Origin of the sequence: Sphingomonas cannabina (assembly GCF_021391395.1) — a bacterium.
GTDB classification, from domain to species: Bacteria; Pseudomonadota; Alphaproteobacteria; order Sphingomonadales; family Sphingomonadaceae; genus Sphingomonas; species Sphingomonas cannabina.
This window is the reverse complement of the sequence record NZ_CP090059.1, coordinates 1,082,231-1,310,004: the sequence shown is the minus strand read 5'-3', so window position 1 is coordinate 1,310,004 and position 227,774 is coordinate 1,082,231. Positions and strand designations below refer to the sequence as shown.

Annotated in this window: 203 protein-coding genes and 2 pseudogenes (2 of these 205 running past the window's edge); 94 read left to right on the top strand and 111 right to left on the bottom strand. The window is 68.4% G+C overall.

The annotated features are described in order from the left end of the window. Positions 1-21, bottom strand: partial view of a hypothetical protein gene (locus LZK98_RS06355; protein WP_233785563.1) — the 5' end (the start) only. Its footprint begins 1,071 nt before the window's first position; 21 of the gene's 1,092 nt are visible here — the first part of the coding sequence; it begins with the start codon at positions 19-21; the stop codon falls past the left edge of the window. Between the two features lie 93 nt (positions 22-114). Between LZK98_RS06355 and LZK98_RS06350 the strand changes: the two genes are divergently transcribed. From LZK98_RS06350 to LZK98_RS06325, 6 genes are all read left to right on the top strand, one after another. Then, the gene (locus tag LZK98_RS06350) at positions 115-1,047 is read left to right on the top strand and encodes a LysR substrate-binding domain-containing protein (RefSeq protein ID WP_233785562.1); all 933 of its coding nucleotides are present in this window, start codon (positions 115-117) and stop codon (positions 1,045-1,047) included. An 87-nt stretch (positions 1,048-1,134) separates the two neighbouring features. Continuing rightward, complete coding sequence (locus tag LZK98_RS06345) at positions 1,135-4,941, top strand: LamG domain-containing protein (protein ID WP_233785561.1); 3,807 nt, start codon at positions 1,135-1,137, stop codon at positions 4,939-4,941. Beyond that, positions 4,938-6,455, top strand: coding sequence for a DUF885 family protein (locus tag LZK98_RS06340; protein ID WP_233785560.1), 1,518 nt, complete (start codon positions 4,938-4,940; stop codon positions 6,453-6,455). The genes LZK98_RS06345 and LZK98_RS06340 overlap by 4 nt, the downstream gene beginning before the upstream one ends. 52 nt (positions 6,456-6,507) lie before the next feature. Further along, entirely contained in the window at positions 6,508-9,414 is a 2,907-nt protein-coding gene (locus tag LZK98_RS06335) for a TonB-dependent receptor (RefSeq protein ID WP_233785559.1), read from the top strand. Positions 9,415-9,479: 65 nt separating this feature from the next. After that, on the top strand, positions 9,480-11,084 hold the full coding sequence (locus tag LZK98_RS06330) for a pectate lyase (RefSeq protein ID WP_233785558.1): 1,605 nt from the start codon (positions 9,480-9,482) through the stop codon (positions 11,082-11,084). Positions 11,085-11,139: 55 nt separating this feature from the next. Next, positions 11,140-11,490 (top strand): cupin domain-containing protein, encoded by a 351-nt coding sequence (locus LZK98_RS06325; protein WP_406693948.1) that lies wholly within the window; start codon positions 11,140-11,142, stop codon positions 11,488-11,490. A 159-nt stretch (positions 11,491-11,649) separates the two neighbouring features. Here the strand turns inward: LZK98_RS06325 and LZK98_RS06320 are convergent, their stop codons facing one another. The 8 genes from LZK98_RS06320 to LZK98_RS06285 form a co-directional block, all read right to left on the bottom strand. Continuing rightward, the gene (locus tag LZK98_RS06320) at positions 11,650-11,838 is read right to left on the bottom strand and encodes a hypothetical protein (RefSeq protein WP_233785557.1); all 189 of its coding nucleotides are present in this window, start codon (positions 11,836-11,838) and stop codon (positions 11,650-11,652) included. Between the two features lie 257 nt (positions 11,839-12,095). Then, complete coding sequence (locus LZK98_RS06315; RefSeq protein ID WP_233785556.1) at positions 12,096-13,283, bottom strand: dipeptidase; 1,188 nt, start codon at positions 13,281-13,283, stop codon at positions 12,096-12,098. After that, positions 13,280-14,839, bottom strand: a complete 1,560-nt coding sequence (locus LZK98_RS06310; RefSeq protein ID WP_233785555.1) for a serine hydrolase — start codon at positions 14,837-14,839, stop codon at positions 13,280-13,282. Before LZK98_RS06310 ends, LZK98_RS06315 begins: the two co-directional genes overlap by 4 nt. After that, entirely contained in the window at positions 14,836-15,969 is a 1,134-nt protein-coding gene (locus tag LZK98_RS06305; RefSeq protein WP_233785554.1) for a YkvI family membrane protein, read from the bottom strand. The genes LZK98_RS06310 and LZK98_RS06305 overlap by 4 nt, the downstream gene beginning before the upstream one ends. Beyond that, positions 15,966-17,012 (bottom strand): DUF1611 domain-containing protein, encoded by a 1,047-nt coding sequence (locus LZK98_RS06300; protein ID WP_233785553.1) that lies wholly within the window; start codon positions 17,010-17,012, stop codon positions 15,966-15,968. Before LZK98_RS06300 ends, LZK98_RS06305 begins: the two co-directional genes overlap by 4 nt. Positions 17,013-17,029: 17 nt before the next feature. Next, complete coding sequence (locus LZK98_RS06295) at positions 17,030-19,216, bottom strand: TonB-dependent receptor (protein ID WP_233785552.1); 2,187 nt, start codon at positions 19,214-19,216, stop codon at positions 17,030-17,032. A gap of 174 nt (positions 19,217-19,390) precedes the next feature. Next, entirely contained in the window at positions 19,391-20,398 is a 1,008-nt protein-coding gene (locus LZK98_RS06290; protein ID WP_233785551.1) for a dipeptide epimerase, read from the bottom strand. Between the two features lie 3 nt (positions 20,399-20,401). Beyond that, positions 20,402-22,384, bottom strand: a complete 1,983-nt coding sequence (locus LZK98_RS06285; protein ID WP_233785550.1) for a serine hydrolase domain-containing protein — start codon at positions 22,382-22,384, stop codon at positions 20,402-20,404. A gap of 169 nt (positions 22,385-22,553) precedes the next feature. Between LZK98_RS06285 and LZK98_RS06280 the strand changes: the two genes are divergently transcribed. Then, a complete protein-coding gene (locus LZK98_RS06280; protein ID WP_233785549.1) occupies positions 22,554-23,201 on the top strand; it encodes a helix-turn-helix domain-containing protein in 648 nt (215 codons plus the stop codon). Positions 23,202-23,413: 212 nt separating this feature from the next. Here the strand turns inward: LZK98_RS06280 and LZK98_RS06275 are convergent, their stop codons facing one another. Beyond that, the gene (locus tag LZK98_RS06275; RefSeq protein WP_233785548.1) at positions 23,414-23,776 is read right to left on the bottom strand and encodes a TonB-dependent receptor; all 363 of its coding nucleotides are present in this window, start codon (positions 23,774-23,776) and stop codon (positions 23,414-23,416) included. Between the two features lie 458 nt (positions 23,777-24,234). Then, positions 24,235-24,585: a DUF2200 domain-containing protein gene (locus LZK98_RS06270; protein ID WP_233785547.1), complete on the bottom strand. Its 351-nt coding sequence runs from the start codon at positions 24,583-24,585 to the stop codon at positions 24,235-24,237. 113 nt (positions 24,586-24,698) lie between these two features. On the opposite strand from LZK98_RS06270, the gene LZK98_RS06265 reads away from it, so the two are divergent. Next, positions 24,699-25,568, top strand: a complete 870-nt coding sequence (locus LZK98_RS06265; RefSeq protein WP_233785546.1) for a retropepsin-like domain-containing protein — start codon at positions 24,699-24,701, stop codon at positions 25,566-25,568. 245 nt (positions 25,569-25,813) lie between these two features. Next, the gene (locus LZK98_RS06260) at positions 25,814-27,757 is read left to right on the top strand and encodes a beta-L-arabinofuranosidase domain-containing protein (RefSeq protein ID WP_233785545.1); all 1,944 of its coding nucleotides are present in this window, start codon (positions 25,814-25,816) and stop codon (positions 27,755-27,757) included. Between the two features lie 214 nt (positions 27,758-27,971). Here the strand turns inward: LZK98_RS06260 and LZK98_RS06255 are convergent, their stop codons facing one another. Next, complete coding sequence (locus LZK98_RS06255) at positions 27,972-28,940, bottom strand: quinone oxidoreductase family protein (RefSeq protein WP_233785544.1); 969 nt, start codon at positions 28,938-28,940, stop codon at positions 27,972-27,974. A 48-nt stretch (positions 28,941-28,988) separates the two neighbouring features. Further along, positions 28,989-29,555: a TetR/AcrR family transcriptional regulator gene (locus LZK98_RS06250; RefSeq protein WP_233785543.1), complete on the bottom strand. Its 567-nt coding sequence runs from the start codon at positions 29,553-29,555 to the stop codon at positions 28,989-28,991. A gap of 79 nt (positions 29,556-29,634) precedes the next feature. Here LZK98_RS06250 and LZK98_RS06245 point away from each other — a divergent pair, with 79 nt between their 5' ends. Beyond that, the gene (locus LZK98_RS06245) at positions 29,635-30,870 is read left to right on the top strand and encodes an MFS transporter (RefSeq protein WP_233785542.1); all 1,236 of its coding nucleotides are present in this window, start codon (positions 29,635-29,637) and stop codon (positions 30,868-30,870) included. Here the strand turns inward: LZK98_RS06245 and LZK98_RS06240 are convergent. After that, a pseudogene (locus LZK98_RS06240) lies at positions 30,867-31,291 on the bottom strand (DUF1348 family protein). The gene LZK98_RS06245 and the pseudogene LZK98_RS06240 overlap by 4 nt on opposite strands. A gap of 202 nt (positions 31,292-31,493) precedes the next feature. On the opposite strand from LZK98_RS06240, the gene LZK98_RS06235 reads away from it, so the two are divergent. After that, positions 31,494-32,531, top strand: a complete 1,038-nt coding sequence (locus tag LZK98_RS06235; RefSeq protein WP_233785541.1) for an alpha/beta fold hydrolase — start codon at positions 31,494-31,496, stop codon at positions 32,529-32,531. Positions 32,532-32,552: 21 nt separating this feature from the next. Continuing rightward, entirely contained in the window at positions 32,553-33,086 is a 534-nt protein-coding gene (locus tag LZK98_RS06230; RefSeq protein WP_233785540.1) for a cytochrome P460 family protein, read from the top strand. A gap of 54 nt (positions 33,087-33,140) precedes the next feature. Here the strand turns inward: LZK98_RS06230 and LZK98_RS06225 are convergent, their stop codons facing one another. Genes LZK98_RS06225 through LZK98_RS06215 form a run of 3 tightly spaced genes read right to left on the bottom strand, consistent with a single transcriptional unit; the run spans position 33,141 to position 35,650 of the window. After that, positions 33,141-33,917 carry an alpha/beta fold hydrolase gene (locus LZK98_RS06225; protein ID WP_233785539.1) on the bottom strand — a complete coding sequence of 259 codons (777 nt, stop codon included), beginning with the start codon at positions 33,915-33,917 and terminating at the stop codon, positions 33,141-33,143. A gap of 25 nt (positions 33,918-33,942) precedes the next feature. Then, a complete protein-coding gene (locus tag LZK98_RS06220; RefSeq protein WP_233785538.1) occupies positions 33,943-34,356 on the bottom strand; it encodes an organic hydroperoxide resistance protein in 414 nt (137 codons plus the stop codon). Between the two features lie 25 nt (positions 34,357-34,381). After that, positions 34,382-35,650: an epoxide hydrolase family protein gene (locus LZK98_RS06215; protein WP_233785537.1), complete on the bottom strand. Its 1,269-nt coding sequence runs from the start codon at positions 35,648-35,650 to the stop codon at positions 34,382-34,384. Between the two features lie 196 nt (positions 35,651-35,846). Here LZK98_RS06215 and LZK98_RS06210 point away from each other — a divergent pair, with 196 nt between their 5' ends. The 3 genes from LZK98_RS06210 to LZK98_RS06200 all read left to right on the top strand — a co-directional run bounded on the left by LZK98_RS06210 (position 35,847) and on the right by LZK98_RS06200 (position 40,659). Continuing rightward, positions 35,847-36,956 (top strand): redoxin domain-containing protein, encoded by a 1,110-nt coding sequence (locus tag LZK98_RS06210; protein WP_233785536.1) that lies wholly within the window; start codon positions 35,847-35,849, stop codon positions 36,954-36,956. A gap of 26 nt (positions 36,957-36,982) precedes the next feature. Further along, positions 36,983-37,825, top strand: a complete 843-nt coding sequence (locus LZK98_RS06205; protein ID WP_233785535.1) for an oxidoreductase — start codon at positions 36,983-36,985, stop codon at positions 37,823-37,825. A gap of 92 nt (positions 37,826-37,917) precedes the next feature. Next, positions 37,918-40,659: an ATP-binding protein gene (locus LZK98_RS06200; protein ID WP_233785534.1), complete on the top strand. Its 2,742-nt coding sequence runs from the start codon at positions 37,918-37,920 to the stop codon at positions 40,657-40,659. Here LZK98_RS06200 and LZK98_RS06195 read toward each other — a convergent pair. From LZK98_RS06195 to LZK98_RS06185, 3 genes are all read right to left on the bottom strand, one after another. Continuing rightward, on the bottom strand, positions 40,656-42,251 hold the full coding sequence (locus LZK98_RS06195) for an ABC-F family ATP-binding cassette domain-containing protein (RefSeq protein WP_233785533.1): 1,596 nt from the start codon (positions 42,249-42,251) through the stop codon (positions 40,656-40,658). The genes LZK98_RS06200 and LZK98_RS06195 overlap by 4 nt on opposite strands. Before the next feature lie 340 nt (positions 42,252-42,591). Then, on the bottom strand, positions 42,592-43,194 hold the full coding sequence (locus tag LZK98_RS06190) for an NADPH-dependent F420 reductase (RefSeq protein ID WP_233785532.1): 603 nt from the start codon (positions 43,192-43,194) through the stop codon (positions 42,592-42,594). A gap of 23 nt (positions 43,195-43,217) precedes the next feature. Next, positions 43,218-43,952 (bottom strand): SDR family NAD(P)-dependent oxidoreductase, encoded by a 735-nt coding sequence (locus LZK98_RS06185; protein ID WP_233785531.1) that lies wholly within the window; start codon positions 43,950-43,952, stop codon positions 43,218-43,220. Positions 43,953-44,086: 134 nt separating this feature from the next. Here LZK98_RS06185 and LZK98_RS06180 point away from each other — a divergent pair, with 134 nt between their 5' ends. Next, positions 44,087-45,028 carry a LysR family transcriptional regulator gene (locus tag LZK98_RS06180; protein WP_233785530.1) on the top strand — a complete coding sequence of 314 codons (942 nt, stop codon included), beginning with the start codon at positions 44,087-44,089 and terminating at the stop codon, positions 45,026-45,028. 159 nt (positions 45,029-45,187) lie between these two features. Here LZK98_RS06180 and LZK98_RS06175 read toward each other — a convergent pair whose 3' ends face one another. The 3 genes from LZK98_RS06175 to LZK98_RS06165 form a co-directional block, all read right to left on the bottom strand. Beyond that, positions 45,188-46,291, bottom strand: a complete 1,104-nt coding sequence (locus tag LZK98_RS06175; protein WP_233785529.1) for a calcium:proton antiporter — start codon at positions 46,289-46,291, stop codon at positions 45,188-45,190. An 8-nt stretch (positions 46,292-46,299) separates the two neighbouring features. Beyond that, positions 46,300-46,467, bottom strand: a complete 168-nt coding sequence (locus tag LZK98_RS06170) for a hypothetical protein (protein WP_233785528.1) — start codon at positions 46,465-46,467, stop codon at positions 46,300-46,302. A 572-nt stretch (positions 46,468-47,039) separates the two neighbouring features. Next, positions 47,040-47,423: a YegP family protein gene (locus tag LZK98_RS06165; protein WP_233785527.1), complete on the bottom strand. Its 384-nt coding sequence runs from the start codon at positions 47,421-47,423 to the stop codon at positions 47,040-47,042. A 343-nt stretch (positions 47,424-47,766) separates the two neighbouring features. Here LZK98_RS06165 and groL point away from each other — a divergent pair, with 343 nt between their 5' ends. Beyond that, the gene (gene groL, locus LZK98_RS06160) at positions 47,767-49,392 is read left to right on the top strand and encodes a chaperonin GroEL (protein WP_233785526.1); all 1,626 of its coding nucleotides are present in this window, start codon (positions 47,767-47,769) and stop codon (positions 49,390-49,392) included. 35 nt (positions 49,393-49,427) lie between these two features. Further along, entirely contained in the window at positions 49,428-49,637 is a 210-nt protein-coding gene (locus LZK98_RS06155; protein ID WP_233785525.1) for a hypothetical protein, read from the top strand. Between the two features lie 404 nt (positions 49,638-50,041). On the opposite strand, the gene LZK98_RS06150 is transcribed toward LZK98_RS06155, so the two are convergent. The 12 genes from LZK98_RS06150 to LZK98_RS06095 form a co-directional block, all read right to left on the bottom strand. Beyond that, entirely contained in the window at positions 50,042-50,443 is a 402-nt protein-coding gene (locus tag LZK98_RS06150) for a hypothetical protein (RefSeq protein WP_233785524.1), read from the bottom strand. A 92-nt stretch (positions 50,444-50,535) separates the two neighbouring features. Beyond that, positions 50,536-51,987 carry a hypothetical protein gene (locus tag LZK98_RS06145; protein ID WP_233785523.1) on the bottom strand — a complete coding sequence of 484 codons (1,452 nt, stop codon included), beginning with the start codon at positions 51,985-51,987 and terminating at the stop codon, positions 50,536-50,538. 182 nt (positions 51,988-52,169) lie between these two features. Further along, complete coding sequence (locus LZK98_RS06140) at positions 52,170-52,409, bottom strand: hypothetical protein (protein WP_233785522.1); 240 nt, start codon at positions 52,407-52,409, stop codon at positions 52,170-52,172. Further along, positions 52,410-53,291 carry a DUF6683 family protein gene (locus LZK98_RS06135; protein WP_233785521.1) on the bottom strand — a complete coding sequence of 294 codons (882 nt, stop codon included), beginning with the start codon at positions 53,289-53,291 and terminating at the stop codon, positions 52,410-52,412. A 104-nt stretch (positions 53,292-53,395) separates the two neighbouring features. Continuing rightward, on the bottom strand, positions 53,396-54,034 hold the full coding sequence (locus tag LZK98_RS06130; protein ID WP_233785520.1) for a hypothetical protein: 639 nt from the start codon (positions 54,032-54,034) through the stop codon (positions 53,396-53,398). 156 nt (positions 54,035-54,190) lie between these two features. Further along, on the bottom strand, positions 54,191-54,532 hold the full coding sequence (locus LZK98_RS06125; protein WP_233785519.1) for a helix-turn-helix domain-containing protein: 342 nt from the start codon (positions 54,530-54,532) through the stop codon (positions 54,191-54,193). A gap of 53 nt (positions 54,533-54,585) precedes the next feature. Then, entirely contained in the window at positions 54,586-55,413 is an 828-nt protein-coding gene (sctT, locus tag LZK98_RS06120) for a type III secretion system export apparatus subunit SctT (protein ID WP_233785518.1), read from the bottom strand. Beyond that, the gene (gene sctS / locus LZK98_RS06115; protein ID WP_233785517.1) at positions 55,410-55,676 is read right to left on the bottom strand and encodes a type III secretion system export apparatus subunit SctS; all 267 of its coding nucleotides are present in this window, start codon (positions 55,674-55,676) and stop codon (positions 55,410-55,412) included. The genes sctT and sctS overlap by 4 nt, the downstream gene beginning before the upstream one ends. A gap of 135 nt (positions 55,677-55,811) precedes the next feature. Further along, positions 55,812-56,510 (bottom strand): type III secretion system export apparatus subunit SctR, encoded by a 699-nt coding sequence (gene sctR / locus LZK98_RS06110; RefSeq protein WP_233785516.1) that lies wholly within the window; start codon positions 56,508-56,510, stop codon positions 55,812-55,814. Continuing rightward, complete coding sequence (locus tag LZK98_RS06105; RefSeq protein ID WP_233785515.1) at positions 56,507-57,439, bottom strand: FliM/FliN family flagellar motor switch protein; 933 nt, start codon at positions 57,437-57,439, stop codon at positions 56,507-56,509. Before LZK98_RS06105 ends, sctR begins: the two co-directional genes overlap by 4 nt. Continuing rightward, positions 57,439-57,750 (bottom strand): flagellar biosynthetic protein FliO, encoded by a 312-nt coding sequence (fliO, locus tag LZK98_RS06100; RefSeq protein WP_233785514.1) that lies wholly within the window; start codon positions 57,748-57,750, stop codon positions 57,439-57,441. Before fliO ends, LZK98_RS06105 begins: the two co-directional genes overlap by 1 nt. Positions 57,751-57,787: 37 nt before the next feature. Beyond that, entirely contained in the window at positions 57,788-58,951 is a 1,164-nt protein-coding gene (locus LZK98_RS06095; RefSeq protein WP_233785513.1) for an EscU/YscU/HrcU family type III secretion system export apparatus switch protein, read from the bottom strand. Positions 58,952-59,500: 549 nt separating this feature from the next. On the opposite strand from LZK98_RS06095, the gene LZK98_RS06090 reads away from it, so the two are divergent. The 12 genes from LZK98_RS06090 (at position 59,501) to LZK98_RS06035 (ending at position 70,482) form a co-directional block, all read left to right on the top strand. Further along, positions 59,501-60,349 carry a lytic transglycosylase domain-containing protein gene (locus tag LZK98_RS06090; RefSeq protein WP_233785512.1) on the top strand — a complete coding sequence of 283 codons (849 nt, stop codon included), beginning with the start codon at positions 59,501-59,503 and terminating at the stop codon, positions 60,347-60,349. 2 nt (positions 60,350-60,351) lie between these two features. Beyond that, positions 60,352-62,316, top strand: a complete 1,965-nt coding sequence (locus LZK98_RS06085) for a flagellar biosynthesis protein FlhA (protein WP_233785511.1) — start codon at positions 60,352-60,354, stop codon at positions 62,314-62,316. Continuing rightward, the gene (gene sctC / locus LZK98_RS06080; RefSeq protein WP_233785510.1) at positions 62,313-64,157 is read left to right on the top strand and encodes a type III secretion system outer membrane ring subunit SctC; all 1,845 of its coding nucleotides are present in this window, start codon (positions 62,313-62,315) and stop codon (positions 64,155-64,157) included. Before LZK98_RS06085 ends, sctC begins: the two co-directional genes overlap by 4 nt. After that, a complete protein-coding gene (locus LZK98_RS06075; protein ID WP_233785509.1) occupies positions 64,154-65,374 on the top strand; it encodes a SctD/MshK family protein in 1,221 nt (406 codons plus the stop codon). Before sctC ends, LZK98_RS06075 begins: the two co-directional genes overlap by 4 nt. Further along, entirely contained in the window at positions 65,371-65,682 is a 312-nt protein-coding gene (locus LZK98_RS06070) for a hypothetical protein (protein WP_233785508.1), read from the top strand. Before LZK98_RS06075 ends, LZK98_RS06070 begins: the two co-directional genes overlap by 4 nt. A gap of 2 nt (positions 65,683-65,684) precedes the next feature. Continuing rightward, the gene (locus LZK98_RS06065; RefSeq protein WP_233785507.1) at positions 65,685-66,101 is read left to right on the top strand and encodes a hypothetical protein; all 417 of its coding nucleotides are present in this window, start codon (positions 65,685-65,687) and stop codon (positions 66,099-66,101) included. After that, complete coding sequence (gene sctJ, locus LZK98_RS06060; RefSeq protein ID WP_233785506.1) at positions 66,098-66,847, top strand: type III secretion system inner membrane ring lipoprotein SctJ; 750 nt, start codon at positions 66,098-66,100, stop codon at positions 66,845-66,847. Before LZK98_RS06065 ends, sctJ begins: the two co-directional genes overlap by 4 nt. Beyond that, positions 66,844-67,320, top strand: coding sequence for a hypothetical protein (locus LZK98_RS06055; protein ID WP_233785505.1), 477 nt, complete (start codon positions 66,844-66,846; stop codon positions 67,318-67,320). Before sctJ ends, LZK98_RS06055 begins: the two co-directional genes overlap by 4 nt. Positions 67,321-67,570: 250 nt before the next feature. After that, positions 67,571-68,164 (top strand): FliH/SctL family protein, encoded by a 594-nt coding sequence (locus LZK98_RS06050; RefSeq protein WP_233785504.1) that lies wholly within the window; start codon positions 67,571-67,573, stop codon positions 68,162-68,164. Further along, entirely contained in the window at positions 68,161-69,489 is a 1,329-nt protein-coding gene (locus tag LZK98_RS06045; RefSeq protein ID WP_233785503.1) for a FliI/YscN family ATPase, read from the top strand. Before LZK98_RS06050 ends, LZK98_RS06045 begins: the two co-directional genes overlap by 4 nt. Next, on the top strand, positions 69,479-69,931 hold the full coding sequence (locus tag LZK98_RS06040) for a hypothetical protein (RefSeq protein ID WP_233785502.1): 453 nt from the start codon (positions 69,479-69,481) through the stop codon (positions 69,929-69,931). Before LZK98_RS06045 ends, LZK98_RS06040 begins: the two co-directional genes overlap by 11 nt. Continuing rightward, the gene (locus LZK98_RS06035) at positions 69,928-70,482 is read left to right on the top strand and encodes a hypothetical protein (RefSeq protein WP_233785501.1); all 555 of its coding nucleotides are present in this window, start codon (positions 69,928-69,930) and stop codon (positions 70,480-70,482) included. Before LZK98_RS06040 ends, LZK98_RS06035 begins: the two co-directional genes overlap by 4 nt. Here the strand turns inward: LZK98_RS06035 and LZK98_RS06030 are convergent. Both LZK98_RS06030 and LZK98_RS06025 read right to left on the bottom strand, forming a co-directional pair. After that, positions 70,446-71,339, bottom strand: coding sequence for a DUF1521 domain-containing protein (locus LZK98_RS06030; protein WP_233785500.1), 894 nt, complete (start codon positions 71,337-71,339; stop codon positions 70,446-70,448). The genes LZK98_RS06035 and LZK98_RS06030 overlap by 37 nt on opposite strands. Continuing rightward, positions 71,336-71,794: a hypothetical protein gene (locus tag LZK98_RS06025; protein WP_233785499.1), complete on the bottom strand. Its 459-nt coding sequence runs from the start codon at positions 71,792-71,794 to the stop codon at positions 71,336-71,338. Before LZK98_RS06025 ends, LZK98_RS06030 begins: the two co-directional genes overlap by 4 nt. Before the next feature lie 93 nt (positions 71,795-71,887). Here LZK98_RS06025 and LZK98_RS06020 point away from each other — a divergent pair, with 93 nt between their 5' ends. Further along, positions 71,888-72,292, top strand: a complete 405-nt coding sequence (locus LZK98_RS06020) for a hypothetical protein (RefSeq protein WP_233785498.1) — start codon at positions 71,888-71,890, stop codon at positions 72,290-72,292. Positions 72,293-72,301: 9 nt separating this feature from the next. Here LZK98_RS06020 and LZK98_RS06015 read toward each other — a convergent pair whose 3' ends face one another. Together LZK98_RS06015 and LZK98_RS06010 are read right to left on the bottom strand one after the other, a co-directional pair. Then, positions 72,302-72,625, bottom strand: coding sequence for a hypothetical protein (locus tag LZK98_RS06015; RefSeq protein WP_233785497.1), 324 nt, complete (start codon positions 72,623-72,625; stop codon positions 72,302-72,304). Positions 72,626-72,629: 4 nt separating this feature from the next. Beyond that, a complete protein-coding gene (locus LZK98_RS06010; RefSeq protein WP_233785496.1) occupies positions 72,630-73,952 on the bottom strand; it encodes a phage tail tip lysozyme in 1,323 nt (440 codons plus the stop codon). Positions 73,953-74,068: 116 nt separating this feature from the next. On the opposite strand from LZK98_RS06010, the gene LZK98_RS06005 reads away from it, so the two are divergent. Next, complete coding sequence (locus LZK98_RS06005; RefSeq protein WP_233785495.1) at positions 74,069-75,376, top strand: pentapeptide repeat-containing protein; 1,308 nt, start codon at positions 74,069-74,071, stop codon at positions 75,374-75,376. Here LZK98_RS06005 and LZK98_RS06000 read toward each other — a convergent pair. Continuing rightward, a complete protein-coding gene (locus tag LZK98_RS06000) occupies positions 75,373-76,293 on the bottom strand; it encodes an ion transporter (protein WP_233785494.1) in 921 nt (306 codons plus the stop codon). The two genes, LZK98_RS06005 and LZK98_RS06000, sit on opposite strands and share 4 nt — an antisense overlap. A gap of 31 nt (positions 76,294-76,324) precedes the next feature. Beyond that, complete coding sequence (locus LZK98_RS05995) at positions 76,325-77,260, bottom strand: lipase family protein (RefSeq protein ID WP_233785493.1); 936 nt, start codon at positions 77,258-77,260, stop codon at positions 76,325-76,327. 187 nt (positions 77,261-77,447) lie between these two features. On the opposite strand from LZK98_RS05995, the gene LZK98_RS05990 reads away from it, so the two are divergent. Genes LZK98_RS05990 through LZK98_RS05980 form a run of 3 tightly spaced genes read left to right on the top strand, consistent with a single transcriptional unit; the run spans position 77,448 to position 80,005 of the window. After that, positions 77,448-78,320: a DUF1521 domain-containing protein gene (locus LZK98_RS05990; protein ID WP_233785492.1), complete on the top strand. Its 873-nt coding sequence runs from the start codon at positions 77,448-77,450 to the stop codon at positions 78,318-78,320. 39 nt (positions 78,321-78,359) lie between these two features. Then, complete coding sequence (locus LZK98_RS05985) at positions 78,360-79,577, top strand: DNA/RNA non-specific endonuclease (RefSeq protein WP_233785491.1); 1,218 nt, start codon at positions 78,360-78,362, stop codon at positions 79,575-79,577. A 38-nt stretch (positions 79,578-79,615) separates the two neighbouring features. Continuing rightward, complete coding sequence (locus LZK98_RS05980) at positions 79,616-80,005, top strand: hypothetical protein (protein WP_233785490.1); 390 nt, start codon at positions 79,616-79,618, stop codon at positions 80,003-80,005. Positions 80,006-80,103: 98 nt separating this feature from the next. Here the strand turns inward: LZK98_RS05980 and LZK98_RS05975 are convergent, their stop codons facing one another. Both LZK98_RS05975 and LZK98_RS05970 read right to left on the bottom strand, forming a co-directional pair. Beyond that, a complete protein-coding gene (locus tag LZK98_RS05975) occupies positions 80,104-82,467 on the bottom strand; it encodes a M10 family metallopeptidase C-terminal domain-containing protein (RefSeq protein ID WP_233785489.1) in 2,364 nt (787 codons plus the stop codon). 32 nt (positions 82,468-82,499) lie between these two features. Then, on the bottom strand, positions 82,500-83,006 hold the full coding sequence (locus tag LZK98_RS05970; protein WP_233785488.1) for a hypothetical protein: 507 nt from the start codon (positions 83,004-83,006) through the stop codon (positions 82,500-82,502). A 383-nt stretch (positions 83,007-83,389) separates the two neighbouring features. Between LZK98_RS05970 and LZK98_RS05965 the strand changes: the two genes are divergently transcribed. The 3 genes from LZK98_RS05965 (at position 83,390) to LZK98_RS05955 (ending at position 91,197) form a co-directional block, all read left to right on the top strand. After that, complete coding sequence (locus LZK98_RS05965) at positions 83,390-88,024, top strand: Calx-beta domain-containing protein (RefSeq protein WP_233785487.1); 4,635 nt, start codon at positions 83,390-83,392, stop codon at positions 88,022-88,024. 114 nt (positions 88,025-88,138) lie between these two features. Then, positions 88,139-89,839 (top strand): type I secretion system permease/ATPase, encoded by a 1,701-nt coding sequence (locus LZK98_RS05960; RefSeq protein ID WP_233786513.1) that lies wholly within the window; start codon positions 88,139-88,141, stop codon positions 89,837-89,839. Next, the gene (locus LZK98_RS05955) at positions 89,836-91,197 is read left to right on the top strand and encodes an HlyD family type I secretion periplasmic adaptor subunit (protein WP_233785486.1); all 1,362 of its coding nucleotides are present in this window, start codon (positions 89,836-89,838) and stop codon (positions 91,195-91,197) included. The genes LZK98_RS05960 and LZK98_RS05955 overlap by 4 nt, the downstream gene beginning before the upstream one ends. Positions 91,198-91,290: 93 nt before the next feature. Here the strand turns inward: LZK98_RS05955 and LZK98_RS20685 are convergent. After that, positions 91,291-91,347: pseudogene (locus LZK98_RS20685) on the bottom strand (hypothetical protein); the annotation flags it as partial. A 517-nt stretch (positions 91,348-91,864) separates the two neighbouring features. Between LZK98_RS20685 and LZK98_RS05950 the strand changes: the two are divergent. After that, on the top strand, positions 91,865-94,387 hold the full coding sequence (locus LZK98_RS05950; RefSeq protein WP_233785485.1) for a TonB-dependent receptor: 2,523 nt from the start codon (positions 91,865-91,867) through the stop codon (positions 94,385-94,387). Between the two features lie 69 nt (positions 94,388-94,456). Here LZK98_RS05950 and LZK98_RS05945 read toward each other — a convergent pair whose 3' ends face one another. The 5 genes from LZK98_RS05945 to LZK98_RS05925 form a co-directional block, all read right to left on the bottom strand. Beyond that, positions 94,457-95,800, bottom strand: coding sequence for a sensor histidine kinase (locus LZK98_RS05945; protein WP_233785484.1), 1,344 nt, complete (start codon positions 95,798-95,800; stop codon positions 94,457-94,459). 4 nt (positions 95,801-95,804) lie between these two features. After that, positions 95,805-96,485: a response regulator transcription factor gene (locus LZK98_RS05940; RefSeq protein ID WP_233785483.1), complete on the bottom strand. Its 681-nt coding sequence runs from the start codon at positions 96,483-96,485 to the stop codon at positions 95,805-95,807. Positions 96,486-96,520: 35 nt separating this feature from the next. Next, complete coding sequence (locus LZK98_RS05935; protein ID WP_233785482.1) at positions 96,521-97,357, bottom strand: MipA/OmpV family protein; 837 nt, start codon at positions 97,355-97,357, stop codon at positions 96,521-96,523. Between the two features lie 2 nt (positions 97,358-97,359). Then, entirely contained in the window at positions 97,360-100,668 is a 3,309-nt protein-coding gene (locus tag LZK98_RS05930; protein ID WP_233785481.1) for a glycosyltransferase, read from the bottom strand. A 91-nt stretch (positions 100,669-100,759) separates the two neighbouring features. Then, the gene (locus LZK98_RS05925; protein ID WP_233785480.1) at positions 100,760-101,671 is read right to left on the bottom strand and encodes an SMP-30/gluconolactonase/LRE family protein; all 912 of its coding nucleotides are present in this window, start codon (positions 101,669-101,671) and stop codon (positions 100,760-100,762) included. 90 nt (positions 101,672-101,761) lie between these two features. Between LZK98_RS05925 and LZK98_RS05920 the strand changes: the two genes are divergently transcribed. From LZK98_RS05920 to LZK98_RS05900, 5 genes are all read left to right on the top strand, one after another. After that, positions 101,762-103,024 carry an MFS transporter gene (locus LZK98_RS05920; RefSeq protein WP_233785479.1) on the top strand — a complete coding sequence of 421 codons (1,263 nt, stop codon included), beginning with the start codon at positions 101,762-101,764 and terminating at the stop codon, positions 103,022-103,024. Next, on the top strand, positions 103,021-103,941 hold the full coding sequence (locus tag LZK98_RS05915; RefSeq protein ID WP_233785478.1) for a 2-dehydro-3-deoxygalactonokinase: 921 nt from the start codon (positions 103,021-103,023) through the stop codon (positions 103,939-103,941). The genes LZK98_RS05920 and LZK98_RS05915 overlap by 4 nt, the downstream gene beginning before the upstream one ends. After that, positions 103,938-104,675, top strand: a complete 738-nt coding sequence (locus LZK98_RS05910; RefSeq protein WP_233785477.1) for an SDR family NAD(P)-dependent oxidoreductase — start codon at positions 103,938-103,940, stop codon at positions 104,673-104,675. The genes LZK98_RS05915 and LZK98_RS05910 overlap by 4 nt, the downstream gene beginning before the upstream one ends. Before the next feature lie 251 nt (positions 104,676-104,926). Next, on the top strand, positions 104,927-107,641 hold the full coding sequence (locus LZK98_RS05905; protein ID WP_233785476.1) for a TonB-dependent receptor: 2,715 nt from the start codon (positions 104,927-104,929) through the stop codon (positions 107,639-107,641). A 34-nt stretch (positions 107,642-107,675) separates the two neighbouring features. Then, positions 107,676-108,578, top strand: a complete 903-nt coding sequence (locus LZK98_RS05900) for a dihydrodipicolinate synthase family protein (RefSeq protein ID WP_233785475.1) — start codon at positions 107,676-107,678, stop codon at positions 108,576-108,578. Positions 108,579-109,239: 661 nt separating this feature from the next. On the opposite strand, the gene LZK98_RS05895 is transcribed toward LZK98_RS05900, so the two are convergent. Further along, positions 109,240-110,043 carry an IclR family transcriptional regulator gene (locus LZK98_RS05895; protein WP_233785474.1) on the bottom strand — a complete coding sequence of 268 codons (804 nt, stop codon included), beginning with the start codon at positions 110,041-110,043 and terminating at the stop codon, positions 109,240-109,242. Positions 110,044-110,338: 295 nt separating this feature from the next. On the opposite strand from LZK98_RS05895, the gene LZK98_RS05890 reads away from it, so the two are divergent. Continuing rightward, positions 110,339-111,517, top strand: a complete 1,179-nt coding sequence (locus tag LZK98_RS05890) for a mandelate racemase/muconate lactonizing enzyme family protein (protein WP_233785473.1) — start codon at positions 110,339-110,341, stop codon at positions 111,515-111,517. 207 nt (positions 111,518-111,724) lie between these two features. Here LZK98_RS05890 and cueR read toward each other — a convergent pair whose 3' ends face one another. After that, the gene (cueR, locus tag LZK98_RS05885) at positions 111,725-112,114 is read right to left on the bottom strand and encodes a Cu(I)-responsive transcriptional regulator (protein ID WP_233785472.1); all 390 of its coding nucleotides are present in this window, start codon (positions 112,112-112,114) and stop codon (positions 111,725-111,727) included. Between the two features lie 22 nt (positions 112,115-112,136). Continuing rightward, entirely contained in the window at positions 112,137-114,347 is a 2,211-nt protein-coding gene (locus LZK98_RS05880; RefSeq protein ID WP_233785471.1) for a copper-transporting P-type ATPase, read from the bottom strand. A 157-nt stretch (positions 114,348-114,504) separates the two neighbouring features. Here LZK98_RS05880 and LZK98_RS05875 point away from each other — a divergent pair, with 157 nt between their 5' ends. Together LZK98_RS05875 and LZK98_RS05870 are read left to right on the top strand one after the other, a co-directional pair. After that, positions 114,505-116,292 carry a copper resistance system multicopper oxidase gene (locus LZK98_RS05875; RefSeq protein WP_233785470.1) on the top strand — a complete coding sequence of 596 codons (1,788 nt, stop codon included), beginning with the start codon at positions 114,505-114,507 and terminating at the stop codon, positions 116,290-116,292. Further along, complete coding sequence (locus tag LZK98_RS05870) at positions 116,289-117,290, top strand: copper resistance protein B (RefSeq protein ID WP_233785469.1); 1,002 nt, start codon at positions 116,289-116,291, stop codon at positions 117,288-117,290. Before LZK98_RS05875 ends, LZK98_RS05870 begins: the two co-directional genes overlap by 4 nt. A 108-nt stretch (positions 117,291-117,398) precedes the next feature. Here the strand turns inward: LZK98_RS05870 and LZK98_RS05865 are convergent, their stop codons facing one another. Continuing rightward, positions 117,399-118,031: a TetR family transcriptional regulator gene (locus LZK98_RS05865; protein WP_233785468.1), complete on the bottom strand. Its 633-nt coding sequence runs from the start codon at positions 118,029-118,031 to the stop codon at positions 117,399-117,401. A 94-nt stretch (positions 118,032-118,125) separates the two neighbouring features. Here LZK98_RS05865 and LZK98_RS05860 point away from each other — a divergent pair, with 94 nt between their 5' ends. Beyond that, a complete protein-coding gene (locus tag LZK98_RS05860; RefSeq protein WP_233785467.1) occupies positions 118,126-118,791 on the top strand; it encodes an O-methyltransferase in 666 nt (221 codons plus the stop codon). Between the two features lie 193 nt (positions 118,792-118,984). Here the strand turns inward: LZK98_RS05860 and LZK98_RS05855 are convergent, their stop codons facing one another. From LZK98_RS05855 to ubiA, 3 genes are all read right to left on the bottom strand, one after another. Then, the gene (locus LZK98_RS05855; protein WP_233785466.1) at positions 118,985-119,761 is read right to left on the bottom strand and encodes a 3'(2'),5'-bisphosphate nucleotidase CysQ; all 777 of its coding nucleotides are present in this window, start codon (positions 119,759-119,761) and stop codon (positions 118,985-118,987) included. After that, positions 119,754-121,100 carry a TldD/PmbA family protein gene (locus LZK98_RS05850; protein ID WP_233785465.1) on the bottom strand — a complete coding sequence of 449 codons (1,347 nt, stop codon included), beginning with the start codon at positions 121,098-121,100 and terminating at the stop codon, positions 119,754-119,756. Before LZK98_RS05850 ends, LZK98_RS05855 begins: the two co-directional genes overlap by 8 nt. A gap of 301 nt (positions 121,101-121,401) precedes the next feature. Continuing rightward, the gene (ubiA, locus tag LZK98_RS05845; RefSeq protein ID WP_233785464.1) at positions 121,402-122,310 is read right to left on the bottom strand and encodes a 4-hydroxybenzoate octaprenyltransferase; all 909 of its coding nucleotides are present in this window, start codon (positions 122,308-122,310) and stop codon (positions 121,402-121,404) included. Positions 122,311-122,396: 86 nt separating this feature from the next. Between ubiA and LZK98_RS05840 the strand changes: the two genes are divergently transcribed. Beyond that, entirely contained in the window at positions 122,397-123,152 is a 756-nt protein-coding gene (locus tag LZK98_RS05840; protein ID WP_233785463.1) for a 16S rRNA (uracil(1498)-N(3))-methyltransferase, read from the top strand. 16 nt (positions 123,153-123,168) lie between these two features. On the opposite strand, the gene LZK98_RS05835 is transcribed toward LZK98_RS05840, so the two are convergent. Continuing rightward, positions 123,169-123,534 (bottom strand): hypothetical protein, encoded by a 366-nt coding sequence (locus LZK98_RS05835; protein WP_233785462.1) that lies wholly within the window; start codon positions 123,532-123,534, stop codon positions 123,169-123,171. Positions 123,535-123,645: 111 nt separating this feature from the next. On the opposite strand from LZK98_RS05835, the gene LZK98_RS05830 reads away from it, so the two are divergent. After that, positions 123,646-125,019 (top strand): glutamate--cysteine ligase, encoded by a 1,374-nt coding sequence (locus LZK98_RS05830; RefSeq protein WP_233785461.1) that lies wholly within the window; start codon positions 123,646-123,648, stop codon positions 125,017-125,019. A 90-nt stretch (positions 125,020-125,109) separates the two neighbouring features. On the opposite strand, the gene LZK98_RS05825 is transcribed toward LZK98_RS05830, so the two are convergent. After that, positions 125,110-126,438, bottom strand: a complete 1,329-nt coding sequence (locus tag LZK98_RS05825) for a methyltransferase family protein (RefSeq protein WP_233785460.1) — start codon at positions 126,436-126,438, stop codon at positions 125,110-125,112. Positions 126,439-126,705: 267 nt separating this feature from the next. Here LZK98_RS05825 and LZK98_RS05820 point away from each other — a divergent pair, with 267 nt between their 5' ends. Further along, positions 126,706-128,625: a M61 family metallopeptidase gene (locus tag LZK98_RS05820; protein ID WP_233785459.1), complete on the top strand. Its 1,920-nt coding sequence runs from the start codon at positions 126,706-126,708 to the stop codon at positions 128,623-128,625. A 73-nt stretch (positions 128,626-128,698) separates the two neighbouring features. After that, positions 128,699-129,238 carry an inorganic diphosphatase gene (ppa, locus tag LZK98_RS05815; RefSeq protein WP_233785458.1) on the top strand — a complete coding sequence of 180 codons (540 nt, stop codon included), beginning with the start codon at positions 128,699-128,701 and terminating at the stop codon, positions 129,236-129,238. Between the two features lie 143 nt (positions 129,239-129,381). Here the strand turns inward: ppa and LZK98_RS05810 are convergent, their stop codons facing one another. The 4 genes from LZK98_RS05810 to LZK98_RS05795 are packed head-to-tail and all read right to left on the bottom strand — an operon-like array spanning position 129,382 to position 131,431. Continuing rightward, positions 129,382-129,735: a TfoX/Sxy family protein gene (locus LZK98_RS05810; protein WP_233785457.1), complete on the bottom strand. Its 354-nt coding sequence runs from the start codon at positions 129,733-129,735 to the stop codon at positions 129,382-129,384. A gap of 18 nt (positions 129,736-129,753) precedes the next feature. Next, the gene (locus LZK98_RS05805) at positions 129,754-130,071 is read right to left on the bottom strand and encodes a DMT family transporter (protein WP_233785456.1); all 318 of its coding nucleotides are present in this window, start codon (positions 130,069-130,071) and stop codon (positions 129,754-129,756) included. Continuing rightward, positions 130,071-130,544 carry a GNAT family N-acetyltransferase gene (locus tag LZK98_RS05800; RefSeq protein ID WP_233785455.1) on the bottom strand — a complete coding sequence of 158 codons (474 nt, stop codon included), beginning with the start codon at positions 130,542-130,544 and terminating at the stop codon, positions 130,071-130,073. The genes LZK98_RS05805 and LZK98_RS05800 overlap by 1 nt, the downstream gene beginning before the upstream one ends. Next, complete coding sequence (locus LZK98_RS05795; RefSeq protein ID WP_233785454.1) at positions 130,541-131,431, bottom strand: DMT family transporter; 891 nt, start codon at positions 131,429-131,431, stop codon at positions 130,541-130,543. Before LZK98_RS05795 ends, LZK98_RS05800 begins: the two co-directional genes overlap by 4 nt. A 55-nt stretch (positions 131,432-131,486) precedes the next feature. Between LZK98_RS05795 and LZK98_RS05790 the strand changes: the two genes are divergently transcribed. Further along, positions 131,487-132,137 carry a DUF1345 domain-containing protein gene (locus LZK98_RS05790; protein ID WP_233785453.1) on the top strand — a complete coding sequence of 217 codons (651 nt, stop codon included), beginning with the start codon at positions 131,487-131,489 and terminating at the stop codon, positions 132,135-132,137. Positions 132,138-132,254: 117 nt separating this feature from the next. Here the strand turns inward: LZK98_RS05790 and ispG are convergent, their stop codons facing one another. Both ispG and LZK98_RS05780 read right to left on the bottom strand, forming a co-directional pair. Continuing rightward, positions 132,255-133,379, bottom strand: a complete 1,125-nt coding sequence (gene ispG, locus LZK98_RS05785; protein WP_233785452.1) for a flavodoxin-dependent (E)-4-hydroxy-3-methylbut-2-enyl-diphosphate synthase — start codon at positions 133,377-133,379, stop codon at positions 132,255-132,257. A gap of 174 nt (positions 133,380-133,553) precedes the next feature. Continuing rightward, positions 133,554-134,672 (bottom strand): DUF3089 domain-containing protein, encoded by a 1,119-nt coding sequence (locus LZK98_RS05780; RefSeq protein ID WP_233785451.1) that lies wholly within the window; start codon positions 134,670-134,672, stop codon positions 133,554-133,556. Positions 134,673-134,787: 115 nt separating this feature from the next. Here LZK98_RS05780 and LZK98_RS05775 point away from each other — a divergent pair, with 115 nt between their 5' ends. Further along, entirely contained in the window at positions 134,788-135,984 is a 1,197-nt protein-coding gene (locus LZK98_RS05775; protein WP_233785450.1) for an acyltransferase family protein, read from the top strand. Here LZK98_RS05775 and LZK98_RS05770 read toward each other — a convergent pair. Then, positions 135,934-136,761: a LytTR family DNA-binding domain-containing protein gene (locus tag LZK98_RS05770; protein ID WP_233785449.1), complete on the bottom strand. Its 828-nt coding sequence runs from the start codon at positions 136,759-136,761 to the stop codon at positions 135,934-135,936. The genes LZK98_RS05775 and LZK98_RS05770 overlap by 51 nt on opposite strands. A gap of 91 nt (positions 136,762-136,852) precedes the next feature. On the opposite strand from LZK98_RS05770, the gene LZK98_RS05765 reads away from it, so the two are divergent. The 3 genes from LZK98_RS05765 to LZK98_RS05755 are packed head-to-tail and all read left to right on the top strand — an operon-like array spanning position 136,853 to position 139,841. Then, a complete protein-coding gene (locus LZK98_RS05765; RefSeq protein WP_233785448.1) occupies positions 136,853-138,088 on the top strand; it encodes an acyltransferase family protein in 1,236 nt (411 codons plus the stop codon). Next, positions 138,015-138,944 (top strand): isoaspartyl peptidase/L-asparaginase family protein, encoded by a 930-nt coding sequence (locus tag LZK98_RS05760; protein ID WP_233785447.1) that lies wholly within the window; start codon positions 138,015-138,017, stop codon positions 138,942-138,944. The genes LZK98_RS05765 and LZK98_RS05760 overlap by 74 nt, the downstream gene beginning before the upstream one ends. A 39-nt stretch (positions 138,945-138,983) precedes the next feature. Beyond that, positions 138,984-139,841 (top strand): S1/P1 nuclease, encoded by an 858-nt coding sequence (locus LZK98_RS05755; RefSeq protein WP_233785446.1) that lies wholly within the window; start codon positions 138,984-138,986, stop codon positions 139,839-139,841. Between the two features lie 130 nt (positions 139,842-139,971). Here LZK98_RS05755 and LZK98_RS05750 read toward each other — a convergent pair whose 3' ends face one another. The 16 genes from LZK98_RS05750 to LZK98_RS05675 form a co-directional block, all read right to left on the bottom strand. Further along, positions 139,972-140,235: a hypothetical protein gene (locus LZK98_RS05750; protein WP_233785445.1), complete on the bottom strand. Its 264-nt coding sequence runs from the start codon at positions 140,233-140,235 to the stop codon at positions 139,972-139,974. Between the two features lie 85 nt (positions 140,236-140,320). Beyond that, positions 140,321-140,533: a toxin-antitoxin system HicB family antitoxin gene (locus tag LZK98_RS05745; protein WP_233785444.1), complete on the bottom strand. Its 213-nt coding sequence runs from the start codon at positions 140,531-140,533 to the stop codon at positions 140,321-140,323. Positions 140,534-140,542: 9 nt separating this feature from the next. Further along, complete coding sequence (locus tag LZK98_RS05740) at positions 140,543-141,439, bottom strand: SPFH domain-containing protein (protein ID WP_233785443.1); 897 nt, start codon at positions 141,437-141,439, stop codon at positions 140,543-140,545. 202 nt (positions 141,440-141,641) lie between these two features. Further along, positions 141,642-142,163, bottom strand: a complete 522-nt coding sequence (pal, locus tag LZK98_RS05735; RefSeq protein WP_233785442.1) for a peptidoglycan-associated lipoprotein Pal — start codon at positions 142,161-142,163, stop codon at positions 141,642-141,644. A 68-nt stretch (positions 142,164-142,231) separates the two neighbouring features. Beyond that, on the bottom strand, positions 142,232-143,521 hold the full coding sequence (gene tolB / locus LZK98_RS05730; protein WP_233786512.1) for a Tol-Pal system beta propeller repeat protein TolB: 1,290 nt from the start codon (positions 143,519-143,521) through the stop codon (positions 142,232-142,234). Between the two features lie 160 nt (positions 143,522-143,681). Further along, positions 143,682-144,548 carry a cell envelope biogenesis protein TolA gene (locus tag LZK98_RS05725; protein ID WP_233785441.1) on the bottom strand — a complete coding sequence of 289 codons (867 nt, stop codon included), beginning with the start codon at positions 144,546-144,548 and terminating at the stop codon, positions 143,682-143,684. A 1-nt stretch (position 144,549) separates the two neighbouring features. Then, the gene (gene tolR / locus LZK98_RS05720) at positions 144,550-144,987 is read right to left on the bottom strand and encodes a protein TolR (protein ID WP_233785440.1); all 438 of its coding nucleotides are present in this window, start codon (positions 144,985-144,987) and stop codon (positions 144,550-144,552) included. Further along, complete coding sequence (gene tolQ / locus LZK98_RS05715; protein ID WP_233785439.1) at positions 144,987-145,679, bottom strand: protein TolQ; 693 nt, start codon at positions 145,677-145,679, stop codon at positions 144,987-144,989. Before tolQ ends, tolR begins: the two co-directional genes overlap by 1 nt. A 4-nt stretch (positions 145,680-145,683) precedes the next feature. Next, positions 145,684-146,142 (bottom strand): tol-pal system-associated acyl-CoA thioesterase, encoded by a 459-nt coding sequence (gene ybgC, locus LZK98_RS05710; protein ID WP_233785438.1) that lies wholly within the window; start codon positions 146,140-146,142, stop codon positions 145,684-145,686. Positions 146,143-146,193: 51 nt separating this feature from the next. Further along, on the bottom strand, positions 146,194-147,216 hold the full coding sequence (gene ruvB, locus LZK98_RS05705) for a Holliday junction branch migration DNA helicase RuvB (protein WP_233785437.1): 1,023 nt from the start codon (positions 147,214-147,216) through the stop codon (positions 146,194-146,196). 78 nt (positions 147,217-147,294) lie between these two features. Next, positions 147,295-147,855 (bottom strand): RcnB family protein, encoded by a 561-nt coding sequence (locus tag LZK98_RS05700; protein ID WP_233785436.1) that lies wholly within the window; start codon positions 147,853-147,855, stop codon positions 147,295-147,297. Positions 147,856-147,929: 74 nt separating this feature from the next. Further along, positions 147,930-148,526, bottom strand: a complete 597-nt coding sequence (gene ruvA / locus LZK98_RS05695) for a Holliday junction branch migration protein RuvA (RefSeq protein ID WP_233785435.1) — start codon at positions 148,524-148,526, stop codon at positions 147,930-147,932. A 171-nt stretch (positions 148,527-148,697) separates the two neighbouring features. Continuing rightward, on the bottom strand, positions 148,698-149,183 hold the full coding sequence (ruvC, locus tag LZK98_RS05690; protein WP_233785434.1) for a crossover junction endodeoxyribonuclease RuvC: 486 nt from the start codon (positions 149,181-149,183) through the stop codon (positions 148,698-148,700). A gap of 151 nt (positions 149,184-149,334) precedes the next feature. After that, a complete protein-coding gene (locus LZK98_RS05685) occupies positions 149,335-150,078 on the bottom strand; it encodes a YebC/PmpR family DNA-binding transcriptional regulator (RefSeq protein ID WP_233785433.1) in 744 nt (247 codons plus the stop codon). Positions 150,079-150,106: 28 nt separating this feature from the next. After that, positions 150,107-150,346: a DUF2312 domain-containing protein gene (locus LZK98_RS05680; RefSeq protein ID WP_233785432.1), complete on the bottom strand. Its 240-nt coding sequence runs from the start codon at positions 150,344-150,346 to the stop codon at positions 150,107-150,109. Between the two features lie 53 nt (positions 150,347-150,399). Beyond that, a complete protein-coding gene (locus LZK98_RS05675) occupies positions 150,400-150,756 on the bottom strand; it encodes a DUF1244 domain-containing protein (RefSeq protein ID WP_233785431.1) in 357 nt (118 codons plus the stop codon). A 69-nt stretch (positions 150,757-150,825) separates the two neighbouring features. Here LZK98_RS05675 and pyk point away from each other — a divergent pair, with 69 nt between their 5' ends. Next, positions 150,826-152,295, top strand: coding sequence for a pyruvate kinase (gene pyk, locus LZK98_RS05670; RefSeq protein ID WP_233785430.1), 1,470 nt, complete (start codon positions 150,826-150,828; stop codon positions 152,293-152,295). Here the strand turns inward: pyk and LZK98_RS05665 are convergent. The 4 genes from LZK98_RS05665 to ykgO are packed head-to-tail and all read right to left on the bottom strand — an operon-like array spanning position 152,271 to position 153,752. Continuing rightward, positions 152,271-152,666 carry a type II toxin-antitoxin system VapC family toxin gene (locus LZK98_RS05665; protein ID WP_233785429.1) on the bottom strand — a complete coding sequence of 132 codons (396 nt, stop codon included), beginning with the start codon at positions 152,664-152,666 and terminating at the stop codon, positions 152,271-152,273. The genes pyk and LZK98_RS05665 overlap by 25 nt on opposite strands. Beyond that, entirely contained in the window at positions 152,663-152,965 is a 303-nt protein-coding gene (locus LZK98_RS05660; protein ID WP_233785428.1) for a type II toxin-antitoxin system Phd/YefM family antitoxin, read from the bottom strand. The genes LZK98_RS05665 and LZK98_RS05660 overlap by 4 nt, the downstream gene beginning before the upstream one ends. A 40-nt stretch (positions 152,966-153,005) precedes the next feature. Then, positions 153,006-153,623, bottom strand: a complete 618-nt coding sequence (locus LZK98_RS05655) for an HAD family hydrolase (RefSeq protein ID WP_233785427.1) — start codon at positions 153,621-153,623, stop codon at positions 153,006-153,008. A gap of 3 nt (positions 153,624-153,626) precedes the next feature. Further along, the gene (gene ykgO, locus LZK98_RS05650; RefSeq protein ID WP_055755695.1) at positions 153,627-153,752 is read right to left on the bottom strand and encodes a type B 50S ribosomal protein L36; all 126 of its coding nucleotides are present in this window, start codon (positions 153,750-153,752) and stop codon (positions 153,627-153,629) included. A 151-nt stretch (positions 153,753-153,903) separates the two neighbouring features. Between ykgO and LZK98_RS05645 the strand changes: the two genes are divergently transcribed. From LZK98_RS05645 to LZK98_RS05615, 7 genes are all read left to right on the top strand, one after another. After that, positions 153,904-154,935, top strand: a complete 1,032-nt coding sequence (locus LZK98_RS05645; protein ID WP_233785426.1) for a D-cysteine desulfhydrase family protein — start codon at positions 153,904-153,906, stop codon at positions 154,933-154,935. 82 nt (positions 154,936-155,017) lie between these two features. Continuing rightward, positions 155,018-155,572: a DUF4136 domain-containing protein gene (locus LZK98_RS05640; protein WP_233785425.1), complete on the top strand. Its 555-nt coding sequence runs from the start codon at positions 155,018-155,020 to the stop codon at positions 155,570-155,572. Next, positions 155,569-156,174: a DUF4136 domain-containing protein gene (locus LZK98_RS05635; RefSeq protein WP_233785424.1), complete on the top strand. Its 606-nt coding sequence runs from the start codon at positions 155,569-155,571 to the stop codon at positions 156,172-156,174. The genes LZK98_RS05640 and LZK98_RS05635 overlap by 4 nt, the downstream gene beginning before the upstream one ends. After that, entirely contained in the window at positions 156,171-157,292 is a 1,122-nt protein-coding gene (locus LZK98_RS05630; RefSeq protein WP_233785423.1) for a M14 family metallopeptidase, read from the top strand. The genes LZK98_RS05635 and LZK98_RS05630 overlap by 4 nt, the downstream gene beginning before the upstream one ends. A 301-nt stretch (positions 157,293-157,593) precedes the next feature. Further along, positions 157,594-158,283: a 2,3-diphosphoglycerate-dependent phosphoglycerate mutase gene (gene gpmA, locus LZK98_RS05625; protein ID WP_233785422.1), complete on the top strand. Its 690-nt coding sequence runs from the start codon at positions 157,594-157,596 to the stop codon at positions 158,281-158,283. Further along, positions 158,283-159,314 (top strand): L-glyceraldehyde 3-phosphate reductase, encoded by a 1,032-nt coding sequence (gene mgrA, locus LZK98_RS05620; protein ID WP_233785421.1) that lies wholly within the window; start codon positions 158,283-158,285, stop codon positions 159,312-159,314. The genes gpmA and mgrA overlap by 1 nt, the downstream gene beginning before the upstream one ends. A gap of 24 nt (positions 159,315-159,338) precedes the next feature. Beyond that, on the top strand, positions 159,339-159,767 hold the full coding sequence (locus tag LZK98_RS05615; protein WP_233785420.1) for a VOC family protein: 429 nt from the start codon (positions 159,339-159,341) through the stop codon (positions 159,765-159,767). A gap of 175 nt (positions 159,768-159,942) precedes the next feature. Here the strand turns inward: LZK98_RS05615 and LZK98_RS05610 are convergent, their stop codons facing one another. Then, positions 159,943-161,640, bottom strand: coding sequence for an acyl-CoA dehydrogenase (locus tag LZK98_RS05610; protein ID WP_233785419.1), 1,698 nt, complete (start codon positions 161,638-161,640; stop codon positions 159,943-159,945). Between the two features lie 47 nt (positions 161,641-161,687). On the opposite strand from LZK98_RS05610, the gene LZK98_RS05605 reads away from it, so the two are divergent. Continuing rightward, positions 161,688-162,662: an L-threonylcarbamoyladenylate synthase gene (locus LZK98_RS05605; RefSeq protein ID WP_233785418.1), complete on the top strand. Its 975-nt coding sequence runs from the start codon at positions 161,688-161,690 to the stop codon at positions 162,660-162,662. Between the two features lie 44 nt (positions 162,663-162,706). Continuing rightward, positions 162,707-163,447 carry an aquaporin Z gene (aqpZ, locus tag LZK98_RS05600; RefSeq protein ID WP_233785417.1) on the top strand — a complete coding sequence of 247 codons (741 nt, stop codon included), beginning with the start codon at positions 162,707-162,709 and terminating at the stop codon, positions 163,445-163,447. A gap of 96 nt (positions 163,448-163,543) precedes the next feature. Here the strand turns inward: aqpZ and msrA are convergent, their stop codons facing one another. Continuing rightward, positions 163,544-164,089, bottom strand: a complete 546-nt coding sequence (gene msrA, locus LZK98_RS05595) for a peptide-methionine (S)-S-oxide reductase MsrA (protein WP_233785416.1) — start codon at positions 164,087-164,089, stop codon at positions 163,544-163,546. 16 nt (positions 164,090-164,105) lie between these two features. Next, positions 164,106-164,534, bottom strand: coding sequence for a GFA family protein (locus LZK98_RS05590; RefSeq protein WP_233785415.1), 429 nt, complete (start codon positions 164,532-164,534; stop codon positions 164,106-164,108). 107 nt (positions 164,535-164,641) lie between these two features. Between LZK98_RS05590 and galE the strand changes: the two genes are divergently transcribed. Then, entirely contained in the window at positions 164,642-165,631 is a 990-nt protein-coding gene (gene galE / locus LZK98_RS05585; RefSeq protein ID WP_233785414.1) for a UDP-glucose 4-epimerase GalE, read from the top strand. Between the two features lie 226 nt (positions 165,632-165,857). Here the strand turns inward: galE and LZK98_RS05580 are convergent, their stop codons facing one another. From LZK98_RS05580 to LZK98_RS05560, 5 genes are all read right to left on the bottom strand, one after another. Beyond that, complete coding sequence (locus tag LZK98_RS05580) at positions 165,858-166,559, bottom strand: phosphatase PAP2 family protein (RefSeq protein ID WP_233785413.1); 702 nt, start codon at positions 166,557-166,559, stop codon at positions 165,858-165,860. Between the two features lie 47 nt (positions 166,560-166,606). Then, positions 166,607-167,917: an MFS transporter gene (locus LZK98_RS05575; RefSeq protein ID WP_233785412.1), complete on the bottom strand. Its 1,311-nt coding sequence runs from the start codon at positions 167,915-167,917 to the stop codon at positions 166,607-166,609. Positions 167,918-167,919: 2 nt separating this feature from the next. Further along, on the bottom strand, positions 167,920-169,104 hold the full coding sequence (gene uxuA / locus LZK98_RS05570; protein WP_233785411.1) for a mannonate dehydratase: 1,185 nt from the start codon (positions 169,102-169,104) through the stop codon (positions 167,920-167,922). A 182-nt stretch (positions 169,105-169,286) separates the two neighbouring features. Then, on the bottom strand, positions 169,287-172,262 hold the full coding sequence (locus tag LZK98_RS05565; protein ID WP_233785410.1) for a TonB-dependent receptor: 2,976 nt from the start codon (positions 172,260-172,262) through the stop codon (positions 169,287-169,289). A gap of 304 nt (positions 172,263-172,566) precedes the next feature. Further along, positions 172,567-173,313, bottom strand: a complete 747-nt coding sequence (locus LZK98_RS05560) for a FadR/GntR family transcriptional regulator (protein ID WP_233785409.1) — start codon at positions 173,311-173,313, stop codon at positions 172,567-172,569. A gap of 352 nt (positions 173,314-173,665) precedes the next feature. On the opposite strand from LZK98_RS05560, the gene LZK98_RS05555 reads away from it, so the two are divergent. The 5 genes from LZK98_RS05555 to LZK98_RS05535 are packed head-to-tail and all read left to right on the top strand — an operon-like array spanning position 173,666 to position 179,613. Then, on the top strand, positions 173,666-174,964 hold the full coding sequence (locus tag LZK98_RS05555; RefSeq protein WP_233785408.1) for a 3-keto-disaccharide hydrolase: 1,299 nt from the start codon (positions 173,666-173,668) through the stop codon (positions 174,962-174,964). Between the two features lie 2 nt (positions 174,965-174,966). Then, positions 174,967-176,280, top strand: a complete 1,314-nt coding sequence (locus LZK98_RS05550; protein ID WP_233785407.1) for a Gfo/Idh/MocA family protein — start codon at positions 174,967-174,969, stop codon at positions 176,278-176,280. 19 nt (positions 176,281-176,299) lie between these two features. Beyond that, positions 176,300-177,151, top strand: a complete 852-nt coding sequence (locus LZK98_RS05545; RefSeq protein WP_233785406.1) for an FAD:protein FMN transferase — start codon at positions 176,300-176,302, stop codon at positions 177,149-177,151. Beyond that, positions 177,148-178,410, top strand: coding sequence for a Gfo/Idh/MocA family protein (locus tag LZK98_RS05540; protein WP_233785405.1), 1,263 nt, complete (start codon positions 177,148-177,150; stop codon positions 178,408-178,410). The genes LZK98_RS05545 and LZK98_RS05540 overlap by 4 nt, the downstream gene beginning before the upstream one ends. A 36-nt stretch (positions 178,411-178,446) precedes the next feature. Next, positions 178,447-179,613 (top strand): Gfo/Idh/MocA family protein, encoded by a 1,167-nt coding sequence (locus LZK98_RS05535; protein WP_233785404.1) that lies wholly within the window; start codon positions 178,447-178,449, stop codon positions 179,611-179,613. A 71-nt stretch (positions 179,614-179,684) separates the two neighbouring features. Here LZK98_RS05535 and LZK98_RS05530 read toward each other — a convergent pair whose 3' ends face one another. Continuing rightward, positions 179,685-179,933, bottom strand: coding sequence for a DUF3297 family protein (locus LZK98_RS05530; protein WP_233785403.1), 249 nt, complete (start codon positions 179,931-179,933; stop codon positions 179,685-179,687). Between the two features lie 91 nt (positions 179,934-180,024). After that, complete coding sequence (locus tag LZK98_RS05525) at positions 180,025-180,393, bottom strand: hypothetical protein (protein WP_233785402.1); 369 nt, start codon at positions 180,391-180,393, stop codon at positions 180,025-180,027. 145 nt (positions 180,394-180,538) lie between these two features. On the opposite strand from LZK98_RS05525, the gene LZK98_RS05520 reads away from it, so the two are divergent. Continuing rightward, positions 180,539-180,940, top strand: coding sequence for an EVE domain-containing protein (locus LZK98_RS05520; RefSeq protein ID WP_233785401.1), 402 nt, complete (start codon positions 180,539-180,541; stop codon positions 180,938-180,940). A gap of 13 nt (positions 180,941-180,953) precedes the next feature. Here the strand turns inward: LZK98_RS05520 and LZK98_RS05515 are convergent, their stop codons facing one another. After that, a complete protein-coding gene (locus LZK98_RS05515) occupies positions 180,954-181,313 on the bottom strand; it encodes a winged helix-turn-helix transcriptional regulator (protein ID WP_233785400.1) in 360 nt (119 codons plus the stop codon). A gap of 144 nt (positions 181,314-181,457) precedes the next feature. On the opposite strand from LZK98_RS05515, the gene LZK98_RS05510 reads away from it, so the two are divergent. After that, the gene (locus LZK98_RS05510; protein ID WP_233785399.1) at positions 181,458-182,264 is read left to right on the top strand and encodes an SDR family NAD(P)-dependent oxidoreductase; all 807 of its coding nucleotides are present in this window, start codon (positions 181,458-181,460) and stop codon (positions 182,262-182,264) included. Between the two features lie 205 nt (positions 182,265-182,469). Here the strand turns inward: LZK98_RS05510 and LZK98_RS05505 are convergent, their stop codons facing one another. Genes LZK98_RS05505 through LZK98_RS05490 form a run of 4 tightly spaced genes read right to left on the bottom strand, consistent with a single transcriptional unit; the run spans position 182,470 to position 185,725 of the window. After that, positions 182,470-183,192: an anti-sigma factor family protein gene (locus tag LZK98_RS05505; RefSeq protein ID WP_233785398.1), complete on the bottom strand. Its 723-nt coding sequence runs from the start codon at positions 183,190-183,192 to the stop codon at positions 182,470-182,472. Next, positions 183,182-183,715: a sigma-70 family RNA polymerase sigma factor gene (locus LZK98_RS05500; protein ID WP_233785397.1), complete on the bottom strand. Its 534-nt coding sequence runs from the start codon at positions 183,713-183,715 to the stop codon at positions 183,182-183,184. Before LZK98_RS05500 ends, LZK98_RS05505 begins: the two co-directional genes overlap by 11 nt. A gap of 19 nt (positions 183,716-183,734) precedes the next feature. Next, entirely contained in the window at positions 183,735-184,949 is a 1,215-nt protein-coding gene (locus LZK98_RS05495) for a glycosyltransferase family 4 protein (protein WP_233785396.1), read from the bottom strand. A 44-nt stretch (positions 184,950-184,993) separates the two neighbouring features. Beyond that, complete coding sequence (locus LZK98_RS05490) at positions 184,994-185,725, bottom strand: hypothetical protein (protein ID WP_233785395.1); 732 nt, start codon at positions 185,723-185,725, stop codon at positions 184,994-184,996. Between the two features lie 219 nt (positions 185,726-185,944). Here LZK98_RS05490 and LZK98_RS05485 point away from each other — a divergent pair, with 219 nt between their 5' ends. Further along, positions 185,945-188,830: a TonB-dependent receptor gene (locus tag LZK98_RS05485; protein ID WP_233785394.1), complete on the top strand. Its 2,886-nt coding sequence runs from the start codon at positions 185,945-185,947 to the stop codon at positions 188,828-188,830. Positions 188,831-188,878: 48 nt separating this feature from the next. Here the strand turns inward: LZK98_RS05485 and LZK98_RS05480 are convergent, their stop codons facing one another. Next, positions 188,879-189,424: a hypothetical protein gene (locus LZK98_RS05480; RefSeq protein WP_233785393.1), complete on the bottom strand. Its 546-nt coding sequence runs from the start codon at positions 189,422-189,424 to the stop codon at positions 188,879-188,881. A 79-nt stretch (positions 189,425-189,503) separates the two neighbouring features. Next, entirely contained in the window at positions 189,504-191,327 is a 1,824-nt protein-coding gene (gene typA, locus LZK98_RS05475; protein WP_233785392.1) for a translational GTPase TypA, read from the bottom strand. A 115-nt stretch (positions 191,328-191,442) separates the two neighbouring features. On the opposite strand from typA, the gene LZK98_RS05470 reads away from it, so the two are divergent. Genes LZK98_RS05470 through LZK98_RS05460 form a run of 3 tightly spaced genes read left to right on the top strand, consistent with a single transcriptional unit; the run spans position 191,443 to position 193,765 of the window. Further along, the gene (locus LZK98_RS05470; protein WP_233785391.1) at positions 191,443-191,781 is read left to right on the top strand and encodes a hypothetical protein; all 339 of its coding nucleotides are present in this window, start codon (positions 191,443-191,445) and stop codon (positions 191,779-191,781) included. Between the two features lie 58 nt (positions 191,782-191,839). Next, complete coding sequence (locus LZK98_RS05465) at positions 191,840-193,057, top strand: toxic anion resistance protein (protein WP_233785390.1); 1,218 nt, start codon at positions 191,840-191,842, stop codon at positions 193,055-193,057. Continuing rightward, positions 193,058-193,765 carry an HAD family hydrolase gene (locus LZK98_RS05460; RefSeq protein ID WP_233785389.1) on the top strand — a complete coding sequence of 236 codons (708 nt, stop codon included), beginning with the start codon at positions 193,058-193,060 and terminating at the stop codon, positions 193,763-193,765. Positions 193,766-194,100: 335 nt separating this feature from the next. On the opposite strand, the gene xylA is transcribed toward LZK98_RS05460, so the two are convergent. Both xylA and xylB read right to left on the bottom strand, forming a co-directional pair. Then, a complete protein-coding gene (xylA, locus tag LZK98_RS05455) occupies positions 194,101-195,411 on the bottom strand; it encodes a xylose isomerase (RefSeq protein ID WP_233785388.1) in 1,311 nt (436 codons plus the stop codon). After that, on the bottom strand, positions 195,411-196,859 hold the full coding sequence (gene xylB / locus LZK98_RS05450; protein ID WP_233785387.1) for a xylulokinase: 1,449 nt from the start codon (positions 196,857-196,859) through the stop codon (positions 195,411-195,413). Before xylB ends, xylA begins: the two co-directional genes overlap by 1 nt. A gap of 184 nt (positions 196,860-197,043) precedes the next feature. On the opposite strand from xylB, the gene LZK98_RS05445 reads away from it, so the two are divergent. From LZK98_RS05445 to LZK98_RS05410, 8 genes are all read left to right on the top strand, one after another. Beyond that, on the top strand, positions 197,044-198,105 hold the full coding sequence (locus LZK98_RS05445) for a LacI family DNA-binding transcriptional regulator (protein ID WP_233785386.1): 1,062 nt from the start codon (positions 197,044-197,046) through the stop codon (positions 198,103-198,105). A gap of 126 nt (positions 198,106-198,231) precedes the next feature. Beyond that, positions 198,232-199,281: a pectinesterase family protein gene (locus tag LZK98_RS05440; protein WP_233785385.1), complete on the top strand. Its 1,050-nt coding sequence runs from the start codon at positions 198,232-198,234 to the stop codon at positions 199,279-199,281. A gap of 37 nt (positions 199,282-199,318) precedes the next feature. Next, positions 199,319-202,759 carry a TonB-dependent receptor domain-containing protein gene (locus LZK98_RS05435; RefSeq protein WP_233785384.1) on the top strand — a complete coding sequence of 1,147 codons (3,441 nt, stop codon included), beginning with the start codon at positions 199,319-199,321 and terminating at the stop codon, positions 202,757-202,759. Beyond that, entirely contained in the window at positions 202,759-204,066 is a 1,308-nt protein-coding gene (locus tag LZK98_RS05430; protein ID WP_233785383.1) for a family 43 glycosylhydrolase, read from the top strand. The genes LZK98_RS05435 and LZK98_RS05430 overlap by 1 nt, the downstream gene beginning before the upstream one ends. Then, positions 204,063-206,402, top strand: coding sequence for a glycoside hydrolase family 95 protein (locus tag LZK98_RS05425; protein ID WP_233785382.1), 2,340 nt, complete (start codon positions 204,063-204,065; stop codon positions 206,400-206,402). The genes LZK98_RS05430 and LZK98_RS05425 overlap by 4 nt, the downstream gene beginning before the upstream one ends. Next, positions 206,399-207,997 carry a family 43 glycosylhydrolase gene (locus tag LZK98_RS05420; protein WP_233785381.1) on the top strand — a complete coding sequence of 533 codons (1,599 nt, stop codon included), beginning with the start codon at positions 206,399-206,401 and terminating at the stop codon, positions 207,995-207,997. The genes LZK98_RS05425 and LZK98_RS05420 overlap by 4 nt, the downstream gene beginning before the upstream one ends. Beyond that, on the top strand, positions 207,997-208,776 hold the full coding sequence (locus LZK98_RS05415) for a rhamnogalacturonan acetylesterase (protein ID WP_233785380.1): 780 nt from the start codon (positions 207,997-207,999) through the stop codon (positions 208,774-208,776). Before LZK98_RS05420 ends, LZK98_RS05415 begins: the two co-directional genes overlap by 1 nt. Before the next feature lie 7 nt (positions 208,777-208,783). Further along, on the top strand, positions 208,784-210,088 hold the full coding sequence (locus tag LZK98_RS05410) for a pectate lyase family protein (RefSeq protein WP_233785379.1): 1,305 nt from the start codon (positions 208,784-208,786) through the stop codon (positions 210,086-210,088). A 159-nt stretch (positions 210,089-210,247) separates the two neighbouring features. Here the strand turns inward: LZK98_RS05410 and LZK98_RS05405 are convergent, their stop codons facing one another. Together LZK98_RS05405 and LZK98_RS05400 are read right to left on the bottom strand one after the other, a co-directional pair. Next, positions 210,248-210,709: a Fur family transcriptional regulator gene (locus LZK98_RS05405; RefSeq protein WP_233785378.1), complete on the bottom strand. Its 462-nt coding sequence runs from the start codon at positions 210,707-210,709 to the stop codon at positions 210,248-210,250. 219 nt (positions 210,710-210,928) lie between these two features. Further along, positions 210,929-211,921, bottom strand: coding sequence for an aldo/keto reductase (locus LZK98_RS05400; RefSeq protein ID WP_233785377.1), 993 nt, complete (start codon positions 211,919-211,921; stop codon positions 210,929-210,931). A 96-nt stretch (positions 211,922-212,017) separates the two neighbouring features. Between LZK98_RS05400 and LZK98_RS05395 the strand changes: the two genes are divergently transcribed. Next, positions 212,018-212,935, top strand: coding sequence for a LysR family transcriptional regulator (locus LZK98_RS05395; protein WP_233785376.1), 918 nt, complete (start codon positions 212,018-212,020; stop codon positions 212,933-212,935). 169 nt (positions 212,936-213,104) lie between these two features. Here the strand turns inward: LZK98_RS05395 and LZK98_RS05390 are convergent, their stop codons facing one another. Beyond that, entirely contained in the window at positions 213,105-213,620 is a 516-nt protein-coding gene (locus tag LZK98_RS05390; RefSeq protein ID WP_233785375.1) for a hypothetical protein, read from the bottom strand. Positions 213,621-213,858: 238 nt separating this feature from the next. Next, positions 213,859-214,245, bottom strand: a complete 387-nt coding sequence (locus LZK98_RS05385; protein WP_233785374.1) for a MerC domain-containing protein — start codon at positions 214,243-214,245, stop codon at positions 213,859-213,861. Between the two features lie 155 nt (positions 214,246-214,400). On the opposite strand from LZK98_RS05385, the gene asnB reads away from it, so the two are divergent. After that, positions 214,401-216,911, top strand: coding sequence for an asparagine synthase (glutamine-hydrolyzing) (asnB, locus tag LZK98_RS05380; RefSeq protein ID WP_233785373.1), 2,511 nt, complete (start codon positions 214,401-214,403; stop codon positions 216,909-216,911). Positions 216,912-217,026: 115 nt separating this feature from the next. Here the strand turns inward: asnB and LZK98_RS05375 are convergent, their stop codons facing one another. After that, positions 217,027-217,905, bottom strand: a complete 879-nt coding sequence (locus LZK98_RS05375) for an OmpA family protein (protein ID WP_233785372.1) — start codon at positions 217,903-217,905, stop codon at positions 217,027-217,029. Between the two features lie 469 nt (positions 217,906-218,374). Between LZK98_RS05375 and acnA the strand changes: the two genes are divergently transcribed. Continuing rightward, positions 218,375-221,050: an aconitate hydratase AcnA gene (acnA, locus tag LZK98_RS05370; RefSeq protein WP_233785371.1), complete on the top strand. Its 2,676-nt coding sequence runs from the start codon at positions 218,375-218,377 to the stop codon at positions 221,048-221,050. Then, entirely contained in the window at positions 221,047-221,424 is a 378-nt protein-coding gene (locus tag LZK98_RS05365) for a putative quinol monooxygenase (protein WP_233785370.1), read from the top strand. The genes acnA and LZK98_RS05365 overlap by 4 nt, the downstream gene beginning before the upstream one ends. A 111-nt stretch (positions 221,425-221,535) precedes the next feature. Here LZK98_RS05365 and LZK98_RS05360 read toward each other — a convergent pair whose 3' ends face one another. After that, positions 221,536-221,952 (bottom strand): GFA family protein, encoded by a 417-nt coding sequence (locus LZK98_RS05360; protein WP_233785369.1) that lies wholly within the window; start codon positions 221,950-221,952, stop codon positions 221,536-221,538. Next, a complete protein-coding gene (locus LZK98_RS05355) occupies positions 221,949-222,812 on the bottom strand; it encodes an S-methyl-5'-thioadenosine phosphorylase (protein ID WP_233785368.1) in 864 nt (287 codons plus the stop codon). The genes LZK98_RS05360 and LZK98_RS05355 overlap by 4 nt, the downstream gene beginning before the upstream one ends. 93 nt (positions 222,813-222,905) lie before the next feature. On the opposite strand from LZK98_RS05355, the gene LZK98_RS05350 reads away from it, so the two are divergent. From LZK98_RS05350 to LZK98_RS05340, 3 genes are all read left to right on the top strand, one after another. Further along, a complete protein-coding gene (locus LZK98_RS05350) occupies positions 222,906-225,371 on the top strand; it encodes an aminotransferase class I/II-fold pyridoxal phosphate-dependent enzyme (protein WP_233785367.1) in 2,466 nt (821 codons plus the stop codon). Then, a complete protein-coding gene (locus tag LZK98_RS05345; protein WP_233785366.1) occupies positions 225,368-226,423 on the top strand; it encodes a glycosyltransferase family 2 protein in 1,056 nt (351 codons plus the stop codon). Before LZK98_RS05350 ends, LZK98_RS05345 begins: the two co-directional genes overlap by 4 nt. A gap of 72 nt (positions 226,424-226,495) precedes the next feature. Continuing rightward, positions 226,496-227,774: the 5' portion of a methyl-accepting chemotaxis protein gene (locus LZK98_RS05340; RefSeq protein ID WP_233785365.1), read on the top strand. The gene runs 131 nt beyond the window's last position; only the first 1,279 of its 1,410 coding nucleotides appear in the window; the start codon lies at positions 226,496-226,498; its stop codon lies beyond the right edge, outside the window.

Sequence of the window (227,774 nt, the reverse complement as noted above, 5' to 3'; positions counted from 1 at the left end):
GCCGCCTGTATCCTGTTCCACCGCGCATCTCCCGCACTACCTCTCCAGGGGGAATGACATCGCCAATGCGCTTTTGGCTATGCGAAGCTTGGCCCGAGAGGCTAAGCCACACTTATGCTCGACCGCCCCTTTCCCTCGCTTGCGGCGATCCGCGCCTTCGAAGCGGCGGCGCGGCTGGGGAGCTTCACCGCGGCCGGACGCGAGCTCGGCACATCCTCGGCCTCGGTCAGCTATCATGTTCGACAGCTCGAGGCGCAGATCGGGGTCACGCTGTTCCGCCGCCGGCCGCATCGCGTCGAGCTGACCGAGGGCGGCGCGATGATCGCCGCGGAAGCGACCAATGCCTTCGCCGCGCTCCGGGCGAGCTTCGCGCGCGCGGCCGACATGGACGAGGCGCGGCTGTCGCTCACCACGCTTCCGACCTTCGGCACGAGCTGGCTGACGCCGCGGCTGGGCCTGTTCCGGGCGCAGCATCCCGACATATCGGTAGAGCTCGACGTGTCAGAGGCGGCCGAGGACCTCTCCGCCGGCCGCTTCGATGCGGCGATCCGCAACGGCGACGGCCGCTGGCCGGGGCTGCGCACGATCGAGCTGTTTCCCAGCATCTTCATGCCGCTGTGCGTTCCCGGATTGAAGGATGCCGCCACCGGCATCGGCGATCCCGGCGCCCCGCTCGAGGTTCCGCTGCTCGGCCGGCCCGACTGGTGGGCGAGCTGGTACCGGTCGCTGGGCTTTGCGGAGGGGCCGCCGGCATCGCGCTTCGGCACCAGCTTCTCGGCAGAGCATCTCGACGTCGCGGCGGCGCTCGCGGGGCATGGCGTCGTCATCGCCTCGCCGATCCTGTTCAGCCGTGAGATCGATTCCGGCCGGCTCGTGCCGGCGCACACGAAAGTCGCCGCGGCGGGGCGGTCCTTCTGGCTCGCCTATCCCCTTTCCCGCCAGCACAGCCGGAAGATCGTCCGGTTCCGCGACTGGCTGTGCGCCGAGGCGGAGCGCGCACGCGCCGAGGCGGCGGCCTTCCTGGAATGTGTGGCGTCGGCTACTTAGTCAGGGCCGATTGCTACCGGTGTCATAAGCCGGTATGACCCGGCACCAGAATCGATCGCCACGCAGCGATCAGCAAAGGAGGGGTGGATGGTGCGCCGTCACGGGTCGATGCTGCTCACGATCGGCGCTGCGGCGTTGCTGACGGCCGGTCCGGCACGCGCCGACGACGCGCCGGGGCTGCTCTTCCACGTCTCGGCGGATACCAGCCTCACCGCCGACCGCGCCGGTGGCGATGCCGTCCCCAATTTCGCAAGCAAGGTCGCGATCGACCCCACCGGCAAGACGGGCGGCGCGATCCGGTGGGAGGACGACGGCTACGTCACCTGGAACGCGCCGGGCAACATCCAGGCCCGGCGCGGCACGCTCGCCTTCTTCTGGCGGTCGCGCTACCCGGTCGGCGAAGCGCCGTTCGTGCTGTTCCGCGTCGGCTTCGCCGATCATTCGAGCTGGGACATGGCGTTCCTGCGGATCGACTGGAACGGCCACGGCTTCGACGCCTTCGTCACCGACACCAACCTCGCGCGCGAGCGGGTGTCGTTCCGGATGGATGCGCTGCCCGCACCCGACACCTGGCACCACATCGCCTTCGTCTGGGACGAGGCGGTCGGGGTGCGGCTCTACGTCGACGGCAAGGAAGTGGCTCGAAAGGACGGGCAGGCGGTGCTCGACAGCGGCCTCGACCAGTTCGGCCTCGCCGGGCGGGTGATCGCGCCGCATCAGGTGCAGAGCCGCTACAATTTCATGCGTGGCTCGGACCTGGACGACATCCGCGTCTACGACCGGATGCTGCCGGCCGCGGACATCGCCGCGCTCGCCGGCGGCGGCGCTCCGTCAGGCGCGGCCCCGCTCGACGCGGCGGGCGAGCGGCGCGCCTTTCTTCATCGCTATGGCTTCGACAAGGAATCGCCGCCCGCGCTCACCGCCGCCAGCACGCGCATCCGCAAGGTCGAGTTCGCCGACGCCAGGGACCTCAAGCAATGGATGTGGAAGGGCGTCGACGGAATCCCGGAGACGACCTGGCCCGGCGTCTACAACCGCTCGCGCCTGCCCGGCCGCAACGACTATTTCACCCTGCCCGACTGGAATACCTATGTCGAAGGCGGCAAGGCCTATGAGCTGACGATCCCGCCCGGCGAGGCGGTCAATCGCGTCGAGATCCGCGGCGCCGCCTATGGCGGCCTCGACTATGCGGCGGACGGGAAAAGCTACGCCCGGCTCGCCCGGCGGCCGCAGGGGATCGAGAAATCGATCCACAGCTTCTCCGAGCGCACCGGCGGGCGGCTGCGCTTCACCAATATCGCGCAGGAAACGCCGATCCAGGAAATCTGGGCCTATGATGTCCAACCGGGCGCAGAGCCCGAGGGTACGGTTAAGCTCAGCTACACCGTCGACAGCAAGGCCGCGCCGGGCTTCGCCGCGCTCGCCGGGCTCAATGCCTTCATCGCCGGCCGCTATCCGCCGGCGGAGCGGGCGACGGTGGTGGCGCTGCCGGCGAGCCGAGGGGGGGCAGCGGTCGGCGCAGGCAGTGCGGCCGCAGCTGGCGAGGCGCGGCGCATCGAGGATGCGGCGCCGCTCGTCCATATCCTGATCCCGTCCGGCTTCAGCGCCGCCGCACCCGACCGGCCGCTGGCGCGCGCATGGAACTATACCTGGGCGAATGCGCATGACGGGCTGGATGGCATCGCCCTCGACATGCCGGCGCTCAAGGTGGCGCCGAACCGCGACGGCCTCATCCCGCTCAACATCCGCGTCAAGGACCCGATCTGGCCCGAGCGCGACATGATCGACGTCTCGGTCTCGGTCCGCCCGGGCGAGGCGCGCACTTTGTGGCTGGACCTGCGCGACCGCATCCTGACCGAGGACAGCCTCTATCTCGCCATCGCCAGCGCGGCGCCCGATTTCGGTCCTGCTTCGATCGATGGGATGAAGATCCGGCTGGTGTTCAAGGACCGTGCCGCCGCCAAGGCCGAGCATGTCGCCGACCGCTTCAACCAGGTCCGCGACAATTGGGGCTTCCTGGTCGAGGAGCATACCGCCTCTGCCCGCGAGGCGATGTACCGCCGGGTGAAGGCCGATATCACCGACCTGCTCCGCGTCGATCCCGACAATCTCGAGGGCCGGCGCTACTGGGCCGACATCAGCTACGGCGCGACGGGAATGCCCCCCTTCACCCAGCCGGTACCGCCCGCCGGCGTGCCGCTGTGGGCGTTCCGGCAGCTCGAGGACCTGAAGCTCACGCGCCGCTTCGTCGACTGGTGGATCGACAACCGGCAGGTGCCCTACGGCGATTTCGGCGGCGGCATCTCCGACGACACCGACCTGACCCAGCAATGGCCGGGCCTGGCGCTGATGGGCGTCGAGCCCGACAAGATCAACGCGTCGCTGCGTGCCCTCTCCGATGCCGTCTACGCGAACGGCATGAACACGGGCGGGCTCGGCACCATCACCACCGACGAGCTTCACGCCTATGAGGAGGGGATGAACAGCGACGCCGAGCGGCTCTACCTCAACTGGGGCGAGCCCAGAGCGGTCGAGCGGCTGATGGCGACGACCAAGGCGCTGACCGGCATCATCCAGCGCAATCCCGCCGGCCACATGCACTTCGCCTCCAACTGGTACGGCGGCACCAAGGTTTATCGCGAAGGGCCGTGGGAGTGGCAGAAGCCCTACAGCTTCGTCGTGATGCACGCCCCGATCCTGATGGGCGTCTACAACGGCAACCCGACCGCGCGGGGCCTCGTCACCGGCGTGATCGACGGCTGGCTGGCGCATGGGAAGCAGGACGCCAAGGGGGCCTGGAGCTACCCCAACGAGATCAATTGGCGCACCGACGCCGAGCGCGCCGGCGACGGCGGCGGAGTGGCGACGCCCTATCAGTCCGTATGGGCGGCGTGGCGCTTCACGGGGGACGACAGATATCTGGCGCCGATCCTCTCGCGCGTGGCGAAGGGCGGGCCGGCATCGCTCGGCGATCTCAACGAGAACGTCGTCGCCGCGCTCGGACGGACGAACGACTGGGGCAAGGCGCTCGCGGGCCAGCCGGGCGACTTCGCGCGCGTCGCCGGCTGGGATGCGACCGGCGACAAGCGCCTGCTCGAGACGCTCCACGCCGACGCGATCGAGGACAAGACGCAGCACGAATATATGTATACCGAGGGGCATTGGTGGTCCGACCGCGTCGACCAGCCCAATGAATTCCTCCAGCGCGAGCGGCTCGGCGGGATCGCGCTGAAGCGCAACCAGACCTATCCCGGCAACGCGGTGAGTTGGCGCTTCGCCAATCCGGGCGCGGCCGAGCAGGTCGCGATCCTGGTGCCGGGCGCGACGCGCGAACGGTTCAAGGTGATCGCCTACAATATGAGCGACGTTGCCCAGCCGGCGACGATGACGGCGTGGAACGTCGCCGCCGGCCGCTGGACGATGACGGCGGGAACCAGCGCCGCCAACGGCGACACCGCCGACGGACCGCCCACCGCGACCGAGGTGACGCTGGAGCGCAGCGCGTCGGTCGCGGTGACCTTCGCCCCACGCACCACCACCGTGCTGGAGTTCGCACTCAAGTCGCCCGGCACGCCGCCGGAAAGCCGGCCGGACCTCGGCATCGGCGCCGACGACGTGCGGCGGCAGGGCCGGACGGTCTCCGTCACCGTCCACAGCCTCGGCGCGGTCGAGGCGGCCGGCGGAACGGCCATGCTGGAGGATGCAGCCGGCAAACCGGTGGCGAGCGTGCCGCTGCCGACGCTGGCCGCGCCGCTCGACCTGACGCCGAAGGCCGCGACCGTGCGCCTGACGATCCCTGCCGGCGTGCACCCGGCAGGGCTCAGGGTTCGCGTCGCGCTGCCCGATGAGGCGCCGGAGGTGACCCGGCTCAACAATGCGGTGCCGCTCCAATGAGCGGTGCCGGCGTCCCGGTGACGCGCCGCGCGCTGCTGGCGGGCGCCGGAGCGGCGCTGGCGACCGCCGCCGTTCCCGGCGGGGCGGCGGAGAGCGACGATCAGCGGCTGCGGGCCCTGCTCGACGGGCTCGACGCCCTCCCCTCGCCTTCCGCGCGGCTGGCGCGATTGGAGACGTTCCGGGGGGACCGGCTGTCGCCTTCGGCGGCGCTCGACCTGACGTGCATCCGCGAGGGCCTCGCGATCGATGCGCGCATCGCCGAGATCATGCCGTTCGGGCAACCCGGCCGCTCGCCCTACACCCTCACCCCCACGAGCGGCGCCTGGCGCGATCCCGGCCGCACCGATGCCGCCGACCGCATCGCCGCCGACACCCGCGCCATAAGCTCCGAAGCGGCGGCAGGAATCATCCTCCCGCGCACGCTGCTCGACCGCACCGCCGCTGCCGTGACCAATGCAGCCGCGCAGGCCCAGGGCGGCACCGCGACCGCACTGCGCGAGCAGGCAGCGCTCCTCGCATCGCTGGCACCTCGGGCAGGCGATGCGCCGGGCATGTGGCGGCTGCCGAACGGGGCCGAATACTACGACCTGTTGCTCGACCGGCAGTTCGGCTTCAGGGGCGGCGGCACGGCGGCGCATCGGCTGTTCCTCGCCAAGGCGGAGGAGCTGATCCGCGCCGCCGACGCGGTGCTCCGGCGCCTCGGCCGCCGCGAGGGCACGGTCGGCGAGCGCATCGTCGCCGCCTTCCGCGATCCCGCGCATCTCTACGGCAACGACGATGCCGGGCGCACCCGCGCGGTCGCCGACATGAACCGCCTCCTTGCTTCCGCCAAGGCGCGGGTACCGGCGCTGATCGGCCCGGTGCCGCCGGAATGCCTGAACGTCGCCGTCCGCCGCATGTCGCCGGCCGACGAGGCCGCCGCCCGCAGCGGCTATCGCGAGCTGCCGACGCCGGACGGCAAGCCCGGCGGCTATTTCGTCGACCTCAGCGACATCCGCCGCCGCCCCGCCTGGAGCCTCGGCAGCGTCGTCCATCACGAGCTGATCCCCGGCCACATGATCCAACTCCCGATGGAGGCGCGCGCCGCGCCGCATCCGCTGCGGCTGCGCTATGCCTCCGCCTTCGCCGAGGGCTGGGCGGTCTATGCCGAGCAGCTCATGGCCGCGGATGGCGCCCATGCCGGCAATGATCTGATGCTTTTGGGACACATTCACTGGCTGTTGTTCCGAATTGCGCGAGCGGTCATTGACACCGGTGTCCATAGTGAGCGATGGTCAGCATCGGAAGCTCGTCAGAAGCTGGGGATGATGCAAGGCGAACCCGCTTTCTTCGCCACGTTCGACCAGGACGCCGATCGCGTCTGCCTGGAGCCGGCCGTGCGGGCGGGCGAGGCATCGGCGTGGCTCGCCCTAGCCGAGACCGGTGCCGGACGCGGCGGCACAGCGCTCAGGCGCTTCCATCAGGCGGTGCTGGCGCATGGTCGGGTACGGAGGTCCATGCTCGGCACGGACTGAGACACGCAATAACCAAATAACACAAAACAAACGAAAATTCTGGGAGAGAGATATGAGCAAAGGGATTGAGTTCAAGCATTGGATGCGCGGCGGCACGTCGGTGGCGGCATTGGCGCTTGCGGTGACATTCTCGGCGGCAGCCCATGCCCAGGCGGCAGGACCGAACGACACTTCGGCAGCAACCGCCGTGCCGCAGGATCAGGCGTCACCGGATCAGGGCGCCGACTCCAACCAGGACATCATTGTCACCGGTTTCCGCGGCAGCCTCGCCCGCGCGCTCGACGAGAAGCGCCAGTCGGCGGCGGCGATCGACTCGATCCTCGCCGAAGACATCGGCAAGTTCCCGGACCTCAACCTGTCCGAGTCCATCCAGCGCATCCCGGGCGTCGCGCTGGCACGTGACGGCGGCGAGGGCCGGCAGATCTCTGTCCGTGGCCTCGGCGCGCAGTTCACGCGCGTGCGCATCAACGGCATGGAGGCGATGGCCACCGCCGGCAGCTCGGACGCCTCGGGCGGCACCAATCGCGGCCGCGCGTTCGACTTCAACGTGTTCGCCGCCGACCTGTTCAACGGCATCACCGTCCGCAAGACCGCCGATGCGGTGACCGAGGAGGGCTCGCTCGGCGCGACCGTCGACCTGCAGACCGCGCATCCGTTCGACTACAAGGCGGGCCTGACGATCGCCGGCGGCGCGCAGGCCGGATACAACGACCTGTCGGAGAAGGTATCGCCGCGCGCCGCGGGCATGATCTCGTGGCGCAATGCCGACGAGACCTTCGGCGTGCTCGCCTCGGTCGCCTATACCAAGCGCCAGATCGTCGAGAGCGGCTATTCGACGGTGCGCTGGACGACCAACACCGCGGGCGTCGCGCCGGGCTTCCAGAGCTATCTCGGCACCACCTGCGCCTATCCGACCGCGAGCGGCCCCTCGACCACGCCGCAGTGCATCGAGGCTAACAACCTCTTCCACCCGCGCTTCCCGCGCTACGACTATTACATCACCGATCAGGAGCGCATCGGCGCCACCGCATCGGTGCAGTGGAAGCCGACCGACAGCACCACGATCACCGTCGACGGCCTCTATGCCCAGTTCAAGGGCACGCGCGAGGAGCGCTATCTCGAGGCCAACGGCTTCTCCGTCGCCGGCGCCTGCACCGCAACGTCGCGGCCGACCAATTGCGGCGTCGCCGATGTCGACGTCACCGCCGCCACGGTCGAGAACGGCGCGCTGATCGCCGGCACCTTCAACGACGTCGACCTGCGCGTCGAGAACCGGTTCGACCGGCTCGACACCAAGTTCAAGCAGCTCACGGTCAAGATCGATCAGCAGCTCGGCGAGAATCTGTCGATCAACCTCCTCGCCGGCCATTCGCAGTCGGACCACGACAATCCGGTCCAGAACACCGTCACCTTCGACCAGTTCAACGTCGACGGCTATAGCTACGACTATACCGACCGGAAGCATCCGGTGTTCGACTTCGGCACCGCCGACCTCGACAATCCGCAGGCCTGGGTGCTGAGCCAGCTCCGCCTGCGCGCGGCGGGGGTCAAGAACCGGTTCGACAACGCCCAGCTCAACCTCAACTGGAAGGTCTCGGACGAATTCTCGATCGACGCGGGCGCCTCCTACAAGGAGTACAAGTTCCGCAGCATCGACCTTCGCCGCAGCAACGGCACGACGGCGGCGCAGGACACCAACCTCGCCTGCTGCACGCTGCCCGGCGACACGCTCGACAAGTTCGGCCACGTCGTGTCGATCGAGGGCCAGAGCTTCTTCGCCCCCGACTATTTCGCCGCGCGCGATTATTTCGGGCTGGAGGATCCGACTGCTCGGGGCGGCGCCTTCCGCCTCGGCATCGAGCCGGGCCTCGCCGGCAACACCCGCGTCGAGGAGCATGACAAGGGCGGCTTCGTCCAGTTCAACTTCAACCACGACTTCGGCATCTTCAATCTGCGCGGCAACGGCGGCGTGCGCTATGTCCAGACCTTCCAGCGCGCGCAGGGCTATTCGTTCCTCGGCGGCCAGGCGACGCCGATCACCTCGTCGCGCACCTATGAGGACTGGCTGCCCTCGATGAACCTGGTGATCGAGCCGAGCCGCGACTTCCTGCTCCGCTTCGCCGCGGCGCGGGTGATGGCGCGGCCGGACCTGGGCAGCCTGCCGCCCTCGGCATCGGTGGGCGTCTCGGGCGCCAACAGGACGGTGTCGGCGGGCAACCCCAACCTCGACCCGTTCCGCGCCACCACCTACGACGTCTCCGCCGAATGGTATTACCAGCCGGGGGCGCTGCTGTCGGTCGCGCTGTTCCAGAAGGACATCGACAGCTTCGTGCAGACGGTGCAGTCGTCGGGCGCCTTCTCCGAGAACCCGTTCGGCCTACCCGACAGCCTGGCGATCGCGGCATGCGGCAATCTCTATCCGGCGACCTGCAATCCCGCCTTCACCAACTGGGTCTTCTCCGTGCCGCGCAACACGCCGGGCGGGCGTCTGCGCGGCTATGAGATCAATTTCCAGCAGCCGTTCCGTTTCCTGCCGGGCTTCCTCGGCAACTTCGGGGTGCTGCTGAACTACACGCACGTCAGCTCGAACATCAAATATCTGAACGCCCAGGGCCAGGTGATGAAGATCGACGACCTGACCGGCCTGTCGCGCCACTCGGCCAACGCCACCCTTTATTACGAGGACAAGCTGATCAGCGCCCGCGTCTCCGGCGCCTACCGCAGCGGCTACATGAGCGACGCGGTCGGCACCCAGGGCGTCGACAGCCAGGGCACCAACAAGACGTTCAACCTCGACGCCTCGGTGCAGATCAACGTCACCAAGCAGATCAAGCTGACGTTCGAGGGGGTCAACCTCACCGACCAGTATCAGGACCAGTATGTCGACTCGCGCAACCTGCTGTCGGTCTATCACCACACCGGCCGCGAGTTCCTGGTCGGCGTGCGCTTCAACTACTGACGTCTCCTCACCTGCCGGCGCGATCCCCTAGGGTTGCGCCGGCCTTTCCCGTCTCGGAGTATCGCATGCGGCGTGCCACAGCTTTGATCCTCGGCCTCGGCACCGTCTGGTCGATAATGGCAGCCGTGCCCGCCGTCGCCTGCTCCGCCGCTCCGCCCCGCGCGCAGCTGCTCGACACGATGAAGCGGGCGACGCGCTTCATGGTCGACAAGGCATCGGTCCACGGCGGCTATGTCTGGGCCTATCTGCCCGACTTCTCGCGCCGCTGGGGGGAGATGGAGGCCTATCCGACGATGGTGTGGGTGCAGCCGCCCGGCACCGCGACGATGGGGCATTTGTTCCTCGACGTTTATCACGCGACCGGCGACGATTATTATTATCAGGCGGCGGTGAAGGCGGCGGACGCGCTGATCGAAGGGCAGCTGCCGAGCGGCGGCTGGCATTATTTCATCGACTATGGCGGTCCGGACTCGACCAGGCGCTGGTACGCGACGATCGGCAGGAACGCCTGGCGGCTGGAGGAATTCCAGCACGACTGGGGCAACGCCACCTTCGACGACGCCGGAACGTCGGAGTCGATGCAGTTCCTGCTCAGGCTCTACCTCGAGAAGCGCGACCCGCACCTCAAGCCGGCGCTCGACAAGGCACTGGGCTTCGTCCTCGAGAGCCAGTATCCGAACGGCGGTTGGCCGCAACGCTATCCGGCGACCAAGAGCCCGTACATCGATCACGGCAAGCCCGACTATACCGGCTTCATCACCTTCAACGACGACGTCGCGGCGGAGAACATCAAGTTCCTGCTGATGTACCAGCAGACGCTGGGCGACCCGCGCATCCCAGACGCGATCCGGCGCGCGATGGACGTGTTCGTCGCCGCGCAGCAGCCGGCGCCGCAGGCCGGCTGGGGGCTGCAGTATACGCTCGACATGAAGCCGACCGGCGCGCGCACCTACGAACCGACCGCGCTCGTCACCCACACCACCGCGGCCAATATCGAGCAGCTGTTCGAATTCTATCGCCTGACGGGCGATCCGAAATTCCTCGCACGTGTGCCCGAGGCGCTGGCATGGCTCGATTCCGTGCGGCTGCCCGACAATCTCGTCAAGAACGGCAGGGCCTATCCGACCTTCGTCGAGATCGGCTCGAACAAGCCGCTGTTCGTCCATCGCCGCGGTTCCGACGTGGTCAACGGCGAATATTATGTCGACGGCAATCCCGAGCACACGCTCGAGCACTACAGCTCCTTCCGCAGCATCGACGTGCCGAAGCTGCGCGCCGAATATGAGCGGCTGAAAGCGATCCCCGGCGACGTGATCGCCAGGGACTCACCGCTCCGCGCCGGAACCAGGGCGCCGCTGCCGCGCTATTTCCTCGTCGACCTCGGCAAGAATTCGGATCGCAACCTCGGCGGCAAGCGCCCCTCGGCGGAGGCGCTGGTCGCCTCGCTCAATGCCGAGGGCTGGTGGCCGACCGAGCTCAAGACCACCAGCCATCGCTATACCCGTGACGGCTCGCCGACGCCGGTGCCGGGCGACTATGGCGCGACCCGCGTCGGCGACGACACCGACACCTCGCCGTACATCGATCCGCACCCGGCGATCGGCATCTCGACGGGCGCTTATATCGAGAACATGGAAACGCTGATCGCGGAGCTCGGCCATGCGGGGTAGCCTGCTTCTCCTGATGAGCCTCCTTCCCGCCACGGCGGCCGCGCAGGAGGGTCAGATGACCGTCGTCGACGAAACCTCGGTCAAGCGCGACGAGCCGACGCCGCACGGGAAGATCGGCATGAGCACCGCCTGGCGGATCAGCGATGCGGTGCCGGACCGGAACATGGAGTTCCGCAAGCGCGCGCTGCATCCGGGCGCGGCGATCGGCGCGCACAAGCTCAGCCACGACGAAGTCTATTATGTCGTCTCCGGCCGCGGCGAAGCCTTCTCCGGCGACCGCAAGGCACAGGTCGGGCCGGGGCAGGCGGTCTATTTCTTCACCGGCGAGACGATGGGCATCCGCCAGCAGGGCAGCGAACCGCTGGTGCTGATCATCAGCTATCCGCTGGCCGAGCGGGTGAAGTAGGAAAACCCCTCTCGCATTGGAGAGAGTTCCGGATCGGCCATGCCCCCGGCGTGGCCTCAACAGCGCGGAGCACGACTTCCGAGGGGCTGGGGGGTAAACCGGATGCATTCCCGGTCGTGGCGCTGATCGGGTTGCGGTTGGCCCCCGATCTCTGAGCGGCTAAACCACTAGAACGGAACCAAAAGAGCCGTGCACAAGCGCCGTCACATTCATGCGAGCTTGCTTGTGAATTTGATCTGGTAGCCGACCACGATCCGCCATTTGACCGCTATCGGCGGCCAAATGTTTGGCGATCAGTTCTTTATAGTCTTGCAATGCCTTTCCGGCGAAATCTGCTTCGATCGCCAAGGAACCTCTTACCGGCTCCCCATCGAACACAAGAGCAACGTTAGCTACGTGCTGAGGGCGCTCTTCAATCTCGCCTAGCTCGGCCTCTAAGCGAGTTGGGCGCTTGCGAAGTGAGAGAGCCCCTAACGGGGCACGCCCCGCGGAACGCTCTAGCATCGCTCTCAGCGATGTAATCTCAGAATACTGCTTCCCCATCGACGAGCGGACGGCCGCGGTGTGTCGCGATCTGGCTCAGGGCAAGGCGACGATCCGGAGCGTCACCGCCGGCTAAGGTCGGCGCCCTGTTGCTCGAGGATGCGCAGGACGTTCCCGCCCCACATCTTCGCGAGATCTGCGTCCGAATAGCCGGCGCGCTTCAACCGCTCCGTGACGCGCGGCAGGGCCGAGATGTCCTCGATCCCCGGCAGGCCGCCGCCGCCGTCCCAGTCCGCGCCGAAGCAGACATGGTCGACGCCGGCAACCGCGATGACATGCAGCACCATCGCCATGTAGCGCTCGAAATCGGCGTTCCAAAGCGGCGCCGTCCGGTCGAGCTCGCGCCAGCGGCGGGCGAGCGCGACCTGCTCCTCCGGCCTGAGCGTGGCGATCTGCTCGTAGCGCGCGAACAGCGCGCCACGCTCGCCGGAGAGGTTCAGGTCGGAAAGGAAGATCGTGCTGACGCAGATCGCGCCGCCCTTGGCCGCCAGCTTGCGGATGCGGCCGTCGTCGAGATTGCGGGGATGGTCGAACGCCCAGCGGCCGCTGGAATGCGACAGCAGGATCGGCCGCTTCGACAGCTCGAGCATCTGGTCGAACGCGGCATCGGAGGCATGGCTCGCATCGATCACCATGCCGAGCCGGTTCATCTCCGCGACCCAGCGCCGCCCGAGCGGGCTGAGGCCGCCCCATCGCGGGGTGTCGGTGGCGGAATCGGCGAACTGGTTGTTCTTGCCGTGCACCGGCCCGGCGAGCCGCACGCCGCGGCGACGGAACTCGGCGAGCAGCGAGAGGTCCTCGCCGAGCGGGTAGCTGTTCTCCATGCTCTTGAAGGCGATCTTGCGGCCTTCGCGATTCAGCCGCCTCGCGTCGGCGGCCGTCAGCGCGGGGCCGACGCGGTCCGGGAAGCTGGCGATGGTCCGGTCGATCAGGTCCGACCGTCCGCGCGCGAAGGCGAGCGCGGCGGCATAGCCTTCGGAGGTGAGCGGCCCCTGGTCGGTATAGATGGCGAAGAAGCCGCCATCGAGCGCGCCGTCCTCCATCCGCTTGAGATCGACCTGCACGAGATCGGTCGCGGGATCGTGGCGCTCGCCGAAGCTCCAGCCCGGCCGCGCGAAATGCATCGGCGTGTCGAGATGCGTGTCGAGCACGAGGAAGCTCTTGTGGAGCGCCAGCGGGTCCGTGCCCGGCCGCGGGGTGGTGGCGCAGGCGCCGAGCAGCAGCAGCGCCGCGAGGGTGGCGCGCCTCACTTGGCCGCCCCCGCCACCGGACGCAGGTCGAGATCCTGATAGTCGTAGCTGAAGTCGGCGATCGGGCTCTCCGCCTTCATCGACACCCGCGCGACCTTGCCCTCCGCGTCGAGCGCGAAGGTGACATAGGCCGGCTCGATCGCCTTGTCGTCGAACCGGGTGACGAAGGTATCGTACTGCCAGTGCACCAGCCTGCCGGCCATGCGTGGCGTGGTCCTGAAGTCGATGCGGAGGCCATCCGCACCGCTGGTGACGGCCACGTCGCCGTACCAGGGATCGCGATAGGTCCCCGCATAGCGCTCGAGCGGCAGCGAGGGGCCGACCTTGGCCGGCGCGGCCTTCCCGCCGGCGACGCGCTGTTCCATGAACGCCGCGAAACGCGATGGCCAGTCCTGGTCGGACACGCCGAGATAATGGTCGACCAGCATGTGCGCGACGCCACGCAGCAGGGCGATGTCCTCGGAATTGACCACCACCGCGATTCCCACGTCCTGGTCGGGCAGCAGGATGACGTGCGTGATCGACCCGAACACGCCGCCGCCGTGCGAGATGATCCGCGCGCCGCGATAATCCTCGACCTCCCAGCCCAGCGCATAGGTGCTGAACTTGGGCGTGAGCGGCGCGAGCGCACCGGGATAGGGCGCGATCGGCTGGATCGTCACGCCCTTCCACATCTCGGCCGCCTGCGCCTCGCTGAACAGCCGCCCGCCGCCGGGCAAGACGCCATGGCCGAGCTGGATCCTGAGCCATTGCGCGAGATCGTTGGCGCTGAGCGCCAGCCCGCCGGCAGGCATCCCGGCACGGCCCAGCTCCTCGCGCTCGTCGAGCACCGAATTGGGCCCGTCGCCGCGCACTGCGCCGCCGATCCGGGCATGCGGGAAGGCGCGGTCGGGCGTCGACCAGCGCGCCTCGTAGGTGGCGGTCGCCGCGTTCATGCCGCCGCGCTTCAGCACCTCCTGGGTCATGAACTCTTCCCAGGTCTTGCCGGTGACCTCCTCGATCAGCTGGCCGGCGACGGTGTAGAGGATATTGTCATAGGCATAGCCGGAACGGAAGCTGGTCGCCGGCTTGATGAAGGCCAGCCGCCTCACCGTCTCCTTGCGCGACAGGCTGCCGCGCGGCACGAACAGCAGGTCGCCCGCGCCGAGTCCGAGGCCGCTGTGGTGGACGAGCAGGTCGCGGATCGTCATCTCGCGCGTGACCCAGGGATCGTACATGCGGAACCAGGGCATGTGGTCGATCACCCGGTCGTCCCATTTGATCGCGCCCCGGTCGACCAGGATCGCGAGCGCCGCCGCGGTGAAGGCCTTGCCGGTCGATCCGGTCTGGAAGATCGTGTCGGCATCGACCTTGGCCGGATCGCCGAGCCTGCGCACGCCCCAGCCGCGCGCCAGCGTGGTCCTGCCCTTCTCGACGACCGCCACGGCGATGCCCGGCGCGCCGGTCTTCTGGCGGAGCGCCTCCACCCATGCGTCGAAGCCGGGGGGTACGTCGGCGCGCGCGGGCGCGGCGAGCACGAGCAGCAGCGCGGGCAGCGAACGGAGAAAGCGATTCATGCGGCGACTTCTCCCCGGGGTTGTGCAGGCCCGCGGCCGAGGAGGCGCGCGAGCCCGATCGTCATCAGCGGCAGGACGAAGACGGCCAGGATCAGATAAGCGAGCAGCCGGTATCCCCCGGCGATCAGCGCGACGAGCCCGATCCGGTCGGCAACGAAGATGCACAGCAGCAGCAGGACGCCGCCGATCAGCGCGCGGGCGCGCACGCCCAGTTCCTGCCCGTGCCGCACCCGCATCACGCCCGCGATCCGCTCGTTGATCGCATGCACCGCGCCCGACCCGCTCTCGAGCAGGGCGAGGAAGATCATCGTCTGGAACAGCCAGTGGAAGGCCGGGACATGCATCTGGCGCAGCAGGAAGTCCGACGGCAGCGTCTGCGATGCGATCGCCGGATAGAAGGCGGCCATGCAGACGAAGAACAGGATCGCCGGCAGCATCGTCAGGGGTCCCGCCAGCAGGCCCGCCACCACTGCATCGCGCCGGCTGGTCAGGTGGCGCAGCACCGGCAGGATCACGACCGCGCCGACGATGTTGTAGCTCGCATAGGTGACGCCGCCGAGCGCCCATCCCTCGGCCGAACCCTGCGCGGCGAACCCCTGCGGGATGCGCTCGCCGAAGCTCCACAGGCCAAGCAGCAGGAACAGCGCGTAGACACCGTAGAGCAGGATCGAGACATATTTGAACACGCGCTCGACCGAGCCGCTGCCGAGCGCCGTCGTGACGACGATCCCGGCGGCCAGCAGCAGCGCCCCCGCATAGCCCGGCCAGCCGAACATCGCCGTGCCGATCGCCCCCGCACTCGCTCCGAACACGGCGAGGATCAGCACCACGAACACGATGTAGGCCGCCTCGAACGCGATCCATCCCGGCCCCAGCAGCGAGCGGAAGAAGGCGCGATAGTCGAGCGCCCCTACCATCCGCGCATAGGCGAAGGTGACGGTGGCGATCGCGCTCCACAGCAGCATCGCCAGCATCATGCCGGCGAGCCCACCCCATGGGCCGCTCGACAGGAAATATTCGGCGAGCTCGCGTCCGGTCGCGTAGCCGCCGCCGATGATCACCGCCTTGAGCGCGAAGCCCGGCAGCAGGAAGCGCTGGAACCAGCTCGATCCTGCCGCCGGCGCGGTCATGCGGCCGCCAGGCAGGAGTCGACCAGCGCCTCGAACGCGGGTCCGCCGCGGATCGGATCGGCGACGGGCAGGCCGAGCCGACGGCCCTCGCGCGCCATCAGCTCGGCCGCCTCCCCCTCCCCCAGCGTGGACGTGTTGAACGAGAAGCCGGCGCAGCGGATCGCCGGGTTGGTCCGCCGGCCGAGCAACGTCGTCAGTTCGACGATCTCCTCGATGCCGGTGAGCTTGTAGCCGGCCGTGCCCAGCATCTCCGTGCGGCCCGGCTCATGGCAGACCACGAACACGTCGGGCTGGCTGCCGTGGAGCAGGCCGAGCGACACGGCCGCATAGGCCGGATGAGTAAGCGCCCCCTGCCCCTCGATCACGTCCCAATGATCGGCCGGCGCGTCGGGTGAGAGCAGCTCCGCGGCGCCCGCCTCGAAGTCGGAGACGACCGCGTCCATCGGCATCCCGCCGCCCGCGATCATGATGCCGGTCTGGCCGGTCGCGCGGAAATCCGTCTCCACGCCGCGCCGGGAGAAGGCGCGCCACAGCGCCAGCGCGGTGTATTTCTTGCCCAGCGCGCAGTCGGTGCCGACGGTGAGCAGCCGCTTGCCGCTCCGCTTCCGCCCGGTCGCCACCGGGATTTGAGGCGGCGGCACCCGCACGTCGATCAGCCGGCGCCCGAGCAGATGGGCCGTCTCGGCCAGTTCGGGAATCTCGGCGAGGCGTACGTGCATGCCCGCGACCAGGTCCAGCCCCGCCTCCAGCGCCTCGACCAGCGAGGCGCGCCAGCTCGCCGGGATGATCCCACCCGGATTGGCCACGCCGATCACCAACGCCCGCGCGCCCCGCGCCCGGGCTTCGGCGGGCGTCAACGCCTCCAGGCCGGTGGTCACGGTGGCGCCGGGCAGCCGGAGCTCCCCCACGCACTTCTCCGGCGCCCAGTCCCTGAGGCCGAACGCCGTCTTGGCGAAGCCCGCGTGCTCGACGTCGCCGAGGAACAGGAGATAGGGCTGCGGCAGCGCGAGGCCTCCGGTACGCAAGGCGACAGGTGCGTTCATTTCGCGCGCGTCCACCCTCAAAAGGCCAGGTCGACCGCGAGGCCGAGCGTGCGCGGCTGCACCGGGACGGTCGACAGGAAGCCGGGATTGGTGGTCGCGACGTTGCTGGTGATCCGCCCCTCCTCGTCGGTGAGGTTGCGGGCATAGGCGCGCAGCGTCCACTTCCCGTCGAAGGTGACCGCGGCATTGAGGTCGAGCGTGGCATAGCCGTCGACCGGCACCGCCAGCGGCGAGCTCTCGACCGCGGAGATACGGTCGCCGACGATACGCAGAGCCCCGCCGATCCGCGCCCGCGCCGAGCCGCCGAGCGCGAAGCCATAGTCCGCCGTCATCGCCGCCGCGATCTTGGGCACGTTGGGCAGCTGGTCGCCGTCGGTACAGTTGCTGGTCGTCTCGGTGCACTTGGCGTCGGTGTAGGCGAAGTTCGCACCCACGCTGAGGCCGGCGACCGGCTGGATCAGCAGCGACGCCTCGACGCCCTTGCTCCGCGCGGTGCCGGCGTTGACCAGGCCGTTGATGCCCTCGGCGAAGGGGGCGGAGGTCTGCAGGTCGTTCCAGTCGAGCAGGAACACCGCGGCGTCGAAGGCGACGGCGCGATCGAGGAAACGCGCCTTGATGCCCGCCTCGTAGCTCGTCACCTTCTCGGAATCGACGGTGGAGGGAAAGCCCGGCAGCGCGATGTTCGGCCCGCCCGGACGATAGCCGCTGGCGACGCGGGCGTAGATCATCGTGTCGGGATTGACGTTGAACTGCGGGCTGACGCTGTAGGTGACGATCTCCTCCTCCGAGGTGCCCGACCCGCCCGAATCCAGCCCGAGCAGCGGAATCTGCGTCACCTGGGTGAAGGTCTGCTCGTTGCGCGCCCACCGGAGCCCGCCGCTGATGTGGAACTTCTCGCTGATCTTCCACGTCGCGTTCCCGAAGACCGCATATTCCTTGTAGGTGTTGGGCAGCGCGACGATCGCGAACGGATCAAACGCCGGCAGCACCTCGCCCGAAGCGTCGAGCGCGCGGACGACCTGGTCGTGCGTATTGTCCTCGTCGGTGTAGAAGAAGCCGAGCATCCATTCGAGCTTGTCGCTCGACGCCGAGGTGAGCCGCACCTCCTCGGTCCATTTCTTCTGGTGCAGCCGTGCCGGGTAGATCGCCAGCCCGCCCCAGATCACGCCGTAGACGCGAGAGGCGTCGCTGGTCTCGAGGATCTTGAGCTCGCTGTACGAGGTGGTCGAGCTCAGCTCCGCGAAGCCGAAGTCATAGCCGACCGTGCCCGAATAGAATTGGAAGTCGCTGGTGAAGGGCTCGGGCAGCTGCGCATTGGTGCTGAGGAAACGCGCGCCGGGCGCCAGCGGCTGGTTGCCCATGCCTTCGTAGAGAATGCTGAAATTGTCCGAATCGACCGACTGCCACAATCCGCTGAGCTTGATCGTCAGCGCGGGATCGGGCCGCCACAGCAGCGCCACGCGGCCGCCCTGCTGGACGGCGTCGTTCACGTCCTTCTCGCCGGTCTGGATGTTGTCGACGTAACCCGGCGTGTCGCGCCGCGAGTAGCTGCCGCTGATCGCCAGCTGGTCCGCGATGATCGGCACGTTCACCATCGCGCTCGCCGCCCAGCCGAGATCCTCGCCATGCGCGATGGTGAAGGCCTCGCCGCTGGCGCGGACCGACAGGTTCTGGAGGTCGGGCTGAACGGTCACATATTTGAGCAGGCCGCCGATCGAGCTGGCGCCATAGAGCGTGCCCTGCGGCCCCCGCAGCACCTCCAGCCGCTCGATGTCGTAGGGCAGCAGGTCGAGCGAGAAGGTCTGCGCGCGATTGTAGATGCCGCTCGATCCGATCGGCGCGTCGTCGAGGTACATGCCGACCGTCGCGCTCGGCCCGATCGGCGCGACGCCGCGCAGCGACAGCGTGGAGCGGCCGGGCGAACCGGCGTTGTCGACCTGCAGCCCCGGCACATAGGCCGCATAATCGGTCAGCTGCGAGCCGCCGCTGCGCTGCATCTGCTCGCCGCCGACGACGCTGATCGAGATCGGGACGTCCTGCAGCCGCTCGTCGCGCTTCTGGGCGGTGACGACGATGTCGTTGGGATCGCGGACGGTAGCGTCGGCCTGCGCATCCTGCGCAGCCGCGACGCCGGGCAGCGCAAGCGCGCCGACCGCCGCCGAAAGCGCGAGCATCGCACGAATTGCGACATGCTGATTCACCATCCGCCTCCCCCTGACATCGGCGACCGCAGCCACGCCGCCGAATGACCGGCGACGCGGGAACCGGGGCAATGACGCCATTGCCGCCTCCCTGATCGTGTTATCTGATCAGGATGTTTTATCCTAATCAGAAAAATGTCAACCTATATTGCAAATCTATTTCTCGCCGCATCCGGCTCACGCGGCGAGCGGTCCCCAGACGCTGTCGTCGCAATGGATATGGCCGGCGCGGTAGGCGATCCCCGGCACGCGATCGCGAGCAAGGAAGGTCGGGCCGTCGAGGTCGACCACGTCGCAGAGCTGGCCAACCAGGAACGACGGCGCCATCGCCAGGCTCGTCCCCATCATGTTGCCGACCATCACGCCGAGCCCGAGTTCCTGCGCCCGCCGCGCCATCGCCAGCGCCTCGGTCAGGCCGCCGCACTTGTCGAGCTTGATGTTGATCGTGTCGAACCGCCCGGCCATGGCCTCGACGTCGGCGAGGCCGAGCACGCTCTCGTCGGCCGCGATCGGAATGGGCGAGTCGAACCCGTCGAGATCCGCCTCGCGCCCGCGCGCCAGCGGCTGCTCGACCAGCCGGACGTCGAGATCGGCCAGTCCCTCCACCAGCCGCGCGAGGTCGGCGACCGCATAGCCCTGGTTGGCGTCGACACCGATCCAGCATTCCGGCCGCACCGCGCGCACTGCCCTCACGCGGGCGAGATCGAGATCAAGCTCCCCGGTCAGCTTGAGCTTGAGCGCGCGCGCCTCCGGGAAATCCCGCACCGCCGCCTCGGCCATCACCGCCGGCTCGTCGGCGCCCAGTGTGAAGGTGGTGAGCAACGGTTCGGGCTCCGGCAGTCCGGCCAGCGCCCAGACCGGCGTGCCGCTCGCCTTCGCCTCCAGCTCCCACAGCGCGCAGTCGATCGCATTGCGCCCCCCGCACGGCGGCAGCGCGGCCTGCAGATCCTCCCGCGTCATCCCCCGCGTGAGCGGCTCACGCACGCTCTCGATCGTGGCGGTCATCGCGGCGACGTCGTCCCCCAGATAGAAGACGCCCCCGCCCTCCCCGCGGCCGGCATGGACGCCGTCGGAGACCTCGACCACCACCACCGAGGATTCGGTGAAGACATGGCCGGCGATGCGGAACGGCTTGGCATAGGCGAACCGCTCCACCCGCACGTCGACCGAGCGCCGCTGCGCCATGGCTCAGAAGGCTGTGCCGAAGCTGATCAGCTTGAACACCAGCGCCGTCCACAGGACGAAGAAGGCGCCGAGCAGCAGCAATACCGCCCACAGCGTCGCGAACCATCCGCGCCTGCCCCGGAAGGCGAGCCACAGGTTCCACGCGGCGAGGCCGAATAGGCCGAGGAAGCCGATCGTGCCGACGACCTGGAGCAGCAGGATCAGCCAGTCGGTCTTGCCGTGGGTATCGAAATTCTCGATCCCCGAAATGACGACCGCCCAGCCGGCCAGCACCAGCAGCACCAGCCACGAGACGCCGCGCGTGAGGCGATAGGCCTTGCGCGCGTTACCCTCCAGCGCCAGCGCCGCACCATAGCGCCGCCGCGCGATCCAGCCGGCGGGCCAGGAGACCGCGGTCACCAGGATCACCGCCAGCGCAAAGATCAGCGCCGGGATCAGCCAGCTGCCGCTCGCGTACCAGGGCGTGCGGTCCCACACCATGAACGGCGAGACCATCGCGAAGGTCCAGCGCACCACCTTGCCGTCCTTGACCTGGGCGGCGAGCCGCTCATGGCCATAGGCGTCCTCCCAGATGAAGGGCGCGACCTCGATCCACTTGCGCGGCGCCCCGCCGAGCGCGGGAACGCCGGCGATCAGCGGCCGCCCGTCGTCATCGAGGCCCACCTTCATCTCGCCGAGCAGGCTGACGATCGAGGCGAAGCTCGATTCGATCCGCCGGCTGACGGTCCAGTTGCCCGCCAGCATCCTGGCGTGTTCCTTGGCGGTCGCCAGTTCGACCGGCGGCTTGCGAGGGCCGGAGGCGAGGTACCGGTCGACGAACTCGTCCATCAGCGCGCCGCGAATCCCGTTGGGGGCGCCGTCCTTGCCCGCGCTGTTCATCGAGATGAACACGCCGACCTTCTCCGCCGGGAAGATCATCAGTTCGGTATGGAAATAGACGGTGTCGCCGCCGTGGCCGATCGCGCGGTGGCCGTCGATCCACTGCTCGTAGAAGCCGAGCGCCATCTGGTTGTTGCCCGGCACGCTCTTGTTCTGCGCTGTGTGCATCAGCCGCGCCGTCTCGGGCTTCAGCAGCGGGCCGCCGTCGTTGAGGTGCGCGATCATGAACTTCGCCATGTCCGCCCCGCTCGATGCGGCGGCGCCGGCGGGGGCGAGGCCGATCAGCTCGTAGCGCTGCGCCTTGCCCGAGCCCAGCTCATAGCCCTGCGACATCAGCGGCCTCAGCTTGGCCGGCAGCGGCTGGCGGAAGCTGGTGTGCGCCATGCCGAGCCGCTGGAAGATGTTGCGCTCGACATAATCGTCGAACTTCATCCCGGAGACGCGCTCGACGATATAGCCGGCCAGCGCGGTGGCATAGTTGGAATAGGCCGGCGTCGACCCGGGCGCGAAGATCCGTTCCGGTATACGCTCCTTGAGCACGTCGCCCAGCGGCTTGACCGGCTTGTCGAAGGCGAGCAGCCCCTTGATGATCTCCTCGAACCCCGAAGTGTGGGTCATGATCTCGCGCAGCGTCAGCGGCTTGCCGCGATAGGGCGGGATCCTGAAATCGAGATAGCGGTTCACGTCGGCGTCGAGGTCGAGCTTGCCGGCCTCGACCTGCTGCATCACCGCGGTCCAGGTGAACAGCTTCGAGGTCGAGCCGGGCCGGAACAGCGTCCGCTCCGGATCGACGGGCTTCCGCGCCGCGACATCGGCATAGCCGAAGCCGCGCTGGGTGAGCACCTGCCCGTCCTTGACCACCACGACCACCGCGCCGGCGACGTCACCGCGGGCGAGCGCATAGGGCATGTAGCCGTCGAGCCAGGCATCGACATCGGCCTTGGTCAACGTCCCGGCCCCCGCGGGAGCCGGCGGCAACGCCGGGGCTGCAGCCGCCTTGGGCGCAGGCTCCGGAACCAATGACGGCGACTGCTGCGTGAACGCGGGAACGGCGGCAGCGAGGCCGAGCAGCCCCGCCAGTCCGAGTTTGAGCGCGTGCTTCCACATGGATCGCGAACCCCCTTCGCTTTGGCCGTGCGGCCTGCGGTCGATTGCGTCGTCAGGCGGGAACGACTAGTCTGGCGCCTGACATGAAACATTCTCGTCCTGATTGGGACATCATGATCCTATTTAGAAAATTGTCAAACGGTCGCGAACAGGCGCGGGGTCGGGCGATATGAAGCAGGCGCACCCTACGCTCGGCACGCTGCTCAAGGGTCTGCGTGCGCGCAACGACTGGACGCTCAAGGAAATGAGCGAGCGCAGCGGCATTCCGGTGTCGACGCTGTCCAAGGTCGAGCACGACCGGCTCACCCTCACCTACGACAAGCTGCTGCAGCTCAGCCAGCGGCTCAACATCCGCATGTCCGAGCTGTTCGCCGAGAATGCGGCGACGCCGGAGGTGGCGGTGACCGCGCGCCGCAGCATCGGCGATCTCGATCGCGCGGTGCGCGTCAACACGCGCAACTACGATTACTACTATCTCTGCACCGAGCTGCGCCGGAAGCGCATGATCCCGGTGCTGACCCGCGTGCGCGCCAAGTCGGCCGAGGAGTTCGGCGACCTCGTCCACCACAGCGGCGAGGAGTTCATCTTCGTCGTCAGCGGCCGCATCGTCGTCCATACCGAGTTCTACGATCCGGTGCCGCTGGAGGAGGGCGAATCGATCTACATCGATTCGAACATGGGCCATGCCTATGTGACCGGCGACGGCTGCGACGAGGCGGTGATCCTCGGCGTGTGCTCGAGCGCTGAGGACGGGCTGATGGATTCGCTGATCAACCTGCACACCGAGGAAGCGGACCGGGAGGTAACGCAGGCCTGACCCGCCCGCCGCTCGTCCGGATTGAAGCCTCCCTGAGTGAGGCCCGAGGTAGTCGAGCGCGGTCGCCCCGTGACGATGTGCGACAGGGCGTCGATAGCGATCTCGAGCCACAGGCACAGCATGGCCGATACGCTGTTCCGCAAGGAGGTAGGGCGGGTGAACCAGGCAATGAAGCCTGCGAACGTCACCCAGACCTTGAGGGAATGCGCCGCTCAGGCCGTGGGACTCCGGAGGAGCCATGCTCCGGAGCCCACGGCCCGAGCGGCGCTTCCGGGGAGGGGATTACATCCGGATGCGCAGGCCCACGGAAACAAGCCGGCCGATCGGGTTCGACACGAAGCCGTTATAGCCCACGCGCCGCCCAGGATGCCCGCGGTGTTGCCGTTGTAGAACGGCGGATTCTTGTCGAAGATGTTCTGGGCGTCGACATAGACCTGCCAGCCCCGGGCGAAGTTGTCGCCTTGGAACTCATATTGAACGTGCAAATCGAACGTATTGTTGGCCTTCACCTTGTCGCCGCCGCCGACCGGGTTGCCGGCCGAGTTGTTCGTCCACCCGCCATCTATGGCACGCATCAGCGCCGCGGGTTCGCCGCTCGACTGGACGTTGAAGTCCCATGCGCACCATTGACAGCCGGGGGAGCAGACATGGCGGGGAAATAGATCTTAATTTGACCGTAACGCGGCCGCAGTGGTCACCTATCCGAAGCCTTTGGACGCAACCGCGCTCCAGCACGAGAAGCCTCTGGTTCATGCAGCCAAGATGGTGCGCTCAGCGCTCTCAGACTCGGATTCCCGGCCACTTCTGACCGTGACCGTGACCGAATCCCTTCACTCGCTCCAGCGCCAATACCCCTGGGTCGCCAAGCGGCTGACCTGTCGTAAGCTCATCATTTTCGTTGAGCGGCCAGGATGAGTCGATGAGAGCGCGGAGACGAGGACTGACCTCCTCGCGCGATTCGGGTGTGTCATCGTTGAGCAGTCTATGGTGGTCGCGGACCTCGCGCCGATAGCACGTCGATGACGAACCGCGGCTACTTGCGCAGGATCTTCTCCATTGGCTTGCCCCTCGCAAGTTCGTCGACCAGCTTGTCGAGGTATCGGAGCTCCCGCATGAGCGGCTCCTCGATTTCCTCGACGCGGACACCGCAGACCACACCGGTAATCAGCGAGCGCGACGGATTCATCTGCGGGGCCTGTGCGAAGAAATCTTCGAAGGGCGTCCCCTTGGCCAGATGCTCGTCGAGCAGCTCCTGGCTGTACCCGGTCAGCCAACGGATGATCTCGTCGACCTCGGCCTTCACGCGTCCTTTCCTTTCCGCCTTGGCGATATAATGGGGGTACACGCTTGCAACGCTGATCGAGTAAATGCGGTGCTTGTTCATGCGACCTCCGAAGCGTTGTGCAGATCATCCCGCGCAATCGGGGAAGCGATGCGCATTGCCGGCCCGGTCCGGCAACGATAGCATGACGGGCTTGGCGATGGACAGGAGTGGTGATGATCGCGCCCCGTATTGGACCGGCGTCGAGATTACGCGTGATCTGCATCGGAATATTGGTGATGGCCGCTGTTCCGATCGACGCACAGCCAAGACCAACGACGATCCCACTTTCACCATATATGGGTGTAATCTGGTCGTTTGAGGCCGAAGTTGCAGGCAAGCGGCAGACGTTCTTGTTCGATACTGCTGGCGGGATCACCGCGATCACGCCGGAGACCGCGGCAGAAATAGGCTGCGCTCCCTGGGGACAACTCAGCGGTTTTCGCATGCGTGGAGACCGGATCGACCTGAAGCGCTGCGAGAATGTGACGCTGCGCAGCGGTGGTGCTACTCTTGTCGCTCCGACAGCTGGGGTTCTCGACTTCTCCAAGCTGCTGCCCAAGGATGCTCCGCCGGTCGCCGGCTCGATCGCCCTCGACAGCTTCGCCGGAAAGGTCGTGACCATTGACCTCGCCCATCGTCAGATTGTCCTCGAGACACCCGCAAGCATGAAGCGACGCATCGCCGGGGCCAGGGAGGTCGAGTTCCGCCTCGGCCGAGAGGTATCCGGGCACGCGATAACCCCGTTTGTCGCTGTGACGACACCCAAGGGCAAGCTCTGGATGGAACTGGATACCGGCAGCGACGGATCGATCGTTATCGGCAGGCACAATGCCGAACTCTTCTCGATGAAGGTTGACGACCCGTCGCCTCAGCGGTTTCAAGGCGAACTGGCTGGCGGGGTGCCACTGGCGGCGGCTGACGCGCGTTCCATGCCCCTTATAATCGACGGCAATATCGGAGTGCCGATCCTCAGAAATTGGATCCTCACCATGGATCTGGCGCACGGTCGCGCATGGATATCGAGCGCGAGTTCCGACGATTAATAGACCGGCCGGCACCCACTACCCATGACATTTGTCACGCTGACGAAGCGTGGCGGAACCGGGTCGGGGCGGGTACCGAGCGTCGGCAGTACTTGAACGCCGGCGAGCAAAAAGCCATTCGTGCTTGTGTCATATTAGTCAGATAATCCTGGGAGAGCGACGCTTTGTGCAGCCATCACACCGATCGCCGTCAGTTCCTGGGCTGCACAGCTGCCGTTGCGGTCACTGCAACCAGCGCGCCGATCGTGGCGCAGCGTTCCGCCCCCACGACCGCGGGGTCGTCGCCGCCGAACCGCGCGCCGCTCGCACCCCAGCCCTTCTATCTGCTGCCAACGGGCGCGATCCGACCGGGCGGATGGCTGCGGAAGCAGTTGCAGATCCAGGCCGATGGCATGGGTGGGCGGATCGACGAGACCTGGCCCGATCTGGGCCCCGACAGCGGCTGGCTGGGCGGCAAAGGCGAAAGCTGGGAGCGCGGCCCCTATTTCCTCGACGGGCTGGTACCGCTGGCATGGATGCTCGATTCCGCGCCGCTCAAGGCCAAGGCCATGAAGTTCATCGACTGGACACTCGACAACCCTGCCCCCAACGGGATGATCGGCCCGCGCAGCAACGATGACTGGTGGCCGCGCATGGTGATGCTGAAAGTGCTCACGCAATATCATGAGTTGACCCAGGATCCGCGCGTCATTCCGGTGATGACCAACTACTTCCATCACCAGCTGGCGGAGATGCCCAGGCGCCCGCTGCGCGATTGGGGCCGGTCGCGCTGGCAGGACGAGGTCGTGTCGGTGGTCTGGCTCTACAACCGCACCGGCGATACCAAGCTGCTCGAACTGGCCAAGCTGCTCAAGCAGCAGGGCTATGACTGGCAGGGGCTGTTCGGACCGAACTATCCCTATCGCACGAAGACGATCAAGGCGAAGATCGGCCTCGACAAGACCGGCGCGGAGAGCACCGCCAACGGGCTGGCGGACCATGCGCAGACGCTGCACGGCGTCAACAACGCGCAGGCGCTGAAAGCGTCTCCGGTGTGGTCGGTGGTGTCGGGCAGCGACGAGGATCGCAAAGCGATCCACAACCAGCTGGCGATCCTCGACCGCTATCACGGCCTGCCGATCGGCATCTATTCGGCAGACGAGCATCTTGCCGGACGCAGCCCCAGTCAGGGCGTCGAGCTGTGCGCGATCGTCGAGGCGATGTATTCGCTCGAGCTCGGCCTCGCCATCACCGGCGATGCCGCGCTGGGCGATCGGGTCGAGCGCATTGCGTATAACGCGCTGCAAGCGACCTTCACCGACGACATGTGGGCGCATCAATACGATCAGCAGCCCAACCAGATCCGCTGCGCCAGGGAAGAAGGCCCGTGGACGACCAACGGACCCGAGGCGAACCTGTTCGGGCTGGAGCCTAATTTCGGCTGTTGTACCGCCAATTTCCATCAGGGCTGGCCCAAGCTGGTCGCGAGCCTGTGGATGGCATCGGCCGAGGGTGGGCTGGCCAAGACGATCTACGGCCCGTGCGAGGTCGCGGCCAGCGTTGGCGGCGTGCCGGTGAAGCTGCGCGAGGAGACCGACTATCCGTTCCGGGATCAGGTGACGATCCATGTCGATCCGGTCCGCCCGACGCGTTTCCCGATGGCGCTGCGCGTTCCCGGCTGGGCGAAGACGGCGAGCATACGCGTCAATGGCGAGGCGGTCGCGGGCGCCGCCGCGGGAAAATTCGCCAGGATCGATCGCGAATGGACGGCCGGCGACAAAGTCGAACTGCGCTTCACCGCCGAGGCGCGGCGCGTCGCCTCCCCCCATGGCAGTTTCGTCGAGCAGGGACCTTTGGTGTTCTCGCTGCCGATCACCGAAAATTGGCATAAGCTGCGAGACCGCGGGCTGACCGCCGACTGGGCGGTGCTGCCCGCGGGCGAGTGGCGCTATGCGCTGGCCGATGATGCGCCGATCGAGCGGGTCGAGCGTGCGATCGGCCCGGTGCCCTTCTCGCGCCGCAGTCCGCCGGTGGTGCTGGTGACGCACGGCTATCGCCTGACGGCGGCCGACTGGGACGAGCAGGACAACGCCGCCGCCCCGCCGCCCGCGACGGCGGTGGCGAAGGGCAAGCCGGAAAAGCTGGTGCTGATGCCCTATGCGGCGCCGAAGCTGAGGATCACGAGTTTTCCGATGGCGAAGAAGGTTTAGCCGGTTGTCCCCCGTGAAAGCGAGGGAGTACGCGCTCACACACACTCATACGCGCCTCACGGAAATACGGCGGCCGAGGCACTGGGGGCCCGTCCGCCACTAAAAGGCCGGCCCAGTGGACTGTCCGCTTAAGGGAGACGGTTCGCGATAGCTGCCGTGCTCCCAAAAACTTGCCCGATGGTCGCTTTCCGACAATTCAAATCACATACGGCCCTTACGGAATCAGCAGGAGCTTGCCCGTGGTGGCCCGACTCTCCATCGCCGCGTGCGCCTCGGCAGCATCGGCCAGCGCGTAGTCCCGGGCAGCCGCGACGTGGAGCTTGCCTTGGCGCACCCAATCGAACAGGCGCGCCGTGCGGGCGCGCAGCAATTCGGGGGTGTGGATATGGTCGGAAAATACCGCATAGCCGAGCTTGATGCTGCGAGGCAGGCTCATGATGTCGATCCGCCCGGGGCCACCCAGCACCGGGCCATACCAGCAGAAGGTTCCGGAGCGGCGTAGCGCGGCCAGCGATCCTTCAAAGGTCGCGGGGCCGGAGCCGTCATAGACGACGTGCACGCCCTCGTCACCGGTCAGACGGAACACCTCGGAGGCGAAATCGCCCTCGGTGTCGACGATCACATGGTCCGCGCCGGCGGCCTTGGCGGCCGCGACCTTGGCCGCGCTGGAAACCCGCCCGATGACCGTGCCGCCGCGTAGCTTGATGATCTGGGTGAGCAGTTGTCCCAGCCCGCCTGCGGCCGCATGCACCAGCGCGACATCGCCCGGCTGGACCGGATAGAAGTCCGTCGCGAAATGGCTGGCGGTGAGCCCCTGCATCATCAACGAGGCTGCAGTGCGATCGTCGATATCGTCAGGCACCGGCACGAGCGCGGCGGCGGGGATGGCGACCCGCTCGGCATAGCTGCCGGGGGCATAGACCCAGGCGACGCGCTGCCCGACCGCGAGATCGGTCACGCCCTCGCCCAGCGCGATGATGCGGCCGGTGCCCTCGACGCCGAGCGCGCGCGGCAGCGGCATCTCGTGCCATGCCATTCCCTGGCGCACGCCCACGTCCATGAAGTTCACGCCACTCGCGGCGACCTCGATCAGCACCTCGCCGGAGCCTGGAACGGGCTCCGGCAGGTCCAGCAGTTCGAGCACTTCGGGGCCACCGATCGCAGTCATCGCAATGGTCTTCATCTTGAAACTCCTTATTGAATGATCATTCCAGAATTGAACAAAAAAAGATCAGCGCAGCGCGCGTAGGGTGAGGTCGACAAGCGTGGAGAGCTGCGCCGGCCCGGCGCCCGCGCGCGCGGCGAGGCGGAGGCTGGAGATCGTCGTGATCAGAAAGGTCGCGAGATGGTCGAGGTCAAGATCGGCCGCGACGTCGCCCTGCGTCTGCGCTTGGGCCAGGGCCTCCTTCACGGTGCGGGTCAGCGTGGCGCTCGAAGCTTCGCGGAGCTTCACCAGCTCGGGCCGGGTGCAGCCGAACTCGACGGTGGCGCTAAGGCCTAGGCAGGCTTGCCTCGCTTCGGCCGCGACGCGATCGAACATCGCGCGAATCCCCTCGATCGCTCGCTCGCGGCTCGCCAGCATCTCGGCATGCGTCCGCACTTCGTCCTGCGAATAACGCCTCACCGCCGCGCGGTAGATGCCCCATTTGTCGCCGAACGTGTCGTACAGGCTCTGACGACCGATCCCCATCGCATCTACGAGCATCTGCGCCGAAGTGCCCTCGAAGCCATGCTCGCGGAACACCGCTATCGCAGCCTCCACGGCGGCATCGACGTCGAATTCCTTGGGCCGGGCCATGCTGAGAAGATAATGTACTGGAACGATCGTTCAAGATGTGTTTGAAAGCCGCGATGGATTCTCTGGCACCTGCCCTACGATGATCGCACCGCGCTGGTACTGCGACCTCGATCCGAACGGCCGTCGAGCGTTCCGCAACACCTATGCCGGGTTCAGCATCGATGCGATGAACGTCCAGCTCTATTCGTTCGTGCTGCCGCTGCTGCTGACGCTCTGGCAACTGTCCCCTTCGGCAGGCGGATTGCTTGCGACGGTGATGCTCGTCGCCTCTGCGGCCGGCGGATGGCTGGCGGGCGCGGCTTCGGACCGATTCGGGCGCGTGCGCGTGCTGCGGCTGATCATCGTCTGGATGGCGCTCGCCGCCCTGTGCTGCGGGTTGGCCCAGAACTTCGAGCAATTACTCGTCGCGCGGACGCTCCAAGGGTTCGGCTTCGGCGCCGGATGGGCGGTCGGCGCGGTATTCATGGGCGAGATCGCCGCCGCAGCGACGCGCGGCCGGCTGGTGGGGACCGCGCAGAGCGCATGGGCAATCGGCTGGGGTCTGGCCGCCGCGACGTCCACGATCGCCATCACGCTGCTGCCGCCGGAACCGGGCTGGCGGGCCGTCTTTTTCGTCAGCCTGCTCCCAGCGCTGGCGATCTTCGCCGCGCGCCGGCGGCTCATCGAGTCCGCGACCTTCCTCGCCGCGCCGGAGACCGAGACGTGGCACCGGATCTTCTCGCTGCGGATGCGCGGCAATACCGCGCGGGGCAGCCTGCTCGCGATCGGCACGCACGGCGGCTATTGGGCGCTCGCCACCTGGTGGCCGACGATGCTGCGGCTCGAGCGCGGCATGACCACAGCGCAGACCGCGACGCACATGGCAGTGCTCGTCGGCGGATCGCTCGCCGGCTATTTTCTCGGCGCGACGCTCGCTGACCGTCTCGGACGCCGGGCGGCGCTCGCCCTGTTCGCGCTGGGTGGGATCGTCACGGTGCTTATCGCCACCGAAGGCGCGGTTTCCGACGCCACGCTGCTCGCGCTCGGCGCGCCGCTCGGGCTCTTCGCGATGGGGCTCTATAGCGTGATCGGGCCGGTGCTGAGCGAGCTCTATCCGACGCGGCTGCGCGGTTCGGGTCTCGGCTTCTGCTACAATGTTGGGCGGGGCGTGGCCGGCCTCGCCCCGCTCGCCGTAGGCGGCAGCATCGCCGCCTTCGGCATCTCCCGTTCGATCGGTCTCTACGTGTCGCTGGCCTATCTGCTGGTGCTGCTCGCCGCAGCACTGCTGCGCGAGACCAAAGGCATGGAGTTCATGCCCGCGTTGAAGCGCGCCTAGAAGCCGAACTCGGTGAGGCTCGGCTGGTCGGGGGGACGCGGTCCTTCGAGCCAGCGCAAGGCGCGCCCATGCACTTGGATCGGATGCTCGTTCGCGGCGGTGAGGCGGCGCCGGACCAGCCCGGCATCATCGAACTCGATCTCCTCGCTGCCATAGACCCGAAACCAGGTGCCGCTGTCGTTGCGGAACTCGGCGGCGTGACGCGTGCTGAGCCGGCGATCGCCTTCCGCCCAAAGCTCGATGACGATGCGGAGCTCGATCTCGCGGCGTAGCTGGCGTTCGAGGAAGGTGCGGATCTGTCGCGCCCCCACAGGAAATCGACGCGGTTGCGCCACTGGCAGTCGATCGTGCTGGCGAGCAGGATCGCCTCCAGATCGCGGCTGTTCCAGGCGTCCTCGGCGGCGCGAACGTGCCGCTCCATCGTCGGACTGAATCGGGGCATCGGTTTCCAATCTCACCAGGGCATCTCCCGATTATGCCGCGGGGTCGGCAAGAGCCAGTTAGGCGCTGTTAGTTTCCCAGAAACGTGCGGCCCGCTCACAGCAGATCATAGCGATTAACGGGCGCGCCCGTTCGGACGAGGCTATCTGAAGCCGTTCCCTGCCACCGAAAGGACCCCAGCCATGTCGACGCTTTTGCCCGAAACCCTCACCGATCGCCGCGGCTTCGTCTACGGCGCCACCGCGATCGCCGCGGCGCTGACTGGAGGCGGCGCTCCGGCGCTGGCAGCGGCGCCGCGGGCGCCTTCGACCCCGTCTCCTCTCGGACCGGTCCGGCAAGTCGATGCCGGCGTGCTCAGCATCGGCTATGTCGAGATGGGGCCGGCTTCGGGTCCGGCGGTCCTGCTCTTCCATGGCTGGCCCTATGCCATCGATGCCTTTGCCGAGGTGGCGCCGCTGCTCGCCGCGCGAGGCTATCGCGTGATCGTGCCGCACCTGCGCGGCCATGGCAGCACGGTCTTCCGCTCGGCCGAGACCCCGCGCAATGCCCAGCAGGCCGCGCTCGCGGCCGACGGGCTCGCGCTGATGGACGCGCTCCGCATCGATCGGGCGATCGTCGCCGGCTTCGACTGGGGCGCGCGCACCGCGGACATCATGGCGGTGCTCTGGCCCGAGCGCTGCAAGGCGCTGGTCTCGGTCAGCGGCTATCTGATCGGCAGCCAGGCCGGAAACGCCAAGCCGCTCCCGCCGCAGGCGGAGCTGCAATGGTGGTACCAGTTCTATTTCGCGACCGAGCGCGGCAGGGCCGGCTATGCCGCCAACACCAAGTCGTTCAACCAGCTGATCTGGCAGCTCGCCTCGCCGAAATGGAAGTTCGACGCCGCGACCTTCGATCGTTCGGCCGCGGTATTCGCCAATCCCGATCACGTCGCGATCGTGATCCACAATTATCGCTGGCGGCTCGGCCTCGCCGAGGGCGAAAGGCAGTATGACGCGGTCGAGGCGAGATTGGCCGCCGCGCCGCCGGTGACGATCCCGGCGATCACCATGGAAGGCGACGCCAACGGCGCGCCGCATCCAGATCCCTCGCAATATCGCGCCAAGTTCACCGGTCCCTATGAGCACCGGCTGATCACCGGCGGGATCGGCCATAATCTGCCGCAGGAAGCACCCGCCGCCTTCGCCAAGGCGGTGCTCGATGCGGCCAGGCTGGCCGGCTGACGGCGCGTGAGGAGCGTTCGCATGAAGCATCTTTCCACCTGTGCCCTCGCGCTCGCGAGCCTGTCGTTCGGGGTTTCCGCCGTGGTCACCGCGCAGCGGCCAAAGGACGAGGGTTCGCCGATCTACGGCGTGAAACTTCCCCAAGGATATCGGGACTGGAGGCTGATCAGCGTCGCGCACGAGGCGGGCAAGAACAACGACATCCGCGCCATCCTGGGCAACGACATCGCGGTGAAGGCCTTTCGCGACGGCAAGCGGCCCTTCCCGGATGGCGCGGTGATCGTGCGGCTGGCCTGGCGATATGAATCGTCGCCGCGCAACGACAGCGTCTTTCCCGCCCCCCAATCCTTCGTCGCCGGTCCGCCGACCAACGTCCAAGTGAGCGTGAAGGATTCGAAGCGCTATGCCGCGAGCGGCGGCTGGGGCTATGGCCAGTTCGAGAACGGGGTGGCCAACCGGGACGTCGCGCTCACCCAGTCCTGCTTCGCCTGCCATTCGAAGCTCAACGCGCTGGAGAAGGGCGCGGACCTCATCTTCACGGCCTATTCGCGATAGGCGGCGAACCGATGGCCGAACGCCCGCGGCAGAGGCTGCCGCGGGCGCTTCGACTCATCGGGCGGTCGCAGCCTTTTCGATCAGGCCGGCCACCGCCGGCGCGTTCGACACCATCACCACGTGCGAAGCGCCCTTCACCACCACCGTCTGCCGGGACTGCGCCCGCTCGGCCATGAACGCCTGGGCGGCCGGCGGGATGTTCCGGTCCTTGTCGCCATAGATGAACCAGGACGGGACGTGCTTCCACGCGGGCGCGGTGGATGCCTCCGACAGAGCCGCGTCGGCGATCGGGCGCTGGCCGACAGCCATCAGCCGCGCCTCTGCCGCGGGCACGTCCGCCGCGAACTGATCGTGAAAGCGCGCCTGGAGGATGTAGAGGTCGTTGCCGCCGGTGGTGAGCTTGACCGGCGGCGCCAGCGCCGGCGCGAGCGTGCTGCCCGGGAACTTGCCGGTCAGGCCCAGCGCCGTCTCGCCTGCCTCGGGCGCGAAGGCGGCGACATAGACCAGCGCCTTCACGTTCGGCACGCCTTCGGCCGCCTCGCTGATCACCGAACCGCCATAGCTATGGCCGACGAGCACGACCGGCCCCTGGATGCTCTTGACGAGATCGCCGACCACATCGGCATCGGCGCGCACGCCGCGCAGCGGATTGGGCGCCGCGACGACGGGATAGCCGTCGCGCTCGAGGATGGCGATCACGCCGTTCCAGCTCGACGAATCCGCGAACGCCCCGTGGACGAGCACCACCGTCGGCTTGGCGGCCTGCGCCTGCGCCGCAACAGGGGCGAGTACGGTGGCGAACAGCAGCCCGCCGGCTATCAGCTTCTTCATGTTCGGTCTCCTTTCGAGAGGATGGTCAGACGAGCGCGACGACCGCATCGATATTGCCCTTGATCGCCTTCGAATACGGGCAGGTCCGGTGCGCGGTCTCGATGATCTGCCGGGCGACCGCCGGGTCGACGCCGGGGATGCTGACGTTCAGCCGGGCCGCCAGCGAATAGCCGTCCTCGCCGTGACGCAGCTCGACCTCGGCATCGATCGCGAGATCGGCCGGCAGGGTGATGCCCCTGGACTTGGCGGCGATCACCATCGCGCCCTCGAAGCAGGCCGACCAGCCGGCGGCGAACAGCTGCTCGGGGTTGGTGCCCGCGCCCGGACCGCCGGGCGTGGCCAGCCTGATGTCAAGGCGGCCGTCCGAGCTGCGCGCGGCGCCTTCGCGGCCGCCGGTGACATGGACATGGGCGGTGTAGAGGGTCTTAGGATCGGTCATCGTTCTTCTCCTTGGAAAAGGGTGGTCAGCGCAGCGGGCGGAAGGCGGCACGCACTTCCTCGGCGAACAGCGCGGGCTGTTCCCACGCGGCGAAATGGCCGCCGTTGCCGGCTTCATGGAAGTAGAAGAGGTTCTTGTAGCAGCGTTCGGCCCAGCTCCTCGGCGCGCGGAAGATCTCGCCGGGGAAGACGCTCACCGCGACCGGTAGGTCGATGATGCCGCGCGTGTTGAAATTGTTGGAGTGATCCTCCCAATAAATCCGGGCGGCGGAGGCACCCGTCGCAGTCAGCCAATAGAGTGAGATATCGTCGAGGATCGCGTCGCGGCCGAGAACGCGTTCGGGCTGGCCGCCGCTGTAGGTCCACTGCGCGATCTTCTCGTACATCCAGGCCGCCATCCCCACCGGCGAGTCGACTAGCGAGTAGCCGATGGTCTGCGGCCGCGTGTTCATCATCGCGGCATAGGCCGAGTTGTCGCGGTAGAAGGCTTCCAGTTGATCGAACGCGCCGCGTTCCTTGGCCGACAGGCTGGCCGGAGCGGGATCGCCGGCGGCAAGGATCTTCGCGATATCGGCGGGAACGACCGCCGGCATGTTGAGGTGGATGCCGATGAGGCCAGGCACGTGCTGGAGCGCCATGCGCTGCGAGATCACCGAGCCGCAATCGCCGCCCTGGCTGACATAGCGGTCATAGCCCAGCCGCTGCATCAGCATCGCCCAGGCGCGGCCGATGTGATCCGAGCCCCAGCCGAGCACCGTCGGTTTGGCGGAGAAGCCGAAGCCCGGGATCGACGGGATCACCAGATGGAACGCGTCCTCCGCCGTCCCGCCATGCGCGGTCGGATTGGTGAGCGGATCGATGACGCCCAGGAACTCGAGGATCGAGCCCGGCCAGCCATGGGTCAGGATCATCGGCATCGCATTGTCGTGCCGCGAGCGGACATGGATGAAATGGACGTCGAGACCGTCGATCTCGGTCATGAACATCGGCAGCGCGTTGAGCCTGGCCTCGACCTTGCGCCAGTCATAGCCGCGCGCCCAGTAGCGCATCAGCGGTTCGAGCGTCTGCCGGCGCACGCCCTGGCCGTCATCGGACGCCGGCTGCGCGTCGGCCCAGCGGGTCTCGGCGATGCGGCGCTGCATCGCCTGGATTTCGGCCGCGGGAATGGCGACCTTGAACGGGCGGATGGCGCTGCCGCCGCCCTGGGCGCGCACCACGGAGGGCATGGCGCTGAGCGCCCCCGCCACGCCCGCACCGACAACGAATTGGCGGCGCGAGGGATGATTTCCGAACATTGGCTTCTCCTCCTGATCTGGTCACGGCCGGATTTAGAGAAGCGGCGGCGCGGCGCCCGTTAAGTGGAGTGATGCGGCGTTAGCGTTCGCCCGCCGGCCCCGGCTTTCAGAAACTAACGAGGTTCCGGCGATGGCTAACGGGACGTGCCGCACGGGCGATCTACATGTCGGCTGAACATCAGGATGAGGCAGCACCATGACCCAGAGACGCTCGCTCGGCTTCGCCGCCGCCGCATTCGTGGCAGCCGTCGCCACCACCGCGATCTGCTTCGGCGACGCGCTGGGCCTGGTCCGGTCCTCGGCGAAGGATACGGACGCCGTGATCTCCGCCCCCTTTGGCGCTACCAGCCGGCCGCTGGAGGTGCTGCAGGACGCAAGCCCCTGGCTCACGGCCGTTCCGAACGGCCCGGGGTCGCTCCGCGGCAAGGTGGTGGTGGTCAACTTCTGGACCTATTCGTGCATCAACTCGCTGCGCGCCCTCCCCTATCTGCGTGCCTGGAGCGAGCACTACGGGGACAAGGGACTGGAGGTGGTCGGCGTCCACGCACCGGAGTTCGGCTTCGAGAAGGACCCGGCCAAGGTCCGCCTCGCGACCAGCCAGCTGCAGGTCCGCTACCCGAACCTGCAGGACAACGATTATGCGGCGTGGCGCGACTTCGCCAATCAGGGCTGGCCCGGCTTCTATTTCATCGACGCCAGGGGACTGGTGCGCGGCTATCGGCTGGGCGAAGGCAATTACGACCAGGCGGAGCAGCTGATCCGCAAGCTGCTGGCGGAAGCGGGCCACGACCTCTCCGGCATTCCGCTCGCACCGATCGAAGGCAAGGGCATCGAAGCGGCGGCCGACTGGGGCGACCTGCGCTCGCCCGAGGCCTATGTCGGCTACGAGAAGGCGGTCGACTTCGCCTCGCCCGGCGGGATCCGCGAGGATGCGCCGTTCAGCTACGCCTCGGCAGCGGACCTCTCGCTCAACCAATGGGACCTGGCGGGCAGCTGGAACGTCGGCCGCGAGTTCGCGACGCTCGAGGGCGACGCCGGCACGATCCGGTTCCGCTTCCACGCCCGAGACGCGCATCTCGTGCTCGGCGGGGCGCCGGACGGCCGCCCGATCCGCTTCCGGGTGACGATCGACGGGAGCGCGCCGGGCGAGAGTCACGGCGTCGACGTCGACGCGGCGGGCTGGGGCGAGGTGAAGGAGGACCGGCTCTACCAGCTCGTCCGGCAGCCGGGCGAGATCGCCAACCGGACCGTCACGGTCGAGTTCTCCCGTCCGGGCGTGCGCGCCTATGTCTTCACCTTCGGCTGACGCCCCCCTTAACTGGAGTATGGATGATGGCACGGACATGGCTGGTGACCGGCAGCTCGAGGGGCTTCGGGCGCGCCCTCTGCGAGGCGATCCTCGACGCGGGGGACAATCTGCTCGCGACGGCGCGCGACCCGGACCAGCTTTCCGGTCTCGGCGAGGGTCGCCCAGGGCGTCTCGCCGTCGCCCGGCTCGACGTGACGAGCGAGGAGGATGCCGCCGCGGCAGTGGGGGCCGCTATCGATCGGTTCGGCGCGCTCGACATCCTCGTCAACAATGCCGGGTACGGCGACGTGGGCTCGGTCGAGGATACGCCGATCGACGCCTTCCGCCGCCAGATCGAGACCAATCTGTTCGGCACGATCATCATGACCAAGGCGGTGATCCCGCACATGCGCGAGCGCCGCAGCGGCCACATCATCCAATTCTCGTCGGTCGGCGGCCGGCTCGGTGCGCCGGGGCGTGCGCCCTATTCGGCGGCCAAATGGGGTGTCGAAGGCTTTTCCGAAGTGCTGGCGCAGGAGATGAAGCTCGTCGGCGTTCGCGTGACGATCATCGAGCCGGGCGGCTTCCGGACCGACTTCGCCGGGGCATCGACGACGCTCGACGCCGGCCGCCCCGAATATGACGCGGTGGTCGGCAATGCCGCGCGCCTGCAGGCGGCCTATGACGGCAAGCAGCCTGGGGACCCGCGCCGCGGCGCACAGGCGATCCTCCAGGTCGTCGCCTCGGAGGCGCCACCCCTGCGACTCCCGCTCGGCAGCGATGCGCTCGCCGCGATCGAGCGCAGCGACAAGGCACGCCTCGACGAGCTGGAACGCTGGCGCACGCTCAGCCGGTCGACCGACTTCCCGGAACGGCCCGGCGGCTGAAATGAATCGCATCATTGTGCTTCGGTGGGATTGAGGCACGCCGTCGCTCGCGGCATGGATCGTACCGACCATGCACGGGGAACGACGGGATCGTGGCGGACCTACAGCAGCAACTCCACGGCGAACGCATGTTCTTCGGGCCCTTCTGCCTGTCCCCGAGCGAGCGGCTGCTGACGAGGAACGGCGAGCCGGTGGAGATCGGCGGGCGCTCCTTCGACCTGCTCGTGGTGCTGACCGAGCAGCCCGGCAGGGTCCTCTCGAAGCGCGAGCTGCTCAAGCGCGTCTGGTCGGACGTGGTGGTCGAGGACGGCAGCCTGCGCTTCCATATGGCGGGCCTGCGCAAGCTGCTGGGCGATGGCACCGACGGTGCCCGCTACATCGCCACGCAGGTCGGCGTCGGCTACGCCTTCGTCGCGCCGGTCGAGCGGCACGGCGCCGCGATACGGCCGGCGCCGGATGACGAAGCGAGACCCGGCGCGAGCAGCATCAACGTTCCGGCGAGGCTGCCCCATCTCATCGGACGCGAACGCGACGTGACGTTTCTCGTGGAGCGCGTCGCCGACACGCCGCTCTTCACGATCGTGGGTGCAGGCGGCGTCGGGAAAACCTCGCTGGCGATCGAGGCCGGCCACAGGCTTGCCGGCACGTTCGAGGGCCGGGTCGCCTTCGTCGACTTCAGCATGCTGGAGAATCCGGCGGTGGTGCCCTCCATGATCGCCGGCGCGATGGGGATCGCGGTGCAGAGCGAGGACCCGCTCGCCGTCATTCTAGGGCATATCCGAGACCGGCCATTCCTGCTGCTGCTCGACAATTGCGAGCATGTCGTCGAGCCCGTCGCCGGCATTGTCGAACGCATCATCGAGGAGGCGCCAGGCGCGCGCGTGCTGGCGACCTCGCGCGAGCCGCTGCGCGTGCGGGCGGAGCACGTGCTGCGGCTCGACGCCCTGGACTATCCCGAGGAGCCGGCCGCGCTGACGCCCGAGCAGCTGCTCACCTATTCGGCAGTGCAGCTCTTCTGCGAGCGTGCCACGGCGGCCGACAGTTCGCTCGTCATCGACGAGGACGCCGCCCGCCTCATCGCCGACATGTGCCGGCGGCTCGGCGGGATGGCGCTGCCGATCGAGCTCGCCGCGGTGCGCGCGGCGACGCACGGCATCGCCGCGACGGCGCGCCAGCTCGGCGAGCGGTTCAGCCTCGGCTGGTCCGGCAGGCGAACCGCCCGCCCCCGCCAGCAGACGCTGCAGGCGACGCTCGACTGGAGCTACGACCTCCTCACCGAAAAGGAGCGGATCGTGCTCGAGCGCCTGTCGGTCCTCGTCGGCCCCTTCTCGATCGACGCCGCACTGGAGGTGGTGGCGGATGCGGAGATCGGATCGGATGACGTGGCGGCTGCGCTGGACGAGCTCGCGTTCAAGTCGCTCGTCGCGCCCGACCGATCGCGCCGCACCGGCACCTACCGCCTCCTGGAGATGACGCGCGCCTATGCCAGGGAGAAGCTGCTTGCCCGCCGGGAGGGCGAGAGCGGTGCTGTCGCCCGTCGCCACGCCGCCTTCTTCCTCGCCGAGCTTGAGGCGGTGGCCGAGCAGGACGAGGACGTGCTGCAGGATACCAGGCCGCTGCGCCAGCAGCTCGGCAACATCCGCAGCGCGCTCGACTGGAGTTTCGGCCGCGACGGCGACCTCAGGATCGCGGTGCGCCTGGCCGCCGCCAGCGCGCCGGTCTTCCTCAACCTCTCGCACCTGATCGAGTGCCGCACCTGGTGCGCCCGTGCGCTCGCCGAGATCGAGGAGGTCCAGCGCGGCACCGCGATCGAGCTGGAGCTCCAGGCAGCGCTCGGCATCTCGCTGATGTTCACCCGCGGCAACAGCGAGGCAGCGGGGAATGCGCTGGCCCGCGCGCTCGAGATCGCGACCTTGCTCGACGACCGCTGGAACCAGCTGCGCCTGCTCGGCTGCCTCCACATCTTTCACGAACGCATCGGCGAATATGCCGCCGCGATGGGTCATGCCGAGCGCGCAGTACAGGTTGCCGAGGCTATCGGCGCGCCCGAGGCGATGGGGATCGCCTATTCGTTTTCGGGCATCTCGCACCATCTCGCCGGAGACCAGAAGCGGGCGCGGCGCGAGCTGGAGCTCTCACTGCGGAAGAGTCCGCCTTCCGCGCGCAGCCGGACGATCCACTACGGCTTCGATCACCGGAACCGCTCGGGCATCGCGCTTGCACGGACCTTATGGCTCGCCGGCCATGCCGACGAGGCCGGACGGCTCGCACGGCAGATCGTCCGCGAGGCCGCCCAGCTCGATCACGCCGTCACCCATTGCATCGCGCTGATCTGGTCGTTGTCGGTCTATCTGTGGATGGAGGATTACGCCGCCGCCGAGCAGGATCTCGCCGCGTTCACCGAATGCGCCGAGGTCAACGCGCTCGGCCCGTATATCGCCGCGGCCGCGGGCTTTCGCGGCGAACTGGCGATCCAGCGCGGGCAGACAGGCGATGCGCTCGGCGCGGTCGAGGAAAGCCTCTCCCGGCTGCGCGCGGCGCGCTACGAATTGCTGACCACGCCCTTCTCGATCGCGCTCGCCCGCGGCCTCGTCGCGGATTCGCGCACCGATGAAGCGCTGGATCTGGTCGACGCCACGCTCGCGCGCTGCGACGCAAACGGCGAGAGGTTCGCGGTACCCGAGCTGCTTCGCCTCAAGGCCCGGATCGTGCGATTCACCCCGTCGGCAGAAGATGCGAGCACCCTGCTCGACCAGGCGCTCACCCTCAGCCGGGAACAAGGTGCCCGCGCGTGGGAGCTGAAGGCGGCCGCGGATCTCGCCGCATTGCGCTAGCCTCCGCCGCCGAGCGCGTTGATCTCGATGCGACGCGAAATCTCGATCGCCTCGAGGAACGCCTCGTCATGGCTGACGACCAGGAGGGCGCCGTCGAAGGCCTTCAGCCCGGCCTCGACGGCCGCGGTCGACTCCATGTCGAGGTGATTGGTGGGCTCGTCGAGCAGGAGCAGCGGTGGCGGCGTCGCGCCGCCCAGCACGCAGGCAAGCCCGGCGCGCAGCACCTGTCCGCCGCTGAGCGTCTCGACGCGGCGGTCCGCGGCATCCGCCCTGAACTGGAACCGCGCCAGCGCGGCCCTGCAGTCGTTCTCGGTCAAGCCAGGATTGAGACGGCGGAAATTCTCCGCGATCGTAGCCTCGGGCCGGAGGATGCTGACCCGCTGGTCGAAATAAGCGAACGGCACGTGCATCGTCGCCTGTCCCTCCCACGGTGCCAGATCGCCCGTGATCACTCTGAGCAGTGTGGATTTGCCCGATCCGTTGGGCCCGCAGATCGCCACGCGCTCAGGCCCCGCCAGATGCAGCGACGCGTCGTTGAGCAAGGGGCGATCCGGTACAAAACCGAAGCAGACATGCTCCATGTCGAGGACGCGCGTCCCTGCCGCTAGGTTGCTCGAGGCGAGCTCCAACCGCATAGTGGTCGTTCGCTCGACGCGAGCGCGTGCCGCGGCGAGCGACTGGTCGGCGTCGGCGCGCATCCGGTCCGCGAGGCGCGCGCCCTCCCCGCCGCTCTTCTCGGCGCGATCGCGGCGCCCCCCGATCGAGATGCGCGGCAGGTCGCCGCGTGCGGCCCGGCGATTGCCGGCGGCATCGCGCCGCTGCTGCCGCTCGACTGCCTGCTGGGCCTTGCGCGCGACCTCGGCGGCGCGGCGCTCGGCCGAGGCGAGATCGCGTTCGACGGCTTCCTGCTCGACGGCCTTGCGCGCCTGATAAGCGCTCCAGTTCCCGCCATAGCGTGTCGCGCCGAGCGAGGTCAGCTCGACGATCGCGTCGAGACACTCGAGCAGCTCGCGATCATGGCTCACCACCAGCGCGCCCGCGCGCCAGCCCTCGAGTAGCTCGCGAACCGCCCTGCGACCATTGCGATCGAGATCATTGGTGGGCTCGTCGAGCAGGAGAAAATCGGGCTCCCGAAACAATATGCCGGCGAGCGCCGCGCGTGTTCTCTGCCCGCCGGAAAGGCTGACGAGACGCGCGTCGAGTTCCGCGTCCAACCCGACCTTGGCCAGCGCTTCGGCCGCACGCGCTTCCAGCATCCAGTCGGCCTCGGCGAACTCGTCTATCGATGCCATCCCGGCTTCCGCCTTGCGCAACAGCGCGAGATCAGCGGACGCGCCCATGAGATCGGCGACAGTCTCGTTCGGCGATATCTGCACCATCTGCCGCAGCATGCCGACCGTGCCGTCCACCACGACGCGGCCGCGGCTCGCGGTCAGATCGCCCGAAACGAGCTTGAGGAGCGTGCTCTTGCCGACTCCGTTCCGGCCGACGATTCCGGTGCGTTCTTGCTGGAAGGTGAGCGAAACGTCCGAAAGGACGGGTTGCCCGTCAGGCGCGGACCACGAAATGTCGGCGAGGGTAATGGAGGACATGGATCGTGGCTTTCCTGACGGCGGTATTTGAAGATTCTGCTATCAGGGCGAAATCCATGTCGCTGCGCACTCCCTTGGCTGCGGGCGAAAGATAGGTGGCGAGAGCCTGTCCAACAAGCGCGAAGCCGAATTCCTTACTATACGGATCCGCTAACGATTGGGAGCAACGGCAGCCAACCGCCAGTAGCGAAAGCCTGACCTTCCTCAACGCATAGCCGCTTTGAGGGGCGCCCAGGAGCGGGCCGAACGACCTGGGGCGCGAAGTCGCCTGCCCGCTTCCAACCCAACTCCTGACATTTAGGCGAATGGCGCTCGCACTCCATTCGCCTTCGATTCAAAATCAGCTGTCGAACTTGACCAGATCCTTGAAGATAAGCCGACCCCAGGCATTCCCATGGCCCTGCACAAGCAGTCCGCCTTCGGAAAGCCCGCCGAGTTTGATGGGTGCGAAGCCGAGCTTGTCCGCCAGCCCGGCGATCTCGGCAGCCGCGCCGTCGTCATCGCTTGACAGGAATATGACTCGCCGGCCGCCATGCACGGCCGGGTCCTGCGCCAGGACAGGGGCGACCAGATGGTTGAAGCCCTTGACCAGCTTCGCGCCCGCGAAGGCATCGGCGACGGCCTTGGCGGAAGGCTGCCCGCCCAGCTCCTCGTCAGGCACACCATAGGCGTTGGTCACATCGACGATGATCTTGCCCTCCCAGCTGGGCAGCGCCTTCGCGACATCCGGGTGCGACTGGTATCGCACCGCCAGGAAGATGACGTCCGCCTTGGCCGCCTCGGCGAGCGTCGTGGGAATGATTCCGGGGCCGATTGCCATCGCATCGGCCGCAAAGCTTTCCGGATCGCGCGTGGTGGCGACGGCTACTTCGATGCCCTTGCGGGCAAACGCCTGGGCCAGCGCGTGGCCCACTTCGCCGAAACCGATGATTGCGTAGGTCATGTCTGCTCTCCTTCGAGTTGATATCAGAGTTGCGCCAGGCCGCCGTCGACCGCGACTTCGCTCGCCGTCATGAAGCTGCTGTCCGAGGATGCGAGGAAGGCGGCCACGGCACCGATCTCGGCCGGGTCGGCCATGCGCTGGAGCGGGGTCATCGACGCGAAAACCGCCTGACCTTCCTCTCCCAGTGCTTCCTTCGCGAGCTCGGTCGCCGTCGCCCCGGGCGAGAGCACGTTCACCCGGATGCCGGTTCCCTTCAGGTCCACGGCCAAGGTCCGGGCGAGATTGCGCACCGCCGCCTTGCTCGCGCTATAGGCAGTGAAACCGGGCGCTCCGGTTGTGCCGGCGCTCGAACCGGTGAGGATGATCGAGCCGCCCGAACCCATGAGCGGCAGCGCCTTCTGCACCGTGAAGATCGTGCCCTTCACATTGGTGTCGAAAGTTTCGTCGATATGCTCGGCGGTGATCGCGCCAAGCGGAAGCGGACTTCCAGCCCCGGCATTGGCGAAGACGATGTCGAGAGTTCCGCGCTCGGCCTTCCCCGCGGCGTAGAGCCGGTCGAGATCAGCCTCGTCGGAGACCGAACCCTTTATTGCGCGAGCGTTGGCGCCGAGGCTGGCAAGGGCGGTATCGAGCGCGTCCTGCCGCCGGCCGAAGAGATAGACGAAGGCTCCTTCCGCGACGAACCGCTTCGCCGCGGCGAGGCCGATACCGGTCGCACCGCCCGTAATGACTGCAACCTTACCATCGAGCTTTCCCATGACCGTTCCTCAAATCCGATATTCGATCGTGCGGGGCAGGCCCGAGAACCCGGAGATGGGCCCGCAAGCGCCGGTGGTTGAGTGTGAAAACCCGCACATCGGTGGTGCGAAATCGATCCAGTGAGGAAGCGCGAGTGACGAACATCGGCATTGGAAAGGTGCCGTGCATGGCGCAAGAATGCACCATGATCGATTGGGACGACGTCCGTTACTTTCTTGCTGTCGCGCGCGGCGGTTCGGTGCGCGCCGCCGCGGCGCGGCTTGGCGTGAATCATTCGACCGTGTTGCGACGCGTTGCTCAGCTGGAGGGGCAGCTTGAGGCGCGGATGTTCGAAAAGCTGCCCTCGGGCTACCGGCTTACGGCTGCCGGCGAAGAAGTCCTCGACCTGGCCAATCAGATGGAAGCATCATCCCATCTGTTGGAGACGCGGGTGTTCGGGCGTGACCAAACGGTGCGCGGACGCCTGAGGGTCACTCTGGCTCCGAACCTCGCCGCACACCTGCTGATGCCGGACTTCGCCGCATTCGCGCGTCGGCATCCGGATATCGAGATGGAGATCCTGTCGTCCGGCGAACTGGCCAACCTCACCAACCGGGAGGCCGATGTCGCGATCCGCGTCGTCTACGATCGCCAGACGCTTCCGCCCAATCTCCACGGCCTCAAGGGACCGGATATTTTCGGCGGCGTCTACATCTCTCGCGATCGTCTAACCGCATGGCGCGAAGGCGCACCTGATCCCCTTCGGTGGATCGTGATCAGCATGCACGGCATCCCGAGCTGGGCCAGCGCAGGTGACATTCGAACTGCCGAGGTTTTGTTTAGGGTCACCGATGGGGAGGGGCAGCTTGCCGCAGTCCGGCAGGGGTTGGGGATCACGACCCTGCCGTGCTTCATCGGGGATGCCGATCCGCAACTTGTGAGACTGCCTGGCACGGCGCTGCATCAATACGGGACCATCTGGCTTCTCACGCAGGGAGAGACGCGCAAGACGAAGCGCGTGCGGCTATTCACGGAATTCATGTCCCGCAGGCTGGCTGATTACCTGGCCCTTCTCGCGGGCATGTCCGCGTCTTGAGATGCAGCGCAGACTCGCGATGATTGTCCGCTTCCGACCGCGGCTTGGGTGCAAAGCGGTCAGACGAGAGTCTCCAGTGGCAACCGTTACACTATCGCTGAACGAACGGCGACTTTTCGGCGTAAGTCTGGTCGAAGCTGTCGCTTGTCAGATCAATCGTCATGGACTGAATACGAGCACCAGGAAAACGAAGAACAGCGACAGATGCACGGCCCCTTCCAGCATGGTTGTCCGCGTGCCGGTGAAGGTCAGGCTGTTCAGCATCAGCGTCACGGCGAGCAGCACCATGTTCGCCGCCGATACGCCCAGGACCACCGGCTGCCCGGTCGCCAGTCCGATGAACAGCACGGCGGGTACCGTCAGGCCCAGCGTGGAGGTCGCCGCGCCAAGGCAGAGATTGATCGCGCGGGTGAGCTGGTTGGCCGCAACGGCACGCAGCGCGGAGATGCCCTCCGGCGTGAACACGATGAGCGCGATGAGGATGCCGCCAAGCGCGGTCGGGGCGCCGAGCACCGCGATGCCATGGTCGAGCAGCTTCGCCAGGTCCTTGGAAAGGATGATGATCGGCAGGATGTTGGCCAGCAGAACTCCCACCCGGATTGTGGTCGAACCGGGTGCGCGCCGGGCATGGGGTAGCGGCGTCGCGGCTTCATGGATGACCTGTTGGCCGACAGGCACGAAGAAGCCGCGATGCCTGCCGGCCTGGAGCCAGAGGAAGCTCCCGTACAGCGCGATCGTGAAAATGGAGAAGAACAGCGCCTGCGGCAGCGAGAGCATCCCGGTTGCGCTCGAGGTCGTGAAGTTCGGCAGCACCAGCGCGATGACGCTGAGCGGGATGATGACCGCCAGATAGGCGTTTGCCCCCTGCAGGTTGTAGCTCTGCTGATGGAAGCGAAGCCCGCCGACCAGGAGGCACAGGCCGACGACGCCGTTGAGGACGATCATCAGCACCGCGAACATTGTATCGCGGCCAAGCGTCGGTACCTGCTTGGCGCTCAGCATCACCGCGCCGATCAGCGCGACCTCGATGATGACGATCGACAAGGTGAGGACGAGCGTGCCGAGCGGCTCGCCCAGGCGCTCCGCCACCTCTTCCGCCTCGTGCACCACGCCGAATGCCGCCCAGAGGATGACGCCGAGCAGCCAGGCGAACAGCAGGGCGGTGATCACCCAATGCGCGCCGACCAGCCGAACCGGAGTGGCGATCAGCATGACCGCGACCGTCGCCCAAGCGACCGTCAACCGGGCGGTCGAGCGCTTCATCGATCCCCTCAGACCCGCGGCGCCTCGCTCCTTTTCAATGTCGCCTGCTCGGCGGCGCGGGCTTCGCGCCGAAGTCGCCGCGCGTAGCTGCGCGCATGCGAGTGGTAGATGCGATAGCCGACGAACGCGGCGAACAGCACCGCCATGAGCAGCATCAGTATATAGGCTACGATCAATCTGGGCTCCATTTCGTATCTCCCACCGCCCGCGGTTACGGCACGGTTGCAGGAAGGGGAGGCCATGTACGCCTCAAGCTGCGCGTTCACCTCCAGACCATTCAGCCGCGAGCCAGCCGCCGTAGGTGACGGTCACCTGCACCGTCATTCCAACAGATCTCCGAGGCGCCGGCGCAATCCCTCCAGCGGAGAAATCCGCGAAATGTTCCGCGCCACGGCGATCAGCAAGCGTGAAAGGGAGATGTCCGTTCACAAGCCTCGATGTCCGCCGCAGCGGTGATAGCCGCTTTCACACGGTAGCGTGGTGAGGCAACGGCAGTGGCGCGCCGTAACCTTCGTCGCCTCAGACCCGCTTCGTTGGGACAGGTACCGGACTTCCCTTCAAAGAAGGATTCGATGCATTCTGCTTGGGCGGTTCCGCTTTCTTTGGCTTGCGGACTTCCCGGTTACCCCTGCGCTGACCCTTGGCCATCGGATTGCTCCTCCTTCGCGTTCGAGCCAATCGGCCAACGCTCTGACCCGGATTGGAGCAGCGGTTCAGCCTTACGCGTCGATCCGGTCCGCGACCAGCCTCAATCGCCTGGTTTGTACGCCGCCCCGGTCCGCACCGTGGCGCCGCCGGCGCCGCTCCGGAGCGCTGCGACCGCCGCTGCGCAGTGGCTCTCGCTGGCATAGCCTTTGCCTGCGGCAATCGGCGCTCCGGATGGCGCGCAGAAGCGCCAGCGCCAATCGCCACCCGAGAACAGGATGGAGGTGAGGCTTACGCGTTCGGCACGATAGATCTCGAAATAGGGTTCCTGATCCGGCGCGGAGGCGGGCGGCTTTTCGGCCGGGTCGGCGGGCGACGTGACGTGAGGGAGCGCGAGCCGCGGAAGGACGTCGGTAATAGTCGGGGGTAGGTCTCTGACGTCGGGGCGTGGTTGTTCGAATTCGCTGAATGCGGGCCTGATGGGCACATGACTTCTCCCGTCGGCAAGCGGGAGCAATCCGTTTCTCTCAGCCGTCGCGCGCTCGCGGAAGGATCAGCGACGATGTGATGGATATAGGTGCATGCGGGGCGTTTGGCCATTCCATGCTCCACGGCATCGGAGTGGCGGCCACATCGGCGAACGATCAGGACGATCCCGCACTCTCTAGCTAAAGGCAAGCGATAGCCACTTGCCAGGAGCAGCTGGGACGCCCACATGCCAGCTATCGGCGCGCGATCCCTGCGCGCCAGTTCGCATATTGGCGGCGCTGGCTTCCGGTTGTGAGAGCGACACGTTCGTCGCGGCCCAGCAACCGGAACGGCCGACATCCATGGCAGCCAAGGACATCAAATTTTCGCACGATGCGCGCGACAGCATCGCGCGCGGCGTCGATATGCTCGCCGATACGGTGCGGGTCACGCTGGGGCCGAAGGGGCGCAACGTGGTGCTCGACAAGGGCTATGGCGCGCCGCACATCACCAAGGACGGCGTCACCGTCGCCAAGGAGATCGAGCTCAGGAACCGGTTCGAGAACCTCGGCGCCCAGATGCTCCGCGCCGTCGCCTCGAAGACGCAGGATCACGCCGGCGACGGCACCACCACCGCCACCGTGCTCGCCCAGGCGATCGTCCGCGAGGGGATGAAGTCGGTTGCCGCCGGCGTCGGCCCGATGGAGCTCAAGCGCGGCATCGATATCGCCGTCGCCCAAGTCATCGAGGAATTGAAGGCACGGTCGCGCGCAGTGTCGAACAACGACGAGATCGCCCAGGTCGGCATCATCTCGGCCAACGGCGACGAGGAGATCGGCCGGATGATCGCCGCGGCGATGGACAAGGTCGGCAAGGAAGGCGTGATCTCGATCGAGGATGCGCGAGGCACGGCGTTCGAGCTCGAGATCGTCGAGGGCATGGAGTTCGACCGCGGCTATCTCAGCCCCTATTTCGTCACCGATGCCGGAAAGATGACGGTCGACCTGCGGGACCCTCACATCCTCATTCACGAGAAGAAGCTCTCGGACCTGCGCGCGCTGCTGCCGGTGCTGGAAGCGGTGGCGCAGTCGGGCCGGCCGCTGCTGATCATCGCCGAGGAGGTCGAGGGCGAGGCGCTCGCGACGCTCGTGGTCAACAAGCTGCGCGGCAGCCTCCAGGTTGCGGCGGTCAAGGCGCCCGGGTTCGGCGATCGCCGCCGGGCGATGCTCGAGGATATCGCGATCCTCACCGACAGCGTGCTGGTCTCGCCCGATCTCGGCATCCGGCTGGAAGGCGTCACGCTCGACATGCTCGGCCGCGCCCGGCGCGTGACGATCGGTCGGGACGATACGACGATCATCGACGGCGCGGGCGATCGCGCCGCGGTCGCCGGCCGGGTCGCGATGCTCAAGCAGCAGATCGAGCTCAGCACGAGCGAATATGATCGGGAGAAGCTCCAGGATCGGCTGGCCAGGCTCGCGGGCGGGGTCGCGATCATCCGGGTCGGCGCGTCGACCGAGGTCGAGATGCGCGAGCGCAAGGATCGCCTCGACGACGCGCTGCACGCGACGCGCGCGGCGGTCGAGGAAGGCATCGTCCCCGGCGGCGGGACGGCGCTGCTCTATGCATCGCGCGCGCTCGACGGCAGGAAAGGTGCGAACGACGACCAGACGCGCGGCATCGACATCGTCCGCAAGTCACTGTCCGCACCGCTCCGCCAGATCGCGGAGAATGCCGGCCATGACGGCGGCGTCGTCGCTGCCCGGCTGATCGCCGGCAACGACCGTGACGTCGGCTTCAACGCCCAGACCGAACGCTATGAGAACCTCGTCGAAGCCGGCGTGATCGATCCGACGCTGGTGGTCCGCTCGGCGCTGCAGGATGCCGCGTCGGTCGCGGGCCTGCTCCTCACCACCGAAGCCGCCATCGTCGATGTCTCGGAAAGCTCGCCGGCCTCGCCGACGATGGCTCCGAGCGGCGGCTTCTGATCCACGCTTACCCGTTCCATCTCAGGAGTATCGCGATGTCGAGAGTGCCCGTCCGCCCCTATCTCATCACCAAGGACGACGAAGGCGTGTACCGGGTGACCGTGCGCACCACGCGGTTCAACTCGCAGGGCTATCCGCTCGTGTCGAGCGAGGTGCTGGGCGACGCGTTCAGGACACAGACGGCGGCGAAGGCGTTTGTGCGCGAGGAATATCGCGCGGAAGCCAACGAGATCGCCACCAAATAGCGAGGCTGTCCCGCTCCATCCGGTCACCGCCGCGGGAAGCTACGGTAACTAGTGGCGGCGTGCGCCGCGCGGTGTGCCGAATTCCCGATCGCCACGACAATTTTACCAGCGATCATGCGGGTCTCAGTGCAAGCACTTCGTCGCATTCCCTCAGAATTTCAGCATAACGGTCGGCGAAAGCGCGATGGATGCGAGCGACATGACCACCTCTGGCGGCTTCGGCACACGCCAGACACTCATCGCGGCGACGTTCGAAATATGAGCGATTGTACCTCATGATCACAGCGAGGCTCCCGTTCTTGAGCGGCAGCTCTCTTAATCGCTGTCGGGCGGCGTCGTGCTCGTACGGAGGACACCGATAGCCGCATCATGCGCCTCCCTGCTCGATTGGTCAAAGGAACAGCCTACTGGCCGATCTCCTCGCGCTCCGCCTTGTCGACCACGCCGAAGCGGATCACGTTGACGGGAACGAGCGCCGATCCTGGGCGGGGCGTGAGCCAGACCACCGCGAAGGCGGAGCCGCCCCGTTCGTAGCCAAGGGCGTATTCACCGGGGAACAGGCTGCGGCCAAGGCCCGGGATCGGCTTCCACCCGGCTGCACCGGCCCTGGTGTCGTAATAGGCCTTGAGCGCGTCGAAATCCGCATTGCGGGGCGCGGTGTAGCGCTTCACCTCGGGCCGGCTGTAGCGTTGGCGAAGCAGCTCGTCGACATGACGGACCGCGACCTCGTCGGCGACAGCGATCTTGTCACCGAAGGCATATTCGTCGGGACGCGTGAGCATCGGCGGCGGATCGGGAACCTGCATCTCCGATCGGCCATCTCCACAAGCTGCAGGCGCCGCCATGACAAGGACCATAGCGGCGCTCCGGATTCCGGTGGCCAAGCGTTGCAGTCGCCTCATGGTTGCGCGTTGCGCTGTACCCTGGTGAGCGCGGTGTTGAAAGCGTCCATGATGTTGTCGCCGACGCCGAGCTCCCGCGTCTGCGGATTGATCGGTAGCGCCGCCCTCTCGAGCCGCTGCGCCGGCGCGAGACCCTTGTCCTCGACCGCCCAGCGCACGGCATAGTGCGTCCATTCCTTGGCGACGCTGGCGGTGGTGCCGACCGCATTCGCGGCGGGGCCACCGACCTTCGCCTTGTCGACCAGGGTGAGCGCCGAATCGAGCACCGATGTCATCATCTCCTGCTGCTTCTTGACGTCGGTCGACCAGGATTGCGCGCCGGCATACGCCGCGCCCACGAAATAGCCGAGCGCGCCCGCATTCTCGCGCCGTTCCTGCGACGATCCGGCGGCGACCGGCACCTGCGTCACCTGGTCGAGCCGCGCGGCCGGATTCTCGTTGAGGCCGTTGCCGAACTGCAGCTTGGTCATAATCTCGCCCAGCTTCTTCTCCTGCTTGCCCTCCATGAGCGCGCGGGAATAGGTCGCCATGTCGGAACCGTCCGCCGTCTCCTCATTATAGGTGAGCTCCCGCATCACGCCGGTGGTGTCGCTGTCGATGATCTTGGTAAGGCCGTCGGCCATCGCCTTGATCGTGTCGTCCTTGCCGACGATCACCGGTCGTCCGGCAAAGCCGCTGGTGTTGCGCACGTCGCGCAGCGTGTCGGCACCGGCGTCGAAGATTCGCGCCTTGAGGTCGGCATCGGGGATGGAGGCGGCCGCGTCCATCAGCTTGCCGAAACCCTCCGGGTGCCATTCGACGCTGGGGGCACCTATTCCTCCCGTCATCGTCTCATCGATCGACGACTTCATTACCGCGCGCAGCTGCTCGGGATTGAGCGCCTTGAAGGCGTCCGCGGCATAGGCGCTGCCCTTGAGGCTGGAGAGGACCTTGCCCACCGCGACGGCTTCGGGATCGCTCTCGTGGCTCGAGGTGCTGAGAACATGACTCTCGGTCCAGTTCTTCCCCTCGGCGACCTGGCTCTTCATCGCCTCGACATATTGCATCTTCTGGTAGTTGGACGCGTGCGTCGCCACCGCATCGGCCAACTCGGTCACGCGATGAAAGCCGTCGGCACCGTCATCGGTCTTGGCGAAGGCGTTGCTCACCGCGGCAAGGCTTTGCCCGTCGAGCTTGCCGGCAAGATCATTGAACAGGTCGCGCCGCTCGTCGGCCGAATAGCCGCCGTTGCCGAACCAGCTGCCGTCCACCGCCTGATCCGCCAGCTTGTCGAGCTGCCCCTGCCGCCCCAGCTCGTCGATCACCGCGTCGGCATCGGTCGCCGAGAGGCTCTGCAGCTTCGCCTTGACGTCGTTCATCTCGTCATGCGTGACGGTATTGAACCAGCCGGAATCGTCGAGCTTTCCCTTGATGTAATCGACGGCACCCTGCTGAACTGGCGTAACCATGCGATCTTCTCCTGGCAGCGGGCCGGAGTGATCCGGCGACGGGTCTCAAGAGCATGGTTTCCGGTCGGTTTCGCTCCGCGATTCGATTAGCGAATCTCATCGAATCGTTGAGCGCGTGCTGCGGAAACCTTCGCTACATCTGTGTCCCTTGCGACATGCAGAAGGGCGCGGTGGCAAAGGGCTCACTGCGTGATCAGCCTCACCCGAAGGACCTGGCGATCGAATGCCAGACGATCCGTATCGAGATGCGCTTGCGTACCGGCTATCTCGATCGCCGCCTGCCGGCTGAACGCATGCTGTGGAACGATCCGACCAGCGGCGTTACGCGCCATGCCGATGTCGAATACGCGGTCGCGATCGCGTGCGCTCGGGAGAAGGAGCCGGACTGCCGCTGGCCAGCCGGTCGCTGGCCGCAGCGCCAACTATCCCTTGCGGCTCATCCTACGCCCGAACAGGATCATGCCGCCGAGTCCTGCTCCGCCTGCAGCGGCGATCAGCGCATAGGACGGCTTGCCACCGCTCTCGACCGGCGCGGTCCGGGCAAGCTCGGTCGGCCGGGTTCCAGGCTTCGACGTGACTTCGCCGGTTTCGTTCGCGGGCACGAAGCCGTCATCGGTCAGCGTCATCGCAGCCAGGTCGACGTTCATCCTGCGCGCGCCCTGGGACACGGCTACGGCCACCTTGCGCGCAAGGTCGGGATTACGCTCGCTCTGCTTCATGGCGTCGGAAATCAAAGCAGCCTGAACCAGCAACGATTCGGCCATCTCCTGTTTGGTGGCATCGCTCGCGGTGCTCAGCATCCCGGACGACGCGAACCCGGCGGCCGCCTGGGCGCTGACCGCGGCCGCCATGCGACGGTTCACGTCGATATCGATGTGACGACCCGCCTGCCAAGCATTGATCCACCACACCGCATAGGCATCGGCGACGTCGTCGATCCGCAAGCCGAGAGAGGATAGCGGGCGGCTCATCCCCTCAACCACGTCGGTTGACGCAAACAGCCTGGCGAGATTGTCCGCGCCTTGGGGATCATTGGCACGGCTCTTGGCGACAAAGCGCGCATAGTTGGCCGTGCGACGTTCCCGCGATGGCTTGTAGCGGAAGCTGGCAGGCTGCACTGCGACGGGAGGCCGAAGCGCGGAAGGTCCGGGTCGCGACATGTTGCGGGACGGCGACGTCGAACGGGCTCGATCGGCATGATTCTGAAGGCTGATCCGCGGGCCTTCGTAAAGCATAGGGCTGATCATTTGGGCATGAGCAGCACCGGGGACGACGAGCGAGGCAAAGCAGATGGGCGCGATCATCCTAAACGACATTGCACGTCTCCTTCCCCCCGGGAGCTCGATAAGCAAAACGCCGGGCGAAGTCGATGCTTCGCCCGGCCAATTGCGATGAACCGCCGACTTCCCTAGCCCTTGCGCGCCATGGTCGACAGACCTTCGCCGATCGTCTTGATCATGTTGGTGGTCGACTGCATGATATAGCTGAATTCCTGCGTCGCCACCTGAAGATCGGTCATCGTCTTGGTCGATTTGTTGTCCTTCGACTGACCGTCATAGGTCTTCGCCAGCGACTGCATTTCCTCGATCTTGCTATCCATTGACGCCGCCATCGCCTCGGCAATCGCACGCAGCCAATTGCCGCTGCCGACCTTACCGTTACGCGAGCCCTCGGTCTTGGCACGATCGCTACCTTCACGCGAGGCGGTGAAGAGCTTCTGGGCAATGTCCTCTGCCTGCTGGCCAAGGTCACGGGCGAAGGCACCCTGTTCTGCCGCCGACAGGCCGAAGCTGCCACCGATCTGGGTCGCCGCATCGCCAATGCTGAGCGGCGAACCGCCGGATGCCGCGCCGAATGCGGTCTTCGCCATGTCGATGACGCCTTGGGGCAGTCCGAGCTTTTGGCCGAGACTCTGGATGACCTGCTGACCCACCGCCTGCATGATAACCCGAGCCGCCAGCGACGCCCAGCCAACCGGTCCGGCGGCAAGCTGCATGATGTTGACCGGATTGAACGCTGAACCGAAGAGTCCGCCGATGCCTGCCATGACCGTTTCCTTTCCCTTCCCGAAATTCGTGCTCCGTGCGGGGGAGCTGGCCGGTCGCGACTAATCGCCGCTACGGTGTGGAAGATGGCCGATTTGGCGGGCGTCCGCGCTCAGCAGATCGTTTAGATCGCCTAATCGATTCGTTTAGTTTCCGGCTCATTCGAGCGGCAGGAAAAGCAGGCCCGCCAGGCTGTTGAGCTCGCGGACCCCGTCGAGCTCGAGCTTGCGGATCGCGTTGTTCATGTGGGTGCGCACCGTGTTCTCGGTCATGTTGAGCAGGGTCGCGATATCGCCGTTGGCGCGGCCCCAGCCGAGGAAGCGCAGCACTGCCGCCTCATTGCGGGTCAGCGTCTGGAGCGCGGCGACGTGGTGGACGGGGACGCGCGCGCCGGAAACGGTGAACTCGCCGATCTGGATCTCGCGGGCATGGGCCTCACGCCGCGCCTCGGACTCGCGCAGCAGACTGACGAGGCGTTCGAGCTCGGCGGTGTCGGTCACGCCTTCGCCGAGCATGGCCGGGCCGGGTGTGGGACGCGGTGCATGGCTCGGGTTCACCGCCCCGCCCCCACGCGCTGGAGCACGCCGGCGGCGATCTCCGGACGGCTGGAGAGATCGGCGTAGATCGCCTCGGCCAGCAGCGGCAGCGTCAGGATCACCACGAAGCACGCCGCCACCGCCTTGATCGGCAACGACAGCGAGAAAACGTTGAACGACTGTGCGAAGCGATTGAGGAAACCCAGGCCCGCGTCGATCACGTAGAGGACGGTGAGCGTCGGCGCGGCGAACAGGAAGGCGAGCGTGAAGAGGCGGCCGAACTCGCCCTCGAAATACTCGACGGCGCGCAGGTCGAGCGTGATGCCGCCGGGGCCGAGCGGCCAGATCAGGTAGCTGCCCATCACCGTACCGACCAGCAGCATGAGGCCGCCCGCGCTCACGAACACGACCTCGGCGAAGCGGCTGAGCAGGATGCCGGTGAGCGAGGTGGTGTTGCCGCTCAGCGGATCGACGAGCTGGCCGATGGTGGCGCCGACCTTGGTGTCGATGATCTCGCCGGCCGCGGCCATCGCCCACATCACCGTGCCGAAGAACAGGCCGATGATGCCGCCCGCCGCCGCCTCCTTGAGCAGCATCGTCGCCCATCCCATGGCGCTGAGGTTCGCCGGCGCGAAATCCGGCCGGAGCGCGAGCGCGACCAGGCCGAAGGTGACGATGATGCTGTTGCGGACGGTCGCCGGCATCACCTCACGCGAGAACACCGGAACCAGCACGAAGGCGAAGGCGAAGCGGGTCGAGGCGACGCCGACCGTCAGCAGCTGGTCGAGCCACGGGATCGACTTGAGCAGCGGCACGCCGACGCCGGGCGGGACGGCCTCGATCATCGCCCTACCCCCGCCAGGCCGGAGAAGATCGCATCGGCATAGCCGTAGAGCGTCCCCGCCATCAGGCCGGCCGTCACCAGGATGCTGATCACGATCGCGAAGAACTTGAGCGTGTACTGCAGCGTCTGCTCCTGGAGCTGCGTCGCCGCCTGGACGATCGCGACCAGCAGACCGACCACCGACGCCGCGATGATCGGCGGCGCCGACAGCAGCAGCACCAGCCATAGCGCCTCGGTGGTCAGACGGACGAGATCGTCGCTCACGGGGCGCGCCTAGAGTTCGATCCATCTGGCTCGAAGCAGCTGTTCCCCGGCGAAGGCCGGGGCCCAGTTGCGAGCCGTTCGATACTGGACCCCGGCCTTCGCCGGGGAACAGATACAAACTGGCCGAATCCGACCCTACGCATAGGACAGCACCAAACCGTGGCTGAGCTTCACCCAGCCGTCGACCAGCACGAACAGCAGGATCTTGAACGGCAGCGAGATGGTGACCGGCGACAGCATCATCATGCCCATCGCAAGCAGGATGTTCGAGATCACCATGTCGATCACCAGGAACGGCAGGAAAATGAGGAAGCCGATCTGGAAGGCGAGCTTCAGCTCCTTGACCACGAACGCCGGGATCACGATCACGAAGTCGCTTTCCTTGAGCGCCTGCGCCTGGGCCGGGTCGCCGATCCGCTGCTGGGTGCGCAGGAAGAAGACGCGCTCGCGCGGATCGCTGTGCTTCATCAGGAACTCGCGCAGCGGCTCCTTGGCGCGGTCGGCGGTAGCGAAGATGTCGTTGGTGCTCTGGAGCGGATTCTCCTGCGCGCTCGGCTCGCCGGGCATGGTCGGCGCGGAGGCGGGGCTCTCGACGTTGGCGGCCGCGTACATCTTGTCGAGCGTCGGATACATGACGAACACGGACAGAATCAGCGCCAGCCCGTTGAGCACGATGTTGGGCGGCACCTGCTGCAGGCCGAGCGCGTTGCGGACCAGGCTCAGCACTACGGCGATCTTGGTGAAGCTGGTCACCATCACCGCGAAGAACGGCGCCAGCGCGATCAGGACGACGGTGACGAGCGCCGAACCCGGCGTGAAGGCGGCGAGGTTCACGCTTCGGCCTCCGTCTCCGGCGCGGCGGGCTCGACGTCGGCCAGATCGGCCCGCTCCTCGATCAGCACGGCGAAGCGGTCGCCGAGCCGGACCAGCTCGCCTCTCGCGAGCAGGCGATCGGCCACGAGCAGCTCGACCGTGAGGCCGTCGGTGAAGGGCCCCAGCGGCAAGGTCGTGCCGGGCCTCAGCGCCGCGAGCGCCGCGGCGCTGGTCATGCGATCGGGCAGCCGGACGCTGAGCGGCACCGCGAAATCGGCCGCCGGCGAATCGGATTCGGACATCGATCCTCCCTGGACTTGAACCGCGAACTGGCCCGAGGCGAGATCGAGCTGGCCGGCGATCGCGCGCGCGTCGCCGGATTCGATCCGCCCGCGAGGGCGGGCGTCCACCAGCACCATGTCGCCGCCGGCGAGATCGCCCGCCTCGGCGACCGACAGCCGTGGACCGTCGATCAGGCACCGCAGCACCACCGGCACGGCTTCCGGCGGCAGCGCGATCGCGCGCGCCCTTTCGTCCCAGCCTGCCCGCTCCGGGTGATCGAGCGGCACGGCGACGAGCCCGGTCGTCCGGTCTTGCGCGAACGAGATCAGTACGGCGGGCTCCGGCTGATCGGACACGAGCGCCTCGGGTTCGAGCGGGAGTTCCAGCGCGGCCTCGAGCGCCGCCAGCACCGGCTCGGCCTGGTCGAGCAGCGCGACCGCATCGCCGACGCGCCCCTCGTCGAGGAGCACGCGGCGCCCTTCGTGCCGCAGCAGCGTGAAGCGAAGTCCGTCCGCCGTGACGAACCATGGCGCCGCCTGCGTCCGGTGGACGACGGCCGCATCGAGCCCCACGCTTCCGATCAGCGTACAGAGCGCCTGGCCGAGCGCGGCCGCATCGGGATCGACCGCGGGCAGCTCCGTCAGCGCATCGAGCGCGGCGCTCGCCATCACGGCTCGGCCCGCACCCGCGGCGGCAGGCCGGTCTCGGGCCAGCGCGCCAGCAGGGTGATCGATCCGGTGGTGACGCCGACCAGCATCGTCTCGCCGCGCGCCTCGATCAGCACCACCCGCTCGCGCTGGCCGAGCGGCATCGAGCGCAGGAAGCGGATCGGCGGCTCGCCCTCGCCGCCATTGGTGACGCCGAGCTGGCGGTCCTGCAGCTTCTTGAGCAGCCAGATGACGCCCCAGGCCATGCCGAGCACCACCGCCAGCGCGATGACGATCGCCAGGATCGACGAGACCACGGCTCCGATACCCATGTCGCTATGCTGATCCTTTCGTTCAGGGAATGGCGTGTCAGGCCGCGGGGACGAGCGCCGGGCGGCGCGGCTGGGCGGAATCCATGTCCTGCCACATCGGCGCCTCGCCGCTTCTCGCCTTGCCGGCCCACAGGATGATCGCGGCGATCGCGTCGAACATGTCCTGCGGCACGATCTCGCCGATCTCGCCGCGCGCCCAGAGCTGACGGGCGGTGGCGACGTTGCGGATGATGGGGACGCCCGCCGACTCCGCCTCGGTCCGCATCGCCGCGGCGAGCGCACCCGCGCCCTTGGCGGCGATCACCGGCACAGGGCAGCTCTCCACGTCATAATCGAGCGCGATCGCGATATGGGTCGGGTTGACCAGCAGCGCCGCCGATCCGCGCGTCGCGCCGATCGCGTTCTGGTTCGCCCATTCCTGATGCATCTCGCGCCGCATCGACTTGACCTGCGGATCGCCCTCGTCCTCCTTGTGCTCCTGCTTGATGTCGCGGCGGCTCATCTTCATCTGCTTGATGAACTTGGCCTTGGCGTAGATCCGGTCGCCGACCGCGACGAACAGGAACACCGCCACCACCATCGCGAACATCTGGACGGTGAGGCTGTAGCTCTGGCCCAGCACCGCCATCGCCGCGGCCGGCCCGGTCGCATCGACGGGCGACGCGCTCGCCAGGCGGATGAGCTGCCCCGATCCCGCCAGGGCGCTGCGGAACACCAGGTAGAAGATCGCGCAGATCAGGCCGACCTTGACCAGCGTCTTGACGAGCTCGAACAGCCCGTCCTTGCCGAACATCCGCTTCAGGCCCTCCATCGGATTCAGCTTCTCCAGGCCGAACTTCATCTTGTCGGTGGTCATGATCGGGCCGACCTGAAGGAACTCGGCGACCGTCGCGAAGAAGGCGACCGGCGCCAGCGTGATCAGCGACACGCGGACCAAGGTGGCCAGCGCATCGCGCCCGACGATCGTCGCGGCCTGTTCGAACGGCACGGTGGTGGCGACGGCGAGCGTATCGGTGGCGAGCCGCGCCAGTTCGCCCGCGACATAGCCCGAGGCGAGCACGAACAGCACCAGCCACGCCAGCGTCAGCAGGCCGGCGCTCAGGTCCTTCGACTTGGCGACGTCGCCTTTCTTGCGCGCGTCCCGAAGCCTCTTGGGCGTCGGCATCTCATTCTTGTCGGCGCCGTCGTTCTTCTGGGCCATGCGCTCTTTTGTCTCCAGCAGCCGCCATCGATCGATCGGTGCTTCGCACCGCCGATCTCATCGACTCCTCAACTTCATCAGCCCGAGCAAGGCCGAGACATCGCGCACCAATACACGGCGCGTTACTGTCGATGTCGGTGAAACGCCGTTCGTGGGGCGGAACAGCGACTCACATGATGAAACGATTCAGCAATAAACTCCACCAAGTCAATCACGTTTGTAGGATCGACCTGACGGATACTCATGTAACTCTTATGACAATGGACAGAATCCCGCAGGAATCCGCGCGATTCTTATAGTATACCACCCTTCATTTCGGCTGCGGAACGCTCGACCGTCGCAAAAAGGTTCCACACGACTCACGCATTTCGTCGTGCATCTGCCTCGATTCGTCGTATCTCATTGAGAATGATCAAATTTGCACGCGATGACTTGAAACTGAAAAAATTCCCCCGCAGACTAGTTACTGCCGTCGAAACCGAGCACCGGCGGCAGTGGGGCATCGTTGTGGCTTCTCCGATCATAGTCGGAGACTGCGGAGCGATGCAGATGAGGCTTGGTTTCGACATACGATCGGCGACGATTCTCGTTCTGGGTTTCGGTGCTGGTCTTCTTCCTTCGATTGCCAGTTCCAGGGATAAACCCCCGCCTCCGCCGCCCTGTCCGCTGACGGCGACGCTGCGCATTGCCGATGCCGGCTCGCTCGCCGGGGTGCAGTCGCTCGTCCAGTGCGGTCCGCAGCAGATCGTCACCGCGCCGGCGTCGCCGGCCGACTATGTCCCGCCCGCCGATCTGGAGATCGTGCCCGACCGGCCGGCGATCCGCCGCGCGGTCGTCCCCGCAGCGACGCCGACTCCGCCGGGCGGCGTCCGAGTCGCGCACATCAGGCCGAAACGGCGGGAGCCGGTCGACCTCGCCGCCGCAGCGCCGCTGGTCAATGTGGGACCGCTCGACGCCGAGTCGATCCTGTCGATGCGGCCGGCGAGCTACACCACGCCCTATGACGCGATGATCGGCCGCGTCGCGCAGCGCCACCGCGTCGATCCGCTGCTGCTGCACGCGGTGATCGCCCAGGAATCCCGTTACCGCGCCAATGCGACCAGCCCGGTCGGCGCGCGCGGGCTGATGCAGCTCATGCCGGGCACCGCGCGCGAGCTCGGCGTGCGCTCGGTCGCCGATGCGGAGAGCAATGTCGACGGCGGCGCGCGGCTGCTGCGGCGGCTCCACCAGCGCTACGGCGACTTCAACCTGACCCTCGCCGCCTACAATGCCGGCGAAGGCGCGGTGCGCAAGTACGGCAACCAGGTGCCGCCCTATCCCGAGACGCAGAACTACGTCCGCGCGGTCATGGCCAACTACAACCAGCTCGTGTCCGAGCAGGGCGTCGCGAACCGCTGACGATGGCCAGCGCACTGCCCTTCCGCCGATTGCGTCTGCCGATTCGCACCGCCGACGTGCTGCTGGTCGGCGCGCTGGTGACGGTCGTCATGCTGATGATCCTGCCGATGCCGCCGCTGGCGCTCGACATCTTCATCGCCATCAACATGACCGTCGGCATCCTGCTGCTGCTGAGCTCGGTCTACATCACCAAACCGCTCGATTTCTCGACCTTCCCGACGGTGCTGCTGCTGTCGACGCTGTTCCGGCTGGCGATCAGCATCTCGACCACGCGCATGATCCTGACGACGATGGACGGCGGCTCGATCATCCAACGCTTCGGCGAGATGGTGGCAGGCGGCAACCTCGTGGTCGGGCTGGTGGTGTTCCTGATCATCACCGTCGTCCAGTTCATCGTCATCTCCAAGGGCGCCGAGCGCGTCGCCGAGGTGGCGGCGCGCTTCAGCCTGGACGCGATGCCGGGCAAGCAGCTGTCGATCGACAGCGACCTCAGGTCCGGCATCCTCAGCAAGGACGAGGCGCGCGAGAAGCGGCGCACGCTCGAGCTGGAGAGCAAGCTCCACGGCAGCCTCGACGGCGCGATGAAGTTCGTGAAGGGCGACGCCATCGCCTCGATCGTGATCGTGCTGGTCAACCTGCTCGGCGGGTTGGCGGTCGGCATGCTCTACCACGGGCTGTCGGTGTCGGAGGCGGCGGCGACCTTCTCGATCCTGACGATCGGCGACGGGCTGGTCGCGCAGGTGCCGGCGCTGTTCTCGGCGATGGCGGCGGGCCTTCTGGTCACGCGCACCACCGACGAGGACCGCGACCGCGACCTCGGCCCCGCCATCGCGCGGCAGATCTCGGGCAAGCCGCACGTGCTGCTGATCGCGGGCGCGCTGTCGATCCTGCTCGGGCTGGTGCCGGGCTTTCCGACGCTGGTGTTCTTCGCGCTGGCTGCGGCGCTGCTGATCGGCGGCACGCTGTCGCATCCGACCTCGGGCCGCTGGGTGCGCGCGCGACTCGGGATGGAGAGCGGCACGCCCGCGGCGATCACTGGCGAGACGATGATTGCGGCACAGGCGCTGCCGCGACTCGACCCGCTGCGGCTCACGATCGGCGCGCCCGCCGATTCGCCAGTGTTCGCCGCGCTGGCGGACCGCGTCCGCACCGGTATCGCCGCGCTGCAGGAGCGCAGCGGCGTCGCCGTTCCGGACCTGCGCATCGTCGCCGACACCGGTCCGGCGATGCCGACCGGCGGCTGGGCGCTGGTCGCGCATGACGCGCCGCTCGGCGGCGGCGTGGCCGAGGAGGACGAGTTCGCCCCGCGCGTCGCCGGCCAGGTCGAGCGGCTGCTGGAGCGCAACCTCGGCCTGTTCCTCGGCCTCCAGGAAGTCACCGACCAGCTCAACCGGCTCGGCGAGAGCCATCCCGAGGTGGTCAAGGAAGCGGTGCGCGCAGTGCCGACCGGACGCATCGGCGAGGTGCTGCGCCTGCTGGTCGAGGAGAAGGTGCCGCTTCGCAACTTCCGCGACGCCGTCGAGGCGATCGGCGAGGTCGGCCAGTACGAGCGCGAGGCGATCCCGATGGCCGAGCGCGTGCGCATCGCGATGCGCCGCCACCTGATCGCGCCGCTGTGCGTCGCCGGGCGGCTGCGCGTGCTGATCGTCGGCAGCAATCTCGAGGAGATCATCCGCCACACGTTGACGCCCGTCGACGGGCAGATGCGCCTCGCGATCAACCCGCACCAGATGCGGGCGCTCAACGCCCTGCTCGCCGAGCAGGTCGAGGCGAGCGGGGCACGCGCGATCCTGACCGCGCAGGACCTCCGGCGGCCGCTGCGGCTGCTGATCGCCGGGGATCTGTTCGACGTGCCCGTCATCTCCTTCAACGAGCTCAATCCCGCGGTGCCGCTCGACATCGTCGGCGAGCTCAATTCCGCACCAGAGAGCCTGGCCGACCAGGCGCAACGAGAGTTTGCCGAATGATGCGAATCCCGCGGCGGTCCCTGCTGCTTCTGGCCTCGGCCGTGCTGGCGTCGTCGACGCCGGCGCTGGCCGACACGCCTCCCTTCCCCGAGAAGACCGTCACCCTCACCGCGCGCAACCAGCGCGTCGATGCCGCCATCGCCGACCTGTTCGGCCAGGCGGGCCTCAGGGTGAAGACCAGCTCGGCGATCAACGGCAAGATCAACGGCGTGTTCGTCGGCACGCCCAGGACGATCTGGGCGCAGCTGTCCCGCGCATTCAACCTGGTCGCCTATTACGACGGCGCGGTCGTCCGCGTGTACACCGGCGGCGAGATCCAGTCGAAGAGCTTCGCCGCCGCCGATCCGGCGGCAGTGGTGCAGGACGCGCAGCGGATGCGGATCGTCGACGGGGCGAACTCGGTCGCGGCGAGCACCAACGCGGTGAGCGCGACCGGCGTCCCCGCCTTCCTCGACCGGGTCGCGCAGCTGGCGGGATCGGGCGCGAAGCCGGCGATGATCCCTGCCTCCGCCACCGCCTCGAGCGCGGGAATCGTGTCGCCGCTGCTGAACGGTCCGGCGCCGATGGGCACGGTCTCCGCGGCGCCGCTGCGCTCGCGGGTGCTGACGGCCGCCACCGCACGTTCGCCCTATGAGGTGCGCATCTTCTACCTGCGCTATGCCCGCGCCGATGACACGATCCAGAAGAGCTACGACCGCACCGTCGTCATCCCCGGCGTCGCCTCGATCCTGCGCGGGATGATGGGGGACGGGCGTCCTTCGAACACCGTCTCGACCAGCGGCAACTTCGACATCCAGCGCCAGTCGATGCCGCGGCTCGGCGGGCGCGGGCTCAACGCGGTGCCGCCCGACGAATCGCAGCGCAGCTTCGACCAGCAGGGCACGCCCGGCTTCGACACCGTCGTCATCGAGAAGGCGGAGCCGCGCGACGTCAACGGCCCCCGCGTCGAGGTCGATCCGACCAACAACGCCGTGCTGGTCCGCGACCGCCCCGAATCGATGACCGTCTACGAGGACATCGTGAAAGCGCTCGACGTCGAGCCGCGCGGCGTCGAGATCGAGGCGACGATCCTCGAGCTCGACACCAACCGGCTCAAGGACCTGGGGCTCGACTTCGGCCTTCGCACCGGCGGTTTCGCGGCGTTGTTCGGGGGCAAGCAGTCGAATCCCACCGACAATTTCTCGGCCCCCAACTTCGGCGCGACCTACCTCACGGGCGGGCTCGACCTGTTCGCGGTGCGCATCACCGCGCTGGAGAAGGCCGGCGTGCTGAGCGTGGTCTCCCGCCCGCGCCTGTCGACGCTCAACAACATCCCCGCGGTGTTCAACAACCAGGTGCAATATTACGTCCGCGTCGCCGGCGACCGGCAGGTCGATCTGTTCCCGGTGACCGCCGGCATGGTGATGCGGATCAACCCGTCGATCCTCTACGACGGCGGCGAGCTGCGCACGCGGCTGGCGATCGAGATCCTCGACGGCTCGCCGAGCGGGATGATCGTCGACGGCATCCCCGCGGTGAAGCAGTCGAGCATCAACACCAGCGCGGTGGTCAAGCAGGGCGAGAGCCTGCTGATCGGCGGCATGACCGTCGAGACCAACTACGACTACAAGTCGAAGGTGCCGGGCGTCGGCGACATCCCGATCGTCGGCCAGGCGTTCCGCAAGCGCAGCAAGGGCACGCAGCATATCGAGCGGCTGTTCCTGATCACGCCGCGCATCCTGTCGCAGCGCCAGACGGTCGCCGCGAACGGCGCCGCCTTCCAGCCCACCGCCGAGACCCAGCCGATCCCGCTCGAACAGCTCCAGGCGCTGGGCAAGGGCAAGCGGAGGGCCAAAAGGTGAATGCGCCGTTCGCCCCGCTGAAGCTCGCCGCGGTGGTGCTGCGCGTGCTGAACGGGCGCCTCGAAGGCGCCGAGCACCGCCTCCACCCCGGCAAGTTCGTACGGGTCGGACACGGCTTCGACCACGACATCGTGCTGCGCGATCCATCGACGCGCGGGTTGTCGCTGGAGCTGCACCTCGGCGACGAGCTGGCGACGATTCGGGTGATCGCGGGTCAGGTCGGCCTGTTGGGCCGGCCGGTCGCTGCCGGCGAGGAGACGGCGTTGCCGGCCTATGTGCCGATGACGCTCGGCGGCTTCGCGGTGGCGATCGGCGATCCTGCCTCGGAGCGGTGGGAAGAGACCGCCCGCCTGTCGACGACGATCGCGCCGGCGGGCGAGGCAGCCGTGCCGGTCGAGTCGCAGCGCGCCGCGCTGACCGAGCGGGTCGCGACCCGCTTCTATCCCATGCGCGACGCGCTTTCGATCGAGCGGCGTTGGCCGGTCTATGCGGTCGTCGCCGCGGCCCTGCTGCTGCTCGTGGCACTGGCCGGACCGACCGTCCGCTGGATCGGCGGCCAGTTCCACAATCCCGACGCCGACCGCGCGGTGCTCGCCGCATCCGGCTTCAGCGCGCTCAAGGTCAGCGACAGCCCGAGCGGCCTGATCATCACCGGCATCGTCAAGGACGACGCCGAACTCGCCCGGCTGCGCATGGTGGTCGCCGAGCGGATCGGCGCGGCCACGATCGACGTCGATTCGATGCAGGCGCTCGCCGCCTCCGCCACCGACCTGCTCCGCACGCAGGGCATCGACGGCGAGGCCAGGCCGATGCGCGGCAACAGCCTGCTCGTCACCGCCGAGTATCTGCCCGGCGACCGCCAGACCGAGCTCGCCAAGCTGATCCAGGCCGACGTGCCCGGCGTCACCCGCGTCGCCTTCACCACCGACAACGCGCGCGGCGACCGCGACCTGCAATATTTCTTCTCGGGCTCCGAATATGGCCTCGCGACCTTCGTCGACGGGTCGCCCGGCTACATCACCACCGCCGACGGCACGCGCTGGTTCGCCGGGGCGCAGGTGCCGACCGGGCACAAGATCATCGCCATCGGCAACGGCCGCGTCAGCTTCGAGCGTGACGGGCGGGTCGAGGAACTCATCCTGGGGAACGGGACGCCGCCCGCCCCGGGAGTGGCATCCGAAACGGGCGGCACAGCCAAGCAAGGGACGCAATCATGACGAACCCGATCAACAGCGCGATGATGCGCTCCATCGCTTCGATGGGCCTGATGAACTCGAACGAGATCCACGAGGGCGGCCAGAGCAACTGGTTCGAGGCGTTCGCCAACGCCTGGGGCAAGGCGCTCGACACCCAGGCCGACGTGATCACCAACCAGGCCGACGTCGTCTCGCAAGGCGGCGACAAGCCTTCGGACATCACCGCGCTCACCACCGAATCGATGCGGATGAGCTTCATGGCCAACAGCTCGCACACCTCGCTCGACAGCGTCTCCAAGGCGCTCGAGACGATGGCGCGGAAGAGCTGATCATGAGCGTCGAAGCAATCGCCGCCGCCGCTTCCGCGCTGGCCGGCGGCGGGGCCGAGGGCCAGCGCGCGATGGAGCTGCTGCCGCCGGGCGGCGGTGGTACGGCGATCAGCCCGCAGGCCGAGGCGCGGTTCCAGCAGGCGATCGAGAAGCTCGGCGGCGTCGAGGGCACGGTGCCCGTCGGCTCGCTCCCTGGGCCGCTCAAGGGGATGTTCGCCGCGCTCGACCAGGTGAACGTCCAGGCGCGCTCGGTCTCCGATTATGCCCAGGCGGCCGAGGCGAGCGGCGGGCAGCTGACGCCGGGCGAGATCGTCCAGCTCACCATGAAGTGCCAGGAATTCATGTTCCAGGCGCAGCTCACCTCCAACATCGCCAACCGCAGCTCGGACGGCGTGCAGCAATTGTTCAAGCAGCAATGAGCCGCACGCTGCGCCTGGCCGCCGCCCCCCTGCTGCTCGGGCTCGCCGTGCTCGGCGGGTGCAGCAAGCAGGAGGTCTATGGCAAGCTGACCGAGCCGGCGGCCAACGAGATGATCGCGGTGCTGAACCAGGCGGGCATCGCGGCGAGCAAGGTCCATGGCGAGAAGGACAATTGGAGCGTCGCCGTCGACCAGGCTGACTTCGCCCGCGCGGTCGAGACGCTGCGTGCCCATGGCCTGCCGCACGAGCAGTATGATTCGCTGGGCTCCGTGTTCAAGAAGGAGGGGTTCACCTCGACCCCGCTCGAGGAGCGCGCCCGGCTGATCTACGGCCTGTCCCAGGAGCTGAGCCGCACGATCAGCGACATCGACGGGGTGGTCCAGGCCCGCGTCCACCTGACCATGCCCGAGGCCGACCCGCTGTCGCGCGAGGCCAAGCCCTCGGCGGCGTCGGTGTTCGTCAAATACCGTACCGGCTTCGACCTCAGGAGCCAGACCGGGGCGATCAAGTCGCTCGTCACCAATGCGATCGACGGGCTGACCTACGACCGCGTGTCGGTAGTGATGGTGCCGGCACAGACGCTGCCGATGGTGCCGCAGAACGATGACATGATCTCGGTCACGGCGCTGATCCGGGTGCTCGCCGGGATCGTGGCGACGCTGCTGCTGGTCTTCGCCGGACGGGCGCTGTGGCGGATGCGGCGGCCCAAGGCCAAGGGCGGGCTGCCGGATACGGTGCGACCGTGAACGGCGCCGAACGCCGCCGCCGCTACGCCGCACTCGCCGAGGCCGCGAGCGACAGCCGCGGCGCGCGGTTCGCCCGGCGTCTCTCGGGCGCGGAGGGACCGAGCTTCGCCGACCTCGCCAAGGTCCCCGACTGGCTGACCGAACCGCCCGAGCGGCAGGAGCGGATCGCCTGCCTCGCCGCACTGCTGCGCCATCGCCGCGCGATCGATGCCGAGCTGTCGGGCCCGCGACTGGCGATGCTCGCCGCGACGGTGGGCGAGGATCTGCTCGACGCCGCCTGCGAGACCCCCCTGACGCCGCCGCTCGACGATGCGCCCCTGCCCGCCCCCGACCGCCTCGTCGCCGAAGGCCGCAGGTTGCTCCATGCCGGCCTTCCGGAGCCCTTCGCCGGCCGCTTCCCGGGCGCGCAGGACGATGCGCAGGCCCGTGATATCGCGATGCACGCGAGCACGATCGTGGCGGCGCTGGCGTGAGTCCGTCGACACCCCCCTCCCTGTGCTCCTGCGCAGGCAGGAGCGTTGGCGGCGAGGCGATATCACTTGTGATTCCGGAGTTGGATGCGGCTAGGCTGAATCTGTTCCCCGGCGAAGGCCGGGGCCCAGCCTCGGACCGCCTGCAACTAGGCCCCGGCCTTCGCCGGGGAACAGTCGTTTCGGAACGGAAGGTTCCAGACTCCCACCTACGCAGGAGTACGGCGAGGACTGTTAATTTGGACAAGCGCCGATGAGCTTCCATCTCGTCCACAGCGACGATCGCGCGCTGCTCGGCAGCAGCCGCGCGGTGATCAAGCGGGCGGAGCGGGCCGACTTCATCGATGCGGTCGCGCTGCTCGAGGCGGCCTCCGCCATCCGCGACCGCGCCGCCGCCGACGCCGAGCATGCCCGCGCCGCCGGCCATGCCGAGGGGCTTGCCGAAGCCAGGGCAACCATTGAGGAGCAGCTCGCCGAACAGATCGCCGGCTTCGCCGCGGCAGTCGAGCGGCACGCCGAGGCGCGCCGCGCCGACGTCGCCGAAGCCGCCCATGCCGCCGTCCGTGCCGTGATCGGCGAGCTCGACGACGAGACCCTGGTCACCCGCATGGTCGAGCGCACGCTCGCGCGGCTGCCCGGCGAGGGCCCGGTCGCGATCGCCGTCGCACCGACGATGGCCGACACGCTCGCCGCCCGCCTGCCCGAACTCGAGCACGTCACCGTCGCCGCCGATCCTGCACTCGGCCCCACCGACTGCCACATGCGGACCAGCACCGGTCAGGTGATCGCCAGCCTGTCGGTCCAGCTCGACGCGCTTGCCAAGCGTTGGGGGGTGACCGAGTCATGAAGGCCGGCGCCGACACGCTCTCGCTCGTCCGCGCGCTCGATGCCGCGCCGATGTTCGAGCAGCACGGCCGCATCGTCGGCGCGCTCGGCACGACCCTGCGCGTCACCGGCGTGCGAGCGCGGATCGGCGAGAGCTGCGAGATCGTCGATCCCGAGAGCGGCTTCACGCTGTGGGCCGAGGTGATCGGGCTGGCCGACGGCGACGCGATCCTGACGCCGCTCGGCGACCTGCGCGGCCTGTCGCTCGCCAGCGACGTGATCCTGCGCAGCGGCGACGATCGCACGCCCCATGGCGCGGACATGTTCGGCCGCGTGCTCGACGCGCGCCTGCAGCCGCTCGACGCGCTGGGACCGGTCAAGCGCTCGACCGATCGTCCGATCCACGCTCCCGCCCCCAACCCGATGACCCGCCATCCCGTCGACCAGGCGATGGAGACGGGCATCCGCGCGATCGACGGGCTGCTCACCATCGGCATCGGCCAGCGCGTCGGCATCTTCGCCAGCGCCGGCGTCGGCAAGTCGACGCTGCTCGCCAACCTCGCCCGTCAAGCGAAGGTCGACGCGATCGTCATCGCGATGATCGGCGAGCGCGGCCGCGAGGTGCGCGAGTTCGTCGAAGAGACGCTCGGTGAGGAAGGGCTGGCGCGGTCGGTGGTGATCGTCGCCACGTCCGACCGGCCGGCGATGGAGCGCGTCCGCGCCGCCCATGTCGCCACCGCGATCGCGGAGGGGCTGCGCGACGAGGGCAAGCACGTGCTGCTCCTCATGGACAGCGTCACCCGCTTCGCCCGCGCGCTGCGCGAGATCGGCCTCGCGGCGGGCGAGCCGGCGGTGCGCCGCGGCTTCCCGCCCTCCGTGTTCGCCGAGCTGCCGCGGTTGTTCGAGCGCACCGGCGCAGGCGAAGCGGGCGCGATCACCGCGCTCTACACCGTGCTGCTCGAGGACGAGGACGGCGATCCGATCGGCGAGGAGGTGCGCTCGCTGCTCGACGGCCATATCGTGCTGTCGCGCAAGCTCGCCGCGCGCGGCCATTATCCGGCGATCGACGTGCTCGGCAGCCTGTCGCGCCTGTTCACCAAGCTCGCTTCGCCCGCCCAGCAGCGCGCGGCCGAGGGGCTGCGCGCGATGCTGGCCAAGCTCGACGAGATCGAGCTGCTCGTCCAGATGGGCGAGTACGAGTCCGGCCGCGACCGGCTCGCCGATCGCGCGCTCGCCGAGCGCAAGGCGATCGACGCCTTCCTCCGCCAGCACCGCGACGATCATGCGACGCTCGGCGAGACGGTCGTGCGGCTGCGCAACTTCGAGGAGATCGACCATGGCCGCTGACCCCGGCGGAGCCAAGCTGGTGCGGGTCGCACAGGTACGTGAGCTGCGCCTCACTCGCGCCGCCACTGAGGCGCGTGCCGCTGCCGAGGAAGCAGCGCTCAAGCTTAACGACGCTCAGGCCGCGCACCTCGCCGCCCGGGAAACGCTCGCGGAGGCCCGCCGCGCCTTCGCCGCCACGCCCGCGTGCGGCCAGACGCGGCTGTGGCTCGACCGCTGCATCGAACGGCTTGTCGGCGCCGCCGCGGCGCTCGCCGATGCCCGAGCGCGGTGTACGGTCGCCGACCAGACCCACGCCGAAGCGGTGCGCGCCGTCGGCCGCCATCAGATCCGCAGCGACGCGATCGCCACCCATCGCCGGGCACTGGTCCGCGCCGACCGCCGCCGCGCGGAGGATCGCGCCGAAGCCGATGCCGTGATGATGCCCCGGATGAGCATGCGATGACCCAGGCCCCCTCCGCTCCCAAGCCCGCCGCCTTCACGCCGCGTGCCGTGCCGAGCACGCGATCCGATGCGCCCGAGCCGATGCCGGCACAGAAGCGCGCCTTCGCCGACGCGCTCGCCCGCACCTCCGCGAAAACGGTCGGGAGCAAGAAGGAGCCGTTGACGGACGCGGGCCTCTTCGCCGCGATCATGCCGCGCGAGTTCGCCGGCGTACCCGTGGCGGAGACGGCCAGCCCAGCCGGCGATGTCGATCCCGCCTTCCACGCCCAGCTCGACCGCATCGCCGCCGCGATCGCCGAGGTGGCGAAGACCGGTGCCGAGCCCGAGGTTCATCTCGCCCTGCCGCTCGGCAACTACCGGATCGAGGGCGCGGTGCTCGGGCGGGATCTCGCGGGACAGGTCAATGTCGTCCTGATCGCGGGCACGGCCGTCCCGCCGGCGACCGCCGCGCAATGGAGCGAGCAGCTCGGCGAACGGCTGCTCCGGCGCGAGGTCAGGGTCGGCCGGATCGGGGTTCAGGCATCAGGCAGGCGCGCGGTTCCGGCGGCATAGAGGGCAAGGGTCCGCCGAATGCGATTCTCGGCATCGCGGCCGCCGAAGTCGGCGGAAAGGTTCTTGCTCGTCGTCAGGATCAGTGAGGAGACTTGACCGTAGCTCACCGCCCGGAAAAGCATCGAGAAGATCTCGCCCAGACTCAAGGTCGTCTTGCCGGGGCCATAGAGCGCGCCGGGTCGGGTCTGATCGAGGATCGCCTGGGTGACGGCGTTGCCGAGCTCGTCGCTCCAGCCGTCGCTGTCCCGCGCGATCACGAGCCCGTCGCGCGTCTGGTCGTCGATCGTCTCGCCATCGAGGCCCTGGTCGACCTTGAGGTCGCCCAAAGTCTCTTCCGATATGCCGGTGATCACCATCGCCCGCTCGCCCTGCGTCACCGTCAGCTTGTCGAGCCGGTAAAGGTCCGCGATCGTGGTGTCCGCTTGGGTCTCGAGCGTGATCTTGGTGCCGTTGGCGAGCTCGACAGTGGTGGTGCCCCAGAAACGCGCGGCGTCCGCGCCGTCGAGCGCGATGTTCCCGGCGCCCCAGACCAGCAGCGATTCCCCGGTCGCCGCATTGAGGACGAATACTGCCGACTGGCTCTCGTCGATCGACAGCGAATAACCGTCCGACAGATCGAACAGGATGCCGCCGATCGCAATCGCCTTCACCTCGAAGGCGGGCGGGCCCGATACGGCCGGCAGATCGGATGAAGGCGCGACGAAGACGGCGATGTCCGCCGCCACTGGCACCACGGCGGCGCTATCGGCGGGCGCCGCGATCGGGTCGACGAGCACCACGCTCGCCACCATCGCGCCATTCTCAGGCAGTGATGGGCCGAGGCCGCCGATCGTCGACAGTCCGACCGGCTCGGTCATGAATAGCCGTCCGGCCGCAGGCGGACGGTCGCCGCCTCGATCATCGTCAGCGCCTCTTCGGTCGTAGGCTTCCCGCCATTGAGGTCGACGCCCAGCGAGGACACGACGTTCGACACCGTGCTGCTCAGCGGGCGCGCGGCGACCAGCGTCGCCACCGTTTCCGCGAACTGGTGCAGCGCCCGGGACAGGCGACCCTGATCGGCTGGGCTGCCGCCGAGCGACCGGGAAAGCTCCGCCGCGATCTCCTCGATACCATAGGCATCGCTCGCCGAGCCCCCGGCATAGCCGCCGCGCGGATCGACCGGTGTCAGCTTCAGCTCGCGCGCCATCGTCTCGGCGATGCGGGCACTGATCGTGTTCATCGCCGCAGCGGCCTGGGCACCGCCGCTGCGCTTGCCTTCGATGCCGCGCAGCGAGACCGCGTCGGCACGCCCGCCGTTGATGGGATTGATCATCGCCCTAACTCGTCCGGCAATTGCAACATGCTGCCGTAGATAGCGCGTCCGGCAGCTTTGCGCTCTCAACGAATCGCTTAGGAGATGATAGGGATGGCGATGATGTCCGGCGCCGACCTTCCGAGTTTCACCGTCGCTTCCGCCCAGGCCGCGACGGTCGCCGAGGCAGATCGCGCCGCCATCCTCGACATCGCCCGCCAGCCCGTCGCACAGCATCTCGGCAAGCCGGTCAAGTTCAAGGTGCGCACCCTCCACCGCGATGGCGACTGGGCGTTCCTGATCGCCGAGATGCAGGATAGCGGCGGCCGGCCGATCTCCTATGCCGGCACGCCCCTCGCCTCTGCGGAAGCGGAAGGCATGGTGTCGAAGGACTATGCTGCGCTGCTCCGGCGCATCGGTGGGCATTGGCGCGTCGCCGATTACGCGATCGGCCCGACCGATGTTGCCTGGGCCGAATGGCCGGCGAAGCACAAGGCACCACGCGCGCTGTTTCCCTGAGCGGCGGCGTCAATAGCTGCCGTGCTCGTGACCGGCAGTGTAATATTGGAACGTCCGGTCGAGCGCGCGGGTGGCGAAGGTCACGTTGCCGCGGTTGAGCTCATACCCCATCGCCTCCGCGCCATCGAGCGTGCCCGCCCACCAGCCCGATTGCCGCCGGCCGATGAACACGGCCTGATGCTCGCCTTTGATAGCCTTCGCCCGCAATTCGGTGGTGCCGTCGGTGCGCACGGTGAAAGCCACGGTGCAGGATTCGGGTGGCGCGGTGTCGAACGCGCACGTCGCCTGCTCGCTCGTCTGCGCGGCGGTGAGCCAGACCAGCAGCGCCAGCACCGGATCAGTTCTGGAAGATCCGCGTGGCGAGCTGCGCGCGGTGAGCCGAGTCTCCGGCGATGTTCGCAGGCCGCTCGTAATAGCGGCACACGATCGCCCCGGCATCGGCGGCGCTCGTCGCGCCCCGCAGCCGATTGCCGGCGCCCCGCTCCGAGGTGGTGAGCTCATGCTGCACGAAGCGGAGTTGCTCCTCGAAGGTCGAGCTCTGGATGTCGTGCCCGGCCCAGGCGCGGAAGTCCGCCTGGCGCGGCCCCTCCCATTGCGCGAGACCGTAGCCCGGCCCGCCGCCGTGCTGGCGGATGTTGGCCTCCATGCCGCTCTCTGCATCGAGGTTGGCGACGATCCCCGCCGCCTGCGCGCGGGTCCAGCCCTGACCCATGAAATAGTTCATCGCCTGGTCGATGCGCCCCTGGCGGGTCGCCGCCGGCTGGCCGACATTGCCCGTGCCCTGCGTGCCGCCGGTCGCCTCCGGCTTGGGCTGCGCGCTCGCCGGCGCGCGCAGGATCTTGGCGCCATGCTGCAGTGCCCAGGACAGGTTGTTGTAGCTGACCTTCTGCGATCCGTCGGCGTTGACGTTGTTCGATCCGATCATCTTGCCGTTGCCGGCGTAGATCTCGGTGTGCGAGACGCCGCCGCCCTGGATGATGACGACGTCGCCCGGCCGTGCCTGCTGCGGGCTCACCTCGGTCCAGCCGCGCGAGCGCAGGGTCGAGTTGAGCTGCGCGACCGAATCGGTGTGGAGGTTGCCGGGAAGCTGTCCCGCCTCGGTCAGCACCGCCGACACGAAGTTCGCGCAGCACACGTTGGTCGGCACGTTGGCGTTCATCGGCAGGTTGTCGCTGCGGTCGCCGCGCAGGTCGCTCGCATTGCGGCCGAGATACTGTTTGGCGACGTCGGCGGCGTTGCGTCCATCGGCGCTGCCGCCCGGCGCATCGACCTCGCCGGTGCCGCCGGTCCCGCGCGTCGATGCGCCGTCGAGCCGGAGCGTCTGCCCGGGGAAGATCAGGTTCGGATTGGCGAGCCCGTTGTCGAGCGCGAGGCCGTGCCAGTCGAGCCCATAGCGCTGGGCGATGCCCGAGAGCGTGTCGCCCGGCTGCACCGTATAGGTTCCGCCGGAGCCGCTCCCGCCGGCCGGGATCGTCACCGCCTGGCCGGCGAAGATCAGGTTCGGGTTGCGGATCTGCGGGTTGGCCGCGATCAGCGCGTTCAGCGAGACGCCGTGCGACGCCGCGATCTGCGATAGCGTATCACCGCGCTGGACCGTGTAGCGGGAGGTATCGCCGGTGCTCAGGGCCTGCGGGCGCGTCGCCGTAACGGATTCGACCATTTCCGCCTCCATGACTTACGCTGCGAACCTGTCACGACGACGGCCAAGTGTCTCTAATCGAATCGTTTAGGGCGCGCCGCCGATGGTCGTGCGACGAGTCGAAGCAGGGAGGAACCATGAGCGGACTATCGATCATCGTCGCCTTGTCATTCGCGCAGCAGGCCGCCGCCCCCGTCCCGGTTGCCGCCGCCGGCTGCGCGGCGCAGGCGGGCGCGGTCGACGGGACCGGTGCGACGCTGCCGGAACCCGTCGACGGCAAGGCACTGAGGAAGGTCAGCGCGATCGAGCGGCTACGCAAGCGCGCCAAGGACGGCCGCGTGATCGTGATCGACGGCGGCGACTTCGCGGGCTGGGATTTCCGCAAGGCGCGACTGTCGTCGATCTGCTTCCGCGGTAGCAAGCTCGCGAACAGCGACTGGCGGGGCGTCAATGCACCCGGCATGGGCTTCATGGTCAGCGATCTTTCGGGCGCCAAGCTCGCGGGCACCGTGATGCCGGGCGTCCTGTTCCGCACGACGACGCTCGCCGGCGCCGACGCCACCCGCGCCGACTTCCGCGGGGGACGGCTCGACGGCGGCTGGAACGCGAGCCTGTCCGGCTGGAAGATCGACGGCGCCAATTTCTCGGGCTTCCGCTTCCAGTGCGGCGTGACCGAGGCGGACGGCTGCCCGTTCGACCGCCAGGGCATCAGCGCCGCCGGCGCCGACTTCTCCAATGCAGTCTTTCAGGGCTTCTCTTTCTGGGGAGCGACGCTGACCGGCGCCCGCTTCGAGGGCGCCGAGATTGCGGTCGACGATCTCGCCCAGCTCGACAGCACGACGCTGCCGACGACACTGGTGGCGCGCAGGGGCACGCGGCGGACCGAGATCACCGGCCCGATGATCCCGTTGCTGGTCCGCGCCCTGGCAAATGCACCTGCCGCAGCACCCGCCGGCGAGACGCGAACCCTGCCATCCTCCTCCGCGCGGCTGACCGGCAAGGCTTTGTTCGTCAGCGAAAGCCTGGCGATCACGCCCGCCGTCACCGCCGACCCCCGCTGGCCGCAGGCGCTCCGGGTCCTGCTCCGGCTCGCGCCCTCCTATCTGCTGGTCGACGTCGGCCGCAATCGGCGCGCCGACGTGCGGGGCGTCGCGCAGACCGACAAGGGCGGCGTGTGCACGATCGACGCCTCCTCGCTCGCGCCGGGACCGCGCGGCACTTTCCTGATCGCGCCGCCACGCGGACGAGGGGCACGCCCGGGCGTGCCGGCGATCGTGGCGACCGACGATCAGGCGACGATCGCCCCCGAGCAGGCCAACGCGGTGGATTCGGTCAGGGTCGTCAATTGCGCCGGCATCGCCCCGTTCGGCACGATGAAGCGGGTGCCGGTGGACGACCTGACCTTCGACGCGCTCTGGTCGGCCGCCGGGCAGCCGATGCGTTAGTGGCTCCCCCGCAGCTTCGCGAGCACCTCCGGCGCCACCGTCATCCCCGCGCGCGCCATCTCCGCCGTCGGCCAGGCGCCTGACGCGACCATGCGCTTGACCGTCGCGCGGTCGGGAGGCGGCCAGCCGATCGGGCTGGCCTTGGCGCGCTCCACCAGCCGCGCCCGCGCCGCCTTGAGCTCGCCGGTCCGGAACGCCACCGGCTCGGTGAGCAGCTCGTGCACCGCCATGCTGCCGTCGCCGGCGACGCTCCACAGCGTCCCGCCCTTCCCGACCAGCAGTTCGGCGATGTCGGCCTGCTCGGCGTCCATCGCCATCCGGACCCGGTCGATGCCGAACTGGTCGTGCCAGCGCGGATCGGCGCCATGGCGGAGCAGGGTCATCACCCCGCCGATGTGCGAGAAGGCGATCATCTGCCGCATCGCATCCTCGCCGTCCAGCAGCCGCTGCGGATCGGGCGAGGCGCCGGCCTGGAACAGCATCTCCGCCATCTCCGGCGTGTCGGCGAGCAGCGCCAGCGTCAGCGCATTGCCCGGCCGCACGCCGTTGGCCGGCATCCCGGCTTCGAGCAGCATCGCGATCCCATCCCTGTCGCAGCGCGACACCGCCAGCGTCAGCAGGTCGCCGAACTGGCCGTCGGGCGGCGTGGTCATGCGCGGATCGTGCGTCACCACCGTCGTCAGCAGCCGCGGGTCGCGCGCGATGATCGCGCGGGCATCCTCGATCCGCCCGTCGAGCACGGCCTCGGCCAGCGTGCGCCCTGACGCGCCGTTGCTGACGTTGGCGAGCACCCGCGTGCGATCGGGCAGCACCACCGCCCGCTTGGTGAAACAGGCGCTCTTGGCAGCCATGCTGCATCCCCCGGTGAGCGTGAACGCCAGCATCGCCGCGATGCCGGTCAGACGACGGCTGGTCATGCCCTGCTGTAGCCCGGAGGCGGGAGAACGATCAATTGGCCGGCAGGCTGCTCAGCACCCAGTCCATGCCGTGGCGCGCGACCGGATTGTCCTGATACCAATGCGTCCCCGCCGGCCGTACCGCGTCGAGCGGGTGGCGCGCGCCATAGGCCTCCGGTGCGTCGGCCAGGACGCCGCCGATCACGCCGCCGAAGATCGCCCCGACCACGCGGTCGCCGCCGTCCTGCACCGCCGAGAGCACCTCGCCCTTGACGTAGAAGGCCGCGATCTCCGCCGCGCGGCCGATGCCGGCGGCGGTACGGATCTGCTCGGCCTGCTGGATCGTCGCCGAGCTGAGGCCTGCGGCATTGAAGGTCGCGGCGTCGCGCCCGCTTCCCAGGGCGGCCGCCGAGGCAAGACCGCCGCCCAGCGAATGGCCGGTCAGCGTCACGTTCACGTCGGGATTGCGCGCCAGCGCCTTCGCGATCAGCAGCGCATGGGCATATTGATCGGACGGCAGCCCGACGCCCTGACGCAGGTTCGCCTTCCAGTCGCTCCCGTCGGTGGTGCCGCGGAAGCTGACGACATATCCGGCCGCATCCCCCTCGCCTGTCACATAGACGCGGGCACGGAACGAGCTTTGCGGCGAGGACAGATCCTGCGTCCTGAGCCCGAGCCGGGCGAGATCGGCGTCGTTCGCGACGCGATAGCCGGGCGGCGGGCTGGCGACATCGTTGTAGACGTCGGCCGCCATCAGCGCGAGCTCGCGCGGCGCCGGCGCCCCTACGCCGCCGATGCCCTGCGGCACGGGCGCGACCTGGTCGAACTGGATCGGCGGCTGCGGCTGCTGATAGACCAGCCCCTCGCGCGCCGGGACGACATGCTGCGCCTGGAACTCGCTGCTCGCCGCCTCGCGCAGCCGCGCCGCGACCGCCTGCGTCGTGGCGAGGCTGGGGGTACGCGCGATGTTGCCGGCAGGGTCGGTCATCTGGCTCCTCGGGCGCCCGCAGATCGCGCGAGCTTATGCGTCCTGATGCCATTCGCCCGGCTGTCTGTCCCTAGACGATTCGTTTAGGCGATCTAAGCGATACGTTGAGTGTCCGTCGCGACGGGCTGTGTCACTTCCTCGATCATCGGGCGGGCCGCCTTTGGCCCATGGAGATGGAGGACAGGGCATGACGACGATCAACCCGGGCCAGAGCGCCCAGCTCGCCGCCAATTTCAACACCGCGGTGAACGGCGCAGGCCTGATCCTCGCCGCCGGTGTGATGGGCAGCTATTTCCGGCCGCTGAACGCGGGCCCGCTCGCCTTCGCATCGCTGCCGTCGGCTTTCGCGATCCAGTTCGGGATGCTCGCCCAGGGTTCGACCGACCTCGGGGCGCTGCAGCCGAGCGGCGGCTTCACCGCCCAGCTCACCGGCCAGAGCACGGCCAAGGTCGACCTTGGCGATGGCTATCGCCTCGAGATCGACGAGCGCAACAGCCAGATGACGATCTTCAACGAAAAGACCGGCGAGAGCACCAAGATCTGGGGCGACCCGCACGTCGACGTGAACGGCAAGCGCCAGTTCGACTTCTACGGCACCACCACCTTCCAGCTCGACAACGGCACCAAGATCACGATCAACACCGAGCCCTATGCCAAGAACCCCAACGAATATCTCGCCAGCCAGGTGGTGGTGACCAAGGGCGACAATGCGGTGGTGATCGACGGCATCAGCCAGAACCAGCTCGGCGACCTCTCGGTCAACGTCTCGACCAACGGCTACGCGCTCGATGCGGCGACCCGCGACGGCTTCACCGTGCATGAGGCGGCGGGCGGTTGGCAGACCGAGCTCGGCACGAAAGTCACCCAGGCGGACGCCAACCTCACCAAGCCCGGCCAGATCTACGGCCCCGGCAGCCAGATGCCGAGCCTGGCCGAAGCCAGCCAGATGATCGAATCCTTCCTGCTCTTCGGCGCCTTCGCGGCCGGCTATCAGTCCGGGATGAGCGGCTCGGCCGAGGCGAGCGCGAGCGCCGCCTATCGCCCGATCCTTCTCGTCTGATCGGCACGGCTCCCGGGACACGCAAGCGAGGGTGAGACAATGGTCGGCGGAGTGAACGGCGTCACCGACGCGACGAAGGCCCTGAGCAACACCACCGGCCTCGGCGAGGCGCTGGTCGTCGCGAACAGGACGGGCAAGGGCGTCGACGTCGAGGGCCTGACCAGGGACCTGGCCGAGCTCTCGCTGCGTGATCCCAGGGGCGCCGCCGACGCGATCGAGGCGGCGCGCAAGGATCTGTCGCCGGTGCAGCAGGGCGAGCTCGACCGCTTGCTGCCCGACGCCATTTCCACGCAGCAGCGCGCCGGCGGCACCGCGCCCGCCGGCCTCACCCCAGCGCAGAAGGAGCTGGCGCTCGACCTCACCCAGATGGGGCTCGACGTCGCCGGCCTGTTCGATCCGACGCCGATCTCCGACGGCGCCAACGGCATCATCTCGCTGTTCCGCGGCGACTGGCTGGGCGCCGGCATCTCGGCGGTCAGCATGATCCCCTACCTCGGCGACGCCGCCAAGCTCGGCAAGCTCGGTCATTGGGGCAAGACGGTGGTGAACGCCGTCGAGATCGCCAGGACCGACAGCGCCTTCGCCCAGGCGATCCGGCCGGCGCTCGGCAAGATCTCCGACGCGATCGGCGCGGCGCCGAACGCGATCCTCGACCGGCTGCCGCAATCGGCGCGCGACACGCTGTCGAGCATGAAGCGCCAGATCGACGAGCTCTATTCGCCGGCGGCGAAGAAGGTCGACGATGTCGCCGCTGCCGGCGTCCACACGGCGCACGTCGGCAGGAACGAGGTCACCTGGACGATCGACGCCAACGGCCGCCCCACCTCGGCCTCCGCGACGCTGTCGGAGGTCCAGCCCACCGGCACCAAGCGCAGCAGCGACGAGCTCTCCGCGCAGGACCGCGTGCGCGAGCGCGGGCTCGACGACGACGATGCCGGCCACATCATCGGCCACCGCTTCATGCCCGACCAGGGCGAGCGGAACATGTTCCCGCAGAACTTCAACTTCAACCGCTCCGCCTATAAGACGATGGAGAACGAGTGGGCCGCCTGGATCGAGGCCGGCGCCACGGTGAAGGTCAACGTCGCGCTGAAGGGCGGCACCGCCGACCGGCCGGCGCAGGTCGGCGTGGTCTACGAGGTGTTCAACGAGGCCGGCAAACGGGTCTTCAAGAACAGCGAACTGTTCGATAATGCGGCAGGGCAGACGTTCGACCGCGTCTCGACGGCGGACATCCGCAAGATGCTCGGCAAGTGATCGGCGCCCCTCCTGCGGCGCCCGTGGAGATGGTGGCGATGAGCAGCGTGGCATTCGATCAGGCACGCGCCGATGCGCTGGTCAATGAGATCGGGCAGAAGATCGTCGCCGACCGCAATTATGCCGGCCGCGACTGGTCGGGGATCGCGCTGGTGATCGAGGTCGCCCAGCGCAAGCGGATGTACGGCTTCGTCTATCTTCCCGACAATGACTGGGAAGCGGAGACGCCCGACGATTTCGACGTGATCGATCGTGCGGTCGAGCTCGCCGATACCATGGCGGCCGGCGGTCACCGCTGGACGCGCTGCCTGGTCCAGCTCACCCGGCCCGGCCCCAAGGTCACGATCAAGTTCGATTACGACGACGCCGGCGACTGGGTGGTGACGCCGGCCAACCACGCCGAGATGGTCGAGAAGCTCAAGCCCTGAGCCGTTAGGGCGGCTAGGCCTAACCCCCTCTTTTTCAGGGGAAGGGCTTAGGCCTAGCCGTGCGACATGCTTGAATGTCGATCCGACCCTGGGGCCCCTCAAAACAGGACGTCGGCCTGGGTGATCCACGCATTCGAGTGAATAATGAAGTCGGCGACCCCGTCGCCGTCGACATCACCCGCGAGGGTAAAGGACCCTCCGTCATTATAGGCGCGCAGCTCCCCCGCGGTGCCGCTGAACGCCTGCGACGCGATCCAGTGGAAGGCGTCGTCGCCGCCGCCGGCGACGGCGTCGATCGCGATCAGGTCGATGCGGTCGCCGCGCCGGAAGTCGGTGATCGAATCGGTCCCGCCGAGATCGGCGAAGACGAAGACGTCGTTGCCGCTGCCGCCGGTCAGGATATCGTCGCCTGCACCGCCGAACAGCCGGTCGTTGTCGCTGCCGCCGTCGAGCCGGTCGTCGCCGTCGCTGCCGATCAGGATGTCGCTGCCGTTGCCGCCCGCCAGCGCGTCGTTGCCGAGGCCGCCGGTGATGGTGTCGGCGTCGCTTCCTCCGCTGAGGACGTCGTTGCCGTCGCCGCCGCTCAGCACGTCGCGGCCGTTGCCGCCGTGCAGCGTGTCATCGTCCGCGCCGCCGTCGAGCGTGTCGTCGTCGTTGCCGCCGTCGAGGACGTCGACGCCCGCGCCGCCGATCAGGACGTCACGGCCGTTCCCGCCGATCAGCACGTCGTCCCCGGTGCCGCCGTCGAGCGTGTCGTTGTCGTTGCCGCCCTCGAGCGTATCGTTGCCGTCCCAGCCGCTCAGCGTGTCGGCGCCGTTGCCGCCGCGCAGCGTGTCGTTGCCGGCACCGCCGTCGAGGGTGTCGTTGTCGTTGCCGCCGTCGAGGGTGTCGTTGCCGTCGCCGCCGAACAAAGTGTCGCGGCCGTTGCCGCCGTCGATACGGTCGTTGCCGGCCAGCCCCGACAGCCAGTCGTTCGCGGTGCCGCCGAGGAGGGTGTCGTTGAAGCCGCTCCCCTCGAAATGCTCGATCCCGACATAGCGGTCGCCGGCCGCGTCGCCCGAGAGGCCGCGCATCGCCGCCGCCGACAGCGTCACGCCGGCGGCCGCCTGATAATAGCTGACGGTGTCGATCCCGCCGTTGCCGGTCAGCACGTTGGCGACGGCATTGGCGACGATATAGTCGTCCCCGCCGCCGCCGACCGCATTCTCGATCCACGCGCCATAGGCGATCGAGATATTGTCGTGCAGCATCCCGTCGACCGCATTGTAGCGGGTGCGCAGCGCCAGATACTGTTCCTCGGTGTAGCTCGCCGGCAGCAGCCCGCGCGCCTTGAGCACCTCGAGCGGCACGACGCCGCTGCCGCCACCGCTGCTGAACTGGCCGGGATTGAGGTTGATGACCGAGTTGCTGTCCCAGCCGGAGAAGTCGAACGTGTCGTTGCCGCCGCCGTCCCAGATCGCCAGCACCGGCATGGTATTGACGGTGAAATCATAGACATCGCGGTCGGCGGTGCTGTTGAAGCCGTAGACGGTGTTGCCGGCACGCGTGGTCATGTCGGCGCCGTACATCGCCTGGATCGTGGCGATGTCATGGATCAGCGGGGTCGCCGAATAGACCCAGTTCAGCCGGTTCCAGTCGATGTGCCCGGCTCCGGTGAACTCCGAATTGAAATAGGACATGACGGTATATTGCCGCGAGTCCTGATAATATTCGGCGTTGTTCGGGTAGGTGATCGAGAGGCCCGGCGCGGCGTTATAGGCGCCCGGATGCTGCAGGCCGAGCGTGTGTCCCGTCTCGTGCACCAGCGTCTGCATGCCGTAATAGCCATAGTCGAGCTGCAGGTTGCTCGCCTGGAGGCCGTTCACCCACACATCGCCGGCCGCGAGCGTGTCGGGCGCGCTGTAGTTGTACGGCAGATAGGCATAGGCCTGGGTGCCGGGCTGGTTGGTGTAGTTGCCGTATGTGATGTCGGCCTTGTCCGCCGTCGTCTCCTCGAAGCGGACCGAGACCAGGTCGTCCCACAGCCCGATCGCCTCACGCGCCGCCTCCTTCTGCGCCTCGGAGAATTCCTGGAAGCCGAAATATTCGACGGTGCCGTAGAGCTGCCCGTTCTCCTCATAGACATAGGGCTCCGCGAACATCGTCTCCGCGGTGTGGAAGCCGAAGGTGAGCACCGTCGCGTCGCCGCTGCGCGGGCGGGCGCCGAAGCTGTCCTCGTCGGTGGTCCAGTGCGGGCTGTCGATGCCGGTGCCGGGGTAGGAGGTGCGGTTGAGGTTGGCGATGATCTGGTCGAGCGACCACACCGGCTTGCCCGAAATGCTGCCGCCCTGGCCGTCGACGTTGCCGTAGAGGGCGATCGTGTCGCCGACATCCACCACCGGCAGGTCGGTGTCGCGATATGGCTCGAGATGGTCGCTCGAACCCTGCTGCACGCTGATCGCCTTCGCGTTGACCTTGGCCATTGGACTCCCCTCTGTTGGCCGTTGGTGATCTGTCAGTCCGGACTCCGCCACGGCAGGCTTTGTCGGAGTGCGCCGTCGATGGCGGCGCGGATTTCAGGCGCGGCGGGGTCGCCGCCGGCAAACGGGATCGCCACCGGCGGCGGCCCGAACAACAGGGTCGCTTCGGTAGCGCTGCGATAGGGCTGGATGCCGAGCAGCAGCAGCGGCGCGCCGCCGACGCGCTGCACGGCGGCGTGGACCAGGATGGTGAGGGTCGAACGGTCGAGCACGGCCGGATCGCCGAACCCGACGGTCGAGACCGGAACCGGCGCCCCGCGCGCCGCGACGTCGCGGACCTGCTCGCAAAGCTTCGCACCGAGAGCGCGCGCGTTGCCGTCCTGCGGTTCGACGAGGCAGAGGATGCGGACGCTGGCGATGCCCTGCGCGGAAAGCGGCGGCGTGGTCGGCTCGCGCTGCGCCGGATGCGCCTCAGCCGGAGCCGCGCCGATCAATGCGATCGACCCGACCAGAAGGCGACCCGGGATTCCGCGCACCCCCATCGCATAACCCGCTCCATTGGCCGGCCCGAAATGGGGGCGGCTGGAAAGACAGGATCGGAAGCTAGGGCTCGCCGGCAACCGCGGTCAAGCCGGATTTGATGCCGCACTGCGGCAACAAACGTCGTTGGAACAATCGGTTATCGGTCGGCTATGCCATGTCCACCGGTGACAGGCGACGAGCAGCCCGATTCGAGCGACCAGCCGTTCGCACCCTCTGCCTTGGAACCCTTCTCGCCGGTCGCCTCGCGATGCATCGTCATGCCTGCTCGACAAGCGAGGGGCGCAATATCCTTGTCATAGACCGGACCTAGCGACGGCGGATCACCGGTACGCTCGCCGAAGGCCCGAGCGGTTCGCAGCATTCCTGAGGGGGAGGAATTTCGATGCCAGCCAACGCGTTCATCAACGAAATCCATTATGACAGCGCCGGCACCGACGCCGGGGAGTTCGTCGAGATCGCCGGCGTCGCCGGCACCGACCTGACCGGTTGGAAGCTCGTCCTCTACAACGGCAATCCCTCGCAGCGCACCGCCTACAACACGGTCACGCTGAGCGGCACCATCGCCGACCAGCAGAACGGCTTCGGCGCGATCCGCATCGCCTACCCGGCCAACGGCATCCAGAACGGCGGCAGCGGCGCCGCGGGGGAGCCCGACGGCGTCGCGCTGGTCGACGCGAGCGGCGCAGTGGTGCAGTTCCTGAGCTGGGAAGGCAGCTTCACCGCCGCAGACGGTCCCGCCGCGGGCATGACCAGCACCAACGTGGGCGTCTACGAGGACGGCGCGCAGGCCGGCACCTCGATCGGTCTCACCGGCAGCGGCACCGGGGCGAGTGATTTCGGCTGGTCGCTGATCGCCGACGACACGCCGGGCGCGGTCAACGTCGGCCAGAGCTTCGGCGGCATCGTTCCGCCGTCGGCCGGCACGCTCGGCATCGCCGACGCGACCGTGGCCGAGGGCGACAGCGGCACGCACGAGATCATCTTCACCGTCACGCGGGCGGAGGGCAGCGCGGGTGCCGTCTCGGCGACCTGGTCGCTGGCGCTCGGGAGCGGCGTCGGCGCGGCCGACGCGAGCGACTTCGCCGCCGGCATCCCGACCACCGGCACCGTCACCTTCGCCGACGGCGCCACCACCGCCGAGGTGCGCATCGCCGTCCGGGGCGATACCGGCTTCGAGGGCAACGAGACTTTCACCGTGACGCTCGGCAATCCGCAGGGCGGCGCGACGCTCGGCGACGCGAGCGCGACGGGCACGATCACCAACGACGACGCGGCGCCGCCCGCGACGCCGGCCAATGTCTTCATCAACGAGATCCACTACGACAATTCGGGCACCGACGTCGGCGAGGCGATCGAGATCGCCGGTGCCGCCGGGACCGACCTCAGCGGCTACAAGCTGGTTCTCTACAACGGCAGCAACACCCCCGACGCCGCGCCGAGCTACACCACCACCGCTCTGTCGGGGGTGATCGACGACGAGGGCAACGGCTTCGGCGCCGTCTCGTTCAGCTATCCGGTGAACGGGCTGCAGAACGGTGCTGCCGACGGCGTCGCGCTGATCGCGCCCGACGGCACCGTGATTCAGCTGCTGTCCTACGAAGGCACCTTTACCGCCGCCGCCGGCACGCCCGCCGCGGGCGTGACCAGCACCGACATCGGCGTGTCGGAGGAGCCGGCGCCGGGCGCCGGGCTGTCGCTGCAGCTCGCCGGCACCGGCTCGAGCGCCGCCGACTTCACCTGGGTCGAAGGCGCCGACGACAGCTTCGGCGGCGTCAACGCCGGCCAGACCTTCCTGCCGCCGACCGGCACCGGCCACCTGCGCATCGACGACGCGCGCACGGTCGAGGGTGACGACGGCGTCTCGAACCTGGTGTTCACCGTCCATCGCGCGGGCGGCACCGCGCTCGCGGCGAGCGTCGGCTATGCGGTCAATCTCGACGGCACCGCCACCGCCGACGACCTCGCTGCCGGCGCCGCGCTCGCCGGCACGATCAGCTTCGCGGCGGGCGAGACCTCGAAGCAGATCGTGATCCCGATCAAGGGCGACACGATCGGCGAGGCCAACGAGACGCTGTCGGTCACGCTCGGTACCACCACCGGCGACGTGGTCGTCGACGATGCCCATGCGGTCGGCATCATCACCAACGACGACCCGATCGCGCTGTCGATCGGCGCGATTCAGGGCGAGGGCCACCAGTCGGCCTATGTCGGCCAGAGCGTCACCACCACCGGCATCGTCACCGCGGTCGACAGCAACGGCTTCTATCTCCAGTCCGCCCAGGGCGACGGGAATGCCGCGACCTCGGACGCCGTCTTCGTCTTCACCGGCTCGGCGCCCACGGTCCATGTCGGCGACGGCCTGTCGGTCAGCGGCACCGTGTCCGAGTTCGCGGGCGACGCGCAGGGGCTCACCGTCACCGAGATCACCGCGCCGACGATCAATGTCGAGAGCACGGGCAACGCGCTGCCGGCTGCGGTGCTGATCGGCGCGGACGGCATCCTGCCGCCGACCGAGGTGATCGAGGATGACAATTTCGCCAGCTTCGACCCCGCGCACGACGGTCTCGACTTCTGGGAATCGCTCGAGGGGATGCGCGTCACCATCGACGTGCCGCAGGCCGTGTCGAACACCAACGCGTTCGGCGAGACCGACGTCGTCGCCTCGCACGGCGCCGGCGCCACCGGCATGAACGACCGCGGCGGCATCACCATCGCGCCGGGCGACTACAACCCCGAGAAGATCCAGATCGACGACGACAGCGCGATCTTCTCCGGCTTCGCGCCGGGCTACACGATCGGCGACCAGCTGAGCAGCGTCACCGGCGTCGTCAACTATTCCTTCGACCAATATGAGGTGATCGCGACCGAGGCGGTCACCGTCACCAAGGACGTGACGCTCGGCCGGGAAAGCTCGACGCTCGCCGGCGACGCGAACCACCTGTCGATCGCGACCTACAACCTCGAGAATCTCGATACGTCGGACAACAAGTTCGACATCCTCGCGAACGACATCGTCTACAGCCTAAAGGCGCCGGACATCGTCGCGGTCCAGGAGGTCCAGGACGCGGACGGCGCCGGCTCGGGTCCGGACCTATCGGGCACGGTCACGGCGCAGGGCCTGATCGACGCGATCTACGAGGCGTCGGGCCTGCACTATGCCTATGTCGAGGTCGCGCCGACCGTGGCCGGCTCAACCGGCGGCGAGCCGGGCGGCAACATCCGCAACGGTTATCTCTATAATCTCGACCGCGTTGACTATATCGACGGCAGCGCCGAGCTGATCACCGGCACGGCCTATGCCGGCACCCGCAGCCCGCTGGTCGCGCAGTTCGGGTTCGCCGGCCAGACGATCACCACGATCAATGTCCACCTCACTTCACGCCTCGGCAGCGATCCGCTGCTCGGCAACAATCAGCCCGCCGACAATGCCGGCGACGCCGCCCGCACCGCGCAGGCGGCGGGGGTCAAAGCCTATATCCAGGAGCATCTCGCCGACGATCCGGCGATGAACATCGCGGTGCTCGGCGACTGGAACGGCTTCTACTTCGAGGATGCCCAGACGCAGCTCACCGATTCCGCCAAGGGCGGCGTGCTGACCAACCTCAACACGCTGCTGCCCGAGGAGGAGCGCTACAGCTACCTGTTCGAGGGCAACGCCCAGCAGATCGACAACATCCTCGTCACCGGCGGTCTGCTCGGCGGCGCGCAATATGATTCGGTGCATCTCAACTCGCAGATCACCGGCAGCCGGCCGACCGACCACGACCCGCAGCTCGCGCTGCTGGCGCTCGGCGCGGCGCCGACCGACCTGGTACTCGACCACGCGAGCGTGGCGGAGAACCTGCCGGCCGGCACCGTGGTCGGTACGCTCTCGGCCACCGACACGACCAATGACACGCTGACCTATGCGCTGCTCGACAATGCCAGCGGGCTGTTCGCGGTCGATGCCGCGACGGGGGTGATCACCACCACCGCAGCGCTCGATCACGAGGCGATCGCCAGCTACGCCATTGTCGCCAAGGTGACCGACAGCGCCGGCGCCAGCATCCAGCAGAACTTCACGATCGCGGTCGGCGACGTCAACGAAGCCCCGGTCGCGGGTGCCGATACGGTCGCGGTCAACGAGGATGCGACGAGCGCCAACCTCTGGGCGACGCTGCTCGGTAACGATAGCGACGTCGACGCCGGCCAGACGCTCTCGATCAGCGCGGTCGACACCAGCGGCACGCTGGGCCACCTCATCTTCGATCCGGCGCACCAGACGCTGCAATATGTCGCCGACGCCGATGCGTTCGACGCGCTGGCGAGCGGCGCCGTCGCGGTCGATACGTTCAGCTACACCGTCACCGACGGCAACGGCCTCGCCAGCACCGCGACGGTGAGCGTCAACGTCACCGGCATCGCCGACGGCGTCACGCGCACCGGCTCGATCTTCGCCGATACGCTGAACGGCACCGCCGGCGAGGACAGGCTGTCGGGCAGCCTCGGCAACGATACGCTGAACGGGCTCGACGGCCACGATTGGCTCGACGGCGGCCTCGGCAACGACAAGCTGGGCGGCGGGACCGGCAACGACGTGCTGTTCGGCGATCTCGGCAACGACACGCTTTCGGGCGGCGACGGCCGGGACGTGCTGTTCGGCGGCCTCGGCAACGACATGTTGTGGGGCGGCGCGGGTGCCGACAGCTTCCACTTCGGCCGCATCGAAGGCAGCGACACGATCGGCGACTTCGACACCGCCGAGGACCGGATCATCCTCGACGACGGCGTCACCGTCCGCGGCACCAGTGTGAAGGACGTCGACCGCGACGGCACGAAGGACCTGGTCCTGACGCTGAGCCTCGGCACCAGCGTCACTTTGCTCGGGGTCGGCGATCCAAAGCTGGTCAAATTTGCCGGGCCTGACGAATATTCGGACCATCAGCCTGGCCTCGGCGGCGTGCTCGACGACTTCGGCGATTTCGTCGACGACCTGTTCGGTCATTGGAAGCCGATCGAGCTGAGCCACGGATTCTGATTTGATTCCAAGGCAATTCGCCCCGATACTGCTTTCGCCGCGCGGCCAGGCCGGTCGCGCGGCGTGGCTTGCTGGGGGAGCGGCAGCGTGAAGGTGGCGGCAGCGGGACAAGCGATGCGTGCGGCGTTCGCGCTGTGTCGCCGGCACTTCCTTGCCGCGGCGGGCTTCAGCGCGCTGATCAACCTGCTCTACGTCGCGCCGACGCTGTACATGCTGCAGGTCTATGACCGGGTGGTGCCCACCCAGGGCCTGCAGACATTGCTTTTCATCACTCTAGTGCTGCTGTTCGCGCTGGCGACGCTCTCGCTGCTCGACAGGATCCGCAGTCGGCTGCTCGTCCGTGCCGGCGTCCAGCTCGACGCCACGCTCGCGCCGCTGATCCTCGACGCGACGCTCGGCCGGCCGGATCTGCCGGTTGCGCGCCAGGCACTGCGCGAGTTCGACACGATGCGCAGCGCGCTGACCGGCACGGGCATCCTGGCGCTGTTCGACGCGCCGTGGATCCCGATCTACCTGCTCGTCTGCTTCCTCGTGCATCCCTGGGTCGGTGCGCTTGCCGTGCTCGGCTGCGTGGCGCTGCCGCTGCTCGCCTGGGCCAATGCCAGGGCAACGCGGGCCCGGCTCGACCGCGCCCAGGCGATCGCGAGCACCTCCTATGCCAGCCAGGAGACGCTGCTGGCCTCCAGCGACAGCATCCGCGCGCTCGGGATGCGTCGCGCGGTGGTGGCCCGGCAGCTCCGCCAGCGCGAGGCGATGCTGACTGCCCAGACCGAGGCGAGCTTCGCCACCGGCGGCTTCCTCACCGCGACCAAGTTCGTGCGCCTCGCGCTCCAGTCGCTCGCGCTCGGGCTCGGCGCGCTGCTGGCGGTCGACAACCTTATCTCGGGGGGCGCGATCTTCGCCTCCTCCTTCCTGATCGCCCGCGCGCTCGCCCCGATCGAGCAGTTGATCGGGACATGGAAGACGATCGTCCAGGCGCGGCAGAGCTATCACAGCCTGGGCCTGCTGCTGGACAACATGGACGCGGGAGCCGAGCCCACGCGCCTGCCGCCGCCGCGCGGGGAGATCGTGCTCGACGGCGTCACGGTCCTCAACGACACGCGTGACGGCGCCATCCTGAACGGCGTGTCGCTGCGGATCGCGCCAGGCGAGGTCGTCGCGATCGTCGGGCCGAGCGGGGCGGGCAAGTCGACACTCGTCCGCGTGATCGCCGGCGCGATGGCCGCCGACCGCGGTGCGGTCCGCCTCGACGGCGCCGACACGCGCGACTGGAACCCCGAAGAACTCGCCCGCCATGTCGGCTATCTGCCGCAGGATTCGGTCCTGTTCGCAGGTACCGTCGCCGAGAATATCGCCCGTTTCGCCGGCGAGCTGGATGCCGACCGCGTCGCCATCGACGCGGCGGTGGTGCGTGCGGCGGAGAAGGTCGGCGCCGATCCGCTGATCCGACACCTGCCGGACGGCTATGACCATCAGCTCAAGCTCGGCGGTCGGGGCGTTTCCGCCGGCCAGGCGCAGCGGATCGGCCTCGCGCGTGCGGTCTACGGCGATCCCGCGATCCTCGTGCTCGACGAGCCCAACGCCCATCTCGACGGCGAAGGCGATGCCGCCCTCATCTCCGCGCTCGCCGCGCTGAAGGCTGAAGGGCGGACCATCCTCGTCGTCTCGCACAAGCTCGGCATCCTGCCGGTGATCGACAAGATCGTGGTGCTGCGCGACGGCCGGGTCGAGATGTTCGGCGCACGCGACGAGGTCCTTCCCAAGATCGCGCCGCAGAACGTGCGGCGGATGCCGGCGCAGGCGGCGGCACGATGAGCGAGGCACTGCTCCTTCCGCCCGCGACGTCGGTCGCGCCCGCCTCGACGGCGGTGGCGGACCCGCGCGGCGAGATCCGCACCGGCCTGGTGATCGCGGCGCTGTTCTTCGTGCTGTTCCTCGGCTGGGCTGCCTTCGTCCGCCTCGATGCTGCGGCCTATGCACCCGGATCACTCGTCGTCTCCGGCCAGCGGCAATCGGTCCAGCACCGCGACGGCGGCGTCGTCGGCAGAATCCATGTCCGGGAAGGTCAGCGCGTCGAGCGCGGCCAACTGCTGATCGAGCTCGCCGCGCCCGAGGTCCGTGCACAGGAACGCGCACTCGCGTCGCAGTCGATCCGGCTGCTCGCGCAACGCGCGCGGCTCGAGGCCGAGCAGCTCGGCCAGTCGCGGATCGCGCCGCCACCTCAGTTCGCGTCGCTCTCGCCCGAGGACAAGGCCGAGGCGGCGACCGCGTTGCGCCTCCAACAGACCGAACTTACCGCGCGCACCGCCGTGCTCGCCGCGCAGCGCGGAGCGCTCGGCCAGCGCGTCGCCCAGTCGGGCGAGCAGGGCCGCGGCTATGGCGAGCAAGCGGCCTCGGCGCGCGAACAGCTGCGCCTCATCGACGAGCAGATCACCGCCCTGCGTCCGGTCGCCGAGAAGGGTTTCGTCTCGCAGACGCGGATGCGCGAACTCGAGCGTGCGCGCGCCGAGCTGCAGGGCCAGGGCGGCCAGTACAGCGCCAGCGTCGCCCAGACCCGCGGCGCTGCGCGCGAGAGCGAGCTGCAGGTGCTCGAAGCCGAACGCAGCTTCCGCGAGCGCACCGCCTCCGACCTTCGCGAGGTCGAGACCAGCCTTGGCGAAATCCTGCCGAAATGGATGGCGGCGCGCGACCAGCTCGAGCGTACCGCCATCCGCGCGCCGGCGACCGGCGCGGTGGTCGGCCTGTCGGTGTTCACGCCGGGCGGTGTGATCGCGCCGGGGCAGAAGCTGATGGACATCGTCCCCGAACGCACCCCGCTCGTCGTCCAGGCCCGCATTGCGCCGGACGATGCCGACGACCTCTCGGTCGGGCAGCGCGCGCTGGTTAAGTTCTCGGGGCTGCACGAACGCAGCCTGCCCAATCTCGAAGGCCGCCTGACGCGGCTTTCCGCCGACAGCTTCACCGACGAAAAGTCGGGCCAGAGCTATTTCACCGGCGAGATCGTGGTGCCCTATGAGCAGCTCCGCCTGATCGATCGCGTGCGGGGCGACGATTTCGTCCTGCGCGCCGGGATGCCCGCGCAGATCCTGATTCCCCTGCGCAAGCGGACTGCGCTCGATTACATGATCGAGCCCCTGCTCAACAGCTTCTGGTCGTCCTTCCGCGAGCATTGACGACGGGAGCAACTCTGACGGGAAGCCATCGCCCTGCTTGTCGGCCAGCGTGCGCCCCGGCGCGGGCAGCGACATCACCGCCGAACCGCCGCCGGAGATGAGGGACAGCACCAGATCGTCGCCGGTCAGGCCCTGCACCAGCTCGAGCATCTCCCTTGCCGCGGCTTCGCTGTTGGCATCCGGCCCGGGATGTGCGGCTTCGCGGACCGGATGCGGCCGGCGGGCCTGGCATAGCCATAGGGCACGACGACCGCGCCGGAGATGTCGACATCCGGCCACGCCCCTGATTCAATCAGCCATGCCATCGTTGCCCGGCGTGATAGCCGGTCCGGACTGATCGACATTTGATATCCTTCCCCGACCAGGGAAGAATTGAAAGGAGGCCGCACCCTCTGCGGAGTTGAATGTCAGCAGCCATATTAGAATATATCCAAATATAACTACCATTACCTCTCGGAACTGATGTTCTCTTGCCAATTATTCTAACAAATTATCCATTATCAAGAGTGAAAAAACTCGTAAAGTGTTTTTGGTATTATAACATCTATTCTTCAATGAAACGAAAATGAAAGAATGACATCTTTTATGTTACAAAGATTGTAACATAAATGACCTGTTTAACTCCTAGGGACCTCACGAACGACGATCATGTTCAGGGAGTTCCTCAGTGTCCTGCCGAAACCGTATCCGCCTACCCTATCTGCTCGGAAGCACCGCGTTGGCACTATTGGCATCGCCCGCGCTCGCGCAGGGTCAGTCGTCAAAGGTTGCGCCGGATGCCGCCGGCGACGCGGCCCAGACGTCCGGACAGGGACTGGAGGACATCGTCGTCACCGCGACGAAGACCGAGACGAACCTCCAGAAGACGCCGATCGCGATCTCCGTGGTCAGCGCCGACACGATCAAGGACCGCCACGTCCAGAGCCTGTACGACCTCGCCGACGGCGGGGTTCCCAGTCTGCGGGTCGCGACCTTCGAGGCCCGGCAGAGCGCGCTCACCGTCGGCATCCGCGGCATCGTGCCGCTCGACGCCAACCAGCCCGCGCGCGAGCAGGGCGTCGGCATCTATATCGACGGCGTCTACCTCGGCCGCCAGCACGGCCTCAACGCGGCGCTGTTCGACCTCGAGCGGATCGAGGTGCTGAAGGGGCCGCAGGGCACGCTGTTCGGCCGTAATACCGAAGGCGGCGCGCTCAGCATGGTCACCAAGGCGCCGAGCGGCAAGTTCGAGGGCCGCGCGACCGCGGGCATCAGCAATTACGGCGGCTACAATGCCGAGCTCCACCTCGACCTGCCGGAGTTCGCCGGCGTCTCGGTCAAGCTGGACGGCGTCATCCAGCATCAGGACGCGACCACCAAGGATCCGCTCGCCGGTCAGACCGGCTGGAACTATTACGACCGCCACGGCTTCCGCGCCGCCGCGCGATGGAAGCCGATCGACGGGGTCACGGATGATTTCTCCTACGACGTCGGCTACGACGCCAACACGCCCTTCTACAGCCAGCTGCTGAACTATAATCCCAACGGGTGCGTCGCGGGTGCGCAGTCGGCGGTGCCGAACTGCTTCCTGCCCGGCACCAACTACACCAGCCTGACCGGCGCGGTGAAGCCGCTGCTGCCCGGCGTCGTCGTCAACGGCGACTCGCGCATGAAGACCGCCGACATCGGCGTGCCGCAGCAGCCGAGCGTGGACAAGACCCACGGGTTCACCAACATCCTCAAGTGGAATCTGGGGTCCGAGCTCGAGCTCCGCTCGATCACCGCATGGCGCGGTGTCTCGGCGACGCAGTGGGACAATTCGGGCGGCGCGCACCGCGTTCCCGCCATCGCGCTGACCGCCGCCTGCACCGCGGCCGCGCCTTGCGCGTTCAGCCGCTACAGCCTCGCCGACCTCGACCAGCATCAGTTCAGCCAGGAGTTCCAGGCAGTCGGTTCGCTGGGGTCGATCGATTATGTCGCCGGCCTCTACTACTTCAACGAGCATGTCAGCGATGACGCCGCGACGCCGAACTCCAACGGCATCGTCGCGATCACCGACGCCACCGGCGCGGTCGTCGGATCGCGCTACGTCATCCTCGATCCGTGCACCGGTTCGGGCGGGTTCGGGTCGCAGCCGGGCTGCCGCTCGATCGACCGCGCGTCGGAAGTCTGGTCCAAGAGCTATGCCGCCTACGGCCAGCTCACCTGGAACGCGACCGACGCGCTCCACCTGACCGTCGGCGGCCGCTACACCCGCGACAAGAAGCGCGGCGTGCTGCACTATTCGCGCAACATCAACTACGATACCAATCCGACAGCGGCGGCGCAGAACGGCTATCAGCCGTTGGACGAGACCTGGAACCGCTTCAACCCGATGGTGACGCTCGCCTATGACGCGAGCGATTCGCTGCACCTCTATGCCAAATATGCGACCGGCTACCGCGCCGGCGGCGCCAGCTCGCGCACCGCGAACTACCAGGCGTTCGATCCCGAGGACGTGAAGTCCTATGAGATCGGCCTCAAGAGCGACTTCTGGGATCACCGCGCGCGGTTCAACCTGGCGGGCTACATCATGGACCGCAAGGACAGCCAGGTCGACATCAGCTCGATCCAGCCGACCGCGACCGGCAATTTCAACAACCTCGTGACCATCAATGCGCCGGGAACCACCAAGATCCGCGGCATCGAGGCGGACCTGACGGTGCAGCCGGTCGACGGCCTGACCCTGACCGGATCCTATGCTTATACCTACACGCGTATCCCGCCGGTGCTGATCACGTCGACCAACGTGTACCAGAACTTCTACATCGTCTTCACGCCGCGCAACGCGGCCAGCGGATCGATCGACTATCGGGTGCCGGTGGGCGGCGGCGACACGGCGATCGCGCTGCACCTCGACGCGAACTACGCGCAGTCGACCCAGACCTTCGACCAGTTCGCCACCCGCAACGATCCGTCGTTCATCGTCAACGGACGCCTGTCGCTCGCCGATATCCAGCTGGCGGATACCGGCCAGAAGGTGACGTTCAGCATCTGGGCCCGCAACCTGTTCGACGAGCAATATGTCTATCGCCGCGACCCGTCGAACAGCCTGCCCGGCGCTCCGACGACTCCCGGCGCGACCGCGGGCAGCATCGCCAGCGTCCTTGGCGACTATGGCAACTTCAACGCGCCGCGGACTTTCGGCGCCGAGGCGTCGCTGAGGTTCTGACGCCGCCGATCCCAACGGCGGGAACCGATCGGCCCGGGAAGCGCAGCCCCCTTCCCGAGCCGAACCCTGTCATGCAGCCAGCGGCAGCGTGAGAACGGCCCTGAGGCCGGGATCCGCCGATTCCAGGGTCAGGCCGCCCCGGTGCAGCCGCGCGATGGCATCCACCAGCGGCAGCCCGAGCCCGTGGCCGCCCCGGGCGCGGCTCTTGTCCAGCCGGCCGAAGCGCCGCAGCGCCAGCGCGCGCTGCTCCGGCGCGATGCCGGGCCCGTCGTCCCGGACCGTCAGGATCGCATCCGATCCCGATCGCGCCACCGATATCTCGATCCGCGAGCCGGCGGGCGTATGCCGCAGGGCGTTTTCGATCAGGTTGACCAGCGCGTGATTGAGCAGCTGGCGATCCCCTTGGATCGGCGCGGGCTCGCATTCGCCGACCACCAGCAGATGGCGCTCCTCCTCCGCCGCCGGCTGCATCGCCGTTCCGATCGCGGCCGCGAGGTCGCCGACGTCAAGCGTCTCGAAGGCTGCACGGCGATCGCCTCCTTCCACCTCGGCGATGCGCAGCACCGCCGCGAACATCGCCAGGATCGCGTCGCTCTGCGCGATCGCATCCTCGAGGCCGTCACGCACCTGCTCGCTCTCGGCCTGACGCGCGATGGCGGCCAGCCGCCCGCGCAGGCGCGCGAGCGGCGTCCTGAGGTCGTGGGCGATGTCGTTGGAGACATTGCGGATCTCGCCCATCAGCCCGGAAATCCGGTCAAGCATCCGGTTGAACGCCTGCGCCTGCTCGTCGAACTCGCTTCCCGATCCGTCGACGGGCACGCGCCGCTGCATGTCGCCGTCGATGATGGCATCGGCCGTGCGGTGCAGGGCGATAATGCGGCGGCGGACGATCACGCTGAACAGGATCGCGCCGCCGACGACGATGAGAACGATCGAACCGAAGCCGAGCAGATAGATGCGGATGCGTTCCCCGTCGTAATTGTCGATCGGCTCGGTTTCGGCGACCGTCGTCAGCGTCAGGCCGTTGCCGATGCGCCGGACCAGCGCGCGGCCGTGGGTGAGGCCCTTGATCCTGTCGGCCTTTCCCACCGTCGAGAAACCGAGCGGCAGCGGCCGGTCGAACGCGATGTTACCGGCGATCCTGCGCCCGGCGGCGTCGGTCAGCATGAACCCGAGGTCGCCGGTGTCGCGCCGGCGCGAATAGTCGGCGATGCTGGCGATTACCGCGGCGCGGTCGGCGGGGAAGGTTCCGCCCGAAACGGCACTGCTTTCCGCCATGATTCGCTGGTCGACCAGGCGGGCGATGGTCGCATGGGTGACGAAATAGGTGGCGAATCCGGTAGCCACGGTCGCCGCCAGGAAGATGAGGACGAAGAGGAGCGTCAGCGCCCTCAGCGAACGCAGCCGCGACACGACCCTAACCGCGCATCACATAGCCGACGCCGCGCACCGCCGCGATGAGGTCCGATCCTCCGTCCGCCATCAGCTTGATCCGCAGGCGCCGCACGAACGCGTCGACGACGTTGGTGGTCGGCTCGAAATCGAATCCCCACACCCGTTCGTAGAGCATCGCCCGGGTCAGCACCGCATCGGCGTTGCGGACGAATTCGCACAACAGGCTGAATTCGGTCTTCGAGAGGTCCAGCGCCTTGCCCGCGCGCCAGGCCCGGTGCTGCGAGGGGCTGGCGACGACGTCGCCCGCGCGGATCGTGTCGGTATCGGTGGTGATCCACTGGCGCGCACGATGCAGTGCGTGCAGCCGCGCGTTGAGCTCTGCGGCGTCCACCGGCTTCACCACATAGTCGTCCGCGCCCGCCTCCAGCCCCTCGACCTTCTCGGCCAGCCGGCCGAGCGCGGTCAGCATGATCACCGGCATCGTCAGCCCCTCGCGCCGCATCCGCTGGAGGACGGAAACGCCGTCGATCGACGGAAGCATCCGGTCGAGCACCACCGCGTCGAACTGATCGCGCCCGGCGGCGGCGAGCGCTTCTCCCCCATCGGAGACGATCGTCACGCGATGATCATAGCCGCGCAGGTCGTCCGACAGCATCGCGGCAAGGGTCGCATCGTCCTCGACCAGCAGGAGGTTCAGGCTCATGCTTTTTCCGTGTCCCGATTCACAAATTGGGGTCCTCACAAGGTGATGCTGACGCCGATCGCGCCGCTCCACTGGTTCGCGCTGCCGACATCGGCGACGATCGGCGAGCGCGCATGGGCGCCGACGAGACGCGAATAGCCCAGCGTACCGAACACGCCGACGCCGCGGGTCAGCTCACCGCGAACCATGTGCATCGTCAGCAGGTCGAGATTCCAGTCCTTCCACCCCGCTTTGTCCGCGCCGTCATAGACGCCGAGACCGCTCGCGGCACTGCCGGCGTCGTCGATGTCGTAATAATATCGGCCGAAGCGCTTGCCGACATGATCGGCGCCGGCCGAGAGGCTGACGTAATCGTGATGCGATAACGGCGTGTCGTAGCTGATCGCGGGACTGACGACGGAGCCGTCATAGGCGCCGCTCACGTCATGTTGCCAGGAGATGCTCGCCGACAGCGAATCATAGGGGCTGGTCATGACCCCGGTGCGCTGAAGGCCGATCCAGGCGCCGGGCTCCCAAGCGGTCTTGCGGGTGCCGAGCGCGGCGACCTGCGGCTCGGCGATGCGCGCCGTACGGTCGAGCCGCAGGTTGAACATCGGACCGGCCTGGAACTTCCAGCCGGGCTTGTCCGCATCGGGGATCAGGTCGACGCTGAGCGAAGTGCCGGCGGTCTCGAACGACCGGTGCGACACCTGCCCCTGCGCCGCTATGCCGGGGACGACCGTCATCCGGTCCGATCCCACATAGCGCGGTACGAAGGCCGGACCGACGCCGATGGTGATCCGGTCAGCGGAAAGGTCCGGCACATCCTGAGCCCACGCCGGGACCGCAGGGGCGCCCAACGCGATCAGCAGCGCCGGGATCGATCGCGGCACCCTCATGCGCCGGCGGGCGCCGCGGCGGAGACGCGGCCGGTGCGCTCGAGCTTGCCCCAGCCGACCACCCACCCGCCGATCGCCGAGGCAATCGCGCGGAGCACCACCCAATACATGATCTGGCGATAGACCAGCCGCTGGGCGACGAGCAGGTGGGCGGGGTAACGCACGCCCTTGCCGTCGAGCGCATAGGCGATCCAGCCGCACGCGACATCGACCGCGGTGAAGATCAGCCAGTAGAGGCCCATGGCGCCGACGTCGCCGCGGGTCTGCGCCCAGCCGTGCTCGATCACACGCAGCACCGTGCCGATGATCGAGACGATCAGCGTCAGGTCGATCAGCGGCGAGATCGCGGCGAAGGCGATCTGGAACAGCCATGCCTGCGGCAGGCCGACCAGCGCCAGCCCGGACGGCTTGCGCGCCCGCAGGATCGCGCGGTGCTTCCACAGGCATTGCAGCGTGCCGAACGCCCAGCGGTAACGCTGCTTGGCGAGCGCCCGGAAGCTTTCCGGCGCCTCGGTCCAGGCGACCGCCTCGGGATCATAAGTCACGCGCCAGCCGGCACGCTGGATGGCGATGGTGAGGTCCTGGTCCTCGGCCAGCGTGTCCTCGGGATAGCCGCCGACCGTGTCGAGCGCCGCCCGCCGCCACGCGCCGACCGCGCCGGGGACCACCGTCATCGCGTCGAATCCGGCGAGCGCGCGGCGCTCCAGGTTCTGCGCGGTGATATATTCGACCGCCTGCCAGCGGGTGACGAGGTTGACGCGGTTGCCCACCCGCGCGTCGCCGGCGACCGCGCCGAGCCTCGGATCGGCGAACCAGCGCGCGAGGAGGCGGATCGTCAGTGGCTCGAACTGCGTGTCGGCGTCGAGCGCGATGATCACCTCGCCCGTCGCCTGGAGCAGCGCGCGGTTGAGCGCCGCCGCCTTGCCGCCGTTCTCGAGCGTGAGCAGCGTGACGCGCGGATCGCCGGCGAAGGCAGCGGCGACCACGGCGCTGGTGCGGTCTTTCGATCCGTCGTCGGCGACGATCACCTGCAGCGCGGGATAGTCGCTCGCCAGCACGCGCGCGACCGAGGCGGCGATCACGCGCTCCTCGTTATAGGCGGGGATGATCACCGACACGCTCGGCTCGAACGCGGGCGGCCGGGCGCGATCGCGGCGGCTCTGGAACCAGGCGAGCCCGGCCATCACCACCGCGCGGGCGATCCCGAGCGTGATGGCGACGTAGAAGATCCAGGCGAGCAGCGCCGCCAGCGCGGCGAGCGCGACGAAGATCGCGACGTCGATCCGCACCGCCCACAGATCGGCGCTCGCGACCCTGGGCATCGCCTGCGCTGGCGAGATGCCGGCAAGCTGGGAGGCGGGGACGAAGCGGTATCCCTCGCCCTGGAGTGCGGCGATGATCCGCGGAAGCGCGGCGACGGTCTGCGCGCGGTCGCCGCCGCCATCGTGCAGCAGGATGACGTTGCCGGAACTGGTCGGCGTGGCGGCGTGGACCTGGCGGATGACCTGATCGACGATCGCATCAGTGCCCGGACGCTGCCAGTCGTTGGGATCCACGTGCAGCCCGACGACGGTGTAGCCGGCCTGCTGTGCCTGCAGCGCCGGGCCGAGCTCGTCGGCGGTGGTCGGTTCGGCGTCGCCGAAATAGGGCGCGCGGAACAACGTCATGCTGCGCCCGGTATAGGCCTGGACCAGCCGCTGCGTCGCGTTGAGCTCGAGCCGCGTCTGCGTCGCGCTCACCGCCGCGAGATTGGGGTGGGTGTAGCTGTGGTTGCCGATCTCGTCGCCATCGGCGAGGATGCGGCCGAGCAGCGCCGGATGGACGAGCGCGTTCTCGCCGATCACGAAGAAAGTCGCCGGCACCTTCGCCGCCTCGAGCTCGGCGAGGATCTTGGGCGTCCAGGTCGCGTCCGGGCCGTCGTCGAAGGTCAGCGCGAGCAGCTTGGGATCGCCGCCGCCGACGCGCTGGACGACATAGGGCGTCGGCAGCGCGTCGTAGCGCTCGTCGCGGATCATGCCCTGGGCGTCTCGCGTCACGGTGCGGTGGCCGTCGCCGGGCGTCGCTGTGATGCGCAGGATCTCGCCCGATCCCTCCACATCCGTGCTGAGCAGCGAGCGGGGAGTCGACAGATCGGGCACGCCGCCGGTGCGGAAGGCGCCGAGATCGGCCCAGAACCCCGGGTCCTCGGTGCCCAGCCGCCACAGCGCGACATCGTCGATACCGAGCCGCTTGAGCGCCTGGAGCTGGTTCCAGCTGGTCGCGGCATCGAGCATCCAGATGCTGTGATGCTTTCCGCCTTCGTCATAGGCGAAGCCGGCATTGCCGCTGGAGGCATCGAAGCCGACTGGCGCCGTGCTGTCATGCGCCGCGAGCCACGCCTCCTCGATCGACAGCGCATCGGTGTCGTCGCCGTGCCAGTCATAGGCATAGCTGCCGAGCGCGACGACCAGCTTGTCGGGACCGACGGTGCGCAACGCCGTCCCGACCTGATGGACGAACCAGCCTTGCGGCGCGATCGGCCCGGGCTCGCCGCCCTGCCAATGCTGGTCATAGGCCATGAAGATCAGCCGGTCGGTGACGCGGGCGAACGCCGCGAGCGGCCAGTCCTGGTTCTCGGCGGGAGCGGTGACCGCGATCTGCGCGCCGGTGGGCAAGGCGCTCCTGAGCTGGTGGAGGAAACGGAGATAGTCTCCCATCGCAGTGCGCGGCAGGGCCTCGAAGTCCATCACCAGCCCGGCTTCGCGGCGAGCCGCGACAAGCGTGCCAAGCCGCATCGCGAGCGCCTTGCGTTGCGCGGGGTCGTGGAGCAGCGCCGCCGCACCGGCACCGTCCCATTTTTCGTTGCCGAAATTCTGGACCATCGGCAGCACCTTGGGCGGGTTCGGCATCGCGGCGATCATGCGGTCGAACTGCGGGTCGCGCTCGACCGAGACCCTGTGGTCCGGGCCGGACACCGACACCAGCGCCGGGACGACCCAGTCGAGCGCACCGACATGACGCCGCAGCGAGGCGATGCTCGCATCGTCGTCGGGCACGTAGAAGCCGACGCTGAGCGGGCTGTGGGGGTTCTTCGCGGTCTTGGCCGGAAGCCAGGCCGAGAGACCATGGCGAGGCGGCGTGCCGCGCAGCCGATCCGCATGAGGCTGCGGCAACGGCAGCGCGAGATCGCGCTGGCGGGGAACGGCGACCAGAGTGGTCGCGAACGCCAGCGCGCTGACGAGCACGACCATGATCAGCACGGCGAGCACGCGCCTGGACCAACGGCTGCGGCGGCCGGTGGGGTCGAAGAAGACAGGCGTGCGCATCGGTCCGAAAGGCTCCTGTGAGCATCGTGGGAACGCGCCCGCCCTATCGCACGGAAGATGGAGCCAAGCTGATGGCAGTCTTACATCTTTGTCATGTTGGCTTTCCCCCTGACCCGGCCATGGACGCGACCGGCGTGCCTGGAATCGGGCTCCGGAAGGCGAAGATGCTGCCGGAATCCCCGAATCCGAAATCCGCCGGATCGAGACCATAGGACGCGGATGTGACGAACAAGGTCATCCGCTCTCCCCCACCGAAGGCGCAGCTGGTCGGGCGCGGGCATGGCGTCGGCAATCGATCCAGCAGCAGTCCTTCCGGCGACAACACGAGGATGCCGCCGCCGTCCCACATCGCGCACCAGAGATTGCCGGCGGCATCGACCGCGAGGCCGTCCGGCTTGCCTGCCTGGCCGGCGAAATCCTGGATGACGCGCCGCCGCCCGATCGCGCCCGATGCCAGGTCATAATCGTAGCGATAGAGCAGCCGCGGAACCGTATCGACGAGATAGAAGGCGTCGCCCGCCGGGCTCCAACCGAGCCCGTTTGGCACGTCGAAGCCGCTCGCCATCTCGTATAGCCTGCCGTCGGGATCGAACCGGAACAGCTTGCCCTTTGCGGGCGATCCATCGCTGGAGCGCGACCCAACCCAGAACCGGCCGGCCGGATCGCACTTGCCGTCGTTGAAATGCACCCCGGTCATGTCCGGCGAGGCGCAACGCTCCAACCGGCCATCAGCATGGCGGCGCCATAGGCCATCCTCCAGCGCGAGCAGCATGGCTCCCCCCGGCGCAGGCGCGGCCGATCCGATCTTCGCCGGCACCTTGAACATCCAGGTTTCGCCGGTCGAGGGGTCGAGCAGGTGACAGCTGGGTCCGACGATATCGACCCATGCCAGCAGCCGCCGGTCCTCCAGCCACACCGGACATTCGGCTAGGCCGGCGCCGACGCGCCATATCCGTTCCGGCTGGCGCGGCATGTCGTCGAGAGGAGACGAAGCGAAGGTCATATTTAATGTTGCTATAACGGATACATTAGCATAGCAAGGCCGGGTGCCGCACGATAGTGATCGGCGGCGGGGAGGGAGCAGCCCGAGAGCATGACCATGCCGGTGCGTTACCGCTGGGCGATCGGTGCCATGCTCGCCGCCGCGGCGTTGCTCAACTATCTCGACCGGCAGACGCTGGCGCTGATGGCGGGATCGGTCCAGGCCGACCTCAGGATCGACGATCCCGGCTATGCCGCCGTCGTCAACGCCTTCCTGGTCGCCTACATGCTTGGCGCCCCGCTGGGGGCGCTCATCCTCGATCGCATCGGCGCACGCTGGGGCATGGCGCTGTTCATCGGCTGGTGGTCGCTCGCCAGCGCCTGCTCGGGGTTGGCGGCCAACATCTGGCAGCTCGGTGCGAGCCGGTTCGCGCTCGGCCTGGGCGAGGCCGGCAACTGGATCGCCTCGCCTAAGCTGGTGCGTGAATGGTTCCCGCAGCGCGAGCGCGCGCTGGCGATCGGCGTCTATTCGGCCGCGGCGCATTTCGGCGCGGCGGTGGCGCCGTTCCTCATCACTTCGCTGATGCTAGCGCTCGGCTGGCGGGCGACCTTCGTGCTGTCGGGGGTGATCGGACTGGCCTGGCTGGTCGGCTGGCGGCTGATCTACCGGCCCGGCATGGCGCCGCCCGTCTATCCGGAGGATATCGTCGCCGGCGCGGAGATTCGTCCCGAACCAGCCGATGGTGCCGGCTGGGCCGGCTGGTCGCGCGTGCTGCGCAGCCGCGGCCTGTGGTTCTACGCCATCGCCAACTCGCTCACCAACCCGGTATGGTTCTTCTACCTGTTCTGGTTCCCCAAATATCTCGTCGAGGAGCGCGGCCTGACCGTGGCGGAGATGGGCCGCACGAGCTGGGTTGTCTATGCGAGCGCGGGCCTGGGCTCCGTCGCCGGCGGCGTCCTCTCGGACTGGTTCGTCAAGCGCGGCGTCCGCCCGGCGCGGGCGCGCGTGCTGGCGATGGCGCTGGTCGCGCTGGTCGCGCCGCTGGGGGCGCTCAACGCGTTCGAGCCGAGCGTCGCGATCAGCCTGACGCTGGGGGCGCTGGTCGCCTTCTGCCATACCGCCTGGGTGACCAACCAGACCGCGCTGCCGGTCGACCTGTTCCCCGCGCGCCACATCGGCAAGGTGATGGGCGCGGGCGCGATCGTCACCGGGCTGGTGACGATCGGATCGACCTATCTCGTGGGGCAGCTCGTCGCGGTGATCACCTATCGGCCGATGTTCCTCGTCATCGCGGTCGCCTATCCGCTCGGGGTGATCGCCGCTTGGCTTGCCACGACCGGGCGGTCGATGGCCGAACGGGAGGGGGAGGCATGACCGCCGGGACGTTCATCGCCGTTGAATGGGGCACGGTGCGGCTGTCGGCGCGGCTCCTTGGTACCGATGGCCGGATCCATGACGAGCATCGCGAGGACATCCGGCTCGCCGATCTCGACCGCGGCGGCATGGCGCGCCGGCTGGCGGAGCTGCGCGCGCGCTGGCCCGAAGCCGCGCCCGAGCTGTGGCTCGCCGGCATGATCGGATCGCAGATCGGCTGGGAGCTGGTGCCCCAGCATCCCTGCCCCGCCACACCCAAAGCGATCGTCCGCGGCGCCCGCGTGGTTCGGATCGGCGAGGTGCCCGCACTGATCCTGCCCGGTCTGTCCTGCACCTCGCGTTTCGACGATCACGACGTGCTGCGCGGCGAGGAGGTCGCGGCGGCGGGGCTGCTTCAGGAGATCGGGTCCGATGCGCTGCTGCTGTCAGTGCCGGGGCAGCACGGCAAGTGGATCGAGCTGACCGACGGTGCCGTCGCCCGCTTCCACACCTCGATGACGGTCGAGCTGCACCGCGTCCTCGCCCAGGGCAGTATCCTGGCGCCGCTGATGCAGGCCCCGCCGCAGGACGGGGAGCCGTTCCGGCTGGGCGTCGCGCGCGCGGCCGAAGGCGGCGGACTCGGCCGGCTGCTCTTCTCCGCCCGCAGCGCCGTGCTGGCGCGTCGCTTCTCGGAAGCGGATGCGGGCGCCTATCTCTGGGGCCTGCTGATCGGCGCGGACGTCAGGGAGAACCTCGCCTTTGCTGCGACCCGGCGCCTCCCCTGCTTCGTCACCGGCGCGCCGGAGGTGGCCCCGCTGTTCGTAGCCGCGATCGAGCAGCTCGGCCTGGCCGCCGAGCTGCTGGACGACCGGCGGCTTTCGGCCGCAGGGTTCAGCACGTTGCGGCGTATCCACGCGGAACAGGAGGTCGGCGCATGAGCCTGCGTCTCGAAGGGCATGTCGCGGTCATCACCGGTGCGGCCGGAGGGATCGGCGGCGCCATCGTCCGGCGGTTCATGGCGGAAGGCTGCACCACCGTCGCTCTCGATCTCGCCGAGGCGGACGAGGGCGACCTGGTCCTGCGCTGCGACCTCGGCGACGACACCTCGGTCGAGGCGGCGGCCGGGGCGATCGCCGCCGCCGGGCTGACGCCCAGCATCGTCGTCCACGCCGCCGCCTTCGCCGAGGGCAAGCCGACGCTGGAAACGTCGAGCGATTTCCTCGCGCGGGCGATGGAAGTGAACGTCGGTGGAGCGCTGCGCCTCGCGCGGGTGTTCGCCCCGGGGATGCAGGCGCGGCGGCGCGGCGCTTTCCTGTTCGTTTCCTCGATCAACTCGACCTTCGCGACGCCGGGCCTCGCCGCCTATGCCGCGTCCAAGGCCGGCCTCGACAGCCTCGCCCGCACGCTCGCGCTGGAGCTCGCCGAGGCGAACGTGCGGGTCAACACGATCCGGCCGGCGTCGATCGACACGCCGCTGCTGCGGGGCGGATTCGCGGCGCAGCCCGACCCGGAGGCCGCGCGTCTGGCCAATATCGCCCGGCATCCGCTGGGCCGACTGGGTACGCCCGAGGACGTGGCGTCGCTGGCACTCTTCCTGTGCTCGGACGAGGCATCCTGGATCACCGGCGTCGACTACCGGATCGACGGCGGCGCCGGCATCACCCGGCGTTAGCCTCTTTCTATTGCTGTAATAGTTAGTTCATCAGATCCTCCCCGGCACGGGGAGGGGGACCATTCGTCGCAGACGAATGGTGGAGGGGGGCCTGCCACGGCCGATTCGGCGGGAGGATGGCCCCCTCCACCACGACGCTTCGCGTCGCGATCCCCCTCCCCGTGCCGAGGAGGATCTGAGCACTCCCGCTTGACTTGTAGCTAAATGTGCAACAATGTCGCGCCACAGAACAAAATCGGGAGAGGGCGGAGATGGGGAAATCGTCATTGCTTGCCGGGGCCTGCCTCGGCGTGTTGTTGTTCGCCACGCAGGCACAGGCGCAAACTGAAGTACCAGCGCAGGGGCAGACGGGCACCGCCACGGACCAGGGCGGCGACCAGGCGGGCGACATCATCGTCACCGGCTTCCGCCGCAGCCTCGCCGAGGCGCTCGACGTCAAGCGCGAGAACGACCAGTTCCTCGACTCGGTCGTCGCCACCGACGTCGCCAAACTGCCTGACAACACCATCGCCGAATCGCTGCAGCGCGTTTCCGGCGTGCAGATCCGCCGCGCGCTGGGCGAAGGCACCAGCGTGTCGATCCGCGGCCTCCGCCAGAACCGGACCGAGATCAACGGCCGCACGCTGGTCGGCCCGTTCGGGCGCGGGCGCGGCATCGATTCGGTGCTCGATTCCGACTACAACCCGCTGTCGCTGTTCCCATCCGAGATGATCGGCCGGCTCGACGTGATCAAGCTCCAGGGCGCCGACCGCGCCGACGGCTCCTTGAGCGGCACCGTCGACGTGATCACCCGCAAGCCGTTCGACCACAAGGGCGAGCTGATCGCGCTCAGCGCCTCGGGCGTCTACGCCGACCAGAGCGAGAAGTTCGGCTACGACGCCTCGGCGCTCTATTCGAACACCTTCGCCAACGACACGCTCGGCATCCTCCTCAACGTCACCTATTCGAGGAAGCCGGTGACGGAGCAGTCGTTCAACTCCTTCACCGGCTACACGCCGCTAACGACCAGCTTCAACACGTCGGCGAACCCGCACGCCAACGATCCCAACGGCGACGGCATCCCCGGCATCTATATCGCCGACTTCCGCTTCCAGAACCTCGTCGAGACGCGCAAGCGGATCGGCGGCAACGGCGCGATCCAGTGGAAGCCGACCGACAATCTCGAGGTCTATACCGACGTCGCCTATTCGCACCTCGACACCGACCGCGACCGCGACTGGTTCTCGGTCCCGCTGAGCTCGACCGCCTCGGACTATGTCTCCTACACGCTGTCGGATGACGAGATCCTGACCGCCGGCACGATCAACCAGACCGCGCAGAGCAACGCCGAGGCGCTCAAGGTCTCCAGCGACACGTTCAGCGGCGGGATCGGGCTCAAGTGGAGCACCAACGACGGCCGCTTCGCCGTTCGTCCGGAATTCGACTATTCGCGCTCGTCGATCGACACCACCCAGACCTTCGTCCGCATGTCGAGCTCGTCGCGCTACCCGTTCAGCTTCGACATCAACGACGGCGGCGTGCCGACGGTGACCGCGCCGGCCGGGCTGGACGTCACCAATCCGGCGCAGTTCCGCTACACCAACGTCTTCGACAATTTCGTGACGAGCCGGGCGGAGGAGACCGCCGGCAGGCTCGACTTCACCTTCAAGCCGGCGGGCGGCCTGCTGTCGTCGATCGAGGCGGGCCTGCGCTATTCGTCGCTCAGCACCCGGCGCGAATCGACCTTCCGCCAGATCGCCTTCCCGAGCACCAATCCGGGCAACACCTTCCCGGTGGCGACCGGCCCGGCGATCTACGACATCCGCGACTTCGCCGGCCTGATCGGCGGCGATGCGCCCGACATCGCCACCCGCTACATCGCCGCGCTGCCGGGGACGCTGCCGGCCGGGCAGGCCTGCGAGACGATCGCGCCGGGCAGCGCGCTCTGCACGCCGCGCGTGGTCGATCCGCTCCAGACGTTCGAGGTCATCGAGGACACGATGGCCGCCTATGCCAAGCTCAACTTCGAGACCTCGATCGGATCGATGCCGCTGTCGGGCAACATCGGCCTGCGCTACACCGACACGGCGCGCAGCGCGCTGGGATCGATCCGCCGGGCGAGCGGCGCGGTCGACCCGCTGACCGTGCACAAGCGCTTCACCGACTGGCTGCCGAGCGCGGTCGCCAAGCTCGGCATCACCGACAAGCTGGTGTTCCGCCTGGGCTATGCGAAGGTGCTCGGCCTGCCCGACACCATCGACCTGTCGCCGAATCTCACGCTCAACCGGCTCACGCCGTTCAACGGCAGCGCCGGCAATCCCGAGCTCGAGCCGCTGCGCGCCGACCAGTATGACGCCGCGCTCGAATGGTATTTCGCGCCCGGCGCGGCGCTGACCGTCGGCGGCTTCTACAAGGACGTGAAGTCGTTCATCTACAGCCGCGCGGCCTATGAGATCCCGCCGGGCGAGGTCGCGCCCGACCCCGCCGGCCAGGGCTTCCTCATCACCCGCCCCTACAATGGCGAAGGCGGCAAGGTGAAGGGCGTGGAGGTGCTGCTCCAGGCGCCGTTCTACTTCCTCCCCTCGCCGCTCGACGGGTTCGGCGTGATCGCCAACTTCTCCTACATCGACAGCTCGACCTCGCTGCTCGACCGGCGCGGCCAGTCGCTGCCGTTCCAGGGGCTGTCGAAGGTCAACTACAACCTCGTCGGCTATTACGAGAAATACGGCTTCGGCGTCCGCGTCGCGTACAATTACCGCGACAAGTTCTTCGACAGCGTCGGGCCGGGCAGCACGGCGATCTACTATGCGCCCTACCGCACGCTCGACGCGTCGGTGCGCTACGAGTTCGGGCCCTTCACCATCTTCGCCGATGCGGCGAACCTGACCAACGAAGTCCAGCGCCGCTACGTCGAATCGTCGGAGGCGACGTCCTTCTACGGCATCCAGGGCCGCCGCTTCTCGGCCGGCTTCAGCGCGAAATTCTGAGCGGCCGGCGGCCCCGATGCATCAAGGAGGAAGAATGACGGAAGAAATCGGCGGCGTGTTTCCGGTGTTGCCAACGATCTTCCATGACGACGGCAGGGTCGACCCCGACGGCCTGCGCCGCGTCGTCGATTTCGCGGTCGCCGCCGGCGTCGACGGGGTCGTCTTCCCCGGCCTGGCGAGCGAGTACGACACGCTAACGCTGGCGGAGCGCGAGCAGCTGATCGCCGTGGTCGGCGAGGCGGTGGCCGGACGCGCCGGCTTCATCGTCGGTGCCAGTACCGCCGATCCCGAGGAGAGCGCGCGGCTGGCGACCGCCGGCGCCGCAGCCGGCGCGCGCGCGGCGATGGTGATGACGCCGGCGGCGGTCGGCGCCGACCTCGCCGCCCAGCATGATTTCTACGCCGCGCTGGGGGAACGGGCCGCCCTGCCGATCATGGTGCAGAACGCCCCGTCGCCGATGGGGCTCGGCCTCTCGACCGAGCAGGTCGGCGCGATCGTGCGCTCGACCGACGCGATCCGATGGGTCAAGGAGGAAAACATGCCGTGCGGCCAGCGGATCAGCGCGCTGCTCGGCGACCGGCCGCCGAACCTCGCCGGCATCTTCGGCGGCGCGGGCGGGCGCTACATCACCGACGAGCTGACCCGCGGCGCGATCGGGACGATGCCCGCCGCCGAGACGCCGGAGATCCACGTTGCGCTGTTCGCCGCGCATCGCGCCGGGGACGAAGCCCGCGTCCGCGACCTCTATGAGGCGATGCTGCCGATCCTGATGATGCAGGCGGTGTTCCGCTGGCGGCTGACCAAGGAAGTGCTGCGGCGGCGCGGCGTGATCGAAAGCTGCTTCACCCGTGCGCCCGGGCCGGCATTCGACGCCGGGGATCATGCGGAGTTGACGCGTGTGCTTGCGCGGCTGGAGGGGCATTTCCGCGGGCCTTGATCCGCTCGCAGGGCTTCAGGACGGGCGACGGAAACCCGCGGAAAACCGTCGAAGGTCACGAAAGTCATAGGTAGAAACGGCTCCCGATCCGGGCGAAGACTCCGGTGCCGGGACCTTCAAAAATGTTGACTAAGTTGACTCAGGTCATGTGTTTGCGAGCCGACCCGTCTTGACGCTGCGCGGACGCGACGGGATCGCAACGGCAACGCGCCAAGGACGCGACAGCAACGCGGCACAGGCGCGACACCGACGCGACGCGGACGCGACAGTGGCGCGACGCGGACGCGACACCGAGGCGACACCAACGCGACGGCCGGGCGACATGGACGAAATCGACGAGGTCAAAGATCGGACCGGCGCTCGCGCGGCTCGGACCGGGCGAGCCAAGCAGGCAAAATCCTACATTGCAAGGGAGATGACGGGCTGAAGGGCTGTCCGGTTCGGCCGGTGGTGTATGGGTCCGATCGGCATTTGAGGGATGGCTGACATCCCAACCCTCTTCACCGTCACCCCGGACTTGTTCCGGGGTCCACCGGGAGGCAAGGACCGGACAAGAGGTTTGAGCTCAGCCCGCAAGGCTCGGTGGACCCCGGAACAAGTCCGGGGTGACGGTGGGGAAACGCGGCCGGTGAAGGTTCAGAGCTTCAAATGTCGACCCGCCTTAAACCGCCGTCCGATAATCCAGCACCGGCACCACCGGCCCATGATCGGCGCCGCGCGCGTCGCTGCTCTCCTCGATGCGCCGCGCCGCGTGGCGGAGCGCGTCGAGCATCTCCGGCATCGCCGCCTCGGGAATCCAGCCCGACAGGCCGATCGCGGCATGGACCGGCGTGCCGATCGTGATCGCCACCGTATGCTGCTCGAAATCCTGCTTGACCCTGAGGCGCGCATAGCCGGCGGCGCGTACCTGGTTCAGCGCGGCGAGCAGATCGGCGAGGCTCGCATAGCCGGGGATGGCGTGACCGTCGTAGGTCTCCTCGATCTCGAGATCGTCCTGCGCCGCGAGCAGCGCCATGCCGATCCCGCCTTGCGTCGCGGGATAGAGGCCGATGCGGCCGACCGCGTCGGTCTCCGGCATGTTGGGCGGCGCGTGGAACAGGTAGCTGACGTTGTCGCGCCACAGCACGCCCATCGCCACCGTATGGCCGTACCGGCGCAGTTCCTCGAGCGCGGGCAGCGCGCGGCGCAGCAGGCCGGAGGCGAACAGGCTCTGCGCCGCCAGCACGGTCATACCGGAGCCGGGGCGGTACTTGCGGTCGCTGGTCTGGCGGGCGATGCCGAGATAGGTCAGCGTCTTGAGCAGCCGGTTGACGCGCGTCGTCTCGAGGTCGACCCGGCGCGCCAGCTCGCGGCAGCCGACCGGCTCGGTCGAGGTCGCCAGCGCCTGGAGCACGGTGATCCCGTCGATCAGGCTCTGGTTCGGCTGCGCGCCGGCCGACGCCTTCAGATTGGCTCTCCTCGTCATTCTCGTCGCCGTCACCGTCGTTGCTTAGGAAGCGCTAGCTGGAGTGGCGGGCGCGGCCCCGCAATGTCAACATGCTTTGCTAAAAGACGGGGAAGCGCCTCTCTCTATTCGTCATTCCCGCGAAGGCGGGAATCCATTCTGGCTGGCCATGGTGGGACTCACCGACTTCAGCGACAATGGATTCCCGCTTTCGCGGGAATGACGGAGGATGGATTACATAGCTGGTTGAACAACGTGAATGTTGCTAATAAAGCCTCAATTTGACAGCGCGACAGCGAAAAAAGGGGAGAGCGACATGACCGAAGCACCTGCCATCAAGGCGTTCGACGTGTTCTCGGTCACGATACCGCAGGACGATTCCTACCTGGGCGGCCTTGGCCCGGGCGAGAGCGTCAACGCGCGCGGCTATGTCGTCCGCCGCGGCAACCGGACGATCTACCCCACCGAGATGCGCTCCGCGGTGGTGCGGGTGACGCTGGAGTCGGGCGAGGAAGGCTGGGGCGAGACCTATGGCCTGGTCGCTCCCGGCGCGATCTTCGCGCTGGTCGACGACCTCATCGCGCCGTTCGTCGCCGGCCGCTCGCCGTTCGAGGTCCAGGCGATCTGGGAGGACCTCTACGACCTGATGCGCGTGCGCGGCTATACCGGCGGCTTCTGGCTCGACGCGATGGCGGCGGTGGACATCGCTCTGTGGGACCTGATGGGCAAGTTGACCGATCTGCCGCTGCACCAGCTGCTGGGCGGCCGGCATCGCGACCGTATCCCTGCCTATGCCTCGGGGCTGCCGCGGCCGACGCTCAAGGAGAAGGTCGATCTGGCGAAGAGCCTCGTCGACCGGGGCTATCGCGCGGTGAAGATCGCCGCAGTGGTCAGCTACGACGGCGTCGAGCGCGAGATCGCGGCGCTGCGCGAAGGGCTCGGGCCCGACGTCGCGCTGATGGTCGACTGCCACTGGATCTACACGCCGGCGGAGGCGATCGCGCTGGCGGAGCGGCTCGCGCCCTACGACCTCGCCTTCATCGAGGCGCCGTGCAAGACCGAGGACGTGGCCGGTCTGGCGAGCATCGCCGCGCGCTCGCCGATCCCGGTAGCGGCGGGCGAGGAATGGCGCACCAGCTATGATGCGCTCGCCCGGCTCGAGCGGCGCGCCGTCTCGATCGTGCAGCCCGAGATGGGGCATACCGGCATCACCCAGTTCATGCGGATCGCGCATCTGGCTGAGGCGCATCATGCCAAGGTCATCCCCCACGCGACGATCGGCGCCGGCATCTTCGCCGCGGCCAGCCTGCACGCCTCCTCGACCGTGCTGAGCCTGCCCTGGCACGAGTATCAGCACAGCATCTTCCACCATTCGGCGAGCCTGATGGATGGCCGGCTCGATTGCCGCGAAGGCTATTTCCTGCTGCCGGAGGGCCCTGGACTCGGCGTGACGCCGAATGCGCGCTTCTGGGAGCGGGCCCGGAAGCTCGGGTGAGAATGGAGCGGATTGCGGAAATCTGATCCATCGTTTGTCACCCCGGACTTGTTCCGGGGTCCACCGGGCAGCCAAGCGCCGGTTTCGAGATTCGAGCTGGAATCTCAGCGCCAGTCTTCGTGGAGAGGTGGATGCCGGAACAAGTCCGGCATGACGACTCAGGTTTCTGACAGCCGCTCTAGACGGTCTCGAGGGCGGCGGTCGGGATCACTCCCCGGCGAGCGTCTCCAGGATCGGGCAGTCGGGGCGGCCGTCGCCGTGGCAGCGCCGGGCGAGGTCCTCCAGCGTGCGGCGCATCGCCTCGATCGCCGCCGCCTTGCGCTTCAGCGCATCGGCCCGCGCGATGGCGAGCGCCTTCACTTCCGCGCTCGACCGGTCGCGGTTGTTCCAGAGGTCGAGCAGCGTCGCGATCTCCTCGATCGGAAAGCCGAGGTCGCGGGCATTGGCGATGAAGCGCAGCCGGTGCACGTCGGCATCGGAATAGTCGCGATAGCCGCTGTCCCGGCGCGGCGCCGGCGGGATCAGGCCGATCTTCTCGTAATGCCGGATCATCCGCTGCGAGACGCCGCTCGCTTCCGCTGCCTGGCCGATGTTCATGGGGCGGCTTCTACTCCCGCGCTCAGAGCTGCACCAGCCGCAGGCGGAGCGCGTTGGCGATCACGCTGACCGACGACAGCGCCATCGCCAGCGCGGCGATTGCGGGCGACAGCAGCATGCCCGTCAGCGGATAGAGCAGGCCGGCGGCGATCGGCACGCCGGCGGCGTTGTAGGCGAAGGCGAAGATCAGGTTCTGGCGGATGTTGCGCATCACCGCACGCGACAGGCGCCGCGCGCGCACCAGCCCGGTGAGGTCGCCCTTGAGCAGGGTGACGCCCGCGCTCTCGATCGCGACGTCCGCGCCGGTGCCCATCGCGATGCCGACGTCGGCGGCGGCGAGCGCGGGCGCGTCGTTCACGCCGTCGCCGGCCATCGCCACGGCGCGGCCTTCGGTCCGCAGCCTCCGGACGACCGCGGCCTTGTCCTCGGGCAGCACCTCGGCCTCGACCTCGTCGATGCCGATCCGCGTCGCCACCGCCCGGGCCGTGGTGCGGTTGTCGCCGGTCAGCATCACGACGCGCACGCCCTCGGCCTTGAGCGCCCGCACGGCGTCGGGGGTGCTCGGCTTGATCGGGTCGGCGATGCCGATCAGGCCGGCAAGCGCGCCGTCCACGGCGACGAAGATCGCGGTTGCGCCGTCGCCGCGCAGCCGTTCGGCTTCCTCGGCGAGCGAGGCGGTGTCGATCCCCTGCTCGGTCATGAACCGGGGTCCGCCGAGACGCAGGTGCCTGCCTTCGACGGTGCCGGTCACGCCGCGGCCGATCGGCGCGTCGAAGTCGCGGACCTCCGCCAGCGCCAGTCCGCGGTCGGTGGCCGCACGCACCACGGCTTCGCCCAGCGGATGCTGGCTCGCGCGTTCGACGCTCGCGGCGAGCCGCAGCAGCTCGGCCTCGTCGACGCCCGGCGCGGGCTGGATCAGGGTGACCGCGGGCTTGCCTTCGGTGAGCGTCCCGGTCTTGTCGACGATCAGCGTGTCGATCGTCTCGAACCGCTCGAGCGCTTCGGCGTTCCTGATCAGCACGCCGGCGTGGGCGCCGCGCCCGACGCCGACCATGATCGACATCGGCGTCGCCAGGCCGAGCGCGCAGGGACAGGCGATGATCAGCACCGAGACGGCGGCGACCAGCGCATGGCCGAGGCGCGGATCGGGGCCGACCAGTGCCCAGGCGACCGCGGCGACCGCCGCCACCGCGATCACCGCCGGCACGAACCAGGCCGAGACCCGGTCGGCCATGCGCTGGATGGGCGCGCGGCTGCGCTGTGCCTCGGCGACCATGCGGACGATCCGCGACAGCAGCGTGTCGGCGCCGACCTTGTCCGCGCGCATCACGAACGAACCGGTCTGGTTGAGCGAGCCGGCGATCACCTGGGCGCCGGGCTCCTTGGTCACCGGCATCGATTCGCCGGTGACCAGCGATTCGTCGATCGCGACACGCCCTTCGAGCAGCTCGCCGTCGACCGGCACCTTCTCGCCGGGGCGCACGCGCAGGCGGTCGCCGACCTGGATGCGGTCGAGCGTGACCTCCTCGTCGCTGCCGTCCTCGCGGATGCGCCGCGCCGTCCTGGGCGCGAGGCCGAGCAGCGCCTTGATCGCGCCGGAGGTGCGCTCGCGGGCGCGCAGCTCGAGGACCTGGCCGAGCAGCACCAGCACGGTGATGACCGCGGCCGCCTCGAAATAGACGGGCACCGCACCGCCCGCGTCGCGGAACGCGGCCGGGAAGATGCCGGGCGCGAGCACCGCCACCAGGCTGTAGGCGAAGGCGACACCGACGCCCATCGCGATCAGCGTGAACATGTTGAGGTTGCGCGACCGGAGCGACGCCCAGCCGCGCTCGAAGAACGGCCAGCCGGCCCAGAGCACCACCGGCGCGGCGAGCGGGAGCTGGACCCAGTTGGAGGTCTGGCGGCCGAGCATCATGGTGAGGCCGGTCAGGTGCCCGCCCATCTCGAGGGCGAACACCGGCAGCGTCAGCATGAAGCCGATCCAGAAGCGCCGCGTCATGTCGGCGAGCTCGGGATTGGGACCGCTGTCCAGCGTGACCGTCTCCGGCTCCAGCGCCATGCCGCAGATCGGGCAGGTGCCGGGGCCGACCTGGCGGATCTCGGGGTGCATCGGGCAGGTGTAGATCGTTCCGGGCGGCGCCTCGGGTGCGGTGTCCTTATCGGCGCCAAGCTCGCCGCCGCTGCAGCAGGAATGGCCGGCATGGGCATCATGGGCGTGGGCATGGGTCATCGCATTCCTCCGATGCCCGCCGATCTAGGGATTGACATCATGTCAAGGTCAAGCACCCGGTCGCATGGCCGGACGGCGCTTGACCTTGACACTGTGTCAGACCGTATCGACGGACTCTGGAAGAGAGACGCCGTCGCCGGCACTCGGAGGAACGGGAATGGACATGACGATGGACCGGCGCCGGCTTTTGCGGGGCGCCGGTCGCATGGGCGGCGGACTGGCGCTGGCCGCCTGGATGCCCGCCTGGGCCCAGACCAACGCGCCGGGGATCGCCGCATCGCTTCCGGAAGTCTCGGGCGAGGACATCACGCTGCGCGTCGCACACCAGATGATGACGATCGACGGCCGCCGGAGCCATGCGATCGGCATCAACGGCACGGTCCCCGCCCCGCTGATCCGCCTGCGCGAGGGCCAGGACGTGCGGCTCCATGTGGTCAACGATCTCGACGAGGAGACCTCGGTCCACTGGCACGGGCTGATCCTGCCGTTCCAGATGGACGGCGTGCCGGGCATCTCCTTCCCGGGCATCGGGCCGCGATCGACCTTCACCTATGAGTTCCCGATCGTCCAGTCGGGGACCTATTGGTACCACAGCCATTCCGGCCTTCAGGAGCAGCTCGGCCATTATGGTCCGATCCTGATCGAGCCCAGGGGCCCCGATCCGGTCGCCTATGACCGGCAGCATGTGATCGTGCTCTCCGACCACAGCCAGCTGCACCCGCATGCGATCTTCATGAAGCTCAAGCAGCAGCCCGGCTATTTCAACCGGCAGCGCCAGACGCTGTCCGGCCTGCTCGCGGGGAAGGACCAGCCGCTCGAGGACCGGCTGGAATGGGGCGCGATGCGGATGGACCCGACCGACATCTCCGACGTGACCGGGTCGACCTACACCTACCTCGTCAACGGGCATGGGCCGAAGGACAACTGGACCGCGCTGTTCAAGCCCGGCGAGCGCGTGCGGCTCAGGTTCGTCAACGCCTCGGCGATGACCATCTTCAACCTGCGCATCCCCGGCCTCCGGATGACGGTGGTGCAGGCCGACGGGCAGAACGTCCGGCCGGTCGAGGTCGACGAGTTCCAGATCACGGTCGCCGAAACCTATGACGTCGTGGTCACGCCGACCGACGACCGCGCCTACACCCTCGTCGCCGAGGCGGCGGATCGGTCGGGCATGGCGCGCGCGACGCTCGCCCCGCGTCCCGGCATGACGGCCGAGGTTCCGCCGCTGCGCAAGCGCCCGATCGCGACGATGAAGGACATGGGCATGGACATGTCCCGGATGGATCACGGCGCGATGAATCAGGACGGCATGGCCGGAATGGATCACGGTGACATGGCGGGCATGGATCATTCGGGATCGGCGCCGGATGCCGCCATGGCCGGGATGAGCATGGCGATGCGCGATCCCGCCAACGCGCCGCAGGTGAGGATGGGGCCCGGCGTCCAGACGATCTCGCCGATGCCGGTCGACCGCACCGGCGAGCCCGGCCAGGGGCTGGAGGGCGTCGGCCACCGGGTGCTCACCTACCGCGACCTCGTCGCGCTCGAGCGCAATCCCGACGTGCGGGCACCGGCGCGCGAGGTCGAGATCCACCTGACCGGCAACATGGAGCGCTTCATGTGGTCGTTCGACGGGGAGAAATTCTCGGAGGTGAAGGCCCCGATCGCGATGCGGGCCGGCGAGCGGGTGCGCGTGACGCTGGTCAACGATTCGATGATGGCGCACCCGATCCATCTCCACGGACATTTCTTCGAGCTCGTCACCGGGCATGGCGACCATGCTCCGCGCAAGCACACGGTCAACGTGCTGCCGGGCGGCAAGGTCAGCTGGGACGTGACGGCGGAGCCCGGCGACTGGGCGTTCCACTGCCACCTCCTCTACCACATGCATGCCGGAATGATGCAGGTCGTGCGCGTGCGTCCGCTCGGGGGAGAGGGGGCATGAGAAGGGCGCTGCTGCTGACCCTCGCGCCGCTGGCGCTTGCCGCTCCGGCGCGCGCGCAAGACCATTCGGGCCACGACATGCCCGGAATGGAGATGCCCGCGAAGCCTGCCGCCCAGCCGGAGCAGGACCCCCATGCCGATCACGCCATGCCGTCGACGCAGGGCCCCGACACCCCGGCTGCGCACGATGCTCACCAGGGACATCCCATGCCTGCGATGCTCGCCGAGGAACGGGCGCCGTCGGGCACGGACCTGCCGCCGGGCAACGCTCCGGCCCCCGCTCCGGCGGCCGATCGCGCGGCGGACCGCTATTACGGCGCCGAGGCGATGGCGGCCGCCGAGCGCGGCCTGCGCCGCGAGCATGGCGGCGGGACCTTCCACCAGGTCATGATCGACATCGCCGAGTACCAGCCGCGCCGGGGCGGCGACGGCTATCGCTGGGACGGCGGAGCCTGGATCGGCGGCGACATCGATCGCTTCCGGCTCAAGAGCGAGGGCGAGGGGCGCTTCGGCGACCGCGTCGAGAGCGCCGACGTGCAGGCGCTCTACAGCCGCGCCATCGATCCCTATTGGAACCTGCAGGCCGGCGTCCGCCAGGATCTCGGGCCGGGTCCGCGGCGCACCTATGCAGTTATTGGTGTCGAGGGTCTTGCGCCTTACTGGTTCGAGCTCGGCGGCAGCCTGTTCCTCTCGGACAAGGGCGACGTGCTGGCGCGGGCCGAGGGTTATTACGACCAGCGCATCACCCAGGACCTGGTCCTGCAGCCCCGCGCCGAGCTCGACTTCGCTTTCCAGGACGTGCCCGAGAATGCGATCGGATCGGGGCTGTCGACCGCCGAGCTCGGCCTGCGCCTGCGCTACGAACGCATCCGCGAGTTCGCGCCTTATGTCGGCGTCTCCTGGGAACGCCGGCTCGGCCGGACCGCCGATTTCGCCCGTGCGCGCGGCGACGATACCGGCGGTGTCGACCTCGTTCTGGGGATCAGGGCCTGGTTCTGACGAACGCAGGAAGCGCCCCAAGCGAAGGAGCGGGCGATGGTCGGCCGCGCTCTGCCGGCAGATGGTCCGGCTCGCAGCGCATGGGATCGACCAAAGGAAGGCCATGCTTCAGCGGCGCTGAAGCTGCTCGAGATAGGCGCAGAACATGTCGGCCACGGCCTCGGCATAGGTCGCGATCTCTGCCGGGGTTCGGGGGGTTTCCGAGAACCGCTTCCCCACCGTACTCAGCGTCGTCGCGATCAGGTCGCCGGCCAGCGCGCGCGTCGCGTCCGAAGCCTCCGGCAAGGCTTCCTGCATGAAGGCCCTGACGATGCCTCGGCCCGATGCCTTCGCCTCCCGCGCTTCGGGCGCGTCGCGATAGAGCGGGGCGGCGTCGTCGAGCGCCACACGCATCTCCGCTTCCTCGCACTCCGAGCGGACGAAGGCATGGACCAGCGCGCGCAGCCGTTCGAACGGCGGCCGTTCGGCATCCTCGAGGATGCGCCGCAGCAGCTCGGTCGTCTGCCGCCATTCGTCGCTCTGGAGGCGGAAGAGGATCGCCGCCTTGTTCGGGAAATATTGATAGAGCGAGCCGACGCTGACGCCCGCCTTCTCCGCCACCCGCGCCGTGGTGAAGCGGTGCGCGCCTTCCTTCGCCAGAACCTGAACCGCCGCCTCCAGGATCGTGGCGACGAGCTCGGTCGAGCGCGCCTGCTTGGGCTGTTTTCGCGAGGAGATCGAGGCGGTTCGGCGATCGGTCATCGGACGTCCGGGGAATGCGAATAGGTAACCTGACGAATTATTCGTATTTTTGGCTCCGGCGCAAGGTTGCGCTTTCCCCGGACTGGAGACTTCGATGACTATCCTTACCATCCCTCCGCTCGCCCCGCTGCTGGATCGCCTGTTCGAGGAGGCGGCCGAGACGTCGCCGGCTGCGAATCCAATCGTGGCGGAGCTCTCGCACGAGGAGCGGTCGCGGCTGATGCGGAGCAAGACCGATTACCTCGATTTCTATGGGCGCCTGAAGGACCTTCCCCTCGCCGTCTCGCGCGAGACCGGCCTGCTGCTCTACATGCTGGCGCGGGGCGGCGGCGCGCGGACGATCGTCGAGTTCGGGACGTCGTTCGGCCTCTCGACGCTGTATCTCGCCGCAGCGCTCAGGGACAATGGCGGCGGCCGGCTGATCACCAGCGAGTTCGAGCCGTCCAAGGTGGCGCGGGCGCGGGCGAACCTGACGGCGGGCGGGCTGATCGACCTGGTCGAGATCCGGGAAGGCGATGCGCTGCAGACGCTGAGCACCGGCCTTCCCGACACGATCGACCTGCTGCTGCTCGACGGTGCCAAGGGGCTCTATCCGGACATCCTCGCCCTGGTGGAGAGCCGCCTCAGGCCCGGCGCGTTCATCGTCGCCGACAATGCCGACTACAGCCCCGACTATCTGGCGCATGTGTGTGCGCCCGAGAACGGATATCTGTCGATGCCGTTCGGCGAGGATGTCGAGCTGTCGATCCGGATCGGTTGAGGCCAACACGCCCGATCGACATGCAAATCCTCCCCCGCCAGGGGGAGGTGGCGCACGAAGTGCGACGGAGGGGGAGGAAGCGAGTCGATGGTGGATCGCCGTCCTCCCCCTCCGTCAGCCTGCGGCTGCCACCTCCCCCTGGCGGGGGAGGATTGACGGAGGCCATACTTCCATGGCGCAACGGCGACCGCCGCTAGCTCCCGACCGCCGCTTTCGCCCGTTCGGCAAGGCGGTCAACGGCGGCGGCGTGGATGCGGGGCGCGGTGGCGAGCACGCCGAAGGCTTGGCTCGACGGCGTGTTGAAGGCGAGCGGACGGCCGAGTGCGTCGGTGACGGTGGCCCCCGCTTCCCGGGCGATCAGCACCGCGGCGGCGATGTCCCATTCATGGCCCCAGCGGATCGTCGCGAGCAGGTCGGCCCGGCCGGCGGCGACCATGGCGATGCGCAGCGCGATCGAATTGGGCTTGTCGACCATCACCAAGTCGCGGTCGACCTTGGGCAGGCTGTCGGCGGGCACGCGGGCGCCGGCGAGCTCCGCGCGGTCGGCGGCACGGATCGCCGCGCCGTTGCGGCGTGCGCCCTGGCCGGCCTCGGCGCGCCACGTCTCGCTGCGGGCAGGGGCGTCGAGCGCGGCGATCACCGGCTGGCCGTCCTCGACCAGCGCCACCGACACCGCCCAGCCCGGGCGGCCGCGGATATAGTCGCGGGTGCCGTCGATCGGATCGACCACCCACACCCGCCGTGCCGCCAGCCGCTCGCGGTCGTCCGCGGTTTCCTCCGACAGCCAGGCCGCATCGGGCAGCAGTGCCTCCAGCCGGCGGCGGAGCAATGCGTCGACCTCCAGGTCGACCTCGCACACCGGGCTGCCCGGCGTCTTCTCCCAGCGGCGGAAGTCGGTCTTCCACCGCCGGAGCGCGAGCGCGCCCGCCTCGGCGGCGATCGCCGCGACCGCGTCGGCGAGCTCAGCCACCGGCGATCGTCATCCCGTCGATCCGCACCGTCGGCGCATTGGTGCCGTAGCGATATTCGAGGTCGTTGGCGGGCGTGAGGTTCAGGAACATGGCCTTGAGGTTGCCGGCGATCGTGAACTCCGCCACCGGGCGGGTGATCTCGCCCTGCTCGATCAGGAAACCGAAGGCGCCGCGGCTGTAGTCGCCGGTGACGCCGTTTACGCCCTGGCCGATCAGCTCGATGACGTAGACGCCGCGCTCGATCTCGCCGATCAGCGTCTCGGGCGGCAGCTTGCCCGGCAGCATCGCCAGGTTGCTGGTCGACACGCCCGGCGCGCCGGAGACGCCGCGCGCGGCATGGCCGGTCGGCTCGAGCCCGAGCTGGCGCGCCGAGGCCGAATCGAGCAGCCAGGTCTCGAGCATCCCGTCCTCGACGATGCGGGTCGGCGACACCGGCAGCCCCTCGCCGTCGAATGGCCGGGAGCGCAGGCCGCGCGGGCGGTGCGGGTCGTCCTCGATCACGACACCGGGCGCGAACACGCGCGTGCCGAGCGCGTCGAGCAGGAAGCTGGTGCGCCGGGCGATCGCGGCGCCGCCGATGGCTCCCACGAGATGGCCGACAAGACCATTGGCGACGCGGGGATCGAACACCACCGGCATCGCGCCGCTCTCGATCCGGCCGGGATCGAGCCGGGCGACCGCGCGCTCGCCGGCGCGGGTGCCGACCAGCTCGGGCGCCTCCAGCTGCGCGGCGTGGCGCGCCGAATGGCTCGCCCAGTCGCGCTGCATCGCCCCGCCCTCGCCCGCCAGCATCGAGGCGGAGAGGCTGTAGCCGCTGACCCGGTAGCCGCCGGCGAAGCCGTGACTGGTCGCGATCGCCACCGTCGAGCGCGATGCCGACGCACCGGCGCCGTCGCTCTGCGAGACGCCGGCGACGGCGCGGGCCGCCTCCTCCACCGCCAGCGCCTGCGCCTTGAGCGTGTCGGGCGCGGGATCGCCGCCGTCGTCGAGGTCGAGATCGGGCGGCGTGCCCTTCATCAGCCGGTCGGCGGGGGCGAGGCCGGCCCACGGATCCTCCGGCGCCAGCCGCGCCATCGCCACCGCACGCTCGACCAGCGCGGCGAGCGCGTCGTCCGACAGATCGGAGGTGGCGACGCTCGCCGACCGCTGGCCGACGAAGACGCGCAGGCCGAGCTCGGCATTCTCGGACCGGCTGACGTCCTCGAGCGCGCCCATGCGGACCTGGACCGAGCTGGCGACATCGCCGGCATAGACGGCATCGGCGGCGTCGGCGCCGGCGGCGCGGGCGCGCTCCACGGCCTGGGCGGCGCGATCGGCGGCTTGCTTGGGACTCAACATCGACGCGACTTAGGGTCCAGACCGATAAACGGCAACGGCCGTGACGGAGCGAATTTTGGTGCAGGGCTAGGAGTGAGGAGGGAGCGATGCTGGTAGCATCGTGACTGACGAAGGACGACGCCATGCGCTAAAATCCGCCCGCCCCTTCGGGGTCGCCCGGAGAGCTTCGCTGGCTACGTCGCTTGCTTGCGCGTAGCTTCAGCTACGCGTCTGCGCCGCGCTCCTTGCCAGCGAAGCTCTCCGGGCGATCACGGCCATTGCCGTTTATCGGTCTGGACCCTGGGGAGTGCGCCGCGGAAGGTCAAAGCGCCGTTCCGACCACGAGGCAGGCGGCGAACACCAGGAAGCCGATGTTGCGGTTCGACCGGAAGCGGGCGAGCGCGTTCGCGCCGTCGGCCGGCACCAATGTCGCGACCTGCCATGCGAAGTGCAGCGCCGCCGGCAGCAGCGCGAGCAGCGCCAGCGGATCGGGCCGCACCTGCCAGATCGCCGTGCCCCAGAGCAGCAGCGCGACCGCGTAGAAACCGGCGACGCCGGGCTTCACCGCCCGCCCCAGCCGCCGCGCGGAAGAGCGCACGCCGACCAGCGCGTCGTCCTCCATGTCCTGCAGGGCGTAGATGGTGTCGTAGCCGATCACCCAGGCGATGCTGCCGGCGTAGAGCAGCAGCCCTCCCGCCGAGAGCCGTCCCGCCACCTCGACCCAGCCGACCAGCGCGGCCCAGCTGAACACCAGGCCGAGCCACGCCTGCGGCCACCAGGTGATGCGCTTCATGAAGGGATAGGCGGCGACCAGCGCGAGGCTGGCGAGCGCGACCGCCGCCGCGGACAAGTGGAGCTGGAGCAGCACGACCAGGCCGATCAGACACAGGAGGCCGAGCCAGGCCCAGGCTGCCTTGAGCGAGACCGCGCCGCTCGCCAGCGGACGGACGGCGGTGCGCGCCACCTGGCGGTCGAGGTCGCGGTCGACGATGTCGTTGTAGACGCAGCCGGCGCCGCGCATCGCGATGCTGCCGAGGAGCAGCCACAGGATCAGGTCCCAGCGCGCCACCGCCCCGCCGGCCAGCGCCACCGCCCAGGCTCCCGGCCAGAACAGCAGCCACCAGCCGATCGGCCGGTCGAGCCGCGCCAGCAGCGCGAAGTTGCGCAAGGCGGGCGGCAGCGCGCCGACCAGGCCGCGGTGCTCCGTATCGGGGACGATCTCGGCGGTCATCGCCCGTCCTGCTGCCAAACCAAATCCCTTTAGGAAAGCCCTGATCGGGCTGGCGGCGGCACTGCGAGGCGCGCTAAGCCGCATCCATGCCCGCCACCCCCGCCTGGCCGCCGCAGTCCACGCCGCGACTGTTCGTCGAGACGCCGCTCTCCGAAGGCGCCGCCGTGCGCGTCGAGGGGGCGCAAGCGCATTACCTCCTGTCGGTGATGCGGCTGAAGGCCGGCGATCCGGTCAAGCTGTTCGACGGCGTCTCGGGCGAATGGCTGGCGGTGGCGGAGAGCCCCGGCAAGCGTGACCTGACGCTGACGGTGCGCGAGCGGCTGCGCGAGGCGGAGACGGTGCCGGACCTGTGGCTGTGCGCCGCGCCGCTCAAGAAGGGTCGGATCGACTGGGTCGCCGAGAAGGCGTGCGAGCTCGGCGTCGCCCGGCTGGTGCCGGTGGTGACGCGGCGGACAGTGGTGGACCGGCTCAACCTGGAGCGCCTGGGCGCGCACATGATCGAGGCGGCCGAACAATGCGGGCGCACCGCGGTGCCGGAGCTCGCCGAGCCGGTGAAGCTGCCCGCGCTGCTGCGCGACTGGCCGGCGGCGCGAGCGCTGTTCTTCGCCGACGAGACCGGCGGCGTGCCGGCGGTCGAGGCGATGCGGAGCCGGCCCGGTCCAGCGGCGATCCTGATCGGGCCCGAAGGCGGCTTCGATCCCGAGGAGCGCGAGGCGATCCGGGCGCTGCCGGATGCAGTGGGGATCGGGCTGGGCCCGCGCATCCTGCGCGCCGATACCGCGGCGGCGGCGGCGGTGAGCCTGTGGATGGCGGCGGCCGGCGATTGGGGCGCCGCCGCCTGAACCCGGCCGGTCTGCCTTAGCGCTTGCTGCCCGATCCCATGGTCCGCTGGGCATTGGTGATGTCGCGCAAGGCGCGCACGCGCATGTCGAGCTCGCGGCTCTCCGAATCGGAAAGGCCGTCGGCGCCATAGCGGCCGGCAAGCGTGTCGATCTGATCGGCCTCGCGGCGAAGATGGCGCGACTCCCTTTTCGTCAAGGCGCCGCTGTCGCGCCCGTGGCGGATGTCGCTGCGGATCCGGCTCGTCTCACGTTCGATCGATGGCTGGGTCGCCATCGAGATGCCGGGCAGTCGCGCCCCCGGCGGTGGCGGACCGTAGACCGATTGCGCCGATACCCCGGTCGACACCAGCAGCGCGCACAAGGCGATCGCTTCGAGCCGCATTGCCGTCCTCCCGTAACGTCCGCAGTCCAGCTTCACCCCATCTAGCTGAACCTGCGATGAGCGCTGCTGCGGCCTCTAGCGCATACCCTCGCCCCCGAGTAATGCCCGGCCATGACGACGAAGACCGTTTCGAGCAGCAACTCGCCCGTGATCGAGTGCAGGGATCAGCTGACGGCGTTCTTCGCGCGCGGCGAGAAGCCGAAGGCGCACTGGCGGATCGGGACGGAGCACGAGAAGTTCGTATTCCGCCTCAGCGACCATCGCGCGCCGAGCTATGACGAGCCGGGCGGCATCCGCGACCTGTTGAACGGGCTTACCGAGTTCGGCTGGCAGCCCGTGATCGAGGGCGACAACGTCATCGCGCTGACCGGTAGGGACGGCTCGATCAGCCTGGAGCCCGCCGGTCAGTTCGAGCTGTCCGGCGCGCCGCTCGACAACCTCCATGAAACCTGCGCCGAGACCGGGCGGCACCTGCGTCAGGTGAAGACGGTCGGCGACCGGCTCGGGCTCGGCTTCCTCGGACTCGGCATGTGGCCGGACAAGGCGCGTGCCGAGCTGCCGATCATGCCCAAGGGCCGCTACGCGATCATGCTCAGGCACATGCCGCGGGTCGGCAACCTCGGCCTCGACATGATGCTCAGGACCTGCACCATCCAGACCAACCTCGACTATGCGAGCGAGGCGGACATGGCGCAGAAGTTCCGTGTCGCGCTGGCGCTGCAGCCGCTCGGCACCGCGCTGTTCGCCAACTCGCCGTTCACCGAAGGCAAGCCCAACGGCTATCTCTCCTACCGCAGCCATATCTGGTCCGACACAGATCCGGCGAGGACGGGGATGCTGCCGTTCGTGTTCGAGGACGGCTTCGGCTACGAGCGCTATGCCGACTATGCGCTCGATGTGCCGATGTACTTCGTCTACCGCGAGGGCAAGTACATCGACGCGGCGGGGCTCAGCTTCCGCGATTTCCTCGAAGGCAAGCTCGAGGTGCTACCGGGCGAGCGGCCGACGATCGAGGATTGGTCGGATCATCTCTCGACCGCTTTCCCGGAGGTGCGGCTCAAGACCTTCCTCGAGATGCGTGGCGCCGACGGGGGCCCCTGGGACCGCATCTGCGCGCTGCCGGCGCTGTGGGTGGGGCTGCTGTACGACCAGGGCGCGCTCGACGCGGCGTGGGACCTCGTCAAGCATTGGTCGATGGAGGACCGGCACGCGCTGCGCAATGCCGTGCCGAAGCTCGCGCTGGACGCGCCGCTGCCGGGCGGCGGCAGGCTGCGCGACATCGCCGGCGAGGTGCTCGACATCGCCACGGCTGGTCTGTCGGCGCGGGCGCGGGTCGACGCGTCGGGGTCGAACGAGACCGGATTCCTCGATCCGCTGCGCGAGATCGTCCGTACCGGCAAGGTGCCGGCCGAGATGTTGCTGGAGCATTATCACGGCGCCTGGGGCGGCGACGTGCGCGGGGTGTACGGCGAGCTCAGCTACTGAAAATCCCTCTCCCATCGGGAGAGGGAGGGAGCCGCGTAGCGGCGGAAGGGTGAGGGTGACCGGGTGGTGACACGTCACCCTCCCACTCGGCTATGCCGAGCGGGCCCCTCCCTCTCCCGATGGGAGAGGGGTTTTGCTGCGGCCCGTGATCCAGGCGAAGAAGCGGGGCACCGGCGCGTTGCGCTCCATCCATTCGCTGTATTCGCGGTAGGCCGGATCCATACCGAGATGCGCTTCCTCGGTCTTGGCGCGCCAATAGTAGACGCCGGCCACGCCCAGCATCAGCGCGGTGTTGCGCACCGCGTCGACCCAGCTTCCGGTCGTTGCCAGCATCGGCATGGTCGAGATCAGCCAGAACAGATTCTTGCTGAGATAGGCCGGGTGGCGGCTGAAGGCATAGGGCCCGTGCGTCAGGATGCCGCGGTGGGTGAGATTGGAGAAGCGCAGACCGAACGCCACCGTCGCCCAGGCATAGATGGCGGTGAGGCCGACCAGCACGAAGGCGACGATCGCCATCAGCGTGGGATGACCGGAGAGCCAATGGACAAAGTCCGAGGTGCCGGGGTGATAGTCGAGCGGGCCGCCGTCGGCCATCAGCACGAACGGCGGATAGCAGATCAGCGCCGCGGTCCAGCCGGCGGCGAGCGGCGTGGCGCTGCGGATGTGCGAATCGAGCGCGCGGAAGGTGAGGATGTAGCCGACCGTCGCAAAGGCGACGTCGACCAGGAACATGAAGGTGATCAGCCATTGCGCCAGCGCCACGGGATCGCGCCAGAGGTTAGCGGTGTCGCCACGGATGAAGTCACCGAAACCGGCCGGTACGATCGCGAGCATGAAGGCGAGGAAGAAGCCCTTCACCGCCCAGGCACGCAGATGGGCGTAGATCGCCTCGCGCTCATAGGGTTCGTCGAGGTTGAGCAGCCAGGCGCCGAGCGTCCAGGCGCCGTCGCGCGGCTGCTTGAGGTAGCGGTCCGACCAGATCACCCAGGGGATCGCGCCAAGGAACAGCACCGGCGCCGCCATCGCCAAGCACCACATCGAGAAGACATAAGGGCCCTGCCAATAGAAGCGGGAGAGCGCATAGACGCAGGCGATGCCGCCCCAGGTGAGCCACAGGCCGGCGATCTTGGCGAGGCTGACGTCGATCGTCTCGCTGAGCGGCCGGGGATTGTCCCAGTCGATGCCGGTCGAGGGGTTGCGGTGGACCTTGTCGACGAAGATCGACCACAGCACCATGGGGGCGCCGGCAGCGACCACGTTGGTGAGCGCCGACAGCGGCCCAGGCATTTCGAAATACAGCGCAATCGCGGTCCAGGTCAGCAATCCCGCGAGACCCGCCAGGCCGACGCCGGTGCTGACCGCCGACTTGGGCCGCGGATCGGCCTTGGCGCGGGCGGCGAGCGTGGCGTCGTGGTACATGGCCGCCGCTCTAGCCGCGGAATGGTAAGCAAGCCGTGAACCTTTGAGTGGACGCCGCTTGCCCCGATACCATCGTCACCCCGGTCTTATGCCGGGGTCCACCGGGCGACTCATCCAGAGCTCGAACCTCCAGCTGCAATGCCTGCGGCGCAGTGGACCCCGGCACAAAGCCGGGGTGACAACCAGAGGAGGTGAGGCAGGTGATATTGCAACATGGCTAGCTTGCTCTAAGAAACGGCGCATCCCGTTTCATATGAAAGTTTCTCGATGCTCCGTCCGCTCGCGATTCTCCTCCTCGCCTCCGCCGCCCCGTCCGCTGTCGCCCAGGTCAGGAACTCGGCGCCGGTCGCCACCGCCCCGTTCACCGACACCATCCCCGAGGCGCGCGACGTCGACTATCCGGGCGGCGTCATCAGGCTGGAGGTCGACGCGACCGATACCGAGCAGGGAATCTACCGCGTCAAGGAGACGGTGCCGGTCGCCGAAGCCGGCCATTTCGTGCTGCTCATGCCGAAATGGCTGCCGGGCAATCACGCACCGCGCGGGCAGATCGAGAAGCTCGCGGGCCTCAAGGTCACCGCGGGCGGGAAGGTGATCCCGTGGAAGCGCGATCCGGTCGACGTCTACGCCTTCCACCTCGACGTGCCGGAGGGCGCGAAGCAGCTCGACGTCTCGTTCCAGTTCCTGTCCGCGACCGCGCCCAACCAGGGCCGCATCGTCGTCGCGCCGAACATGCTCAACATCCAGTGGGAGGCGGTGAGCCTCTATCCGGCGGGCTATTACACGCGGCGCATCCCCATCCAGGCGACGGTCAAGTATCCGGCGGGCTGGACCGCCTATTCCGGCCTGCCGTCGACGGCGAACGGGTCGACCTACAGCTATCAGCAGACGACCTATGACGTACTGCAGGATTCGCCCACGATCGCCGGGCGCTATGCCAAGTCGTGGCCGCTCAGCCCCCGCGTCCACCTCGACGTCGTCGCCGACAACCAGGCGGAGATCGACGCCGCCACGCCGGAGATGATCGCCCAGCACAAGGCGCTGGTCGATCAGGCGGTGAAGCTGTTCGGCGCGCAGCATTACGACAATTACCACTTCCTGCTGTCGATCAGCGACGAGATGGGCGGCAACGGCCTGGAGCATCACCGCAGCTCCGAGAACGGCGTCGACCTCGGCTATTTCAAGGAGTGGAAGGACAAGGCGCTCGACCGCAACCTGCTGCCACACGAGTTCACCCACAGCTGGGACGGCAAGTACCGCCGCGGCGCGGACCTGTGGACGCCCGACTTCCGCACCCCGATGCGCGACAGCCTGCTGTGGGTCTATGAGGGGCAGACGCAGTTCTGGGGTTATGTCCTGCAGGCGCGATCGGGGCTGGTCGGCAAGCAGGACACGCTCGACCAGCTCGCGATCATCGCCGCCAACTATGACAATATGCAGGGCCGCAAGTGGCGGCCGGTGATCGACACCACCAACGACCCGATCATCTCCGCGCGCCGGCCCAAGGGCTGGACCAACTGGCAGCGCAGCGAAGATTATTACAACGAGGGGCTGCTGATCTGGCTGGAGACCGACGCGCTGCTGCGCAAGCTGTCGGGCGGCAAGAAGTCGATGGACGATTTCGCCCGCGCCTTCTTCGGCATGAACGACGGCGACTGGGGCGAGCTGACCTACACGTTCGACGACGTCGCCAAGACGCTGAACGACATCCAGCCCTATGACTGGGCGGGCTTCCTCGACCAGCGCGTCAACAAGATCAACGAGCGCGCACCGCTCGCCGGCTTCACCGACAACGGCTATCGCCTGGTCTACACCGACCAGCCGACCGACATGTGGAAGGCAGCGGAGAAGGACCGCAAGCAGCTCAACCTCACCTTCTCGCTCGGCATGACCGTCGGCAAGGACGGGCAAATCACCGGTGTCGTGTGGGATTCGCCCGCCTTCAACGCCGGCTTCGACGTCGCCACCATCATCGTCGCGGTCGACGGCGACGCCTATACCGAGGACAAGCTCAAGGCCGCGATCACCGCCGCCAAGACCGGCAAGGCGCCGATCAAGCTGCTGGTCAAGAACGGCAGCCGCTATCGCACCGCCGAGATCGATTATCGCGACGGACTGCGCTATCCGCGCCTTGAAAAGACCGGCACGGGCACGAACGGGCTCGACCGGCTGCTGACCGCCCGTTAAGGCGCGCGCGAACCCGTCCGGTCTCCGGAGTAATCCGAGGGCCGGGCGGCCACTCGCGAACAAGGACCAGTCCATGCGTATCGACATGGTGCCGGTGGGCGACAACCCGCCGCACAGCCTCAACGTCATCATCGAAGTACCGTCGGGCGGCGAGCCGGTGAAATACGAGTTCGACAAGGCCTCGGGCGCCTTGTTCGTCGACCGTATCCTCCACACGCCGATGCGCTATCCGGCGAACTACGGCTTCGTGCCGCATACGCTGTCGCCGGACGGCGATCCGCTCGACGCGCTGGTGATCGCGCGCTCGCCGTTCATCCCCGGCTGCGTGGTGCGCGCGCGGCCGATCGCGGTGCTCAACCTCGAGGACGAGCATGGCGGCGACGAGAAGCTGGTGTGCGTGCCGGTCGACACCACCTTCCCCTATTATTCGGACGTCGGCGAGCGCGGCGACCTGCCCTCGATCGTGTTCCAGCAGATCGAGCACTTCTTCACCCACTACAAGGACCTCGAGGCCGAGAAGTGGGTCCGGGTCGGCCAGTGGGGCGACGCCGAACAGGCACGGCAGATCGTGGTCGAGGCGATCGAGCGGGCCAAGGCGGCGAAGGCGGCTTAGCAGCAGCTTAGCTCCTCCCCGGCACGGGGAGGGGGACCGCCGGCCGAAGGCCGGTGGTGGAGGGGCCCGCCAAGACGGATTCCGTAGCCGAGGGCCCCCTCCACCAGCCTGCGACTGGTCCCCCTCCCCGTGCCGGGGAGGATTTATTTGCTTCTCCGCTTCGGCTTCACCGCCGCGCGCTGCCCGGCCTCGATCGCCAGCCGCGCCCAGCGGCGAAGCTCGTCGGCGTCGTCATAGGTCTCGTCCGGCGCGCGGCGGTAGTTCATCGACTGGACCTTGCCGTCGTCGCGCTCGACCGTGAAGCGCGGCGCGCCGACCGCATCCCATTCGGCGTCGGTTTCGGCATCCGCCTTCAGCCACAGCGCATCGAACGCCAGGATCGCGAAGGCGATGCCGTCGCAATAGAGCGCTGCGCCGCCGAACAGCCGCTTGCGGGTGACGCGGCCGAGCGGCTCGACCGCTTCGGCGACCCAATCGGCGAGGCCCCAATCTATCATTTGGCGTCGAACGCCATGTCAGTGCGCAGTCAGCTTGAGCCCGCCGATGCACGCCACCAGCGCGACGATCAGCGCGATGCGGGCAAGGTGCGCGGGCTCGCCGAACCAGACGATGCCGACGATCACCGTGCCGAGCGCGCCGATCCCGCCCCATACCGCATAGGCCGTCCCCATCGGGATCGAACGCGAGGCGACCTCGAGCAGGCCCATCGACAGGCCCACCGAGACGAGGAAGCCGATCGTCCACGGCACGTTGCGGAAGCCGTCGACGTAGCGCAGGCAGGTGGTGAAGCCGACCTCGAAGAAGCCGCCGACAATCAGCCAGACCCAGGCCATCAGTCCCTCCCTGCCAGGGCGAGCAGCGCATCGCCCGAGACGCGGCGCACCGTCCATTCGTCCATGCTCTCCGCCCCGCAGGCGTCGTAGAAGCGGATCGCCGGCTCGTTCCAGTCGAGCACCGCCCATTCGAACCGGCCGCAGCCGCGCTCGACCGCAAGGGCGGCGATGTGCCGGAGCAGCGCCTTGCCGATCCCCAGCCCGCGCGCCTCGGGCGTGACGTAGAGATCCTCGAGATAGATGCCGCGCCGGCCGGTCCAGGTCGAGAAATTGTGGAAGAAGAGCGCGAAGCCGGCGGCGGCGCCGTCGACCTCCGCGATCACCGCCTCCGCAGCGGGACGATTGCCGAACAGCGCCTCGGCCAGCATCGCCTCGGTCGCGACCACGGCGTCGGGCTCGCGTTCGTATTCGGCGAGCTCGCGGACGAGGCGGAGGATGGTGGGGACGTCCGCGGGCACGGCGGGACGGATCATGCAGGGGTCTCCTCGATTTGGGGACGGCTGCGCGCGGCGATGACGCAGCCGGTGACGATCAGCGCGGCGCCGGCGACCGTCCATGGCGACAGCGTCTCGCCGAACACGGTCCAGCCGAACAGCGACGCCCAGATGAAGGCGGTATATTCGGTCGGCGCGAGATAGCTCGCCGGGCCATGGGCATAGGCCCAGGACAGGAGCAGCAGCGAGGCGGTGGCAAGCGCGGCGGCCAGCACCAGCATCGGCGCGTGATGCAGCGCCGGCACCGCAGCGAACCACGGCGCGGGCAGCGCGAGGCACACGGCGACGGTCACGTTCTGCCAGAAGGCGACCTCGACCGGCCCCGCGACCAGGCTTTGCGCGCGCATCAGGATGATGTTGAAGGCATAGCAGACCGCCGACCCCAACACCGCAATCGCGCCGAGGAACGCCTCATGGCCGAGCTCGGCGCGGGCCTGGCCGGCAAGGATCGCCAGGACGCCGGCGAAGGCGATGGCGCTGGCGACGACCGAGGCGCGGCCGATCCGCTCCTTGAGGATGACGGCGGCGAGGAAGAGCGCGATCAGCGGCGCGATGAAGGCAAGTGCGATCGCCTGCGCCATCGGCACGCGCGCGAGGCCCCAGAAGAACAGGATCGCCATCACCGCGCTGACCACGCCGCGGATCAGGTGGAGCCGCATCGCGGTGCGCTCGGGCATTGCGGGGCGGCCGATGAGATAAGGCACGGCGGCGATCACGATGGCGGCGAAGCTGCGCCAGAGCAGCGCGTTGTAGGCGCCGATGTCGAGGCTCAGCCCCTTCATCACCGCGTCCATGGCGGAGAAGACCGCAATGCCCAGCGCGCCGACGCCGAATGCGGTGGCTGGGGAAAGCGTGCGTGCGGCCATGGCTTCCCCCTCCCCTTCTGCTGGCACGGCGTGACGGCTGCGCTATACCAGCGCAATGGCGGGAGGCCAGCAGAGCATCGGCAACCGGATCGCGCCGCCGCGATTCCTCGCCTTTTGCGTGATCGCGGCGGTGGCGGTCCCGATCGCGATCACCCTTACCGATTGGGCGCAGGGCGTGATGATCGGGTTCGACGTCGCGGCGCTGGTGTTCCTGGCCGCGGTAGCGCCGCTGCTGCGGCAGACCGATGCCGAGGTGATGCGCGAGACCTCACGCCGCAACGACGCCAATCGCGCGATGATGCTGGCGGTGACCGCGGCGACGACGATCGCGGTGCTGGCGGCGGTGGCGGCCGAGCTGGGGACCACGGGAAAGCCGCCGCCGATCACGCTGGCGCTGGTGGTGGCGACGCTGCTGATCGCCTGGACCTTCGGCAACACGGTGTTCGCGCTGCACTATGCCCATCTTTTCTACCTTACCGCCGACGGCGGCAAGGACACCGGCGGGCTCGATTTCCCCGGCGCGGACGAGCCCGAATATTGGGACTTCGTCTATTTCGCCTTCACGCTCGGCATGACCTTCCAGACCAGCGACACCGCGATCACCTCGACACGGATGCGGCGGGTGGTGACGGGGCATTCGATGATCGCGTTCGTCTTCAACCTCGGCGTGCTGGCGTTCACGATCAACGTGCTGGGGGGGAGCTAAAGACCTTCCTGACGAGATGAGCTTGTGCTCCTGCGAAAGCAGGAGCCCCGGATCACGAGCTATGCACTTGCGGCCTGGGCTCCTGCTTTCGCAGGAGCACTGATTCCGCTTCGACGGCTATTCCGCGGCCACCGCCCGCGCGTCCTCCGCGGCCTCGATCTCCGCCGCCTTGGCCTCGACCAGCCTGACGATGTGGTCGACCATGTCGGCGTCGCTCACATGATGGTCGGTGACGCCCGACAGATAGACCATGTGCTTGCCGTTGCCGCCGCCGGTAATGCCGATGTCGGTCTCGCGCGCCTCGCCGGGGCCGTTGACGACGCAGCCGAGCACCGACAGCGACATCGGCGTGCGGATGTGCTGGAGCCGTTCCTCCAGCACCTGCACGGTGCGGATCACGTCGAAGCCCTGGCGCGCGCAGCTCGGGCACGAGACCACGCGCACGCCGCGGTTGCGGATGCCGAGGCTCTTGAGGATCTCGAAGCCGACGCGGACCTCCTCCTCCGGCTCGGCGGACAGCGAGACGCGGATGGTGTCGCCGATGCCGAACCACAGGAGCGATCCGATGCCGATCGCCGACTTGACCGTGCCGCCGACGAAGCCCCCCGCCTCGGTGATGCCGAGGTGGAGCGGGCAGTCGACCGCCTCCGCGAGCTGCTGATAGGCGGCGACGGCGAGGAACACGTCCGACGCCTTCACCGCGACCTTGTAGTCGTGGAAGTCGTGGTCCTGGAGCAGCTTGATATGGTCGAGCGCGCTCTCGACCAGCGCCTCGGGGCAGGGCTCGCCGTATTTCTCGAGCAGGTCCTTCTCGAGGCTGCCGGCGTTGACGCCGATGCGGATCGCGCAGCCGTTGGCCTTGGCGGCGCGGACCACCTCTTCCACACGCTCGGACGAGCCGATGTTGCCCGGATTGATCCTGAGGCATGCGGCGCCGGCGTCGGCGGCCTCGAGTGCGCGCTTGTAGTGGAAGTGGATATCGGCGACGATCGGCACGCGCGCGGCGCGGACGATCTGGCGGAGCGCCGCAGTCGAGTCGGTGTCGGGGCAGCTCACGCGGATGATGTCGACGCCCGCGTCCTCGCAGCGGCGGATCTGGTCGATCGTCGCGCGCGCGTCGGCGGTCGGCGTGTTGGTCATCGTCTGGACGGTGACCGGCGCATCGCCGCCGACGGGGACGTTGCCGACCATGATCTGGCGGCTCTTGCGGCGCGCGATGTCGCGCCAGGGACGGACTGACATTCGATTTCCTCGTGGAACGGCAGCCATATAGCGTCGATGAGGCCTCAGCGGAACCACAAGCGCCTTCGTCATTCCCGCGAAGGCGGGAATCCATTGTCGCCGAAGCCAGTGAATCTCACCGCCGCCAGCCAGAATAGATTCCCGCTTTCGCGGGAATGACGAAGGAGACGGGACTCAGTGTTTCCAGAAGGCGTTGACGCGGGTCTGCGCATTCTCGCGCAGGTTCATCCAGAACATCGCATAGTCGAGATTATGGTAGTTGCCGAACGGGATGACATAGTCGGTATAGGACTTGATCCCCGGCGGCGAGACGTAGACGGCGCCGTCACGGTAGCGCGCGGACACCAGGCCGACATCGAGCGAGCGCAGCGCCGGGCCGGGGCCGGGCAGCCACGATCCCTTGTTGAGCGACTTCGGCGCCACCGTGCCATCGGTGGTCCAGGTGAGCGGATTGATGCCGACGTAGGGGCGCTTCAGCTGCTCGGGCTTGTATTTCGACTGGATGCCGAGCGTGCGGCGCTGGGCCGAGCCGTCGCGCCCCTCGGCGAAGGTCGACCAGGTGACGACGCAGCCGGTGTCGAAGGCGCGGGTGCAGGCGCGCACGCTGCGCAGGTGGCTGAACCAGTCGGCTTCGATCCAGTGACCGAGGAGGTAGGCAGCGACCAGGCGATTGGCGACCGGCCTGCCGTCGATTTCGCGCTCGATCAGCAGCCGGGCGAGGCGTGAGCCCTGGCTGTGACCGGCGAGAATGAAGGGCCGGCCGCGGTTGTAGCGGTCAAGGAAGACGCGGAAGGCGCGCGCGACGTCCGAATAGGCGAGCTCGGTCGCCTTCACGCTGTTGTCCGACCATTTCATGTAGCCGCCCAGCGTCATCTGGCGGTAGCGCGGCGCGTAGATCGCGCAGCAGCCGTTGAATACGGTGGCCTGGCTGCGAATGGTGGTGGTCTCGATGCGGCGGTTGAGCTCGGGATCGCGGGTGTCGGCGTTCCATACGTCGCGGCTCATCAGCACGGTCGGGTAGATGAAGAAGACGTCGACCTCCGCCTGGGTCTGGTCGATGGCGCGGATGCCGGGCGGAGTCGCATCCGCCTCGTCGCGGGTGGTCGGCAGCGCCGCCCATTCGGAGGGCCGCGCATAATCGGGCGGCGGCGGGGGCTTCAGCTGCGCGAACGGCGCCGCGGGCGGCCGGTTGTTGCGCATGATCTTGAGCGCCTGGAGCAATTGCCCCGACGCCGGGCCCGTCACCGCGAGCGCCGCCGCGGCCAGTGCCAGGCGGATGGCGAAGCTGCGCATGTCCCCTCCTCCCTCAGATCACGGGCGATGCCGATTGTTGCCATAACATTTCGCTTACATGTCGACACTATGCTCGCGCGCGATGCGCCAGCCCAGGCGCCAGTGGACCAGGCCCTTGCACCAGCCCCCGGCGGCACAATTCGCAACGACCATCAGCCAGCGCCATTTCGGGATGGACTGGCTGCGCATCGCCGCGTTCGCGCTGCTGATCCTCTATCATGCCGCGATGGTGTTCGCGCCATGGAGCTGGGTGGTGAAGTGGCCGGTCACCTATCCGGCGCTGATCCCGCCAATGGCGGCGCTGACGCCGTGGCGGCTGGCGCTGCTGTTCGCGGTGTCGGGCTACGCCTCACGCAAACTGCTCGCCCGCAGCGATGGTCTGGGTGCATTCCTCAAGTCACGTCATGCGCGGCTGCTGATCCCGCTCGCGTTCGGCATGGCGGTGCTGGCACCGATCGAGATGTGGGTGCGCGTGCGCGAGCATGGCTATCCGAGCGGTTATCTCCATTTCTGGGCACTCGATTACTGGCGCTGGGGCCGGTTCTGGGGCGTGAGCTTCCCCAATTGGGAGCATCTGTGGTTCGTCGCCTACCTCTGGGGCTATACCATGGTGCTGGGCGCGGTGGTGGCGCGGGCGGGCGCCGGCTGGGGCGACCGGCTGCTCGGCTGGCTGGGCGAGCGGCGGCGGCTGCTGTGGGCGCCGCCCGCAGCACTGACCGTCGCCAAGCTGTCGCTGATGTTCGTCGTGCCCGAGCAGCAGGGGCTGTTCACCGACTGGAGCGCCCATGTCGAATATTGGCCGATCTTCGCCTTCGGTTTCGTCGTCGCGGGCAATGCTGCCGCCTGGCCGATGATCGCGCGCATCTGGCGGCCGGCGCTGGCGGCGGCGGTGGCGGCGGGCGCTGTCGTGATCGCCATCGAGGTCGCCTATCCCGCCGACACCCTGCCCCCGCACGCGATCGCGGCGCTCGACCGGGCGGCGCGGGTGGCGATGGCGTGGTGGATGGTGCTGGCGCTGTTCCATCTCGCCGATACCTACCTCAACCGCGATCATCGCTGGCGCAGGCCGCTCGCCGAGGCGGTGTTCCCCGCCTATCTCATCCACCATACGACGATCGTGATCGTGGCGTGGTGGACGCTCGACCTGAGGATCAGCCCCTGGATCGAGTTCGCGCTGCTGGCGGTGGCGAGCATCGGCGCCTCGGCCGCCGTCTATCTGGTCGGCCGGCGGATCGGGTGGCTGCGGCCGCTGATCGGCCTGTCACGAAAGCCGGTACCGACGGCTGCCGCGCAGCTCCGCCCCGCTCTCTAGCGTGACGGTGAAGTCGCCGCTGCGCTCGCTCTCGACGCGGCGGATGGCGGCGCGACGCACCAGCCGGCCGCGGTGGATGCGGACGAACTCGGGGCCGAGCGCCTCCTCGGTCGCCGACAGCGTCGCGCGGTGGAGCAGCGTGCGCGCTTTCCAGCCGATCTCGACATAGTTGCCGGCGGAGGCGATCCATTCGATCTCGTCGATCGGGACATGGTGAGTGACTGCTCCATCCACGACGGCGAGCGCGCGCGGCGGCGCGGCGGGCGGAGTGGCGGCGCGGGCGATCAGCCATTGCACGATCGCCGCCAGTGCGACGAACTGGAGATAGGTCGCGACGTCCTTGCGGTACTCGTAGAGCAGCCGTTCGGGAATCACGCCGAAGAAGCGGTACGGCCCGGAGCCGACCGCGTCGTAATAAACGTGGCGCAGCGCCACCATCACGCCGATATGCCAGCCGGAGGCGACGACGCTGCCGAGCACCAGCAGGGCGGCCACCCATGGCCACGGCACGCGCGGCGGCCGGATCCGCGCCACCGCGATCCACAGCAGCGGATAGAGGCTGAGCCAGCCGATCATGCTGGTCCATTCCCACGACCACACCAGGTCGGGGCGGATGTGGACGCCGTTGGCCGCGAGGTCGCTCAGTGTCGATTCGGCGTTGGCGATCATGATGACGACGACGATCAGCAGGAACAGGCCGAGCGCGCCGAGCATGATCCGGCGCTGCGTCCCGTTCATCCCGCGCCACCCGCCGCTCATCCCCCGCGTCTCGTCCATCGTCCCGGTGAAGCCGCCATCCGGCCCTCAGCGATACCCGCCCCGCAGCCGTCCGCATAGCGATCATGCATCGCATGCAAGGAGGTGCGCCATGGAACGGCATTATGGAATGGACTGGCTGCGGGTCGGCGCGTTCGCGCTGCTGATCCTCTATCACATCGACATGGTATTCGCGCCCTGGGGGTTCCACATCAAGACCGCCCAGCCGATGGCTTGGGTCGAGATCGCGATGTTCCTGACCAACCCCTGGCGGCTGTCGCTGCTGTTCGTGGTGTCGGGCTATGCCAGCCGGGCGCTGCTGATGAAGTCGCCGGGGATCGGCGCGTTCCTCCGGAGCCGTACGAGCCGGCTGCTGATCCCGCTGCTGTTCGGTATGGCCGTGGTGGTGCCGCCGCAGAGCTGGGTCGAGGTGGTCGTGCAGCATGGCTACCGGGCCGGCTTCCTCCATTTCTGGCTGACCGACTATTTCCGCTTCGGCACGCTGTTCGGCATCGTCATGCCGACCTGGAACCACCTGTGGTTCGTGCTCTACCTCTGGGTCTACACGCTGGGGCTCGGCGCAATGCTAGCGCTGGTGGCGGACGGCACGCGGGCGCAGGCGGCGTTCGACCGGCTGTTCTGCGGCGGCGCGCGGGTGGTGTGGCTGCCGATCCTCTATGTCGTGCTGATCCAGACGGTGCTGTTCCACCGGAACGAGGACACGCACGACCTGATCCGCGATCTTGGCGCGCACGTCCGCTACGTCCCCGCCTTCCTGTTCGGCTTCGCGCTCGCCGGATCGCGGCCGGTGACGGCGGCGCTGGTCGCGCACTGGAAGGGATCGGCGGCGCTGGCGGTCGCGGCCTATGCGGTGATCGCGGCGCTGCTCGTCGCCTGGCCCGACTTCAGCTTCCCCAGCTACGACATCGTCACCGTCTTCCGCCTCGCCCGCGACATCGAGACCTGGGCGGCGATCGCGGCGCTTATCGGCATCGCCAGCCGCTTCTGGAACCGCGACCACAAATGGCGGCCGATGCTGACCGAGGCGGTCTTCCCCTTCTACATCATTCATCAGACCGCGATCGTGCTGGTCGAATATTGGGTGAAGCCGCTCGGCATCGGCGCACTCGGCGAATTCGCGGTGCTGGTGCCGGCGACGGTGGCGGCGTGCTGGGGTTTCTACCTGATCGGGCGCGAGGTCGACTGGCTCAGGCCGCTGATCGGGCTCCGGCCGCGGGTGGCGCGGGTCCGTGCTTCTGCTAGGGCTCCCGGCCATGACGAATCCCGATTGGACGCTGATGATCCACGGTGGGGCCGGAGCGATCGAGCGCAGCCGGACCTCGCCTGAGACCGAGGCCGCCGTCCGCGCCGCATTGGGCCGTGCGCTCGATGCCGGCGCGGACGTACTTTCCGCAGGCGGCGCCGCGCTCGATGCGGTCGAGGCGGCGGTGCGCGTGCTGGAGGACGACCCGCATTTCAACGCCGGCCGCGGCTCGGCGCTGACCCGCGAGGGCACCGCCGAGCTCGACGCCGCGATCATGGACGGCGCCACCCGCCGCGCCGGCGCCGTCGCGCGGGTCAGCTTCACGCGCAGCCCTGTCGCGCTCGCCCGCGCGGTGATGGAGCAGAGCCCGCACGTCTTCCTGGCCGGCATCGGCGCCGACGCCTTCTCGCGCGAGATCGGCGCGGAGCAAGTCGACAACGGCTGGTTCGTGATCGAGGAGCGCCGCCGTCAGCTCGCGGAGCTGCTGGCCCGCGGCGCCGACGCCTTCGACGTCGACATGAAATACGGCACCGTCGGCGCGGTGGCGCGGGACCGCTCGGGACGGCTCGCCGCGGCGACATCGACCGGCGGCGTCACCGGCAAGCGCTGGGGCCGGATCGGCGATTCGCCGGTGGTCGGCGCCGGCACCTGGGCCGACGACCGCAGCTGTGCCGTCTCCTGCACGGGAGCGGGTGAGTTCTTCCTGCGGGTGGGCACGGCGCACGAGATCGAGGCACGGGTACGGCTCGCCGGGACCGGCATCGCGGAGGCGACCGCTGCGGTGCTGGCCGAGGTGAAGGCGCTCGGCGGCACCGGCGGTGTGATCGTCGCCGGAGCGGACGGGACCATGGTCTGGGACTTCACCACATCCGGCATGCATCGCGCTCGCGCCTCGGCAGGCGGGGAGCGGGTGGTCGCGATGTACGGGGACGAAGGGTGACACTGGTCTCGGCGGATGTCAGGGGCTAATCGCCGCCGCATGTTCCGCCGAGTTCTCGCGCTGCTCGCGCTCGCCGCCGCCTGCCTTCCGGCGCCCGCCTTCGCCTATTGGGAATATGGTCACGAGACCGTCGCGCGGATCGCGATGGCCAATGTGAAGCCGTCGACGCGAACGGCGGTGCGGCGGCTGCTCGCGCGATCGCGGCTGCTCGGCACGCCAGAATGCCCGGCGAACACGGTCGAGGGCGCGAGCACCTGGGCGGACTGCATCAAGAAGATCAAGGACGCGAACGGCAAACGGCCGTTCGACTTCGCCTACACCTGGCATTTCCAGGACGTCGACGTCTGCGCGCCGTTCGACCTCAAGCCGGCGTGCAAGGACGGCAATTGCGTGTCGGCGCAGATCGAGCGCGACGTCGCGCTGCTCAAGGATCACCGCACCTCGCCGCACGACCGGGTACAGGCGCTGGTGTTCCTGATCCACTTCGTCGGCGACCTCTCCCAGCCGCTCCACGCCGGCGAGCGGCACGACCAGGGCGGGAACAAGGTGCCGGCGGACTATGGCATCTACGGCCCCGAGCGGCTCAACCTGCACGCGATCTGGGACGGCTGGCTGGCCGAGCGGGCGATCGGCACGCCGCCGTCGCTGGTGCGCCGCTATCCGCTCGCCGAGCGCCGGCGGATCGCCGCCGGCAGCGTCGAGGACTGGAGCCGCGATTCGTGGAAGGTTGCGCGCGACGTGGTCTATGCGAGCGCATTCGGCGATCCCTGCGGACCGCAGCCGGCGCGGGCGAGGCTCGACGATGCGACCATCGCCAGACTGGTCGAGCCAGCGCGCGAGCAGGTGGTGAAGGGCGGCTTGCGATTGGCGCGGTTGCTGGATGAGGCGTTGGGTTAGGTGGATTACTAGCCCCTCCCCTTCAGGGGAGGGGTCGGGGTGGGGCCTGTCCTCGAGCGTATCGTCTGCCGCACTGCCCCACCCCCAACCCCTCCCCTGAAGGGGAGGGGCTCATAGACGTTCGACCTGCTTAATCCTCCTTCCCCCAGCGCCACCGCCAGCCGCCGCGCGTATGTTGGGCGCAGATGGCGAGGAAGGCGGCGGTCGCGGCGAGGATGATGACGACCGCGACGAACGGATGGCGCGGGACGAGCGCTCCTCCGACGAGGATGACGACGGCGGAATAGACCGCCAGCGTCACCCAGCCCTGCCACGCGATCGGCAGGCCCGCGCCGATGCCGAAGCGCTTCGGCGCGAACCAGGCTTCGTCGTCGCGCCGGCCGTTCGCGCTCACCGGACGAACGCCACGATCAAGCCGGCGATCGCCAACGCGCCGAACAGCGCCGCGAGCGGGCGGGGATTGCGCGTGAATACTCCGATCATTGACTGTCTCCTTCGTCCTTCTTCGGGCGCCCGCGCCGGACCGGGACCGGGTCGGCCAGCTTCACCCCGCGGCGTGCGAGCGCCTCGCGCAGCAGGCATTCGACCTCGGCGTTGACGCTCCGGAGATCGCTCGCCGCCGCGCGCTCGATCGCCGCGTAGAGCGCGGGATCGAGGCGCAGCGGGAACGCCTTCTTGGGGGGAGCCGCCATCGCCGAGCCTTACTGGTAGAGCGTGCCCGTATTGACGACCGGCTGGGTGTCACGCTCGCCGCACAGCACCACCATCAGGTTCGAGACCATCGCCGCGCGGCGCTCGTCGTCGAGCTCGACCACATTTTTCGCGCTCAGTTGCTCAAGCGCCATCTCGACCATGCCTACGGCGCCCGCGACCAAAGTCTGGCGCGCGGCGACCACTGCCTGCGCCTGTTGCCGCCGCAGCATCGCCTGGGCGATCTCCGGCGCATAGGCGAGATGGGTGAAGCCGCATTCGTCGACGGTGATCCCCGCCACCAGCAGCCGCGCGATCAGCTCCTCGCGCAGCTCGGCGCCGATCTGGTCGTGGTTGCCGCGCAGCGTCACTTCCTGATGCTCGAAGTCGTCATAGGGGTAACGCGAGCCGATCGTGCGCACCGCCGCCTCGATCTGGACGTTCACGAACGCCTTATAGTCGTCGACGTCGAACAGCGCCTGCGCGGTGTCGGTCACGCGCCACACCACCTGCGCCGCCATCTCGATCGGATTGCCGCGCAGGTCGTTCACCTTGATGCGCTCCGAGATGATGTTGTTGGCGCGGGCCGACACCTTGCGGCGCGCGTACCAGGGCAGCACCCAGCGCAGGCCCGTGGTGCGGTCGGAGCCCTTGTAGCTGCCGAACAAGGTGATCGCCGCCGCCTGGTTGGGCTGGAGCATGTAGAAGCCCGGAACGATCAGCACGAACGCCAGCACCGCGACGATCAGCACCGGCACGCCCAGCTCCGGATTGGCGTCGATCAGGCTGCCGCCCCAGACCATGCCTGCCAGCGCCACGAGCGCGAGCAGCAGCATGATGTAGCCGCTCATCGACGCCGCAGGACGTTCCTGGCTTCGCTGCAGGTTCGACCGATTGAGGTCCGACATCACTTCCCTCCTGTTAAAGTGATATCAGATTTATATCGTTGTGATGTGAGTCGCAACAAAAATCCCTCTCCCATTGGGAGAGGGAGGGAGCCGCCGAAGGCGGCGGAAGGGTGAGGGTGACGGGGTGAGAGCTACGTCGCCCTCACCCTTCCCACTCGCTGCGCGAGCGGGCCCTTCCCTCTCCCATAGGGAGAGGGAGATTTTACTGCAGCGTCACCGTCACCGCGCGGCGGTTCTGGGCCCAGCTCGCCTCGTCGGAGCCCATCGCGACCGGGCGTTCCTTGCCGTAGCTGATCGTGCTGATGCGGCTCGCGTCGATGCCACGCGCGACGAGGTAGTTCTTGGCGGCATTGGCGCGGCGGTCGCCGAGCGCGAGGTTGTATTCGCGGGTGCCGCGTTCGTCGCAGTGGCCCTCGATGGTGATGCGCACGTTGGGGTAGCGCTGCAGCCAGGTCGACTGGCTGTCGAGGATCGTGCGCGCTTCCGGATCGATGTCATAGGCGTCGAGCGCGAAGTGGACGGTATCGCTCTGCACCGAGCGCAGGAAGTCCTGCTGGCTGCCCGGCACCACCGTGTCGGTCACCGGGCCGCTCGGCTCGGTCTGGCCGGTGCCCGGCTGGGCGCCGACCGGCTCCGGCGGCAGCACCGGCGGGGTCTTCTTGGCGCAGCCGGCGGTGGCGATCAGCGCCGCGGCGACGATCAGTCTGGTTGTGGTCCTGGCCATGTCGGCATCTCCCTAGATTTGCCCCGTCAGCGACGGGAATGGTGGAACTCTGATCCTTAGAAACTCTTTCAGGGGCGTAACGGTCCCCAGCTCGGATCGGATCCGTCGAGCGGGGTGGGGATACGGCGCTCGTTGACGCCGGTCAGGTCGACCGACCACAGGTCGGCCTTGCCGGACCCCTGGGCGGTGCGGAAGAACACCAGCACGCGGCCGTTGGGCGACCAGCTCGGTCCCTCGTCGCCCCACGCCTCGGTCAGGATCTTCTCGTTGCCGCCCGAGGCCGACATGACGCCGATCCGGAACGACCCGGTGATCTTGGTGAAGGCGATGAGGTCGCCGCGCGGGCTCCACACCGGGGTCGCATAGCGCCCGCCGCCGAAGCTGATCCGCTGCTGGTTCGATCCGTCGGCGTTCATCACGTAGAGCTGCTGCGTGCCCGAGCGATCGCTCTCGAACACGATCTTGGAGCCGTCGGGCGAATAGCTGCCGCCGGTGTTGATGCCGGGGCTGTTGGTCAGCCGCTCCGGCGAGCCGCCGTTGATCGAGATGCGGTAGATGTCGGTGTTCCCCGCCACCGCCATCGAGAACAGCACCCAGCGGCCGTCCGGCGAGACGTGCGGGGCGAAGGTCAAGTTGTTGGTCGTCACCAGCCGGCGCTGCGTGCCGGAGCCGAGGTTGTAGACATAGATCGTCGGCTTGTCGTTGACGTAGCTCATGTAGACGATCTGCTGCTGGTTGGGCGCGAAGCGCGGCGTCAGCACGATCGACTGGCCGTTGGTGAGGAAGCGGTGGTTGGCGCCGTCCTGGTCCATGATGGCGAGGCGCTTGATGCGCTTCTTCTTGGGTCCGGTCTCGGACACGTAGATGATGCGGCTGTCGAAATAGGGGCCCTCGCCGGTGAGGCGGGTGTAGACGGTGTCGGCGCATTTGTGCGCGCCGCGGCGCCAGTCGGCCGGCGAGACGACGAAGCCCTGCCGGGCGAGCTCGGTCTTGGCGAAGACGTCGTAGAGGTAGCAGCCGACCGTCAGCGTACCGTCGCCGTTGGCGCGCACGAAACCCTCGACCAGCGCCTGCGCGCCGGTGCTGCCCCAGTAGGGGAAATCGGGCGCGGTGACCTGGTCCATGCTGACGGCGCGGAGCTGTTCCGGTCCCAGCGGCTTGAACAGGCCGGAGTTCCTGAGGTCGTTGGTGACCACCTCCGCGACCTGCCGGCCGAGCGCGTCGGTGCTGCCGGCAGGCGTGCCCTGTGCGGCCGGGGTCGGCATCGGCGGGATCGCGATCGGCATCGGCGCGGAGATGCCGCCGACGACGTCGACCTCGACCTGCGCCGCGGCGGGGACGGCGATCCCGAGGCCCATGGCAAGCGCCAGCCCTCGCCACACATACTTCGTCACCCCGGCCTTGTGCCGGGGTCCACGGAGCCGCGCGTCCTGCGCTCGCGGCTCGGTGGATGCCGGAACAAGTCCGGCATGACGATTGGGGACGGTCGACTGCGGCATGATGCTCTCCTCGCTGCCCTCACCCCGGCAGCTTGTAGTTGATGATGATGTCCTTCCAGCCGTTCTCGTAGAGCTCGGCGGGCAGGGTATAGGGCGCGCATTGCATGATCGCCGCGGTGGCGAGCTCGGCGACGCGCTGGGCATAGCGCTGGTTCTCGCCGTTGACGCCGGTCTGGCCCATCAGCGCCGGGCGCGCGGCAAGGGTGCCGTCGCGCGTCATCTGCAGGCGCAGGCGCGAACGGATCTGGTTGGCACCCGGGCCCGGAATAGGCACGCGATTGGCGCAGGGCTGGACCTGCCGCGCGATCGCGTCGGCGAGCCCCGCGACCGCCTGCGCCGACACCGCCTGCGCGCGCGGCGCCTGGCCCCGCCCTTTCTCCGCGGAGACGGCGAGGCTCTTGCGGAAATCGTCGCCGAGCAGGCTGCCGCGCGGCTTGGGCTTGGTCGCGGCGGGATTGGTGCCGGCCGCCTTTGTCGGTGCCGGCGCGGCCTTGGTGGCGGATTTGGCGGGCGCGGGCTTGGCCGGCGACGGCTTGGCGGGGGCAGGCTTGGGCGGCTCCGGCTTGGCCACCGGCGCGGGCCTTGGCGGCGGCGCCGGCGCGGGCTGGGCCACGGGCGGCGCGGGCTGGGGCTCGGCGACCGCTTCGGCGGGCGGCGGCGCTTCCTCCGGCGGGCCGGTGTCGGGCGCCTGGCTGGAGGCAGGCGGCTCGGTCGCGGCGGGGACCGCCGACTTGAGGCTGATCGCGTCGACCAGCGAGATGTCGATCGGCTTGCTTTCGAGCTTCAGCGGGTTGGGGGTGGAGAGAAAGCCGACCGAGAGCAGGCCGAACAGCAGGACATGCCCCGCCGCGGCCAACCCCAAGCCGATCTTCTCGCCGCGTTCCACCCTACCGCTCCTCGCTCGCGGCGTTGGTGACCAGCGCGACGCGGTTGAGGCCGGCGCGGTTGAGCTCGCCCATCACGTGCATCACCCGGCCGTAGTCGAGGCCGGTGTCGGCGCGCAGGAACACCTGGCGGGGCTTGTCCGGGCTGCCCTGCGCCGCGAGGTTGGCGAGCGCGTCGGGGAGCGTCGCCGTCACGTCGGTCTTGTCGATGAAGACGCGGCCCTGGTTGTCGATCGCCATGTCGACCGGCTTCTGGTCCTGCTCGAGCGCCTTGGCGCGGCTGTCGGGCAGGTTCACCGGCACGCCGGCGGTGAGCAACGGCGCGGTCACCATGAAGATGATCAGCAGCACCAGCATCACGTCGACCAGCGGCGTCACGTTGATGTCCGCCATCGGCATACGCCGGCCGCGCCCGTGCTGGGAGGGGAGGTTCATGGCCATCAGTCGCCGGAGTCCAATTGCCGGCTCAGCGTCGCGTGGAAGCCGTCGGCGAAGCGGTGGAGGCGCGCCTCGATGCGGTTGATGGCGTGGCTGAAGCGGTTGTAGGCGATCACCGCCGGGATCGCCGCGAACAGGCCGATCGCGGTCGCGAACAGCGCCTCGGCGATGCCGGGCGCCACCACCGCCAGCGACGAGTTCTGCTCGCCCGCGATCGCGGTGAAGCTGCGCATGATGCCCCACACGGTGCCGAACAGCCCGACGAACGGCGCCACCGCCCCGATCGTCGCCAGGACGTTGAGCCGGTCGGACAGGCGGTCGACCTCGGCCGCGGCGGCCGATCCCATTGCGGTCGCGAGCCGCTGGCGCGTGCCCTCGCGGTCGATGCGCTTGCCGCCGGTCGAGCGGCGCCATTCGGCGACGCCGGCCGCGAACACCTTGGCGATCGGCAGCGGGCTGTCGCCGTTGATGCGGTGGAAGGCGTCGATATCGGCCGCCTTGCGATACTCGGCCTCGAACCGGTCGGAGTTGCGGCGGAGGCCGCCGATCCTGAACCGGAAGCTGATGATGATCGCCCAGGTCCAGATGCTGGCGAGGATGAGGCCGATCATCACCCCCTTCACCACCCAGTCGGCCTGGAGGAAGAGCGCGACCGGCGACAGCGTCGCGGCGTTCGGGTTGGCTAGCAATTCCACCTGATCAATTCCCCTTATCCACGAGGGCTTCGAACCTCCTCACCCACTCGGCCGGCTGGCGGCGCGCCCGGCCGTTCGGTGCGACGAAGGCCGCCTCGACGCGCGCGTCGGCCAGCAAAAGCCCGCCGAGCATGACTCGTTGATGAATGACTACCGAGGCGGCGCGGATTCGTTCCAGCCGCGTGACCACTGACAGCGTGTCGTCGAGCTTCGCCGGGGCGAGATAGCGGATGTGGAGGTCGCGCACGGCGTAGGCGCCCTCGCCCGCCTCGTGCGCGGCGCGCTGGTCGATGCCGGCGGCGCGCAGCATCGCCGAGCGGGCGCGCTCCATGAAGCGGAGGTAGTTGGCGTGATAGACGATGCCGGAGAGATCGGTGTCCTCGAAATAGACGCGGACCGGGAATCGGTGCTCGATCCCCTCGAAGCGCCCTTCGAGCGGCAGGTCGGTCGCCTCGGCAGTCATGGCGTCAACGCCTAGCCGAGGCGATTCGCCGCGGGAACCCCGTTTGGCGCCTCAATCGAACAAGCCGTCCTGTGCGGTCGTCGGCGGATCGAGGCCGAGGTGCTTCCATCCGGCGGCGTTGAGGCAGCGGCCGCGGGCGGTGCGGGCGATCATGCCGATCTGGATGAGATAGGGCTCGATCACCTCCTCGATCGTGTCGCGCGGTTCCGACAGGCCGGCGGCGAGCGTCTCCACGCCGACCGGGCCGCCGCGATACACGTCGGCGATCATGGTGAGGTAGCGCCGGTCCATCGCGTCGAGGCCGAGCGCGTCGACCTCCAGCCGGTTGAGCGCGCGGTCGGCGGTGGCGGCGTCGACGGTCTCGGTGCCGGCGACGTTGGCGAAGTCGCGCACCCGGCGCAGCAGCCGGCCGGCGATGCGGGGGGTGCCGCGGGAGCGCTTGGCGATCTCGCGGGCGCCGTCCTCGGCGACATGGAGGTCGAGCAGGGTCGCGGCGCGGGTGACGACGCGGAGCAGCTCGTCCACCGTGTAGAAATTGAGCCGCACGGGAATGCCGAACCGATCGCGGAGCGGCGTGGTCAACAGGCCCTGGCGGGTGGTGGCGCCGACCAGGGTGAAGCGCGGCAGGTCGATGCGGACCGAACGTGCCGACGGGCCTTCGCCGATCATCAGGTCGAGCGCGCGGTCCTCCATCGCCGGGTAGAGCACTTCCTCGACCGCGGGATTGAGGCGGTGGATCTCGTCGATGAACAGGACGTCGCCGTCCTCGAGATTGGTGAGCAGCGCGGCGAGGTCGCCCGATTTGGCGATCACCGGGCCCGAGGTGGCACGGAAGCCCACGCCCATCTCGCGGGCGATGATCTGGGCCAGCGTGGTCTTGCCGAGGCCGGGCGGGCCGAAGAACAGGACGTGGTCGAGCGCGTCGCCCCGCGCCTTCGCTGCGTCGATGAACACGCGCAGGTTCTCGCGCGCGGCCTTCTGCCCGACGAACTCGTCGAGCGTCTTGGGCCGGAGCGCCGCGTCGACATCCTCGGCGCGGCGGGAGGCAGTGAGGATGCGGTCGGCGTCGGTCATGGGTGGGCATGTTCCCTACCCGTTCGCACCCGGCCTTGTCGAGCGCGAGCGTGAACGCGTCCGGCGCCGACCGTCACCTCATCGGAACGCGCCGTAGATCACGTCGACGATGCGCCGCGTGCGGACGTTGACCAGCAGGAGGTCAGGGCCGTAGCGGACCCAGCGATGGCCGCGCGGCGGCGGGCCGAAGCCGAAGTTTCCGTAGTTGTTGTAATAATAGGCCGACGACAGGAACAGGCTCGGCAACAGCAGGCCGATCGACCAGCGCCGGTAGCGATAGCCGCGCGGATAACGGAATACCGGCGCCGGAAGCGGCCGGAAGTTCGGCGGACGATAGCCCGGCCGATGCGGCGGACGCGGCCGCGGCGGGCGGACGCCATGGCCCGGACCCGGCCGCGGCGGTTGGATCGCCGGTCCGCCGGGATTGGGGCGCGGCGGCTGGATCGAGGGTCCGCCCGGATTGGGCCGCGGCGGCTGCGGCGGCCTCACGCCTTGACCGGGATTGGGCCGCGGCGGCTGGACCTGAGGCCGGCCGACCGGCCGTTCCTGGCCGGGAGCAGGCCGGGTCGTCGCCTGAGCCATCGCGATGTCGGGAAACACCAGCAATGCGCTGGTCGTCACAAGAAGAAGCCGCTTCATACACGCCCTCCTGACTTGGTCGCGGCGGAGGCTATGCCTCGGAACGGTTGTTGGCAAGTCGCAACAAGTTCCGATTATTTCGCGGCTTTCCTGAGCGCGAGCCGCACCAGCGCGTCGAGGCCGGCACCGGGGCCCAGTTCCTCCTCCGCTGCCGCGACCGCACTCGACGCCTCGGCCGGGCGGAAGCCGAGGTTGGCGAGCGCGGACAGCGCATCGGCCGCGGCGCTGCCGGCGGCAGCCGCGGGCGCCGTGCCGCCGCCGATCGCGATACCGCCGACCTTGTCCTTCAATTCGCGGACGATGCGCTCGGCGAGCTTGGGGCCGACGCCGTTGGCGCGGGCGACCATCGCCTTGTCCTGCGCCGACACCGCGCGGGAAAGCTCTTCCGGCGCCAATACGGAGAGGATCGCCAGCGCGACCCGCGCGCCCACCCCCTGCACGCCGGTGAGCAGGCGGAACCAGTCGCGCTCCTCGGCGGTGGCGAAGCCGACCAGGCGGATGAAATCCTCCCCGACCAGCATCTCGGTATGCACGGTGACGCCGTCCCCGACCGCGCCGAGCGCCGACAGCGTGCGCGCCGATGCGCCGACCAGATAGCCGACGCCGCCGACGTCGATCACGGCGTGGTCGGAGGCGGTGGCGGTCAAAATGCCCTTGAGGTGCGCGATCACGCCGGCCGCCCCGAAGGTTCCGAAAGTTCCGGGAAAACGACATAAGCGTCGGCTTCCGCAGGGCACGCGCCGGGAAAGAGGACGGTCCAGGGTGCGGTCGGCGAGCCGGTCATGTTCGGTACGTAACAGGAACGATATGATGTAGGAAAGCGGGAAATGCCGGTCCCGGCTTCACCCGATCCGCCGTGCCGTCGCCGCGTGATGGGCGTGGCAGATCGCCACGGCGAGGGCGTCGGCCGCATCGGGGCCGTCGATCTTCGCGCCGGGCAGCAGCCGCGTGACCATGGCGTGGACCTGCGCCTTCTCGGCGTTGCCGACGCCGACCACCGCCTTCTTGACCAGCCGCGCAGCATATTCGCCGACGTCGATCCCGACGCGCGCCGCGGCGCAGAGCACGACGCCGCGGGCCTGGCCGAGCTTGAGGGTCGATTGCGGGTTGGCGTTGACGAAGACTTCCTCGACCGCGGCGGCATCGGGAGCGCGATCGGCGATCAGGGCGGCGAGCATCGTGTCGAGGTGTGCCAGCCGGCGCGGCAGCGGGGCCGCGGTGTCGGTGACGAGGCGGCCGTTGGCGATGTGGCTGAGGCGATTGCCCTCGGCGCGGATCAGGCCCCAGCCGGTGGTGCCGAGGCCAGGGTCGAGGCCGAGGATCAGCACCCGTTCCTCCCCGAGCTTGTCTCGGGGAGGGGGACCATGCGCAGCATGGTGGAGGGGGCGACGGCGAAAGCCGGCGCTGGCGCGCCGCCCCTCCACCACCGACCTGCGGTCGGCGGTCCCCCTCCCCGAGCGAGCTCGGGGAGGATTTGGGTCAAGCCAGCTTCTCCATCACCTCGTCGGGAACCTCGTAGTTGCCCCACACGGTCTGGACGTCGTCGTCGTCGTCCAGCGCGTCGATCAGCTTGAACAGCGTCGCGGCGTCGCCCTCGCCCACCTCGACCATCGTCTGGGGACGCCAGGCGAGCTTGGCCGCCTCGGCCTCGCCCAGCACCGGCTCGAGCGCCTTGGCGACCTCGTGCAGGTCGGCCTGGGCGGTCCAGATCTCGTGGCCGTCCTCGCTCGAGCTCACGTCCTCGGCACCCGCCTCCAGCGCGGCCTCGAACACCTTGTCGGGGTCGCCCGCGCTCGCCGGATAGGTGATCAGGCCCATGCGGTCGAAACCGTGGCTGACCGAACCCGAGGCGCCGAGGTTGCCGCCGTTCTTGCTGACCGCGGTGCGCACGTTGGTGGCAGTGCGGTTGCGGTTGTCGGTCAGCGCCTCGATGATCAGCGAGACGCCGCCGGGGCCGAAGCCCTCATAGCGGACCTCCTCGTAATTCTCGGCATCGCCGCGGCTCGCCTTGTCGATCGAGCGCTGGATGTTGTCCTTGGGCATCGACGCCGCCTTGGCGGCGTTGACCGCGGCGCGCAGGCGCGGGTTCATGTCCGGGTCGGGGAGACCCATCTTGGCCGCGACGGTGATCTCGCGGCTCAATTTGGAGAACATGCCCGAGCGCTTCTTATCCTGCGCGCCCTTGCGGTGCATGATGTTCTTGAATTTGGAATGGCCTGCCATGGCTCGTCTCTAGACCAGGAAAAGCGGCTCAGGCCAGCCCGAGCGCGGCCTTGTATGTTTCGAGCAGCGCCTCCGCCTCGTCGCGGTGATGCTTCTCCATCTTGCGCAGCTTGATGATCGTCCGGATCGTCTTCACGTCGAAGCCGGTTGACTTGGCCTCGGCATAGACGTCCTTGATGTCGTCGGCGATGCCGCGCTTCTCTTCCTCAAGCCGCTCGATGCGCTCGATCAAAAGGCGCAGCTGATCGGCGGCGATAACCTCGCTCATTCATGTATCTCCATCGGGTTGAGCGGCGCCTGTAGGCGAAGCTGCGCGCGGGCTCAACGGGGCTCCGTCATCGACGGCGGATCGCTCGCCGGAAAGCTCTCCTCCAGCGCCTCGTCGAGCGCGGCGTTCCGGGCGATGCTCTCCTCCATGCGCTTGAGCTGCTCCGGCGTCGCCTCGCCCTGGTGCTTCGCCTTCCATTCCTCGAATGGCATGCCGTAGATGATCTCGCGGGCGCGCGCCTTGTCGAGATGCCCCGCCTCGCCGATCCAGTCGGCCAGGCAGTTGCGGCAGAAGCCGGCCTGGCCCATCAGGTCGACGTTCTGCGCGTCGCTGCGACGGCGCAGGTGCCGGACCAGCCGGCGGAAGGCGGTGGCGGCCACGCGGTCGTCCAAGGCATCCAGTTCGTCCATTGCCCGTTCTCCGGTTGATCCGTTCGCAATAGACGCTAGACGCGCCCACGCAAGCGACAGGAGCCCAGCATGACCCGCACGATCCACCCGCGCTCCCGAAAGGTCCGGGTGCTGGCCACGCTCGGCCCCGCGAGCAACACGCCCGAGATGATCGAGAAGCTGTTCGTCGCCGGCGCGGACGCCTTCCGCGTCAACATGAGCCATGGCGACCAGGCGTCCAAGGAGCCGGTGATCGCGGCGATCCGCGCGCTCGAGAAGACCTATGGCCGGCCGACCACCATCCTCGCCGACCTGCAGGGGCCGAAGCTGCGCGTCGGCAGGTTCGCCGAGGGGCGGGTGACGCTGGAGACGGGGCAGCGCTTCCTGCTCGACCGCTCGACCGAACCCGGTGATTCGTCCCGCGTCGAGCTGCCGCACAAGGAGATCTTCGCGGCGATCGAGCCCGGCGCGCGGCTGCTGCTCGATGACGGCAAGCTGGTGCTGAAGGTGCTGGAGCACGACCAGGAGCAGATCATCACCGAAGTGGTGGTCGGCGGGCCACTGTCCAATTCCAAGGGGCTCAACGTCCCCGACGTGGTGCTGCCGCTGGCGGCGCTGACGCCCAAGGACCGCAGCGACATGGCGTTCGCGCTCGACCAGGGGGTCGACTGGATCGCGATGAGCTTCGTGCAGCGGCCGGAGGACCTCGCCGAGGGGCGGCGGCTGATCGAGGGGCGCGCGGCGCTGCTAGCCAAGATCGAGAAGCCCTCCGCGGTGTCGCGGCTGGAGGAGATCGTCGAGGGCTGCGACGGGGTGATGGTGGCGCGCGGCGACCTGGGCGTCGAGCTGCCGCCCGAGGCGGTGCCGCCGCTGCAGAAGCGCATCGTCGAGACTGCGCGGCGGATGGGCCGGCCGGTGGTGGTGGCGACGCAGATGCTCGAATCGATGATCACCGCGCCGACGCCGACCCGCGCCGAGGTGTCCGACGTCGCCACCGCAGTCTACGACGGCGCCGACGCGATCATGCTGTCGGCCGAGAGCGCGGCGGGCGCCTGGCCGGTCGAATCGGTCGCGATGATGAACTCGATTGCCGATTCGGTGGAGCGCGATCCCGCGCACGGCGACCGCGTGCACTTCACCATCACCAAGCCCGATCCGACCACCGCCGACGCGCTCGCCGAGGCGGCGAAGAGCATCGCCGGCATCGTGTCGGCGAGCGCGATCATCTGCTTCACCATGTCGGGCTCGACCGCGCGCCGCATCGCGCGCGAGCGCCCGTCGGTGCCGATCCTGGTGCTGACGCCCAAGATCGAGACCGCGCGGCGGCTGGGGCTGCTGTGGGGCGTGCATGCGGTCCATACCCGCGACGTCGGCAATTTCGAGGAGATGGTCGCCAAGGCCAAGCGCATGGCGCTGCGTCATCGCATCGCCGCGGCGGGCGACCGTGTGGTCGTCTGCGCGGGCGTGCCGTTCGGGACGCCGGGGAGCACCAACGTGCTCCACGTGGTGCGGGTGATCGGCGACGAGCTGAAGCGCTACAGCGACACGACCAGCGGGTGACCCTGCAGGTCGCTGTCGCGGGTGAGCAGCCGCGCACCGCGTTGCTGGGCGTGGACGAGCAGCATCTCGTCGAAGGGGTCCTTGTGCGAGAGCGGCGTGCGGAGTGGCATCGTGCAGTCAACTCCGGTGATCGGCACGATCTCAATGCCCGCCAGGTCGGCGAAAAGCATCGCGGCTTCGGGCGCCAGCGCGCCCTTGCGCTCGCCGTTTCGGCTCACCTTCGACCATTTTATCCTCAGCTCCCAGATCGAGATCGCCGAGATCCAGGCGCGCTCCTCCTGCGCGTCGAGAAATGCTCGTTCGCGCGGCGTCAGCTCCGCGCCGTCCTTGGCGAGCCAGATCACGAAATGGGTATCGAGCAGGACGCTCAAGGCCGATAAGGCTCCCAATCGTCATCGAGCCCCAGAACTTCGCGACTGAACGCGGGGTCGTCGAACTCCTCCTGCCATCCGTCGGGTAATGGAGGCAGCTTGTCCAAGCCCATTTCCTTGCGGACGCGCTCAACCCGTTCCCAATCGATCCCACCCTTGCGCTTCGGCTGCGCCGCGGAGGGCGGCCCCAGCTCCGCGACCGGGCGTCCGTTCTTGGTGATGGTCACGCGCTCGCCCCGCTCTGCAGCCGCAAGGGCGGCGGCGAATTGGGCGCGGGCTTCGCGAACCGACATTTCCATGATTCATCTCCGTGCACACAATGTACACACGGAAAGCCGTTCAGACAAGCAACCCCACCCGGCCGAGTTCCGCCCGGAACGCCGGCTCGTCGGTGAACAGCACGGCGTGGATGCCGACCGCCCTCGCGCCTTCGACGTTGGCGGCGTTGTCGTCGACGAACAGCGCCTCGCCCGGCTCCAGGCCGAAGCGGGCGAGTGCGAGGCGGTAGATGGCAGGATCGGGCTTCAGCAGCTTCTCGTCGCCCGAGACGACGATGTCGCGGAAGCGGTCGAAGGTCTCCGGCCAGCGCTTGCGAGCCTGAGGGAAGAACTCGCCCGAGAAATTGGTGATCGCGAACAGCGGGACGCCGGCCTCGTCCAGCTCCTGCACCAGCTCGAGCATCCCGGCGACCGGGCGGTCCATCGAATCGGTGAAGCGCTCGCCCCAGGCGGCGATCAGCGGCTCGTGCTCGGGGAAGCGCGCGACGAGCTCGGCCGAGGTCTCGGCGAAGGGGCGGCCGGCGTCGTGCTGGAAATGCCACTCATGGGTGACGACGTCGCGCAGAAACGCGTCGAGCGCCCGATCGTCTTCGATCAGGCGCTCGTAGAGGAACCGCGGATGCCAGTGGAACAGGACGTTGCCGACATCGAAGATGACGGCGCGGACCCTGTCCCCCACGACTCAGCCCTGGCGGGCCTTGAAGCGGCGGTTGGTCTTGTTGATGACGTAGATGCGCCCGCGGCGGCGGATCACGCGATTGTCGCGATGCCGATCCTTGAGCGACTTCAGTGAATTCACGATCTTCATGACCGATCCCGTTTCGTGCCTGGCGATGTTCGCTGGAAAAATGAGGCGCCCGCCTAGCGGCGCGACCCCGACAAGTCAAGGCGGGGCGGGACGGTTGTGCAACGCCCATGCAAGGCGCATCTGCAGCGAAACGCCAGCACGAGGATGTCGCATGGACCTGGAGGCCGCCCTTCGCAACCGCCCCCGCACCCGGCTGATCGACGGCCCGACGCCGATCCAGCGGCTGCACCGGATCGAGGAGGCGCTGGGCGAGGCGGCGAAGGGCGTCGCCCTCTACGCCAAGCGCGACGACCTGACGCCGATCGGCGGCGGCGGCAACAAGCTGCGCAAGCTCGAGTTCCTACTGGGGGCAGCGATCGCGGACGGCGCCGACACCTTCATCACCGTCGGCGCGCGCCAGTCGAACCATGCGCGACTCAGCGCCGCGGCGGCGGCGCGGGTCGGGCTTGCCGCGGAACTGGTGCTGACGCGCAGCGTGCCGCGCGAGGAGGCGGATTATACCGAGAATGGCAACGTCCTGCTCGACGAGCTGTTCGGGGCCACCATCCACGACCTGCCGGGCTCGGCCGATTCGCTCGCCTATGCCGAGGAGCGCGCCGCGACGCTCCGGCGCGAGGGGCGCAAGGTGCATGTCGCGCCGTCCGGCGGATCATCGCCGGTCGGATGCCTGGGCTATGCCGCCTGCGCCGACGAGATCGTTCGACAATCCGAGAAGCTGGGCGTCGAGTTCGACCGCGTGATCGTCGCGAACGGCAGCGCCGGGACCCATGCGGGGCTCGCCGCCGGCTATGCGGCGCTCGGGCGATCGCCGGCGGTGGTGACCTCCTATGCGGTGCTCGCCGACGAGGAGGCGAGCCGCCGCACGACGATCGACAAGGCCCGGGCGACGCTGGCGCTGATCGACGCGCATGCCGTCATCGACGAGGAGGCCGTCGACGTGATCGGCGACGAACGCGGGCCGGGCTACGGCATTCCGACCTATGCCATGGTCGAGGCAGTGCGGCTGATGGCGCGGGCCGAGGGGCTGCTGCTCGATCCGGTCTATTCCGGCAAGGCGTTCGCCGGACTGCTCGCGGCGGTGCGCGACGGCGCGTTCGCGCCCGGATCGCATGTGCTGTTCGTGATGACCGGCGGCACGCCGGGACTGTTCGCCTATCGGAGCACTTTTCGTCCTGCCGCCTAGGCCCTAGGCACTTGAGGGAACGGGGACGCAGGCGTAACGGTTGATCCCCAGGCGCGCCCGCGCCCGTGGAGGCAGGAGCGTTATGGGTTTGCTGACCATGTTGGCTGCGGCGAGCGCGGCGCTGGCGCCGGCCCAGGCGGCGGAAGCCGCGCCGGTGACGCCCGGCACCGTCTCCATCGAGTTGTCGGCGGAAAGGCCCTCCACCGCCGACCGGGTGTTCGCCGATGCGGTCGAGCAGGCGCTGATCGACAAGGGCTTCACCGCCCTGCCCGGCGCCGGCCACGGCCGCTATGTGGCGAGCGTGACGCTGACGCGCGCCGCCCGCGGGGCGGTGACATCGGACGTGCCGGTCGACGGCGCGAGCGCGACGAGCGGCGGGATGAGCCGGGGCGTCGGCGCCACGCTGGGGGTCGCCCTGCCCTCCGACAAGTCGCGCGTGGGTAATCTGGTGGTGACGGAGCTTCGGGTCCGCATCATCCGGCGCGGCGAGGACCAGCCGGCGTGGGAGGGCAGCGCGAGCACGGCGCAGGTGGCGGGAACCCGCAATGACGCCCCCGCGACCGTCGCGCCGAAGCTGGCTCAGGCGCTGTTCCGGAATTTCCCGGGTGACTCCAACCAATCGGTGAGCGTGCCATGACGAAGCGTGCGGCGATCCTGATCCTGGCAGCGGCGCTGGCCGGCTGCGCGACCACCGGCGGCGGCCGAGGCGGCCCCAGCGAGGTCACCCGCTACCACCTCGGCCAACCGATCGCGGCAGGCACGGTGACGGTGGAGCCCTTGTCGACCAACCAGACGGTCAGCCCCGAATACCAGCTCTATGCCGACGCGGTGGCGGGCGAGCTCGCCAAGCTCGGCTTCCAGCCAGCGCCGCAGGGATCGACCTCGCAATATATCGCCGCGGTCGCCTTTCGCCGGACCGACGCCGGCTATGTCGAGAGCCCGCCGCCCTTCTCCATCGGCCTCGGCATCGGCGGCGCCAGCTTCGGCCGCCGCACCGGGGTCGGCGGCGGGATCAGCACCGCCACCGGCATCGGCCGCGGCAAGCGACGCGCGATCCTCGCGACCGAATTGGCGGTGCAGCTGCGCCGACGCAGCGACGGGACGACGATCTGGGAAGGGCGCGCCCGGCGCCAGGGCATCGAACGCGCCGGCCAGCCCGATTCGACCGCCGACATTCTCGCCGCCGCATTGTTCAAGGGGTTCCCTGGAGAGTCGGGCATCACTATCAGCGTGCCATGACCATCCAGATCTCGGCCGCGTTCGACAGCGGCAACATTCGCGTGGTCGGGCAGGAGGGCGACCGCGTCGACCTCGAGATCGTCCGCGACCATCTCTCCGATTTCTACCAGTGGTTCCACTTCCGCGTTGCCGGCGCGCGCGGGCGGACGCTGACGTTCCGCATCGTCAACTGCGCCGGATCGGCCTATCCGTTCGGCTGGCCGGGGTACAAGGCACGCGTGTCGACCGACCGCATCGCGTGGCGGATGGCGCCGGACACCAGTTACTTGGACGGCGTCCTCACCTGGACGCACCGCTTCGACACCGAGCTCGCCTGGTTCGCCTATTTCGCGCCCTATTCGATGGAGCGGCACGACGATCTGGTCGCACGCATCGCGCTGCAGCCCGGCGTCACCCATCGCGAGCTCGGGCAGAGCCTCGACGGGCGCGCGATCGACTATCTGCGCATGGGCGAGGGACCCAAGCAGGTGTGGCTCTACGCCCGCCAGCATCCCGGCGAATCGATGGCCGAATGGTGGATGGAAGGCGCGCTCGAGAAGCTGGTCGACCTCAGCGATCCGACCGCGCGGGCGCTGCGCGAGAAGGCGACGCTGCACGTCGTGCCCAACATGAACCCGGACGGCAGCTTCCGCGGGCACCTGCGCACCAACGCCGCCGGCGTGAACCTCAACCGCGAATGGCATACGCCGAGCCTGGAGCGGAGCCCCGAAGTGCTGTGCGTGCGCGATGCGATGGACGAGACCGGCGTCGACTTCGCGATGGACGTGCACGGCGACGAGGCGATCCCGGCCAATTTCCTCGCCGGCTTCGAAGGCATCCCCGGCTGGACCGATGCGCTCGGCGAGAAATTCTACGAATATGCCCGTCGGCTGGCGGCGGCGACGCCCGAGTTCCAGATCGAGAAGGGCTATGAGAAGGCCGCGCCGGGCAAGGCCAATCTCAGCATGTCGACCAACCAGCTCGCCGAACGCTACGGCGCGGTGGCGATGACGCTGGAGATGCCGTTCAAGGACCATGATCCGAATCCGGACGCCGAGTTCGGCTGGTCGCCGGAGCGGTCGAAGCGGCTGGGACAAGCCTGCCTCGACACGCTCGCCGGATTCATCGACGAGGTTTAGGGCCGGTCGACATTAATCCTCCCCCGCCAGGGGGAGGTGGCACGCGAAGCGTGACGGAGGGGGAGGAAGCACGCCGATAACGAGTCGCCGTCCTCCCCCTCCACCGCCTTCGGCGGTCCCCCTCCCCCTGGCGGGGGAGGATTGAAGGTCGAACCGGCCCAATTCCCCTTCAACCGTTCGCCCTGAGCTTGTCGAAGGGCTGCCTTTCTTCCTATCAGCGCGCCGGGAAAGAAAAAGGACAGGGCTTCGACAAGCTCAGCCCGAACGGGGTTGGGGTAGGCCCCACTCTCAAGGAGTTCACATGCCCAAGCTCGTGCTCATCCGCCATGGCCAGTCGGCCTGGAACCTGGAGAACCGCTTCACCGGCTGGTGGGACGTCGGCCTGACCGAGCTGGGAGAGAAGGAGGCCTGGGACGCGGGCGAGGCGATGAAGGCGGCGGGGCTCGATTTCGACCTGACCTTCACCAGCTTCCAGACGCGGGCGATCAAGACGCTCAACCTGGCGCTGGAGGCGATGGGCCGGCTGTGGCTGCCGACGGAGAAGAGCTGGAAGCTCAACGAACGCCACTATGGCGGGCTGACCGGCCTCAACAAGGCGGAGACCGCGGCGAAGCACGGCGACGAGCAGGTCAAGCTGTGGCGCCGCAGCTTCGACGTGCCGCCGCCGCTGCCGGAGGAGGGCTCGCCGTGGGACCTCGCCAAGGACGAGCGCTACAAGGGCGTGCCGATCCCGCAGACCGAGAGCCTCAAGGACACCATCGCGCGGGTCCTCCCCTATTGGGAGGAGCGGATCGCGCCGGAGCTGCGGGCGGGCAAGCGCGTGCTGATCTCCGCGCATGGCAACTCGCTGCGCGCGCTGGTCAAGCATCTGTCGGGCATCTCGGACGCGGAGATCACCGGGCTGGAGATCCCGACCGGGCAGCCGATGGTCTATGAGCTCGACGCGGATCTCAGGCCAACCGACCGCTATTATCTGTCCGAGCGCGCCTGATGACCTACGTCCCCGCCTCCGATCGCTATGACGGCGCGATGCCCTATCGCCGCTGCGGCCGCAGCGGCATCGACCTGCCGGCGATCTCGCTAGGGCTGTGGCAGAATTTCGGCGGGGTCGACGTGTTCGAGACCGGCCGCGCGATCCTGCGCCGCGCCTTCGACCGCGGCGTCACCCATTTCGATCTCGCCAACAACTACGGCCCGCCCTACGGATCGGCCGAGGAGATGTTCGGCCGGATGATGGCCGGCGACTTCGCGGCCCATCGCGACGAGCTGATCGTCTCGACCAAGGCGGGCTGGGACATGTGGCCGGGGCCCTATGGCGGCATCGGCGGCAGCCGGAAGTATCTGATCGCCAGCCTCGACCAGTCGCTGAGGCGGATGGGGCTCGACTATGTCGACATCTTCTATTCGCACCGCGTCGATCCCAAGACCCCGCTCGAGGAGACGATGGGCGCGCTCGCGCACCTCCACCGGCAGGGCAAGGCGCTCTATGTCGGCATCTCCAGCTACTCGCCCGAGCTGACCCGGCAGGCTGCCCGCATCCTCGCCGAGGAGCGCGTGCCGCTGTTCATCCACCAGCCCAATTATTCGATGTTCAACCGCTGGATCGAGAATGGGCTGCTCGATACGCTGGAAGAGCTGGGCACCGGCTGCATCGCCTTCTCCCCGCTCGCGCAGGGGCTGCTCACCTCGCGTTACCTGAACGGCGTTCCGGAGGACACGCGCGCGGCGCGCGGCGGTTCGTTCGGCAAGGAGGTGCTGACCGCGGAGAACCTCGCGCGCATCCGCGCGTTGAATGCCATCGCCGAGCGGCGCGGCCAGACGCTCGCGCAGATGGCGATCGCCTGGGCGCTGCGCGATCCGCGCGTCACCTCGGCGCTGATCGGCGCGCGCACGGTCGAGCAGCTCGACAATTCGCTGGATGCGACGGCGCGGCTGGACTTCACCGGCGAGGAGCTGGCGGAGATCGACCGTCATGCCGTCGACGGCGGCACCGACTACTGGCGGGAGTCGGCGAGCTACTGAGATGGGGCGACGAAGGAGAGGCCGATGGTTCAGCCCTATGTTTCAGTCATCACGCTCGGCACCGCAGACGGCGCCCGCTCGCGCCGCTTCTATGTCGAAGGCTTCGGCTGGCAGCCGGTGTTCGAGAACGACGAGATCGCCTTCTATCAGCTCAACGGGATCGTGCTCGGCATATGGCGAGGCACCGCGCTCGACGAGGATCGGCAGGAACAGGCGGGGCCCGGCCCCGGTGCCTTCGCGCTCGCGCATAATGTCGGGAGCGAGGACGCGGTCGCGCCGCTGATCGACCGGCTGGTCGCGGCCGGCGGGCGGCTGCTGCGGCCGGCCGAGGCGCCGCCGCATGGGGGCGTGCGCGGCTATGTCGCCGATCCCGACGGCCATGCGTGGGAGATCGCGTGGAATCCGAGCTGGCCGATCGATGCGGAGGGGAACGTGCGGTTCGCTGGGCCGTGATCCAGAGGAGCGAAGGAACCGCACCTTAAGCGTCATGCCGGACTTGTTCCGGCATCCACTCCTCCACAAGCATAGGTGTCGAGGCTCCAGCCCGATTCTCGAAACCCGCGTTGGTTGCCCGGTGGACCCCGGAACAAGTCCGGGGTGACGAAATTTAGTGTTGTCCGCAATCGAGCTAAGCGGCGAACGTCTCCGCGTCGACCGCATACAGCGCATCCGCCTTCGCCGTCGCCGCGGCCTTGAGGCCGAGCGCCTCGGGCACGATCTGCTCGACGTAGAAGCGCGCCGTCGCGGTCTTCATCCGCAGGAACGGCTCCTCGCTGCCCGCGGCAACACGGCCCTGCCGCTCCACCAGCCAGCCGCACACGGCGACCGAGAGCATCGTCAGGAACGGATAGCTCGCCGCCAACCGGTCGTCGATCTCGGCTGCCAGCAGCGTGCGGGCGGCCTGCTCGCACGCATCGATCAGCCCGCGGAGCGCCGGCGCCTCGGCCTCGGCACGCATGTCCGCCACCAGTCGCGCCAGCACGCCGCCGTTGTCGAGCCCGAGCTTGCGGCCGACGAGGTCCGCCGCCTGGATGCCGTTGGTGCCCTCGTAGATCGGGGTGATGCGGGCGTCGCGGAAATATTTCGCCGCGCCGGTCTCCTCGATATAGCCCATGCCGCCGTGGACCTGGATGCCCAGGCTCGCGACCTCGTTGCCGAGATCGGTGCCGTGCGCCTTGGCGAGCGGGGTGAGCAGGTCGAGCCGCGCCTTGGCCTCGGCGTCGCCGCGCGCGGCGCGGTCGACCTCGGCGGCGGCGAGATAGACCAGCGCGCGGGCGGCCTGGGTCTGCGCCTTCATCCGCATCAGCATCCGGCGGACGTCGGGATGCTCGACGATCGCGACCGGCCCCGCCCCCGGCGCCGAGGCGCGCGCGGACTGGATGCGCTCGCGGGCGTACTCCACCGCCTTCTGCGTCGCGCGCTCGGCGACCTGCACGCCCTGGAGGCCGACGTTGAGGCGGGCGTTGTTCATCATCGTGAACATCGCGCGGATGCCGCCGAGCTCGCCCCCGATCAGCTCGCCGACGCAGTCGCCGTTGTCGCCGAACGACAGCACGCAGGTCGGCGAGGCGTGGAGGCCCATCTTGTGCTCGATCGAGACGACGCGCACGTCGTTGGGCTCGCCGGGATGGCCGCCGGCGTCGAGGCGGTATTTGGGGACGAGGAACAGCGACAGCCCCTTGGTGCCGGGCGGCGCGTCGGGCGTGCGGGCGAGGACGAGGTGGACGATGTTGTCGGCCATGTCGTGGTCGCCGAACGAGATGAAGATCTTGGTGCCCTGGATGCTGAACGTCCCGTCGCCGCGCGGGGTGGCGCGGGTGCGGAGCGCGCCGACGTCGCTGCCGGCCTGCGGCTCGGTGAGGTTCATCGTGCCGGTCCATTCCCCGGTCGCGAGCTTCGGCAGGTAGCGCGCCTGCTGCTCGGGCGTGCCGTGGTGGGTGAGCGCCTCGATCGCGCCCACGGTCAGCGTCGGCGCCAGCGCGAATGCCATATTGGCGCTGCCCAGCGTCTCCAGCACGGCGGCGGCGAGGCAGAAGGGCAGGCCCTGGCCGCCGAACGCCTCCGGCGAGCCGATCGTGCCCCAGCCGCCCTCGACATAGGCCTTGTAGGCCGCCGCATAGCCCTCCGGCATCACCACGCCCCGCTCGGTCCATTTCGCACCAATGGTGTCGCCAATGGTGTCGAGCGGCGCCCATTCGCCCGCGGCGAACTGGCCCGCCCCTTCCAGCACCGCGTCGAGGATGTCGTGGTCGACGCCGAGCTCGCCGATGCGGGCGACATGGTCGAGCACGAAGCGCTGCTCGGCGACGGCGGGGGTGAAGGGCATGATCCTCTCGCTTGCTGCTTGTCCGCCGAGGCTATAGCCGCAGGCGCATGAGCGCGCCAAACACGCGGACCTTACCCTACGGCGAGGCGGCCATCGCCGAGGCCGCGGCGGTGATTCGCGCGGGCGGATGCGTCGCGGTGCCGACCGAGACGGTCTACGGACTCGCCGCCGACGCCACCGATTCGCGGGCGGTGGCGGGCATCTATACGGCCAAGGGACGGCCGAGCTTCAATCCGCTGATCGTGCATGTGCCGGACCTCGCAGCGGCGGAGGCGATCGCGGTGTTCGACGGCGAGGCGCGGGCGCTGGCCGAGCGGTTCTGGCCCGGACCGCTGACATTGGTGCTGCCGGTGCGCGAGGGGGCGGTGGCGAGCCTCGTCACCGCCGGGCTCTCGACGGTGGCGGTGCGGGTGCCGCGTCATCGGGCGATGCAGGGCCTGTTGCGAGCTTCGGGCAAGCCGCTGGCGGCGCCGTCCGCCAATGCGAGCGGGAGCATCAGCCCGACGCGGGCGGAGCATGTCGTCGCAAGCCTCGGCGGGCGCATTCCGCTGGTGATCGACGACGGGCCGACCGAGGCCGGGATCGAGTCGACGATCGTGATGGGAAGGACGGTGCTCCGTCCCGGACCGATCGCCGAAGAGGAACTGTTCCCCGGCGAAGGCCGGGGCCCAGTCACGACGCAGCCCGATGCTCCTTCGCCGGGGCACGTTGCAGCTCCTGGCCAACTCGAAAGTCACTACGCACCGTCCAAGCCCCTTCGTCTCGACGCGACCGAACGGCGCAACGGTGAATGGCTGATCGGCTTCGGCCCGGTCGTGGGGGACGCCACCCTCTCCGCCTCGGGCGATCCGGTCGAGGCGGCCGCCCGGCTATTCGACGAGCTCCACCGCGCCGATGCGAGCCCCTCGCCTGCCATCGCCGTCGCGCCGATTCCTGCCGCGGGAATCGGCGTCGCGATCAACGATCGCCTGCGCCGCGCGGCACATCCGCGCGATTCTTTACACGTCCGCAACGACGCATAGACTGCGCCCACCCGCGTGAGTCGGGGGAACGCAGGAGAAATGCCATGACCAATGTGCAGCGTGGACTTGCGGAACTGATCGGGACATTCTGGCTGGTGTTCGGCGGATGCGGCAGTGCGGTGCTGGCCGCGGCCTTTCCGGACGTGGGCATCGGCCTGTTGGGCGTATCGCTGGCCTTCGGGCTCACCGTGCTGACCATGGCCTATGCGATCGGCCATATCTCGGGCTGCCATCTCAATCCGGCGGTCACCGTCGGCCTGTGGGCCGGCGGGCGGTTTCCGTCGAAGGACATCCCGCTCTACGTGGTCGCGCAGGTGATCGGCGCGGCGATCGCGGCCTATCTGCTGCTTCTGATCGCGCAGGGTCAGCCGGGCTGGGATCTGGCGACCAAGGGCCTCGCCGCCAACGGCTTCGCCGAGCATTCGCCGGGGCATTTCTCGCTGGCCGCGGGCTTCACCATCGAGGTGGTGCTGACCTTCATCTTCCTGCTGGTGATCCTGGGCGCGACCGACGGCCGCGCGCCGGCCGGCTTCGCGCCGATCGCGATCGGGCTGTGCCTGACGCTGATCCACCTCATCTCGATCCCCGTCACCAACACCTCGGTCAACCCGGCGCGCAGCACCGGGCCGGCGCTGGTGGTCGACGGCTGGGCGCTCGGCCAGCTGTGGCTGTTCTGGGTGGCGCCGATCGTCGGCGGCGTGCTGGGCGGGATCGTCTACAAGGCGCTCGGCGCCGAAGCGGCGACGCGCCCGCCGGTCGAGGGCGAGGCGCTTCCGGCGGAGTGACCCTCTTCCGTTCGTGCTGAGCTTGTCGAAGCACCGTCCTTTTCTTCCAAAGAAGAAGGACAGCCCTTCGACAGGCTCAGGGCGAACGGGATAGGATCAGGCGTTCGTCAGCGCCTTCGACCGCGCGGCGAAGCTCTTGCGGAGCTTCTGGAGCTTGGGCGGGATCACCGCCAGGCAATAGGGATTCCGCTGGCCCTCGCCTTCCCAATATTGCTGGTGATAGTCCTCGGCGGGCCACCAGGTGCCGAGCGGCTCGATCGCGGTGACGATCGGGTCGGGCCAGTTCGCCTGGTTGCGTTCGATCGCGGCGCGCGCCGCCGCCTCCTGCTCCGGCGAATGCGGGAAGATCGCCGAGCGGTATTGCGTACCGATGTCGTTGCCCTGGCGGTTGAGCGTCGTCGGATCGTGCGTCGCGAAGAAGATGTCGAGCAGGTCGTCGTAGCTCACCTGCGCCGGATCGAAGGTCACCCGGATCGCCTCGGCATGACCGGTGTCGCCGCCGCACACCTGCTTGTAGGTCGGATGGTCGACATGGCCGCCGATATAGCCGCTCTCGACGCTCTCGACGCCGATCACGTCCTTGTACACCGCCTCGGTGCACCAGAAGCAGCCGCCGGCGAGCGTTGCGGTTTCCGTCGTCATGGCATGGTTCCTTTCGTTACGCGCCGTCGCCGGCCCCGAACGCGGCGAAGACCTCCGCGCCGGTCTGGTTCCGGGTCCGTTCGGCAAAGCTGTAGGTCGACGGCTTCTCGTCGATGAATATCTGGGAGGTGAAGGCGAAATCGCCAGGGTTGTCGAACGCCTGCACCGAGACGGCGATGTGCTCCCCATCCTTCGACCGCCAGAACATCGTGCTGCCGCAGGTCGTGCAGAAGCAGCGTTCGGCCCATTCCGAGGAGACATAGCAGCTCAGCGCGCCGGGGTCCGCGACATCGACCGCCTTGGCCTCGACCGCCAGGAACACGCCGCCCGACCAGCGGCGGCACATGCCGCAATGGCAGGCGCCCATCTCCGGCTCGGCGATCTCGGCTTCGAAACGGACTGCCCCGCAAAGGCAACGTCCTGCATATCTGGACGGCTCGGGCATCGCTGGCTCCTCGGCTGGGCGGCTTGACGGGCGAGATAGGGGTGCCATGGCGCTCGGGCAATGATTGCCCGGATGGCCGGGCGCAACGCAAACGTGAAAGGGCGACGATGGACGGCGCGGTGCTGGTGACGGGCGGTGCGGGGTATATCGGCAGCCATGCGGTGCTGGCGCTGGCCGACGCGGGCTACCGCGTTGTCGTGATCGACAACCTCGTCACCGGCTTCGACTGGGCGGTCGACCCGCGCGCCACCTTCGTCCGGATGGCGGTCGAGGATCCGGCGGTCCGCGACGTGATGCGCGAGCACGACGTCCGCGCGGTCATGCACTTCGCCGGATCGGTGGTGGTGCCGGAATCGGTCAGCGATCCGCTCAAATACTATCGCAACAACACCGCGGCGAGCCGGTCGCTGATCGAGAGCGCGGTGGCGAGCGGGGTACGGCATTTCATCTTCTCGTCGACCGCCGCGACCTACGGCATCCCGGAGAAGGTGCCGGTCGCCGAGGGCGACCCGACCGTGCCGATCAACCCCTACGGCATGTCCAAGCTGATGACCGAGGCGATGCTGCGCGACGTCGCGGCGGCGCATCCGATCAACTACGCGGCGCTCCGCTACTTCAACGTCGCCGGCGCCGATCCCAAGGGCCGCTCGGGCCAGTCGACCGCGGGGGCGACCCACCTCATCAAGGTCGCGGTCGAGGCGGCGATCGGCAAGCGCGACGGGGTGAGCGTGTTCGGCACCGACTTCGCGACCCCCGACGGCACCGGCGTGCGCGACTATATCCACGTCACCGATCTTGCCGCGGCGCATGTCCATGCGCTGGAGCTGCTGATCGCCGAGCCCGGGAAGAGCCACACGCTCAACGCCGGTTATGGCCGCGGCTTTTCGGTGCTGGAGGTGCTCGATGCGGTCGACCGGGTCACCAACCTCAGGATCGAGCGCCGCCTCGAAGGCCGCCGCCCCGGCGATCCCGACGCGCTGGTCGCCGACAACAGCGCGATCCTCGCCACCCTGCCCTGGCGTCCGCAGCACGCCGACCTCGACGGCATCGTCAAGGATGCGCTGGCTTGGGAGCGCAAGCTGGCGGAACGGGGTTAACGGTCTTCGCGGGGGCGTGGCGAGAAGAAGAAGACTTGGTTCACGCGGAGACGCGGAGGACGCAGAGATCACGTCGCCTGCCGCACGCTCAGCCGCACCAGCGGCCTTCAGACTCGTCACTTGCTACAGGTTGAATGGTCTCGCTGACGCAAGACGGAGCTACAGGCGAGACATTTCTGCGTCCCCCGCGTCTCCGCGTGAACCAACTCTTCTTCTCTTCACGCCTTCACAACCGCCGCCGCAGCAGCCGCGCCTCGATCCACCACCACATCAGCGCCCAAAGCGCACCGAACAGCCATCCGGCGAGCACGTCGCTCGGCCAATGCACGCCGAGGTAGACGCGGCTGATCCCGATCGCGCCGGTCAGCAGCAGGGCGACGGCGAGCACGAACACGCGGATCCGCGCCTCACGAACCACCGGGAACAGCAGCGAGGCGAGCGTCAGGTAGATGATCGCGCTGTTGGCGGCATGACCGCTGGGGAAGCTCGCGTTGCTCACCTCCACCAGATGATCGATCAGCGTCGGCCGCGGCCGCGCGAAACCGGCCTTGAGCGCGGAGACGGCCCAGCTGCCCGACAGCGACGCCATCAGCACGAGCAGCGCCGGCCGCCACAGCCGCTTGAGCGCTAGGAAGACGATCGTCAGCACGACCACGCCGGTCAGCACCGTCGCGCCGCCCAGCGCGGTCACGTCGCCCATCGCGCCCGCGAGCCATGCCGGGCCGGCCGGGAGCTCCGGATGACCGGGCACGCGCATCGCGAGCATGAGGCTGCGGTCGAGCGCCATCGCTTCGCCGGCACGCACCTCCGATCCGAGCCGGAACAGAAGCCAGAGGGCGCCGGCGACCAGCGCCCCGGCGATCAGCAGCCAGGGCGGCCGGCGCGTCGCTCGCACAGGTGGAACAGTCGGCACGAGCGGTTCGATCATTGCGGCGGATTATAGCCTTCGATCCCGCGACGCTATCGTGATCGGAGCTAAACCTCACCAGCCGCCGGTGCCGCTCGATCCAGCTGCGGCACGAGGAGCTGGACCAAGAGAAGCGCGACCAGATAGGCCGTGCCCGCCCAGAGGAACACCGGGAGATAGCTGCCGACCGTCTCGAGCACCTGCCCCACGTAGCGGGCCATGATCATCCCGCCGACCGCGCCCGCCGCGCCGCCGATCCCCATCACCGACGCGACCGAACCGCGCGGGAAAGTGTCCGACACCATCGTGTAGAGGTTCGACGACCATCCCTGATGCGCGGCGGCAGCGACGCCGAGGATCGCGACTGCGGCGAGAAGGCTGGAGACCACGCTCGCGAAGAAGACCGGCAATACCGCCAGCGCGCAGGCGAGTAGCGCCAGCTTGCGTCCGGCGTTGACGCTGTAGCCGCGCTTGATGAGCCATGAGGACAGCCAGCCGCCGCCGATGCTGCCGACGTCGGCCAGCAGATAGACCGCGATCAGCGGCGGGCCGAAGCTGGTCAGGTCGAGCCCGTGCCGCTTGGCGAAGAAGTCGGGCAACCAGAACAGGAACAGATACCACACCGGGTCGGTCAGGAACTTGGCTGTGGCGAACGCCCAGGTGCCGCGGTGGCGGAACAGCGCGGGCCACGGGATCGGGGCGGGTGCGGCGTCGGTGGCGTCGTCGGCGTTGATATAGGCGAGCTCTTGGGACGACACGCGGGGATGCCGCGCCGGCGCGCGATAGAAGGCGAGCCAGGCGACCAGCCACACGAAGCCGAGCAGCCCCGTCACGATGAACGCGCCCTGCCAGCCGTAGCGGATGGCGATGAACGGCACGATGATCGGCGTCGCGATCGCGCCGACATTGGCGCCGGCGTTGAGGATGCCGGCGGCGAGCGCCCGCTCCTTCTTCGGAAACCATTCGGCGACCGACTTGATCGCCGCGGGGAAGTTGGCGGCCTCGCCCAGCCCGAGCGCGAACCGCGCCAGCGAGAAGCCGCCCGGGCTGCGCGCCAGCGCATGGGCGAGCGCGGCTAGGCTCCACACGCCGATCGCCGCGGCATAGCCGAGCTTCGAGCCGATGCGGTCGATCAGCGGTCCGCAGGCGAGCAAGCCGATCGCATAGGCCGCCTGGAACCAGAACACGATCATGCCATAGTCGATCTCGGACCAGCCGAGCTCGGCCTGGAGCGTCGGCTTGAGGATGCCGATCACCTGCCGGTCGATGTAGTTGATCGTCGTTGCGAAGAAGAGCAGCGCGCAGATGATCCAGCGGACGTTGCCGCCCGCGGAGGCCGGGGCCGGGCGTGTCGCCTCGTTCGGATCTGTCGCGCTCATCGTCATGCGGTGACCAGGCGCTCGGCAGCGGCGGTCGCGTATGCGATGCCGCGCTCGACTCCGCGTAGCTCGGCCAGGCCGCGCATGCGGCCGAGCAGCGAGTAGCCGGGCAGCGTCGTCTTGGTGAGGTCGTCGAGCATCTGGTGCCCATGGTCAGGCCGCATTGGGATCGAGCGGCCTTCGCGCTGCTGCAGCGCGTGGATGGCCGCGACGAGCCGGACCATGCCGGCGTCCCCCTCGAGATGGGCCGCCTCGTGGAAGGTGCCCTCGCCCTCGCGCTGGACCGAGCGGAGGTGGAGGAAGCCGATCCGGTCGCCCAGCCGATCGATCATGCCCGGCAGGTCGTTGTCGGGGCGCACGCCGAACGACCCCGCGCAGAAGCACAGGCCGTTCGACCGGTTGGGAACGCGCGCGAACAGCGTCGCGACATCGTCCTCGGTGCTCACCACGCGCGGCAGGCCGAACAGCGGGAACGGCGGGTCGTCCGGGTGGACGACGAGACGGATCCCGAGCTCGTCCGCCAGCGGGCACACCGCCTCCAGGAAGGCGACGTGATTGGCGCGCAGCGCGTCGGCGTCGACATCGTCATATTGTGCAAGCGCGTCGCGAAACCGATCGGCGGTGAAGGTCTCCTCGCTGCCCGGCAGCCCGGCGATGATCGTGCGTTCGAGCCGATCGCGGTCCTCGTCGCTCATCGCGTGGAACCGTCGCGCCGCGCGCTCGACCAGGGCAGGCGGATAGTCGCGTTCGGCGCCCGTGCGGCGCAGGATGTGCAGGTCATAGGCCGCCGCCGCCTCGATCTCGAACCGCAGCGCCAGCGCGCCGTCCGGCAGCTCCCAGGCAAGGTCTGTGCGGGTCCAGTCGATCACCGGCATGAAATTGTAGGTGACGGTGGTGATGCCGCATGCGGCGAGGTTGACCAGGCTCTCGCGATAGCGCTCGACCAGCTCGTGCCAGTCCTTCGCGCGGGTCTTGATCCCCTCGTGCACCGGCAGGCTCTCGACGACCGTCCAGCCCAGGCCCGACGCCTCGATCTCCTGCCTGCGCGCGGCGATCGCCTCGCGCGGCCAGATCGCGCCGTTGGCAACCTCGTGGAGCGCGGTGACGACCTCGCTGGCGCCGGCCTGTCGGATATCCTTCAGCGTCACGGGGTCGGATGGGCCGAACCAGCGCATCGTTTCAGTCATCAACACCGGTTACTTGCCTCCTTTGCCGCCCACCGAGGCCACCCCGGCCTCTCTCGCCAAGTGGACGGTTAGCAGGTCTGAATTTAGCAGGCCAGATACAAAGAATTGGTAAGGCAAATTTGGATATAGCGAACGAAGCTCGCCGTGAGCCGGGAGAGGCTCACGGCGACAGGGGAGGAGGGCTAGAATTGGAAGTTGACCGCCAGGGCGTAGGTGCGGCCGAAATAGGCGGTGTACAGCGGGTCCTTCCGCATGGTGTCGGTGTAGAGGCGGTTGGTCTCGTTGGTGATGTTCGACACCTCGGCGATCAGCTTGATGTTGTCGCTGATGTTGTATGACGCCGATGCGTCGACGAAGATCGAGCTGGCGTTGACGTTGGCGTCGCTGTCGGTCGGGCCGGGGACGCCGGTGAGGAACGCCGCGCGATAGTTGATCGTCGAGCGGATGCTGAACTTGTCATCCTCATAGTAGAGCGTGCCGCTGGCTGTCTCCGGCGAGAGGCCGACGAGCGGCGCCCTGCGTGTGATCGTCGGCGAGATGATGTAGTTGATGCTCGAGCGCACGCGCGTGAAGTTGGCGAGCAGGCCGAAGTTGCTGAACGCCCCGGGCAGGAAACGGAACGGCAGCTGGAGGTTCACCTCGAACCCGCGCAGCGGCCCGCCGTCGGTGTTGTTGCTGCGCGTCACGCTGAACAGTTCGTCCGCGGTGACGCCGGTGCCCGTGCCCTCCAGCAACGACAGCGGGAGTCCGAGCTCGCGGAACGGCACCAGCTGGTTGGTGTTCTGGATATAGGTCTCGATGTTCTTGTAGAAATAGGCGACCGACAGCAGCGAGCCGGGCGCGAAATACCATTCGAGCGAGGCGTCGAAGGTGTTGGCGCGGATCGGATCGAGATAGGGATTGGTGATCGAAGCGGTGCGGATCACGATGTTCGCGCTGCCGCTGGGGATCAGCTGGCCGTAGGACGGACGCGACATCACCCGCGCCGCTGAGAAGCGCGCAATGAGGTCGGGCGTGACGTCGAGCGCGAGGTTCATCGACGGCAGCCAGTCCTCGTACGAGCGCTTCACCTGCGAGATCACGTACTGTGAAGGATAGGGCGATCCGGCCGGCGCCTGGGTGGGGATCGGGCCGTAGGTGTCGAGGTCGGTGTGGACGTAGCGAACGCCCGCATCGCCGCGCAGCGCGAACGGCAGGACGTCCTTGGTGTCGAACTTCACCATGACGTAGCCGGACTTGTATTTCTCGTCGACGCCGCCGTAGGTGCCCTTGGCGCACTCCACGCTGCAATATTGGTAGCTGCTGAAGTTCACCGCGTCGCGGAACTTGTCCGGATCGATCGCGACGAAATCCTGCATCTGGCCGTCGAGATTCTTGCCGATCCCCTTCGTCACGAAGGTGATGTCGGCGAGCGACACGCCCGCCGGCAGCAGCTGCGGCAGCGACTGGGCAGGGATCAGCTGGCGCTCGCGCGCGGTATATTTGTTGGTGCGATACTGGCCGCCGACCTGAACGGTGAAGTTCGGCGCCGCTTCCCATTCGCCGTTGAGCTCGAACGTCTTGCTGACGATGGTGTTCTTGCGGATGAAGTTCGAAATCTGCCCGCGCTGCGTGCCGTCGGGCAGCGGCGGGCCATAGAGGAAGTTGGCCGGGTCGGTCAGGTCGATGCCGTAGCCGATCTTCGGGACATGCGGATTGTCGCGGAAGTCGATCGAGAAATCGTCGGTGTCGTTCGAATCGATCGCGACCTGCAGACGGTTCACCTTCAGTTGCGAATCATTGACGCCGGCCATGCCGAAGACGCGGAACGTGTCGGAGAAGCGATGGTCGAAGTTGAGGTTCACCTGGCGGAAGGTCGAGGTGAAACGCTCGTCCTGCATCTCCGAGCGCAGGTCCACGCCGTCCCACAGGCCATGGATCAGCGACCCGTTGTCGTCGACCTCAATATCGCGGATCGACATCATCGGCTGGCCGTTGTTCGCGGCGGTCCGGCCCATCGAACGCGCGTCGATCATCGTGTCGAGGCGATTGACCTTGAAGCGTGAATAGAGGCCGTCGAGCGAGATGTCGGTATTGTCGGTCGGCTTCCACTGCAATGTCAGCGATCCGGCCAGACGCTCCTGGTCCTGGCTGCCCTTCACCGGACGCGGCAGGCGCGGCAGGAACACCCCGCCGCCCGGACGACCCGACACGCCCGTCCGGCTCATGATATAGTCATAAGCTTCCTTCGTGCTGGTGCGGGGATTGCCGGCGCTGCAGTTGTTGGCATCGGCGCCCACCGACGTGCCGCTGTTGGCGTAGCCCGGCGCCGGACTGGTCACCGGTACGCCCTGATAGGTGTAGCCGACGGGCGTACAATAGGGGAAGATGATGCTGGTCGGAGCGGTGGCGCCCGGCAGCGTCACCGATTGCGATTGCCCGGCGACGTAGGACGGCAAGATGTCGACCGCCGAATAGGCATATTCGTCGATGTGACGCTTGGAATAGGCGACGCTGCCGAGCACCCCGAAGGTGTCGCCGAACTTTTTGGAAACCAGCGCGGACAGCCGCGGATCGACCTCCTTGGCGATATCGTTGTAGATGCCGCGGGCAGTACCCGAGAAGACGAAGTCCTTCTTCTGATCGAACGGCTTGGGCGCGCGCAGGTCGACGGTCGCGCCGAGCGAGCCTTCCTCTACGTCGGCCGACAGGGTCTTGCGTACCGAGAGGCTCGAGAAGATCTCGGTCGGGAAGGTCACGAAGTCGAATGAACGCCCGGTGGCGACACCGCCGCGGATGTCGCTGCCGCTGACCTGCGACACGCCCTCCATCCCGTTGATGCGCACGCGGGTGAACTGGGCGCCGAGGCCGCGGACCGAGATGTTGCGCCCCTCGCCGCCGTCGCCACGCGACAGGGCGACACCGGGAATGCGCTGCATCGACTCGGCGAGGTTCGAATCGGGGAATTTGCCGATGTCCTCGGCGACGATGCTGTCGATCGCCGCGGTTTCCTCCCGCTTCAGGTTCAGCGCGCTGTTCAGCGAAGCGCGGAAGCCGGTGACGACGATGTCCGGCTGCGAATCGGTCTGGGGAGAATCGGCGGCTGGTTGCCCACCTGTCTGGCCGGTTTGCTCTGCGGAAGCTTGCGGGGTCGCCTGACCGAACGCCGGCAACGCCATACAGAGACTCACCAAACTCGCCGAGATCAATAGCTGACGCTTGCTGCGGCTATCGCGGTTCATTTCCCCTCTCCCTGATTGGCCGGCAGCCGCTTTGGCCGCTCGGCATATGATTCCTGACAATCGGGTTTGTATCTTATTGTTAGTCGTCAGCTATCATTGTCAGGCAACTATGACAATAGCGTCTGACGAGAGGGGCGATTTCAGGTGTGACGAGTCGCCGCGCCACAAGGGCACCATGTCCCATGCCCGGAATGCGAACTCGGAAGAAATGCGAGGGTAACGGACCCGATCGGGCCCGGTGTCAGACCGTGCGGCGGGCCAGGGCGCGCCGGCGCTGATCGCTCTCCGCACGAGCACGTTCGACCGCTTCGGTTTCGGTGACGTGCAGAAGATGGTCGATGAGCCGGGTGAGATGATCGCGCATCGCGTTGCGCGCATCGACCGGGGAGCGCGCCTCGAGCGCCTTCAGGATGCGGCCATGCTCGGCCATGCGGTTTTCGGTGCCCAGACTACCCGCCTTCGCGAGCACCTCGCGCGCGAGCGGCGAGCGGAAGCGCATGTCCCAGAAATCGGTGACGGCCGAGATGATCACGGCATTGCCGGTCGCCTCGGCGATCGCGATGTGGAAGCGCCGGTCGGCGGCTTCGGCCGCCTCGGTATCCTCCTGCGCCATCTGGGCCAGCAGCTCGCGCAGCTCGGCAAGCTGCGCCTCGTCGATCTCGGTCGCAGCGACCGCGGCGACCTCGCCCTCGAGCAGCCGGCGGGCTTCCGTGATCTCGAACGCGCCGATGTCGAGCTCGCGGTCGGCATTGGCGGTCGAGGAGGCGAGCACGAACACGCCCGATCCCTTGCGCGCCTCGACCAGGCCCTGCATCTCGAGCGCGATCATCGCCTCGCGGATCGTCGGACGGCTGACCTGGAACCGCTCGGTCAGGTCGCGCTCCGCGGGCAGGCGCGTGCCCACCGGGAACACCCCGTCGGCGATGTCGGCGACGATCGCCTGGACGATTTTCCGGTAGAGTTTGCCACCCCGTTCTTCCGCCGACATATCGTTCCTCGTTCGATCAGCCGGACGCGAGCCCGGTCTTCGTATAATTGTCTTACTTCGCTCGCGGCGACCCATCGTCAAGACCTGGCAGGCAGGCAGCCATATTTCTTTGCAAGAAATGTCTGACAGCTATTGCAATGTGGTCCGACCACAGATTAACGATGCGAGAGAAGAGAGACCGCATCGGCAGGAGCCGGCACCGCGGCAACATAAGGCGGGGAATGCCATGGGATCGTCAGGACTTGGGTGCTCGACTCGCCCTCGCGGAAACAGGATCGGTGCCGGCGCAATAGTCCGAGGGATCGCCGCTCTAAGCCTGTTAGCTCTGCCAGGCATCGCGATAGCCCCGGCGATGGCGCAGAAGCAGGCGCCATGGGTCGACATCACGCCCCGGGCCGGCTTGGCCGGCTGGCACACCGCGGGCGGGCAGGCGCCGTACGAGGTGACCGGCGGCGAGCTCATCGGACGCGCCGCGGCGGGATCGGCGAACAGCTGGCTGGTGTCCGACCGGCAATATGGCGACTTCATCCTGGAGTATGACGCCAAGACCGATCCGGTGCTCAACTCCGGCGTCATGATCCGCGGCCAGAGTCGGCCCGATTACCGCAACGGCGTCGTCTTCGGATATCAGGCCGAGATCGACCCGTCGAAGCGCGCCTGGAGCGGCGGCATCTACGACGAGCAGCGCCGGCAATGGCTCTACACGCTCGGCCGCAACGAGGCGGCGCGGCGGGTCTTCCGCTCGGGCGATTGGAACCACTATCGCGTCGAGGCGATCGGCAACCGCCTGCGCACCTGGGTGAATGGCGTGCCCGCCGCCGATATCGTCGACGACACCGACGCGCAGGGGTTCATCGCATTCCAGGTGCACGCCATCCCCGACGCGCTGGCGAGCCGGAAGCCCGAGGTGCGGTTCCGCAACGTCCGGATCATCAGCGAGAACGCAGCCCGTTTCGCGTCTCCGGCGACCTCGCTGGAGCAGCAGGGCTGGCTGGCCAACCGCCTATCCGACGGCGAGCGCCGCGCGGGCTGGACGCTGCTGTGGGACGGCAGCACCGCGAAGGGCTGGCGCAGCGCCAAGGCCGCCGGTTTTCCGAGCAAGGGCTGGTCGATCCGCGACGGCATCCTGTCCGTCGAAGGGGGCGGCGGCGACATCGTCACCGCACGCGACTATCGCAACTTCGAGCTGTCGGTCGATTTCCGGCTGACGCCCAGCGCCAACAGCGGGATCAAGTACCGCATCGATCCGAAGACGCAGGTCGGCCTCGAGTACCAACTGCTCGACGATGCCCGTCATCCGGATGCCAAGATGGGCCGCGACGGCAACCGCACGCTCGGTTCGCTCTACGACCTGATCCCCGCGCGCAACCTGTCGGACCCCGACAGTCCGGGCAAGCGGATCAACCCGCCGGGCGAATGGAACCGCGCGGTGATCGTCGTGCGCGGCCGGCATGTCGAGCATTGGCTGAACGGCTTCAAGGTCGTCGAGTACGAGCGCGGCTCGCCCGAGTTCCGGGCACTGGTCGCGCAGAGCAAGTTCGCCGGACGGACGGGCTTCGGCGAGGGCGCGCAGAGCCCGATCCTGCTCCAGGATCACGGCGACCGTGTCGACTTCCGCTCGATCAAGCTGCGCGAGTTGCAAGGGGAATGACGATGCTCGACCGCCGGACGATGATGAAGGGCGCGGGTGCCACGCTCGGCATCGCGATGAGCGCGCGCAGCTATGCGCAGATCAAGGGCGCCAACGACCGGCTTCGGGTCGCGGTGGTCGGCGTGAACGGCCGCGGACAGGCGCATATGAGCGCCTTCTCCAAGCTGCCGAACGTCGCCGTCACCCACCTCGTCGACGTCGATTCGCAGATCCTGGCGAAGCGCGCCGCCGAGTTCACCGCCAAGGGCAATCCCGCGCCCAGAACCGAGCGCGACTACCGCCGGCTGCTGGACAGCAAGGCTGTCGACATCGTGACCGTCGCGACGCCGGATCACTGGCACGCCAAGGTGGCGATCGATGCGATGGATGCAGATCGGGACGTCTATTGCGAAAAACCGATCAGCCTCGCGCCGGCCGAGGGCGAGGCGATGATCGCGGTGCAGCAGCGTACCGGCCGCAAGCTGCAGGTCGGCAACCAGCAGCGCTCGAGCCGCGAGACGCAGCAGCTCGCCGCGCTGATCAAGGCGGGCGAGCTCGGCGACGTGTACGAAGCGCAGACCTGGTATGCCAACAATCGCACCTCGATCGGCCGGGGCCATGAGACCGCGCCGCCGGCGCATCTCGACTGGGACATGTGGCAGGGGCCGCGCCCGCGCGGGCCCTATCGCTCCAACCTGGTGCCCTACAACTGGCACTGGTTCTGGAAGTACGGGACCGGCGAGACCTGCAACAACGCGATGCATGAGCTCGACGTGGCGCGCTGGCTTATGGGGCTCACCTTCCCTGAGACGGTGACGGCGCGCGGCTCGCGCCAATTCTATCGCGGCGACGATTGGGAGATGTACGACACTCTCGCGCTCGACCTGATCTATCCCGACGGGCGAGCGATCCGGTGGGACGGGAACAGCTGCAACGGCATGCTGCGCTACGGCCGCGGCCGCGGCGTGCTGTTCCTTGGTACCAAGGGCTCGGCGGTCGTCGATCGCAACGGATTCGAGCTCTATGATCTCGCCGGCAAGCAGGTGCGGCAGGTGGCTGCGGCGGCGAGCTCCGAGACCACCGGGACGGTCGGCGAAGGCGCGCTCGACGTCCTGCACGCGGGCAACCTCGTCGACGTCATCCGCGGCCGGGCGAGCGCGCTCGCCTCGCCGATCCGCGAGGGTCATATCAGCACCACGCTCTGCCACCTCGGCAACATCGCCTATCGCACCAAGTCGACGCTCACGCTCGACACCGCGACGGGCAAGCCCTCCGGCGCCGAGGCGATGAAGCTCTGGTCGGTCGACTATGAGCCGGGCTGGGAGGTGAAGGCCTGACCGTCCCGTGATCACCCCCATGATTGCGATGCAGCCCGAGCGGTTCGCCGCGATGGGGACGCGGGTCGAGCTGCATCTGTTCGGCTCGGACGATCGCGATGCACTGCTCGCGGCGCGGCGCGCGATCGAGGCGGTCGACGATGCGCTGACGATCCACCGCCCCTCAGCGACGACAGCGCTCAACGAGTGCCTGATGGCGGGGCGGCACTGCCGTATCAATGATCCGGTGCTGCTCGACGCGCTGGTCGAGATCGAGGCGGCCTATGCGGCGACATATGGCCTGTTCGATCCGGCCGCCGATGCGTCGAGGCCCGGGACGGGGTGGAACATGATCGCGTTCGATAGGGACCATGCCCGGATCGAGGCGTCGCGGCCCGTCGCCCTCGACTTCGGCGGGTTCGGCAAGGGTTTCGCGCTCGATCGGGCATGCGACGTGCTGAGGACGGCGGGAGTCACGTCAGCCTTCCTGTGTGCGGGCGAGAGCTCGATCGCGGTCGTCGGCGAGCATCCGCTCGGGGGAGGCTGGCCGGTCGCGGTTCCCCATCCGATCCGGCCGGGGGGAGTCCTCGCGGAATTCGAGCTCCGCGACGAGGCGCTCTCGATCTCGTCGACCGTGGGCGCGGGAACGGCCGCGCCGGAACGCGCCGCGATGATCCGTCCGACCGACACCTCCGTCATCACCGCGCCGCGTACCACGGTTGCCATCGACCGCAGCGGCGCGCGGGCCGAGGTGATGAGCACGGCGCTGCTCGTCGCCGATGACGATCTGGCCGGACGCCTGCTCGACCCTAGGCAGGCGCGCCGCTTCCTGTTCGATTTCAGCCGTGAAGCGGCGATGCCCGTTCAACCAGGTGAGATGGCTCTGCAATGACCGACAAGGATTTCGACCTCACGCGGCGCGCGTTCATCGACGGCGTCCTGAAGGCGACGGCGGCCGCCGGCATGGCGGCGGCCGCGCCCTGGGCGGTCTCCGCCGCGGGAGCCGAGCCGGCCGCGGGCGATCGCGTGCGGCTGGGCGTGATCGGCACGGGCGATCGCGGCCGGACGCTGATCCGGAACATCCTCAAGACCCGCAACTGCACCGTCGCCGCGATCTGCGACAATTTCGAGCCGCATCTGTCCAAGGGACGCGCGCTGGTCAGTCCGGCCACGCCCGCCTTTGCCGATCATCGCGCGATGCTGGATGCCGGTGGCCTCGACGCGGTGGTCATCGCGACCCCACTCAACGTCCATGCGACCCACGTCCTGGATTCGTTCGACGCGGGTCTGCACGTCTGGTGCGAGAAGGCGATGGCGCGCACCATCGCCGATTGCAGCGCGATGGTGAGAAAGTCGCAGGACAGCCGCAAGGTGCTGCAGATCGGCCATCAGCGCATGTTCCACCCGACCTATCTCAACGCGCTGCGCCGGGTGAAGGCGGGCGAGATCGGCCCGGTTACCCAGATTCGGGCGAGCTGGCACCGCAACACCAGCTGGCGGCGTCCGGTCCCGTCCGGGGCGACCGACCGGCAGATCAACTGGCGCCTCTATCGCGACGTTTCAGCGGGACTGATGACCGAGCTCGCGACCCACCAGCTCCAGGTCGGCAACTGGTTCCTCGACGCGGTGCCGACCCGCGTGATCGGGTCGGGCAGCATCTGCTTCTGGAAGGATGGGCGCGACGTCTACGACCATGTCGCGCTGGTCTATGAATATGCGGGCGGGCGGAAGTTCGTCTACACCTCGCTCCTGAACAACGCGCGCTACGGGTGCGAGGAGCAGATCCAAGGCAGCAAGGGGACGATCGAGCCGGAGCTCGGCCGCATCTATCAGGAGGTGCCGCCCAAGGTGCTGGCGCTCCAGCGGATGCAGGAGGACGTCAAGCGCGGTCACAAGCGCACCGTTCCGATCGGCGGCGCCACCTGGTTCCCCGAGCTCCCCGTCACGACGCCGGGGGAATCGCTGGGCTGGGGCGAATATGACGAGACGATGCTCCAGTTCGAGGGGTTCGGCGAGGCGGTGCGATCGGGCAAGCCGCTTCCCGGACTGCTGGCGCAGGCCTATCATGCGAGCGTCGCCTCGCTGCTCGGCGAGCAGGCGATGGACCGCGGCGAGGCCATGACCTGGCCGACCGACCTCGTCACCGTCTGACGATCGAATGATGCGCATCACCAAGAGGAACCCGCTGTGATCGAATCCAACCGCCGCGAGCTTCTGGGCCTTCTCTCCGCGAGTGTCGCCGTCGGCTTCGCCGCCGACGCGCTCGCGCAGTCCGCCACCCGTGGCGATGCGCCGACCGAGGGCGCGCCGGCACGGCCCGCTCCTGAAGCCAAGTATCGCGTGCCCTTCGCCGTGATCGGGCTCGACCACAACCACATCTACGGCATCACCGACGCGGTGATCCGCGGCGGCGGCGTGTTGACGAGCTTCTTCGCCACCGATCCCAAGCAGATCGCGATGTTCCAGAAGCGCTATCCGGGCGTCCCGCTGGCCCGGTCGGAGGACGAGATCATCGAGAACCGCGCGATCAAGCTGGTGTGCAGCGCGGCGATCCCCAGCCTGCGCGCGCCGCTCGGCATCAAGGTTATGCGCGCGGGCAAGGACTATCTGAGCGACAAGGCCGCCGTCGTCTCGCTGCAGCAGCTCGCCGATGTCCGCCAGGCGATAAAAGAGACCGGGCGCAAATACGGGATCATGTATTCGGAACGCCTCGAGGTGCCGGCGGCGGTGATGGCAGGCCAGCTCGTCCACGACGGCGCGATCGGCCGGGTGATCCAGACGGTCAACCTCGCCCCGCACCGCCTGGCCGCGCCGAGCCGGCCGGACTGGTTCTGGGATACGAAGCGCAACGGCGGCATCCTGACCGACGTCGGCAGCCACCAGGCCGACCAGTTCGTCTATCTGACGGGCAGCAAGCGCGCGCATGTCGTCGCGTCGCAGACGGGCAACTTCAACCATCCCGAGCATCCTCAATTCGAGGATTTCGGCGACATGGTGCTGAACGGCGACGGCGGCACCGGCTATGTCCGGGTCGACTGGTTCACCCCGGACGGCCTGCCTACCTGGGGCGACGGCCGCCTGTTCATCCTGGGCACCGAGGGCTACATCGAGCTCAGGAAGTACGTCGACGTCGCCGGACGGCCCGGCGGCAACCACCTGTTCATCGCCGACCGCAAGGGCACGCGCTATCTCGACTGTTCGAAGGTACCGCTGCCCTTCGGCCCGCAGTTCGTGACCGACATCGTCGAGCGCACGTCGGTCGCGCAGGACCAGGAAGGCGCCCTGCTCGCCGCCGAGCTGGTGCTGACCGCCGAGGCCCGCGCGACGCCGGCCAAGGACAGCGCCAGCGCGTGACCTGAAGACTGTCCCCCCATGCCATTTGCGCCGGAAGCGGCCCTGGCCGATATAAAACTTCCGGAGACCTCCTAGCCCTCGGCCGGGCTTTCGAACCAGGCCTCGACCGGACCGGTGAGCTTGATCGTCAGCGGCTGGCCGTGGCGGTCGACCTTCTTGCCGAGCTGGACGCGGATCCAGCCTTCGCTGATCGAATATTCCTCGACGTCACGGCGCTCCTGCCCTTTGAAGCGGATGCCGATGCCGCGGCGGAGCAGTTCCCCGTCGAAATGAGGGCTGCGCGGATTGGTCGAAAGCCGGTCGGGAGGAGTGTCGCTCATGACCGCGCCTCCTGCCCCAGCCGCGCGCAAAAGAAAAGCGGCGCGGGAACCCCGAGGCTCCCGCGCCGCCGTTCGTCATATGGCTGCCGTCTCAACGGCAGATGCGGATCCGCTCGCGATCGCCCCAATAAGGGTCGTAGCGCCACTCGGTGTAGCAGCGCGGGCGATAGCGATAGTAGTAATCGTCCTCATAGTAATAGGGACGCGGGTAATAGCCGCGGTCGTAGTAGTAGGGACGGTCGTAATAGCGGTCGCGGCTGCCCGACGCGATCGCCGCGCCGACCGCCAGCCCCAGGACGCCGGCGGCGATCGCCGGACCCGTCCGGTCGTGGTGGTGATGGTAATAGCCGCGACCCCAGCCGCCGCGCCAGCGCTGCGCCTCGGCCGGCGCCGCCGTCGCGACGAGCGCGGTCGCGCCGAGCGCCAGGCCAAGCGTCGCTTTCTTGAACAGGTTGCGCATCTCGATGCTCCTCATGACACGCCAGGTCGCTTTGACGAACGAACGCACCATCGACCGAGCTTGTTGCCTGCCCTAGCAAGGGTCATCTGAACTCACCCGTAATGCTCCGTTTACCACAGGTTCAGCCAGAAGGGACTTTGCTGCAATGGCCTATTGGATCATGCGTTCGGAACCCGAGACGTACGGCTGGGACGACCTCGTCCGCGATACGTCGACCGAATGGGACGGCGTCCGCAACGCCACCGCGCGCATCTTCCTCAAGGAGATGCAGCCAGGCGACCGCGCCTTCTTCTACCATTCGGGCAAGCAGAAGGCGGCGGTCGGCATCATGGAAATCACCCGCGCCTGGCGGCCCGACGGCGAGGACGGCAACTGGGCCAGCGTCGCGGTGAAGGCGGTGGAGGCGCTCCCCCGCCCCGTCACTCTCGCCGAGATGAAGGCCGAGCCCCGCCTCAAGGCGCTCGAGATGCTCCGCCTCTCCCGCCTGTCGGTGACGCCGGTGCGCGAGGAGGAATGGCGGACGATTCTGGAGATGGCGGGCCGCTAGGCGCAGGCGCACCTTACGGCCGCCGCAGCTCCAGTCCCATCGCGTCGAGCGGAGTCCCGGTCGCGCGGTCGACCACCACCGGTTCCACCGCCCGCCCGCTCCCTGTCTCGACCAGTGCGCTCAGCGGCCCGCCGCCGAAGTGCCTTGCCCCCCACGCGCCCAGCGCATGGAGGATCGGCAGGTAATCGCGCCCGCATTCGGTCAGCACATATTCGTGCCGCGGCGGCCGCGCGCTGTACTGGCGCCGCTCGAGCAGGCCCGCTTCGGTCAGGGCCGCCAGCCGCCGCGTCAGGATATTAGGCGCGATCCCCAGGCTCTTCTGGAACTGGTCGAAGCGCGTCAGGCCCAGCCCCGCGTCGCGCAGGATCAACATGCTCCACATATCCCCCGCACGAGTGAGCCCACGCGCCACGGGACAGATGCCGGCGGAAAATTTCTCGGTGTCCATTGCAGAATGATAGTGACATAACTATCAAAATGCAAGCGACTCGATCCCGAGCCGCGGGAGATACGAGACATGACCAAGGCCCTCAATGAAACCGCGCTCGTCACGGGCGCGTCCACCGGCATCGGCGCCGTCTATGCCGATCGCCTCGCCCGGCGCGGCTACGACCTGATCCTGGTGGCGCGCGACGCCGCCCGCATGGAGGCGCTGGCCGAGCGCTTGCGCGCCGAGACCGGCCGCACCGTCGAGGTGCTGCGCGCCGACCTCACCGACCGCACCGACCTTGCCGCGGTCGAAGCGCGCCTCGCTTCCGATCCGTCGGTCACCTTGCTGATCAACAACGCCGGCAAGTCGATGAAAGGCACGCTGCTCGATGCCGAGCCGGCCGAGATCGACGACATCGTCGCGCTCAACATCACCGCCCCGACCCGCCTCGCCGGCGCCGCGGTCAAGACGTTCGCCGCGCGCAAGACCGGCGCGATCGTCAACATCGCTTCCGTCCTGGCGCTGGCGCCCGAATTCTACGACGGCGTCTATTCGGGGTCCAAGGCGCACCTGCTCAACCTCAGCCTATCGCTGGCCCACCAGCTCAAGGACCAGGGCGTCTATGTCCAGGCGGTGCTGCCCGGCGCGACCCGCACCGAAATCTGGGAGCGCTCGGGCAAGGACGTCGACAGCTTCCCGCCCGATTTCGTCATGGACGTGCACGACCTGGTCGACGCCGCGCTGATCGGCTTCGACCGCCGCGAGGGCGTGACCATCCCCCCGCTCGCCGACGAAACGGACTGGACCGTGATGAACGATGCGCGCCTGGCGATGCAGAGCCGCCTGTCGCGCAGCGAGGTGGCGCCGCGCTATCGCGAGGCGGTGTCCGCCTGATGGTTAGCGCGGATCGGCATTTCAGCTTTCTCGGCTCTTCCCAATCCTCTCCCGCCAGGGGGAGGTGGCGCCGAAGGCGACGGAGGGGGCGGTCAGCGATGTCGCCTGTTTCGATAGCGCCGAACGTCCTCCCCCTCCGTCACGCTTCGCGTGCCACCTCCCCCTGGCGGGGGAGGATTAGAATGCCGATCCGTCCCAGCCTAGGTCACGACCAGTAGCGCGCCAAAGCCTCGGCGGTATCGTCCATCGCGATCGGATCGGCGTCGCCGGTCAGCGCATAGGACATGTCGCCGCGGCGCCAATAGGCGACCGACTGCAGCCCCTCCCGGACGGCATCGGGCCGTTCCGGCGCGTCGCTCGCCTCGCGCGTCGCGAAGATCGACATGCTGCGCCCTTCGGGGGTCTTCACCGCGACGAGAAGCGCCGGCGTCTTGTCGGTGGGAAAGACCTGGACGTCGGTCACCTGCCAATTGGTCGGCAAGGTCGGTACGGCGATGCTGGTGCGAGCCAGGATTTCTCCCGCGTCGAACGTCGGCGCCTCGACCTGCGACGCCATGTGCGCGCGCATCATCGCGACGCGGTGCGACGCGACCGCCATGTCGACATAGGCCGGCGGCCGACCCGGCAGGAGCAGGAAGGCGGATGCCGCCGCCGCCAGCGACAGCGCGCCCGCCGGCACCGCCTTGCGCAGGAGGGCACGGGCCGGCCGCCGCTGCAGCGCCGCCGCCTTCTCCGCCATCTCGGCAGGCACCGGGCGCGGATCGTCGGCGAGCAGGTGCAGCGCCGTCCGCGTGCCGAGTTCTCCCATCACCCGCGCCGCGAGCGGCGGGTTCTCCGACAGATAGCTCTCGACTGCGAAGCGGCGGCCGGGATCGAGCTGGCCGTCGACATAGGCATGGAGGTCCATTTCCGACGGCTCATCCAGCATCCTGTCCTCCCACTACCCGCAGCTGCGCGGCCCCGGGCTCCTGCCCGCTGTCGCCATCCCTCAGCGTCGCACGCGCCCGGGCGAGGCGCGACATCACCGTCCCGACCGGCACGCCGAGAACGTCGGCCGCCGCCTGATAGCTGAGTCCCTCGACGACGACGAGGTGGAGCACGGCGCGCTGATGCTCGGGCAGCGCGGCGAAGGACCGGGCGATCCGTGCCAGATGGGCGCGCCGCTCCTGCTCCGGGTCGACATGCGCCATCAGCGTCTCGGCGAAGCGATCGTTGCGCCGCGCCTCGGCCGCCTCGCGCCGCTTGCCCGAGACGAAGACGTTGTGGACGATGGCGAGCAGCCAGCGGCGGCGGTCATGCCCGGGCCGGTAGCTCCGATGCCGCTCAATCGCGCGGAGCAGCGCGTCCTGCACGACGTCGTCGGCATCCTGGTCGTCGCGGGCGAGCGCGCGGGCGTAGCGACGCATCGCCGCGAGATCGTCCTCGATCGCCTCGTCCCGGTCCGACTTCATCCACCGCATCGCATTGGCCTCACGCCGCCTGGCGAACGGGCACGTGCCCCAGGCAGCGGCGATAGCTTTCCAGCACCGCCCCTAGCACATCGTCCCAGCGATGGCGCCCGGCCTCGTCGCCCGCCGCCCGGCCAAGCCGGCGCCGCAGCGTCGCGTCGCGGATGAGATTCTCGGCCGCACCGGCAAAGGCGGCCGCATCGTGCGCCGGCACCAGCAGCCCGGTACGGCCATGCTCGATCAGCGCCGCCGCGCTGGCGACGTCGGCCGAGACGACCGCGAGCCCGCTCGCCATCGCCTCCAGGTTGACGTTGCCGAACGCCTCGGTGACGCTGGGGTTGATGAGGATATCGGCGCTGGCGATCGTCCTGCCGAGCTCAAGCCCCTCGAGATGGCCGGTGAAGACCGCATCGGGCAGCCGCCGCTCGATCCAGCCGCGCGCCGGCCCTTCGCCGACCACCAGCGGCCGCATCCGGTGTCCCGCCTCACGCAGCGCGGCGATCGTATCCGCGAACACGCCGAGCCCTTTCTCGACGACCAGCCGCCCGAAGAACAGCGGCACGATATCGTCCGGGCCATAGCCATGGCCGGCGCGCAGGGCCTCGCTGCGCAGCGCGGGATGGAACAGCCGCCGCTCGACGCCGCGGCCCCAGATTGCCACCCGCTCCCGGCCGTGCGCCGCCGCCAGGCTCTGCGCGATCGGCCGCGTGGGCGCGAGGATGAGGTCGCAGTCGCCGTAGAAGCGGTCGAGGTAGCGCTCGATCACCGGCCGCAGGAACGACAGGCGGTAATAGTCGGCATAGGTCTCGAACCGGGTATGCAGGCTCGCCACTACCGGGATGCCTCTGGCCCGCGCATATTTCTGCGCCTGCCGTCCGAGCAGGTCGGGCGCGGAGAGGTGGACGATGTCGGGCCGGAAGTCGTCGAAATCGGCGCGCGCCTCGCGCGTGAAGCCCAGCGCCAGCCGGTATTCCGGCCGCCCCGGCAGGCTCAGCGAGCGGACCGCACGCACCTCCCCCACCGACGCGAAAGCCTGGCGTGGCGCACGCGGCGAATAGACGCGCACTTCGGCGCGCCCTTCGGCCAGCAGATAGGCGACCAGCCGGTTGAGCGCCTGGTTGGCGCCGTCACGCACGCAGTCGTAATTGCCGGAAAACAATGCGACGCGCAGCGGAGGCCGGGACGACGGCTTGGGGGCGAAACGCGGGTACGCGGTACGGACATCGAGCAGTGCCATAGCGGGCATACGCCTGCCGACGCCCCGCTATTCCCTCTCCGCCGTCAAAATTCTCTGACGAGCCGCACCCCCGCCCGCGGCCGCACCGGCTCGCCGCGGTCCTTGTGCGCGCCGAGGCCGAACTGCACGTTCACCGCGCGCGCCAGCCGCTGGTGGACCTGCGGCATCACCAGCACATGGCCGTCACGCCCGCCGAGATAGTTCACTTCCAGTCCAAGCACCCGATCGTCGCTGGCGTCATAGAAGGTGGAATGGTTGAGGATGGCCGCGTTGCGCCCCCGGCCGCCGCCGGCGGCGATGTCGGAGAGGCCGGCCATGCTCACGCTGCTCCACCGGCGGTCGAAGCGATGCGCGACCATATAGGCGAGGCTGCTCGAATAGCGCCGATGATGCCGGTCGTAGATGCCGAGATACTGGACGCCATGCGCCGATCGCCCCTCGTTGAACGTCCCAAACGCGCCTTGCAGCCCCAGCTTCAGCTCGGCGAGCCGGCGCCCCTCGAACGGCAGCTCGACCTCGACGGCGAGCCCGTCGGCGAAGGCGTATTCGACCTCCGGCGCCCAGCCGACCGTCCGCTCAGGGCCGGACAGCGGCACCATCGCCAGCGTATTGGCCTCGAGCTCGCCCTGGCGCGCACCGAGCGGGCGCATCATGTCGAACACCATCGGCTCGGGCACGTGGGGATAATCGTCCGCCCGCGCGAACGGACAAAGCCAGACGCTGAGGGCAAGGCACGCCACATGGCCGGCGACGCGGCCGAGTGGTGGTATCGGCAAGGGAAGCTCCGCGGAGATTGGTGACGCTCCCACCTACGCGCGTCACCCGCCGATTATTCCCCCGAGAGGGGAATCCCACCCGTCCGTTCGCGCTTTTCTCCCGGCGCGAAAGATGCTTAAATCTCGCCTGATAAAATTCAATCCCATAATATGGGACAAAAGGGAGAGTATATGTCAGGGTCGAAGGTTGCGCGCGCTGCTCTCATCGGTAGTGCTTCCATGGTCGCCGTGTGGCTCGCGAGCGTTTCCGCCCATGCGCAAAGCACGCCGTCCGAAACCCCAGCGCCGACGGTCCAGGACGGACAGGACGACGCCGATATCGTCGTCACCGGCTTCCGCTCCAGCATCGGCAGCGCGCTGAACGCCAAGCGCTCGGAATCCTCGGCGATCGACATGATCAAGGCGGAGGACATCGCCGACTTCCCCGACAACAACCTCGCCGAATCGCTGCAGCGCGTGCCGGGCGTCTCGATCAACCGCGTCGGCGGCGAAGGCAGGGCGATCACCGTCCGCGGCCTGTCGGGGAGCTTCACCCGCGTCCGCGTCAACGGCATGGAGGCGCAGGCGATCTCCGGCGCCACCACGTCGGACCGTGGCATCAACACCGGGCGCGGCTTCGACTTCAATGTCTTCGCGTCGGAGCTGTTCAACAATCTCGTCGTCCGCAAGACCGCGGACGCGGAGACGCTCGAGGGCTCGCTCGGCGCGACGGTCGACCTCAACACGTCGCGGCCCTTCGACTATAAGGGCTTCACCTTGGCGGTGAGCGCGCAGGGCGGGTACAGCACCCTCGCCAAGAACGTCGATCCGAAGCTGACCGGGCTCGTCTCCAAGACATGGGAGACCGGCATCGGCCGCATCGGCGTGCTGGCCTCGGCCGCCTACAGCCGCCGCCGCTATTACGAGGACCAGTTCGGCTCGGGTGGCTGGAATCCGGCGACGATCGACGGCGGATTCTGCTCACCGGTCGGGGTGACGCCGGTATCGCCCGAACTCAACCCGGGACAGGGCACCACCGCCACCGACTGCGCGACCGGCGTACCGCGTCCTGCCGCGAATGACACCAACTACGCGCTGGTGAACCGTTCCTCCGTCTTCCTGCCGCGCATCCCGCGCTACGGACGGTTCCATCACGACCAGAAGCGCCTGGGCGTCACCGGATCGCTGCAATGGGAGCCGAAGCCCGGCATCGAGTTCGGCGCCGACCTGCTTTATTCGGACTATAAGGTGTCCCGCGAGGAGAATTGGCTCGAGGGCTTCTCCTTCGCCCGCGCGATCGCCGCGCCCAATTTCGGCAAGCCGCAGACCGCCATCCGCGAGGCGGAGCTGCGCGACGCGGGCATCAGCCATACCCATGGCAATGCATTGCTCGGCGACAACTACGGCCAGACGGTCTACGACATCGCCTATGGCGTGTTCGACGGCGTCGACGTGCGCTCGGACACCCAGTACGACCGTTTCCGCAGCCGCTTCACCCAATATACGCTCTACGGAAAGTTCGACGTCACCGATCGGCTGCGCGTGAACCTGCTCGCGGGCAAGGCGCGCACGAACTTCGACCAGACCGAGCAGACCACTTTCTTGTTCGGCCGCAACAACACCCGCCAGACCATCGATTTCCGCGAGGACCGCAACCAGCCGACGATCACCTACGGCTTCGACGTCACCGATCCGAACCAGTACACGCTGGCCCCCGGCAGCGCCGAAATCCGCGCGTCGCCGTCGTTCGTCGACAATGAGAACAGGATGGTCGAGGGCAGCTTCACCTGGAAGGCCGCCGACGGCTTCACGGTGAAGGGCGGCGTGCATGTCGACCGGTTCGACTTCAGCGTCACGCCCTATCAGCGCCCCGACAACTTCCGCGTGCCGACGGTCAGCGCGGCGGACCTCGCGGGGATGACTCATCTGGTCAAGGGCTTCGGCAAGGGAATGCGCGACGGCGTGTTCCCCAGTTCCTGGGTCGCGATCAACTATCAGGACTTCGCGAAACGCTATGGGCTCGACAACTACACCGGCGATTTCGCGCTCATCCAGAACTTCAGCGGCACGCGTAAGGTGCGCGAGGATGTCGTCTCGGCCTATGGCCAGGTCGATTTCGACCTGGCCGGCATGGGCGTGCCGATCCGCGGCAACGCCGGCCTGCGCTATGCCCGCACGTCGCTCGACTCGACCGGCTATTCGCCGTCGATCAAGCAGTTCGTGACCGTGGGCCACAGCTATGAGGACTGGCTGCCGTCGCTCAACGTCGTGGCCGATCTCAGCCATAACCTGCTGATCCGCGGCGCGGTCGCCAAGGTGATGACGCGGCCCGAGCTCAGCTTCCTCAGCCCCGGCGCGAACGTCACGCTCGGCGGCACGCCCAGCATCAACAGCGGCAACCCGCTGCTCGAACCGATCCGCGCCACCACCTACGACGCGGCGATCGAATGGTATTTCGCGCCCAACTCGCTGCTGTCCGCCGCCTATTTCCGCAAGGACATCCAGTCCTACGTCCAGAACCAGGCGCTGCAGATGACCTTCGCCCAGACCGGGCTGCCGGAAAGCCTGCTCGGCACCAACAGCGGCATCAATCCCAACGTGACGATCTTCACGGTCAACCAGGCCCGCAACACGCCGGGCGGGCCGTTGGAAGGGTTCGAGATCAACTACCAGCAGGCGTTCACCTTCCTGCCGGGGTTCCTCAAGAACTTCGGCGCGCTGCTGAACTATACGCACGTCGAATCGACGATCACCTATTTCCTGGCGGCAAGCTCGGAGAACACCACCAACCGCGACCTGCTCGGCCTGTCCCGCGACGCCTTCAACGGGACGCTCTATTATGAGGACAAGAAGCTGAGCGCGCGCATCTCGGGCTCGTACCGCGGCCCGTACATCATCGCGCTTCCCGCCAACAACCCGCTCCAGGACCTGGAAGGCGTCGACAAGTCGCTGATCTTCGACGCGTCGGTGTCCTATCAGCTGACCGATCAGGTCAAGTTGACGCTGGAGGGGCTGAACCTCTTCGACCGGCCCTACCGCCAATATATCGACTCCGACCGCGACAGCACGTTCGTCTACAGCCACACCGGCGCCCAATTCTACTTCGGCGCCCAGTTCAAGTTCTGACGCAGCGACGCCGGGGCGGCAGGCTGCCCCGGCGACCTTCCGGCCCGCTTATTCCCTTGGCGATGTTCCGTTTCCGCGAGGCTCCGCCGGCACCGGATCGTCCAGCGGGATCGGCACGCGCGCCGACTTGTCCGGGGCTTTGCCCGGCCCGCGCTTCACCGCCGCGCCGATGTCCCGGATCAGCAGGCCCGGATTGGTCGCCTCGCCCGGCTCCTCGCAGCAGCTGTCGGGATCGATCAGCTTGCCGACCGCCCGGACCAGGAAGGTCGCGCCGCCGAGCAGGTCGACGCCGACCGTGCATCCGCGCATGTCCGCCGCGCACGGCGGCGCGGCTGCAGCGAGCGCGCCGGTGCCGCTGAGATCGGGATTGCTCGGCATCGGCCGGTCGGGCGGTCCGCGCTCGGCCGGCAGCGGCAGCCGCGGCGTCGCCGCCTCCGGCTTGCCGCAGACGACGATGTCGCTGGTGGTGTTCCGTGCCGAGGCACATGGATCGACCAGGATCGACCAACGCTGGGTACCGTCGCCCGCCGTCTCCGGCCGGTCGACGGCGGTGTCCTGGACGCCGGCCAGCGCCAGCAGCACGGCGATCAGCATGTCCGCGCCCTCCTCGCTCCATGAACGACCGCCTATCAAAGCATAGATCGGCCGGAAGCAGGAGCGAAAAGCGGCGGGGTCAGGCCGCCTCGCTCACCCGCTTCTGCCGCTTGCGCTCGTGCGGATCGAGGAAGCGCTTCCTCAAGCGGATCGACTTCGGCGTCACCTCGACCATCTCGTCGTCGTCGATATAGGCGATCGCCTGCTCCAGTGTCATCTTCTTGGGCGGGGTCAGCCGGATCGCGTCGTCCTTGCCGCCCGAGGCGCGGAAGTTGGTGAGCTGCTTCGCCTTCATCGGATTGACCTCGAGGTCGTCCGGCTTGGCGTTCTCGCCGATGATCATGCCCTCGTAGAGCGGATCGCCCGGCGCCACCATCAGGATGCCGCGCTCCTCGAGCGCGTTGAGCGCATAGGCATTGGCCTCGCCCGATCCGTTGGAGATCAGCACGCCGTTCTTGCGGCCCTCGATCGGCCCCTTGTACGGCCCGTACTTCTCGAACAGCCGGTTCATGATGCCGGTGCCGCGCGTGTCTGACAGGAACTCGCCGTGATAGCCGATCAGCCCGCGCGACGGCGCCGAGAAGGTGATGCGCGTCTTGCCGCCGCCCGACGGGCGCATATCGGTCATCTCGGCCTTGCGCTGGTTCATCTTGTCGACGACCGTGCCCGAATATTCGTCATCGACGTCGATCACGACGGTCTCGTACGGCTCCTCGCGGCCGCCGTTCTCGCCCTCGCGGAACAGCACGCGCGGCCGGCTGATGCCGAGCTCGAAGCCCTCGCGGCGCATCGTCTCGATCAAGACGCCCAGCTGGAGCTCGCCACGCCCGGCGACCTCGAAGCTGTCCTTGTCGGCCGCCTCGGTGATCTTGATCGCGACGTTCGACTCCGCCTCACGGAACAGGCGGTCGCGGATCATGCGGCTGGTGACCTTGCTGCCCTCGCGCCCCGCCATCGGCGAATCGTTGACGGCGAAGCGCATCGACAGCGTCGGCGGATCGATCGGCTGCGCCTGGATCGCTTCGCTCACCGAGGTGTCGGCGATGGTGTTGGCGACGGTCGCCACGGTCAGGCCGGCAAGGCTGATGATGTCGCCCGCACGCGCCTCCTCGACCGGCACGCGGTCGAGCCCGCGGAAGCTCATCAGCTTCGACGCGCGGCCGGTCTCGATGACGTTGCCCGCCTCGTCGAGCGCGTGGATCGGCTGGTTGACCTTGACGACGCCCGACTGGACGCGCCCGGTCAGGATGCGGCCGAGGAAATTGTCGCGGTCGAGCAGGGTGACGAGGAAGGTGAACGGCGCGTCCTCGTCGAGGCTGGGCGGCGGCACATGGCTGACGATCTTCTCGAACAGCGGGCGCAGCGTGCCCTCGCGGATGTCGGGATTGTCGCCGGCATAGCCGTTGCGGCCCGAGGCGAAGATCACCGGGAAATCCAGCTGCTCGTCGTTGGCGTCCAGGCTGACGAACAGGTCGAACACCTCGTCGAGCACTTCCTGTGCCCGTGCGTCCGAACGGTCGATCTTGTTGACCACCACGATCGGCTTCAGGCCCAGCGCCAGCGCCTTGCCGGTCACGAACTTGGTCTGCGGCATCGCCCCCTCGGCAGCGTCGACCAGCAGCACCACGCCGTCGACCATGCTGAGGATGCGCTCGACCTCGCCGCCGAAGTCGGCGTGGCCCGGCGTGTCGACGATGTTGATGCGGATGCCTTCCCAGTCGATCGAGGTCGGCTTGGCGAGGATGGTGATCCCGCGCTCCTTCTCGAGGTCGTTCGAGTCCATCGCTCGTTCCTCGACGCGCTGGTTGTCGCGGAAGGTGCCGGACTGGCGGAACAGCTGGTCGACAAGCGTGGTCTTGCCGTGATCGACGTGGGCGATGATCGCCACGTTACGGAGGCGCATGGGGATTCTCTGATTTCGCGTGAAAGTTGGCGGCCCCTAGCGCAAATGCTGCGTCGCGGGAAGCCTTGGCATTTCATTCGCGTGTGTTACATAGATAAGGCACCAAGGAGACGGCATGAACAAAGCGTGGGGATGGCTGGTGTTGGCGGCGGCGCTCGGCGGCTGCGGCGACGAGCAGGTGCACCAGATGAAGGCCGAGGTGACGCTCTCCGATACGGGGCGGTTGGCGGTGGCGTGCAAACAGTCGAGCTCCGGCGAGTGTCATGCTCTCGTCCTCGGCACCACCCTCGTTCGCGGCGTCGCCAAGGCCGGCGCCGACACTACGATCGACGGCGTGATTCCCGGCGTGCGGTTCTGCGTGGGCGAGGTCGCGCCGGAGCCCGACAAATGCGGCCCCAAGGAACTCGCCGTCGGCACCACGATCTTCAGCCATCGCAAGGTCGTCAAGAACTGATCCTCCTTGAACCCACGCGCCCTTGCGCCCATTGAGACAGCATCGGCAGGAGATAGCCATGGCGACCACCGCTTCCACCACCGAGACCAAGACCGCCGAGAAGAACCTCGTCCTCACCGCGCCGGAACCCGTACCCGCGGTCGCGCCGGAGAAGTCGGCCGGCCTCGTCCCCGTCGACGACGCCAAGCGGACCGAGCTCGAAAGCCGCGTCGACGCGTTCATCGACGACCTGGTCGCGCAGGACGTCAACTCGCCCGAGTTCGGCAAGCGCATCGACGCGATCACCGGCATGGGCCAAAAGGAGATCCGCGAGGCGGCGGGCCAGTCCAACCGTTTCCTCGACCGTCCGATCCGGGCCATGGACCAGGAATCGGGCGTCGGCGCCGACCTCGCCCAGCTCCGCCGCACGATCGAGGATCTCGATCCCGGCAAGAAGGGCGACCTGTTCACCTCGAAGAAGCTGTTCGGGATCATCCCGTTCGGCAACAAGATGCGCGACTATTTCGACAGCTACAAATCGTCGCAGACGCACATCGCCTCGATCCTCAAGAGCCTCGCCTCCGGCAAGGACGAGCTCTTGATGGACAATGCCGCGATCGACGTCGAGCGGCAGAACCTATGGGCGGCGATGGGCCGGCTCGAGCAGATGATCCACCTCTCCAAGACGATGGACCAGAAGCTCGAGGACAAGGCCGCCGAGCTCGACCATACCGACCCGGCCAAGGCCAAGGCGATCCGCGAGACCGCGCTGTTCTACACCCGCCAGCGCACCCAGGACCTGCTGACGCAGATGGCGGTGACGGTGCAGGGCTATCTCGCGCTCGATCTCGTCAAGAAAAACAACGTCGAGCTGGTGAAGGGCGTCGACCGCGCCTCGACCACCACCGTCTCGGCGCTGCGGACGGCGGTGACGGTGGCGCAGGCGCTGACCAACCAGAAGCTGGTGCTGGAGCAGATCACCGCGCTCAACACCACCACCGCCGACATCATCGATTCGACCGGCAAGCTGCTCAAGAGCCAGACCGCGACGATCCACGAGCAGGCGGCGAGCTCGACCATCCCGGTCGAGACGCTCCAGCGCGCGTTCCAGAACATCTACGACACGATGGACGCGATCGACACGTTCAAGCTCAAGGCGCTCGATTCGATGAAGACGACGGTCAACACCCTGTCGAACGAGGTCGAGAAGTCGAAGGGCTATATCGCCCGCGCTGAAGGCCAGGCCCAGGCCGCGCTGGAGGGGCCGCAGGAGACGTTCAAGCTAGAGGCCGTGTAAGTGTCCGAAGTCGACGACGTCGTTTTCCGCAGCCAGGAAGTGCTCGACCGCACGCGCGCCGGCTATGGCGCAGGGACCCGCGCCCGCAAGCGCCGCGAGCGGGAGATCGTGACCCGCGTCGGTCGTGTGCTCGCCGCCGACGCCGCGATCATCGTCGCGGCGGTGGCGATCGGGTTCATCGTGCCGCTCGGCATGTTCGGCGCGCTGGCGGTGATGGCGCTGCTGATCGCCGCAACCTTGTTCTTCGCGCTGCTTCCCGCTGGTCCGGCGCCGCGGCCGGAACGGTTCGGCCAGATCCCGCTCAAGGCGCTGCCCCGGCAGACCGAGGCCTGGCTGGAGCAGCAGCGGCCGGCGCTCCCCGCTCCCGCGGTCAACCTGATCGACACGATCGGCACGCGGCTGGAGACGCTGGCGCCCCAGCTCGCGGCGCTCGACGAGAACACCCCCGCCGCGGTCGAAGTGCGCAAGCTGGTCGGCGAGCAGCTCCCCGAATTGGTCAAAGGCTACCAGCGCGTGCCCGAACCGCTGCGCCGCACCCCGCGCAACGGCCGCACACCCGACGAGCAGCTCGTCGACGGCCTTAGGACGATCGAGACCGAGATCGGCGAGATGACCCAGCAGCTCGCGCAAGGCGACCTCGACCTGCTCTCGACCCGCGAACGCTATCTCCAGATCCGCTACCGCGACGACGAGGGCGTGGGGAAATAGGCGTCCCGAGCTTTTTCTCTTCGTCATGCCGGACTTGATCCGGCATCCAGGGTCACGAGCGACGTCGCCTGCGACCCTGGTCCCGGGTCAAACCCGGGATGACATTGGTATTGAGCTGTCCGTGCTCCCGCGGAGGCAGGAGCCCTGGATCATGGGGACCGCGCTAATACCGATCGACGTTTGAGGATGACCGACGCCTCGACTCTCTTCGCTGTCACCCCGGACTTGTTCCGGGGTCCACCGGGAGGCAAGGACCGGCCAAGAGGTTTGAGCGCAGTCCGCGAGGCTCAGTGGACCCCGGCACAAGGCCGGGGTGACGCATCTCGCAATCCGCCTCAGATCACCCGGTTGATCAGATTCTCGATCCGCTCCTGCCGCCCCGAACGCGGCACCGGGGCAAGATCGCGCTCAACGGCAAGGTCCGCGATGCCGGCAAGGTCACGCGTCCCGACCAACCGGCCCAGCTCCCCGTCCCACCCCGCATACCGCTCGCGCCGGATCACATCGACACGCCCGTCCTCGATCACCCGTGCCGCATTGAGCAGCCCCTTCGCCACCACGTCGATCCCGCCGACGTGGCCATAGACCAGGTCGACCGGATCGACCGACTGCCGCCGCACCTTGGCGTCGAAGTTGAAGCCGCCCGTCGTGAACCCGCCCGTGCGCAGCACCTCGACAAGCGCCAGCGTCATCTCCTCGACCGAATTGGGGAATTGGTCGGTGTCCCAGCCGTTCTGCGGGTCGCCGCGATTGGCGTCGATCGACCCGAAGATGCCGAGCGCGCCCGCCATCGCCAGCTCATGCTCGAAGCTGTGGCCGGACAGCGTCGCATGGTTCGCCTCGATGTTGACGCGGACCTCGTCCTCCAGCCCGTAGCGCTTGAGGAAGCCGTACACGGTCGCGGTGTCGAAGTCGTACTGGTGCTTGGTCGGCTCGTGCGGCTTGGGCTCGATCAGGATGGTGCCGGTGAAGCCGATCTTGTGCTTGTGCTCGACCACCAGGTTGAGGAACCGCCCGAGATTGTCGAGCTCGCGGCCGAGGTCGGTGTTGTGCAGCGTCTCATAGCCCTCGCGTCCGCCCCACAGCACGTAGTTGGTGCCGCCGAGCCGGTGCGTCGCCTCCAGCGCGTGGCGGACCTGGAACGCCGCCCAGGCATAGACCTCGGGATCGGGATTGGTCGCCCCGCCCGCGGCATAGCGGGGGTGGCTGAACAGATTGGCGGTGCCCCACAGCAGCCGGCGGCCGCTCGCCGCCTGCAGCCGCTCGAGATCGTCGACCGCCTCGGCGAAGAAGCGGCCGTGCTCGGCGACGCTGTGCGCCTCCGCCATCACGTCGACGTCGTGGAAGGTGTAGAAAGGTACGTCGAGCTTGCGGAACAGGTCGAACGCCACCGCGCGCTTCTGCGCGGCCGCGGCGCTGTCGTTGGCGCCGGCGTGCCACGGCCGGTTGAAGGTGCCGCCGCCGAACACGTCGCTGCCAGGCCAGCAGAAGCTGTGCCAGAAGCAGATCGCGAAGCGGAGGTGGTCCTCCATCCGCTTGCCGAGCACCACCCGGTCCTTGTCGTACCAGCGATAGGCGAGCTCGTTGTCGGTCTCCGGCCCTTCGTAGCGGATCTGAGGGATGTCGGCGAAATAGTCGGTGGCCATCAGGCGCTCCTTGGTGTGATGCGGGGATAGGCGGCGCGGAAGGCGGCGTGCTTCTCCGCCAGCGCGTCGATGAGGTCGGGTTCGGGATCGATGGTACGCGCGACCGGCGGCGGCACGCAGACCTCGGCCGGATCGCCGCCATCGACGGCGAGCTGCGCGAGCCGGGCGCCGCCGAGCGCGGGACCGACCTCGCCGCCCTGGAGATAGACCAGCGGCAGCTGCATCGCGCTCGCCAGCACGCGCCCCCAATAGCCCGAGCGCGCCCCGCCGCCGACGACGGCGAGCTGCTCGAGCTCGGTCCCCGCCTCGCGCAGCACGGCAAGACCATCGGCCAGCGCGAAGGCCACGCCTTCGAGCACAGCCTGCGCGAGCCGCCCGCCGTCGCTGTCATAATCGAGCCTGAGGAACGCCCCGCGCACCTCGGCGTCGTTGTGCGGCGTCCGCTCGCCGGAGAGATACGGCAGGAAGATCTCGGGCCCGCTCGCCGGCCCCGCCGCTTCGGCGCGGGCGAACAGCTCGGCCGGGCCCGCGGCGCCGGTGATCCGCGCCACCCAGTCCATGCACGCCGCGGCCGAGAGATGCACCGACATCTGGTGCCACATGCCCGGCAGGCAGTGGCAGAAGGCATGGACCGCCCGATCGGGATTGGGCCGGAAGTCGCGCGTCGCGACGAAGATCACGCCGGAGGTGCCGAGCGACAGCAGCGCGTCGCCGTCCCTCACCACGCCGACCCCGGCCGCCGCCGCGGCATTGTCGCCGCCGCCCGCCGCGACCGGCACCGCGCCCATGCCCCACAGCTCGGCGACTTCGGGCCGCAGCCGGCCGGTGATTTCGCTTCCCTCGTGCAACACCGGCATCTGCGCTTCGTCGAGCCCGCACGCCGCGAGCAGCGCCTCGCTCCATCGCCGCGCGCCGACGTCGAGCCACAATGTCCCGGCGCTGTCGGAAAGGTCGGACGCCTTGTCGCCGGTCATGCGCAGCCGGACATAATCCTTGGGCAGCAGCACGGTCGCCACGCGGGCGAAGACGTCGGGCTCATGCGCCCGGAGCCACAGCAGCTTGGGCGCGGTGAAGCCCGGCATCGCCATGTTGCCGGCGATCCGCCGCAGCTCGGGCACCCGCGCTTCGAGTGTCTCGCATTCGGCAAAGCTCCGCCCGTCGTTCCACAGGATCGCCGGCCGCAGCGGCCGGTCGTCGGCGCCGAGCAGGGTCGCGCCGTGCATCTGCCCCGCCAGCCCCACGCCGCGCACCGCGCGCCGCACGGCCGGGTCGATCGCCTGCACCGCCGCGGTGGTCGCGGCCCACCACGCCTCCGGGTCCTGCTCCGACCACAGGGGGTGCGGCCGCTGGACGGTGAGCGCCGCGGTACCCTGCCCCGCGATCGCGCCGCGCTCGTCGAGCACGACCGCCTTCACCCCCGAGGTGCCGATGTCGATGCCGAGGAACATGCGTCAGCGTCGCGGCGATCGGAAGGAAGCCTCGCGGCGGCGAATCATCTTACGCTCTCCTGACAATTCCGGCACGGGTCCGCGTCCGGTATTTACGTTAGCGCTATCACTTTCACCTGCGCGCCGCAACGGCGAGATATGACGAATGCCTTGCGCGCCCCGCCGGGACATGGAACACGGCGCCATGGCCCGAACCCCCCGCACCAGCGCCTCGTCGCCGACGATCTTCGACGTCGCCCAGCGCGCCGGCGTCTCGCAGATGACCGTATCGCGCGTCATCAACGGCCGGCACAACGTCTCGGCCGAGACGCGCCAGAAGGTCAACGACATCATCAAGGCGCTGGGCTATGCGCCCAATCCCGCCGCGCGCAGCCTCGCCGGCGCCGACCGGTTGCGCGTCGGCCTGCTCTACAGCAATCCCAGCGCCTTCTTCCTCAGCGAGTTCCTGGTCGGCGGCTTCAGCACCGCCAGCCGCGATGACGTCCAGCTCGTCATCGAGCAATGCGAGGATGAGGGCAAGACCGACGAGAAAACCCTGGTCCAGCGCCTGCTGGCGAAGGAGGTCGACGGCGCGATCCTGCCCCCGCCGCTGTGCGAATCGCCGGTGGTGCTCGCCGCCTTCGCCGAGGCCGGCGTACCGCTCGTCACCATCGCCAGCGGCCACCCGGCGCCCGGTGTCATGTCGGTCGGCATCGACGATCAGGCCGCCGCGCGCGCGATGACGCGGCACCTGATCGCGCTCGGCCACCGCCGCATCGGCTTCGTCAAAGGCAGCCCCCGCCTGCTGGCGAGCGCGGAGCGACTCGCCGGCTATCGCGACGCCTTGGCCGAGGCCGGCATCGAACCCGATCCCGCGCTGATCGTCGAGGGCGAGTTCACCTACCGCTCCGGCCTAGATGCCGCCGAGGAGCTGCTCGCGCTCGACGAGCGGCCGAGCGCGATCTTCGCCAGCAATGACGACATGGCGGCCGCGGTGATCGCGGTCGCGCACGGCGACCGGCTCGACGTGCCGGGCGACCTCAGTGTGGTCGGGTTCGACGACACCGGCTTCGCCACCTCGATCTGGCCCGAACTCACCACCATCCGCCAGCCGATCGGCGAGATGGCGCACAGCGCGCTCGCCATGCTCACGCGCCAGCTCCGCAACGGCAAGCGCAAGCACGAGCCCGAGCAGCGCCTGCTCGACTTCACCCTGATTCGCCGCCAGTCGGATGCCCCGCCGCGCCGCCGTTCGCGCCGGCGATAGAATCTCAACAGGTCGCTTCATCGAGGCGGTCCACCGGTGTCATCTTGCTTTCTCGCTCGTCTTTGTCTAGCGCTAACACAACGACACGCCGCAAAGGCGGTCATGGCCGGATGGCGAGAGGGGATGATGGGAGAGCTTGCAGCCGATGCGCATGTCCGCTCCGTCCTCGGACGGAGGCAGGTGCTCGCGGGCGCCTCGGCCACCGCGCTGGCCGGGCTTGCCGCACCGGCGGCCGCCGCTTCCCATGACGTCATCGTTTCCACGTCCGGCCGCCGCGGCACGGTGCCCTCGCTCAGCGAAGCGCTCGCGATCGCCGCGCGCGCCGGCGGCGTCCCTTTCACGATCGGTCTCGATCCCGGCACCTATCGCGAGAAGCTGTCCGTCACCGTCCCCAACGTCACGCTGGCCGGAACCGCCCCCGGCGCGGTGATCGCCTTCGCGGCCGGCGCGGCGCTGCCCTCGCCGGAGGGGCGCAACTGGGGCACCAGCGGCTCGGCGGTGCTGACGATCGCCGCGCCCGGCGTCACGCTCCGCAACCTCACCATCTGCAACGACCATCCCTATCTCGCGCAGCCGATGCAGGCAGTGGCGCTCGCCGTCGCCGCTGCGGGCGAGCGCACCCGCATCACCGGCTGCCGCATCGAAGGCTACCAGGACACGCTGCTGATCCAGGCCTCGACCCATGTCGTGGATTGCCGCATCAGCGGCTGCATCGACTTCATCTTCGGCGGCGGCGCGGCCTGGATCGAACGATGCGAGATCGTCAGCCGCTCCGTGCCCAACGCTCCGGCCGGCTACATTGCCGCGCCCAGCACGCACGAGCGCCAGCGCTACGGCCTCGTCTTCGACCGCTGCCGGCTGACCCGCGAGACCGGCGTCCCCGACGGCTCGATCTTCCTCGGCCGGCCATGGCGCGCCGGTGGCAACATGGCGCTGACCGGCCAGGCATCGTTCCTGCGCTGCTGGATGGACGCGCACATCGCGCCCGCCGGCTGGACCTCGATGGGCTACACCGACCCGGCCGGCGTCCGCCGCCAGCTCACGCCGGCGGAGGCCCGCTTCTCCGAATATGGCAGCCGCGGACCGGGGGCCGTCGCCGCCCCAAGCCGCCCCCAACTTGCGGCCGACGCTTATGCGCGAATGACACCGGTATCAATTCTGGGCTGGGGCCCCTGATCGAAACCACGACACAACAAAAAGAGGGAGAGAGAGAATGGACCAAGGCAATTTCGGACGGCGGGCAAGGACGGCCGCCGGACAGGGCGTATCGCTCGCGGCGATCCTGATCGCACTGGGGACGGCGGCACCCGCAGCGGCGCAGACCGGCGTCGGCTCGACGCCCGAGCAGGCGGAGGCCACGGCCGCCCCCGACCAGTCCGGCACCGGCGCGGACACCGTCCAGACCGCCGCCAACGAGACGCCCGCCGACATCATCGTCACCGGCTTCCGCGGCTCGATCCAATCCTCGCTCAACGAGAAGCGCCAGTCGGACCTCCAGATCGACGTGATCACTGCGGAGGACATCGCCGACTTCCCTGATGCCAACCTCGCCGAATCGCTGCAGCGCCTGCCCGGCGTCTCGATCGACCGCGACAATGGCGAGGGCCGCGGCATCACCGTGCGCGGCCTCGGCGGCGACTTCAACCGCACCCGCTTGAACGGCCTGGAGGCGCTGTCGACCGCCGGCGCCAACGATGCCGGCACCAGCCCCAACCGCAGCCGCTCGTTCGACTACAACACCTTCGCCTCCGAGCTGTTCAGCTCGCTGAAGGTGCAGAAGACCCCCTCGGCCGAGACCGACGAGGGCTCGCTCGGCGCGACGATCGACCTCGAGACCGGCAAGCCCTTCGACTACAAGGGCAGCCGCTTCGCGCTGTCCGGGGAAGGCAGCTACAACGAGAACAGCAAGAAGGTGAATCCGCGCCTCGCCGGCCTGGTCTCGTTCCGCTTCGGCGCCGACAAGCGCATGGGCCTGCTGCTCTCGGCCGCCTACAACCGCACCGAGAACGTCATCGATTCCTACATCCGCTCGCCCGGCCAGTCGGACTATCTCTACCGCAGCAGCCAGTTCGTCGGCGAAGGCGTGCCGCAGCGCGCCGGCTTCTCCGCGCCGGTCGGGTCGCTCAACTACGCCAACCCGAACGCGACCGCCTTCCAGACCGGATCGGACCCGGCGGCCTACGCCAAGCTCTACCCCGGCGCGCCCTACAACACGCCCGGCCGGTTCGACGATTCGACCGTGCGCATCCCGGCGCTGCCGTCGCTCAACCACCAGCTCGTGCGCAACAACCGCATCGGGCTGACCGGTTCCTATCAATGGGACGTGACGTCGAAGACGCGGCTCACCATCGACGGCCTCTACTCGCGCTTCCGCAACGTCAGCGAGAACGACCAGCTCTCGCCGGTCGGCCTCAACCGCAACAACACCAACGCGGCCTACAACAATGCCTCCGGCCGCCTCGCCCCTGCCACGGCGCGGGGTGCCTATCCGGGCCTGTGCACCTACAACGCCGGCAGCGATCTCGTGCCGGCGCAGGATTGCGGGCAGGAGATGTACGGCACCACGCCGGCCTTCACGACCGCGTTCAACCAGCAGGGACAGGTGGTGCCGGCGGTGCTCGGCACCAACATCTTCAGCACCAATCCCAACAACCTCGATCCTTACGACTATTACAACAATCCGAATTCGGTGGGGTACATCCCGTCGAGCAACGGCCTCGCCTATCGCGGGCAGCTGATCGGCCGCCCGGCGGTCGACGTGCTCGACGCCAACGTCACCAACGGCAACGCCGACTATCTGGTGCTGCGCAACGTCGATATGCGTTCGGCGGTCGACTATTCGGCCTACACCACCACCTTCTGGCAGGGCAGCGCGCGGATCGACCATGAGTTCAGCGACGCCTTCAAGGTGTCGGCGATCTACGGCAAGTCCAAGTCGGTCAACTATCAGACCGGCCTGCTCGCCGAGTTCAACCGCATGGATTCGCCCGAGAATTTCGTCTACGACGACCGCGATCACGGCAAGATGCCGATCCTCGATTTCGGCTTCGACACCACCGATCCCAACAACTGGCAGATGGTGAAGGGCTTCTCCGCCCTCCGCCATTACGAACGCTACGTCCGTAACACCTATGAGGGCGCCAAGGTCGACTTCGACTGGAAGGTCAACGACGAGTTCAACATCGGCTTCGGCGCCACCCGTCGCACCTTCGGCTTCTATACCCAGCAGGCCGAGCGCAACACCGACACGCTCAATCCCACGCTGCTGGAGGCGGGATCGACCACCGCCGCGAACAGCAAGCTCGTCTCGTTCGGCAAGGGACTGAACGTGCCCGAAGGCACTATCTCCAGCTTCCTGGTGCCCGATCTCGGCAAGATCGACGACCTCATCGGCTTCCAGTGCGACTGCATCAACAAATACGGCGATTTCCGCCTGACCACCAAGCGCAACGGCGGCCAGAACAACTTCGGTGTGAGTGAGAAGGACACCGCCTTCTACCTCGAGTTCGACTTCAACTCCGAGCTGTTCGGCCAGCCGCTGCGCGGCAACGTCGGCACCCGCGTCGCGATCACCGACCTGACCTCGACCGGCACCTCCCAGGCGGGCCGGCCGATCGTCGGCCGCAACAAATACACCGACTGGCTGCCGTCGCTGAACGTCGTCTACGAGCCGGTCCGCAATTTCTACATCCGCATCGGCGCGTCGCAGGTGATGGCGCGGCCGCTGCTCGCCAATCTCTCGCCGACGATCACCTCGATCTCCGTCCCCAGCAACGGCGACAACACCGGCGCGTCGATGACGATCGGCAATCCCAAGCTCAGCCCGTTCCGCTCGACCAACTTCGACGTCAGCCTCGAATGGTATTTCACCCGATCGAGCCTGATCTCGATCGCCGGCTTCTCCAAGGACATCTCGTCCTTCCCGCAGACGGTGCTATTCACCGCCCCGCTGTCGCAGTTCGCCGATGCCGACACGATCGCGGCGATCCGCGCGCAATACACCAACCCCAACCAGACCGCCTATATCGACAACAATTACCCGTTCGTGGCGCGCCAGTATCGCGATGCGCCGGGTGGGTATCTGCGCGGCTTCGAGATCAATTTTCAGCAGAACTTCACGTTCCTGCCGGGATTCCTCAAGAACTTCGGCGCGCTGGTGAATTACACCTACATCAAGTCGGAACTGAACTACATCCTCGACCCCGGCACCGCGACGCGGGCGCAGACAACGGGTACGGGCCCCTTCATCGGCGTGTCGCCGCAGGCGCTCAACGGCACGCTGTTCTACGAGGTCCCGGCGTTCCGCGCCCGCGTATCGGTCGCGCATCGCAAGGGCTATGTCTCGCAATATCCGATCGCGGCGGGATCGTGCGGCCCGGGCCTCAGCACCGTCGGCACCGGCACCGCGACCGCGCCGACGGAAAGCGCCGGCTGCGACAGCCCGCTCATCAACGACTTCGTCTACAGCCGTGCGACAACCAACGTCGACGCGTCGCTGAGCTTCAACGTCCTCAAGAATTTCTCGATCACGGTGGAGGGGCTCAACCTCACCAACCAGACCACCAACCGCTATGCCTATCAGGGCCAGGAAGCGGTGACCAACTACGGCAGCAGCGGGCGCGTCTACCGCGTCGGCGCGCGGCTGAGCTTTTGATGGTCCTCCCCGGAGAGCCTGCTTCCCGTCGTCCGGCAACGGACGGCGGGGAGCCTTTTCCCCTCGATCGCCGTACCCTGCTGAAGGGCGCGGCGCTGCTGACGCTGCCGGGCGCGGCCTTCGCGCAGCAGCCGCCCTACGGCCCGGCGCCGCGCCCGGGCGAGCCGCCACGCACCGGCGGCGACAACAGCGGCCGCATCGTCCCGCCGCCTCCGCCCGGCTACTGGCCCTATCGCGGCACCAGCGGCCCCGGCCGCCGCGCCACCGCGGCCAGCGCCAGCGGCGGCTGGACCTCGGGCCTGCCCGACGTGCGCTACAAGGGACCCGACACGCCGCCCTACCCGCTCGCGCCCTGGGGGGAGTCGGACACGGGCACCGCGGTGACGCAGGGGCTGCTGCCCCGCATCCGCCCGCTCCACGACGTCCACATCCGCGACACCATCGTCTGCCTCGGCGGCGACGGTCATTACTACATGACCGGCTCGACCGGCGACAACATCTGGGCGACCAACGACGGCGTCGAGCTGTGGCGCTCGAAGGACCTCGACCGCTGGGACTATCTCGGCCTGGTCTGGTCGATCGAGCGCGACGGCGGCTGGGAGAAGAGCTGGCGGATGCGCGCCGGCGTGCCGTTCCGCGCGCTGTGGGCGCCCGAGATCCATTTCATCCGCGGCAACTACGTCATCTGCCACAGCATGAGCCGCGCCGGCCTCGCCATCCTCAAGAGCACGACCGGCCGCGCGGAAGGCCCCTATGTCCACGCCTTCTCGCCCGACAAGCCGCTCCGCAAGGGCATCGACGCGACGCTGTTCGAGGCGCCTGACGGATCGGTGTGGCTGACCTACGGCTCGGCCGAGGAAATCGTCCGGCTGAAGGACGACCTCTCCGGCTATGCCGGCGAGTGGCAGCCGATGACCAGCGCCGACGGCTGGGACCTCGATCCGTCGCATCATCGCAAGCAATGCGCCGACCAGGGCTATCGTCACTTCGGCTACGAAGGCGCGACGATGTTCGAGCGGAACGGCGTCTATTACCTCGGCGTCGTCGACCGCTACGACGACCGCTATTCCTTCGCCTTCTGGATGTCCGACAAGCCGACCGGCCCGTGGCGCGACCGCCACGAGGGCGCGCCCTGCTGCGGCGGCGGCAACGTGCTGCGCGATGCCGAGGGGCGCTGGTGGCAGACCTTCTTCGGCAACGACGCCTGGAGCCACTTCCGCGAGAAACCCGGGCTGGTGCGGATCGACTTCGACGCCGCAGGCCGCATAGTCGTCGCCGAGGACCAACCGTTCAGGATGACGACATGACCATTTCGCGCCGCGAGACTTTGGGACTGATGGCCACCGCCGGCGTCGCCGCCGCGCTCCCCAAGCGCGCGGAGGCGGCCGCGCCGCATCCGCTCACGCTCTGGTACGAGCAGCCGGCCGCCGAATGGACCCAGGCGCTCCCGGTCGGCAACGGCCGGCTCGGCGCGATGGTGTTCGGCGGCGTCGCGCGCGAGCGGCTCCAGCTCAACGAGGGGACATTGTGGGGCGGCGGCCCCCACGACCCGGTCAACCCCGGCGCCCGTGCGGCCCTGCCCAAGCTGCGCGAGATGATCTTCGCAGGCCGCTTCGCCGAGGCGGAGGCCTTCGCCAATGCCAATGTGATGGCGAAGCCGCTCCGGCAGATGCCCTATCAGGGCCTCGGCGACCTGTTCCTCGACTTTCCCGGCCTCGGCGAACCGGCCGACTATCGCCGCGCGCTTGACCTCGACGCCGCCGTGGCGACCACCCGCTTCACCGCCAACGGCGTACTCCATGAGCGGAAGGTGCTCGCTTCCGTCCCCGACCGCCTGATCGCAGTACGGCTCAAGGCCGGCCGCAGCGGCGCGATCGACGTCGACCTGTCCTTCACCTCGCCGCACAAGTCGGCCTCGGCGCGTGCGGACGGGCATGAACTGGTGCTGACCGGCACCAACACCGCCGCCCAGGGGATTCCCCCGGCGCTACGCTTCACCGCCCGCGCCCGCGTCCAGGCGAAGGGCGGCACCGTCACCGCGACCGGCGACCGCCTGACGGTACGCGGCGCCCGCGAGCTGGTGATCCTGCTGGCGATGGCGACCAGCTTCCGCCGCTTTGACGACGTCAGCGGCGATCCCGACGCGCTCACCACCGCAACCCTCGACGCCGCCGACAAGCGCCCCTTCGCCCGCATCGCCGCCGACGCGACGGCGGAGCACCGCCGCCTGTTCCGCCGCGTCACGCTCGACCTCGGCACCAGCCCGGCCGCCGCACTCTCCACCGACCAGCGTGTCCGCGCCGACAACCTCGCCGCCGACCCGAGCCTCGCCACGCTCTACTTCCAGTATGGCCGCTACCTGCTGATCTCCTGCTCGCGCCCCGGCGGCCAAGCGGCTACCCTGCAGGGTCTGTGGAACGACAGCCTCAACCCGCCGTGGGGCTCCAAATACACCGTCAACATCAACACCGAGATGAACTACTGGCCCGCCGAGGCCGCCAACCTCCCCGAATGCGTCGAGCCGCTGGTCGACCTGATCCGCGGCATCGCCGAGCGCGGCGCCCACACCGCGCAGGCGATGTACGGCGCGCGCGGCTGGGTATGCCACCACAACACCGACCTGTGGCGCGGCACCGCGCCGATCGACGGCGCCAAATACGGCCTGTGGCCGACCGGCGGCGCGTGGCTCTGCACCCACCTCTGGATCCGCTGGGAATATGGCTGCGACCGGGATTTCCTCGCTGCGGCCTATCCGCTGATGGCCGGCGCCGCGCGCTTCTTCCTCGACACGCTGCAGCGCGATCCCGAGACCGGCTATCTCGTCACCAACCCGTCGCTCAGCCCTGAGAACGGCCACGGCCACGGCTCGTCCTTGTGCGCAGGTCCGACGATGGACATGGCGATCCTGCGCGACCTGTTCGACCAGACGAGCGAAGCCGCGGCCATCCTCGGCCGCGATGCCGAGTTCGTCGCCGAGATGCGCGCCGCCCGCGCCCGCCTCGCTCCTTTCAAGATCGGCGCTGAGGGCCAGCTCCAGGAATGGCAGCAGGATTGGGACGCGGGCGCCGACGACATCCACCACCGCCACGTCAGCCACCTCTACGCGCTCTACCCCTCGCACCAGATCGCGCCCGACACCACGCCCGATCTCGCCGCCGCCGCCCGCCGCAGCCTGGAGATCCGCGGCGACCGCGCGACCGGTTGGGCGACCGCCTGGCGCGCGAACCTCTGGGCAAGGCTGCGCGACGGCGACCACGCTCATAGCATCCTCGCCTTCCTGCTCGGCCCCGAGCGCACCTACCCCAATCTGTTCGACGCCCACCCGCCCTTCCAGATCGACGGCAATTTCGGCGGCGCCGCGGCGGTGATCGAGATGCTGCTGCAGAGCCGCGGCGACACGATCGACCTGTTCCCCGCCCTCCCCCGCGCCTGGAGCGACGGCAGCATCACGGGCCTGCGCGCCCGCGGCGGCTGGCAGGTCGACCTCGCCTGGCGCGCAGGGCGCCTGACCCAAGCGACCTTCCGCGCCGACCTCCCCGGCACGCGCACCGTGCTCGCCCACGGCCGCCTCACCGAGATCACGCTGGCCAAGGGCCAGCGCCGCACCCTCACCGCCAGCAGTTTCGAGAAAGGACAGGCATGACCGTCACCAGGCGCGACGCGCTCACCACCGCGCTCGCCGGCACCATGCTGGGCGCGCTGCCGGCACGCGCCGAGACGAAGGACGACGCCTGCGCCCCCTTGCCCACCAACTGGCGCCGCGGCTTCGACAACCAGCGCATCGCCGACCTCGGCGACGGCCGCTTCCTCAACCCGCTGCTGTCGGGCGACCGCCCCGATCCCGCCATCCTCAAGGACGGCGACGACTATTACATGACCTTCTCGAGCTTCGAGAGCTATCCCGGCCTCACCATCTGGCACAGCCGCGACCTCATCAACTGGCAACCGCGCAAGGCCGCCCTCACCAGGAACATCGGCTCGGTCTGGGCAGTCAGCCTGGAGAAGCACAAGGGCCGCTATTTCCTCTACATCCCCGTCAAGGCGAAGCCGAACTCGATCTTCGTCATCTGGGCCGACCATATCGACGGCCCCTGGTCGGAGCCCGTAGACCTCCACCTCCCCAGCCACATCGACCCGTGCCACGCCGTCGGCGAGGACGGCTCGCGCTGGCTGTTCCTGTCGGGCGGCGACCGCGTCCGCCTCTCCGACGACGGCCTCTCCGTCATCGGCAAGCCCGAGCACGTCTACGACCCCTGGCGCTACCCCGACGACTGGGACGTCGAGGGCTTCGCGCCCGAAGGCCCCAAGATCGTCCGCCATGGCGGCTGGTTCTACATGATCACCGCGGTCGGCGGCACCGCCGGCCCGCCGACCGGGCACATGGTGATCGCCGCCCGCTCGCGCTCGATCCACGGGCCGTGGCAGAACGACCCCGCCAACCCCCTCGTCCACACCAAGAGCCGCGACGAGAAATGGTGGTCGCGCGGCCACGCCTCGCTGGTCGAGGCGCCGGACGGCGGCTGGTGGTCGGTCTACCACGGCTATGAGAACGGCTTCTGGACGCTCGGCCGCCAGACGCTGCTCGACCCGATCCGCTGGACCGACGACGGCTGGTTCCGCATGACCGGCGGCGACCTCTCCCAGCCGATCGCCAAGCCCAAGGGCGGCACCGCGCTCCCCCACGGCCAGCCCCTCTCCGACGACTTCCGCACGCTGGAGCTCGGCCGCAAGTGGAACTTCTTCCGCCCCGGCCCCGCCGAACGCGACCGTGCCCGCGTCGAGAACGGCGCGCTGGTGCTGACGGCGGTCGGCAAGGCCCCGAGCGACTCCTCCCCCCTGCTCCTCATCGCCGGCGACCCCGCCTACGAGTTCGACTGCGACGTCGAGATCGCGCCCGGCGGCACCGCCGGCCTCGTCCTCTTCTACGACGACAAGCTCTACTGCGGCCTCGGCTTCGACGAGCGCAACTTCGTCACCCACCAATACGGCATCGAGCGCGGCCGCCCCAAGAACCCGCACGGCCGCCGCATGCGCATCCGCCTCGCCAACAAGGAACATGTCGTCGCCATCCACACCAGCGGCGACGGTGGCCGCACCTGGCAACGCTTCGACCGCGGCATGGAGGTGTCGGGCTATCACCACAATGTCAGAGGAGGTTTCCTGATGCTCAGACCCGGTCTCTATTCGGCAGGCGCCGGCGCGGCGCGCTTCCGCGATTTCCGGTTCCGCGCGCTGTGATGCTGCTGCTCGCCGCCGCGCTCGCCGCGCAAGCCGCCCCGACGACGACGCCGTCGCCGGCCCAACCGATCCGCGCCTCCAAGATCGTCCTGGTCGGCGATTCCACCACCGCCGTCGCCGGCGGATGGGGCGGCGCCTTCTGCGCGGATCACGTCACCTCGTTCGTCGCCTGCGTCAACCTGGCGCGCGGCGGACGGAGCTCGGGCAGCTACCGCGCCGAGGGTTCATGGGATCTGGCGCTCGCCGAGATGAAAACGCCCGGTTTCACCAAAACATGGGTGCTGATCCAGTTCGGCCACAATGACCAGCCCGGCAAGCCCGGCCGCTCGACCGATCTCGCCACCGAATTCCCCGCGAACCTGCGCCGCTACGTCGAGGAGACCCGCGCGGCGGGCGCGATTCCCGTGCTGGTGACCCCGCTCACCCGCCGCACCTTCAAGAACGGCCAGCTGGACCGCGACCTCGATCCCTGGGCCGACGCGGTGCGCAGGGTCGCCGCCGAGCTCAAGGTCCCGCTCGTCGACCTCAACGCGAAGAGCGCCGCCGCGGTGCAGGCGATGGGCGAGGCCGAGGCCGATACGCTCGCCCAGCTCCCCAAGGGCGCCGCGCCGGCCGGCGACACCACCGCGACCGAGGTCAACGACAGCCCCTTCGCCCGGCGCAAGCTGTCGTTCGACCGCACGCACCTGGGCCGCAAGGGCGCCGACTATTTCTCGGCGATGGTCGCGCACGAGCTCGCCATCGCCGCGCCCGACACCGCCCGCCTGCTCTACGAGTGATCGCAGAATGATGATCGCCGACACGCCGCCCGTCGTGCAGCAGCTCGCCTTCCCCGGCGCGGAGGGCGCCGGCCGCTTCGCGCGCGGCGGGCGTGGCGGCAAGGTGATGATCGTCACCACGCTCGCCGACGACGGCCCCGGCTCGCTGCGCACCGCGGTTGAGACGCCGGGCCCCCGCATCATCGTCTTCGCCATCTCCGGCACGATCCGCCTCGCGCGCCCGCTCCGCATTAGAGAAGGCCAGGTGACGATCGCCGGCCAGTCGGCCCCCGGCGACGGCATTACGCTCCGCGATCACCCGCTGGAGGTCGCCGCCGACGATGTCGTGATCCGCTACATCCGCTCGCGTCTCGGTGACGAATCCAAATCCGAATCCGACGCGATCTGGATTCTCGGCGGCCGCCGCATCATCCTCGACCATGTCTCGGCGAGCTGGTCGGTCGACGAGACGCTGTCCGCCTCGGCCAACTACACGCGGCCCGGCGAAGGCTTCTGGGACTTGACCGTCCAATGGTCGATCATCGCGGATTCGCTCACCCACTCGCTCCATGCCAAGGGCGAGCACGGCTACGGCAGCCTGATCCGCGGCGGGCGCGGCTCGCGGATCAGCTTCCACCATAATCTCTGGGCCAATCACGAAGCGCGGATGCCGCGCCCGGGCAACTACAGCGGCCCTGACGCCGATCCCGAAGGCGCCTTCTTCGATTTCCGCTCGAACGTCTTCTACAACTGGGGCGGCAGCCACTCGGGCTACAACGCCGACAAGGCCACGCTCGCCCGCTACAATTTCGTCGACAACAGTTATCTGAGCGGCCCGGATTCGGACAAGCCGATCGCGTTCAACGAATCCAACACGCTGGCCAGGGCCTATTGGTCGGGCAACAGCATGAACGGCGCCATTCCCGCCGACCAATGGTCGCTGGTGTCGGGCATCCAGCCGGACGGCTATCGCCTGTCCGCACCGCTCGACGTCGCTCCGGTAACCCCCGATCCCGCGCCGTCGGCCTACCCCCGCGTGCTGGCCGAAGCCGGAGCCTCGCGCGTCCGCGACGCGGTCGACCGCCGCGTCGTCGAAGGCGTGCGCACCCGCACCGGCCGCCAGATCGACACCCAGTCGCAGGACGGCGGCTGGCCCGACCTCAAGTCGCTCCCCACGCCGAAGGACAGCGACCACGACGGAATGCCGGACGAATGGGAACGCCGCCACGGCCTCGACCCGCGCCGCGATGACAGCGCGAGCGACCGCGACGGCAACGGCTTCACGGCGATCGAGGATTATCTCAACGAGCTGGCCAGGCCGGCCGGCCCTTGAGGCGACGCCCCACTGTCCCTCTCCCTTTGGGAGAGGGAAGGAGCGCCGGAGGCGCGGGAGGGTGAGGGTGGCTGCGGCCGGCGAGGTCACCCTCACCCTCCCACTCAGGCTACGCCTGAGCGGGCCCCTCCCTCTCCCAATGGGAGAGGTGTGAAGGTACTACCCCTCGCAGTCCGCGCACTTCCCCCGCACCTCGATCACCGGCCGCTCGGGCGAGAATCCCGCCCCCTTCGCCGCCTGCCGTACCGTGCGGGTGATCGCGTCGTCGTCGATGTGCGTGGTCTGCCCGCACACGTCGCAAACCAGGAAGATGCAGTCGTGCAGGCAGTCGGGATGCGCGTTGGCGATATAGGCGTTGGCGCTCTCCACCCGCCGCGCGACATTGGCGCCGACGAATAGGTCGAGGATGCGGTAGACGCTGTTGGCGGCGACGCGGCGCCCCTCCGCCTTCGATACCGCCTCGGCGATGTCATAGGCGGATGCCGGCTTCTCGAACCCGGCCAGCGCCTCGAACACGCGCGAGCGCATCGGCGTCCATTGCTCGCCGGCCCTGGTCAGCGCCGTCTCGGCAGCGCGCGTCAGCGCGGCGCCATGGGGTTCGTGATGATGGTGCGCGGCCATGCCGTGAATGTAGGCTTCCGCAGCCACCGCGGCAAGGCGGGCGGGGGCAGCGGATGCTCCCTACTGTCCCTCTCCCTCTGGGAGAGGGAAGGAGCCGCGAAGCGGCGGGAGGGTGAGGGGGTGACTGCGGCCAGCGAGGTCACCCTCACCCCTCCCACTCGGGCTACGCCCGAGCGGGCCCCTCCCCTCTCCCAATGGGAGAGGGGAAAGAACCGAAGATTACCGCTGCCCGACCAGCCGCGCGACCTCCCGCTCGCCATAGCGGGCACCCTGGACGTCGGTCATGACCTCCCCGATCGCCGCCAATTCCTCCGGCGAGAGGCGGAGGTCGACCGCGGCGACGTTCGCCTCCAGGTTGGCGATCTTGCGCGCACCCGGGATGGGAACGATGTCGTCGCCCTGCGCCAGCACCCAGGCGAGGGCGAGCTGCGCCGCGGTCGCGCCCCGCGCCTCGGCCAGCGCCTTCAGCCGGTCGACCAGCGCGAGGTTCGCCTCCAGATTGCCCTCGGCGAAGCGCGGCAGCCCGGCGCGGAAGTCGTTCTGCTCCAAATCGTCGCGGCTGCGGATGCTGCCGGTCAGGAAGCCGCGCCCCAGCGGGCTGTAGGGCACGAAGCCGATGCCGAGCTCGCGGCAGACGGGCAGCACCGTGTCCTCCACCTCGCGGAACCACAGCGAATATTCGCTCTGCAGCGCGGCGATGGGGTGGACGGTATGGGCGCGCCGCAGCTGGTCGGCGGTCACCTCCGACAGGCCGATCGCGCGCACCTTGCCCTCGCGCACCAGCTCGGCCATGCCGCCGACCGATTCCTCGATCGGCACCGCCGGATCGGGCCGGTGCAGGTAGAACAGGTCGATCGTCTCGATGCCCAGCCGCCCGAGCGACGCCTCCGCGACCCGCCGCGCATTGGCCGGGCTGCCGTCGAGCCCGGTCGTGCGCTGGAAGCCGATGCCCTGGTCGCCGATGGTGAAGCCGAACTTGGTGGCGATCACCACCCGGTCGCGCACCTCGCGCAGCGCCCGCCCGACGATCTCCTCATTCTCATAAGGGCCATAGACCTCGGCGGTATCGAACAAAGTGACGCCGAGCTCGACCGCGCGGTGGAGCGTCGCGATCGACGCCGCCTCGTCCTGCCCGCCATAGGCCGCAGTGAAGCCCATGCAGCCGAGGCCGATCGCCGAGATCTGCAGGCTGCCCAATCTACGCTGTTCCATATCGTCCTCCTCTGGGTGGGGCCGACCCGATGTAGCGCGCTGTCCTGTTCAGATTACCCGCGCTATGAAGCACATCCTGTTCGATAGGATTGCACAATGGACCGCGACCAGCTGCCGCATCTGACGCTGTTCGCCGCGGTGGTCCGCGCGGGCGGGTTCCGGGCGGCGGCGCGGTCGCTCGGGCTGTCGCCGTCGGCGGTCAGCCACAGCGTCGGCGCGCTGGAGGAGCGGCTGGGCGTGCGGCTGCTCAACCGCTCGACGCGCAGCCTGTCGCTGACCGATGCGGGCCAGCGGCTGCTCGGCCGGCTCGAGCCGGCGCTGGCCGAGATCGCGGAAGGGATGCGCGAGGCGCGCGACGCGGACGGCGACCCGTCGGGCCGCGTGCGCGTCACGGCGACGGCGTCGAGCGCCTATATGCTGCTGAGGCCCCACCTTGGCGCGTTCGCCCGGGCCTATCCGTCGATCTCGCTCGACATCATCGTCGAGGATCGCTTCGTCGACATCGTCGCGGAGCGGTTCGACGTCGGCTTGCGCCTGGGCGAATCGCTGCAGCCGGACATGATCGCGGTGCGCATCGGCCCGCCGCAGCGCTTCACCATCGTCGCGGCGCCCGACTATCTCGCGTGCCACGGCCGCCCGGCGACGCTCGAGGCGCTGGCCGAGCACCGCTGCATCCAGCGCCGCTTCACCGGCGGCAACGTCTATGCCTGGGAAGTCGAGCGCGACGGCGCGGAGGTCACGCTGTCCGACATGGTGGCGGCGATGACCACCAACGACGACCAGCTCGCCTATCAGGCCGCGCTCAGCGGCGCGGGGATCGCCTTCCTCTACGAGGCACGCATCGCCGACGATCTCGCCGCCGGCCGGCTGGTCGAGCTGTTCCCCGACCATTGCCCGCCGTTCCCCGGCTTCTTCCTCTACCACCTCAGCCGCCGCCAGGTGCGGCCGGCGGTGCGGGCCTTCATCGACTTCTTCGTCGCGGCCAATCGGGTGGCGGCGACGTCGGCGCGATAGGTTAGGCCGGAAACGAGAATGGCAGCTAACGCCCTGGTTGCTGCCGTTCGTTCACGGTCGTAGCGCGCCTTAAAGCAGACGGTGGAGAGACCATCTTGACCGGCATCCGCATCTACAAGACGAAGACCGTTCAACGGCATCTCACCAGAAAGCTTCCTCGTAAATCTTGTCAGTGCGCTCGGTTATAGACCTGCTTATAGACAATCGGTGTAGAGAGAAGTGGACTGACAATGGTGGTATCCTCCACCAAATCCTGACCAACACTACGATACGTTGTGGTCCGCTCGATGTCATCGCCATGGAATGTTAGAGAAATGGCATCACCATTAGATTTTGCCGACACGTCAAAGACAAGCCCTTCCACGAGCTTCCACTTGATCGGCTCTCCGCCTAGCCAAACGACGATAGGTGCTTTGGCATCATACGCGATCCCCAACCGACTTCCTGCACTCGAAATTCTAATTCTATTTACCGCAATGGACTTGCGCAGCCTCATGCGAGCGAGAGGGCGCTTGGCGTTGGAAAGGCTTGCAATAGCGCTCTCGATCGCTTGAAAGGCGTTGTCGCTCCGTTCCTCGTCCAGAACATAGATGCCTGAAACCACACCTTGCACTGGGCTCGCGGAGCCTGAGCTAGAGCTCAAGATGAAAGCTCCGATCGCCGCCGACAAAGTCCAATGACGCATCACGCACTCCTCAAATTCCGCTGCTCGCCGTGACGGGTGTAGTGACGATCCGGCTTAGCGCATAGGTGATGCCTTGGTTGTCGGATCGAGGGATTTCCTCCCGTTTGTAAACGCACGGACTGGCGGAGGGCTGGCTGTATTAGAGGACCAAGCCTCGGGTCGCTAATGCGATCTGCAAACTCGAAAGCGGGCCAGCTTTCCACCCGATTCCGGCCGCTCGATCTTACGAATCTACAGCCTAGATCACCGCCCGCCGGTTGAGGTCGTGCCCCAGCGCGAGCAGGCCCACGCCGACCAGCGTGTAGAAGGTCTCGGCCCCGTCGTGCGGCAGCGACAACGCCCCCGCCATCACGCCGATCCCGAGCGCCCCGATCGCCGACGGCATCATATAGCCGTGCGCGAACATCCCCCGCCCCAGCGCCAGCGCGCCGAGCAGGATCGCGACCATCAGCCCCACCTCATGGATCCACGGCGCGAGCAGCAGCCCGCCCGCGGTCGAGGCCAGCGCGAGCAGCACCGACGTCGCCAGGCAATGCACCATGCACAGCCCGCTGAGCCCGATCGCCCAGCGATCGAGGCCGTGATACCAGCTTGAGCGGAACGCGAACGCCATGATCGCCGCCATCTATGCTCATTGAGGGCAAGTTACAACATCACATCCGCAGATTCCCGCCCGGGCATCGGCCTTAGGGTCGATCGTTGCGGCTATGCGGCGGTTAACGCTGTGCAATTTCCCGTCCTGTGCTAGGGGGACGCCGGGGCGAAAGGATCCGAACGACGATGTGCGGCATTGCAGGCTGGTATGCGCGGGGCGCCGCGAGCGTGACGCATGCCGTCGTCGCCGCGCAGTGCCGCACGATCCGGCACCGCGGTCCCGACGACGAGGGCATCCTGGTCGACGGCGACTTCGGCTTCGGGATGCGCCGGCTCAGCATCATCGACATCGCCGGCGGCCACCAGCCGATCGAGAGCCCCGACGGCCGCCACGCCATCGTCTTCAACGGCGAGATCTACAACCATCTCGAGCTGCGCCGGGAGCTCGCCCCGCTCGGCCACGCCTTCCGCACCCACAGCGATACCGAGACGATCCTCGCCGCCTGGCGCCAATGGGGCGACGCGGCATGGCAGCGCCTCGACGGCATGTTCGCCGCCGCGATCTGGGACCGGGCCGAACGCCGCCTGACGCTCGCCCGCGATCCGCTCGGCATCAAGCCGCTCTACGTCACCCGCCAGAACGGCGGCCTCGCCTTCGCCTCGGAGCTCAAGGCGCTGCTGCCGCTCCCCGGCCACCGCTTCGACGTCGACCGCCAAGCGGTCCACGACGTCTTCAGCTTCGGCCATATCCGCACCGACCGCTCGATCTATGCCGAGGTCGCGACGCTGCCCCCCGGCCACCTCCTCACCATCGGCGCGGAGGGCGAGGCCGAGATCCGCCCCTATTGGCGCCCCGCCTACCGCCAGGACCCCAGGCTCAGCGACGCCGACTGGATCGAGGCGATGCGCGAGCATCTCCTCAAGACGGTCGAGCGCCACCTCCTCGCCGACGTCGAGGTCGGCGCCTTCCTCTCCGGCGGGATCGATTCCTCCGCGGTCGTCGCGGCGATGGCCCGCCTCACCGGCGCCCCGGTCAAGACCTTCACCATCGGCTTCCCGGTCGAGCGCTACAACGAGGCGCCGTACGCGGAGGCGGTCGCCCGCCACCTCGGCACCACCCACACCACCCGTATCGTCGACCTCGCCGCCGCCCGCGACCTGCTGCCCGAACTCCAGCGCTGCTACGACGAGCCTTTCGCCGATCCCTCCGCGGTCCCGACCTGGTACCTCAGCCGCCTCGCCCGCGAGCAGGTCAAGGTCGTCCTGTCCGGCGACGGCGGCGACGAGCTGTTCATGGGCTACAAGCGCCACCTGACCGAGCGCGCGGTCGGCCGGATGCCCGCGCTCGCCCGCCACGCCGCGCGCGGCATCCTCTCGCTGCCGCCGACCCCGGTCCGCCAGTGGAACCGCGTGCTGCAGCGCTGGCAGAAGGCGGTCGGCACCGCCGGCCTCCCCGACGGCGCCAGCCGCTTCTTCGCCAAGACCCAGATCACCTCCATGGCCTTGCGCGAACGCGTCCTCGACCCCGAGCTGTTCGCCGAGTTCGACGGCCCGGGCGCCTACGAGCGCCTGCGCGACGAATATTTCCCCGATCCCGCCGCCGCCATCTCCCCCGACGGGCTCGATCAGTTCGCCTACGCCGACCTCACGCTCAACCTGCCCTGCGCGATGCTGACCAAGGTCGACCGCGCCAGCATGGCCAACTCGCTCGAGGTACGCGTGCCGCTCCTGAGCCCGGTGTTCGTCGACTGGGCGATGGGCGTGCCCCAGGACATGAAGGTCCGCGGCAAGACCGGCAAGTACATTCTGCGCGAGGCGATCAAGCCCTGGGTGCCCGACGGCATCGTCGACCGCCGCAAGCAGGGCTTCCAGATCCCGCTCGCCGAGTGGTTCGACGGCGACTTCGGCGACTATGCCCGCGAGCTGTGGCACGACAGCGGCGCCGCGGACCTCGGCTTCCTCCGGAGCGGCGAGGTCGACGCCCTGTTCGCCGAGCACCGCGAGGGCAAGCGCGACCACGGCCGCTTCCTCTATGCGCTGTCGATGTTCAGTCTGTGGTGGACCGACCGCAAGGCCGCGCCGGTGGAAGCGCCGGCGCCGGTGGCGGTCACGCCGCGAACCCCGGCGGTCGCGGCGAACGATCCCCTCCCGGCGGCGCCCGGCCGGCGCCTCGCCACCTTCGGCCGCGCCGCGGCGATGGCGGCGATGCTGTTCCTCGGCTGGGGCCTGCACGATGTCGTCGGTCCGGTGTTCCGCGCGCCCGCCCAGGCATCGAGCTTCGTCGACGAGGCGGTGATGAGCCACCGCGCCACGCTGCTCCGCGCCGCGATGCGCCTCGAGCCCGGCGTCGCCGCCTTCGATCGCACGGCCATGGAAAGGGCGACCGGCATCGCCATGCCCGCGCTGCCCGCCGGCTGGAAGCTGCTCGACGTCCAGGTCTATCCCTCCGCCGGAGGCCCCAGCATCGGCCTCGCCGTCCAGTCCGAGCGCGGCGAGCGCTTCTCGATCTTCGGCATGAAGGCCGAGACCCCCGGCGGCCCGACACCCGCGCTCGACAAGCGCCTCGACGACCAGGTCGCCTATTGGGAAGAGGGCCACCTCGCCTTCGCCGTCGTCGGCACGCTCGAAGCGAAGCGCCTGCTCCAGCTCGCCGCGATGCTCGAACCGGCCCGTCCCGCCGCCAAGACGATCACCTGAACTAAGCCCGGGTTCGATCAGGTTGAATCAAGCCCGCCTTCAGGGGAGGGGCTTAAGCGGCTCGCGACCCCAAGCGGGAAACGGGGGTGGGCGAAGCCCACCCCCGAGGGGCCTCTTACAGGCCGTCGACGGCCTTGCTCACCAGGATATTCACCGCGACGCGGCGGTTCTGCGCCTTGCCGTCGGGTGTATCGTTGCTTGCCGCCGGATCCGCCTCGGCCATCCCGGTGGGGGTCAGCATGCGATACGGCTTCCAGTGGCAGGCCTGCTGGAGATAGTTGACGACCTTCGCGGCCCGCCTCTCGCTGAGGGTCTGGTTGAAATCCTGGCTTCCCGTCGAATCGGTGTAACCGACGACGAGCAGCAGGGCATTGTCCATCGCCTCGGCCGAAGTCGCCGCGGCGCAGAGATCGGCTTTCGCCTGCTCGGACAGCACCGCCTTGCCGGTGTCGAAATTCACGTTGGTCGTGCCTTTGACATTATACTGGTCGATGTCACCGACGCGCCCGCGCAGCGCTTCCGTTGCCGCGGTCTGGTCCGCAAAGCCCTGTTCGGTGCCGTTGCGGATCATCGACGCGGTCCTGAGGTCCTTGTTCTTGAGCGCGATCTGGCTCGCGACCAGGCCGTCCGCCCATTGCACCGTCTTGACGCTGACCGGCAGGCCGTTGAGCAGCGAGTCCGCGGCCAGCTTGTCGCGATCGAGGCCCAGGAAGCCTCCGCTCGACTTGATCTTGGTTCCTTCGCTGAGGAAGACCATCGTCTTCGTGCCGCCGGCGGTCGTGACCTGCATCTTCCCGTCCTTGCGCGCGGAGATGAAGCCTTCGACCTCGGGTCCCTCCGGCATGCCGGACAGGTCGGCCGGCGCCGAGGCGCTCACGGTTATGTCCGGAGATGGCTCGCTCGGGGCCGGTTGCTCCTGCGCATACAGGCTGGCCGAGCCGGCAGACGCAGCAAGCAGCAACAGAATTCTCGAGCTTTTGGAAAGGACACTCATTGCATTGCTCCTTCAAATTCGATCAATCAAGCCCAAGTGATCGCAGCTCGCCGTCCGATCGCCGTCGTCGTGATACGGTATTCGGCTGTCGGAACCCGCTCCATCAATCTTCATCTGGATGTGCGTCTCATAGCTGTACCTGAGCACTAGGGACTTTCAGCGTGTTGAGCCCAACCTTGCGGGCACATGAACACTTCCGAGACCTCTGTTCGGCGGGCCGACAGTTCGAGTGTCTCCTGCGGCGAACCGATGTACGCTGCGCCGCACCAATGGACGCACCCCGCCGCCACGACATCCTCGCCCCCACACCCTTCCCCCTCACCCCCCACCCTGCTATCGGCCCCTTCGACTCTCGCATCCGCCCGTCCGGGCGCGCCTCGCGCGAGTGGCTCCGCCGGCCAACCGGCGCGTCGCTCGTCTCCCCGCCGCGCTCCCGCGACTGGCCGCAACTGGAAAGGACCCGCCGCCCATGACCGCGATCGGCCAGGACACGCTCGCCACTCGCTCCACCCTCACCGTCGGCGGCAAGAGCTACGACTATTACTCCCTGGCCAAGGCGGCCGAGCAGCTCGGCGACATCTCCCGCCTGCCCTTCTCGATGAAGGTGCTGCTCGAGAACATGCTGCGCTTCGAGGACGGCAAGACCGTCACCCCCGAGGATGCCAAGGCGATCGTCGACTGGCAGAACAACCCGGTCGCCCCCGACCGCGAGATCCAGTACCGCCCTGCGCGCGTCCTCATGCAGGACTTCACCGGCGTTCCCTGCGTGGTCGACCTGGCGGCGATGCGCGACGCGATCACCAAGCTCGGCGGCGACGCGGCCAAGATCAATCCGCAGGTGCCCGTCCACCTCGTCATCGACCACTCGGTGATGGTCGACGAGTTCGGCACGCCCAAGGCGTTCGAGGACAACGTCAATCTCGAATACCAGCGCAACGGCGAGCGCTACGAGTTTCTGAAATGGGGGTCGAAGGCGCTCGACAATTTCCAGGTGGTGCCGCCGGGCACCGGCATCTGCCACCAGGTCAACCTCGAGTATATCGGCCGCGGCGTGTGGTCGTCCAAGGCGGAGGACGGCAAGGAGATCGCCTACCCCGACACGCTGGTCGGCACCGACAGCCACACCACGATGATCAACGGCCTGGGCGTGCTCGGCTGGGGCGTCGGCGGCATCGAGGCGGAGGCGGCGATGCTCGGCCAGCCGGTGTCGATGCTGATCCCCGAGGTGATCGGCTTCAAGCTGACCGGCGCGCTCAAGGAGGGCATCACCGCGACCGACCTGGTGCTGACGGTGACGCAGATGCTGCGCGCCAAGGGCGTGGTCGGCCGCTTCGTCGAATTCTACGGCCCCGGCCTCGCCACCATGAGCCTCGCCGACCGCGCGACGATCGGCAACATGGCGCCGGAGTATGGCGCGACCTGCGGCTTCTTCCCGATCGACGACAAGACGCTCGACTATATGCGCCTGACCGGCCGCCCGGACGACGAGATCGCGCTGGTCGAGGCCTATTGCCGGGCGCAGGGCATGTGGCACGACGCCGGCTCGCCCGACCCGGTGTTCACCGACACGCTCGAGCTCGACATGGGCGAGGTCACCGCGTCGCTGGCCGGGCCGAAGCGCCCGCAGGACCGCGTGTCGCTGAACAAGGTCGACGAGGTGTTCAACGGCGACCTGTTCAAGGTCTACAAGAAGGAGCGCCCCGCGCGCGTGCCGGTCGACGAGCGCGGGCACGACATCGGCGACGGCGACGTGGTGATCGCCGCGATCACCTCGTGCACCAACACCTCCAACCCCTCGGTGCTGATCGCCGCCGGCCTGGTCGCCCGCAAGGCGCGCGAGAAGGGGCTGAAGCCGAAGCCCTGGGTCAAGACCTCGCTGGCGCCGGGCTCGCAGGTCGTCACCGACTATCTGGTCAAGTCGGGGCTCCAGTCCGATCTCGACGCGATCGGCTTCAACCTGGTCGGCTATGGCTGCACCACCTGCATCGGCAATTCGGGCCCGCTCGCCGAGCCGATCTCGAAGGCGATCAACGGCAACGACATCGTCGCCGCCTCGGTCCTCTCGGGCAACCGCAACTTCGAGGGTCGCGTGTCGCCGGACGTGCGCGCCAACTTCCTCGCCTCGCCGCCGCTGGTCGTCGCCTATGCGCTGAAGGGCACGGTGACCGAGGACATGGTCGAGACGCCGATCGGCCAGGGCTCGGACGGGCAGGACGTCTACCTCAAGGACATCTGGCCCACCAATGACGAAGTCCGCTCGCTGATCGACACCAGCGTGAGCGACGACATGTTCCGCTCCCGCTACGCGAATGTCTACCACGGCGACGACCACTGGCGCCAAATCGACGTCACCGGATCGGACACCTACACATGGCGCGCGGGCAGCACCTACATCGCCAACCCGCCCTATTTCGAGGGCATGACGATGGAGCCGGCCCCGGTCGGCGACATCGTCGAGGCGCGCGCGCTGGCGATCCTGGGCGATTCGATCACCACCGACCACATCTCGCCCGCCGGCAGCATCAAGGCCGATAGCCCGGCCGGCATCTACCTGCAGGAGCATCAGGTCGCCAAGGCCGACTTCAACAGCTACGGCGCGCGGCGCGGCAACCATGAGGTGATGATGCGCGGCACCTTCGCCAACATCCGCATCCGGAACGAGATGGTGCCGGGCGTCGAGGGCGGCATGACCAAGTACCACGACCAGGTCATGCCGATCTACGACGCGGCGATGCGCTACAAGGCCGACGGCGTCCCGCTGGTGGTGGTCGCCGGCAAGGAATACGGCACCGGCTCGTCGCGCGACTGGGCGGCGAAGGGCACCAATCTCCTTGGCGTGCGGGCGGTGATCACCGAGAGCTTCGAACGCATCCACCGCTCCAACCTGGTCGGCATGGGCGTGCTCCCGCTCCAGTTCGCCGAGGGCATCACCCGCGAGACGCTGAAGCTCGACGGCACCGAGACCTTCACCATCACCGACGTCGCCGGCATCCGCCCGCGCCAGGAGGTCGAGGTCAAGCTGACGCGCGCCGACGGCACGACCGAGACGTTCAAGACGCGTTGCCGGATCGATACCGTCAACGAGCTGGAGTATTTCCTCAACGGCGGCATCCTCCAGTACGTGCTGCGGAAGCTGGCGGCGTGAGCATCGCGCGGCGCGGGGCGATCGCGGGCGGCCTGGCCCTCGCGCTCACCGGCCGCGCCGCCTTCGCCGCGGGAGACGGGCAGATGTACGGCATGATCGGCAAGATCGCCGCCAAGCCGGGCCAGCGCGCCGCGCTGCTCGAGCTGCTGCTCCAGGGCTCGGCCGACATGCCCGGCTGCCTCAGCTACATCGTCGCCGAGGACATCGGCGACCCGGACGCGATCTGGGTGACCGAGGTGTGGAACAGCGAGGCGAGCCACAAGGCCTCGCTCCAGCTCCCGCAGGTGAATGCGGCGATCAAGGCCGCGATGCCACTGATCGCCGGCTTCGACACCGCCGCGACCACCCGGCCGGTGGGCGGCAAGGGGCTGTAGGATTGATCGATCCGGTTTGAAGCTGCTGTTCCCCGGCGAAGGCCGGAGCCCAGTTGCGAGCGGTTTGATACTCGGCCCCGGCCTTCGCCGGGGAACGGATTCAATCCGATTCTACTCCGGCATCGTCTCAAACAGTGTGAGACCAGTCGGCAGCTCGACCCACGCCGGCCGATCGCGCACGAACAGCGCCATGGTCGGGCGGAACAGCGACGCATCGTCGAGCGAGCCCGCGTAGATGGTATGCGAATCGGTCTCGCCGATCCCGCCGCCGAAGACGAGCCCGCCGCACTGCGGGCAGAAGTTGCGGGTCGCCTCGCCGCCACGGAAAGCGGGCGAGCGATATTGGCGCGGCTCGCCGCTGAAACTCAGATCGGCGGAGGCGAAGCCCATGAACGGGATGAACCCCGATCCCGACGCCTTGCGGCAATCGGCGCAGCAGCAGATGCCCATATTGTCCGGCTCGCCCCACGCCTCCCAGCGGATCGCGCCGCACAGGCAGCCGCCGGAATAGCGGACCGGCCCGCTCATCCCAGCACCCGCCCCGCCACCGCGTCGAGCTTCGCCAGCAATGCCGGATCGCGCACGTCGGGCGCGGTGATCAGCGCCGTATCGAGGCAGGTGTCGATCGGCGACGGCGCCCGCTCCGCCGGCAGGCCCCGCAGCAAATGGCCGACCAACGCTCGCGCCTTCTCCGCATTGGCATTGAGCTGTCGGATCACCTGGGCGACGCTGACGTCCTCGTGCGCGTCGTGCCAGCAGTCGTAGTCGGTGACCATCGCCACCATCGCATAGGGCAGCTCCGCCTCGCGGCACAGCTTGGCTTCGGGCAGCGCGGTCATACCGATCACATGCGCGCCCCAGCTGCGGTAGAGGTTGCTTTCGGCGCGGGTCGAGAATTGCGGGCCCTCCATGACGATGCAGGTGCCGCCCTCATGCACCTCGGCGCCCCCGGCATGCGCAGCCTCCGCCGCCATGCCGGCGAGCCGCGGGCACACCGGATCGGCCATCGAGACGTGCGCGACCATGCCGGTGCCGAAGAAGCTCGACGGCCGCCCCTTGGTACGATCGATGAACTGGTCGACGATGGTGAAGGTCCCCGGCGCCCGCTCCTCCTGCAGCCCGCCGACCGAGGAGATCGACAGCACGTCGGTGACGCCGAGCCGCTTCAGCGCGTCGATGTTGGCACGCGCGTTGAGCTCGCCCGGCGCGATACGGTGCCCGCGGCCGTGGCGCGGCAGGAAGGCGACGCCGACCTCGCCCAACCGCCCCCGGAAGATCGCGTCGGACGGCCTGCCCCACGGCGTCTCCACCTCGACCCATTCGCCCTCGACCCCGTCGATCGCGTAGAGTCCCGACCCGCCGATGATTCCGATCGTCCAGCCGCCCATGTCACCCCCGTTTGCTCGGTCCGCCCGCTCCTATAGCCGGCGCCATCAGCGGGATAGGCATTTGTTAGCAGGCGGCGTGCATGGTGCGCGGCCATGACGATCGCCCGACGCCTGCGCTATCCGCTGATCGCCCCGCGCCCGCCGCGCCCGAGCCAATTGGGGGACGTGTTCGCCCGCATCGAGGCGACCGGCACCTACAGCAACCATGGGCCCGAAGTACGCCGCTTCGAGGCCGCGATCACCGAGCGGATGTTCGCCGGGCGCGGCGCCAGCCTGACGCTCGCCAATGCGACGCTCGGCCTGATGCTCGCGATCCGCGATGCCGCCGATCGCGCGGGCCGGCCGGGCGGCTATGCGTTGATCCCCGCCTTCACCTTCGCCGCGACCGCCGAGGCGGCGATGTGGGCCGGTCTCACGCCGCTCCTCTGCGACATCGATCCCGAAGACTGGGCCGCAGCGGCGCACGCCGAGGAGGCCTTGCTCGCCGAACATGGTGAGCGGATCGCGGTGGTCGTCCCCTATGCCACCTTCGGCAACGCGATCGACCTCGCCCGCTACCGGCGATACGCCGAACGTCACGGCGTCGGCGTGGTGATCGACGCGGCCGCATCGCTGGGCACGCTCGACGACGACGGCATCGGCTTCGGCGCGGGTTCCCCCCACGCCGTCGTCTTCTCGATGCAGGCGACCAAGCCCTTCGCCGTCGCCGAAGGCGCCGTCGTCCACTCCGGCGACACCGCGCTGATCGAACGGCTGCGCGCCATGGCCAACTTCGGCTTCGAGGCGCCCCGCAGCGCCTCGCTGCCGGGCCTCAACGCCAAGCTGCCCGAGGTGCTGGCCGCCATCGCCTCGGCCAAGCTCGAGGAGATCGAGGAGATCAGCGAACGCCGCGCGCTGCTCGAGGAGAGCTATCGCGAGGCGCTCGACGGCTTCGGCGTCCAGCGCGTCTCGGGCCGCCGCCGCGCGCTCGGCTTCATGCCCGCGCTGCTGCCGCCGGCGCTGGCGCCCCGCCGCGCTGCGATCGTCGAGGCGCTGGCCGCGCGCGGGATCGGGGCCGCGCACTATTTCAGCCCGCACCTCGGGCAGCAGCTCTTGTTCCGGCAGCACGCACGGCTGACCGACACCCCCGTCGCCGATGACATCGCCGCGCGCATCCTCTCGCTGCCTGCCACCGACGACATGATCCCCGCCGACGTGCGCACCATCGCGGCGGCGGTGCGCGAGGCGTGCGGCCTGCTCCGGACCAGCGAGCCGCGCACGCCCGTCGCCGAGACGCTGATCGTCGGCGGCGGACCGGCCGGGACCGCCATCCTCATCGCCGCGGCCAAGGCCGGCCGGCTCGCCGAGCTGGCGGCCGGCGGCCTCACTATCGTCGAGCGCGGCGGCCATCTCGGCTCCGGCCGGCTCGCACGCTACGCGATCGCATCGGACAGCACCGCGCAGACCTTCCTCACCGCGCTCGAGGCGCAGCCCGATCTCGCCGGCCACCCTGCGGTCCAGACGATCGAGGAATGGCGCGACAAACTGGGCGTACCGCTCGCCGCCACCGGTCCGTTCCTCGACGTGATCGGCGAACGGCTCGCCCTGGCGGTCGAGCGCGGCGGCGGCCAGGTGCTGACCGGCCACGAGGTGCTCGGCGCGCGCCGGTCCGGCGGACTGTGGCACGTCGCCATGCGCCGGCTCGAGGACGATCATCGCTTCGAGGCCGCGGCGCGCAATCTCGTCGTCGCCACCGGCGGTTATCAGCCGCTCGACCGCCTCGCCGGTCAGCAGGTCGCGGGCGAACCGCTGATCCGGCGCGTCGGCGACCGGCTGCTCCAATCGGACGAGGTGCTCGCGCTCGGCGGGCTCGACAAGGTCGCCGACCTGCTCGCCGGCAAGCGCGACCCGCGCATCGCGGTGATCGGCGGCTCGACCAGCGCTCTCACCACCGTCGCGCTGCTGCTGCGCTCGCGGCCCGGCATCCCGTTCGGCGCGGGCGGGATCACCCTGCTCCATCGCCGGCCGCTCCGCCCCTTCTACCCTTCCGTCGAGGCGGCCCATGCGGAGGGTTTCACCGATTTCGGCCCCGACGACATCTGTCCGCTGTCGGGCTTCGTCTATCGTCTCGCAGGCTTCCGGCTGGAGGCGCGCGAGCTGGTGCTGCGCATCCTCGGCGTCGACGGGCGCGCGCCCGACCCGCGCGTCGCCGTGCACCGTATCGCCGACGAGGACCCGCAGGCGCTCGCGATCCTCGACGGGGCTGACATCGTCGTCGCGGCCCTCGGCTACCGTCCACGTGCGCTACCGCTCCAGGACGCGGCAGGGACGCCGATCACGCTCGCCGCGGACCAGGGCGACGCCATGGTCGACGATCGCTGCCGCGTGCTCGGCGCCGACGGCATGCCGCTTCCCGGCGTCTACGGCATCGGCCTCGCCGCCGGCTTCGTTCCGTCGGGCGCGCTCGGCGGAGAGAGGAGTTTTCGCGGTCAAGCCAACGGCTTATGGTTGTGGCAGAACGATGTCGGGCGCATGATCGTCGAAGCGATCCTCGCCAACCGGGCACAAGCAGCGGCATGAACACACCCACGGTCAGCGTCATCATGGCAGCCTATAACGGCGCCGGGCTGATCGAAGAGACGCTCGTCAGCCTGGAGAAGCAGACGCTCGCCGATTTCGAGGTGATCGTCGTCGACGACTGCTCGACCGACGACACGCGGGAAATCCTGCGCGGCTGGTCCGATCCGCGTGTCCGGTTGGTCGAAGCGGAGGCGAACGGCGGGCCGGTGCGCGCGCGCAACCGCGCCCTCGCGGAGGCGCGCGGCCGCTATATCGCCGGCCTCGACCAAGACGATCTCTGCCGGCCGGACCGGCTCCAGCGCCAGGTCGCCTATCTGGAGGCGAACAGCCGCGTCGTGCTGGTCGCCGCCGCCGCCAATATCCTCGAGGACGGCGCGATCCGCCGCTCGCGCCTGCCCGCCAACACCACGCCTGCGCTGATCGGCTGGCTGCTCCAGATCATGAACCCACTGGTCTGGTCGTCGGTGATGCTGCGCGGCGATGTCGCGCGCGAGCTCGATCCCTTCACCCGACCCGAGATCCTCTACGCCGAGGATTTCGATCTCTATCACCGCCTGCGCCGCTACGGCGCGATCGCGCGGATCGACGAGCCGCTGATCACCTATCGCAGCCATCCGGGCGGCGCCTCGCAATGCCACACCGCGCGGATGATCGACAGCGCCGAGACCGTGCTCGGCGAGGCCTATGCCCCTCTGCTCGGCGACAGTGCGGAGGAGGCGGCCGCGCTGATCGCACGCCATGTCATGGCCGGCGTGCCGGTGGCCAGCCGCGACGCGCTGCGCCAGCTCGGCACGCTAATCGCGATGCTCCAGGCGAGCTATCTCGACAGCGGCAGCTTCGATCGCGAGAGCATCAAGCTGATCCGTTGGGAGACGGCGCGGCTGTGGTGGCGGATCGGCCGGCGAGCGGTGAGGTCCGGCGCGCTCGGCCTTACAGACGCGCTCGCGGTGCGGCCCGATCATCTCGGGCTCGGCCATGCCGGCATCGACGACCTCCTGCTCTCGGGCCTGGTCGGCCGCGCCCGTGCGGCGCGGCGGCGTCTCACTGCCTGACCTTCTGGTTAAACTGTCCTTTACCGTAGCAGGTTACCAGCATCCGGTTACGTGAAGAGGGCTGACAGGCGCATGGCAACCGCGCACGCGATGGCGCAGGAACTCGACGGCGATGCGATCCGCGCGGTGGCGCGCGATTGCGGACAGCTTGCGGTCGGCTGCAGCGATGCCTCCGGCCATATCGCCGGCGTCTCGGAACGCATCGCCACCCAGCTCGAGGCGCTCGCCGACCTGGAAGGCGTCACCGCGGCGCTCGAAGCCGACCAGCGCACCGTCGCCGAGGCGACCAGCGAGGCGCGCCGCCTGTCCGACCAGGCCCGCGCCACGCTGGAGCGCGAGGCGTCGCTGATCGTGAGCTCGGTCGCCGATTTCGGCGCGCTGACGGAGCTCATCACCAATCTCGGCACCCGCATGACCGATTTCGCGGCGGCGATGGCGCAGGTCCAGCGCGTCTCCAGCGCGATCGACGACATCGCGCGCAAGACCAATTTGCTCGCGCTCAACGCCACCATCGAGGCGCAGCGCGCCGGCGACGCCGGCCGCACCTTCGCCGTGGTCGCGGCCGAGGTGAAGAAGCTCGCGCTGGAGACGCGCCAGGCGACCGACGAGATCACCCGCACCATGGACAGCTTCGTGCGCGAGGCGGGCACGGTGATGCACGAGATCGATGATGGCGTGCGTCAGAGCGTGCTCGCGCAGAAGGGCGTCGCGCAGATCAACCAGACCGTGCTGGAGGTCGCCGACATCGTCGGCCAGGTCGACCGCCTCACCGACGACATCGAGCGCTCGACCGAGGTCACCAGCAACAGCGTCGCGCGCGTGCGCGACACGCTCACCGGCTTCGGCACCCATGCGCGCGAGAGCGGCGCCCAGCTCGCCAGCGCCCGCGAGCGCATCCTGCGGCTCGAGACGATGTCGAGCGGGATGCTCGACCAGCTCGCCCATTCGGGCGTGGCGATCGACGACACCGGCTTCGTCGAGATTACCGTCGCCGGCATGAAGGAGGTCAAGGCGATCGTCGAACGGGCGCTGGCGGCGGGCGAGGTCAGCGCCGACGAGGTGTTCGACACCGACTACCGGCCGATCCCCGGCACCGACCCGGTGCAATATACGAACCGCTTCAACGCCTTCGCCGATCGCGCCATTCAGCCGGTGCTCGACCGCATCGCCAAGTCCGACGAGACCCATATCCTCGGCCTCGCCGCGACCGACATCAACGCCTACCTGCCGACCCACATGTCATGGAAGTCGCTGCCGCAGCGGCCCGGCGATCCGGCATGGAATGCCGAGAACTGCCGAAATCGCCGCATGTTCATGGACGAGGCGACCGCCCGCGCCATCGCGTTCGAGG

What these genes read in the sequence shown, in the direction of transcription:
- LZK98_RS06350 (WP_233785562.1), top strand. Translation starts at nt 115, where the DNA reads ATGCTCGACCGCCCCTTTCCCTCGCTTGCGGCGATCCGCGCCTTCGAA.
- LZK98_RS06345 (WP_233785561.1), top strand. Translation starts at nt 1,135, where the DNA reads ATGGTGCGCCGTCACGGGTCGATGCTGCTCACGATCGGCGCTGCGGCG.
- LZK98_RS06340 (WP_233785560.1), top strand. Translation starts at nt 4,938, where the DNA reads ATGAGCGGTGCCGGCGTCCCGGTGACGCGCCGCGCGCTGCTGGCGGGC.
- LZK98_RS06335 (WP_233785559.1), top strand. Translation starts at nt 6,508, where the DNA reads ATGAGCAAAGGGATTGAGTTCAAGCATTGGATGCGCGGCGGCACGTCG.
- LZK98_RS06330 (WP_233785558.1), top strand. Translation starts at nt 9,480, where the DNA reads ATGCGGCGTGCCACAGCTTTGATCCTCGGCCTCGGCACCGTCTGGTCG.
- LZK98_RS06325 (WP_406693948.1), top strand. Translation starts at nt 11,140, where the DNA reads ATGACCGTCGTCGACGAAACCTCGGTCAAGCGCGACGAGCCGACGCCG.
- LZK98_RS06310 (WP_233785555.1), bottom strand. Translation starts at nt 14,839, where the DNA reads ATGAATCGCTTTCTCCGTTCGCTGCCCGCGCTGCTGCTCGTGCTCGCC.
- LZK98_RS06305 (WP_233785554.1), bottom strand. Translation starts at nt 15,969, where the DNA reads ATGACCGCGCCGGCGGCAGGATCGAGCTGGTTCCAGCGCTTCCTGCTG.
- LZK98_RS06300 (WP_233785553.1), bottom strand. Translation starts at nt 17,012, where the DNA reads ATGAACGCACCTGTCGCCTTGCGTACCGGAGGCCTCGCGCTGCCGCAG.
- LZK98_RS06295 (WP_233785552.1), bottom strand. Translation starts at nt 19,216, where the DNA reads ATGGTGAATCAGCATGTCGCAATTCGTGCGATGCTCGCGCTTTCGGCG.
- LZK98_RS06290 (WP_233785551.1), bottom strand. Translation starts at nt 20,398, where the DNA reads ATGGCGCAGCGGCGCTCGGTCGACGTGCGGGTGGAGCGGTTCGCCTAT.
- LZK98_RS06285 (WP_233785550.1), bottom strand. Translation starts at nt 22,384, where the DNA reads ATGTGGAAGCACGCGCTCAAACTCGGACTGGCGGGGCTGCTCGGCCTC.
- LZK98_RS06280 (WP_233785549.1), top strand. Translation starts at nt 22,554, where the DNA reads ATGAAGCAGGCGCACCCTACGCTCGGCACGCTGCTCAAGGGTCTGCGT.
- LZK98_RS06275 (WP_233785548.1), bottom strand. Translation starts at nt 23,776, where the DNA reads ATGCGTGCCATAGATGGCGGGTGGACGAACAACTCGGCCGGCAACCCG.
- LZK98_RS06270 (WP_233785547.1), bottom strand. Translation starts at nt 24,585, where the DNA reads ATGAACAAGCACCGCATTTACTCGATCAGCGTTGCAAGCGTGTACCCC.
- LZK98_RS06265 (WP_233785546.1), top strand. Translation starts at nt 24,699, where the DNA reads ATGATCGCGCCCCGTATTGGACCGGCGTCGAGATTACGCGTGATCTGC.
- LZK98_RS06255 (WP_233785544.1), bottom strand. Translation starts at nt 28,940, where the DNA reads ATGAAGACCATTGCGATGACTGCGATCGGTGGCCCCGAAGTGCTCGAA.
- LZK98_RS06250 (WP_233785543.1), bottom strand. Translation starts at nt 29,555, where the DNA reads ATGGCCCGGCCCAAGGAATTCGACGTCGATGCCGCCGTGGAGGCTGCG.
- LZK98_RS06245 (WP_233785542.1), top strand. Translation starts at nt 29,635, where the DNA reads ATGATCGCACCGCGCTGGTACTGCGACCTCGATCCGAACGGCCGTCGA.
- LZK98_RS06235 (WP_233785541.1), top strand. Translation starts at nt 31,494, where the DNA reads ATGTCGACGCTTTTGCCCGAAACCCTCACCGATCGCCGCGGCTTCGTC.
- LZK98_RS06230 (WP_233785540.1), top strand. Translation starts at nt 32,553, where the DNA reads ATGAAGCATCTTTCCACCTGTGCCCTCGCGCTCGCGAGCCTGTCGTTC.
- LZK98_RS06225 (WP_233785539.1), bottom strand. Translation starts at nt 33,917, where the DNA reads ATGAAGAAGCTGATAGCCGGCGGGCTGCTGTTCGCCACCGTACTCGCC.
- LZK98_RS06220 (WP_233785538.1), bottom strand. Translation starts at nt 34,356, where the DNA reads ATGACCGATCCTAAGACCCTCTACACCGCCCATGTCCATGTCACCGGC.
- LZK98_RS06215 (WP_233785537.1), bottom strand. Translation starts at nt 35,650, where the DNA reads ATGTTCGGAAATCATCCCTCGCGCCGCCAATTCGTTGTCGGTGCGGGC.
- LZK98_RS06210 (WP_233785536.1), top strand. Translation starts at nt 35,847, where the DNA reads ATGACCCAGAGACGCTCGCTCGGCTTCGCCGCCGCCGCATTCGTGGCA.
- LZK98_RS06205 (WP_233785535.1), top strand. Translation starts at nt 36,983, where the DNA reads ATGGCACGGACATGGCTGGTGACCGGCAGCTCGAGGGGCTTCGGGCGC.
- LZK98_RS06195 (WP_233785533.1), bottom strand. Translation starts at nt 42,251, where the DNA reads ATGTCCTCCATTACCCTCGCCGACATTTCGTGGTCCGCGCCTGACGGG.
- LZK98_RS06190 (WP_233785532.1), bottom strand. Translation starts at nt 43,194, where the DNA reads ATGACCTACGCAATCATCGGTTTCGGCGAAGTGGGCCACGCGCTGGCC.
- LZK98_RS06185 (WP_233785531.1), bottom strand. Translation starts at nt 43,952, where the DNA reads ATGGGAAAGCTCGATGGTAAGGTTGCAGTCATTACGGGCGGTGCGACC.
- LZK98_RS06175 (WP_233785529.1), bottom strand. Translation starts at nt 46,291, where the DNA reads ATGAAGCGCTCGACCGCCCGGTTGACGGTCGCTTGGGCGACGGTCGCG.
- groL (WP_233785526.1), top strand. Translation starts at nt 47,767, where the DNA reads ATGGCAGCCAAGGACATCAAATTTTCGCACGATGCGCGCGACAGCATC.
- LZK98_RS06155 (WP_233785525.1), top strand. Translation starts at nt 49,428, where the DNA reads ATGTCGAGAGTGCCCGTCCGCCCCTATCTCATCACCAAGGACGACGAA.
- LZK98_RS06150 (WP_233785524.1), bottom strand. Translation starts at nt 50,443, where the DNA reads ATGCAGGTTCCCGATCCGCCGCCGATGCTCACGCGTCCCGACGAATAT.
- LZK98_RS06145 (WP_233785523.1), bottom strand. Translation starts at nt 51,987, where the DNA reads ATGGTTACGCCAGTTCAGCAGGGTGCCGTCGATTACATCAAGGGAAAG.
- LZK98_RS06135 (WP_233785521.1), bottom strand. Translation starts at nt 53,291, where the DNA reads ATGATCGCGCCCATCTGCTTTGCCTCGCTCGTCGTCCCCGGTGCTGCT.
- LZK98_RS06130 (WP_233785520.1), bottom strand. Translation starts at nt 54,034, where the DNA reads ATGGCAGGCATCGGCGGACTCTTCGGTTCAGCGTTCAATCCGGTCAAC.
- sctT (WP_233785518.1), bottom strand. Translation starts at nt 55,413, where the DNA reads ATGATCGAGGCCGTCCCGCCCGGCGTCGGCGTGCCGCTGCTCAAGTCG.
- LZK98_RS06105 (WP_233785515.1), bottom strand. Translation starts at nt 57,439, where the DNA reads ATGGCGAGCGCCGCGCTCGATGCGCTGACGGAGCTGCCCGCGGTCGAT.
- fliO (WP_233785514.1), bottom strand. Translation starts at nt 57,750, where the DNA reads ATGGGTATCGGAGCCGTGGTCTCGTCGATCCTGGCGATCGTCATCGCG.
- LZK98_RS06095 (WP_233785513.1), bottom strand. Translation starts at nt 58,951, where the DNA reads ATGGCCCAGAAGAACGACGGCGCCGACAAGAATGAGATGCCGACGCCC.
- LZK98_RS06090 (WP_233785512.1), top strand. Translation starts at nt 59,501, where the DNA reads ATGAGGCTTGGTTTCGACATACGATCGGCGACGATTCTCGTTCTGGGT.
- LZK98_RS06085 (WP_233785511.1), top strand. Translation starts at nt 60,352, where the DNA reads ATGGCCAGCGCACTGCCCTTCCGCCGATTGCGTCTGCCGATTCGCACC.
- sctC (WP_233785510.1), top strand. Translation starts at nt 62,313, where the DNA reads ATGATGCGAATCCCGCGGCGGTCCCTGCTGCTTCTGGCCTCGGCCGTG.
- LZK98_RS06070 (WP_233785508.1), top strand. Translation starts at nt 65,371, where the DNA reads ATGACGAACCCGATCAACAGCGCGATGATGCGCTCCATCGCTTCGATG.
- LZK98_RS06065 (WP_233785507.1), top strand. Translation starts at nt 65,685, where the DNA reads ATGAGCGTCGAAGCAATCGCCGCCGCCGCTTCCGCGCTGGCCGGCGGC.
- sctJ (WP_233785506.1), top strand. Translation starts at nt 66,098, where the DNA reads ATGAGCCGCACGCTGCGCCTGGCCGCCGCCCCCCTGCTGCTCGGGCTC.
- LZK98_RS06050 (WP_233785504.1), top strand. Translation starts at nt 67,571, where the DNA reads ATGAGCTTCCATCTCGTCCACAGCGACGATCGCGCGCTGCTCGGCAGC.
- LZK98_RS06045 (WP_233785503.1), top strand. Translation starts at nt 68,161, where the DNA reads ATGAAGGCCGGCGCCGACACGCTCTCGCTCGTCCGCGCGCTCGATGCC.
- LZK98_RS06040 (WP_233785502.1), top strand. Translation starts at nt 69,479, where the DNA reads ATGGCCGCTGACCCCGGCGGAGCCAAGCTGGTGCGGGTCGCACAGGTA.
- LZK98_RS06035 (WP_233785501.1), top strand. Translation starts at nt 69,928, where the DNA reads ATGACCCAGGCCCCCTCCGCTCCCAAGCCCGCCGCCTTCACGCCGCGT.
- LZK98_RS06030 (WP_233785500.1), bottom strand. Translation starts at nt 71,339, where the DNA reads ATGACCGAGCCGGTCGGACTGTCGACGATCGGCGGCCTCGGCCCATCA.
- LZK98_RS06025 (WP_233785499.1), bottom strand. Translation starts at nt 71,794, where the DNA reads ATGATCAATCCCATCAACGGCGGGCGTGCCGACGCGGTCTCGCTGCGC.
- LZK98_RS06020 (WP_233785498.1), top strand. Translation starts at nt 71,888, where the DNA reads ATGGCGATGATGTCCGGCGCCGACCTTCCGAGTTTCACCGTCGCTTCC.
- LZK98_RS06010 (WP_233785496.1), bottom strand. Translation starts at nt 73,952, where the DNA reads ATGGTCGAATCCGTTACGGCGACGCGCCCGCAGGCCCTGAGCACCGGC.
- LZK98_RS06005 (WP_233785495.1), top strand. Translation starts at nt 74,069, where the DNA reads ATGAGCGGACTATCGATCATCGTCGCCTTGTCATTCGCGCAGCAGGCC.
- LZK98_RS06000 (WP_233785494.1), bottom strand. Translation starts at nt 76,293, where the DNA reads ATGACCAGCCGTCGTCTGACCGGCATCGCGGCGATGCTGGCGTTCACG.
- LZK98_RS05995 (WP_233785493.1), bottom strand. Translation starts at nt 77,260, where the DNA reads ATGACCGACCCTGCCGGCAACATCGCGCGTACCCCCAGCCTCGCCACG.
- LZK98_RS05990 (WP_233785492.1), top strand. Translation starts at nt 77,448, where the DNA reads ATGACGACGATCAACCCGGGCCAGAGCGCCCAGCTCGCCGCCAATTTC.
- LZK98_RS05985 (WP_233785491.1), top strand. Translation starts at nt 78,360, where the DNA reads ATGGTCGGCGGAGTGAACGGCGTCACCGACGCGACGAAGGCCCTGAGC.
- LZK98_RS05980 (WP_233785490.1), top strand. Translation starts at nt 79,616, where the DNA reads ATGAGCAGCGTGGCATTCGATCAGGCACGCGCCGATGCGCTGGTCAAT.
- LZK98_RS05975 (WP_233785489.1), bottom strand. Translation starts at nt 82,467, where the DNA reads ATGGCCAAGGTCAACGCGAAGGCGATCAGCGTGCAGCAGGGTTCGAGC.
- LZK98_RS05970 (WP_233785488.1), bottom strand. Translation starts at nt 83,006, where the DNA reads ATGGGGGTGCGCGGAATCCCGGGTCGCCTTCTGGTCGGGTCGATCGCA.
- LZK98_RS05965 (WP_233785487.1), top strand. Translation starts at nt 83,390, where the DNA reads ATGCCAGCCAACGCGTTCATCAACGAAATCCATTATGACAGCGCCGGC.
- LZK98_RS05960 (WP_233786513.1), top strand. Translation starts at nt 88,139, where the DNA reads ATGCGTGCGGCGTTCGCGCTGTGTCGCCGGCACTTCCTTGCCGCGGCG.
- LZK98_RS05955 (WP_233785486.1), top strand. Translation starts at nt 89,836, where the DNA reads ATGAGCGAGGCACTGCTCCTTCCGCCCGCGACGTCGGTCGCGCCCGCC.
- LZK98_RS05940 (WP_233785483.1), bottom strand. Translation starts at nt 96,485, where the DNA reads ATGAGCCTGAACCTCCTGCTGGTCGAGGACGATGCGACCCTTGCCGCG.
- LZK98_RS05930 (WP_233785481.1), bottom strand. Translation starts at nt 100,668, where the DNA reads ATGCGCACGCCTGTCTTCTTCGACCCCACCGGCCGCCGCAGCCGTTGG.
- LZK98_RS05925 (WP_233785480.1), bottom strand. Translation starts at nt 101,671, where the DNA reads ATGACCTTCGCTTCGTCTCCTCTCGACGACATGCCGCGCCAGCCGGAA.
- LZK98_RS05920 (WP_233785479.1), top strand. Translation starts at nt 101,762, where the DNA reads ATGACCATGCCGGTGCGTTACCGCTGGGCGATCGGTGCCATGCTCGCC.
- LZK98_RS05915 (WP_233785478.1), top strand. Translation starts at nt 103,021, where the DNA reads ATGACCGCCGGGACGTTCATCGCCGTTGAATGGGGCACGGTGCGGCTG.
- LZK98_RS05910 (WP_233785477.1), top strand. Translation starts at nt 103,938, where the DNA reads ATGAGCCTGCGTCTCGAAGGGCATGTCGCGGTCATCACCGGTGCGGCC.
- LZK98_RS05905 (WP_233785476.1), top strand. Translation starts at nt 104,927, where the DNA reads ATGGGGAAATCGTCATTGCTTGCCGGGGCCTGCCTCGGCGTGTTGTTG.
- LZK98_RS05900 (WP_233785475.1), top strand. Translation starts at nt 107,676, where the DNA reads ATGACGGAAGAAATCGGCGGCGTGTTTCCGGTGTTGCCAACGATCTTC.
- LZK98_RS05895 (WP_233785474.1), bottom strand. Translation starts at nt 110,043, where the DNA reads ATGACGAGGAGAGCCAATCTGAAGGCGTCGGCCGGCGCGCAGCCGAAC.
- LZK98_RS05890 (WP_233785473.1), top strand. Translation starts at nt 110,339, where the DNA reads ATGACCGAAGCACCTGCCATCAAGGCGTTCGACGTGTTCTCGGTCACG.
- cueR (WP_233785472.1), bottom strand. Translation starts at nt 112,114, where the DNA reads ATGAACATCGGCCAGGCAGCGGAAGCGAGCGGCGTCTCGCAGCGGATG.
- LZK98_RS05880 (WP_233785471.1), bottom strand. Translation starts at nt 114,347, where the DNA reads ATGACCCATGCCCACGCCCATGATGCCCATGCCGGCCATTCCTGCTGC.
- LZK98_RS05875 (WP_233785470.1), top strand. Translation starts at nt 114,505, where the DNA reads ATGGACATGACGATGGACCGGCGCCGGCTTTTGCGGGGCGCCGGTCGC.
- LZK98_RS05870 (WP_233785469.1), top strand. Translation starts at nt 116,289, where the DNA reads ATGAGAAGGGCGCTGCTGCTGACCCTCGCGCCGCTGGCGCTTGCCGCT.
- LZK98_RS05865 (WP_233785468.1), bottom strand. Translation starts at nt 118,031, where the DNA reads ATGACCGATCGCCGAACCGCCTCGATCTCCTCGCGAAAACAGCCCAAG.
- LZK98_RS05860 (WP_233785467.1), top strand. Translation starts at nt 118,126, where the DNA reads ATGACTATCCTTACCATCCCTCCGCTCGCCCCGCTGCTGGATCGCCTG.
- LZK98_RS05850 (WP_233785465.1), bottom strand. Translation starts at nt 121,100, where the DNA reads ATGTTGAGTCCCAAGCAAGCCGCCGATCGCGCCGCCCAGGCCGTGGAG.
- ubiA (WP_233785464.1), bottom strand. Translation starts at nt 122,310, where the DNA reads ATGACCGCCGAGATCGTCCCCGATACGGAGCACCGCGGCCTGGTCGGC.
- LZK98_RS05840 (WP_233785463.1), top strand. Translation starts at nt 122,397, where the DNA reads ATGCCCGCCACCCCCGCCTGGCCGCCGCAGTCCACGCCGCGACTGTTC.
- LZK98_RS05835 (WP_233785462.1), bottom strand. Translation starts at nt 123,534, where the DNA reads ATGCGGCTCGAAGCGATCGCCTTGTGCGCGCTGCTGGTGTCGACCGGG.
- LZK98_RS05830 (WP_233785461.1), top strand. Translation starts at nt 123,646, where the DNA reads ATGACGACGAAGACCGTTTCGAGCAGCAACTCGCCCGTGATCGAGTGC.
- LZK98_RS05825 (WP_233785460.1), bottom strand. Translation starts at nt 126,438, where the DNA reads ATGTACCACGACGCCACGCTCGCCGCCCGCGCCAAGGCCGATCCGCGG.
- LZK98_RS05820 (WP_233785459.1), top strand. Translation starts at nt 126,706, where the DNA reads ATGCTCCGTCCGCTCGCGATTCTCCTCCTCGCCTCCGCCGCCCCGTCC.
- ppa (WP_233785458.1), top strand. Translation starts at nt 128,699, where the DNA reads ATGCGTATCGACATGGTGCCGGTGGGCGACAACCCGCCGCACAGCCTC.
- LZK98_RS05810 (WP_233785457.1), bottom strand. Translation starts at nt 129,735, where the DNA reads ATGATAGATTGGGGCCTCGCCGATTGGGTCGCCGAAGCGGTCGAGCCG.
- LZK98_RS05805 (WP_233785456.1), bottom strand. Translation starts at nt 130,071, where the DNA reads ATGGCCTGGGTCTGGCTGATTGTCGGCGGCTTCTTCGAGGTCGGCTTC.
- LZK98_RS05800 (WP_233785455.1), bottom strand. Translation starts at nt 130,544, where the DNA reads ATGATCCGTCCCGCCGTGCCCGCGGACGTCCCCACCATCCTCCGCCTC.
- LZK98_RS05795 (WP_233785454.1), bottom strand. Translation starts at nt 131,431, where the DNA reads ATGGCCGCACGCACGCTTTCCCCAGCCACCGCATTCGGCGTCGGCGCG.
- LZK98_RS05790 (WP_233785453.1), top strand. Translation starts at nt 131,487, where the DNA reads ATGGCGGGAGGCCAGCAGAGCATCGGCAACCGGATCGCGCCGCCGCGA.
- ispG (WP_233785452.1), bottom strand. Translation starts at nt 133,379, where the DNA reads ATGTCAGTCCGTCCCTGGCGCGACATCGCGCGCCGCAAGAGCCGCCAG.
- LZK98_RS05780 (WP_233785451.1), bottom strand. Translation starts at nt 134,672, where the DNA reads ATGCGCAGCTTCGCCATCCGCCTGGCACTGGCCGCGGCGGCGCTCGCG.
- LZK98_RS05770 (WP_233785449.1), bottom strand. Translation starts at nt 136,761, where the DNA reads ATGGACGAGACGCGGGGGATGAGCGGCGGGTGGCGCGGGATGAACGGG.
- LZK98_RS05765 (WP_233785448.1), top strand. Translation starts at nt 136,853, where the DNA reads ATGGAACGGCATTATGGAATGGACTGGCTGCGGGTCGGCGCGTTCGCG.
- LZK98_RS05760 (WP_233785447.1), top strand. Translation starts at nt 138,015, where the DNA reads ATGACGAATCCCGATTGGACGCTGATGATCCACGGTGGGGCCGGAGCG.
- LZK98_RS05755 (WP_233785446.1), top strand. Translation starts at nt 138,984, where the DNA reads ATGTTCCGCCGAGTTCTCGCGCTGCTCGCGCTCGCCGCCGCCTGCCTT.
- LZK98_RS05745 (WP_233785444.1), bottom strand. Translation starts at nt 140,533, where the DNA reads ATGGCGGCTCCCCCCAAGAAGGCGTTCCCGCTGCGCCTCGATCCCGCG.
- LZK98_RS05740 (WP_233785443.1), bottom strand. Translation starts at nt 141,439, where the DNA reads ATGTCGGACCTCAATCGGTCGAACCTGCAGCGAAGCCAGGAACGTCCT.
- pal (WP_233785442.1), bottom strand. Translation starts at nt 142,163, where the DNA reads ATGGCCAGGACCACAACCAGACTGATCGTCGCCGCGGCGCTGATCGCC.
- tolB (WP_233786512.1), bottom strand. Translation starts at nt 143,521, where the DNA reads ATGGGCCTCGGGATCGCCGTCCCCGCCGCGGCGCAGGTCGAGGTCGAC.
- tolR (WP_233785440.1), bottom strand. Translation starts at nt 144,987, where the DNA reads ATGGCCATGAACCTCCCCTCCCAGCACGGGCGCGGCCGGCGTATGCCG.
- ybgC (WP_233785438.1), bottom strand. Translation starts at nt 146,142, where the DNA reads ATGACTGCCGAGGCGACCGACCTGCCGCTCGAAGGGCGCTTCGAGGGG.
- ruvB (WP_233785437.1), bottom strand. Translation starts at nt 147,216, where the DNA reads ATGACCGACGCCGACCGCATCCTCACTGCCTCCCGCCGCGCCGAGGAT.
- LZK98_RS05700 (WP_233785436.1), bottom strand. Translation starts at nt 147,855, where the DNA reads ATGAAGCGGCTTCTTCTTGTGACGACCAGCGCATTGCTGGTGTTTCCC.
- LZK98_RS05685 (WP_233785433.1), bottom strand. Translation starts at nt 150,078, where the DNA reads ATGGCAGGCCATTCCAAATTCAAGAACATCATGCACCGCAAGGGCGCG.
- LZK98_RS05680 (WP_233785432.1), bottom strand. Translation starts at nt 150,346, where the DNA reads ATGAGCGAGGTTATCGCCGCCGATCAGCTGCGCCTTTTGATCGAGCGC.
- LZK98_RS05675 (WP_233785431.1), bottom strand. Translation starts at nt 150,756, where the DNA reads ATGGACGAACTGGATGCCTTGGACGACCGCGTGGCCGCCACCGCCTTC.
- pyk (WP_233785430.1), top strand. Translation starts at nt 150,826, where the DNA reads ATGACCCGCACGATCCACCCGCGCTCCCGAAAGGTCCGGGTGCTGGCC.
- LZK98_RS05660 (WP_233785428.1), bottom strand. Translation starts at nt 152,965, where the DNA reads ATGGAAATGTCGGTTCGCGAAGCCCGCGCCCAATTCGCCGCCGCCCTT.
- ykgO (WP_055755695.1), bottom strand. Translation starts at nt 153,752, where the DNA reads ATGAAGATCGTGAATTCACTGAAGTCGCTCAAGGATCGGCATCGCGAC.
- LZK98_RS05645 (WP_233785426.1), top strand. Translation starts at nt 153,904, where the DNA reads ATGGACCTGGAGGCCGCCCTTCGCAACCGCCCCCGCACCCGGCTGATC.
- LZK98_RS05640 (WP_233785425.1), top strand. Translation starts at nt 155,018, where the DNA reads ATGGGTTTGCTGACCATGTTGGCTGCGGCGAGCGCGGCGCTGGCGCCG.
- LZK98_RS05635 (WP_233785424.1), top strand. Translation starts at nt 155,569, where the DNA reads ATGACGAAGCGTGCGGCGATCCTGATCCTGGCAGCGGCGCTGGCCGGC.
- LZK98_RS05630 (WP_233785423.1), top strand. Translation starts at nt 156,171, where the DNA reads ATGACCATCCAGATCTCGGCCGCGTTCGACAGCGGCAACATTCGCGTG.
- gpmA (WP_233785422.1), top strand. Translation starts at nt 157,594, where the DNA reads ATGCCCAAGCTCGTGCTCATCCGCCATGGCCAGTCGGCCTGGAACCTG.
- mgrA (WP_233785421.1), top strand. Translation starts at nt 158,283, where the DNA reads ATGACCTACGTCCCCGCCTCCGATCGCTATGACGGCGCGATGCCCTAT.
- LZK98_RS05615 (WP_233785420.1), top strand. Translation starts at nt 159,339, where the DNA reads ATGGTTCAGCCCTATGTTTCAGTCATCACGCTCGGCACCGCAGACGGC.
- LZK98_RS05610 (WP_233785419.1), bottom strand. Translation starts at nt 161,640, where the DNA reads ATGCCCTTCACCCCCGCCGTCGCCGAGCAGCGCTTCGTGCTCGACCAT.
- LZK98_RS05605 (WP_233785418.1), top strand. Translation starts at nt 161,688, where the DNA reads ATGAGCGCGCCAAACACGCGGACCTTACCCTACGGCGAGGCGGCCATC.
- aqpZ (WP_233785417.1), top strand. Translation starts at nt 162,707, where the DNA reads ATGACCAATGTGCAGCGTGGACTTGCGGAACTGATCGGGACATTCTGG.
- msrA (WP_233785416.1), bottom strand. Translation starts at nt 164,089, where the DNA reads ATGACGACGGAAACCGCAACGCTCGCCGGCGGCTGCTTCTGGTGCACC.
- LZK98_RS05590 (WP_233785415.1), bottom strand. Translation starts at nt 164,534, where the DNA reads ATGCCCGAGCCGTCCAGATATGCAGGACGTTGCCTTTGCGGGGCAGTC.
- galE (WP_233785414.1), top strand. Translation starts at nt 164,642, where the DNA reads ATGGACGGCGCGGTGCTGGTGACGGGCGGTGCGGGGTATATCGGCAGC.
- LZK98_RS05580 (WP_233785413.1), bottom strand. Translation starts at nt 166,559, where the DNA reads ATGATCGAACCGCTCGTGCCGACTGTTCCACCTGTGCGAGCGACGCGC.
- LZK98_RS05575 (WP_233785412.1), bottom strand. Translation starts at nt 167,917, where the DNA reads ATGAGCGCGACAGATCCGAACGAGGCGACACGCCCGGCCCCGGCCTCC.
- uxuA (WP_233785411.1), bottom strand. Translation starts at nt 169,104, where the DNA reads ATGACTGAAACGATGCGCTGGTTCGGCCCATCCGACCCCGTGACGCTG.
- LZK98_RS05565 (WP_233785410.1), bottom strand. Translation starts at nt 172,262, where the DNA reads ATGGCGTTGCCGGCGTTCGGTCAGGCGACCCCGCAAGCTTCCGCAGAG.
- LZK98_RS05560 (WP_233785409.1), bottom strand. Translation starts at nt 173,313, where the DNA reads ATGTCGGCGGAAGAACGGGGTGGCAAACTCTACCGGAAAATCGTCCAG.
- LZK98_RS05555 (WP_233785408.1), top strand. Translation starts at nt 173,666, where the DNA reads ATGGCGCAGAAGCAGGCGCCATGGGTCGACATCACGCCCCGGGCCGGC.
- LZK98_RS05550 (WP_233785407.1), top strand. Translation starts at nt 174,967, where the DNA reads ATGCTCGACCGCCGGACGATGATGAAGGGCGCGGGTGCCACGCTCGGC.
- LZK98_RS05545 (WP_233785406.1), top strand. Translation starts at nt 176,300, where the DNA reads ATGATTGCGATGCAGCCCGAGCGGTTCGCCGCGATGGGGACGCGGGTC.
- LZK98_RS05540 (WP_233785405.1), top strand. Translation starts at nt 177,148, where the DNA reads ATGACCGACAAGGATTTCGACCTCACGCGGCGCGCGTTCATCGACGGC.
- LZK98_RS05530 (WP_233785403.1), bottom strand. Translation starts at nt 179,933, where the DNA reads ATGAGCGACACTCCTCCCGACCGGCTTTCGACCAATCCGCGCAGCCCT.
- LZK98_RS05525 (WP_233785402.1), bottom strand. Translation starts at nt 180,393, where the DNA reads ATGCGCAACCTGTTCAAGAAAGCGACGCTTGGCCTGGCGCTCGGCGCG.
- LZK98_RS05520 (WP_233785401.1), top strand. Translation starts at nt 180,539, where the DNA reads ATGGCCTATTGGATCATGCGTTCGGAACCCGAGACGTACGGCTGGGAC.
- LZK98_RS05515 (WP_233785400.1), bottom strand. Translation starts at nt 181,313, where the DNA reads ATGTTGATCCTGCGCGACGCGGGGCTGGGCCTGACGCGCTTCGACCAG.
- LZK98_RS05510 (WP_233785399.1), top strand. Translation starts at nt 181,458, where the DNA reads ATGACCAAGGCCCTCAATGAAACCGCGCTCGTCACGGGCGCGTCCACC.
- LZK98_RS05505 (WP_233785398.1), bottom strand. Translation starts at nt 183,192, where the DNA reads ATGCTGGATGAGCCGTCGGAAATGGACCTCCATGCCTATGTCGACGGC.
- LZK98_RS05500 (WP_233785397.1), bottom strand. Translation starts at nt 183,715, where the DNA reads ATGAAGTCGGACCGGGACGAGGCGATCGAGGACGATCTCGCGGCGATG.
- LZK98_RS05495 (WP_233785396.1), bottom strand. Translation starts at nt 184,949, where the DNA reads ATGGCACTGCTCGATGTCCGTACCGCGTACCCGCGTTTCGCCCCCAAG.
- LZK98_RS05485 (WP_233785394.1), top strand. Translation starts at nt 185,945, where the DNA reads ATGGTCGCCGTGTGGCTCGCGAGCGTTTCCGCCCATGCGCAAAGCACG.
- LZK98_RS05480 (WP_233785393.1), bottom strand. Translation starts at nt 189,424, where the DNA reads ATGCTGATCGCCGTGCTGCTGGCGCTGGCCGGCGTCCAGGACACCGCC.
- typA (WP_233785392.1), bottom strand. Translation starts at nt 191,327, where the DNA reads ATGCGCCTCCGTAACGTGGCGATCATCGCCCACGTCGATCACGGCAAG.
- LZK98_RS05470 (WP_233785391.1), top strand. Translation starts at nt 191,443, where the DNA reads ATGAACAAAGCGTGGGGATGGCTGGTGTTGGCGGCGGCGCTCGGCGGC.
- LZK98_RS05465 (WP_233785390.1), top strand. Translation starts at nt 191,840, where the DNA reads ATGGCGACCACCGCTTCCACCACCGAGACCAAGACCGCCGAGAAGAAC.
- xylA (WP_233785388.1), bottom strand. Translation starts at nt 195,411, where the DNA reads ATGGCCACCGACTATTTCGCCGACATCCCTCAGATCCGCTACGAAGGG.
- xylB (WP_233785387.1), bottom strand. Translation starts at nt 196,859, where the DNA reads ATGTTCCTCGGCATCGACATCGGCACCTCGGGGGTGAAGGCGGTCGTG.
- LZK98_RS05445 (WP_233785386.1), top strand. Translation starts at nt 197,044, where the DNA reads ATGGCCCGAACCCCCCGCACCAGCGCCTCGTCGCCGACGATCTTCGAC.
- LZK98_RS05440 (WP_233785385.1), top strand. Translation starts at nt 198,232, where the DNA reads ATGGGAGAGCTTGCAGCCGATGCGCATGTCCGCTCCGTCCTCGGACGG.
- LZK98_RS05435 (WP_233785384.1), top strand. Translation starts at nt 199,319, where the DNA reads ATGGACCAAGGCAATTTCGGACGGCGGGCAAGGACGGCCGCCGGACAG.
- LZK98_RS05430 (WP_233785383.1), top strand. Translation starts at nt 202,759, where the DNA reads ATGGTCCTCCCCGGAGAGCCTGCTTCCCGTCGTCCGGCAACGGACGGC.
- LZK98_RS05425 (WP_233785382.1), top strand. Translation starts at nt 204,063, where the DNA reads ATGACCATTTCGCGCCGCGAGACTTTGGGACTGATGGCCACCGCCGGC.
- LZK98_RS05420 (WP_233785381.1), top strand. Translation starts at nt 206,399, where the DNA reads ATGACCGTCACCAGGCGCGACGCGCTCACCACCGCGCTCGCCGGCACC.
- LZK98_RS05415 (WP_233785380.1), top strand. Translation starts at nt 207,997, where the DNA reads ATGCTGCTGCTCGCCGCCGCGCTCGCCGCGCAAGCCGCCCCGACGACG.
- LZK98_RS05410 (WP_233785379.1), top strand. Translation starts at nt 208,784, where the DNA reads ATGATGATCGCCGACACGCCGCCCGTCGTGCAGCAGCTCGCCTTCCCC.
- LZK98_RS05405 (WP_233785378.1), bottom strand. Translation starts at nt 210,709, where the DNA reads ATGGCCGCGCACCATCATCACGAACCCCATGGCGCCGCGCTGACGCGC.
- LZK98_RS05400 (WP_233785377.1), bottom strand. Translation starts at nt 211,921, where the DNA reads ATGGAACAGCGTAGATTGGGCAGCCTGCAGATCTCGGCGATCGGCCTC.
- LZK98_RS05395 (WP_233785376.1), top strand. Translation starts at nt 212,018, where the DNA reads ATGGACCGCGACCAGCTGCCGCATCTGACGCTGTTCGCCGCGGTGGTC.
- LZK98_RS05390 (WP_233785375.1), bottom strand. Translation starts at nt 213,620, where the DNA reads ATGCGTCATTGGACTTTGTCGGCGGCGATCGGAGCTTTCATCTTGAGC.
- LZK98_RS05385 (WP_233785374.1), bottom strand. Translation starts at nt 214,245, where the DNA reads ATGGCGGCGATCATGGCGTTCGCGTTCCGCTCAAGCTGGTATCACGGC.
- asnB (WP_233785373.1), top strand. Translation starts at nt 214,401, where the DNA reads ATGTGCGGCATTGCAGGCTGGTATGCGCGGGGCGCCGCGAGCGTGACG.
- LZK98_RS05375 (WP_233785372.1), bottom strand. Translation starts at nt 217,905, where the DNA reads ATGAGTGTCCTTTCCAAAAGCTCGAGAATTCTGTTGCTGCTTGCTGCG.
- acnA (WP_233785371.1), top strand. Translation starts at nt 218,375, where the DNA reads ATGACCGCGATCGGCCAGGACACGCTCGCCACTCGCTCCACCCTCACC.
- LZK98_RS05360 (WP_233785369.1), bottom strand. Translation starts at nt 221,952, where the DNA reads ATGAGCGGGCCGGTCCGCTATTCCGGCGGCTGCCTGTGCGGCGCGATC.
- LZK98_RS05355 (WP_233785368.1), bottom strand. Translation starts at nt 222,812, where the DNA reads ATGGGCGGCTGGACGATCGGAATCATCGGCGGGTCGGGACTCTACGCG.
- LZK98_RS05350 (WP_233785367.1), top strand. Translation starts at nt 222,906, where the DNA reads ATGACGATCGCCCGACGCCTGCGCTATCCGCTGATCGCCCCGCGCCCG.
- LZK98_RS05345 (WP_233785366.1), top strand. Translation starts at nt 225,368, where the DNA reads ATGAACACACCCACGGTCAGCGTCATCATGGCAGCCTATAACGGCGCC.